This window comes from Brachybacterium sp. AOP43-C2-M15, from assembly GCF_052446295.1.
In the GTDB taxonomy this organism is placed as follows: domain Bacteria; phylum Actinomycetota; class Actinomycetes; order Actinomycetales; family Dermabacteraceae; genus Brachybacterium.
This window is the reverse complement of the sequence record NZ_JBQSWB010000005.1, coordinates 111,257-274,524: the sequence shown is the minus strand read 5'-3', so window position 1 is coordinate 274,524 and position 163,268 is coordinate 111,257. Positions and strand designations below refer to the sequence as shown.

The following is a 163,268-nucleotide window of genomic DNA, read 5'->3' as shown; positions in this document are numbered from 1 at the left end:
GGTGGTGGGGGCGGCCCCCGCCGGGCACCCCCCCCCACCTCTCGCCCGTGCCCGCCGCCGGCTCAGGCCAGGTAGTCGACCTCGCGGGTCTCCTTGCCGATCAGGAGTGCGGCGGCCGTGATGATCGCGGCGAGCGTGAGGTAGCCGCCCACCAGCCACAGCGGGCCGTCCAGAAGCTGCCACAGCGCGATCATCGCGTAGGGCGCGGGAGCGGCCCCGATCACCGAGGCCATGTTGTAGCTGACCGCGCTGCCGGTGTAGCGCACATCGGCCCGGAACATCTCCGGCAGGAACGCGGCCATCGGGCCGAAGGTGAGTCCCATCAGGGTGAAGCCGACGATCAGGGCGGTCATCACGCCCACGGTGCCGGCCTGCATCAGCGGCTCGAGCAGCAGCCCGAACACGCCGATCCCCGCGGTGACCGCGAGCAGCAGCTTCCGGCGGCCCAGGCGGTCCGCGAGCGGTCCCGAGACCACGGTGAAGAGGCCGAAGAAGACCACGCCGATGATCAGCATGGTGAGGAAGTCGGTGCGCTGGTAGCCGAGCCCCGGGACGAATCCGTCGGCGTCGAAGGCGCTGCCGCCTGCCTCCGCGGCGGCGCGAGCGGTCTCCTCGTCGGCGGCGGTGGTGCCCACGACCATGAGGAACGCGGTCATCAGGTAGAACAGCACGTAGGTGGCGACCATCGCGACGGTGGCCAGCACCAGCGGCTTCCAGGCGGTGCGGAACACGCGCGCGATCGGGACCGCGGCGACCCGCTCCTCGTCGATGACCTTCTGGAAGGCCGGGGACTCCATGAGCTTCAACCGCACCCAGAGCCCCACGATGACCAGCACGGCCGAGAGCAGGAACGGCAGGCGCCAGCCCCAGGTCATGAACTGCTCCTCGCTCATCTGCACGCTGAGGAGCACGAACAGCAGGTTCGAGAGGATGAAGCCGATCGGAGCGCCGAGCTGCGGGAAGGTGCCGTACAGGGCGCGCTTGCCGGGCGGAGCGTTCTCGGTCGCCAGCAGCGCCGCCCCGGACCACTCCCCGCCCAGGCCGATGCCCTGGCAGAAGCGCAGCAGCACCAGGATCGCGGGGGCGAGCACCGTGAAGCCGGGCGTCGAGGCGGTGGGCAGCACGCCGATGAGGAAGGTCGCGATGCCCATCACCAGCAGGCTGGCCACGAGCGTGGTCTTGCGCCCCACCCGGTCGCCGTAGTGCCCGAAGACGAGCGACCCCAGCGGGCGCGCCACGAAGGCCACCCCGAAGACCGCGAAGGAGCTCAGCAGCTGGTTCGCCGGGGTCTGGGTGGGGAAGAACAGCGCCGGGAACACCAGGGAGGCGGCGGTGGCGTAGGCGTAGAAGTCGAAGAACTCGATCGTGGTGCCCACCATCGAGGCGGTGATGACCCGCCCGCGGGTGTTCGCCGGGGCAGCGGCGGGAGCCGTGGAGGGCGGCGTGGAGGAGGGTGGAGAGGTCAGATGCTGTGTGCTCACGACGCGCGACCCTAGACCTCGGATTCCGCCATTCGGACCCGATCGCCGGATCGTGAGACGGCCTCGCGTGCTGCCTCCCGACCTCCCGGGGAGGTCGCTCCCGAGGAGCGGGACATGAACTCTGCGGAGGCGCGGGCGTCGGAGGTCACGAGAGGGTCTCCCCTGCTGAAACGGGGGCGCGCCGCGGTCCCATCGATGGAAGAATCGACGGCGGCATGGGCGACCACCATGCCTGTGCTGACCTGAGGGGGACCCATGGAACTGTTCGTGCCCGTCATCGGGGTGATCGTGGTGGTGGCCGTCGTGCTGCTCATCGCGGCGATCATCCTGATGCGCAGCTATCGGATCGCCGCGCCCAACGAGGCGCTGATCATCACCGGCCGCAACGCGAAGGCGAGCCCCACCGGAGACATCGACCTCGAATCCGGCAGCGCGCGGGTCATCATCGGCGGCCGTGCGATCGTGCGGCCGATCTTCGACCGCGCCTTCGTGCTGAGCCTGAGCTCGCGACAGATCCCGGTCGAGGTCGAGGGCTACTCGATGAACGGCATCTTCCTGCGCCTGCGCGGGGTGGCACAGGTGAAGGTGGGCGGCAACATCGACGACGTCCGCAAGGCGTCCCAGCGCTTCCTCGATCAGCAGCAGCAGATCGACCACTACACCCAGGAGATCCTCTCGGGCACGCTCCGCGCCGTGGTGGGCACGCTGAGCGTCGAGCAGATCATCCGCGACCGCGCCTCCTTCGCCAGCCAGGTGCAGGCCGAGGCCGAGCACTCGATGAACAACCAGGGTCTGGTCATCGACACCTTCCAGATCTCCGCCATCGAGGACGACGGCTCCTACCTGCGTGACTGGGGCCGTCCCGAGGCCGCGCTGGTGGCCAAGCGCGCTGCGATCGCCGAGTCGGACGCCAACCGCGAGTCGACCCAGGCCAAGAACGTCAACCTCCAGCAGGAGGCCGAGTCGAAGCAGGCCTTCGACCTGCGCAACGCCGAGATCAAGGAGGAGACCGACGCACGCCAGGCCGCGGCCGACGCCTCCGGTCCGCTCGCTCGTGCCGCGCAGCAGCAGAAGATCATCGAGCAGGAAGAGCTCATCGCGGTCCGCAACAACGACCTGCGCGAGAAGCAGCTGATCGCCGAGGTCCACAAGCCCGCGGAGTCGAAGCGCTACGCCGAGCAGCAGGATGCGGACTCCAAGAAGTACGCCCGCATCGCCGAGTCGGAGGCCCAGCTGCAGGACGAGCGCAACCGCGCCGAGTCCCGCAAGGTCACCGCGGACGCCGAGGCGCACTCGATCGAGGCCCGGGGTCGTGCCGAGGCGGAGATCGAGCTGCAGCGCCGCTCGAAGGACGCCGAGGCCGTGCGCCTGGAAGGTCAGGCCGAGGCCGACTCGCTGCGTGCCAAGGGCGAGGCCGAGGCTGCGGCGATCCGTGCCAAGGGCGACGCCGAGGCGGAGACCACCCGTGCTCGCGCCGAGGCCTACAAGCAGTTCAACGACGCCGCCGTGCTGGCCCAGGTGCTCGAGGTGCTGCCGGAGGTGGCGGGCGAGCTCGCCGCCCCGTACTCGAACATCTCCAACCTCTCGGTGTTCTCCACCGACGGGGAGGCGAAGATCGGGCAGAACATCTCGGTGGGTCTGGCCCAGGTGCTCGACATGGTCAAGTCCACCACCGGTGTGGACTTCCAGGACACGCTCCAGCGCGCCGCCGAGGGCGGTCGCGCGGTGCGCGAGCAGTCGGAACAGACGGAGCAGGCAGAGCGGACGGAGCAGACGGAGCAGGCCGCTGCCGCGCGGCAGTCGGCGCCGTCGGTCGCCGCCGACGGAGCCGCCTCCGACGGAGCTGTCTCCGTCGACACCGCCGACGAGGCCTGAGCGCTCACGCCCCGGGCCATCGGCCCGCCCCACGGATCGCCCCGCTCCCTGCCCATGGCAGGGTCGGGGCGATCTGCTGTCCCGGCACTCCCCTCCCGTAGAGTGGGCGGTGGGCGCGACCACGTCGGCTCCGCCCGCGCTCGTCGAGAGAACGGAGCTTCCCGTGAAGATCGGAATCCTGACCTCCGGCGGCGACTGCCCCGGGCTGAACGCCGTGATCCGCGGCGCCGTGATCAAGGGCGACACGGTGTTCGAGGACGAGTTCCTCGGATACCGCGACGGCTGGCGCGGCGTGATCGACGACGACTGGGTCCCCCTCCCCCGTCGGCGCGTGCGCGGCATCGGCCGCGTCGGCGGCACGATCCTGGGCACCTCCCGGTCCAACCCCTTCGCCGACGGGGAGGACGGCGCCGCGATCGTGCGCCGCCACCTCGAGGAGCACGAGATCGATGCGATCATCGCGATCGGCGGCGACGGCACGCTGTTCACCGCGAACCGTCTCGTCGACTCCGGGATCCCCGTCGTCGGGGTGCCGAAGACGGTGGACAACGATCTCGACGCGACGGACTACACCTTCGGCTTCGACACCGCGGTGGAGATCGCCACGCACGCCCTGGACCGGCTGCGGATCACCGGCGACAGCCATCATCGCTGCATGGTCGCGGAGGTCATGGGCCGCTCCGTGGGGTGGATCGCGCTGCACTCGGGGATGGCCGCCGGTGCGCACGTCATCTGCATCCCCGAGTTCCCCCTGAGCATCGAGGAGATCTGTCAGCAGGTGCGATCCGCCTTCGATCGCGGGCGCGCTCCGCTGGTGGTCGTCGCCGAGGGCTTCGTGCCGCGCGACGCCCCCGAGGACTTCATGGACTACGACCTCGACGAGTTCGGCCGCCCCCGGTTCGGCGGGATCGCGCAGGCCCTCGCCCCGCTGATCGAGCAGCGGCTCGGCGTCGAGTCCCGCGCCACGGTGCTGGGCCACATCCAGCGCGGCGGCGAGCCGACGGGCTACGACCGGGTGCTCGCCACGCGTCTGGGCACCGCGGCGGTGGACCTCGTGCACTCCGGGGGCATCGGGCGCATGGTGGCGCTGCGCGGCACGGAGATCGTGGACGTCCCTCTCGCCGACGCGATCGACAGCGTCAAGCGCGTGCCCCGCTCCCGCTGGGAGGAGGCCACCGTGCTGTTCGGCTGATCCCGGCCCTCGCCGGAGAGCGAGGAGGACAGCGCGAGGGCAGGGCACCCTGCCGGGACGCCTCAGAGCCCCTGCGGCGAGCGCGCATCGCCGATCTCGCCGAGCAGCGCCTTCGCGTACGAGGCGTGCACGGATTCCGCATCGCTGGGGTGATACATGCCCGCCCGCACGTCCCGGGAGAGACGCTCGAGCTCGCTGCGGCGGAAGTACTGCGCGCCGCCGCCGGCGCGCAGGACCTGGTCGACGGCGGCGATAGCGGTCTCCGTCGCGCGGTGCTTGATCCCGGAGAAGTGGAGGAACCAGCGCGGTCCGTGGTCGACGGTCCCGGGACCGCTCCGTCCCGTCCCCAGCGCATCGAGGTCGGCGAGGACCTTCTCGATCTGCAGCACGGAGCCGTCGAGCTCGATCGCGGCGGCGGCGAGGCGGCGGCGGACGTCCGGGTCGTCGGCATGGACGATCCCCTTGGTGACGCTGCGCCGGGTGCCGGCGATCCGGACGCCGACCTGGACCGCGCGCTCGGCGACGCCGGTGTAGACCGCGGCGATCAGCAGCTCGAAGACGCCGAAGACGCCCATCACGAAGGGATCGGGGTTGGGGCCGACGGGGGTGACGGTCAGCACCCGGTCCGCGTCGATCACGGCGCCGTCCAGGCGCGTGGTGCGGGACTGGGAGGGGCGCATGCCGTGGGTGTCCCAGTCGTCGAGCGTGGCGACGGCCTCGGTGCGCTCGAGCACGCCGAACACCAGGCGCGGGTCGGTCTCCCGGGCCTCGGCGATGCGACCGTGCGCGACCAGGCGGTCCCACACCGGGGCGAGGGAGGTGAAGATCTTGGTGCCGGTGAGGCGGAAGCTGCCGTCCTCCTGCTCGTCGGCGCGGGTGGAGGAGTCGAAGAGCATCGCATCGTTGCCGGCCTCGGAGATCCCGAAGGCGAACAGGCGGTCCGCCGCGGCGTCCTCGAGGACCGTGCGCACCTGCGTGGAGCCGGCCCGGTGGGCGTGCAGCGCGGCACCGGTCACCACCAGGTGCATGTTCATCGACAGGGCGGTCGCCGGCGCGGCCTGTGCGAGGCGTCGCTGGACGCGGCTCGCCTCGAGCAGGGTCGCGCCGAGCCCGCCGAGCTCCGCGGGGACCAGCAGGCGGAGGTAGCCGCGCTCGCGCAGATCGGCGAGGTCCTCCTCGGGGAAGGTGTTCTCCCGGTCGTGGACCACCGCACGCTCGCGGAACGTGTCCAGCAGGGAATCGGGCAGCAGATCCTCGGCGATGATGCTCATGCGGCAACGCTAGTCCAGCGGGCGGCGCCGGCGGGAGTCGCGGACCGGACGGTGGGCCCCGGGCTCAGCGGGGGCTGCGCAGCGTCGCGAGCACGGGGCGGTGGTCCGAGGCGCCGCGAGGACCGACCCGCAGGGACTCGACCTCGAGCGGTCCGCGCACCCACAGCGCGTCGATCCTCCGGACCGGGAAGCGTGCCGGGTGGGTGGGCCGGGGTGCGGTGCCGCGGCCGGGCAGCACGGCGCCCAGCACGGGCAGCGCCCGGCCGAGTCGTCGCAGCGGCGAGTGCGCCGCCGCATCGGCGCGCTCCAGCTCCCGCGCCGCCTCCCGCCAGCCCGTGGCTGCGAGCACGGCGAGCTCCGGGGAGTCCGGGGAGGCGTTCATGTCGCCCATCAGCACGGCGGGACGAGCACGGTGGCCGTCGGAGGCGACCGGGCCGTCGAGCTCCTCGGCCCGGCGGACGATGCCCTGCACCTCGGCGGTGCGGTGCTCCCGGCGGAGGTTGTCCAGGTGCGTGACGAGGGCGGTGAGCTCTGCGCCGTCCGAGCGGCGCACGTGGGCGCTCAGCACGCCCCGCGGCTCGTGCAGCGGCTCGCAGCCGGGGTGCTCGGGCAGCGGGTGCATCGCGGGGTCGAGCAGCTCGTGCCGGGTCAGGAGGGCCACGCCGTACCGGCGTCGCGCCCCTCCGGCCACGTGCGGCGGACGGTCGATCGCGGCGCCGAAGGCGACCTGCATGCCGAGCAGCTCCCCGAGCCGGGAGGCCTGGTCCTCGTGCCCCGACCGGTCCCCGAAGCGGACGTCGACCTCCTGCAGGCCGATCACGTCGGCCCCCAGCGCCGAGATCTCGGCGGCGGTGCGCACGAGATCGACCCGGTCGTCGTCACCGTGCCCGTGGCGGATGTTGTAGGTCGCCACCCGCCACGAGATCATCGCGTCACTGCAGGCAGCTCGGGCCCAGCAGGGTCTTCAGCGAGGCGTACAGCGCGGCCGACGGCGTGACCGACAGGCGCTTGTCCAGCTGCATCAGCGTGGTCCGGCCCGGTTCCTGCAGGCGCAGGCGCACCTCACTGCCGCCGGGGTTGTCCTCGAGCACGCCGCGCAACTCCTGGACCACACGCTCGGTGGCGCGCATCGCGGGCAGCGCGATCACCACCGGTCCGTCGGCGCCGCCTCCGGTCTCAGGGATCGTCATCTCCATCACCCGCAGCTCGGGCATGCCCTTGGAGGTGTCCACCCGCCCCTTCATCGAGACGATGAGGTCCTCCGCCAGCTCGGTGGCGACGGTCTGGTAAGTGGAGGGGAACAGCAGGCAGTCGATCGACCCCTCGAGGTCCTCGACCGTGGCGATCGCCCACATGTCGCCCTTCTTGGTGGTCTTTCGCTGCAGGGTGGTGATCAGACCGGCGATGGTGACCATCGCGCCGTCCTCGACGGCGCCGTCGTCGGCGAGCGCGCTGATCGAGGTCGAGGAGTTCTGCGCGATGACGTGCTCGAGCCCGTACAGGGGATGGTCCGAGACGTACAGCCCCAGCATGTTGCGCTCGAAGGCGAGCTTCTCCTTGCGGTCCCATTCGGGCAGCTCGGGGATGGTGATGGTCGCGGCGGAGCCGGTGGCCATCGAGTCCTCGCCCTGGTCGCCGCCTCCGCCCCCGAACACGTCCGCGAAGAGGTCGTACTGGCCCTGGGCCTCCTTGCGCTTGACGTCGACGACGGAGTCGACGGCGTCCTCGTGGATCAGCACCAGGGAGCGACGGTTCGCGCCGAGCGAGTCGAAGGCGCCGCCCTTGATCAGCGACTCGATGGTGCGCTTGTTGCACACGCCCAGCGGCACCTTGTCCAGGAAGTCGGTGAAGGAGGTGAAGGCGCCCTTCTCCTCGCGGGTGCGGATGATCTCCTCGACCACGTGGGCGCCCACGTTGCGGATCGCGGACAGGCCGAAGCGGATGTCGTCGCCGACGGCGGAGAAGTAGAGATCCGATTCGTTGACGTCCGGCGGGAGCACCGTGATCCCGCGGTGGCGGCAGTCGCCGAGGTACAGGCCCAGCCGGTCGCGGTTCTCCTGGGTGGAGGTGAGCAGCGCGGCCATGTACTCGGTGGGGTGGTTCGCCTTGAGGTAGGCGGTCCAGTAGGAGACCACGCCGTAGGCGGCGGAGTGGGACTTGTTGAAGGCGTAGTCCGCGAAGGGCAGCAGCGTCTCCCACAGCGCGGCGACCGCGGCGTCGGAGTAGCCGTTGCTCTTCATGCCCGCCTCGAAGGAGACGTACTGCTTGTCCAGCTCCGCCTTCTTCTTCTTGCCCATGGCGCGGCGCAGGATGTCCGCCTCGCCGAGCGAGTACCCGGCGACCTTCTGGGCGGTCTGCATCACCTGCTCCTGATAGACCAGCACGCCGTAGGTCTCGCCGAGGATCTCCGCGAGCGGCTCCTCGAGCTCGGGGTGGATCGGGGTGATGGGCTGCAGGCCGTTCTTGCGCAGCGCGTAGTTGGTGTGCGAGCCCATGCCCATCGGGCCCGGGCGGTACAGCGCCGAGACGGCGGTGATGTCCCCGAACTGGTCGGGCTTCATCTGCCGCAGCAGGGTGCGCATGCCGGAGCCGTCCAGCTGGAACACGCCCAGCGTGTCGCCCTTCTGGAGCAGCTCGTAGGTGCGCTCGTCGTCGAAGGGCAGGGTCTCGAGGTCCGGGGGCGTCTTGCCGTTGCGCTCCATGTTCTGCACCGCGTCGGAGAGGACGGTGAGGTTGCGCAGGCCCAGGAAGTCCATCTTCAGCAGCCCGAGCGTCTCGCAGGTGGGGTACTCGAACTGGGTGATGATCTGCCCGTCGGAGGGGCGGCGCATCATCGGGATGATGTCGGTCAGCGGGTGGCTGGACATGATGACGGCGCAGGCGTGGACGCCCCAGCCGCGGGTGAGGCCCTCGACGCCGGTGGCGATCTCGACGACCTTGCGGACGTCCGGGTCCTCGTCGTGGACGCGGCGGAACTCCCCTGCCTCGGCATAGCGCTTGTGCTCGGGATCGAAGATGCCCTTGAGCGGGATGTCCTTGCCCATCACCGCGGGCGGCAGCGCCTTGGTGAGCTTGTCCCCCATGGCGAAGGGGTAGTCGAGCACGCGGGCGGCGTCCTTGAGGGAGTTCTTCGTCTTCATGACGCCGTAGGTGATGACCTGGGAGACCCGGTCGTCGCCGTACTTCTTCTCGACGTACTCGATGACCTCGCCGCGGCGGCGGTCGTCGAAGTCGACGTCGAAGTCCGGCATGGAGACGCGGTCCGGGTTCAGGAAGCGCTCGAACAGCAGACCGTGCTCGAGGGGGTCCAGGTCGGTGATCCGCATGGCGTAGGCGACCATCGACCCGGCGCCCGAGCCGCGCCCCGGGCCCACCCGGATGTCCTGCTCCTTGGCCCACTTGATGTAGTCCGAGACCACCAGGAAGTAGCCGGGGAAGCCCATCTGGAGGATGACGCCGACCTCGTAGTCGGCGCGCTTCTGCACGTCGTCTGGGATGCCGGCGGGGTAGCGGTACTCCAGGCCGCGCTGGACCTCCTTGACGAACCAGGACTCCTCGTCCTCTCCCTCGGGGGTGGGGAAGTTGGGCATGTAGTTCGCGCCCTCGTCGGTGGTGCGGAACTCGACCTCGCACATCTCGGCGATGCGCAGAGTGTTGTCGCACGCCTCCGGGAACTCGCGGAACAGCTCGCGCATCTGCTGCGCGGACTTCAGGAAGTAGCCCGAGCCGCCGAACTTGAAGCGGTCGGGGTCGTTGAGGCGGGAGCCGGAGTTGATGCAGAGCAGGACGTCCTGGATCTGCGCATCGGCCTCGGTGACGTAGTGGAGGTCGTTGGTGGCCACCAGCGGCGCGTTGATCGCCCGGCTCACCTCGAGCAGGTCCTTGCTGACGCGCTTCTCGATGTCCAGGCCGTGGTCCATCAGCTCGATGAAGTAGCTGTCGCGGCCGAACATGTCCTGGAACTCGCCGGCGGCCTTGACCGCCTCGTCGAACTGGCCCAGGCGCAGGCGGGTCTGGACCTCTCCGGAGGGGCAGCCGCTGGTGGCGATCAGGCCGGGCGAGTACGCGGAGAGGATCTCGCGGTCCATCCGCGGCCACTTGCCCATCTGGCCGTCCAGGGAGGCGGCGGAACCGAGCCGGAAGAGGTTGTGCATGCCCTCGGTCGACTTCGACAGCAGGGTCATGTGGGTGTAGGCGCCGCGGGCGGAGACGTCGTCACCGGCCGCCTGCTGCTCCTTGGTGCCCCACTGCACGCGGGTGCGGTCGTGGCGGCTCGTCCCGGGGGTGACGTAGGCCTCGACGCCGACGATGGGCTTGATCCCGGCGTCGGTGGCGGCCTTGTAGAACTCGTAGGCACCGAAGAGGTAGCCGTGATCGGTGATCGCCACCGCCTTCTGCCCCTGGTTCACCGTCTCGTCGACCAGCTTGTCGATCTTCGCGGCGCCGTCCAGCAGCGAGTAATCGGTGTGGACGTGGAGGTGGACGAAGTCATCGGAGTCCGCGGAAGCCATGCGTTCCAGAGTAGTCGCGGGGGCCGTCGGATGAGCGCCCCGGAGGGGTCGGAGAGGTCACCTCGGCGCGTCCGGCGTGTCGCCGTCGGGGCGGCCGACGGGCGGGCTGACCGGGCCCGGTCGAGCGCCGGCCCCGGCCCGTGGGGACCGGGGCCGGCGCGGCCGGGTGCGCGGCTCAGTGGGGGCCCGCAACCTCGCCGTGAGTGCGCAGGATCGATTGCTCTGCTCTCCCGGCCCCGAAGGCGTTCACGATGCCCGACCGTCCTCCCCGTTCACCGCGCCCAGCGGCCGGGCGCGCAGGTCAGCATCCGCCGACCGTGGGGCAGGGCCCTATCGTGTCGCCATGGACAGAACCGCCGCCCGCCCTTCACCGCCGGGCATCGCGTTCGCGATCGCGCCTCTCCTCTCGGGCGTCCTCGCGATCATCCTCTCGGTGTGCGGGCAGCTGATCGCAGCAAGGAGGTTGGCAGCCGATACGAACAGCGGGCACCCCTCTGCAGACCAGCCTTTCGTGCACATGCTCGCCATCACGCCGAGCCTGTGCTTCTCTGCCCTGGCTGTCCTGCTGTACCTGTTCGCCGCCCCCGGCTCTCGGCGACATCGGCGGCTCGCCGCTCTCGGAATGGTGCTGGGTGTCATCGCGGCCGTGCTCACGCTCATAGACCTCCCCGGAGGCCTCGCCGCTCGTTTCTGGATAGAGCCATTGCCGGACGAGCGCTGAGACCTCTTTCCGAGAGGGCCTCCTCTGCCGTGGACCCGTCGGAGCGTCCTGAGCTCCTCGCCGTGGCTCGACGGTCGTCGGTGCTGTCGTCGCACGGTGAGTTCAGGCTGCGAAGTCACCGATGGGGCAGCGGTTCAGGACCCGTCCGCCTCCGCGTCCTGCTCGCGACGCATGTCCGCGAGCAGCGAGTTCATGTAGTCGTGCACGTCCTCGTAGCTCAGGGAGCGCTCGTCGCGGCGCGGCGGGATGCCGCCCACGAAGGCGCCGCCGTGCCAGGCCATGGAGTCGTCCGGCAGGGTCTGGTCGTCGTCGCGCCACAGATCGATCGGGATCGCGTGAGCGGCGAGGTCGCGGGCGATCTCGTCGGCCTGGGTGGGCTCCCCGGAGCGCTGCAGCACGGAGACCAGCAGGGACTGCGCCGTCCAGGCGATTGCGTCGTCGCGAGGGTCCTCCCCCGGGTCGACGGATTCCTGGACCAGGGCGATGTAGCTCGCGGCGAGCTCGTCGGCCCCGTCCTCGTAGTGGTCCTTCGCCACGCGCAGGGCGACCCTCGGCACCAGGCCCCGCGCCTCCCACAGCACCGCCGCGCCCACCAGCGCCATCCCCACCCCGGTCGGGAAGTCCGGGTCCAGGGACAGGTCGGAGCTCGGGGTGCGGCCGGCGCGGCGGTCGTCGTCGGCGACGAGGAACTCCTCCACGGAGCGCTCGAGCGCGGCGCGCACCTGCGCGTCGTCGCGCAGCGCGAGCTCGGCCCCGGCCGGGTCCAGGCCCAGGCGCCGCGCCACGCGAGCGTAGGGGAAGTCGGGGCGGGACAGCGCGGCGTCCCGGGTGGGCGTCAGCGCGCCGGAGGTCTGCTCGTCGGTCATGGTCCCGACCGTATCGCCTGACAGGATGGCCCCGTGCCCGCCGACACCCCGATCCTGCTGAGCGATCTGAGCGTCGAGGACGCCGGGACGGTCGCCGACCGGGCGCGCGACGAGGTCTTCCTCGCACGGGCGGGGTGGTCGCCGGGGCTGCGGCACGAGGAGCATCTCGCGTTCTGGCGGCGGCTCGACCAGGCCCCGCCGCCCGAGCTGCTGCGCCTGGTCGCCGAGCGGCGCGGCGCGGTGGTGGGCACCGTGGACCTGCACGGTCTCGAGCCGGGGATCCGGGAGCTGGGCTACGTGGTCGGGCCGAGCGCGAACTGGGGGCAGGGACTCGACACCGCCGTCGCACGCGCCGGGCTCACCCACGCCTTCGACGTCCTCGAGCTGGAGGTCGTGTGGGCGGAGGCGCTGCCCGCGAACTCGGCCTCGGGGAGGATCCTGCGTCGACTCGGGATGCGACCCGACGGGCACGGCGAGGTCGAGGAGTTCCTGGGCGTCCCCGGGCGCTTCGAGCGGTACCGGATCACGCGCGAGCAGCACCGACGCGGCCTCAGGGCCGAGGAACCGCTCAGCCCTCGCGGAGCCGGTCCAGCGCCTGCTGGAGATCGGCCGGGTACTGCGAGGAGTAGGTGACCACGTCGCCGGTCGCGGGGTGCACGAAGCTCAGCTGCATCGCGTGCAGCCATTGCCGGATCAGCCCCACCCGCTCGGCGAGCGTCGGATCCGCGCCGTAGAGGGGATCGCCCACCAGCGGATGGTGGAGCGCGGCCATGTGCACCCGGATCTGGTGGGTGCGCCCGGTCTCGAGCCGGACCGACAGCAGGGTCGCGCCGTGCAGGGCCTCGAGGGTCTCGTAGTGGGTGACGGAGTGCTTGCCGTCGCGTCGCACCGCGAACTTGTAGTCGTGGTGCGGGGAGCGGCCGATGGGCGCCTCGATCGTGCCCTCGGGCTGATCAGGCGTCCCCTGGCAGACGGCGTGGTACACCTTGCCGACCTCGCGGGCGCGGAAGGCGTCCTTGAGGGTGGTGTAGGCGCGCTCGGTGCGGGCGACGACCATCAGTCCGCTGGTGCCCACGTCGAGCCGGCTGACGATGCCCTGCCGCTCGGGATCGCCCGTGGTGCGGATCGAGACGCCCGCGGCGGCCAGGTGCCCCAGCACGGTGGGGCCGGACCAGCCGGCGCTCGGATGCGCGGCCACCCCCACGGGCTTGTCGACCACGACGATGTCCTCGTCCTGGTGGACGAGGCTCATCCCGTCGGCGATCTGCGGCCGCACCTGGACGGCCGGCTTCTCGTCGGGCAGCTCGACGTGGACCATCGCCCCGGGCTCGAGCCGGGTGGAGCGGGCCGGAGCCCGGCCGTCCACCAGCACGAGACCGTCGGCGACGAGATCGGCGGCGCGGGTGCGGGACAGGCCCAGCATGCGGGAGACGCCGACGTCCACCCGTTCGCCCGCGAGCCCGTCGGGCACCATCAGCGTGCGGGAGGAGCTCATCGGGCCTCCTCGTCCGACGAGGGATCCGAAGACTCGCTCGGCTCCGCCGCAGGATCGGCGGCCACGCCGAACAGTCCCAGCGCCACGATCAGGATCGCGCCGCCCACCACCGCCATGTCCGCGACGTTGAAGACGGGCCAGTGGGGCAGCTCGAGGAAGTCGACCACGGCCCCATGGAAGGGCGACGGGTCGCGCAGCAGCCGGTCATGGATGTTGCCCAGCGCGCCGCCGGTGATCAGGCCGAGCGCGAGCGTGTACCAGGGCGAGCGCACCGCGCGGATCGCGAAGACGACGACGCCGATCACGATCGCGATCTGGAGACCGGTCACCACCGGGGTGATCTCCGACCCCATCCCCCAGGCCGCCCCGGAGTTGTAGAGCAGGGTGAGCTGCAGGATCTCGCCGAGGAAGGGCTGCGGCTCGAGCAGCGGCAGGTTCGCGACCGCCCAGTTCTTGGTCAGCTGGTCGGCGACCAGGAGCACAGCGGCGATCGCGGCCATGATGCCGAGGGCGCCGCCCCGGCTCAGACGGCGACGAGCGCCGGACCCCGTGGGCCCGGCGCTCGTCGGCTCGGAGACGGTGCTGCTCACAGACCGAAGTTCGCCTGCTTGTCCTGCGTCTCGCTGGTGTCGAGATCGCGGAGCTGGTTCTCCAGGTAGTTGCGCAGACGATTGCGGTAGTCCCGCTCGAAGTTGCGCAGACCCTCGATGGTCTTGTCGAGCTCGGCCTTCGTGGTCTCGAGCTCGGCGAGGGTGGTGCGGGACTTCTCCTCGGCCTCGCCGACGATGCGCTTGTGCTCGTCGTTGGCCTCGCTGATCAGACGATCGTGCTCGTCGTTGGCCTCGCTGATCAGACGATCGCGCTCGTCCTCACCGTTCTTGACGTACTCGTCGTGCAGACGGTTCGCCAGGGCGATGATGCCGGCGGCGGACTGGTCGGGGCTCTCGGCCGCGGGAGCGGCATCGGAGACGACCGGCTGCGGGGCGGTGGCGGCGGTCTCGTCGGCGGTGGAGACGGAGGAGTCCTCGGCAGTCGCCGTGGCGGCGGCCGCCTCGTCGTCCTCGCCCTCGTCCGTGACCGGCGCGGTGTCGATGATCGCGTCGGTCTCGCCGGTCGCGGAGGCCTCGGTCGCGGGCACGGCGGCGGCCGCCCCGGACTCGAGCTCGGCGATGCGGTTGTGCGCCTCCTCGAGCTCCTTCTTCAGGCGCTCGTTCTCGGCGATCAGTTCCTTCAGACGAGGTTCGACATCGTTGTCGAGGAAGTTGTCGACCTCGTCCATGTCGTAGCCCTCGGAGAACCGGACGGGGGTGAACCGCTGATTCTGCAGGTCTTCGGGCATCAGAGCCATGGGTCACCTTTTCTTCGTGAATAACGTCAGATGCGCGGTGGGCGCGGTGCCGCCAAGCCTAGCGGATGACGAGGACGATCCAGAACGAGAGCGCCGACGGCGCTCAGGACGAGGAGGACCTCACATCGCCAGTCCGGCCAGGACCCGCAGCAGGATCCAGCCCACGAGGAGCAGGATCATCAGGCTCAGGTCGAGCGAGATGGCGCCCAGGCGCACCGGAGGGATGAGGCGACGCAGCCCCTTCACCGGCGGGTCGGTCAGCGTGAAGACGACCTCGAACAGCACCAGGACCAGGCCGGAGGGCCGGTACTCCCGCGAGTACGACTGGATCCACTCGAGCACCAGGCGCGCGATGAGCAGGATCAGGTACACCAGCACCGCGAGGTACAGCACTCCTGCGACGAGCTGCACGGCCGCTCAGCTCTGGTTGTAGAAGCTGCCCTCGTCGGCCGAGGCGTCCCCGTCGACCTGGACGAACTCCGGAGAGAGCAGGAACACCTTGGAGGTGACGCGCTCGATGGTGCCGCGCAGGCCGAAGACCAGCCCGGCGGAGAAGTCGACCATGCGCTTGGCGTCGCCGTCCTGCATGTCCGAGAGGTTCATGATGACCGGGACGCCGTCGCGGAACGACTCGCCGATCGCCTTGGCATCGTTGTAGGAGCGCGGATGGATGGTGGTGATGCGGTGCATCGACTCCTCCACTGCCGGGGCCATGGCCACCACGTTCGAATGCTGACGGATCGGGGTCACCTGGGCCTCCCGTTCGGAAGCGGGCTCGACGCCCCGCTCGGTGCGGCGGGACGGAGCGGCGGCCTCGTCGTGGCGGAGCCGCTCGTCCTCGTAGTACTCGTCGTCGACCTCGTTGGCGAGGCCGAGTGCGACCATGGCGTTGCGCCAGGTTCCCATCGCAGATCTCCCAGTCTGTTGTTCACGCTGACCTGGGTCCCGGGGAAGCACGGGGAGTGCGCGGGGACCCGTCACACCGAAAGTACCGCAGGCATTTCCCGGACCACGGGAGGCGCCCGGCGTGTCGTGGGCGTGTCGTGGGCATGTCCTGCACCGACGTCGCGGACTGCGGCGATGTGGGTCGGTGCCGCCGCCCGCGCCGTCGCCGACGCCGTGCTCACGCCCGGCGCAGCACTCCGGCGAAGCGGCCGGTGCGGGCGTGGCGACGGTAGGAGTAGAAGCGCTCGTCCTCGAGGGTGCAGGGGTGGTCGGCGTCGATGTCGCCGGGCGGGATCCCGGCCTGCTCGAGCACGGCGACGGCGCCGGCGCGCAGGTCCAGCGACGGGGTTCCCCAGGAGGTCGTGGACCAGGTGCTCGGCAGCCGCCCGGAGGCGTCCTCGCGCATCGCAGCAGGGACCTCGTAGCAGCCTCCGCAGATCGAGGGGCCGATGGACGCGGTGAGGTCGGCGGGGTCCGCGCCGCTGCGCACCATCTCGGCGACCGTGCTCTCCAGCACCCCGCCGAGGAGACCCTGGCGGCCCGCGTGGGCAGCCGCCACGGTGCCGGTGACCGGATCGGACAGCAGCACCGGGAGGCAGTCGGCGACCATGATCACGAGGGCGACGTCCTCGCGGTCGGTGACCATCGCGTCGGCGGTCACCACCGGCACCGGCCCTCGGGGCGGGATCCGGTGGACGTCGGCGGAGTGGACCTGGTCGACGAAGGCGAGCCGCGCCCCCATCTCGGCGGCGAGCAGCGCACGGTTGCGCTCCACCGCGTGCTCCTGGTCGCCGACGTGCCGGGCCAGGTTCAGCCCGGCGTGGTCGCCGGTGCTCACTCCCCCGCGACGCCCCGTGAACAGGGCACGGGCCCCGCGAAGCCGCGGGGCCCGTGCCTGGAGGGGAGCTGTCACTTGAGGAAGGACGGCAGATCGAGATCGTCGTCGTCCGCCGGGGGCTCCTCGATGTGGGGCGGGCGGGCGGGCTCGCGCTCCGGGGCGCGAGGAGCCGGCTGCGGGGCGACCTGCTCCTGCTGCTCGTACTGCCCGTCCTCGGAGTCGGCCGCGTCGAGCACCTCGGTCTCGGGCTCGCTCGCGCTCGGTCGCGACGGGGAGAAGGACTGCTGCGGAAGGCCCCAGGCCCCGGCGCCCGCCGCGGCCGCGGGACCGCCGCTCGCGGGACGCTGCTCCTGGGAGGCCGGTCGGGGCGCGGCCGCCCGCGGGGGCTGCGCCTGCTCGGAGCGCTGGGCCGGGGCCTGGCGCTGCTGCGGGGCGGCCTCCTGGCGCTGGGTCGGTCCGCCGCCCTCGAAGCCGGCGGCGATGACGGTCACGCGCACCTCGTCGCCCAGGGCGTCGTCGATGACGGAGCCGAAGATGATGTTCGCATCGGGGTGCGCGGCCTCCTGCACCAGACGGGCCGCCTCGGAGACCTCGTACAGGCCGAGGTCGCTGCCGCCCTGGATGGAGAGCAGCACGCCGTAGGCGCCGTCGATCGAGGCCTCGAGCAGCGGGCTCGAGACGGCGAGCTCGGCGGCCTGCAGCGCACGGTCGTCTCCGCGCGCGGAGCCGATGCCCATCAGGGCGCTGCCGGCGCCCTGCATGACGGACTTGACGTCCGCGAAGTCGAGGTTGATCAGGCCGGGAGTGGTGATCAGGTCGGTGATGCCCTGGACGCCGGAGAGGAGGACCTGGTCCGCGCTCTTGAAGGCATCGAGCATCGAGACCTGCTTGTCCGCGATGGAGAGCAGACGGTCGTTGGGGATCACGATGAGGGTGTCGACCTCGGCCTGCAGACCGGCGATGCCGGACTCGGCCTGGGTGGAGCGACGCCGGCCCTCGAAGGTGAAGGGACGGGTGACTACGCCGATCGTCAGGGCACCGAGGCTGCGCGCGATCTTGGCGACCACGGGAGCGCCGCCGGTGCCGGTGCCGCCGCCCTCGCCGGCCGTCACGAAGACCATGTCGGCCCCGCGCAGGACCTCCTCGATCTCCTCGGCGTGGTCCTCGGCGGCCCTCTTGCCGACCTCGGGATCGGCGCCGGCGCCGAGCCCGCGGGTGATCTCCTTGCCGACGTCGAGCTTGACGTCCGCGTCGGACATCAGCAGCGCCTGGGCGTCGGTGTTGATCGCGATGAACTCGACGCCCTTGAGACCGGACTCGATCATGCGGTTGACGGCGTTGACACCTCCGCCGCCGACGCCGACGACCTTGATGACTGCGAGTGAGATCTGGGTTCCGGCCACGTTTGGGTCCTTGCTCTTGTCGTTCCTCCGTGGAGAGGGGCCTGCGTCGCACCTGGTCGTGGACTTCCGAAACCCTCGACCTCGACTTGAGGTTCGGACTTCGGGGCGCCTCTCCTTGCTCTCGACGCTAAGGACGCGGGGACCTGCACGCAAACGCGACACGCGCGTGTCGCGCCTCCGGACGGAGCAGATCACCGCGCCGGGGCATCCGGTCGCGCGACGGACCGTCCTCGGGCGGGCTCAGCGCGGGATGGGCGGGGCCCGGCGGGCTCAGCGCGTGACGGGCGCGACCGGGGAGGAGACGTCGATGACGGTGCCGGGCGAGTCCAGCAGCGCCTCGACCACCTCGGCCTTGAGCTCCGCATCGTGCGCGTCGCCCCAGACGACGGTCTTGCTGCCGCCGTCCTCGAGAGCGAGCACCACGGTGACGTCGCTCGCGCTGGAGGCGGTGACCTCCTGCACCGCGCCCCGCAGGGGCTCGGGCATCCCTGCGAGCACCCGGCTCATCGCGATCGCGGCCCCGTCGGGGTCCGCGGCAGCGGGGTCGACGGTGAGGGGGACCAGCTCCGCCCCCTCCCCCGCGGCGCCGGGCAGCTCCTCGCCCTCGGCGTCGACCACGGCGGTGCTGCCGTCGGTGCGGGTGAGCAGACCGACCGGTTCGGACTCCGTCACGGTGACCCGCACGCCGTCCGGCCAGTCGCGCTCGACCTCGACCGCCGCGATCCCGGGCACCTCGGCGACGCCTGCGGAGATCGCACCCTCGGGCAGCAGCAGGATGCTGCGACCCAGGTGCGGGTCGACGGCCGCGCGGACGTCCTCCTCCTGGACGTACCCGGTGCCCTCCACGGCGACCTGCTCGACCTGCAGGGCAGGCAGGAAGATCGCGGTGACCAGCGCCGCGACGAGCACCAGCACCGTGGCGGCGGCGCCGGCGAGGATCGCGCGCCGACGCCGGCGCCAGGGTCGGCCGACCACCATCTCGCGGAAGCGCCCGGCGGCCTGGACCACACGGCCGCCGCCGGTCCCCTCGGCGTCGTCGGTCGAGGGCGACGGGTCCGCGGTGGGACGGGGGCGGCCGACGGCGCGCGAGCTCCGGCGCGGATCCGGGGAGGGCGCGGAGGCGGATCCGGCGGACGCCGACGCCGAGGCGGACGGGGCCGAGCGCGCCGACGGGGCGGACGGTGCCGACCGGGCCGACGAGGCAGACCGGGCTGACGGGGCCGACCGTGCCGATGGGGCCGATCGCGCGGGGCTCGCCGAGGGGGCGAGGCCGCGGCGCGAGTCGCGGGCGGTGCCCCGCTGATCGCTCGTGCGCGGCTCGGCGCTCGCCTGACCGGCGTGCTCCTGACCGGGGTGCTCCTGAGCGATGTGCTGCGGAGACGCGGCATCGGCCGTCTCCGACGGGCTCAGGGGGCGCGCGGGCGCGGCGGGAGCGGACGGCCGTCCGCCCGTCCGCGGCCGGGGAGCGCTGGGACGGCGAGGCATCAGGCGCAGCCTCGGAGGGCTTCGAGGCGGGTCATCACACCGGGGGTGAGGTCGACGACGTCCCCCGCGCCGAGCATGAGCAGGAGGTCACCGGGACGGGCGACCTCGGCGACGGCCGCGGCCGAGGACGCCTCGTCCTCGAGGGGCGTGACCGTCCCGGCCGCGAGGTCCGTGATGGTGCGCGCGTCCACCGTGGGGTCGGGGTCCTCGCGGGCGGCGTAGACGGGCAGCACCCAGGCCCGGTCCGCGGCGGAGAGGGCGGCGGCGAAGTCGACCGCGAAATCGCGGGTGCGGGAGAACAGGTGCGGCTGGAAGAGAACCAGCACGCGTCCCGGATCCGGCTGCGCGGCGACGATGCCGCGGGCTGCGGCGATGGTCGCGGCGACCTCGCGGGGATGGTGGGCGTAGTCGTCCACCACGGTCACTCCCCCGGCGACGCCGGCGACGTCGAAGCGGCGCGAGGCCCCGGTGAAGACGGACAGCCCGGCGGCGAGGTCCCGAGGGGCCGCCGCGGGCACGGCGGCCGCGGTCGCGGCGAGCGCGCCCAGGGCATTGAGCACGTTGTGGTGGCCGGTCACGGACAGCTCGACGGTGAGCGGCCCCTGCGGGGTGTCCACCTCGATCTCGGCGCCGCGGGTGCCGCTGCGCTCCTCGCGCAGCGACCACTGGGCGTCCTCGTCGGTGCCGTAGCGGATCACGGCGGTGCCGCGATCGGCGGCCCGGTCGCCGAGGGCGCGGGCACCGGGGTCGTCGGCGCACACCACGAGGGTCCCGCCCTCGGGGATGTGTCCGGTGAGGGCGTCGAAGGCGGCGATGAGCGTGGACTCGTCGCCGTGGAAGTCGAGATGGTCGGGCTCGAGATTGGTGACCACGAGCGCGCGGGGGGCGAAGGCGAGGAAGGAGCCGTCGGACTCGTCGGCCTCGACCACCGCGAGCCCCGGCGCCGCTCCCGCGGAACCGGGAGTCCGCGAGGTCCCGGTCGCCGGCTCCGCGACCGGGGGCACCGCGGCCAGCCCGGCGTTGCGTCCCAGGTCGGGGACCGCGGCGCCGAGGGCCCAGGCCGGGTCGAGTCCCGCGCCGCGGAGCGCCGTGACCGCCATCCCGGTGGTGGTGGTCTTGCCGTGGGTGCCCGCGACGGCCACCAGCTCGCGGTCCGCGAGCAGCCCGGCCAGGGCCGCGGCGCGATGGATGACGGGGATCCCGCGCTCGCGAGCCGCGCGCACCTCGGGGTTGTCCGCGCGGACCGCCGTGGAGACGATCACCAGGTCGAGGTCCTCCGCGAGGAGGGCGGCGTCGAAGCCGATGCCGATGCGGGCCCCGGACTCGCGCAGCGGGGCGATGAACTGACCGTCCTGCGAGTCCGAACCGCTCACGGCGAGGCCGGCCTCGAGCGCGAGGCGGGCCACGGCGCTCATCCCCGCCCCGCCGATCCGCACCACGTGCACCGAGCGGACCACCGCGTCCCGGGGCCAGTCGGGCCTGGTGACGACCTCGCCGGCGCGCAGGATCGTGCGCACCGTCACCGGCGGGGCGGGAGCGTTCTGGGGGGCCGAAGTCATGAGGTCACCGTAGTCCGCCGGGACGGATCACCGGGTCAGGCTCGGCGTGCGACGCCGGTCACGACGTCCGCCATCACCTCGGCGGCGTCGCTGATGCCGAAGGCGCGCGAGGCGTCGGCCATCGCCCGCAGCCGCTCCTCGTCCTGGAGCAGCGGCAGCACCTCCTCGCGCAGCCGGCCGGCGTCGAGCTCCGCGTCGGGGACCATCAGCGCGCCGCCCGCGGCGACGACCTCCTGACCGTTCAGCGCCTGCTCGCCGTTGCCGATCGGCAGCGGCACCAGCACGGCGGGCAGTCCCACGGCGGTGAGCTCGCAGACGGTCCCGGCACCGGAACGGGTCAGGGCCAGATCGGCGGCCGCGTAGGCGTCCTCCATCGCGGTGACGTACTCCACCACCCGGTACCCCTCGCGCTCCCGGATCCCCTCGGCCTTGCCGCGCCCGGTGACATGGAGGATCTGGGCACCGGCGGCGACGATGCTCTCGGCGGCCTCCGCGACCGCGGCATTGAGCCGCTGGGCGCCCAGGGACCCGCCCGTGGCCAGGAGCACCGGGCGTGAAGGGTCCAGTCCGTGGCGGCGCACGGCCTCCTCCCGGCGGACGGCGCGGTCCAGGTGCGCCACCGCCTCGCGCATGGGCATCCCGATGCGGCGCGCACCGGGCAGGGTGGAGCCGTCGAAGGCGGTGAGCACGGCGGCGGCGCGGCGGGCGCCGAGACGGTTGGCCAGGCCCGGCCGGCGGTTCGCCTCATGGACCACCAGAGGGCGGCGCAGCGAGGCGGCGGCGAGGTACGCGGGAGGGCAGACGTAGCCGCCGAACCCGGCGACGACGTCGATCTCGCGCTCGCGCAGGACGGAGCGGACCTGGCGCAGGGTGGCGCCGAAGCGGCCCGGGAAGCGCAGCGCCGTGAGGTCCGGGCGGCGCGGGAAGGGCACCTTGTCGATGGTGAGCAGCTCGTACCCGGCGGCGGGCACGAGATCCGCCTCGAGACCCGCCTGCGTCCCGAGCACGAGGACCTCCGCCTCGGGGCTGCGGCGGGAGATCTGAGCGGCGGTGGCCAGCAGCGGCGAGACGTGCCCGGCGCTGCCGCCCCCGGCCAGGAGGATGCGCGGTGCGGTGGTGGACATCAGGACCTTCGGGAGGAGGGGGCGGAGCCGCGGCCGGAGCGCCGCGTGCGGGAGGAGGACGAGGCCGAGCGCTTCGGGGTCGAGCGCTTCGAGGTCGGGCCCTTCGAGGTCGGGCCCTTCGAGGTCGGGCTCTTCGCCTTCGCGGCACCTGACCGCGTCGCGCCGCGGCCGCTCGCCGCGGGGGCGGCCGTCTTCTCGCGCCGGGCGGGCAGCACGCTGATCGAGCGGCGCACCGAGGTCACGCGGGCTCCGATCGCCTCGGCGGCGCCGGGCTCGCGGCGGGCGAAGGAGATCAGCACCCCGAGCGCCGCCATCGAGGCGAGCAGGGCGGACCCGCCCGAGGAGATGAACGGCAGCGGGACGCCGATGACCGGCAGCAGCCCGGTGACCACCATCATGTTCACGAAGGCCTGGCCCAGCAGCCAGGCGCTGATCCCTGCGACGGTGATCTGCATGAAGTGGTCGTCGAGGCGGGTGATCATGCGGAACATGAGCAGAGCGAGAACGGTGAACAGCAGCAGCACGCCGAGCGTGCCGATCAGTCCCAGCTCCTCGCCGATGATCGCGAAGATGTAGTCGTCCTCCGCGGCGGGAAGGCGGCCCCACTTCTGACGGGACTGGCCCAGACCCACACCCCACCAGCCGCCCTCGGCGAGGCCCATCAGTCCCTGGTCCGACTGGTAGCAGGAGTCGCCCTCGCAGATCCCGTGGAGCCAGTTGGTGATGCGCGCCATGCGGTTGGCGCTGGTGACGGTGAGGACGGCGATCCCGACCAGTCCGACGGCGCCGGCGGCGAGGAACCAGCGCCGCGGGATGCCGGCCACCCACACCGCACCGGCGACGAGCATCGCCATGATGAGCATCGTGCCGAGGTCGCGGCCGAGCATGACGAGACCGAGCGCCAGCACCACGCCGGGGACCATCGGCACGAGGAGGTGGAAGGGACGGTGCAGCAGCGGGCGCTTCGTGGCCAGGAGCGCTCCCAACCAGACCGCGAGCGCGAGCTTCAGGAACTCGGAGGGCTGGAGGGTCTGGCCGCCGATGCGGATCCAGTTCTGGTTGCCGTCGACCGCCCACCCCAGTCCGGGCACGAAGACCAGGCACTGCAGCGCGAGTCCGAGCCCGAGCAGGGGCCAGGCGGCCCGCCGGTAGAACCCGGGGCGGAGCAGCGCGGCGGCCACCAGGGCCACCAGGCCCATCCCCGCGAAGGTGCCCTGCCGGATCAGGCCGGCGAACCCCGAGGCGCCGCGGGAGATGTTCCCCACCGAGCTCGAGGACAGCACCATGACCAGGCCCACGCCGATCATCAGGGTGCCGATGACGATGAGTCCGTAGAAGTCGAGCGCCGGGGACTTCAGCCAGCCGCCCACGCCCTCGCGGACCCGGCCGCCGATGTTGCCCAGCGGCTGGTCCTCATCGGGTCGCACGACGCCTGCGGACCGCCGGGCGTCCGCACGGGACCCCCGCCGGGTGTCCTCGATCGTCATGCGCGCTCTCCTGGCAGTCGGGTCACGGCCGCCGCGAACAGATCCCCCCGTTCCGCGTAGTCACGGAACTGGTCGATGGAGGCGGCCGCGGGAGCCAGCAGCACGACGTCCCCCGCCGAGGCGAGGGAGCGGGCGGCACGGACCGCGTCCTCCATCAGCCGGGTGCGTCCGGCGACGTCGTCAGTGTCGCCCGGATCGATGCGGCGGACGGGGACCTCGGGCGCGTGTCGCGTCAGCGCCTCGGTGAACGGGGCGGCATCGCGGCCCAGGAGCACCACGCCGACCAGCCGTTCGCGGGCCACGGAGATCAGCGGGTCGAGGTCCGCGCCCTTGGTGTCGCCGCCGGCGATCCAGACCACGCGCTCGGCGGCGCACAGGGACGCGGCCGCGGCGGCAGGGTTGGTGGCCTTGGTGTCGTCGACGAAGCCGATGCCGTCGACGGTCGCGAGATGCTGGGCACGATGGCTGCCCATCCGGTAGGCACGCAGTCCGTCGCGCACCGCCCGGGGCTCGACCCCGTGAGCGCGCGCGAGCGCGGCGGCGGCCAGGGCGTCGATCAGGACGTGGGGGCCGGCGCCCTGCGGGCCCAGGTGGGCGAGGTCCGAGAGGGTCGCGAGCTCTGCGGCCGCGGTGCGCCGCTCGTCGAGGAAGGCACGGTCCACGAGCAGGTCGTCGATCAGCCCGAGCTCGGAGAGACCGGGGGTCCCCAGGCCGATGCCGACGGCCCGGGCACCCTCGACCACGTCGGCCTCCTCGACCAGGGCGAGGGTCGCGGGATCGGCCACGTTGTAGACGCACGCGGTGCGCACGCCCTGGTAGATGCGCCCCTTGGCGCGGGCGTACGCCTCGGTGCCGCCATGCCAGTCCAGGTGGTCGGCGCTGACGTTCAGGACCGCCGCCGCCTCGCAGTCCAGGTGCTGGGTCCAGTGGAGCTGGAAGCTGGAGAGCTCGATCGCGAGCACGTCGAAGCCCTCGGGGTCCAGGGCCGCCTCGATCACCGGCAGGCCCACATTCCCGCAGGCGACGGCGCGCAGGCCCGCATGCTGCAGGATCGACTCGAGCATGGTGACCGTGGTGGTCTTCCCGTTGGTGCCGGTGATGCCGAGCCAGGCGGGGCCGTCGGCGGCCTGCATCCGGCGCGCGAGCTCGATCTCGCTCCACACCGGGATCCCGGCCGCGGCCGCGGCCGCCAGCAGCGGCTGGTCGGGGCGCCAGCCCGGGGAGGTGACCACGAGGTCGACCTCGCGGTCCGAGGGCAGGGAGCGGGTGTGCTCCGCGCCGAGGCGGACCTCGACCCCGAGCACCTCGAGGACCCGGGCGCGCTCGAGCAGCTCGGGGGTCTCGGAGCCGTCGACCACGAGGACCCGGGCGCCGCGCTGCATGGTCTGGTCCGCGACCGCGTAGCCCGAGATGCCGAAGCCGGCCACCAGGATCCGCAGCCCGCTCACGTCGAGACCGGGCCAGGAGCGCTCCTCGACACCCGGCCGCTGCTCGACACCCGAGTGCTGTTCGAGGCCGGAGTCCTGCTCGTCACCGGCGCGGCGATCGTCCCCCGCCCGGCGCCCGCCGCCGGCGCGGCGCGCGATCGGGTCCTGCGGGGCGGTCATGAGGTGAGCCTCGGCAGGGCGTCGAGGTAGAAGGCGCCGAGGCCGACGCCCGCGAGGATGCCGGCGACGATCCAGAAGCGGACCACGATCGTGACCTCGTTCCACCCCTTGAGCTCGAAGTGGTGCTGGAGCGGCGCCATCCGGAACACCCGCTTGCCGGTGAGCTTGAAGCTCGTGACCTGGATGATGACGGACAGCGAGATGATCACGAACAGGCCGCCGATGATCGCGCCGAGGATCTCGGTGCGGGAGACGATGGTCAGCCCCGCGATCGCGCCGCCGAGGGCGAGCGAGCCGGTGTCACCCATGAAGATCTTGGCCGGCGAGGTGTTCCACCACAGGAATCCGACGCAGGCGCCGATGATCGCCGCGCACAGCACGGCCGTGTCCAGGGGGTCTCGGGCGTCGTAGCAGTGCACCACTCCCCCGGCGCCGAGGTCGACATTGCACACCTGCCGCCACTGCCAGAAGCTGATGATGAGGTACGCGGCGGTGAAGATGATGGTCGCGCCGCTGGCCAGGCCGTCGAGGCCGTCGGTCAGGTTCACGCCGTTGGACCACGCGGCGACCAGGAAGTTCGCCCAGATCGCGAACAGCAGGAAGCCGACGACGGTGCCCAGGAAGGCCAGGTCCAGCCAGGGGATGTCGCGCACGAAGGAGATGTGCGTCGAGGCCGGGCTGTTGCCGTTCTCGTCGGGGAACAGCAGGGCCATGACCGCGAAGGCTGTCGCGACCACGAACTGGCCGACGAGCTTGTACCGGGGGCGCAGGCCGGTGCTGTCCTGCTGGGAGATCTTGAGGTAGTCGTCGAGGAATCCGACCACGCCGAGGCCGACGGTCAGGAACAGCACCAGCAGCACCGACACGCTGGGCGAGCTCCACAGCACCAGGTGGGTGAGGAAGTAGGCCACCAGCACCGCGAGGATGATCGCGACGCCGCCCATGGTCGGGGTGCCGCGCTTGGTGGCATGCGTGGTCGGGCCGTCGTCGCGGACGAACTGTCCGTAGCCGCGGCGCTCGAGGACCTTGATGAACAGGGGGGTGCCCAGGATCGAGAGCGCGAGCGCGAGCGCGCCCGAGATGATGATCGCGATCATTCCTGGTCCCCCGTCCCGCTCATCCCGTCGTGGCCGCCGCGCTGGTCGAGGTGCTCGACGAGAGGGCCGGCGATGCGCCGCAGGCCCGCGTCACGGGACGACTTCAGCAGCACCGCGTCTCCGGGCCGCACCGTACGTTGTAGCACAGCGATCGCCTCCTCCACGGTGTCGAGGTACTCGGACTCCCCGCCGAAGCTGCCCTCGAGGCTCGCCCCGTGGTGGATCGGGGCGGCCCCGTCGCCGACCACGTAGAGCTGTCCGATGTTCAGGCGCACCGCGAGTCGGCCCAGCTCGTCGTGCAGGCGGGTGCTGTCGGCCCCCAGCTCGAGCATCTCGCCGAGCACCGCGATGGTGCGGTGGGTGCGGCCGAGGTGCGCGAGAGTCTTCAGCGCCTGGCGCATGGAATCGGGGTTCGCGTTGTAGGCGTCGTCGATGATCAGCGCCCCGCCGGCCGGCAGCGCCTGCATCCGCTGGGCGGAGGCGAGGGTGGCGCCCTCGAGGGCGCCCGTCGCCGTGGCGGGGTCCGCACCGGCGCACACGGCGGCGGTCAGGGCCGCCAGCACGTTCGCGGCCTGGTGCTCGCCGAGCAGATCGGGGCGGACCGGGAAGCTGCCGGGGGCGACGGCGTCGCCGTGCAGGGTGGTCAGCCCCTCGGGGACCACCAGATCGAAGCTCACCCGTGCCCGGTCGTCCAGGGCGAGGTCGGCACCGCGGACGTCGCCGACGGTGAAGCCCCAGCTGACCACCGGCGCGGTGGAGCGGGACGCCATCGCGAGGACCAGACGGTCCTCGGCGTTCAGGATCGCCCGACCGTTCGGGCCGAGGGCCTCGACCAGCTCGCCCTTGGCCCGGGCGGTCGCCTCGATCCCGCCGAACTCGCCCAGGTGGGCGGAGCCCACGTTGAGCACGAGCGCGATGTCGGGCCGGGCGATCGCGGTGAGCTGGGCGATGTGCCCGATGCCGCGCGCCCCCATCTCCAGGACGAGGAAGCGGGTGCCGGCGTCGAGTCGCAGCACGGTCAGCGGCAGGCCCAGCTCGTTGTTCAGGCTCCCGGCCGGGGCGATGGTGGGGCCCTGGGCGGACAGGACCGTGCCCAGCAGATCCTTGGTGCCGGTCTTCCCGGCGCTGCCGGTGACCGCGAGGACCACCAGCTCAGGGTTCTCCTCGCGTGCCCGCTCGAGCTGGGCGGCCGCGAGCTGCGACAGCGCCTCGCGCACGTCGCCGACCCGCACCGCGGGGACGCCACGATCCTCGCTGACCAGAGCGAGGGCGGCGCCGGAGTGTCGAGCCGCGTCGAGGAAGTCGTGGCCGTCGACGTTCTCGCCGAGGAAGGCGGCGAACAGGTCGCCGCCGGAGACCTCGCGGGAGTCGATGCGTGCGGTGCCGGTGACGAGCTCGTCCCCGGTCGCGCCTCCCACGAGCGCACCGCCGGTGAGGGCGGCGATCTCGCGTGCCGTGGTGTGGAGCATGCTCAGCGTCCTTCGTGCCGGGTCTCGGCGTTGTCGGCGGTGTCGGCGCCTCCGCGCGCCGTGCGTGGATCCCGCAGCGCATCCCGGAGCCGGAGGCGGTCATCGAACGGCTGGACGATACCGCCGATCTGCTGTCCGGTCTCGGCCCCTTTGCCCGCCACGAGGATGGTGTCGGACACGTCCGCCAGGTGGACGGCGAGCGCGATCGCCTCCCCGCGCCCGTCCACCTCGTGGACCTGCGCGTTCGCGTCCGCGGGCACACCGTCGAGGACGGCGCGGCGGATGGCGGCCGGGTTCTCGGTGCGGGGGTTGTCGTCCGTGACGATCACCACGTCCGCGAGGCGCGCGGCGACCTCGCCCATGTGCGGGCGCTTGCCGCGGTCGCGGTCGCCTCCGGCCCCCATGACCACCAGGAGCCGACGGGTCCGCGGCACGGCGCGCAGTGTGGTGAGCGCCTGTTCGAGGGCATCGGGGGTGTGGGAGTAGTCGACCACGCCGAGGATCGGCTCCTCGGCGACGGGCTCCATCCGACCGGGGACGGTCCCCGCCTCGCCGAGAGTGCGGGTGAGCTCGGGGCCGCGACGGCCGATCGCGGCCAGCAGCAGCTCGGAGGCGAGGGTGTTGGCGACGTAGTGGCGACCCGGCAGGGCCGCATGCAGGGTGCGCTCCCCCTCGGGTCCGTCGACGACGAAGGCGGTGCCGTAGCCCTCCGGGCGGAGATCGCGCGCGCGATGGTCCGCCTCGACGTCCTCGCGGGTGGTGTACGTGGTCACCGGGATCTCCGCCTCCCGGGCCAGGCGCCGCCCCCACGGGTCGTCCACGCAGATCACCCCGACCCGCGCGTGCGCGGGTGTGAACAGGGTGCGCTTCGCCTCGTAATAGGCCTCCATGGTGCCGTGGAAGTCGAGGTGGTCCTGGCTGAGGTTGGTGAAGCAGGCGACGTCGTAGACGACCTCGTCCGCCCGGTGCAGCACCAGCGCGTGGCTGGAGACCTCCATCGAGACCACCTCGACGGCGTCCTCGGCCATGCGGGCCAGCAGCCCGTGCAGCTCCGGCGCCTCGGGGGTGGTGCGGACGGTGGCGATCGCGTGGTCCTCCCCCGTCGCGTCCCGGTAGCTGGTGCCCGAGGTGCCGATCGCGCCCGCGGGCACGCCGAGGGCGTGCAGCGTGCGGGTGATGGCGGTGGTGATCGAGGTCTTGCCGTTGGTCCCGGTCACGCCGATCGTGGCGAGCTTCGCGGCGGGGCGGCCCTGGACCAGGGCGGCGGCCGTCGCCGTGGCCGCGCGGGCATCGGGGACGACCAGGACGGGGAGCCCTGCGGCCTCGCACCGCTCCCGCCCCGCGGGATCGGTGAGCGCCATCGCGGCCCCGAGGCCCGCGGCCTGTGCGGCGAACTCGGCGCCGTGGGCATTCGCCCCGGGCAGCGCGCACCAGAGGTCCCCGGGCTCCACGGAGCGGGAGTCGAGGGTGACGCCGTGCAGCACCGCGTCGGTCCCGGGGTCCTCGGCCCCGAGGGCGCGGGCGAGGGCGACCGCGCCCGCGCCGAGGGGGCGACGCGGGCGGGCCGGTTCGGGGACGGGCTCGAGAAGCTCGCTCATGAGGACGCGCTCACCATTCGTTCTCGAGCTCGCGGGGCGCCGCGCCGGTGGGCGGGATCCCCTGGTTCTGCAGGGTGAAGGTGGTCAGCTCGGAGAAGGCGGGGGCGGCCGCCCGGGCTCCGGAGATGAAGGTGTTCAGGCCGAAGACGAACACGCCGATGACGATCTCCGGATCGTCCGCGGGTGCGAAGCCGATGAAGGAGGCGGTGTAGGTGCCGTCGGCGACCTGGGCGGTGCCGGTCTTGCCCGCGACCGCGTAGCCGGTGACGCTCGCGGCGGAGTTCCCGTCCTCGACCGAGTTGTCCATCAGCGCCAGCATCGTCTCGGCGGTGCCGCTGGAGATCACGCGGGTGCTCTCGGGCTCGCCGAGGGGGCGCACCGAGCCGTCGTCCTGACGCACGCCCTTGATCAGGGAGGGCTCGACCCGCACGCCGTCGTTGGCGAAGGTGCCGACGGCGGAGACCATCTGGAGGGCGTTGACGCTGTAGCCCTGCCCGAAGGACGTGGTGAACCGGGTGCGTCCGGTCCAGTCCTCGGCAGGGTGCACGATCCCGGCGGATTCGCCGGGCAGCTCCACGCCGGTCCTCTCCCCCAGCCCGAAGGCCTTGAGGTAGTCGTAGCGGACCTGGGGGGTGAGGGTCTCGGAGATCTGCACGGTGCCGACGTTGGAGCTGTTCTTCAGCACCCCGGCGAGGGTGAGCTGCTGGTCGGGATGGACGTGCGAGTCCTTGATGCGCTCCCCGTCGAACCACATCTCGTGGGGGACCTCGTACTCCGTCTCGGGGGTGACGGTGCCCTCCTCGAGGGCGGCGGCCACCGTGAACAGCTTGCCGGTCGAGCCGGGCTCGAACACGTTGGAGATGGAGCGGTTGCCGCGGTCCTGCTCCTCGGCGGCGCCGGGGTCGTTGGGGTCGTAGCTGGGGTACTCGGCGAGGGCGAGGACCTCCCCGCTCTTCGCGTTGAAGGCGACGGCGCTGCCGCCGGTGGCACCGTGCTGCTCGACGGCGCCGGCCACGATCTGCTGGGCCTTCCACTGCAGGTCGCGGTCGATCGTGAGCACGATGTCGCTGCCGTCGACCGCGGGGGTGGTCTCCTGCTTCCCGGTGGGGATGATCTGCCCCTGGGCGCCGCGCTCGTAGCTGGTCCTGCCGTCGGTGCCGCGCAGCTCCTCGTCGAAGGAGAGCTCGGTGCCGGCCAGGGCGTTGCCGTCGGAGCTGACGAAGCCGAGGATGTTCCCGCCGACGGAGCCGGCCGGGTAGATGCGATCGGCCACGCGGTCCGCGCCGATGCCGGGGATCCGCAGGGCGATCACGGCGTCGCGCACCTCGGGCTCGACGTTCTTGCGCAGGTAGGCGAAGCCGGCATCGCCGGTGAGCGCCTCCTCCGTCTTGGCGGCCGACCATCCCAGGACCGGGGCGAGCTCCGCCGCGGCGGCCTCGACCCCGGTGGACTCGGCGGTCGTCGAGCCCTGTCGGTACTCGTCGACCTGGGTCTGGTTGACCCAGAGGTCGTAGCGCTCGACGGAACTGGCCAGGACCGTGCCCTCACGGTCGGTGATCTCGCCGCGGAGGGCGGGGATCGTGCGGGAGACGGTGCGCTGGGCGATCGCCTCCTCGGCGCGGGCGCTCGCGTCCAGCCCCTGCACCCACACCAGACGCCCGGAGATCGTGAGCACGGCGATCAGGATCAGGCAGATGAGCAGGCGGTGCCGGGTGGAGGGATCCCCGAGGCGGGCCTGCGGGATGCGCGAGTGCAGCGTCCCGCCGTCGCCGGCGCGACCGGACCCCGTCGCGGAGCGGGGACGGCGGGTCCCACCCGCGGAGCGGGCGGTGGTCTTCCTGCCGTTCCTGCGCGGTGACGTCATCCTCAGGCCCCTTCGTTGCCCATGCCGTGGTACGCCGTGGGCTGGTCGTAGATCTGAGCCGGCGGCACGGCGACCTCTGCGGGCACCTCCGCGAGCTCCGGATTGGCCTCAGTCTGCGCCGTCGGTGACGTCTCGCCGATGATCTCGCCCGTGTCGAGGTCGATGTATGCCGGATCCGACACCGGGACCATGCCGATCTCGCGCGCCTGGCGCTCGAGCTCCTGCGGCGTGCCGAGTCGCTCATTGGTCTCGACCAGCGCCTGGCGCTCCTCGGTCAGCCGCTGGGACTGCCCCTGCAGGCGGGTGATCTCGTAGCTCGTGTCGGACATCTGGATGTTCAGGTAGAGCAGCGCGGCGAGGGTCGCGGCGACGATGAGGGTGCACAGCAGCGTGAACGGCATCGAGCTGCCGCCGGCCTTCGGCGCGGCGACGACGGTGAGCCGGGGGCGCGAGGAGGTGTGCTTCGATGCCCCGCGAACAGGACGGATCGCGGGCGCATGAACGGCTGACGTGCTGGCCATCTCAGTGTGCTCTCTCAGCGGGTCGGGTACGGGTCAGTGCGCGCAGCCGGACGGAGGCCGCGCGCGAGTTGGTGCCGCGCTCGGTGTCGTCGGCCTGGAGGGCGCCGCGCACGAGCGGGGTGAACGAGGGCTTGTGCTCCTCCAGCTCGACCGGGAGGCCGGGCGGGGCGGAGGAGCGGGTGCGCCGCGTGAAGGCCGTCTTGACCAGTCGGTCCTCACCGGAGTGGTAGGACTCCACGACGATGCGTCCGTCGACCAGGAGGCTGTCCAGCGCCGACTCGATCGCCGAGGCGAGGATCTCGAGCTCCTCGTTGACGGCGATGCGCAGCGCCTGGAAGGTGCGCTTGGCGGGGTGGCCGCCGCTCGCCTTGGACGCGGCGGGGATCGCCCGGTCCAGCAGCTCGACCAGCTCCCCGCTGCGGGTCAGCGGCGCCCCCTGTCGGTGCTCGACGATGCGGCGGGCGATCCGCTTGGCGAAGCGCTCGTCGCCGAGGTCGCGCAGGATCCGCGCGATCTCCGCCTCCGGCAGGTCGCGCAGCAGGTCCGCCGCGGTGGGCCCGTCCGAGGCCGTGTCCATCCGCATGTCCAGCGGGGCGTCGACCGAGTAGGAGAACCCGCGATCCGCGGTGTCGATCTGGAAGCTCGAGAGCCCCAGGTCCATCATCACCGCATGGGCGCCGGGCAGACCCAGGTCCTCGAGCACCTCGGGGATCCTGTCGTAGGTGGAGTGGACCAGGGTGGCCCGCTCCCCCACGCCGGCGCGGTCCAGTCGCTGCCGAGCGAGGGCGAGGGCCTCGGGGTCGCGATCGATGCCGACCAGTCGCGCCCGGGGAGCCGCCTCGAGGACGGCGGCCGCGTGACCGCCCATGCCGAGAGTGGCGTCGACGTAGATCGACCCCGGCTCCTGCAGGGCGGGGAGCAGCAGCTGGACGGAGGTGTCGAGGAGGACGGGGACGTGCCGGTCCTCGGCAGGTCTCTGGTCGTGGTCCTGGTCCATGTCACCCCTCCCCTGGGCTCGTGCTGTGGTGCTGTGTGTGCGGCGGTCCGGGCCCTGCGGCCCTGCCCGACTCCGCGGTTCCTCCGCGGTGCCGTCCTGCCAGATTCCCCGTCGTTCCCGACCCGCCACCGGGGAAGTTGCGTCGGGGCGGGAACGACGAGAGGTCTCACAGGACGGATGTCCTTCGAGTCGAGCTCAGAACAGGCCCGGGATCACCTCCTCGGAGGTCTCCGCGAAGCCCTCCTCCTTCTGCTCGAGGTAGGCCTCCCAGGCCGGGAGCGACCAGACCTCGAGGCGGTCGAGCGCGCCGATGACGGCGCATTCCCGATCCAGGCCCGCATAGGTGCGCAGGTGGTTCGAGATGGTGATGCGGCCCTGCTTGTCGGGGATCACGTCCTCGGCGCCGGACATCAGCACGCGGAGGTAGTCGCGGGTGCGCCGATCGGTGGTGGGCGCCCGGCGGGCCTCCTCGAGCTTCTCGCGGAACTCCATGAGCGGGTACACGGCGATGCAGTGCTCCTGTCCACGAGTCATGACCAGCCCCGAGGCGAGCTCGTCCCGGAACTTCGCCGGGAAGATCAGGCGGCCCTTCTCGTCGAGCTTGGGCGTGTAGGTGCCGAGGAACATCCACGCCCTCCTTCACCTGCCGCGACTCGCGATCCGGACTCCATCTCCTCCCAACACGCTCCACTTTACCCCACTACTCCCCACTTCGAGGCTCAGATTCCCCGAGAAGCTCCAGATTCGCTCGAAAAGCGCAGGTCAGAGTGGTGGAGGAAGGTGGGGGGAAATTCTGGTCACGCGCGCCGTGCACGCCCTCACGCCGCCGGCTCCGCGCCGCTCGTTCCCGGCGCTCCCCGGGTCACGGCAGCGGAAGCGCAGGCCAACGGGCCGCGACTCCCCCGGCGCGAGCGCGGGGAGGGCGGTGGAGGGCGGCCGAGCACGGGCGGGGAGCGGAAGGGAGGATCCCCGGGGAGCGTCGTGGAGGACCCTCGGCGAGCGTCGCGGAGGACCCTCAGCGAGCGTCGCGGGGAGAGTCGGGGAGCGTCGGGGAGAGTGCCGGGGAGCGATGCGCAGGACCCCGGGGAGGACGGCGGAGGAACCTTCCCGGCGCTCCGGACATGACGACGCCCCGGCTCCGAGGAGCCGGGGCGTGGAAGGTCGTCAGTGCGGTCGGGCCGCGGGGCGGCGGTCCAGGGTCAGAGGCGCGGGTCGTCCCCGGCGCGCTTCTCCCAGCGCTCCTCCATCTTGCGCATGAAGCTGCCGCTGCCGTCGTCACCGCGGGGCGCGCTCGGTCCCGAGCCTCCGCCACGGCCGCCGTCGTCGGTGGAGTCGGTGTCCTCGGAGGTCCCCCCGGGGGCGGTGATCGCGTAGACCGCACCGGCGAGCATGCCGATGAAGGCGATCACGCCGAGCCAGACGGCGGGAAGGCTCACGGCGAGGACCAGCACGCCGAGGCCCACGACCACGGCACCGAGCCCGATGAGGATGCGGCGCCCGTTGCGGCGCGGTGTCGTCTTGGGTGCGAATGCCCGTGCGAGGCGCGGATCGTCAGCGAAGAGCTGACGCTCCATCTCGTCGAGCATCTTCTGCTCGTGCTCAGACAGCGGCATGGTCCCGCTCCTTGTCCCCGTCCTCTCGCGCCGGTCGGCGCCACGTGCGCCGAGCGGGGATCCGTGAACCCCGTCGGCGGTTCATCCAGTTTAGAGCGTCATCACGGTTTATGGGAACCGTCCGGTCACCTCGTCGTCCCCGGTTCCTCCGCGGGGCCCCGGAACGCATCGCCGTCGAGGCGGCGGGAGCCGTCATCCGCAGGCGTGCGGGCCGTACGACCGGCCTCGTCGGCCGACGCCTCCAGGGTCGAACCGCGGCCGAGGCTGCGACTGCCGAACCGATCGACCGCACGGTCCATCGCGGCCTCCAGGTCGTGCCAGCCGGCCGGTCGGGCGCTCAGCTCGGACTGCACGGGAGACCCCGCCGAGGGCTCCAGATGGGTCGCCCGCACACCGGCCAGGCGGACCCGGCGCATCGTGCCGCGCTCGCGCTCCCAGAGCGAGACCACGTGCTCGCGCAGCCGCTCACCGCTCGCGGTGGGGTGGTCGAAGGTCGAGGAGCGGGTGATCGTGGTCCCGTCGGGAGCGCGGAGCTTGAGGACCACGGTGCGCGCGGTCAGCTCCCCGCGACGCAGCTGGCGCGCGACGTCATCGGCCATGATCGTGATCCGTCGGCGCACCTCCTCGGCGTCGGTGAGATCCTCGTCCCATGTGCGCTCGGTGCCCAGCGACCGGTCCCTGGTGCGATGCCCCAGCCCGGTGCGGTCGCTGCCGTCGGCCAGAGCCCGCACCTCCGGGGCTCGCGGACCGAGGGCGCGGGCGAGCGTCGCGGGCGGGATCTCCCGCAGCTGCCCCACCGTGCGCACGCCGAGCCGCTCGAGCGATGCCTGCGCCTTCGGGCCGATGCCGGAGATCACGGAGACCGGCAGCGGGGCGAGGAACGCGGCGGTCCCTGCGGCCGGGACGATGAGCATCCCGTCGGGCTTCGCCCGCGCGGAGGCGATCTTCGCCACGGCGCGGGAGACGGAGCCGCCCACCGAGCTGGGCAGGGCGAGCTCCTCGCGGATCCTCGTGCGCAGCAGATCGGCGATCTGCTCGGGCTCGCCGAACAGCCGCCGTGCTCCGCGGACGTCGAGGAAGGCCTCGTCGACGCTGATCTGCTCGACGTCGGCGACGACGGTCCCGAGCAGCTCCATCACCCGCGCGGAGATCCTGCGGTAGTGGTCGATCCGGGGCGGCACGATGACGAGGTCGGGGGCCAGGCGACGTGCGGTCGCCATCGGCATCGCGGAGCGGATGCCGCGGGTCCGGGCGGGATAGCTGGCCGCGGCGACCACACCGCGCGCACCGGCGCCCCCGACCACGACGGGCAGCCCCCGCAGGCTCGGGTCGTCGCGCACCTCCACGGAGGCGAAGAAGGCGTCCATGTCCAGGTGCAGGATCCCGGGGACCTCCTCGGGCGGGCCCGCCCCACCGCGCACGCTCATCGGCACCTCCCTCGTCAGGGCACTGTACCGGCCGGGCACCGGACCGGCCGGGCGCCCCACCGAGGCTCCGCCGCGGCGCTCGCGACGGGGCCGGGCCGGAACGGGGTCAGTCGACCTCGCCGAGCTCGGCGAGGTGCGCGGGGAGGTCGGCGAGCAGGCGCTCGGCGATCGCATCGAGATGCGCGGAGGTGTCCGCCAGGTGCTGCTGCAGCAGCTCCGGGTCCGGCCGGGCGGAGCCGTCCCGGTCCAGGCGCATCCTCTCGGACACCAGAGGGGTCAGGCGCTCGGCCCGCTCGGCGTCCTCCCCGCCCAGACGCTCGAGAGCCGTCCACACGTTCAGCGGCAGAGCGCGACGACGCTCGCGATTGGCGCGGGCCACCAGCACTCCGGCTCCGCGCAGCGCCGCACGGTGCACCAGCTCGAACGCCTCCCGGGGCTCGACCTCCGCGAGCCGGCGGCCCTGGCCCAGCAGCTCCCGGGCTCGTTCGAGGTCCGCCTGGTCCTGGTCCAGGCGGGCCAGGCGCAGTCGCAGGGAGCGGGCATCGGCGGAGAGCGCCGGGCCTCCGCGGTGAGGGGACATCGTGCGGGTCATCGGGCTCCTCCTCCGGGTGTGCGACGGGCGGTTCGGCTCCTGCGCCGTCCTGGTGCCCGCAACGCTAGAGGCGGGGTGTGACACGCGGAGGGCCCGTCGCCCGGATGTGGACACCGCGCCAGTGGGGAGGATCCGTGGGACGCGCAGCGGGGAGGGGCTGTGGGGAGGAGCGGCGCGTCGATCTCCCGTGGTCGATCTCCTAGAGTGGGGCGATGCCCCGCCGCGACCGCGCGCGCCGCACCGCCTTCGCGCACCTCGGCCCGCTCGACACCCTGATCCCGCTGTCCACCGGCACGGCCCGCCTGACCCTGGAGAACGACGGCTCCGTGCTGCTGGACGTCAACGGGGTGCCCTCCTCGCACCTCCATCCCGACCCCGAGCACCTGGTCTTCGAGTACATGCGATGGATGCTGCTGGTGATCGACCGGCAGCTGGAGGGTCTCGACCGCCCGGGCTCCGGGGGCGGCCCCTCCCCCGCGGCCCCTCAGATCGCTCATCTGGGAGGTGGCGGGTGCTCCCTGCCGCGCGCCGTCGCAGCGCGCCATCCGCGCTCGCGGCAGATCGTGGTGGAGATCGACGCACTGCTCGCCGAGCAGGTGCGCGACTGGTTCGACCTCCCCCGCTCGCCGCAGCTCCGTCTGCGCACCGACGACGCGCTCAGCGCGCTCGTCTCGTGGCGCGAGGATCGCTTCGACGTGCTGGTCCGGGACGTCTTCTCCGGCTCGCTGACACCGCCGGAGCTGATCACCGCGGAAGCCGCCGGCCATGCCGACCGCGTGCTGCGGGAGGGCGGCCTCTACCTGGCCAACTGCGCGGCGCCGCCGGGCACCGGACTGATGGCCGACGAGGTCGCGACCCTGGCCTCGGTGTTCGCGCACGTCGGCGTCATCGCGGAGCCCGCGCACCTGTCGGGGAAGCGGCGGGGCAACTGCGTCCTCGTGGCCTCCCAGCGGCCGTTCCCGGAGGGGATCGATCGTGACCTGCGCTCCGATGCGGTCTCCGTGCGCCTGGCCCGGTCGGCGCAGGTCGAGGCCCTCGCCCGCGCCGGCCGTGTGCTCGTCGGCACCTGACGCCCCGGCGCGGTGCCGGTCCGTGTGAGGGGCGCCTCCGGCCGTCCCGCCGACGGGGCGGTCGCCCCCCTCGCAGAACGACGGACCGGGCAGGAGCACGATGCTCCTGCCCGGTCCGTGAGTTCACGGGATCTGCGTGATCAGAGAGGGCGGACCTGCTCGGCCTGCGGCCCCTTGTCCCCCTGGCTGACCTCGAACTCCACACGCTGACCTTCGTCGAGCGCACGGTAGCCGTCCATGTCGATCTTGCTGTGATGCACGAAGACGTCTGCGCCGCCTCCGTCGATCTCGATGAATCCGTAGCCCTTTTCGGCGTTGAACCACTTGACCGAGCCCTGTGCCATACCTGTCACCTTCTGTGTCGTCCATCATCGGTCGCACGACGCGACCGCGGTGCCGCGTGAAGCCGTCCCCCGCCGGAGCGGGTGGCGCATTGGTGCGTGCCGTACTGCTGTGCCGAGGCACCGTCGTCGGACTGTCCTGCTGGACCTGCATCACCGCAACGCCGCCATTCTGTCACGATCGTGGCCCGGTTCACACGGAGTTGCTCGTGGGCCGGTCACGAAGAGATAACGAACTTGCTGGGCCGACTCCCGAACGGCCGCAGGAGCAGGCGCGATCGGGAGTCCGAGCGCGACCGGGCGCCCGGGACCCACGCCGCATCGCGGTCCGCGCCGAGAGCCGCACCGCCGGACGGCGGCGCCGGAGGGGATGAGGGCCTCACCGGCCGGGCGGTTCCTCGGGGGAGTCGCCGTCGTGATCGGCGAGGAAGCGCTCGAAGTGCTCCCCGATCTCGTCAGCCGTGGGGAGGTCCATCGTGGTCGCGAGCGAGGTCGCGTCCCCGCCCTCGCTCAGCGAGTCGTACTGCTCCTCGAGCGCGCCGACGATCTGCCGCACCTCTCCGTTCTGGGCGAGGGTCCCCTGAAGGGCGACCGTCGCCGCATCGGTGAGGTCCCCGAGGTGCACGAGGGGGAGGTCGAGATCGGCGGCCTCGCTGACCCGCCGCAGCAGTGCCAGCGCCCCGGCCGGGAAGTCCGTGCGCGTCAGGTAGTGCGGGATCTGCGCCGCATAGCCCATCGCCGGATGCGCGGCCCGACCCAGCCGGTGCTCCAGGAAGGCGCTGAAGGCGGCGGGGATGATCAGCTCGGTCCCGCCCTCGTCGTCCTCCGGCGCGGTCCCCGGTGCCGGGGTGGGGGCCGCGCCCGGACGGCCCAGGAGCGCGGGATCGTTCGCATGGGCGAACAGCCCGATGGGGCGGGTGTGGGGCACCGCCATCGGGACCGCCTGCATGCCGACCACCCGCTCGACGTCGAAGTACTCGACCAGGTCGGTCAACGCCTCGGCGAGCCGCCGCCACTGCAGGTCGGGCTCGGGCCCGTCGAGGAAGAGGAAGGGGCGGTCCTTCTCGTCGTACATCAGCGAGAGCGTCAGCTCCGGCATCTCCACCTCGACGTAGGAGGTGCCGTCGAAGGTCGCGTGCGGTCGGGCGCCGCGGTAGTCGATCAGCTCGTCGGTCTCGAAGGAGACCAGGCGCAGGTGCCTCAGCTCGTCACGCAGATAGGTGGAGGCGATGCGGCAGGCATTGCCCGCATCGACCATCCCTGGCAGCGCATGGACGAGCGTGAGCCCGGTGCGCGGAACCGCCTCGAGGACCTCGGTGGCCTCGAACCGGTAGAGATCACGGGGATCGCGCATCGCGGTCTCCTCCCTCGCGGCCGTCCGGATATCGATGACCTGATGGCACGCGCACCCAGGCCCGTCCACCATAATGGACCACTGTGCTTCGCCGCCCAGGGGTTCATCCGGAGGTCGGCGCAGTGTGTGGACGAACAGGCGGAGAGGCAGGGGCCGTGGAGGACGCTGAGGAACAGATCGCCCGGGAGATCGCGCGCGAGCAGGCGTACGCCGACCGGCTCTACCAGCGGCTGGACGAGCTGATCGCCCAGGTCGAGGGGAACCTCGACCAGATCCAGGCCTCGCAGCACGCGTCGACCCACCAGAACCGCTCCGAGCGGGACTCGTTCCTCGCGCTGTACGAGGACCGCCTGGCGCTGCTGCGCTCGGTCGCGCGCTCGGTGGTGTTCGGCCGACTGGACATGGACGACGCCGCCCGTCATTACATCGGCCGGATCGGGCTGTTCACGCCCGAGCGGGAGCAGCTGCTGGTGGATTGGCGCGCGCCCGCCGCCTCCGCCTTCTACCAGGCCACCAGCACCCAGCGTCACGGGGTGAGGCTGCGGCGGCACCTCGTCAACCGCGGCCGCACCGTGACCGGCCTCGAGGACGACGTGCTGGACCAGTCCGTGCTCGACGATGGGGCGCACGACGTCGTCCTCCAGGGCGAGGGAGCGCTGCTCGCCGCGGTCTCGGGACGGCGCACGGGCCGTATGGGTGACATCGTGGCGACGATCCAGGCCGAGCAGGACCGCATCATCCGTGCGGAGAACCGGGGCGTGCTCGTGGTCCAGGGCGGGCCGGGGACCGGGAAGACCGCGGTCGCGCTGCATCGGGCCGCCTACCTCCTCTACACCCATCGTCGCCGTCTCGAGCACACCGGCGTGCTGATCATGGCGCCGACGACCGGCTTCCTGCGCTACATCGAGCGGGTGCTGCCCAGCCTCGGCGAGTCCGGGGTCGTGATGCTCACCCCGGGAGAGCTGTTCCCGGGGGTGGAGACGTTCCGGCACGACGAGGACGAGGTGGCCCGGATCAAGGGCGACATCGCGATGGCGGAGCTGATCTCGCGCGCCGTGAAGCAGCGTCAGCGCATCCCCGAGGAGGATCTCCGCCTGCGCATCGACGGCACGCCGATCACCCTCACCCGGGAGGCGGTGCGCTCCGCGCGGCGAGAGGCGCGCGCCTCCCACAAGCCGCATAACGCGGCGCGGGCCGTCTTCGTGCGAGCTGCGATGGAGCGCCTGGTGGAGAGCTACGAGAAGGCCCTGCGCGCTCGCGGGCACACCGTGGTCCCCGAGGACCGCCCCGACCTGCTCGCCGACCTCCGTCACGATCCCGAGGTCAAGCGCCGCCTCAACCTCGCCTGGCTGCCCTACACGCCCCAGGGCTTCCTGCGGATCCTGCTCTCGCGTCCCGATCGTCTGCGCGCCGCCGCGCCGCGCTCGCTCGTGGAGCGGGTCGATCTGCTGGTGCGCCCCAAGGACGCGCCATGGACGGTCGAGGACGTCCCGCTGCTGGACGAGGTCGCCGAGCTGCTCGGTGAGGACTCCGCTCCGGCAGAGGCACGGGCGCGCGACGACGCCGAGCGGCGGCGGTCCGACGTCGAGTACGCCAGGAAGGTCATCGAGAACATCGACACCTCGGGAATCGTGCGCGCCGAGGACCTGGCCGACCAGGTCAGCCAGGTGCGGGACGGCAGGACGCTCGCCGAGCGCGCCTCCGCCGAACGCAGCTGGACCTACGGCCACGTGGTCGTCGACGAGGCGCAGGAGCACTCCCCCATGAGCTGGCGGGCGCTCATGCGTCGCGCCCCCACCAAGTCCTTCACCGTGGTGGGCGACGTCGCCCAGACCTCCTCGGCCGGAGGCACCGACTCCTGGTCGTCCGCCCTGGCCCCCTACATCCAGGACCGGCTGCAGGTCGAGCACCTCACGGTCAACTACCGGACCCCGAGCAGGATCATGGACCGTGCGGTGGCGATGGCCCAGGCGCACCGCCTTCCCGTGACCCCCGTCAGCTCCGTGCGCGAGGGGGATCGCGATCCCCGCATCGAGCACGCTCCGGAGCCGGAGCTCGCCCGACGCGCCGCCGAGGCCACGGCCGCGGTCCACGAGGAGCGGCTGGGACGACTCGCCGTCATCGCCGCCGAGGAGCGGATCGGCGACGTCGCGGCCGCCCTGCGCGTCCGGGAAGGGCTGCCCGCCGTCGGGATGGGCTCTGCGGGCGTGGACGACGAGATCGCGGTCATGACCGCCCAGGACGCCAAAGGACTCGAGTTCGACGCCGTGGTGATCGTGGAGCCGGCGGAGCTGATCGACGCCCACGGGGCGGGCGATCTCTACGTCGCCATGAGTCGCCCCACCCAGCACCTCGGGGTCGTCCACGCCCGGGAGCTGCCGCCCGGCGTCTCGGGGTGACGCGCCCGTCGGCACACATCGCGCCGCACGGAGCAGGGGCTCTCGCCGCACGACCCGGGACGAGGATCGGCGGCCGTGGCTTCCCCTCCACGACCGCCGATCAGGTGTGCACTGCGTGAGTGCACGGGGCACATCTTATGCACAGGATCCCGCCGGGCCGAACCGGATCCACGAATTCACCGGATCCGCACCGGCCCGGACCCGTCAGAGAGCCGGCTCCTCCGCAGGCGCGACACCCTCGCGGCCCTCGGCGCGCAGCCGCGCGATCGCGGCCTCGAAGTCCCCGAGGGAGTCGAAGTCCTGGTAGACGCTCGCGAAGCGGAGATAGGCGACGACGTCCAGATCCTGCAGCGGCTGCAGGATCGCCAACCCCACCTGATGGGCGTCGATCTCTGCCAGCCCGCTCGAGCGGATGCTCTCCTCCACGCGTTGGGCGAGCAGGGCCAGCTGGTCGTCGCTGACAGGGCGGCCCTGACAGGCCTTGCGCACACCGGAGATCACCTTCGCCCGGCTGAACGGCTCGCTCACGCCGGAGCGCTTGAGCACCGACAGCGATGCGGTCTCCGAGGTCGAGAAGCGCCGGGAGCAGTTGGGGCACTGGCGGCGGCGGCGGATCGTCGCGCCGTCATCGGACGTGCGCGAGTCCACGACGCGCGAATCGGAATGGCGACAGAACGGGCAGTGCATCCGCCCAGGGTACCGGCAAGCCCTCCGCTCAGCGGCTGCTGCTCTCCTGCCCCGGCAGCTCGATCTCCTGCCCGGTGGTGACGCGACCGGTGGGGAGCTGGTTGATGCTGCGGACCTCGGCGACGAACTCCTGCTCGCTCATGCCCTCGGGGGCGAACTCCTCCGCGTAGCCCCACAGGGTGTCCCCGGCCTCGACGGTGACCGTCGTCGGCCGGGACTCGTCGGAGCCGGCGAGCGCCGAGGACAGATCGACCGTGAGCAGCACGGCGGCGGCGACCAGCAGTCCGAGGAGGAACGCGAGAGTGGTGACCAGCAAGCGGCCGCGCCGCGTCGGCTCGAGTCGAACGCGCGCTCGAGAGGATGCCTCGACCTGCGGCTCGCGCTCGCGGGGGAAGGCAAGGACCGTGGCGGTGGCGGTACGCATATCCGAACTCCTGTTCGATCGAAACTCTGTGCGACTCTAGCCCCGCTCGACGCGACACGCAAGAGAAACCTCGAACACATGTTTGGCTTCCGACGTCCGTCGCCCTACGCTGGGGCACAGGACAACGGAACCGCGAGGGTCCGACAGACGACGCCAGGAGGCCCCACGATGACGCCGAGCACCCCCAAGCCGATCCGGGCCCGCGGCGACGCCCCGGCCGATGAGCGCACCGAGGGGCTCACGCGACGGCAGCGCCTCATCCTGGAGACCATCAACGACGCCGTCTCCGCGCACGGCTACCCGCCCACGATGCGCGAGATCGGCGACGCGGTGGGGCTGACCTCGTCCTCCTCGGTGGCGCACCAGCTCCAGTCCCTCGAGCGCAAGGGGTTCCTGCGCCGCGACCCCAAGCGGCCACGGGCGATGGAGGTCGTGATGCCGGGGGCCGACGACGCCCCCGCTCCCGAGCTCGCCCCGGAGCCGGAGATCAGCCCGAACTCGGTGACGGTCCCGCTGGTGGGCCGCATCGCCGCAGGTGTCCCGATCACGGCCGAGGAGCAGGTCGAGGACGTCTTCACCCTCCCCCAGCGGCTGGTCGGCGACGGCGAGCTGTTCCTCCTGCAGGTGGTCGGGGACTCGATGATCGACGCCGCGATCTGCGACGGCGACTGGGTGGTGGTGCGCTCGCAGAGCACCGCGGAGAAGGGCGAGATCGTCGCGGCGATGATCGACGGCGAGGCGACGGTGAAGACCTTCGTCCAGCGTGACGACCACGTCTGGCTGATGCCGCACAACCCGGCCTTCGCGCCGATCCTCGGCGACCACGCCGAGATCCTCGGCAAGGTGGTCGCGGTGCTGCGCGCCGTCTGAGCGACGCGGGGCCGGTCCCCTCGTCGGCGGGGCCCGCGAGCCCCGCCGACGGGTCCCGGCCGCTGCCGCGCCAGGGACCGCCGGCGCCCCCTGGCGGCGGACTCAGGTGTCGGCGAGACGGCGCAGGGCGCCGAGGGCCACCTCGGGATCCGCAGTGGGCCACAGCGGCGGCATCGACTCCCGCAGGAAGCCCCCGTAGCGTGCTGTCGCCAGGCGCGGGTCCAGCACCGCGACCATGCCGCGGTCCTCGTGCGATCGGATCAGGCGCCCGGCCCCCTGGGCGAGCAGCAGTGCCGCATGCTGCGCGGAGACGGCCATGAAGCCGTTGCCCCCGCGCCGACCGATCCGCTCCTGCCGGGCGGCGGTGAGCGGGTCGTCCGGGCGCGGGAACGGGATCCGGTCGATCGTCACCAGGCGCAGCGAACGCCCGGAGACGTCCACCCCCTGCCAGAGGGTGAGGGTGCCGAACAGGCTGGCGTCCTCGTCCTCGCGGAAGGTGCGCACCAGGTTCGCCATCGAGTCCTCGCCCTGCACGGCGATCGTGAGATCGAGCCGGGCGCGGACGTGCTCCGCGGCGAGCTCGGCACCGCGGCGCGAGGAGAACAGGCACAGCGCCCCGCCGCGGGAGGCCTCCACCAGCTCCGTCAGGTGGTCCAGCATGGCCGGGGAGGGACCGTCGCGGCCCGGCTGCGGCAGATGGCGCGCGGTGTACAGGATCCCCTGGCGGCGGTACTCGAAGGGGCTGCCCACATCGAGCCCCGCCCAGGCGCTCGACGTCTCCAGGGGCGGCAGATCCTCGGCAGCGAGCCGATCGTGGCGGGAGAGGCCCACCTCGCCGGCCGCGGGCTCGAAGCGACCGCCCAGGGCAAGGGTCGCCGAGGTGAGTACAGCGGTGCGGTCCTCGAGGATCGCACCGCGCATGGCACCTGCCACGCTCAGCGGCGCGACCTGGATGCTCGAGCGTCCCGTCGCCTGCGAGTGCGAGATCGAGACCACGTCGTCCTCCCCGGGGGCGGAGAGCCGCTCGCACACGTCGATGATCTCCTGCAGGTTCGCGCGCACGGTCTTGCGCGCGCCGGCGGAGGAGTCGTCGCCGGCGTCCTTGGCATCGGAATGCGCCGTGCGCGCCTCGGTGCGGAGCTGCACGACCGCATCGGCGAGGCGCTCGGGCAGGTCTCCGATGACGCGGCCCTCCGAGGACAGCTCGAGAGCCTCCCGCAGCTCCTCGGACGCATCCTCCAGCGCCGTCCCGGCCACGCCGAGGCCGCGCAGGTCCCGCACGGTGCCGCGCAGCATGCCGGGACTCAGCACATCGGTGACGGCGCTGGTCACGCGTGCGGAGAGGTCATGCGCCTCGTCGAAGACGACCACGTCGTGATCGGGGATGATGCCGTGCCCGTCGAAGGCGTCGATCGCGAGCAGGGCATGGTTGGTGACCACGACATCGACCTCGCGGGCGAGCTCCCGGCTGCGCTCGGCGAAGCAGTCCTCGACCATCGGGCAGCTGCTGCCGATGCACTGCGTGCCGGTCACGGACACCTGGCGCCATGCGCGGTCCGAGACCGCGTCCTGGAGGGAGTCGCGATCGCCGCTGTCGGTCTCCTCGGACCATTCGCGCAGACGCCGCACCTGGTCCCCGAGGCGTTCGCTCCCGCCCCGCGACGGATCGGCGGACGCCTCGGCGAACAGGGCCCCGGGGTCGATGTCCACCGGGTAGCCGCCCGCGATCTTGTGCTTGCACAGATAGTTCGCGCGTCCCTTGAGCAGCGCGAAGGTCGGGATGCGCGGCAGGTGCGGAGCCAGGGCCTCCACCAGGCGGGGGAGGTCCTTGCGCACGATCTGGGTCTGCAGCGCGATGGTCGCGGTGGAGACCACGACGGGGCGCCCGCTGACCAGGGCGTGGCGCAGCGCAGGCACCAGATAGGCCAGCGACTTACCGGTGCCGGTGCCTGCCTGGACGAGCAGGTGCCGGTCGCCGGACATCGCCAGATCCACCGCCTCGGCCATCGACTGCTGGCCCGGCCGAGGGGCTCCGCCGATCGCCGACACCGCGGCGTCCATCAGCGTGGACAGCGGGATGTCACCGGCCGCGGGGGCGGCGGGATGCTCGGTCGCGGCGGTCATCGGGTCAGCGTATCCGCGGCCGGGGTGCGGGCCGCACAGGCTCCGCACGACAGGCCGATCTCCTGCCGCTCATCCTTCGCAGCACGTCGACCCGGCCCCGCCCGACAGGCCGAGCTCCTGCCGCCGGCCCGTCGTGGGACGTCGCTCAGGAGGCGCCGCGCAGCTCCGCGGCGAGCGCCTCGTCGACGCGCGCGTGGAGCCGAGTGCCCTCCATGAGGTGCTCCTCGGAGACCACCTCGCCGCTGGTGTGGACCCGGGAGATCAGGTCCCCGCGGGAGTAGGGCACGACCAGGTCGACCTCGACGGCGGGCCGCGGCAGGTGCTCCGCGATCAGCTCGCGCAGCTCCTCGATCCCCATCCCGGTGCGGGCGGAGACCACCGCGCTCTCACCGACCTGGCTGCGCAGGCGGGCGATGGTCTCGGGCTCGGCGATGTCCGCCTTGTTCAGCACCACGATCTCGGGCACGTCGAAGCCCTCGAGGTCCCCCAGCACCGTGCGCACGGCAGTGATCTGCCCCTCCGGATCGGGGTGCGAGGCATCGACCACGTGGAGCAGCAGATCCGAATCGCCCACCTCCTCGAGGGTCGAGCGGAAGGCCTCGACCAGCTGGGTGGGCAGGTGGCGCACGAAGCCGACCGTGTCCGCGTAGGTGAACTCGCGGCCGTCCGGCGTGGTCGACCGCCGCACCGTCGGGTCGAGGGTCGCGAACAGAGCGTTCTCGACCAGCACCCCGGCGCCGGTGAGCCGGTTGAGCAACGAGGACTTGCCCGCGTTGGTGTATCCGGCGATCGCGACCGCGGGCACCTGGTTGCGACGGCGGTCCGCGCGCTGCGCCTGGCGTCCCGGAGCCATCGCCCTGATCTCACGGCGCAGCTTCGCCATGCGGTCACGGATCCGCCGACGATCCAGCTCGATCTTGGTCTCGCCGGGGCCCCTCGAGCCCATGCCCGCACCGCCCGCGGCGACACGGCCGCCGGCCTGGCGGGACATCGACTCGCCCCAGCCGCGCAGTCGCGGCAGCAGGTACTCCAGCTGTGCGAGCTCGACCTGCGCCTTGCCCTCGCGGGACTTGGCGTGCTGGGCGAAGATGTCCAGGATCAGCGCGGTCCGGTCCACGACCTTGACCTTCACGATGTCCTCGAGGGCACGTCGCTGGCCGGGGGCCAGCTCGCCGTCCGCGATCACCGTGTCCGCGCCGTTCGCGGCGATGATCTCGGCGAGCTCTGCGGCCTTGCCCTTGCCCAGGAAGGTGGCCGGGTCGGGGTGGGCTCGCCGCTGCAGCACGCCGTCGAGCACCTCGGAGCCGGCGGTCTCGGCGAGCGCGGCGAGCTCGTGCAGGCTGGTCTCGGCCTCCTCGGCGTTCCCGGAGGTGTAGAGACCGGCCAGCACCACGCGTTCGAGGCGCAGCTGCCGGTATTCGACCTCGGTGACGTCCTCGAGCTCGGTGGAGAGCCCGGCCACGCGCCGCAGGGCCTGGCGATCGGCGAGATCGTACTGCTCGCCGTCGGATTCGGAGCCGTAGGCCACGGTCGAGACGGAGGCGTCGCCACGGGCGAGGATGCGCTCGGTCAGGGCATCCCGGCGCGACGGCGAGGCGGGAGAGGTGCCGGGCACGTCCGCACTGCTCGAGCGCTCCGCGGCCCCGGTCCCTCCCGTGCCGGTCCCGTCGACGTCGTGGTCGGGCTCGGCGTCAGGATGGAAAGCGATGGGCACGATCGGGGCACTCCTTCAGTAGGGGACTGTCGACCTCCAGAGTCCCACGTCCGTCCCCGACGGTCGAGCGGTTTTGCGCTCGGCGGAGCCGAGGAAGCACGGCGCGCGGACGTTCGGGAGCCCGCACCGCCCGGCGCTCCGTATCCTGCTGGGGTGGACGAGCACTACTTCACCCCCTCCCCCGCGACCGACGACCGGCGCTTCCCGCTGCGGGTCCGCCTCGCAGGCCGTGACCTCGACCTGGTCTCGAGCGCGTCGGTCTTCAGCGGTCACGGCCTGGACAGGGCCACTGCGGTGCTGCTGGACAGGCTCGACGAGATCACCGAGCCGCCGGCCGGGGCGATCATCCTCGACCTCGGGTGCGGCTGGGGTCCGATCGCGCTGACCGCTGCCCTCCTGCATCCGGACTCCGAGGTGTGGGCGGTGGACGTCAGCGAGCGCGCTCGCGCGCTGACGGCGGAGAACGCCCGCCGCGCGGGAGCGGACAACGTGCGGGTCATCGCCCCCGAGGACGTGCCCGAGGATCTGCGGCCGGATGCGATCTGGTCGAACCCGCCGATCCGCATCGGCAAGCCGGCCCTGCATGCGCTGCTGGCGGAGTGGACGGCGCGCCTGCACCCGCAGGGCACCGCGGCGCTCGTGGTCGGGAAGAACCTGGGCGCCGATCCGCTGGCGCGCTGGCTCGGCGAGCAGCTTCCCGACCGAGAGGTCGGCAAGGTCGCCAGCGCGAAGGGCTTCCGCGTGCTCGAGGTGGGGCCCGTCCGCTGAGCGGGTGCCCGAGGGCGGTGGCCCCGACCCCGGGCGGCCCGAGGGCGGCCCCGGCGCAGCACCTGCCCGCAGAGCGCAGGAGACCGCTCAGATCAGCGTGGTCCCGTCGGCCACCAGCCGTGCGGGGCCGGCGAGCGTCACCTCGCCCTGGGCGGTCCAGCCCACCCGAAGACGGCCGCCGGGCACGTCCACGGTCCACGGCTGCCCGGACTCGTCCCCGGCCCGGTGAGCGGCGGCGACGGCCACGGCCGCCACCCCGGTCCCGCAGGAGCGGGTCTCCCCCACCCCGCGCTCGTGGACCCGCATCGCGACATGGCGGGGTCCGCGCTCGCTGACCAGCTCGATGTTCGTGCCGTCCACGGGGTCGGGGTCCAGGGCGGGCCGACGGGTCAGGTCCAGCTCCTCGAGCCGCACACCGCCCGGAAGGAAGGCGACGGCATGGGGGTTGCCCATGTCGACGTCGGTCGCCTCCAGGCGGTGCCCCGCGATCTCCACGGTGCGGGCCCCGGGAGCGGTGCGGGAGCGGCCCATCCCCACGCGCACCGTCCATGCCGCTCCCGGCGTGTCCGGGCGCTCGAGGATCTCGACCGTCCGGGTCCCCGCCCGGGTGAGGAGTGCGAAGCCGTCCCCGTCGACGTGCCCGGCCCGCTGCAGGTGGGCGGCCAGCACGCGCACGCCGTTGCCGCACATCTCGGCGACCGATCCGTCCGCGTTGCGGTAGTCCATGAACCATTCGGGGGCATCCGCCGGGACGTCGATGCCGGCGCTGCGGGAGCGGACCGCACGGATCACCCCGTCGCCCCCGATGCCGGCGCGGCGGTCGCAGAGCGCGACGACGGTGGCGGCGTCGAGCTCGAGCGCGCCGTCGGGGTCGTCCAGCACGACGAAGTCGTTCTCGGTGCCGTGGCCCTTGGTGAAGTCGATGCGCTCGGTCATGTCCCCGAGCCTACGTCCGAGGACGCCCCGGCGCCGTGACCTGCGCCTCGCTCAGCAGGTCCAGCGCCCGCTCGACGAGGGGAGCGCCACCGGCGTCAGCGCCTGCAGCGTGCGCGTCCGCGTCCGCGTCGGCGTCGGCGTCGGCGTCGAGCCAGCGCACCCTCGGGTCGCGCCGGAACCAGGTGTCCTGCTTGCGCACCAGGCGTCTCGTGCCCGCGATCGTCGCCTCGATCGCCTCCTGACAGGTCATGGCGCCGTCGAGGACGGCGAGGCCCTGCTCGTAGCCGATCGCCCGGCGAGCGGTCGTCCCCCGGTCCAGCCCTCGTTCCCGCAGGCCCCGGATCTCCTCGAGCAGTCCCTGCTCGACCATGAGATGCACCCTCCGGGCGATCCGCTCGTGGAGGACCGGGCGGTCCCGGCGCAGCCCCAGCTGCACGGTCGCGGGGTCGACGAACTCCGGGCGCGGGAGGAAGGCCGCGAAGGGGCGCCCGGTGAGCTCCCCGACCTCGAGCGCCCGGACGATGCGGCGCACGTCGTGCACCCCGATGGTGGCCGCCGCGCCGGGGTCCCGGCGGGCGAGCTCGCGGTGCAGCGCCTGGGCACCCTCCCGCTCCGCCCGCTCCTCGAACCGGGCACGGACCGCGGCGTCGGTAGGAGGGAACTCGATGCGATCCAGGGCGGCGCGGACGTAGAGCCCGGAGCCGCCGACCAGGATCGGGACCCGTCCATGGGCGCGGATCGCCGCGACGGCCTCGCGGGCGGCGCGCTGGAACGCGGAGACGCTCGCCTCCTCGGTGACCTCGAGCACGTCCAGCAGGTGGTGCGGGACGCCCCGGCGCTCCTGATCGGTGACCTTCGCGGTGCCGATGTCCATGCCCCGGTACAGCTGCAGCGCATCGGCGTTGACGACCTCTCCGTCCAGGCGCTCCGCCAGCGAGATCGCGAGATCCGACTTGCCCGTGGCAGTGGCGCCGACCACCGCGATCAGCGGGCTGCTCGGCCCTGCGGCGGGAGGCTCGGGCGGGGCGGGTCGGGCATCCATGGCAGGCACCCTATCGACGCTGATCGGCGAGGGTCAGCGGGATCACTGTCCGCGCGCGGCGCTTTCCCGGGTGGAAGGAGTAGGGTGATCCGCGATCCGAGGCCTCGGATCGCCCTGTTCCCTACGTCGAGCACCGAGGTTGGAAGTGACTGCACCGAACGAGTCCCCTGTTCAGGCGGGCAAGGACTCGGCCGATGAGCCGGCCCCCCTGTCCCTGGCACGGGTCGAGGACTGCCTGACCCGGCACGGCTACGCCTTCGTCGAGGACGAGGAGCACGCGGAGATCGTGCGCGCCCGCTTCGACGACTACCGCTTCCAGTTCATGATCTCCGGGGACGAGCACGGCGTGCTGCAGACCCGGGGACGATGGAGCCACTCCGTGGACGTCTCCCGCAAGGTCGAGATGATCAAGCTCTGCAACGAGTGGAACATGAACCGGATCTGGCCGAAGGTGTACGTGCGCCGCGAGTCCGAGGGCCTGCTCGGCGTGTACGGCGAGCTCGCCGCGGATTTCCGCGCCGGAGCGCTGGACTCGCAGATCGACAGTGCGATCTCCTGCGGTCTGAGCACCGTGATCGCCTTCTTCCACAGCCTGGAGGAGCGCCTCGGCGCGGAGCTCGACGAGCTCGACAGCTGATCCCGCCCCGGGCCGCGCCCGGTGGATGCGCCGAGGCCCGAGGCCCCGCGGGGCATCGGCCGTCCTCGTGCTCGCACCGCTGCGCGGCGTCGCCTCTCTCAATCGCGGCGGAGGCTCGGCATCCCGAGGGTGACCGGGCCCGCGGGCCCTGCGCCGCCGCCCGTGCCGCAGGACGAACCGGGATCCAGCCCGTGCACCCCGGCCTCCCAGGCGTCGCCCGTGCGGGTGCGGCGCACTGCGAACTGCTCGGGCGCGAGCGCGCTCGCCCTGCCCGCGAGGGCGCTGTCGGCGATCAGGTAGTGAGGGGCGGCGTGGGTGACGGTCGCGGTGACCAGGTCCCCGGGCCGCGGGCGCTGCGCCCCGGCGAGGCCCTCGGGCAGAGCGAAGTGCACCAGGCGGTGATCGCGGGCCCGTCCCGAGAGACGATGGGTCTGCGCGTCACGATCCCCCTCCCCCTCGGCGACGAGGATCTCGACGGCGCGGCCCTCGAGCTTCCGGTTCTCCTCATGCGTGATGCGGTCCTGCAGGGCGACCAGCCGCTCGAAGCGCTCCTGGACGACCTCCTTGGGGATCTGGTCCTCCATGGTCGCCGCCGGAGTGCCCGGGCGGATCGAGTACTGGAAGGTGAAGGCGCTCGAGAAGCGGGAGGCCTCGACCACCTCGAGGGTGCGCAGGAAGTCCTCCTCGGTCTCGCCGGGGAAGCCGACGATGATGTCGGTGGTGATCGCGGCCTGCGGGATGCGCTCGCGGACGCGTTCGAGGATGCCCAGGAACTTCTTCGACCGGTAGGAGCGCTTCATCCGGCGCAGCACGTCGTCGCTGCCGGACTGCAGCGGCATGTGCAGCTGCGGCATGACGTTGGGGGTCTCGGCCATCGCCTCGATGACGTCGTCGGTGAACATCGCGGGGTGCGGGGAGGTGAAGCGCACGCGCTCGAGCCCGTCGACGTCGCCGCAGGCGCGCAGCAGCTTCGCGAAGGCCCCGCGGTCGCCGAACTCGACGCCGTAGGAGTTGACGTTCTGCCCGAGCAGGGTGACCTCGATGGCGCCGGAGTCGACCACGTCGCGCACCTCGGCGAGGATCTCGCCGGGCCTGCGATCCTTCTCCTTGCCGCGCAGCGAGGGCACGATGCAGAAGGTGCAGGTGTTGTTGCAGCCCACGGAGATCGAGACCCAGGCGGCGTAGGCGGACTCCCGCCGGGTGGGCAGCGTGGAGGGGAAGACCTCGAGGGATTCGAGGATCTCCACCTGCGCCTCGGCATTGTGGCGGGAGCGGTCCAGCAGGACCGGCAGGGAGCCGAGGTTGTGGGTGCCGAAGACGACGTCCACCCAGGGGGCGCGCTCGACGATGGTCTCGCGGTCCTTCTGCGCGAGACAGCCGCCGACGGCGATCTGCATGCCGGGATTCGCGTCCTTTCCGGGACGCAGGGCGCCCAGGGTGCCGTACAGCTTGTTGTCCGCGTTCTCCCGGACGGCACAGGTGTTGAACACGATGACGTCGACCTCGCCGCGTCGGGCGTCGGCGGCCGCGGGCGCGGCGACGTAGCCGGAATCCTCGAGCATGCCGGTCAGGCGCTCGGAGTCGTGGACGTTCATCTGGCACCCGAAGGTGCGCACCTGGTAGGTGCCGCGAGGCTGGACCGCGTCGCGGGCAGCGGCGTCGGCGGCGGGACGCGGGGCGGCGGTCGGGGCGGGAGAGCTGATCGACATAGTGCCCCCAGGGTACGTCGACCCTCCCCTCGCGCGCGCCCGCCCGCCGCCCCGCGAACCCGGCCCCACCTGGGATTCCTCAGGTGGACAGGAAGGTCACAAAGTCGTGTCGGTGCACCGGCGGGACGTCGGATCGAGGACCCGGTGCTCTAGCGTGCCCCTATGACTCAGACCACACCGGCTGCCGGTGGTGCCGGACCCGCCGCCGGGCAGCCTCTCGTCCAGCTCACAGGCGTGCAGAAGCACTTCGGTGACCTGCACGTCCTCAAGGACATCGAGCTCGAGGTCACCGCCGGCGAGGTGGTGGTGGTCCTGGGCCCCTCGGGCTCGGGCAAGTCCACGCTGTGCCGCACCATCAACCGCCTCGAGACGATCGACGAGGGCGAGATCAGGATCGACGGTCAGCTGCTGCCCACCTCGGGATCCGGTCTGGCGAAGCTGCGCTCCGAAGTGGGGATGGTGTTCCAGTCCTTCAACCTCTTCGCCCACAAGACCGTGCTGCAGAACGTCACCGTCGCCCCGATCAAGGTCAAGGGCGTCCCGCGCAGGACGGCGGAGGCCGAGGGCATGGAGCTGCTCGAACGGGTGGGCGTGGCGGACCAGGCCGACAAGCTCCCCGCACAGCTCTCCGGCGGCCAGCAGCAGCGCGTCGCGATCGCCCGCTCGCTGGCGATGTCGCCCAAGGTGATGCTCTTCGACGAGCCCACCTCCGCTCTCGACCCGGAGATGATCAGCGAGGTCATCGACGTCATGACCGGGCTGGCGAAGTCCGGGATGACGATGATCGTGGTCACCCACGAGATGGGCTTCGCCCGCCGCACCGCCGACCGGGTGGTGTTCATGGACTCGGGCCGGATCGTCGAGGTGCGCCCGCCCGACGAGTTCTTCTCCTCCCCGCGGTCCGAGCGGGCCAAGGACTTCCTGGGCAAGATCCTCCACGACTGAGACCGCACCCGTCGCGCCCGACCACTCGCACCGTTCGCTCCGCACCGTTCCATCCCCACAGTTCGATCCGCACCGCTGGATCCGCGCCGTTCCACCCGCACCACCCCCACCGAGATCGACCAGCTCGTTCGAAGGAGACCCTCATGAGCAAGCCCCTGAACCGACGCCTCTTCCTCTCCGGCAGCGTGGGAACCGCCGCCGCCCTCACCCTCGCCGCCTGCGGAGGTGACGCGGACGAGCCCGAGGTCGCCGACGTCGACACCGAGGACTTCCCCGAGGGGTCGACCATGGCCAGGCTCGCCGAGGCCGGTTCGATCACCATCGGCACCAAGTTCGACCAGCCCCTGTTCGGCCAGGCCGGCCCCGATGGGGACCCCGTCGGCTTCGACGTCGAGATCGGCAAGATCATCGCCGCCGCACTCGGCATCGAGGCCGACGGCATCGAGTGGACCGAGACCGTCTCCGCCAACCGCGAACCGTTCATCGAGAACGGCCAGGTGGACATCGTGGTCGCGACCTACACCATCAACGACACCCGCAAGGAGGTCATCGACTTCGCGGGCCCCTACTACGAGGCCGGTCAGGCACTGATGGTTCTGGTCGACAACGAGGACATCACCGGCGAGGACTCGCTCGAGGGCAAGAAGGTCGCCTCGGTCGAGGGATCCACCCCGGCGCAGTACATCCTCGACAACCATCCCGACGCCGAGCTGGTCCCCTTCGACACCTATTCCAACTGCGTGACCGCGCTGATCAACGGGCAGGTGGACGTGGTCACCACGGACAACGTCATCCTGGCGGGCTTCGTGGCCTCCGACGAGGAGAACCTCAAGCTCGTCAACAACGGCGAGACCTTCACCGACGAGCCCTACGGCGTGGGCCTGACCAAGGATGACGACGACTTCCGCGACTTCCTCAACGACGTGATCGAGGAGGCGTACGAGTCCGGAGCCTGGGCCGAGGCGTGGGAGAACACCGCCGGCACCGTGCTGCCCACCCCGGACCCGCCGGCCGTCGACCGCTACTGATCCCTTCCCCACCCCGCCCAGTCGGGCCGGTCATGACGACCGGCCCGACACCTGCCAGGAGCCGCCATGGAGACCTTCCTCATCGAGCGCGAGATGCTCTGGGGCGCGTTCACCACGACCCTCACCCTTGCGGCGCTGTCCGGGCTGATCTCCCTCGTCATCGGCACGCTGGTCGCCGGGATGCGGGTCTCCCCGTACAGACCTCTGCGGCTGCTGGCCACCGCGTACACCGAGTTCCTGCGCAACACCCCGCTGACGATAGTCTTCTTCTTCTACGTCTTCGTCACCCCCTCGATCGGCTTCACCTTCAGCTACAAGGTCGCCGCCGTGATCGCGCTGTCCTGCTACACCTCGGCCTTCGTCGCCGAAGCGGTGCGCTCAGGCATCAACTCGGTCGCGGTGGGTCAGGCGGAGGCTGCGCGATCGCTGGGGATGTCCTTCGGGCAGAACCTGTCCATCGTGGTCCTCCCCCAGGCGTTCCGCACGGCGATCCCACCGCTGATCAGTGTGTTCATCGCACTCGTCAAGAACACGTCAGTGGCGGGCGCCTTCAGCGTCTTCGAGCTGTTCGCCATGTCCAAACGCCTGACCAACGTGTATTCGGCGGACGTCATCGCCATCCTGCTGGGCGTGGCCCTGTGCTACCTGATCATCTGCATCCCGCTCGGCCAGCTGGCCGGGCACCTCGAGCGGAAGGTGGCGTTCGCACGATGAGCAGCAGCAGCGGACCCGTCCTCTACGACGTCGCCGGCCCCGAGGAGAGGGCGCGCGAACGGCGCATCTCGCTCGTGCTGACCGTCGTGCTCGTCCTGCTGGGTGGAGCGCTGATCACCCTGCTGGCCCGCAACGGCGCCTTCAACGACCGCTGGCTGGTGCTGGTGGACGTGCCGACGAACTTCGCCGGCTTCGAGACGATCCACGTGTGGCAGGCGATCTTCCGCGGGCTCATGAACACCCTGGTCGCCGCAGTGATCGCGCTGCCGCTGGCCGCGCTGCTCGCGGTGCTGCTGGTGTCCCTGCGTGCCTCGCCGATCGTGCCGGTGCGCTGGCTGGTCACCGGGGTCACCGAGGTCCTGCGCGGGCTGCCGGTGGTGCTGATGATGTTCTTCGGCATCCTGGTGCTGCCCGGGGCGACCCAGCTCACCGCCGTGGTCTTCGGCCTGGTGCTGTACAACGCCGCGGTCTTCGCCGAGATCCTGCGCGCCGGCATCGCCGCGCTGCCCAAGGGGCAGACGGAGGCCGCCTCCTCGCTCGGCATGAGGTCGTTCCTCACCTATCGTGACGTCCAGCTGCCGCAGGCGGTGAGGATGATGATGCCCTCGCTGATCGCGCAGGGCGTCGTGCTGGTCAAGGACTCCTCGCTCGGCTACATCGTCGGCTACGCCGAGCTGCTGCGCAGCGTGAGCCGGGTCGCGGACGCGCTGACCAATGCGCAGTACCTCCTGCCGCTGCTGACCGTCGGCGCGGCGGTGTACATCGCGCTGAACATCAGCCTCTCGCGGCTGGCGGTGTGGGTGCAGCACCGCAGCAGCTTCGCGCGGAAGGCTCCCGCTCGCATCACCGGAGCGCCGCCGATCCCCTGATCGCTCTGACGGGTCGCGTGAGGTCAGCTGCCGCGCACCTCGGCGGCGGAGCGCAGCTCGCTGGAGATCACCTGTACGGCCAGGTCCCCGGGATACCCCTTGCGGGTCAGCAGGGCGTCCAGGCGCCGAGAGAGTCGGCGCCGGTGGCTGCCGTCCCGCTCGCCGCGCAGCCGCTCCCGGTCCCGGTCCCCGATCCGTGAGCGAACAAGGTCCCGGCAGCGCTGCTCCTCGTCGCTCTCTCCGGCGTCGAGCGCTGCCTCGATGAGCTGGTCTGCGACCTGCTTCTTCTCGAGCTCACGACGCAGGGCCTCGTCGCCGAGGGCACGCAGCGCACGGCGCTGCTGGACCCAGTCGCGGGCGAAGGCGGCGTCGTCCAGGAGACCGGCGCGGTCGACACGGGCCATCGCCTCGTGGGCGACGGCGGCGGGCACCTCGCGCTGGGCGAGCCTCTCGCGCAGCTCCCCGCAGGAGCGACGGCGAGAGGCCAGCAGCCGCATGAGGTAGCGGCATTCGTGGACCACCGCCTTCTCCCGCTCAGCACGCTCCGGCGACGGTGCGCTGCGGGGACGCTCCAGGATCGCGCGGGTGCGGCCCTCGAGGCCCTCGCGGAGCCCGACTGCGGCGTCGCTGTCGCGCGGGGTCTTCCCGGGAACGGCGGCGGCGCCGACGGTCTCAGGACCGTCGGCGCCCGCGAGGTGGGACGGCGTCATCACTCAGGGAGGAGTCAGATCGTCGCCGGGACGTCCTCGTCGAGGAACTCGCCCTCGCCGAGGGGCGCCTCGGTCTCCGGCGCGGCCTGCTCCGCGGCGTACTTGCCCACCCCGAGGGTGCGCAGGATCTTCTCCTCGATCTCCGCGGCCAGGTCCGGGTTGTCCTTGAGGAACTGGCGGGAGTTCTCCTTGCCCTGCCCCAGCTGGTCGCCTTCGTAGGTGAACCACGCCCCGGACTTGCGGACCGCGCCGTGCTCGACGCCGAGGTCCAGCAGACCGCCCTCGCGGGAGATGCCCTCGCCGTAGAGGATGTCGAACTCGGCCTGCTTGAAGGGCGGAGCCATCTTGTTCTTGACGACCTTGACACGGGTGCGGTTGCCCACGGAGTCGGTGCCGGACTTGAGGGTCTCGATGCGACGGATGTCCATGCGCACCGAGGCGTAGAACTTCAGCGCCTTGCCGCCGGTGGTGGTCTCGGGGCTGCCGAAGAACACACCGATCTTCTCGCGCAGCTGGTTGATGAAGATCGCGGTGGTGCCGGAGGAGGAGAGCGCCCCGGTGAGCTTGCGCAGCGCCTGCGACATGAGCCGGGCCTGGAGGCCGACGTGGGAATCGCCCATCTCGCCCTCGATCTCGGCCTTGGGCACCAGCGCAGCCACCGAGTCGATCACGACGACGTCCAGCGCGCCCGAGCGGATCAGCATGTCCGTGATCTCGAGGGCCTGCTCGCCGGTGTCCGGCTGGGAGACCAGCAGGGCGTCGGTGTCCACGCCGAGCTTCTTGGCGTACTCCGGGTCCATCGCGTGCTCGGCGTCGATGAAGGCGGCGATGCCGCCGTTGCGCTGGGCATTGGCCACGGCATGCAGCGCCAGGGTGGTCTTGCCCGAGGACTCCGGGCCGTAGATCTCGACGATGCGGCCGCGGGGCAGGCCGCCGATGCCGAGCGCGGCGTCCAGCGCGACCGAGCCGGTGGGGATGACCTCGACCGGCGGGCGGGTGTCGTCCCCCAGCCGCATGATCGATCCCTTGCCGAACTGGCGGTCGATCTGTGCGAGGGCGTTGTCGAGCGAGGAGCCGCGATCCTTCGAGGCTGACTTCGGTGCAGGCATGTGCTTGTTCCTTCCTGAGGGCCGGGCGTGCCGACGTGGTGACCGTTGCGGCCACACTAGGCGCCGACCCCGACATTCGCCGCCGCCCCGCCCTCCGTGTGGATGGAGGGGAACTGGGGAGGAGAGATCGTGCGTGGAGGTGGTGCCGGGGAGTCCGTCAGCGACCACGATACCGAACAGGCGTTCGAACGCGGCGCAGATCGCGGCGTGTCGCGGCGTGTCGTGTCGCGAGGCTCGCGCCGGGTCGCAGGGGGCGTGCCCTGTCGCGGGGGTCGTGACGCGGCAGGCCGTGGCGCAGGGGCCGTGGCACGACCGGGCGGGGCGGGGAGGCGACGAGGCGGTCAGCGCCGGCGCTGCTCGGGCGGGATCTCCCAGCGCGCCGAGTCCGGGACGTCCATCGCCTCGCACAGCGCGTTCCACACCGAGCGCACGGCGACCCCGCGCTCGAGGGCCTCGGCGGCGGTCAGGCCGCCGACCTCCTCGAGCACGAGGTCGTGGGTGTACGTCCGCGCGAGGGAGGGGCCGAACACGTGGTCGGCCAGCTCCGCGAACTCGCTGCGGCGCAACTCAGCGGGCGCCGACCAGCGGCTCGGCGCTGTCGGCGAGTCCCTCGGGAACGGTGTCCGGGATCATCACCTGCTCGGCGATCGCGATCCGGTCGGACACCTCGCGCAGCACGAAGGACAGCGGGAGGCCCAGTGCATCGGTCACCGAGACCAGCAGCTCGCTGGAGGCCTCCTTCTGGCCGCGCTCGATCTCGCTGAGGTAGCCCAGGGACACGCGGGCGTCCGAGGACACCTGGCGCAGCGTGCGGCCCTGGGAGCGGCGCGCGTCGCGCAGCACGTCCCCCAGCTCCTGACGGAACAGGATCATGGACCTGCCTCCCTTCCTGTGACTGCCGGTGAATTCGTGGTGCACCTCTGGGATGCGGTACGTCGATGTCATCACGAACAGATCAACGCGGTGCACCACGGAAGTGTTCCCCAGAGTGTAGTGCGCCACCCCCGAGGGTTCGCTGGACGGTGTGCATGTCGGGACGATGGGGAGGAGGGATCCTCACGAGCGCGCTGAGCTGGGCCGAGCCCTAGACGCCGAGCTCGGCGGCCAGTGCCGCCACCGCTGCCTCGACCGTCAGGGAGCGGATCACCGCTCTTCCGCCGCTGAGACGGAGTTCACGGGTGCTCGTCGGACCGCTCCGCCGGGCGAGGCCCAGGAAGACCGTGCCCTCGGCGATCCCGCGCTCGTCCGGTCCGGGGCCCGCCACACCGGTGGTCGAGACGGCGAGGTCGGCCTCGTACAGGGCGAGAGCCCCCTCGGCCATGGCGGCCGCGACCTGCGAGGTCACGGCGCCGGTGTCGGCGAGCAGCGCGGCGTCGACACCGAGCACCCGGGTCTTCGCGGCGCAGGAGTAGCAGGCCGCGCCCCCGGCGACCACGGCGCTCGCGCCGGGGACGTCCACCAGCCGCGCCACCAGTGCTCCGGCCGTCAGGGACTCGGCCGTCGCGAGCACGATCCCGCGCTCGCGGGCACGGGCGATCACGCGGGCGGGCTCGGCCGCGACCCCGTCGGCAGGAGCCGAGGCGGCGTCAGGAGCGGTCGGGGCAGGGCTCATGCGCCGGCGCCGCCGCCTGCCAGCGCCTCACGCCGGAGCCGCAGCCCGTCCTTGAGGTTGACCAGACCGGACCACACGGTCAGCACCACCGCGAGCAGCACCAGCGCCAGGCCGATCCAGCGGGCCGGGGACCACCACAGCTCGAAGGGGATCAGGCAGAAGGTGATCGCGATGGTCTGGACCATGGTCTTGGCCTTGCCCGCCATGTTCGCCGGCAGCGCCCCGTACTTCAGGATCGTGAAGCGCATGATCGTGATGCCGAACTCGCGCACGAGGATCAGGATCGTCATCCACCACGGCACGTACTCCCACACGGAGAGCATGATCAGTGCGGCCCCGGTCATCGCCTTGTCCGCGATGGGATCGACGATCTTCCCGAAATCCGTGATCAGGTTCCGGCTCCGGGCGAGGTGCCCGTCCAGGAAGTCCGTGAACATCGCGAGCACGAACACGCCGGCCACCAGCAGTCGACCAGGTGTCGTGTCCGGGTACAGGACCGCGAGCACCACCAGCAGCGGCACCATCGCGCAGCGCACCATGGTGAGGACGTTGGCGATGTTCCAGAGCGGGACCTCGTCGGTGCGCGGTGCGGTCATCGGAGCTCCTGGGGGCGAGATGGCTGGTCGGGATGGCGCGGATCAGGCGGATCGGGGCGGACGGCGGGGCCGGCGCCGAGCCGGCCGATGCCGGACCGGCGCGCCGCCGCGCGGTGGAGGGGCGGGACGCTCAACGTCCGGTGAGGCTCCAGGCGTCCTCCCCGTCCTCGTCATCGGCATCGTCGTAGTAGTCGACCGCCCCTGCGGAGCCGTCGTCGGCCAGCGGGTCGCTGCCGTAGCGGTCCGGGCCGTCGTCGGTGTCCGCCGGCTCCGCCGTCTCGGGCTCGAGGTCCACGGCCTGGTCGGCGCCGTAGGGCTCCTCGCCCTCGGCGGAGGGCGCGTCCTCGCCGCGGATGCGGGCGATCGCGGTCGCCAGCTCGTCGGGATGGACCAGCACGTCGCGGGCCTTGGACCCCTCGGAGGGGCCCACGATCTCGCGGGACTCCAGCAGGTCCATCAGCCGGCCGGCCTTGGCGAAGCCCACGCGCAGCTTGCGCTGCAGCATCGAGGTGGATCCGAACTGAGTGGTGACCACCAGCTCCGCCGCCTGCAGCAGCACGTCGAGGTCATCGCCGATGTCCTCGTCGATCTGCTTCTTCTCGGCGACGACCTGGACGTCCTCGCGGTAGTTCGGCTTCATCTGCGACTTCACGTGGTCGACGACCTTGTGGATCTCCGACTCGTTGACCCAGGCGCCCTGCACACGCATCGGCTTCGCCTTGCCCATCGGATGGAACAGGGCGTCGCCCTGGCCGATGAGCTTCTCCGCGCCCACGGAGTCGAGGATGACCCGCGAATCCTGCAGCGAGGAGGTGGAGAAGGCCAGACGGCTGGGCACGTTGGCCTTGATGATGCCGGTGACCACGTCGACGGACGGGCGCTGCGTGGCCAGGATCAGGTGGATGCCGGCAGCGCGCGCCAGCTGGGTGATGCGCTGGATCGAGGACTCCACGTCCCGCGGGGCGACCATCATGAGATCCGCCAGCTCGTCGACCACGACCAGCAGGTACGGGTACGGGGCGAGGCGGCGCTCGCTGCCCGCGGGCACCTTCACCTCCCCGGCCCGGACGGCCTTGTTGAAGTCGTCGACGTGCTTGAACCCGAAGGCGGCGAGGTCGTCGTAGCGGGCGTCCATCTCCTTGACGACCCACTCGAGGGCCTCGGCGGCCTTCTTGGGGTTGGTGATGATCGGGGTGATCAGGTGGGGGATCCCCTCGTAGAGGGTGAGCTCCACGCGCTTGGGATCGACCAGCACCATGCGCACCTCCTCCGGGGTGGCGCGCATCAGGATCGAGGTGATCATCGAGTTCACGAAGACCGACTTGCCGGCGCCGGTGGCGCCCGCCACCAGCAGGTGCGGCATCTTGGCGAGGTTGGCCACGACGTAGCCGCCCTCGACGTCCTTGCCCACGCCCATCACCAGGGGGTGCTCATTGCGTCGGGCCACGGAGCTGCGCAGCACGTCGCCGAGGACCACGGTCTCGCGGTCGGTGTTCGGGATCTCGATCCCGATGGCCTTCTTGCCGGGGATCGGCGAGAGGATGCGCACGTCGGAGCTGGCCACGGCATAGGAGATGTTCTTGTCCAGCGCCGTGACCTTCTCGACCTTGGTGCCGGGCGCCAGCTCGACCTCGTACCGGGTGACCGTCGGGCCGCGCGAGAAGCCGACCACCTCGGCGTTGACGTTGAACTGCTCGAAGACCTCGCCGAGCGCCTCGACCACACGGTCGTTGGCCTCGGAGCGGGTCTTGTGCGGCGGCCCCTCCAGCAGGAAGGACGACTCCGGCAGCGTGTAGACGACGTCACCGGCGAGCTCGAGCTGCTCCCCGGCCCGGGGCAGGTCGCCCATCGGGGGCGGGACCAGCTCGGCCTTCTCCTCGGCCTTCGTCGCGGCCTTCTCCTCGGACCTCCGGGCCGGGACCGGTGCCGCGGCGGCCGCGGCCGCCTTGCTCCGATCGGAGCGGGGCGCGGCCTCGCCCGTCGCCGCGGTGGGCATCGGCGTGGTGGGCCGCGGATCCCCTGCCGCTCCCCCGCCGGGGAAGGTCTTGGCGCGGTGGTTCTCGTCCTCGACCCCGTCCAGCGCGGCGTCCGCATCGGCCGTCCCGCCGCGCCGGGTGCCGGAGCGGCGGCGCTTCCGCGTCGCGGGAGCGTCGGCGCGCTCCTCCGCGACGCCCTGCTCGAAGGCTTCGTCGCCGACGTAGCCGAAGCTCTCGTGGTCACGCGCGGCGGCCTCGTCCGCGGCCTTCTCCCTGCGGCTGCGGCGGCGGCTCCGAGCAGGCTGGAGCTCGGTGGCCTGATCGTGCACGGCCGGGTCGACGCGACGAGGACGCAGGCCGAAGGCCACGCGCTCCTCGTCCTCCTCCTCGCTGCGGCCGACCATGACCTCGTACACCCCTCGCAGGCGCGAGGGGATCGACTCGACCGGGGTGGCGGTGAGCACCAGCACGCCGAGGGCGATCAGGGCGGAGTGGATGACGACCACCGCCACCGGGGGCAGCAGTGCCTCCAGCGGCGCCGCGGCCAGATAGCCGAGCACACCGCCGCCGCGGGCCAGCGCGTCGATGCCGTCGGCCGGGGCGGGCAGCCGCGCGGAGACCGAGGCGATCGCCGAGATCGCGGTGAGCAGGAGGGCGATGCCGATCACGATCCGGGTGTTGGCCCGCACCTGGTCGGGGCGGCGGAACATGCGCATCGCCCAGCCGGCCGCCAGCAGCGGGATCACCATGGAGGAGATGCCGAAGGTGCCGGCCACCACGGTGTGCACCGCGCCGAGCACGGGACCGGCGGACTGCCACCACTCCACGACCGCGACCAGCGCCGCGATCATGAGCAGGAACAGCGCGTAGCCGTCGCGACGCTGCTCGGGCGCCACCTCCCAGCGCTGCACGCCGATCGAGCGGACCATGCCGCCGACCATGCGGGCGATCGAGAGATAGCCGGAGCGCACTGCGCGCACCGGCAGAGGGAGCGTCGAGGGGTCGTTCGCCCCGGAGCCGGTGGTGCGCGACGAGCCGGCAGCAGCGGTCCGGGAGGATCCTTTCGACGCACGTGCGGGGGAAGACGTACGTGTCGCCATGGCCCCGATGGTACATTCCGGGCCGCTCCGAGCCCGGGAGGCGGCGCTCACGGCCCCGTCACACCGGGACGCTCCGGGGGCCGGAGCGGGCGAAGGACCCTCGAACGGCCGGGGCCCCTGGAACGGTCGGGGCCCCGGGACAGGCCGGGGAGGGGATCAGGACTCGATGACGATGGGGATGATCATCGGGCGACGACGCAGCCGCCGGGAGACGTAGCGACCCACCACGCGGCGCATGACCTGCTGCAGCTGATAGGTGTCGCGTCGGTCGGGCCGGTCGGCGACAGCCTGCTCGAGCGCCGTGACGATCTCGGGGCGGATCTGTTCGAACACCTGGTCGTCCTCCGCCACGCCGCGGGCGTGGATCTCGGGACCGGCGATCAGCGCACCGGTCTCGGAGCTCACCACGGCGAACAGGGAGATGAATCCCTCGTCGCCGAGGATGCGGCGGTCCTTGAGGTCCGCCTCGGAGATCTCCCCGACGCTGGCGCCGTCCACGTAGACGTAGCCGTTGGGCACCGCGCCGACGGTGGTGGCCACCCCGTCCCTGAGGTCGATCACGTGGCCGTCCTCCGCCAGCACGATCCGCTCCCGCGGAACGCCCGTGGACTCCGCGATCCGACCGTTGGCGATCAGGTGGCGCACCTCGCCGTGGATCGGCAGGACGTTCCTCGGGCGCACGATGTTGTAGCAGTACAGCAGCTCGCCCGCGCTGGCATGGCCCGAGGTGTGCACGGTGGCGCTGCCCTTGTGGATCACCTCCGCGCCGAGCGCCATCAGGCCGTTGACCACGCGGAACACCGCGTTCTCGTTGCCGGGGATGAGGGAGGAGGCCAGGATGACCACGTCGCCCGGGCCCACGCTGACCCGGTGGTCGCGCTGGGCGATCCGCCCCAGCGCCGCCATCGGCTCGCCCTGACTGCCGGTGCACATCAGCACCACCTGCTCCTCGGGGAGTCCGTCGATCCGCTTGACGTCGACGAGGGTGTCCTCCGGGACGTCCAGGTAGCCCATCTCCGCGGCGATGCCCATGTTGCGCACCATCGAACGGCCCACGAAGGCGACCTTGCGCCCGTGCGCGGCGGCGGAGTCGAGCACCTGCTGGACGCGGTGCACGTGGCTGGAGAAGGACGCGACCACGATCTTCTGCCTCGCCCGCGCGAAGATCGCGTCCAGGGTGGGGCCGATCTCCTTCTCGGCGACGGTGAAGCCGGGCACCTCGGCATTGGTGGAGTCCGTCATGAACAGGTCCACCCCCGCCTCGCCCAGCCGGGCGAAGGCGCGCAGGTCGGTGATCCGGCCGTCCAGGGGCAGCTGGTCCATCTTGAAGTCGCCGGTGTGCAGGACCGTGCCGGCCGGTGTGGTCACGTGCACCGCGAGGGCATCCGGAATGGAGTGGTTGACCGCCACGAACTCGCAGTCGAAGGGGCCGAGGCTCTCTGTCTGCCCTTCCTCGACCACTTGGGTGATCGGCCGGATGCGGTGCTCCCTGAGCTTCGCCTCGAGGAAGGCGAGAGTGAGGCGGCTGCCCACCAGTGGGATGTCGGGCTTCTGCCGCAGCAGGTAGGGCACCGCGCCGATGTGGTCCTCGTGGCCGTGGGTGAGCACGATCGCCGCGACGTCGTCGAGCCGGTCGGCGATGACGGCGAAGTCCGGCAGGATCAGGTCGACCCCGGGCTGGGTCTCCTCGGGGAACAGCACCCCGCAGTCGATGATCAGCAGCCGCCCCTCGAACTCGAGGACCGTCATGTTGCGGCCGACGTCACCGAGACCGCCCAGCGGGATCACGCGCAACGTGCCCGGGCCGAGCTGCGGGGGCGGATCGGGCCGCTCGCTGAGGACGGGGGACATCGGGACCTCCGGGCCGGGTCAGAGGAGGCCGGCGGCATCCAGCGCGGCGGAGAGCATCCGCAGCTGGTCGGCGTCGGCGGGGACGTGGGGTCCGCGCATCACGGCATGGGGCAGGACGCCCTGGAGGTGGAGCGCGGCCTTCGCCGCCACCGCCCCCGGCATCCGGGACATGATCGCCTCGACCACCGGCGCCAGCTGCCGGTGCGCCTCGAGCGCGGCGGGGAGATCCGAGCGGTCGGTCGCCTCGACCATCAGCTTCTCGAGGTCGCCGGCGACCTGCCCCACCACGGAGACCAGGCCGGAGGCGCCGATCGAGAGCCAGGGCAGGTTCAGTCCGTCCTCGCCCGAGTAGTAGACGAGATCGGTCTGCGCCATGATCAGGCTCGCCTGCTGGAGGTCGGCCTTGGCGTCCTTGACGGCACGGATCCGCGGGTTCTCCCCGAGCCGCAGCAGCGTCTCTGTGCTCAGCGGCGTCCCGGTGCGCCCGGGGATGTCGTAGAGCATCACCGGGAGCTCGGTCGCGTCGGCGACCGCCGTGGTGTGCGCGACGACCCCGGCCTGACTGGGCTTGGAGTAGTACGGGGTCACGACCAGCAGGCCGTCGACCCCGAGCTCGGCGTGCTCGCGCGCGAGGTCGATGGAGTGGGCGGTGTCGTAGGTGCCGACCCCGGCGACCACGGTCGCCTCCGAGCCGACGGCGTCGAGCACGGCGCGGGTGAGAGCGAGCTTCTCGACGTCGGTGAGGGTCGGGGCCTCCCCGGTGGTGCCGGAGACGACGATCATGTCGTTCCCGTGCTCCACCACATGAGCGGCCAGCCTCTGGGCGGCGTCGAGATCCACCCCGTGCCCGTCCTCGGTGAGCGGGGTGACCATCGCGGTCCCCACCGCGCCGAACGGCCGCGCGGGGCGCTGGTCGGTGCTGGTCATGATCTCCTCCCGGAAAAGTCCTGCTGCCTGGAGCCTAGTCCAGGCCGGCGCCGGCTCAGCGCTGTGACGCGATGCCGAGATCGACGAGGATCGCGAGCGGGGTGCGCTGGCGCCCCTGGCCCAGCGGATTGTCCGCGAAGGTCGCCTCGAGGTTCTCGTGCGGGGTCGCGACGTCGGACCCCAGCACGTTGCGGCCGATGTCGTTGGCGTCCATCACCACGGTGCCCACGAAGCTGTCGCGGAGCCAGGTCGGGATGTCCGCGCCGCGGATCGCGGCGGAGATCCGCGCGGAGACGGCGTCCGGATCCTTCGGGGGCAGCTTCGCGGAGACGTTCGAGGGGAAGGCGGAATAGGGCGTGGGCCCGTCGATCGCCCGCACGTTCGCGCCGACGACCTCGTAGAACAGTCCCTTGCGACCGATGGCCTTGCCGGCGGCGCCCGCGGCGGAGGCGGCGAGCACGCGAGGCAGGCCGACCTCGCGGATCGCGAGCTCCATGGTGGTGGGATCGCCCAGGCCGATGCCCGCGGGGGTGCGGCTGACGAAGCGGCTGAGCACCTTCGCGGAGCGGCGGGGGCGGATCTCCCAGGTGTACCAGGAGCGTCCCTGGGTGATCGCGACGATCTTCTCGCTGATCACGAAGTACCAGGGCGCGCCGTCCGGGACCAGGTCGCCCGGCAGGCCCGCGGCGAAGCTCTCGACGCGCTCGCGGACCAGCGACTCGACGTCGTCCTCCCGGCTGACCAGGGCGGTCTGCAGCGGCAGGCGGCGCCAGGTGCGGGAGTCGACGGCGGAGACCAGGTCGAGCTCCTTCTCGGGGTTGGCGACGTAGTCGCTCTTGGCCGCCTCGGCGGGCTCCACGGCCGGGACGGCGCGCGGTGCGTCCGGCGCCGGGGCGGGGGACGTCGCGGCCTCGTCCGCCGAGCCGCCGAGCGCACGGACCGCGCCCTCGGCGTCGTCGAAGAAGGTGCGCATCCACAGCTCGACGTTCAGCAGGCGCCAGAACATGAGCGTCCCGTGGTTCTCGGGGTGCGCGATGTAGTCGTCGAACAGCGCGAGCACGCTCGGGGCGTCGAAGAAGGGGCGCGAGGCGAAGGACTCCGAGGCGAACACCTCCCGCAGCTGCGGGGCGATCGAGCGGAACCACTCCCCCTCCGGGGTGGTGAACCCGATCTTGTTGCGCCGCTGGGAGATCATGTCGGGCAGGATCCCGTCCATGGACTCGCGCAGGATCCGCTTGTTCCAGCCGTCGTGGATGATCGCGGACTCGTCGAGGGAGAACAGGAACTTCAGCAGCTCCTTGTCGACGAACGGGACACGGCCCTCGATGCTGAAGCGCATCGTGTTCTTGTCCTCGTAGCGCAGCAGCGAGGGCAGCGAGGCGCGGAAGGTGTCCTCGAGCAGGCGCTCCTTGAGATCGTCCTGGACCGAGCTGACCTTCTCACCGCTGTGATCGGCCACGAAGCCCGAGTTCAGCAGCGCCTCGATCGGCACCGAGGTGCGGCCGGAGAACTTGGTGCGGGCGAGCTTGCGGAGGATGTCGCGGGAGCCGGCGATCTCGCTCGCGAGCTCCTTGAACCGCTTCTGGCGGCGCAGCTGACGCAGGTAGACGTAGAAGTAGGGGTTGTAGCCCGCCATCATCTCGTCGGCGCCCTGGCCGTCCAGCAGCACCGTGACGTGGTCGCTGGCCTCGCGCATCACCGCGTACTGCGCGTAGGGGCCGGTGGAGATGATCGGCTCCTCCTGGGTGCGCACGAAGTCGTGCAGGTCCTCCAGGAAGGCGTCGGGGCGGGGACGGATCTTGTGAGAGGTGATCTGGCCGCGGTAGTCGTCCAGCAGCGCGTCGACGTAGCGCTCCTCGTCGTTGGAGGAGTTGGGGAACACGGCCGAGAAGGTGTTCTGCCGGGAGCCGACAGCGCTGTAGCCCTCGTCGCCGGGCTGCTCGCGCAGCTGGCGGGCGATGACCGCGGCCACCGCGGAGGAGTCGAGGCCGCCGGACAGCGAGGTGCCGACGGGGACCTCGGACTGCAGGCGCAGTCGCACCGACTCCTGGAAGCGCTCACGGTACTCGTCCACGACCGACTGGTCGTAGGCGCGGCTGGGACGGGCCGCGATCTCTCGCAGCTCCTCCTGGAGGCGGGTGAAGGAGGTGACCTCGGTGCCGTCGGGACGGATCTCGAGCACCTCTCCCGACATCAGCCGGCTGACCCCGGCGAAGAAGGTCTGCGAGTCGTCGTCCTGGATGCGGAACTTCAGGTAGCGGTAGACGGCGCGGTGGTCCGGCGCGGCCTCGAACACGCGAGCGGCCAGCAGCGAGCGGACCTCGGAGCCGAACACGACCCGCGGGGCGCCCTCGCCCGCGGCGGGGTCGATCCAGTAGTAGAGCGGCTTGATGCCGAAGTGGTCCCGGGCGATGGTGACGGTGCCGGTCTCGGCGTCGTGGATCGCGAAGGCGAACATGCCGTTGAAGCGGTCGTAGGCCGCAGTGCCCCATTCCGCGTGCGCCTCGAGCAGCACCTCGGTGTCCGAGTCCGTGCGGAAGCTGTGCCCGAGCTCCTCGAGCTCCGCCCGCAGCTCGAGGTAGTTGTAGGTCTCGCCGTTGTAGACGATCGTGTAGCGGCCGTCCGCCGTGGTCATGGGCTGTGCGCCGTGCTCACGGTCGATGATGGCCAGCCGGCGGTGGGCGAGTCCGGTCTCGCCGTCGGCGAAGAGACCCTCGCCGTCGGGACCGCGGTGGGCCAGTGCGCTGCTCATCCGGCGGGCGATGCCCTCGGTGTCAGCGCCGAATCCGTAGGTGCCGGCGATTCCGCACATGGGACGGGTCCTTTCGAGGGGGTCGACTGCGTTCCGCAGCCCGGAGGCTCGTCCCGGGGCGGTGGGGCGTGGGACACGCCTCCGACGGCTCCGGGTGCGCGGGCGGACCGGGTTCGGCCGCCTGAGCCTATCAACGGGGCGAGGCGCCCCGAGGCAGGCGCGACGTGAGATTCAGCGGCCCCGGCGGGAGAGCACGAGATCCTCGCCGTCGACGCCGATCTCGAGGTCGTCCAGCGACGTGACCAGCGCTCCCGCGAGCGGCGCGAGGTCCCCGGCGGCGGTGGTGCTGGTCACGGCGACGGTGCCGGCACCGGCGCTCGTGCCCGAGCGCAGACCCCCGAGGGAGTCCTCGACGACGATGCAGTCCGTGATCGGTCGACCCAGCCGCTCGGCGCCGAGCAGGTAGGCCTCCGGGTCCGGCTTGCCGCGACGGACCTGGTCGGCCGTGACCATGCCGGCGGGAACGGCGAGACCGGTGCGCGACCAACGGGCCTCGAACAGCTCCCGGGTGCAGGAGGTGACGATCGTCCAGGTGGGACGTCCCAGCTGTGCGGCGGCCTCGTCGAGCTCGCGCAGGAACCGTTCAGTGCCCGGCAGCACCACGATCCCCTCGAGGTCGGAGATCTCGAGCTCCTCGATGCGCCGATGGGCCGCGTCGAGCCGGGAGTCGTCGAGCTCGGGCAGGAGCTCGGCGAGCACCTGACGGGCGGGCCTGCCGTGCTGCTCCGGGCCGAACTCGAGGTCCGTGCCGAGCTCGCCCAGCAGCTGGTTCCAGGATCTCTCGACCGCCGGTCCCGAGTCGATGAGGGTGCCGTCCATGTCGAGCAGCAGCGCGTCGGCGCGCGCCGGCAGGGGCAGCTCCGGGGCCAGGGCGGGAGCGGGGTCCGAAGCAGCGGTCATGGTTCCAGAATCTCATATCCCCCGCGGACCGGTGCACCGCATCCGTGCAGGTGATCGTAGAGTGTCGAGCATCATGAGCACCGCGTCACCGACGGCCCCCGGCCCGCGCCCCACGGCCGAGCGACGGGTGCGCACGATCCGGCGGACCGGGCTCTCCATCGGCGTCGCCACCGGTCTGTACGGAATCTCCTTCGGCGCTCTGGCGACCGCCTCGGGGCTCGACGTGTGGCAGGCGATGGTGCTCTCCGCGGTGATGTTCACCGGCGGCAGCCAGTTCGCCTTCATCGGTGTGGTCGGAGGCGGCGGCTCGGCGCTCGGCGCGGCGCTCGCCTCGGTCCTGCTGGGGATCCGCAACACCCTGTACGGCCTGATCCTCGCCCCCTCCCTGCCGCGCGGCGGACTGCGCGGGTTCGCCCGGGCGCAGCTGACGATCGACGAGTCCGCGGCGCTGGCGGCCTCCGGCACCACGACCGAGGAGAAGCGCGCCGGGTTCTGGGCCGCCGGCGTCTGGGTGTACGTCTTCTGGAACCTGTTCTCCCTGGTGGGCGCGCTGGCCGGCCAGTTCGTCGCCGATCCTGCGGCGTGGGGCCTGGATGCCGCTGCGGCCGCCGCCTTCCTCGCCCTGCTGTGGCCGCGTCTGCGCAGCGGGGAGGCGGTCGCGATCGCGGTGGCCGCCGCCCTCGTGGCCCTGGTCACGGCCCCGTCGCTCCCGCCGGGCCTGCCGGTGCTGGCCGCTGCCGCGGTGGCGGTGGTCGCAGGTCTGCTGCCCTCCCGGCACCGGCCCGTCCACGGCTCGGGCCCTCGGACGGGGGACGCGCGCGGCGCCGAGGAGGAGGGACCCCGATGAGCCTGCTGTGGATCGCGGTGATCGCCGCGTCGGTGCTGTCCTTCGGCCAGAAGTGGCTGGGCTATCAGGCCCCTCCGGACGTGCTCGAGCGGCCGCGGGTCTCCCGGATCACGACCCTTCTGCCCATCGCGCTGCTGGGGGCGCTGGTGGCCGCGCAGACCGCGACCAGCGGTGCCCAGATCGTGCTGGACGCCCGGCTCGCCGGCCTCGCCGCGGCGATGGTGCTCCTCGCGCTGCGCGCTCCGTTCCTCGTGGTCGTGATCGCGGCCGCCGCGGTCGCGGCAGGGCTGCGGGCGCTGGGCTGGGCCTGAGTCGCCGCTCACGGTGACGGGACGCGCGGGGACCGGGGCTCTCGTAGAACCGGGGCTCTCGTGGAGGTGAGCGGCCCTCGCCCCGCGACGCTCAGCCCCGCGCGGCGTCGATCGCCCTCCTGGTGGCCATGCGCGCCCCCTTGCGGTCGCGCAGCGCGTCGTAGGCGAGCGCGAGCCGGAACCAGGCGCGCCATTCGCTCCCGGCACCGTCCTCGAGCGCGGTGCGGGCGGCCTCGAACTCCTCGCGGGGATCCCCGTCGATCGCCCCGGGCGGCGGCTCGTACCGTCCTGCCAACCGCCCGGCGGAGAGACCGAACAGCACCTCGCGCCAGGTCACCCACACGGTGAGCACGAGCAGGATCGCGATGCCGAGGGCCATGCCGTACCCCAGCGCGGACCCGGCACGGACGAAGCCCCAGGCGATCCAGCCCAGGCCCCAGGCGTACGCCGCGGTGACCAGGACCAGGACGGTGACGAGGATTCTGTCCTTCATGTGCGCGGGACCCGTCTCAGCCGAGATCCATGTAGCCGTCCAGGCCCACGGTGAGGCCCGGGTGCGCGGCGACCTCGCGCACGCCCAGCAGCACGCCGGGCATGAAGCTGATGCGGTCGAAGGAATCGTGGCGGAGCACGAACTGCTCCCCCACCCCGCCGAACTGGACCACCTCGTGGGCGACCAGGCCGCGCTGGCGCACGGCGTGGACGTGGATGCCGTCGACCACGGCGCCGCGGGCGCCGTCGGGGTCCTTCTCGGTCGCGTCCGGCACCTCGCCGAGCCCCGCGGCGGCGCGGCCGCGGGCGATCGCCGACGCCGTGTGGCGGGCGGTGCCGGAGGGGGCGTCGAGCTTGTTCTCGTGGTGCATCTCGATGATCTCGGCGCTGTCGTAATAACGCGCCGCGACCTCGGCGAAGCGCATCGCGAGCACCGCGCCGATCGCGAAGTTCGGCGCGATCAGCACGCCCACGCCCGGTGCCCCGTCCAGCCGTGCGCGCAGCCTCTCGAGCCCGTCCTCGGTCCAGCCGGTGGTGCCGACCACCGCATGGATGCCGTGCTCGACGAGCCATCCGACGTTCTGGGCGGTCGCGGAGGGGACGGTGAGATCGATCGCGACCTCGGCACCGGCCTCGGCGACCGCGTCCAGGGAGTCACCGCGGCCGATGCCCGCGACCAGTTCGAGATCGGGGGCCTCGTCGACGGCGCGGCAGGCGGCGGCGCCCATGCGTCCGGAGGCCCCGAGCACGGCGACGCGGGTGGGGCGGGACGGGGTCTGGTCCATGGGGATCTCCTCGGAGGTCGACGGCGGGGGTGGTGCGGGAAGGGGTCGAGCAGGTGGTCAGCGCTCGCGCGCTCAGCCCTCGGGACCGACCTCGACCCGGCTGCTGAAGGAGTCTGCCAGGCGAGCGGCGAGGTGGCGCACGTCGCGGACGTCGACCGCGCCGATCCGCTCGAGGGTCTCGTCGACGCTGGTGTAGCGGCCGTGGACGAGCTCGATGGTGCCCAGGCGGCCCATCCGCGAGCTGGTGTCCTCGAGCCCCAGGGCGAAGGAGCCGGTGATCTGTCCCTTGGCACGGGAGAGCTCGAGCTCGTCGATGCCCTCGGCGCCCATCCGCGCCAGCTCCTCGGCGAGCAGCTCGACCACCTGGGTGGTGCGCCCGGGCCGGCAGGCGGCGTACATCCCGAACAGGCCCGCATCGCGGTACCCGGCGCTGAAGGAGTACACCGAGTAGGCCAGGCCCCGCTGTTCGCGGATGTTCTGGAACAGTCGCGAGGACATCCCGCCGCCGAGCACGGACATCAGCACCGAGAGGGCGTGGCGGTCCTCGCTGAGTGCGGTGAGTCCGCGGCCGCCGAGGTAGATGTGGTTCTGCTCGGTGGGCCGCAGGAGACGGTGCGGGGCGAGCGCGGCGACGTCGCCGGGGGCGCCGGCAGCCGTCGCGCCCGCCGTCTCGCGCGATCGGTGCGAGGGCAGCGCTCCCTGCCTCAGGGACCACCCGCCGCGCGCCAGACCGGCCTGCAGCAGGCCCGACAGCTCCTCGTGGTCGATGTCGCCGACGGCGGTGACCACCAGGTTGTCCGGGCGGTAGTGCTCGCCGTAGTGCGCCCGCACGTCCGCGATGTCCAGCGCGTCCACGCTTGCGGCGGTCCCGCCGACGGGCCGGCCGAGCGCCGTGTCGGGCCCCAGCACGTCCGCGAGGAAGGTCTCGTAGCCGATGTCGTTCGGGTCGTCCTCGGCCATCGCGAGCTCCTCGAGGATGACCTCGCGCTCGGTGGCCAGGGCGTCCTGCTCGAGCACGCTCGCGGTGATCATGTCGGTGAGGACGTCCACCGCCATCGGCACGTCGGCCGAGCGGACCCGACCGTAGTAGAGCGTGTGCTCCTTGGCGGTGACGGCGTTGGAGTCGCCGCCCACCTCGTCGAAGGCGGCGGCGATGTCCATCGCGCTGCGCCGGCGGGTGCCCTTGAACAGCAGGTGCTCGAGCGCGTGGGTCGAGCCCGCATGGGCCGGTGCCTCGTCGCGGGAGCCCACCGGGAGCCACAGTCCGATGCTGGCGCTGCGCACGCTGCGGTCGGTCTGGGTGAGCAGGCGGACTCCTCCGGGAAGGATGCTGCGCCGCACGCCGGTGGCGGCGTCCAGCATCACGTCGGAGGCGGGATCGTCGTAGACAAGGTCGAGAGGCATCGATCGATTGTTCCACGCTCCGGCCCGTGCGCGGTCGTGCGCTGCGCCACCTCCGCCCTCCGGGCACGGACGCGACGGGGAGGCACCCTCGCGGATGCCTCCCCGTCACGTCGCGCCGGCCGGAGCCGACGGGTGGATCACACCGCGGCGTCGGCCTCGGAGGAGGCGGACTCCTCGGAGCCCTCCTCGTCCTCGATCACGCCGAGGGAGATCTTGCCGCGGGCGTCGATCTCCCGGATCTCGACCTCGATCTTCTGACCGACCTTGGCGACGTCCTCGACGTTCTCGACCCGCTTGCCGCCGTTGAGCTTGCGCAGCTGGGTGACGTGGAGCAGACCGTCCTTGCCCGGGGTCAGCGAGACGAAGGCGCCGAAGTCGACCACGCGCACGACGGTGCCGAGGTAGCGCTCGCCGACCTCGGGGACCATCGGGTTGGCGATCGCGTTGACCGCGGAGCGCGCGGCCTCCGCCGAGGGGCCGTCGGTGGCGCCGATGTACACGGTGCCGTCGTCCTCGATGGTGATGTCCGCACCGGTGTCGTCCTGGATCTGGTTGATCATCTGGCCCTTCGGGCCGATGACCGCGCCGATCTTGTCGACCGGGACGGTGACCGCGAGGACGCGCGGGGCGTAGGGGCTCATCTCGTCGGGGGCGTCGATCGCCTCGCCGAGCACGCCCAGGATCGCGAGGCGGGCCTCGTGGGCCTGGGACAGCGCACCGGTGAGCACGGAGGCGGGGAGGCCGTCGAGCTTGGTGTCGAGCTGGATCGCGGTGACGAACTCGGAGGTTCCGGCGACCTTGAAGTCCATGTCGCCGAAGGCGTCCTCGGCACCGAGGATGTCGGTGAGGGCCGCATAGCGGGTCTCACCGTCGACGGTGTCGGAGATCAGTCCCATGGCGATGCCCGCCACCGGGGCGCGCAGCGGCACACCGGCGTTCAGCAGCGACAGGGTCGAGGCGCAGACCGAGCCCATCGAGGTGGAGCCGTTGGAGCCGAGGGCCTCGGAGACCTGCCGGATCGCGTAGGGGAACTCCTCGCGGCCGGGCAGGACGGGCGTGATCGCGCGCTCGGCGAGCATGCCGTGGCCGATCTCGCGCCGCTTTGGGGAGCCGACGCGACCGGTCTCGCCGGTGGAGTACGGCGGGAAGTTGTAGTGATGGACGTAGCGCTTGCGCTCGACCGGCCCGAGGGAGTCGATCTGCTGCTCCATCTTGAGCATGTTCAGCGTGGAGACGCCCAGGATCTGGGTCTCGCCGCGCTGGAACAGGGCGGAGCCGTGGACCCGCGGGAGCACCTCGACCTCGGCGGAGAGCGCACGGATGTCGCGCAGTCCACGGCCGTCGATGCGGACGCCCTCGGTGAGGACCTTCTTGCGCACGACCTGCTTGGTCAGAGAGCGGAACGCCCCGGAGACCTCCTTCTCGCGGCCCTCGAGCTGCGCACCCTCGGCGGAGAGCTCCTCGGTGACCTCGGCGAGCAGCTGCTCGGTGCGCTCCTCGCGCTCGGTCTTGGCGGCGATGGACATGACCTCGGCGAGACGGTCGGCCGCGGCGGACTCGACGATGCCGTAGGCGTCCTCCTGGTAGTCCAGGAACAGCGGGAACTCGCGCACCGGCTTGGCGGCCTTGTCGGCCAGCTCCTGCTGGGCGACGCAGAGGCTGCGGATGAACACCTTCGCGGCCTCGAGGCCCTCGGCGACCACGGACTCGGTCGGGGCGATCGCGCCCTGCTCCTTGATGAGGGTCCAGGCGTTGTCGGTGGCCTCGGCCTCGACCATCATGATCGCGACGTCCTGGTTCCCCGCCTCGTCCTCCACGATGCGGCCGGCGACGACCATCGAGAAGACGGCCTCGTCGAGCTGGGAGAAGGTCGGGAACGCGACCCACTGGCCGCCGCCCTGGGCGTCGGGCATGAGGGCGATGCGCACACCGCCGACGGGGCCGGAGAAGGGCAGTCCGGAGATCTGGGTGGAGGCGGAGGCGCCGTTGATGCCGACGACGTCGTAGGCGTCGTCCGGCCCGCAGGCCATGACGGTCAGGACGACCTGGACCTCGTTGCGCAGGCCCTTGACGAAGGCCGGGCGCAACGGGCGGTCGGTGAGACGGCACGCGAGGACGGCGTCGGTGCCGGGACGGCCCTCACGACGGAAGAACGAGCCGGGGATGCGACCCGCGGCGTACATCCGCTCCTCGACGTCGATGGTGAGCGGGAAGAAGTCGAAGTGGTCCTTCGGCTTGTTCGACACGGCGGTCGCCGAGAACACCATGGTGTCGTCGTCGAGGTAGACGGCGACGGCGCCGGCGGCCTGCTGGGCGAGACGCCCGGTCTCGAAGCGGACCTCGCGACGGCCGTAGGAGCCGTTGTCGATGACTGCGGTGGTGGCGGTGATGTCAGGGCCTTCCATGGCCATGTGTATCTCCTTGAGTGAAGGGGTGCCCTGCCGGCGCGGCCTTCGTCAGTCATCCGCGGCGGGCGGAGGACTCCGGAGCTCCGGGTCTCTGTCTCCGTCTCCGCAGATCACTGCCGAGGACCGAACCTGGTCGGGGCGGGGGACGAGGGCGCCCGTCGCGATGATCGCGACGGGCACATGAAACCGCCGCCCGCCCTCAGGGGCGAGCGGCGGCGAGGATCACCGGCGGAGGCCGAGACGCTTGATCAGCGAACGGTACCGCTCGATGTCGACGCTCTGCAGGTACTGCAGGAGGCGCTTGCGCTGACCGACCAGCAGCATCAGACCACGACGCGTGTGGTGGTCGTGCTTGTGGGTCTTGAGGTGCTCGGTCAGGTAGGTGATGCGGTGGGTCAGGAGCGCGACCTGGACCTCGGGCGAACCGGTATCGCCCTCGCCGGTCGCGTACTCCGAGATGATCGCCTGCTTGGTGGCGGTGTCGAAGGCCATGTGGTTCTCCTTGGGTCGTTGCGCGGCGCTCCGGGACCTGATGTCCGGGCTCTGGGACGAGCGGGCCCCGAGCGCACGAGCCCGAGGGCAGGTGCTGCGAGATGGGGTGGGATCGCTCTCCGCGGCCGATGTGACGGCCCCGGAAGGATATCAGTCGGCGCTCTCGCGACGGGAGGTCTCCGCGGCGAGAGTGCGACGGGTCACCTCGACGTCCCTGGCCATCTGCTCGACCAGCGCCTCGACGGAGTCGAACTTCAGCGTGGGGCGCTGGTACTCGACGAACTCGAGACGCACGGTGTCCCCGTAGAGATCCAGGTCGTGGGCGCCGTGGACGTAGGCCTCGACGGTGCGCTCGGGCGCGCCGTCGGGCTCGAAGGTGGGGTTGGTGCCGATCGAGATGGTGGCGGGCGCCCCGGCCAGGGGGGTGACGCCGAGGTGCGCGGGTGCCTGTTCGGTGACGGTGAGGAAGCCGGCGTAGACGCCGTCGGCGGGGATCAGCCCGGCCGGGTGCGGGCCCAGGTTCGCCGTCGGGAAGCCGAGCTCGCGACCGCGCCGGAAGCCGTGGTGCACGACGTCGGTGACCGTGTGGAGCCGACCCAGCGCCTCGTTCGCGACCCGCACCTCGCCCTCGAGCAGGTCGCGGCGGATGCCGGAGGAGGAGATGCGGCCGCTCCCGGTGCCCTCGGGGCCGAGCTCGTCGACCGTGACCACCTCGAATCCCAGCGACTCGCCGAGAGAGCGCATGGTGCGGATGTCGCCGGAGTTGGCGCGGCCGAACAGTGCGTCCTCCCCCAGCACGATGCACTCGGCCCCCAGACCCTCGACCAGGAAGATCCGCACGAAGTCCTCGGGCGAGTGCTGGGCGAAGTCGAGGGTGAACTCGAGATCGAGCACCCCGTGCATCCCGGCCAGCAGGAGCAGCCGGTCGCGGTCCTCGTGGCCGGTCAGCAGCGGTGTCCGGGCGGGGTCGCCCATCACGTGGCGCGGATGCGGCCAGAAGGTGAGGGCGACGGGGGCGAGCGAGCGGGCGTCCGCGTGGCGGCGGAGCTGGTCCAGCACGAAGCGGTGTCCGCGGTGGACCCCGTCGTAGTTGCCGATCGAGACCGCGGTCGCACCGAGATCGGCGGGCACCTCCTGCACGGAGTGCCAGATGGGGACGCGGGTCACGACGCGGTCAGGTCCTTCCGGGGCGGGGTGCGCTCGCACCGTGGGGCAGGGTGCTCGCACCGAGAGGCTGGGTGCGCACCGAGGGGCAGGGTGCGCGCCGAGGGCGGGCGCCGGAGTGCGGCGCGGCGTCGGGAACGCCGGTGCACACTGTAGCGCTCGGCGAGGAGGTCGCGAGGACGTCGCCGGTTCACGTCGACACACCGTGGCACTGTCACGAAGATCCCGCCGGATCCCCTGCTGACCGCCCGTCGGCGCGTGCGCTGTGACGAAGGTCGGACTCCGGTCCTCTGTCCCGTCGCGCCGACGCTCCGTTAGTCTGAGGGGCAAGGCGGCGCCGGGGAGGGACCCCTGTGCCCTTCCGTGCGATGCAGCGGGAGCAGTCACGACGGCCGCCGAGAACGGATCGGAATCCATGACGAACGTGACCGACACGGCCGCGCTGGGCGGCCCGTCCCGACCCACCGACCGCCGCGGCCGTCGGCGGGTCGCCCTCCTCCTGGTGGCGATCATCGCCGTCATCGCCGTCGTGCTCACCGGCGGGGCGCTGGCCTACGCCAAGCAGTTCGACGGCCGCGCGCTCCCGGGCACCACGGTGCTCGGGCAGGACGTCGCCGGGAAGACCCCTGAGGAGATCTCCGCCCTCGTCGCCGAGCGCGCCGAGTCCGTGACCGTCGAGGTCACCGCCGGCGACCAGCAGGTCGAGGCGACCCTCGCCGAGCTCGGCGCGGACGTCGACGCCGACGCCACCGCCCACGCAGCGGTGGACCGCGACGACTCCTTCCCCAGCGTGATCGCCTCGACCTGGTCGGGCGAGCACGCGGTGGCCCCCGTGGTCTCCGTCGACGAGGCGAGGACCGCGGAGTTCGCCGAGGGGCTGATCCCCGAGGACCGCACCTCCCCCGTGGATGCGAAGGTCACCTTCGACGAGGACGAGCAGGTCTGGAACGCCGTCCCCGGCACCAACGGCCAGGGCGTGGATCCGCAGACCCTGGTGGACGCCGTGACGAAGAGCGCCCCCGCCCTCGAGGACTTCAGCGTCGAGCAGCCGGTCGAGGAGATCGCCCCCTCGATCACCACCGAGGACGCCGAGGAGGTCGTCGGCACCATCGCCGATCTGCTCGAGCAGCCGATGTCCATCTCCGGCGCCGACGGTGAGACCCATGAGGTCTCCGCCGAGCGCCGCAACAGCTGGATCTCCGTGGTCCCCGACGAGTCCGAGCGGACGCTGACCATCGCGGTGGACGAGGACTCGGTGCGCGAGTGGGTCGCGGCCCGTGCCGACAGCGACGCCGTCGACCCCGAGGACGGCATCGAGCAGATCGACGAGGACGGCGAGGTGGTCAAGGTCCTCACCGAGAAGAAGGACGGCCTGGAGATCACCAACACCGACGCGGTCGCCGACGAGCTGATCACCGCGCTCAAGGGCACCACGCCCCTCGAGGCCGCCTTCGAGACCCGGAAGCTCGAGTCCGAGGTCGAGCAGGTCGACGCGCCGAAGTCCGAGGACGACGAGGAGTCCGACGAGGACTCCACGAACGAGGACGCGAAGGACGAGGACGAGAAGTCCGACGACGACGCGAAGTCCGAGGACGAGGAGGACGAGGCACCCGCCGCGCCCACCGGTGAGAAGTGGATCGACGTGGACCTCTCCAACAAGACCGTGACGGCCTACGTGGGCGACACCCCGGTGTGGGGCCCCCGCTCGATGGTCGACGGCAAGGAGGGCAACGAGACCGTCACCGGCACCTTCGAGATCTACCTGCGCTACGACCGGCAGGACATGACCAACGCGGGCTACTACGACGAGGACGACCCGCGGTACTACTACACGCCGGACGTCCCCTGGGTGCAGTACTTCCACAACGGGTACGGCTTCCACGGAGCTCCGTGGCGCTCGTCCTTCGGGTACTCGGGCTCCCACGGCTGCATCAACATGCCGGTCTCGGATGCCAAGTGGCTCTACGACTGGGCCAGCATCGGCACCAAGACGGTGGTCCACCACTGACCTCGATCGATCCAGCGACGAAGGGCCCTTCCCGAGTTCTCGGGAAGGGCCCTTCGTCGACTCGTCGACCTCGCCGTTCGACGTCCGCGCCTGGGGTCAGCAGCGGGCGTCGGCGGGGACCACCAGGCGGGGGCGCCAGCGGGAGCCCTCGCGGCCGAGGACCGCGATCAGCCGACCCTCCGCGTCGAGGGCGGCCACGGGACGCTCCTCCCCCGGCGCCGGAGCCTCGCCGGACGGGCCGGTGCCGTCCCCGGCTCCCCCCGCCGGCGGCACGGTCGGCGTCTCCGGGGCCGCGATGCTCTGCCCCGTGCCGAGAGCTGCCACCTGCTCCGTGTCGACGGTGAGGACGGGCAGGACCCGGGCGGCGATCTCCCCCAGGCCGTGCAGGGGCAGCGCGACGTCGTCCCCCTCGCCGCGGGCGGGCACGTGCACCGCCCCGTCGAGGGTGAAGGGCCCCACGGCCGTGCGGCGCAGGGCCGTGAGGTGACCGCCGACGCCGAGCGCGGCGCCGAGGTCCCGAGCCAGGGCCCGGACGTAGGTGCCCGACGAGCAGTCGATCTCCGCGTCGAGGTCCAGGAAGGGCCCGTCCTGCTGCTGCCCGGTGATCTCGAAGCGGGAGACCCGCACGGGACGGGCGGGGAGGTCGACGTCCTCGCCGGCGCGGACCCGGGCGTACGCGCGCCGGCCGTCGATCTTGATCGCGCTCACCGACGAGGGCACCTGGAGGATGTCGCCCCGCAGCGCCCGGAGGTGCTGCTCGACGAGCTCCTGCGGGAGGTCGGCGGCCTCGGCCGCCTCGCCCAGCGGCTCACCCTCGCGGTCGTCGGTGGTGGTGGCCAGACCCAGCCGGATCCGGGCACGGTAGGTCTTGTCCAGCCCGACCAGATGGGTGAGCAGGCGCGTGCCCTGGCCGACGCCCAGCACGAGCAGTCCCGTGGCCATCGGGTCCAGCGTTCCCGCATGGCCGACCTTCTTCGTGCCCAGCAGCCATCGCAGCCGGGCCACGACGTCGTGGCTGGTGCGCTCGGGAGCCTTGTCGACCAGCAGGATGCCGTGCGGGGCGGAGGGGCTCACGCCCGCTCGCGGCCGGTGGCGTCGTCGGAACCGTCCTCGTCGTCCCCGTCCTCGGGGAGGTCCTGGGCGTCCGGCTCCTCGTCCTCCTCGCGCGGCTTGCGGTAGGGGTCCGCCTCGCCGGCGTAGGCCGCGCCGGCCTTGGCCTGCTCGAGCTCGGCATCGCGGCCGCGCGCCTCGCTGAGCAGATCCTCGATGATGCGCGCGTTCTCGGGCACCGCGTCGGCGATGAACTCGAGGGTCGGGGTCAGGCGCACGCCGGTCTGGCGACCGACCTCGCGACGCAGCATGCCGGTGGCGCTGACCAGCGCCGCGGCAGTCCCCTCGCGCTCCTCGTCGGAGCCGAAGACGGTGTAGAAGCAGGTGGCGTGCTGGAGGTCGCCGCTGACGCGCACGTCGGTGATCGTCACGAAGCCGAGCCGGGGGTCCTTGACCCGGGTGTCGAGCATGGTCGCGACGATGACCTTGATGCGGTCGGCGAGCTTGAGGGCGCGGGGATTGTCGGTCATGGGGTGTCGTTCTCCTGGTCGGCGGCGAGAGCTGCGAGCTCCTCGGCGCGGGGATGGTCGGTGGGGACCGCGAGCAGGACGTCGCGGTCGATGGACTGGTCGACCCGGTGGCGGAAGGCTCCGTCGGGGCTGAGGAGCCGCAGCCCCGCCTCCGCGAGCACGGCGGCGGCCTGATCGTGGGCGAGGGTGCGGCGGTTGACGGCGAGGGCGAGGCCGGCGCCGTCGCGCAGCAGGGAGCGCCACCCGGGGGCGGCGGCGCGCAGCACCTCGAGGGGTGAGCGCTGCCAGGCGCCACCGGCGCGGGAGCCGTGCTGGACACCGTAGGGCAGATCCGCGACGAGGGCATCGACGGAGCGGGACGGGAGTAGCTCCCCGATCCGGGTGGTGTCACAGCCGAGCAGGGTCAGGTGCTGGCCGCGGCCCTCGCGGAGGGCCTTCTTCTCGGCGGCGAACTCGACCTCGAGCCGGGTGCCCAGCTGCTCCCCGCGCACGGTGAGCCTCGTGCTGTCCAGCGTGTGCCGATACCGGTGATCGCGCAGCCAGGTGCTCAGGAACGTCCGGTAGGCGTCGACGTCCTTGCGATCGATCTCCGCCCCGAGCGGGCTGAGACCGAGGCGCAGGGCCCGGTTGAGCGTGGTCCCGCGGCCGCACAGCGGATCGAGCAGCGCCAGGGCCCCGTCGAAGAGGCCGGCGCGCCGGGTGGACAGCGCCGCGGCGAGATTCACCAGCATCGCGGTGAACTGCTCGTTGGTCTTGCCGGGGTAGCGCAGGATCGTCTCCAGATCCGCGCTGTGATGCAGCGTGCCGGGGAGATCGCGAGGCCGCAGCAGCGGAGCGGTGCCGGCAGGACCCTCCTCGGCCACGTCCAGCACCCCGAGGGCCGAGGACAGCGAGCCGAGCAGACGCCCGAGGTCCGCCTCGTCGGCCGTGGCGGTGCCTCCGTGGTCCTGGCGCACCTCGAGGGCGGCCATCCCGCCGATGCTCCGCTCCCGCAGCGCGGGCACGGACCCCAGGTGGGCGCCGAGCACCCAGCGGGCCTCGGCGACCGCGAGACCGCCCGCGGCCTGTGCGTAGACACGATTGGCCGAGGGCGCGCGCAGGACGAGCGACACCTCGGCCATCGTGGACTCCTCCCCCGCGGGATGCGGTCGGGCGACCCGCAGGGCGCCCGACCGCCCCAGGATCAGCTGCGGGGCTTCTCCTGCATCTCGTAGGTCGTGATGACGTCCTCGAGCTGCAGGTCGTTGTACGAGCCCAGGTTGATGCCGCACTCGTAGCCCTCGCGGACCTCGGTGACATCGTCCTTGTACCGCCGCAGGCCGGCGATCTCGATGTTCTCGGACACGACCACACCACCGCGGGTGATGCGGGCCTTCGCGCCGCGCTTGATGAGACCGCTGCGCACGATCGAACCGGCGATGTTGCCGAACTTGGAGGAGCGGAAGATCTCGCGGATCTCCGCCGAGCCGAGCTCGACCTCCTCGTACTCCGGCTTGAGCATGCCCTTGAGGGCCTGCTCGATCTCGTCGATGGCGTTGTAGATGACCGAGTAGTACTTGATCTCCACGCCCTCGCGATCGGCGTACTCGGCGTTCAGGCCCTCGGCCCGCACGTTGTAGCCGACGATGACCGCGTTCGAGGCCACCGCGAGGTTGATGTTGTTCATCGTGATCGCGCCGACGCCGCGGTCGATGATGCGCAGGTCCACGCCCTCGCCGACCTCGATGCCCAGCAGCGACTCCTCCAGGGCCTCGACGGCACCGGCCGCGTCGCCCTTGAGGATGAGGTTGAGGGTCTCGACCTTGCCCTCGGCCATGTGCTTGTTGATGTCCTCGAGGCTGATCCGCTTGCGCGCCTTGGACAGCGACGCGGCACGCTTGGCGGCCTCGCGCTTCTCGGCGATCTGGCGGGCGGTGCGCTCGTCCTGGGCGACCAGGAAGGAGTCACCGGCGCCGGGCACCGAGGTCAGACCGAGCACCTGGACCGGACGGGACGGACCCGCCTCGGTGACGTTGTCGCCGTTCTCGTCGAGCATCGCACGGACGCGGCCGTGGCCGATCCCGCAGACGATCGCGTCGCCGACGTGCAGGGTGCCCTGCTGGACCAGCACCGTGGCGACCGGACCGCGACCGCGGTCCAGGTTCGCCTCGATGGACACGCCGCGGGCGTCCTTGTCGGCGTTCGCGGTGAGCTCCAGGGCGGCGTCCGCGGTGAGCAGGACGGCCTCGAGCAGCGAGTCGATGTTCTGGTTCTCGCGAGCGGAGACGTCGACGAACATCGTCTCGCCGCCGTACTCCTCGGCGATCAGGTTGTACTCGGTCAGCTGCTGACGGATCTTCTCCGGGTTGGAGTCCGGCTTGTCGATCTTGTTGACCGCGACCACGATCGGCACGTTCGCCGCCTGGGCGTGGTTGAGCGCCTCGATGGTCTGGGGCATCACGCCGTCGTCCGCCGCGACCACGAGGATCGCGATGTCGGTGACGTCGGCACCACGGGCACGCATGGCGGTGAACGCCTCGTGACCGGGGGTGTCGATGAAGGTGAGCGCGCGCTCCTGGCCCTCGTGCTCGACACCGACCTGGTAGGCGCCGATGTGCTGGGTGATGCCGCCGGCCTCGCCCGCGCCGACGGTCGCCTTGCGGATCGTGTCCAGCAGACGGGTCTTGCCGTGGTCGACGTGGCCCATGACCGTGACGACGGGGGGACGCGGGACACGGTCCTCGGCGTCCTCCTCGGCGAGCTCGGCGTCGAGATCGATGTCGAACTGCCCGAGCAGCTCGCGCTCCTCGTCCTCCGGGGAGACGATCTCGATCTTGTAGCCCAGCTCGGTGCCGAGCAGGTCGAAGGTCTCCTCGTCGAGCGACTGGGTGGCCGTGGCCATCTCGCCCATCGCGAACAGCACCGTGATCAGCGACGCGGGGTTGACGTCGATGCGGTCGGCGAAGTCGGTCAGCGAGGCGCCGCGACGCAGACGGATCGGGGTGTTCCCGTCGCCGCGCGGGATCGAGACGCCGCCCGGGGCGGGCGCCGACATCTGCTCGAACTCCTGGCGCTTCGCACGCTTCGACTTGCGGGAGCGGGCCGGCTTGCCGCCGCGCCCGAAGGCGCCCTGGGTGCTGCCGCGACCGCCGCGGCCGCGAGGACCGCCGCCGCCCATGGGGCCGCCGCCACCGGGACCGCCGGGACGACCGCCGGGACCGGGACGACCGCCGCGGCCGCGGCCGCCGCCCCCGCCCTGGTTGGCGTCGGCGAGGCCGCCGCTGGAGTGCTGGCGCATGATGCCCGGGGTGGGCATGCCGGGACGACCGGCCGGACGCGGCGAGCCCGACGGACGAGGTGCTCCGCCGTCACGAGGGGTGCGGCCGCCGGCCTGGTCGGTGCCGCCCGCACGCGGGGGACGCTGTCCCGGACGGGGCATGCCCTGCGAGCTGGCGAAGGGGTTGTTGCCGGGACGGGGGCCGCCCGGACGCGGACCGCCGTCGCCCTGCGGACGGCCGCCGCCCTGGCCCGGCTTGCGGGAGCCGGGGCGGGGCATGCCCTGCGAGCTGGCGAAGGGGTTGTTGCCGGGACGAGCTCCGCCGGGACGCGGCGAGGGACGCTCACCGCCGGGCTTCGGGGCCGGACCGGGCTTGGAGCCCGCAGGCTTCGCCGCGGCCGACGAGTCCTCGCCCGGGGCCTCGGCGCCCGACGGCGCGGTGCTGGACGTCTCGGCGGCGGGTGCTTCCGCAGCGGGCTTCTCGGCGGGGGTCTCCGGGGCGGGTGCCGCCGTCTCGGCGGCGGGTGCCGGGGTCGGCTCCACGGCCTTCTGCGCGGCGGGCTTCGCACCGGGCTTGGGGGCGCCGCCGGGCTTGGGGGCGCCGGAGGGGGTGGAGGACGAACCGGAGCCGCTCTTCTTCGCGGGAGCGTCGTCGCCGCTCTTGGCGGGGAGCTCCTCACGCAGTCGGCGGGCCACCGGGGCCTCGATGGTCGAGGAGGCGGAACGAACGAATTCGCCCATGTCCTGCAGCTTCTGCAGAACGACCTTGCTCGGGTGTCCGAGCTCCTTGGCGAGCTCGTGGACGCGGACCTTAGCCACATTTCTCCTGTCTCGGTCCGGCCGACAAGAGGGCTCGGACCATTAATTCCTGAGGGTGCTCATGGGTGAGTACTCATCGGATGTCCATGGTTCTTCTACCTGTTCCACGTGCGGGTGAAATCGGGGTTCTCGAGGTCCTGGGCCAGCAGCCCGGTGTCGACGGCTCCCCGGAAGGACCGGGAGAAGCCGCCTCGCCGCAGGGCGAGCTCGAGACATGACGTGTCCGGATGGAGCCACGACCCACGACCCGGGGCCGATCCCGAGGGATCGACGCGGACTCGTGGGGCGGCACCGCCGGGAGCGGGCTCCCGGACCAGACGCACCAGCTGGTCGCGCGGGGCCACCTCGCGGCAGCCGACGCACGTCCGCTCGGGACGGCGGGGCGACGGGCGGGTCAGCACGCCTCCACCTCCGTTCCGAGCATCTCCGCTCGAGCAGAGGCGAGATCGACGGACGATCCTGCCTTCGCTCGGCGAACAGCCTCGCCAGTGTAGCGGACCTGCGGGGCCGCGACCTCAGCGGGGAGGCGTGGGACACACCTCAGGGCCCGTCCCTCAGGGCCCGTCGGCCGGCTCCGGGTCGCTGTCCGGGCGGATGTCGATCTTCCAGCCGGTCAGCTTCGCCGCGAGACGGGCGTTCTGACCGTCCTTGCCGATCGCGAGCGACAGCTGCGTCCCGGGCACCACGGCACGCACCGCGCGCCCGACCTCGTCGATCACCGTCACGCTCGCGACCCGCGCCGGGGAGAGCGCGTTGGCGACGAAGGTCGCCGGGTCCTCGTCGAAATCGACGATGTCGATCTTCTCCCCGCCCAGCTCGTTCATGACCGCGCGCACGCGGGCCCCCATCGGGCCGATGCACGCGCCCTTGGCGTTGACCCCGGGGACGGTGGCCCGCACGGCCATCTTGGTGCGATGGCCGGCCTCGCGCGCCAGTCCCGCCACCTCGACGGTGCCGTCGGCGACCTCCGGCACCTCGAGCGAGAACAGCCGCCGCACGAGGTTGGGGTGCGAGCGGGAGAGGGTGATCTGCGGCCCCTTGGGGCCGCGGCGGGCCTCGGTGACATAGGCCCGCAGCCGTCGGCCGTGGGAGTAGTCCTCCCCCGGCACCCGCTCGTGCGGCGGCAGCACGGCCTCGACCTCGCCGAGGTCCACGAGCACCATCCGCGGATCGCGGCCCTGCTGGATGATGCCCGAGACGATGTCATCGGCGCGATCGGCGTACTCGCCGAGCACCGCCTCGTCCTCCAGGTCGCGGATGCGCTGGAAGATCACCTGGCGAGCGGTGGAGGCGGCGACGCGGCCGAAGTTCTCCGGCGTGTCGTCCCACTCCTCGAGGACGTTCCCGTCGGCGTCCCGCTCGCGGGCGATGACGGCGACCTCCCCGGTGCTCTCGTCGATGATCACCTCGGAGTCGCGGACCGGATGGTCCGTGTGGAGGTAGGCGGCGTGGAGCGCCGAACGGATCGCGTCCAGCAGCACGGGCAGGCGGATGTCGCGCTCCCGCTCGAGGGCCCGGAGGGCACCCATGTCGATGTCCATCTCAGATCTCCTTCGTTGCGGCGGTGTGGTCCGAGGAGGGGCTCTCGGCGTCGGCGAGCAGCTGCGCGAGGTCGTCGGGCGGGTCGAACTCGACCTCGACGCGGGCGCTGGTGACGTCGGCCAGCGGGATCTCGAGCCGTTCGGAGGTGCCGGCGGGACGCTTCAGCGGACGGCCGCGGTCGTCGCGTCCGGGCTCCTGGCGCAGCCGCAGCGTCTCCCCGTCCGTGGCCAGCAGGCGCGCCCGGTAGTCGGTGCCGTCGGCGGTGGTCAGGGCCAGCAGCCGACCGCGGGAGCGGCGGAAGTGGCGCGGTGCGGTGAGGGCGCGGTCCACCCCCGGGGTGGTGATCTCCAGGAGGACGGGGGCGCTTCCCAGCAGGGCGTCGTCGGCGTCCACGAGCTCGGAGAGCTCGCGCGAGGCCTCCGCGACGGTGTCGAGGTCGGCGCTGCCGAGCTGGTCCTCGGGGAGGTCCACGACGATCCGCACCTGCGGGGTCTTCCCTCCGCGGCGGACCTCGACCTCCTCGAGCACGAGTCCGTGGGCGTCCAGCACCCGTGTGGCCGTCTCCCGCAGGATGGTCTGGTCGTCGAGTCCGCTCACGGGCGCTCGCCTCCTCCTGCTATGGGTGTCTGTGATGCCCCGGGACCCTCTCCCGCGGCGCTGGCACCAGGATAGTGGGCGCGCGCCCCCTGCGCCGCCATCCCGGCCCCCGATGCGAGAATCCTCCTGTGCCCCGACCTGTCCGCTCCCGTCGCTCCGCTCCGGAGGTCCCTCGAGGTGGCCTCCTGCCTCGCGCGCCCGGGCGCCGCGACCTCCCGCACAGTCCCACGCCGCACCGGGCCCTGCCGCGCCGGGCCGTGCCGCGCCGGGCCGTGCTGCGGGGGTGGGCCGGAGCGCTCGCGCTGCTGCCGCTGGCGGCCTGCGGGCCGGTCGCTCTGGGCGGTCCGGAGGAATACACGCCGCCCCCGCCGGGAATCGACGATCTGTACCGCATCGATCTGCTCACGCTGCTGGACCGGGCCCACGCCGGCACCTCGCTGCTGGTGGAGGGCGAGGGGTCGGGCGGGGACCCGGCGCTGGCCGCGGCCCTGACCGTCCTGAGCTCGGCCCTTCCCGTCCAGCGCACCGCCCTGCTCACCGGTGCCCAGTACGAGAAGGAGCTCGAGGACGAGGAGGACCCGGCGCCGTCGACGACCCCCGCCGCCGCGCCGGAAGCGCCCGAGGACCTCGCCGGGCTCGTCGACGTCCTGGTGGAGCTGCGGGACCTCGCCGCCGCCGCGGCCCGCCAGGTCTCCGGCTCCCTGGCCCGTCCCGTGGTCGCGATCGCGGCGCACTCGGCCTGGATCGCCCTGCGGCTCCGCGACGCGGCGGGGGAGGGGGAGGTCTCCCCCTCCCCCGCCGCCGCGGAGCTCGACCCCGCCCGGGAGGTGCCGGACACGGATCCGCCGTCGGTCGGCGCCGAGGAGGACTACCATGCCGCGATCGAGCGGGCTCAGCTCGAGGAGTGGTACGCGGGATATCTCCACGAGGTGCTGGCCGCCCGGGTCGAGGGGGAGCAGCGGCAGGAGCATCTGGAGCAGACGGACCTGCACCGGGGGCGCGCCGAGGAGCTGGGGCTGATCGCCGAGGAGGACGGCGCCCCGCTGGTCCATCGTCAGTCCGTGTACCCGGTCCCGGGCGGGGCGCTCGACGAGAGGGCCGCGGGCCAGCTGCCGACGCAGCTCGCCCAGGGACTGCTGGTGGACCACATCGCGCTGGTGGGCGCGGCCCCCTTCGCACGGCGTCCGCCGTCGATCGCCGCCGCGCTCGCGGAGGCGGGACGACTCGCCGTGCTGGTGGACAGGATGGAGCCGCTGCCGAGCCTCGACGCGGAGGACCCGCCCGTCGAGGGCTGAGGCCCTGCCCATCGAGGGCTGGGGTCAGTCCCCGCGCACCTCCGCGACCACCGCGTCGACGATCTCCTGCGGGGACACCTCGCGGATCTCGCCTCCGGCACGGTCGCGCAGCTCGACCACGCCGTCGGCGAGGCTCCTTCCGACCACGACCGAGGTGGGCACGCCCAGCAGCTCGGAATCCTTGAACTTCACGCCCGGGGACACCTTGGGCCGGTCGTCGTAGAGCACTGCGAGCCCGCGGGCCTCGAGCTCGGCGGCGATGCGCTCGGCCTCCTCGAAGATCTCCGCCCCCTTGCCGGTGGCGACGACGTGCACATCGGCCGGTGCGAGCTGGCGGGGCCAGACCAGGCCCTTCTCGTCGTGGCAGAGCTCGGCGACGGCCGCCACCGCGCGGGTCACGCCGATGCCGTAGGAGCCCATGGTCACCACCACCGACTTGCCGTTCTCGTCGAGCACCCGCAGACCGAGCGCCTCGGCGTACTTGCGGCCCAGCTGGAAGATGTGTCCCATCTCCATGCCGCGGGTCAGGCGCAGCGGACCGGACCCGTCGGGCGCCGGATCGCCGTCGCGCACCTCCGCCGCCTCGATGGTGCCGTCGGCGGTGAAGTCGCGGCCGAAGACGAGGTCGTAGACGTGCTTGTCCTTCTCCCCGGCTCCGGCGACCCAGGCCGTGCCGGGGACCACGCGCGGATCGACCAGGTAGCGGATCCCGGCCTCGGCCTCGAGCCCCAGCCCCTCCGGTCCGATGTACCCCTTCTTCAGCACGGGATGCTTCGCGAAGTCCTCGTCGGTGAACGGGGTCGCGAGCGCCGGGGCCACCGCGGCCTCGAGCCGCTTCGCGTCGACCTCCCGGTCACCGGGCAGGGCGATGACCAGGGGCTCGGTGGAGCCGTCGGGATGGGTGAGCAGGTAGACGAGGTGCTTGAGCATCTCGTAGCGCGTCCACTCGCCGCTCTCGGCGATCGGCCCCTTCCCGGGGAAGGCCCGGTTGGAGAAGTCGGTGAGCTTGGCGATGGTGGACGCCCCGGGGGTGTCCTCCACGTGCATGGCGGGCAGCTGCGCGAGGGACGCCTCGTCGAGCGCGGGCGGGGCGAGGGTGGTGACCGCCTCGACGTTCGCGGCGTAGCCGCCGTCGGAGACCACGAAGGTGTCCTCCCCCACCGGGGTGGGGTGGAGGAACTCCTCGGAGCGGGAGCCGCCCATGGCGCCGGCGTCGGCCTGGCAGATCACCGTCGGCAGCCCGAGACGCTCGAAGGTGCGCTGGTAGGCGCCGCGCTGCTTCTCGTAGGAGACGTCCAGGCCGGCGTCGTCGGCGTCGAAGGAGTAGGCGTCCTTCATGATGAACTCGCGGGTGCGCAGCAGCCCTGCCCGAGGACGCGCCTCGTCGCGGAACTTGGTCTGGATCTGGTACAGCATCGTGGGCAGGTCCTTGTACGAGGAGTACAGGTCCTTCACCGTGAGGGTGAACATCTCCTCGTGCGTGGGCGCCAGCAGGTAGTCGTCCTCGCGGCGGTCCTGCAGGCGGAACAGGGTGGGCCCGTACTCCTCCCAGCGGCCGGTGGACTCATAGGGCTCGCGCGGCTGCAGCGCGGAGAACAGCACCTCCTGGCCGCCGATCGCGTCCTGCTCCTCCCGCACGATCTGCTCGACCTTGCGCAGCACCCGCAGACCCAGCGGCAGCCAGGTGTAGACCCCGGCGGCGCTGCGGCGGATGTACCCGGCGCGCACCAGCAGCCGGTGGCTGGCGACCTCGGCGTCGGCCGGGTCCTCACGCAGCGTGCGGACGAACGACGAGGACAGACGGATCATGGGGCAGGCCTTTCACACGGGGCGGTTCGGGGCGGGGGCCACCGGGGGCACGCGCGCGCCCATCGTACTGGTCGCGGCGGTCCTGCCGACGCCGCAGGCGTCCGCGCGGACCGGCACCCCGCCTCGGTACGCTGGAGTGATGCAGCGGCGAGGAGAGCCGGCCCCGGAGACGCCGGGCCCGGAGCACGGATCTGCGGGGGCCGAGGGGCCGACCCGCGGGCCCTCCCGGCGCCAGCTGCTGCGCGGGGCCGGAGGTCTCGCGGCGCTCGGGCTGCTGGGCACCGGCACCGTGACCGCCGCCCGAGGACTGCGCCCCGATGTCGACCCCCGCACCGTGATCCCCCTGTGGTCCGGCACGGTCGCCTACGACGACGCCGAGCAGCGGGTGCTGGTCGGCGGACGGGCGGCGGACATCCCGCTCTCCCCCGGCTCCCGCCTCGCGGAGGGCCTCGGAGCCCGCTCGCCCGCCCGGTCCCGTGCGGAGGAGTTCCGCGCGGGGACCACGGCGTGGCGAGCAGGGCTCCACGACCGGTTCGGCGACGGGTCCGCGCTGCTCGGACTCGCCGACTCCGCCCTGCAGGACCTCTGGGTGCTCGGGGACGACCTGCCCGCCCCGGTCGCCGGCTGGAGCGGATCGTGGCGCTTCGTGTGGCCGCGGGACGCCGCGTTCTGCGCGGCGGCGCTGGCCCGGATCGGCCATGTGGAGCGCGCGGTCTCGGCGCTCGAGCACCTGCAGTCTCTGCAGGCCGCCGACGGCTGGTTCGAGGCGAGGTACGTGCCCGGCACGGCACGTGCCCCCGACCGACGACGACGCCAGTTCGACGGCACCGGGCTGCTGCTGTGGGCGTGCGACGAAGTCGTCGACGCGGCCGATCCGGCCCGGCGCGGAGAGCTCCTGGACCGTCTGGCCCCTCTGATCACCCGCTCTCTGAGCGCCCTGCACTCGGGCACCCGGGGCGGCGCCGGGCTGCCTCCGGTCTCGCCCGACTACTGGGAGGTGCACGAGCGCACGGCCACCCTCGGGCTCATGGCGGCGACGCTCACCGGGCTGCGCGCGGGAGCCCGGCTCACCGACTCCTCCCAGGCGCAGGAGGCCGCGAGCACCTTCACCGTCCTGCTCGAGGGAACCTTCGGGCGCAGCGGCTACCAGCGCTATCGCGGCGGGGGCGGGGCCGACTCCGCGCTCGCCCTGCTGGACGCCACCGGCTGCTCCGGCCCGGTGGCGCCCGAGCAGCTGCTGGCGCTGCGCCGCGAGCTCGCCCGTCCCGGCGGCGGCATCGCCCCCGGGGCGTCGTGGCGCGACGACGGGGTGAGCTGGACCCCCTCGACGAGCCTGCTGGGGCTCGCCCTCGCGCGCATCGGCGAGCAGGGTGCCGCCCGCGAGGTCCTCGTCTGGCTCGCCGGGCACCGCACCGAGGCAGGGTCGCTGCCGGAGAAGGTCCTGTTCGACGGACGCCCGGCCGAGGTGGCCCCGCTGGCCTGGACTGCCGCGAACGTGCTGCTGACGCTGGACTCGCTCGCGCGAGCCTGAGGGTCGAGGGCGCCGCCCGTCCTGTCGGCCCGTCCGGTCCGCCCGTCCTGTCGGCCCGTCCTGTCGGCCGATGCACGCTGACGGTCCTGCCTGCCGAGCCCTCGGCACTCACCCGAGGGCGTCGAGGATCCGATCCACGGCCTGCGCCGGTGCGGTCTCCGTCAGGTCCAGCCGCAGGGCGTCGGGCGGGGCCGGGAGCTCCGGACGCTCGAGCAGCCCGCGCAGCACGGCCGGGTCCACGAGCTTCGACCGCTCCGCACGGCCCGGGGCGTCGACCCGTGCGAGGAGGGCCTGCGGGGAGGCGGAGAGCCACACCGGGACGAACCTCGCCCCGCGACGGTCCGCGAGGACGCGCAGACGCTCCACGTGCGCAGCGTTCTCCGGTGCGTCGGTCACCCAGATGGTGAACACATGGCTCAGCATCGCCGGCGCCGCGAGGGTGGCCTCGAGGACCACATCCATCACCCGGGCGCGCAGCGCGTCCGTCTGCTCGAGGGTCACGCCCACGTCCCGGTCCATGCCCATCGGGACGAACACCGCGTTGTTGACCAGGTGGTTGTCCACGACGATCGCCCCGGTGCGGCGCTCGAGCTCACGGGCGAGGGTCAGCTTGCCCACCGCGGGCACCCCCTGCAGGAGGTAGAGGCGCGTCTCGCCGCCGTGCGTGCTCTCCCCCGCCGCGGGTCCGGTCAGCGCGCTCATCCGGGCACCGTACCCCGAACCTCGGTCGAGAGCGCCGAAATCCCGTCGACCGCCGCGGCGCTCCTGCGTACGGTGTCGACCATGAGCACACGAGAGACCTGGTTCGAGGACAACCGCGCCAACTGGGACGACCGCGCGGCGCTGCACGAGGCCTCCGGGTACGGGATCGAGGAGCTCGTGACCGACCCGGCCCATCTCAGCCCCGAGGTCGCGCAGGACCGCGACCGGATCGGCGACCTGACCGGGCTCGACGTCATCCACCTGCAGTGCCATCTCGGGATCGACACCGTGAGCCTGTCCCGGCTCGGGACGCGCCGAGTGGTCGGGGTGGACCTCTCGCCCGAGTCCCTGCGGCGCGCTCGGCCCATCGCCGACCGCGCCGGAGCCGACATCGAGTACGTCGAGGCGAACGTCTACGACGCCCGCGCGGCGGTGGGGGGCTCCTTCGACTTCGTCTACACCTCGCTCGGAGTGCTGTGCTGGCTTCCCGACGTCGCCGAATGGGCGGGCGTGATCGCCTCGCTGCTGCGCCCCGGAGGGCGGTTCCTGATCCGCGACGACCATCCGATGCTCATGACCATCGGAGAGGACGTCAGCGACGGGCTGCGGATCGAGCAGCCCTACTTCGAGCGGCACGAACCGCTGACCTGGGACGAGGTGGGCAGCTACGTCGAGACCCCGCAGGACGCCCCCGAGTTCACCCACGGGGTCAATCACCAGTGGAGCCACTCGATCGGCGAGATCCTCACCGCGGTGCTGGGGGCCGGGCTGGTGCTGGACTCGTTCGAGGAGACGCCGTACTCCGCGTGGACGCCGTGGCCCGATCTGATGGTCCGCGAGGGCGAGCGGCACCGGCTGCGGGAGGATCCGGACCGCCTCGCGATGCAGTTCGTGCTCACTGCGCACCGTCCCGGCTGAGCGGTCCGACGGCTCGCTGCTCGCTGCTCGTCAGAAGAGGATCGTGGCGAGCTCGCCGACCTGGCGGAAGCCGGAGGCGGCGTAGGCACGGCGGGCGGGATCGTTGAAGTCGTTGACGTAGAGCGAGACCTGGGGGGCGTGGTCGCGGCGCACCTGCCGCACCAGCTCCGCCATCGCCGCGCGCCCCAGGCCCTGCCCTCGGTGGTCCGGGCGCACCCAGACGCCGTGGATCTGGGCGACCGCACCGAACAGCGCACCGACGTCGGCCTTGAACAGCACGACCCCGTCCTCGACGACGACGTAGGTGCGGCGCTGACGGATCAGCTCGGCGATGCGCCCGCGATAGGAGCGACCTCCGTCACCGGCCAGGGGATCCACCCCCACCTCCTCGCGGAACATGGCGACGGCGGCGGGGAACACGGCGCCCTCCTCTCCCGGAAGCGCGGCGCGCAGGCGGGACGGAGCAGTGCGAGGCATCGCGGCCGGGGCGTCGGCCAGCAGCAGCGGCTGGCTCCAGCGGAACTCGCGCACGGCCGCGCCCCACGGCGTCACGAGGGGGGACCAGAGGATCTCGACCGCACGGCGGTCGCCGACCACGGAGCTCGAGCGTCGTGAGCGGGCGGCCAGGTGACGACCGAAGTCCTCCAGCGCGCGGTCGCTCGCGGACAACGGGGAGACGTTCACCCCGTGCCAGAGCAGCCCGTCCGGCTGCAGGTCGTCACCGATGACGGAGAACTCCTGGGGCAGCGCTGCGGTGCGGGACACCTCCTGCAGGCGGGCGCCCGCGAGCGCGTTGGTGACCGGATCGGTGAGCGCGAGCGAGAGCGCGGGCTCCAGACCCCCGGAGCGGAGCGCTCGGATGCGCCCGCCGCGCCGGAACATGCGCGGTCAGCTCACGGAGACGGACGGGGCGCTGCCGTCGGGCACGTCCTCGCCCATCTCGGCCGCGATCCGATTGGCCTCCGCGAGCAGCGTCTCGACGATCTCGGCCTCGGGCACGGTCTTGATGACCTGGCCCTTGACGAAGATCTGGCCCTTGCCGTTGCCGGAGGCGACACCGAGGTCCGCCTCCCGCGCCTCACCGGGGCCGTTGACGACGCAGCCCATCACCGCGACGCGCAGCGGGACCTCGAGGTGCTTGAGACCCTCGGTGACCTTGTCGGCGAGGGTGTAGACGTCCACCTGCGCACGGCCGCACGAGGGGCAGGAGACGATGTCGAGCTTGCGCGGCTTGAGGTTCAGCGACTGCAGGATCTGGTTGCCGACCTTGACCTCCTCGACCGGCGGCGCCGAGAGGGAGACGCGGATCGTGTCGCCGATGCCCTCGCCCAGCAGGATCCCGAAGGCGACGGAGGACTTGATGGTCCCCTGGAAGGCGGGCCCGGCCTCGGTGACGCCGAGGTGCAGCGGCCAGTCGCCCTCTTCGGAGAGCTGGCGGTAGGCCTCGACCATGATGATGGGGTCGTTGTGCTTCACCGAGATGCCGAAGTCGTGGAAGCCGTGCTCCTCGAACAGGGACGCCTCCCATTTCGCGGAGGCCACCAGGGCCTCGGGGGTGACGCGGTCACCGGTCATCATGCGCTGGTCGATGCTGCCGGCGTTCACGCCGATGCGCAGGGCGGTGCCGTGGTCCTTCGCGGCCTGCGCGATGTCCTTGACCTGGTCGTCGAAGCGACGGATGTTGCCGGGGTTCACGCGGACGCCGGCGCAGCCTGCCTCGATCGCCGCATAGACGTACTTGGGCTGGAAGTGGATGTCGGCGATCACCGGGATCGGGGACTTCGCCGCGATCGCGACCAGCGCGTCGGCATCCTCCTGGCGCGGGCAGGCCACGCGCACGATGTCGCAGCCCGCGGCGGTCAGCTCCGCGATCTGCTGCAGGGTCGCGTTGATGTCATGGGTCGGCGTGGTGGTCATCGACTGCACCGTGATCGGTGCGTCGCCGCCGACGTAGAGGTCGCCGAGCCGGACCTTGCGGGTCCTCCGCCGGGGGGCGAGCACCGGCGGCGGCTGCTTGACGGACGGGATCCCGAGGCTCACAGAAGTCACCCCTCCATTATGGACCGCGAACCCGGTCCTGCGAGGCGAGGTGCGACACCTCCACCGCTCCTGCACGCGAACGGTGGCGCAGGGCACAGCGCGACCGGTGCTCAGGACCCCCGCGGAGCAGCACCTCGGAGCACCAGCGCCTCAGGGAACAGCGACTCAGGGGAACAGCGTGATGGGTTTGACGATGTCGGCGTACACCAGCAGGAGCGTCATCAGGAGGAACACGATGGCCACCGCGTTGGTCACGGGCAGCATGCGCGACATGTCCACCGGGCCAGGATCGGGGCGCCCCCGCAGCTTCGCGAGGACGCGGCGGATCCCTTCGAGCAGCGCCCCGGCCACGTGCCCTCCGTCCAGCGGCAGCAGCGGCACCAGGTTGAACACGAACAGCGCCATGTTCAGCGAGGCGAGCATCGAGATCATCGTGCCCGCCTTCTCCCGCAGCTCGAAGCCGGGCTCGTCCGCGGAGGCCACCTCACCGGCCAGACGGGAGACGCCCACCACGCCGAGCGGACCGTTGGGGTCGCGCTCGGCGCTGCTGAACGCCGCCTGCCCCACCTCCCACAGCCGCACCGGGAGGGTGAGCACGATCCTGCCCGTCTGGGTGAAGGCGGACCAGGCCATCTCCGGCACCACCGCCGGGGACTGCGGCACCAGGTCCGGGGTGCCGGCGACGCCCAGGAAGCCGACCTGCTCGGTGACGAGGTCCCCGTCCGCGTCGTGCACGGCGGCGCCGTCCTCGTCGAGCACCGGGCGCGCGTCGACGATCATGGTCGCCTCGAGGTGGAGCGTCTCGCCCTCGCGCTCGACGACGACCTCGACGGTGCGGTCCTCGGCCGCGCGCACCGCGGTGGTGACGTCGGCCCAGCGGTCGATCCGATGTCCGTCGATCTCGCGCAGCTCGTCGCCCGGGCGGATCCCGGCCGCGAGCGCGGGCGCGGGATCACGGCCCTCGCAGCCGACGTCGGCCGGGGCGTCCGCGGGGACCACGCACTCCGAGACGGACTGCACGGTGGGGGTGACCGCCGGCAGGCCGATGCCGCTGACCAGCACCACCATCAGCGCCACCGAGATGAGCAGGTTCATGGCGGGCCCGCCGAGCATCACCACGAGCTTCTTGGGCACCGAGAGCGCCACGAAGGTGCGGTGCGCGTCCTCCGGCCCGTACTGGGCCGACTCGTACGCCTTCGCCTCCTCCGACAGCTCGGTCATCTGCTGGAGCAGACCGGTGGAGTCCTCGCGGATCGTGCCCTCGGGCTCCCCCTTGTGCGGGGGGTACATCCCGATCATGCGGATGTAGCCGCCCAGCGGGATCGCCTTGATCCCGTACTCGGTCTCGCCGCGGGTCCGAGACAGCACGGTGGGCCCGAAGCCGACCATGTACTGGGTGACCCGCACGCCGAACAGCTTGGCGGGCACCAGGTGCCCGATCTCGTGCAGCGCGATCGACAGCGCCAGACCGGCGGCGATCACGAGGACGCCCAGCAGGAACAGCAGCATCGCTCAGCGCCTCCGCTCGGCGATGCGCGCGCGGGCGGCGGAGCGGGCCCAGGCCTCGACCTCGAGCAGCGCCGCGACCCCTCCGCTGCGCTCGGCGCGCGGCCGCTCGGGGTCCTCGAGGACCGCACGGATCAGCGCGGTGATGCCCAGGAAGTCGATCCGTCCCTCGAAGAACGCGTCGACGGCCTCCTCGTTGACCGCGTTGTAGACGGCCATCGCTCCCCCGCCCTCACGGTGCGCCGCGCGGGCCAGCGAGATCGCGGGGAACGTCGTCTCGTCCACCGGCTCGAAGGTCCAGGCCTGCGCACGGGAGAAGTCCAGGGGCGCGGCGAGGCCCGGCAGCTTCTCGGGGTGGGCGAGCGCCCAGCCGATGGCGTGGCGCATGTCCGGCGGGCTGGCCTGCGCGATCGTGGACCCGTCGACGAGCGTCACCATCGAGTGCACGATCGACTGCGGATGGACCACCACCTGCACCCTGTCCTCGGGCAGGTCGAACTGGAAGCAGGCCTCGACCACCTCGAGCGCCTTGTTCACCAGGGTCGCGGAGTTCGTGGTGATCACGCGCCCCATCGACCAGGTGGGATGGGCGAGCGCCTGCGCAGGGGTGACCTCGGCGAGGTCGGCGCGGCTGCGGCCGCGGAACGGGCCGCCCGAGGCGGTGACCACGAGATGGTCGACTTGGTCGTGGCGCACGCCCGCGAGGGCCTGCGCGATCGCGGTGTGCTCGGAGTCCACCGGGAGGATCTGGCCGGGCTCCGCCGCCTCCGTGACGAGGTGGCCGCCGACGACCAGCGATTCCTTGTTCGCCAGTGCCAGGCGGGCGCCCGAGGCGAGCGCGGCGAGGGTGGGCAGCAGGCCGACGGAGCCGGTGACGGCGTTGAGCACCACGTCCCCCTCGGCGAGCGAGCCTGCGAGGTCGACCACCGCGTCCTGTCCGCCCTCGATCCGCGGGACGGCGGCCCCGGCCCCGCGGCAGGCGCGATCCACCGCCTGCGCGACGGCCTCGGCGCGGGACTCCTCCGAGACCACGAGGCGCTCGGGACGATGCGACAGCACCTGGTCCGCCACGAGCTCGGGGCGGGCCCCGCCGACGGCGAGGCCGTGGGGCCGTGCGATCCCCGGGTGACGGGACAGGACCTCGAGCGCCTGCGTGCCGATCGAGCCGGTCGATCCCAGCAGGACGAGCCGGCGCTCGCTGGCACCGGTCACGGCACGGAGGCCATCACGTCCGCGACATGATCGAGATAGACGTCGACCACGGCCTCGCGGTAGCCGTCCGGTCCGCGGCGGCGCCCGAAGGCCGCACGGCGCACGTCGTCCACGCTCATCGGGTGTCCGTCGGTGAAGTAGGCGACGAGCTGGTCGCACAGGGCGTCGACGTCCGCCTTGGCATAGGCGGGCTCTCCCTGCGCAGCCGGTGCGAAGCGGTCCCCGGCGGGGCGCTCGAGGCGCTCCTTGAGGACGTCGGCCCGCTCCGTGAGCTTCGCGACCCAGGTCTCCTCGCCGTGCTCGGCGATGGAATCGTCGCGGGCCTGCAGCGCGAAGGCGTCCGAGAGCCGGTCCAGGGCCTCGTCGACCACGCGCATGTCGTAGCCGCCGCGCTCGGTGCCGAAGCTCGCCGCCGTGATGTCGCTGCCGGAGAAGGAGGGGTCGCGCCCCTCGTAGGCGCTGCGGGCGCGCGAGAGGAACTCGTCGACCTCGTGCATGTCGTACCCGACGCTGAAGCGCGAGACACGCTCGAACGATGTGCTCACCAGTAGGTCCTTCCTCGGTGCTGTGGGGTCCCACTCTAGCGGCGTGGGAGGGATGGGGTGGGGAGGCGTGCGGGATGCCGTCGGGCCGGTCGCCCGTCGGCTCCGCTCAGGGGCGGCCCAGCAGTCGGGAGAGGATTCCTCCGCACTGCTCGGCGGGATGGGCCGGGGCGGGCGGGGGCGGACCCTGTGCGCCGGTGGACGTCCTTCACAGGAGCTCCTCGGATCAGTCGGTGCCGGCGGCGACGGCCTCGACGCGGGCGACCCGCGCCTCGCGATCGGCCCGGTGGACGTCGGTCTCGATGACCTCGGCGGCCAGCTGACCGCAGGCGCCGTCGATGTCGGAGCCGCGGGTGTCGCGGATGGTCGCGGAGATCCCGTTGTCGCGCAGGGTCTCCACGAACCGCTTCTCGACCAGCGGGTCCGAGGCGGTCCATTTCGAGCCCTTCACCGGGTTCAGGGGGATCGGGTTCACGTGCACCCAGTGGGCCCCGCCCTTGGCGGTCAGGCGATCGGCCAGCAGCTGCGCGCGATGCTCCTGGTCGTTGATGTCCCGGATCAGCGCGTACTCGATGCTCACCCGTCGACCGGTCGTCTCGAAGTACTCCCAGGCGGCGTCGAGGATCTCGTCGACGTCGAAGCGGGTGTTGATGGGCACCAGCTCGTTGCGCAGCGCGTCGTCCGGGGCGTGCAGCGACACGGCGAGGGTGAGCGGGATCCGCTCCGCGGTGAGTCGTCGCACCGCGGGGGCGAGGCCGACGGTGGAGACGGTGATGTGGCGGGCGCCCATGCCGAAGCCCTCCGGGGCCGGCGCGTTCAGCCGCCGGCACACGGTCGCCACGGGCCGGTAGTTCGCCAGCGGCTCCCCCATCCCCATGAACACGACGTTGGAGACCCGGCCGGGCCCGCCGGGCAGCTCCCCGCGGGCGAGCATCCGGTTGGCGATCCGCACCTGCTCGAGGATCTCGGCGGCGGAGAGGTTGCGGGTCAGCCCCATCTGGCCGGTGGCGCAGAAGGGGCAGTTCATCCCGCAGCCCGCCTCGGAGGAGATGCACAGGGTGACGCGGTCGCTGTAGCGCATCAGCACCGACTCGACCATCGGGCCGTCGAAGAGCTGCCACAGGAACTTCTGGGTGGCGCCGTGGTCCGCGGACTGCCGGGAGACGACCGTCAGCAGCTGCGGGAAGAAGCGGTCCACGAGCTCCTGGCGGCGGTCCTTGGGCAGATCCGTGAGGTCGTCGGGATCCGTGGTGAAGTGCTCGAAGTAGTGCACCGACAGCTGCTTCGCGCGGTAGCCGGGCAGTCCCATCTCCTCGACCGCGGCGACCCGCTCCTCCATCGTGAGGTCCCCCAGGTGCGCGGGCGGCTTGCCCCGGCGGGTGGGGCGCAGCTGGAGCTCGCCGGGCGCGAGCGCGACCTCCTGGCCGGGGATCGCCTCCCGGGAGAGGTCAGGGTTCGTCGACAGGGCGACGGGAGTCGCAGAGCGGCGGGCGGGGTCCTCGGGGTCGTTCATGGCAGCAGTACCTCCAGCATGACGTAGGTGGTGGGGGCGGCGAGCAGGATCGAGTCGATCCGGTCCATCACACCCCCGTGGCCGGGCAGCATGTGCCCCATGTCCTTGATCCCGAGGTCCCGCTTCAACAGGGACTGGGAGAGGTCCCCGCAGGTGGAGACGAGGACGAGCACGGCGCCGAGGACGACACCCGCCCACCAGGGCAGGCCCAGTGCGAGGCTGCCCACCGCGGTGACCGCCGCGATGCCCAGCAGCAGGGAGCCGGCGAAACCCTCCCAGCTCTTCTTCGGGCTGATCCGCGGGGCCATCGGGTGCTTTCCCAGCAGCACGCCGGCGACGTAGCCGCCGACGTCGTTGCCGACGGGGCCGAGCACGGCCAGCAGCACCAGCATCGGGCCCTGATCGCGGTCCATCAGGAGAAGCAGGAAGCAGCCCAGGAACGGCACCCAGGCCAGGGTGAACACCCCACCGGCGACGTCGCGCAGGGCGCTCAGCCCCATGGACTCGCTGACCCGCCACAGGATCAGCACGCAGACCGCGGCGGCGGTGGCGATCAGCAGTCCCTCGGCTCCGAAGACGACCGTGGAGACGACCATGCCGATCACGGACACCAGCAGCGGGACCGGCGGGAGCTGCAGACCGGCGTGGGAGAGCGCGCGGATCACCTCGAGCACCGCGAGCACCATCGCGACGGCGGCGATCACCGGGAACGCCTGCGGCACCACGAACACCGCCAGGATCAGGACCGAGCCGAGCCCCACGCCGACGGCGATGGCCGCGGGGAGGTTCCGCCCCGCGCCGCGGCGCTTGGCGTGCTCGACCTCGGCGCCCTCCCCCTCGGGCGCGCCGAGCGCCGCCTCGCCCGAGGGCGAGGCGGTCGTCGCGGCGGGGGGCGCCGGGTCAGTGCTCACGAGGTCGGTCCACCGGTGCGCGTCTGCGGAGGCCGGGCTCAGACGGTCTCGAGCTCGGTCTCCTTGAGGGCGAGCGCCTCGTCGATCTGCTCGATCTGCTTCTTGGTCAGGGCCTCGAGCTCCTTCTCCGCGCGGGTGCCCTCGTCCTCGCCGATCTCCTTGTCCTTGACCAGCTTCTCGATGGCCTTCTTGGCGTTGCCGCGGGAGCCGCGCACGGACACGCGCCCCTCCTCGGCCTTGGTGCGGGCGAGCTTGACGTACTCCTTGCGCCGCTCCTCGGTGAGGGCCGGCAGGACGACGCGCAGGTTGTCGCCGTTGTTGGTCGGGTTCACGCCCAGGTCGGAATCGCGCAGAGCAGTCTCCACGGCGGCCATGGACGTCTTGTCGTACGGGGTCACGATGACCGTCCGCGCCTCGGGGAACTGCAGCGAGGCGAGCTGGTTCAGCGGGGTCGGGGCACCGTAGTACTCGACGGTGATGCCCTGGAACATCGCGGCGTTCGCGCGACCGGTGCGGATCGTGGTGAATTCGTCCTTGGTGACATCCACGGACTTCGCCATCTTGGCCTCGGCGTCCTTCAGGATGCTCGGGGTGTCGTCGCTCACGGGGTGCTCCTCGGTTCTCGGTGGTGGTTCTGGTCCATTGTCCCGCACCGTCAAGGTCTCCCCGGGCGAGGGGACGGCGCGGGGTCCCGGCGTGTCGTCGCCGCGGCGCCCGGGCCTCTCCCCGCTCAGCGAGGGCGCGCGGGCCGGGAACGCCGGGACTCGATCACTTGGTGACGACGGTGCCGATGCGGTCGCCGCGCATGGCGCGCGTGATGTTCCCCGGGGCGTCGAGGCCGAAGACCATCATCTGCTGGGCGTTGTCCATGCAGAGGCTGAAGGCCGTGGAGTCGACGACCTTGAGCCCGCGCTGGAGGGCGTCGCCGTAGGTGACGTGCTCGAGCTTCTTCGCGTCGGCGTCGGTGCGCGGGTCCGCGTCGTAGACGCCGTCGACGCCGTTCTTCGCCATCAGCACCTCCTGGCAGCCGATCTCGAGCGCGCGCTGGACGGCGACGGTGTCGGTGGAGAAGTACGGCATCCCGGCGCCGGCGCCGAAGATGACCACCCGGCCCTTCTCGAGATGGCGCACGGCGCGCAGCGGGATGTACGGCTCGGCGACCTGGCCCATCTCGATCGCGGTCTGCACCCGGGTGGAGACGCCGCGCTGCTCGAGGAAGTCCTGCAGGGCGAGGCAGTTCATGACCGTGCCGAGCATGCCCATGTAGTCGGCGCGCCGACGGTCCATGCCCCGCTGGGACAGCTCCGCGCCGCGGAAGAAGTTCCCGCCGCCCACCACGATGGCGCACTCGACGCCCTGGGCCACCCCCTCGGCGATCTCACCGGCGATCCGGGAGACGACGTCGGGGTCGACGCCCACGGCGCCTCCGCCGAAGGCTTCCCCGGAGAGCTTCAGGAGGACTCGACGTCCGTCCTCTCGCTGGGGGAGAACAGGAATCGGTGACGTGAACGTCTGGGTCATGTCGGTCCTTCCGCGCTGGGTCCTCGGCGATGATACCGGCACGGCCCCGCACCGATGGTGCGGGGCCGCGGGGCGGTGGCCACACTCACGTGCGGCCGGCGGGGCGCGACCCGCGAGGGTCCGCGCCCCGGGACGTCAGCTGCCGACGCGGAAGCGGAGGAAGCCGGTGACGGTGCCGCCGGCCTCCTCGACGACCTGGCCGACGGACTTCTTGGTGTCCTTGGCGAAGGCCTGGTCCAGCAGGCAGTGCTCCTTGAAGAAGCCGTTGAGGCGACCCTCGATGATCTTCGGGAGCGCCTTCTCGGGCTTGCCCTCGTTCTTCGCGGTCTCCTCGGCGATGCGACGCTCCTCGACGACCTTCTCCTCGGGGACCTCGTCCCGGGAGAGGTAGGCCGGGGTGAACGCGGCGATGTGCATCGCGATGTCGCGCGCGACCTCGGCGCCGGCGGCGTCGGTCGCGACGAGCACGCCGACCTGCGGGGGCAGGTCCTTGTTGGTGCGGTGCATGTACTCGGTGACGACCTCGCCGGAGACGCGGCCGATGCGACGGACCAGGATCTTCTCGCCCATGGTCGCGCCGGCGTTGGTGAGCGCCTCGCCGAAGGGGGTCTCGGCCAGATCCGCCGGCTCGGACGCGCCGGACTCGACGGCCGCGGCCACGGCCTCGTCGCCCAGCGCCACGAACTTGTCGTTCTTGGCCACGAAGTCGGTCTCGGAGTTGAGCTCGACCAGGGTGCCGGTGCGGCCGTCCTCGCTGTCGCGGATGTCGACGGCGATGAGGCCCTCGGAGGCGGTGCGGCCCTCGCGCTTGGCGATGCCCTTCAGACCCTTGACGCGGATGAGCTCCACGGCCTTGGCCTTGTCGCCGTCGGCCTCGTCGAGCGCCTTCTTGACGTCGAGCATGCCGGCGCCGGTGATCTCGCGGATCTCCTTGATGTCTGCTGCCGTGTAGTTAGCCATGTTCCTCTTCCTGGTGGGACGTGCTGCGGGAGGGGCGGGAGGCATGCGTCGCCTCCCCGTGGAGGGGCCCGGGAACGGTGGTGCCGCTCCCGGGCCCACGGATCACTCGGCGGCCGGAGCCTCGGAGGTCTTCTCCTCGGTGGTCTCCGCGGCGGGAGTCTCCTCCGCGGCGGCCGGGGTCTCCTCGGCGGCGGGGGTCTCCTCCGCGGCCGGGGCCTCCTCGGCGGTCGTGGTCTCCTCGGCGGCGACGGACTCCTCGGCCGGGGCGTCCTGCTGCTGGACCTCCGACTGCTTGAGCAGCTCCTGCTCCCACTCGGCCAGCGGCTCGGCGTCGACGGCGGAGACGTTCTTCTCGCCGCCGGCGCTCTTGGCGTGGCGCTCCTGCAGACCGGCCGCCACGGCATCGGCGATCACGCGGGTCAGCAGGGTGACGGAGCGGATCGCGTCATCGTTGCCCGGGATCGGGTAGGTGATCTCGTCGGGGTCGCAGTTGGTGTCCAGGATCGCGACGACGGGGATGTTCAGCTTGTGCGCCTCGTCGACGGCCAGGTGCTCCTTGTTGGTGTCCACGATCCACACGGCCGAGGGGGCCTTGCCCATGTCGCGGATGCCGCCGAGGGTCCTCTCGAGCTTGTCCTTCTCGCGGCGCATCATCAGCAGCTCCTTCTTGGTGCGGCCGGAGGAGGCCACATCGTCGAAGTCGATCTGCTCGAGCTCCTTGAGGCGGTTCACGCGCGCGGAGACGGTCTGCAGGTTGGTGAGCATGCCGCCCAGCCAGCGCTGGTTCACGTAGGGCATGTTCACCCGGGTGGCCTGCTCCTGCACGGACTCCTGCGCCTGCTTCTTGGTGCCGACGAAGAGGATGGTGCCGCCGTGGGCGACGGTCTGCTTGACGAAGTCGTAGGCCTTGTCGATGTACGACAGGGTCTGCATGAGGTCGACGATGTAGATGCCGTTGCGCTCGGTGAAGATGAAGCGACGGACCTTCGGGTTCCACCGACGGGTCTGGTGACCGAAGTGGACGCCGCTCTCCAGGAGCTGGCGCATGGTGACGACTGCCATGATGGTGCCTCTGTTCTCCGGCCCTGGGCTCGCGCGGCGCGCCCCGTGGGCGTCCGCGGTCATCGCGCAGGACCTGCATTCTCGGTTCTTCCCCGCCACCGGTCGGTGCGGGCCTGGTGCCCGGGTGTCGACCTCCTCCGAACGACCCTGCACGCAGTGCGGGGCGACCGGGGACCGGTGGCCGACGAGCCCTGGTGGGCACGCGAAGTCATCCGGACGGACCGGATGCTGGAGAGAGTCTATCCGACGACGCCGCGTCCCCGAGCGCGTCGTGCGTCACGCCGCGGCGGCGCCGGACGGGGCGAGACGCGGGCCCGGACGGTTCCTCCCCAGCGTCCCGTCGTCCACACCCACCGGCCGCGGCGTGCAGGGGATGCGCTGCGGTCGGGAGGATTCGCCCCATGCGCGACTCCCCTGCTCCGACTGCTCTGGCTGCTCCGGCCGCTCCGGCCGCTCCGGCCGCTCCGGCCGCTCCGGCCGCATGGTCCGCGCCGCTCCCGCGCGGGCTGCGCCGTCGCACGGCGCTCCTGCGCGTGGCGCTCGCACTGACGGCGCTGTGCCTGGCGGCGACGGCGCCCGCCGCGGCGCACGCCGAGGGTCCACGGTGGCGATGGCCCCTCCCTCCTCCGCATCAGGTGATCGCTCCTTTCGAGGCCCCTGCGCACCGCTACGGCCCGGGTCATCGCGGGATCGACATCGCCGCGACGGGCGGGACGGCGGTCCGCGCGGTGGAGGCCGGCACCGTGCGCTTCAGCGGGATGGTGGCGGGGCGCGGCGTGGTCTCCGTGGTCCATGCGGACGGGCTGCTGTCGACCTACGAGCCGGTGAGCGGTTCGGTCAGCGCGGGGTCCGCCGTGCGGGCCGGCGAGGTGCTGGGGATCCTCGAGGAGGCTCCAGGGGCATCGCACTGCGCCGGCGCGTCCTGTCTGCACCTGGGTGCGCGGCGTGGCGCGGACTACCTCGACCCGATGCCGCTGCTGGGGGCGCACGGTCCGAGCGTCCTGCTGCCGTGGGGCGGCGGGACGGGCGGCAGCGCGCCGTCGACGACCGGTCCCCTGCTGAACGCTCCTCTGCTCAGCGGCCCTCTGTCGGCCGGCCCGCCGCCGACCGGCTCGGAGCGGGCGAGGGCCGTGCCCCTCCGCTCAGGCACGGGGATGCGCCTGGTCGACGGTGCGCCGCAGCCGCTCCGCACTGACGTGCGTGTAGATCTGCGTGGTCGCGAGCGAGGAGTGCCCGAGGAAGTCCTGCACGCTGCGGAGATCTGCTCCGCCCTCGACGAGGTGGGTGGCGGCGCTGTGGCGGAGGGTGTGGGGTGAGATGTGCCGGGTGATCCCCGCCGCCGCTGCGCTGCGGTCCACCAGGGTGCGCACCGCACGGTCCCCGAGTCGGCCGCCCCGCACGCCGAGGAACAGGGCATCGCCGGCCCCGGAGGAGGTCGACGCGGCCGCGCGCAGCACCGGTCTGCCCTCCTCCTCCCAGCGCCGCACGGCGTCGAGAGCCGGGACGCCGACCGGGACGATCCGTTCCTTGTCCCCTTTTCCTCGGACGCGGACGGTGCCCCGCGCGTGATCGACGCCCGAGCGGTTCAGCGCCACCAGCTCGGAGACCCGCAGACCGGAGGAGTAGAGCAGCTCGAGGACGGCGACGTCGCGCAGGAGAACGGCCCGGTCACGAGGGGCGAGGGGTCCTGGGTGACCCGCCGCGTACTCGCTCTGCCCGGTGTCGACCCTTGCGGCGCCCGCGGTGGGGTCGTCGGACGGCGCCTCCGGCTCGGCGCCCCGTCCGCCCGCGGCCGCCTCGAGCCCGTCCAGCAGCGCTCCGGCCTGATCACCGGTCAGCACGGTGGGCAGGTGACGGCCGCGGCGCGGTGCCCGGAGCCGCCCGCCCACGTCGTGCGGGATCCTGCCGATGCCGGCGAGCCAGGTGGTGAAGGTGCGGGCCGCAGCCGCGGAGCGCGCCAGGGTGCTGGCGCTCGCCCCGGACTCGGCACGCGCCGCGAGCCAGGAGCGCAGCGCCGCCACGTCCAGTTCCTCGAGCGCGATGCGCTCGGTCTCGCGCAGATGCTGCGACAGGTCCGCGGCCTCGCGTCGGTACGCACGCACGGTGTGCTCCGAGCGACCCCGCTCGAGGCGGAGGTGCTCGGCGAAGTCGGCGAGGACCTTCTCGTCCTCGTGCTCCCGCTGGATGCCCATGGCCCCAGTCTCCCCCACCCGATGGTCCGGGGCGGTGCGTCACGGGGCGGTCCGGGCGCGTCGTGCGCGGGATCCCGAGCGCTCCACGATCCCCAGCAGCTCGAGCCGGGCGAGCGCCGAGTCGACCTCCTCGCCGGTGAAGCCGACCTCGTCCGCGATCCGGCCCACGGTGAGCGAAGAGCGCGGAGGCACCGCGTCGAGCACCCGACGGTCGGCGGGGCTGAGCAGGTCGAGCTCGTCCTGGACGGCGAAGCCGCCCTCCCCCGCGGCGGGTCCGCCGGGCAGCAGGTCCAGCAGGTCCCCCGGCTCGGTGACCAGCACCGCTCCGCGCTCCCTGATCAGGCGGTGACAGCCCGCGCTCGCCGCGGAGGTGACCGGCCCGGGCACGGCACCGACGGGACGGGAGAGCTGGTCGGCGAGACGGGCCGTGGACAGCGCCCCGGAGCGCCAGGAGGCCTCGACGACCACGGTGGCCTGGGACAGCGCGGCGATCAGACGATTGCGGGCCAGGAAGCGCCAGCGGGTCGGCGCGGTGCCCGGCGGCGCCTCGCTGACCAGCAGATGCTGTGCTCGCACGCGCTCCAGCAGCTCGGTGTTGCCGCGCGGGTAGAGGCGGTCGAGCCCGCCCGCGAGCACCGCGAGGGTCGCACCGTCCGTGGCCGCGAGCGCTCCGCGGTGGGCCGCCGCGTCGATGCCGTACGCCCCACCGGAGACGACGGTGCCGCCGCCGGCGGCGAAGGCGGCAGCGAGCGAGCCGGCGATGTCCTCGCCGTAGGGGGTGGAGGCCCGCGAACCGACGAGAGCGGCGCTGCGCGGCTCGACGAGCTCGTCGAGCCGGCCCTCCCCCTGCAGCCAGAGGCAGTGCGGGCCGGTCGCCTGAAGGTCCTCGAGGAGCGGTGGCCACTCGGGATCCTGCGGCGTGATGATGCGGATCCCTCGCCGGTCGGCGTCCTCGAGGACGGCTTCGACGTCGAACCGCGCCAGGCGCCCCGCCCAGCGGGTCACGGCCCGCTGCGCCCGCTGGGCCTGGGAGCCGGCGCCGGGGTCCGCGGCCTGGGCGGGCAGCTGTCCGTCGAGGGCACGGAGCAGCGCGCGGGCGTCGGCGGCCCGCGCGAGATCCAGGGCGGCCTGCGGACCGAGGACCGTGCGCGCGAGGAGGGCGACAGGATCCGAGGGCTCGGCGATCAGCGACCAGGTGATGCGTGCGAGTCGCTCTGCCTCCCGTGCGGCCGCGCGGGAGGTCTCCCCCGCCGTCGCGCGGGCGCTGCCGCCCGTGAGCAGGGGGTCGGCCGGGTCCTCGGCCGCTCCCTCGGCCGGACCGGTGGTGGGGGTCATCGCGGTTCTCCTTCGCGCAGGGTGAGGGCCTGACCGACATGCTCGGCCGTCGGTCGATCGGTGCCGGTGAGATCGGCGAGCGTCCAGGCGAGGCGCAGGACGCGGTCGTGTCCGCGCAGGGTGAGGCGACCCTGGGCGACGGCGTGGTCGAGCAGGCGGCGCTCGGAGGGGGCTGGGGCGAACTCCCGGCGCAGCAGCGGCCCGGGCAGGTGGGCGTTGGTGCTCCACTCGCGGTCCTCGTAGCGTCTGCGCTGCCGCTCCCTCGCGGCGAGGACCCGGGCGGCGATCTCCGCGCTGGGCTCGGCGTCGGCAGTGCCGCTGCGGTGGATGTCCACGGGGCCGACTCCCACGCGCATGTCGATCCTGTCCAGCACCGGTCCGGAGAGACGGGCCAGGTACCGCCTGCGCTGCAGGGGCGTGCAGCGACAGCGGTCGCCCTTCCCGTAGCCCTGCCCGCACGGGCAGGGGTTGGCGGCGAGGACCAGCTGGAATCGGGCCGGGTAGCGGGCCACGCCGCGTGCCCGGTGCAGGGTGACGTCCCCGGTCTCGAGGGGCTCGCGCAGGGCTTCGAGCACCCGGGACGGGAACTCGGGGGCCTCGTCGAGGAAGAGCACCCCTGCATGGGCCCGGGAGATCGCCCCGGGAAGAGCCAGCCCCGCCCCGCCGCCGACCACGGCCGCCGTGGAGGCGGTGTGGTGAGGGTTCTCGAAGGGCGGGCTGCGCCGCAGCCCGGTACGGGCGTCGAAGCGCTGGGAGAGGGACAGGATCGCCGAGACGGTCAGGGAGTCCTCGAGGCCCAGCGGCGGAAGGATCCCCGGGATGCGCGAGGCGATCATGGTCTTCCCCGCCCCCGGTGGACCGATCAGCAGCAGATGGTGGGCCCCGGCGGCCGCGACCTCGGCGGCGCGGCGGGCCTGCGCCTGGCCCACCACGTCGGCGAAGTCCGGCCGGTGCCCCTGTCCCTCCTCGGGCTCCGGGGTCCCCGGGGCCAGGATCGCGGGCGCCCGAGCCGGGGCCGGCGGCACCAGCGCGCCGAAGCGGAGCAGCAGCTCGGAGAGGTCCCCGATCCCGTCGACCTCCATCCCCTCCACGAGCCGCGCCTCGGCGAGGTTCTCCGCGGGGACCACGGCGCGGGTGAGGCCGCGGGCGCGGGCCGCGAGCAGGGCGGGGAGCACGCCGGGGATCGGGCGCGCTCGCCCGTCGAGTCCCAGCTCTCCCAGCAGGACCAGGTCCTCCGGGACGTGCGAGAGCAGATCGCCCTGCGCGTCGAGGACCGCCATGGCGATGGCCAGGTCGAACCCGGAGCCGTGCTTGGGGCGCCAGGCGGGGGTGAGGTTGACGGTGATCCGGCGCTGCGCGAGACGGGCGCCGCTGCGGGCCGCCGCGGCGCGGACCCTCTCCCGGGCCTGGAGCGTCGAGGAGTCGGGCAGCCCCACCAGGGAGAAGGCCGGAAGGCCCTGGGAGACGTCCGCCTCCACCTCGACCAGAGTCCCCTCCAGGCCGGACAGGCTGATCGACAGGGTGCGCGCGTGCCCCATCAGGACACCCCCTCGAGGTGCTCGAGGGAGAAGGTCCCGTCGGGCAGGGCATGGATGCCGACCACGTCGATGCGCACGTCGCGGTGCGGGGTCGAGCGCTCCATCAGGTACTCCCCCGCCAGGCGCCGCAGCCGACGGAGCTTCGCCGGGGTCACGGCCGCCTGCGGCACCCCGGTGACGAAGGATCGCCGCGTCTTGACCTCGACGAAGACGAGCGTCGTGTGGGCGAGAGCGACGATGTCCAGCTCCCCGTGGCGCAGCCGCAGGTTGCGCTCCACGACCTGCCAGCCGCAGGACTCCAGGTGTGCCGCGGCGAGGTCCTCACCGGCCCGGCCGAGCTCGCGGGTCGACATGTCGCGCACGCGACGGGGCGCGGGGACCGCGACGGGTCCCGCCCTCGGCGGTTCGGCGGCGGCTCCGGGGATGCGCGGTGACGGGGGCTCCGGGGCGGCGGCGAGGCTGTTCATGCCCGCCAGCCTGTCCAGGGATCAGGGCACGGGGAACAGGAGCGCCGATCCTGTGGACGGCGGGCCTCTGTGGAGGAACGGTCAGGGCAGGGAGATGTCCTGCTTGTTGAGCTCCTCGATGTTGACGTCCTTGAAGGTCACCACGCGCACCGAGCGCACGAAGCGGTTCGAGCGGTAGATGTCCCAGACCCACACGTCCGCGAGCCGCAGCTCGTAGAACACCTCCCCGCCGCCGGAACGGACCTGCAGATCCACCTGGTTGGCCAGGTAGAAGCGGCGCTCGGTCTCCACCACGTAGGTGAACAGGCTGACCACGTCGCGGTACTCGCGGAACAGCTGGAGTTCGAGGTCGGACTCGTAGTTCTCGAGGTCCTGGGCGCTCACCGACGCTCCTTCCCATCCTGCAGGGGCCATTGGTCGTCCCACAGTACGCCAGCTTCCACGGTGCTCGGCCCCGGTGGGGCCGCGGGCTGGGCGGGCACGGACGCGGCCGGTGCCGGCGCGGCGGGCACGGACGCTCCGGAGCCGAGGCGCCAGCTGCGCCGGTGATGCTCATGGGCGCCCAGGCGGTCGATCGCCTCGCGGTGCGCGGCCGAGCCGTAGCCCTTGTTCGAGGCCCAGCGGTACTCGGGGGCGTCGGCGTCGAGATCGACCATGTGGGCGTCCCGGGCGACCTTCGCCAGGATGCTGGCGGCGGCGACGCTCGCGCAGTCGCGATCCGCGGCGACGCGCAGCTCCACCAGAGGAGCGGGACGCTCCGCCGTCGCGAGCGCCGGGGTGAGGACGTCGACGTCGCCGTCCAGGAGGATCGCGTCGATCTCGAGCGCCAGCGCGTCGAGGGCGCGCAGCGCGGCGCGGGTCAGCGCCGCCATGATGCCGACCTCGTCGATCTCCGCGGCGCTCGCCCAGCCGACGGCACCGCCCCGGCCGGCCTCGAGGATCGGGGCGACCAGGCCCTCCCGGCGGCGTGCGGTGAGCTTCTTGGAGTCCCGCACCCCCTCGGGCAGCGGTGCGGGACGACCGTCCACGACCTCGATCGCGCAGGCGCCGACGGCGACCGGGCCCGCGAGCGCTCCGCGTCCCACCTCGTCGACGCCCACGACGATGCGCGTGCCGGGACCTCGGCGGGCGGCCAGCGCGGTCTCGGTCACGAGCGTGGGAGCGGGAGCGGTCACGACGGGTCGGGGACGTGCTCGAAGCTCGGCCGGCCGTCGTTCAGGCGGTCCCAGCTGCTGGCGGGCCAGAAGATGGCCTCGGCCCGGCCGGTGATGTCGTCCTCGTCGACGAAGCCGTTCTCCCCCTGGCTCTCGTGCCAGGCGGAGTCGGCCGAGGCGTAGCGGTTGTCCCCCATCACCCACACCTTGCCGTCCGGCACCGTCACGTCGAAGGCGACCTGGCAGGCCGGGGTCTCGGAGTTGATGTACGGCTCGTCGAGCTCGACACCGTTCACCGAGAGCGCCGCCCCCTTCTCCTCGCAGACCACGTGGTCGCCCGGCAGGCCGATCAGCCGCTTGACCAGATGGTCCTGGGAGGGATCGGGGGCGAGCCCCACCATGCTGAGCACCATCATCAGCCGCACCTGGGCGGTGGGGTTCTCGGTGGCGTCTCCCGGGATCCAGTCGGCGGGGTCCTCGAAGACGATCACGTCGCCGCGCTGCACGTCGAACACGCCCGGGCTGAGCTTGGAGACGATGATCTTGTCGTCCGTCAGGAGCGTGGGGTTCATCGAGCCGGAGGGGATGTAGAAGGGCTGGATCAGGAAGGTCTTGACCAGCACCGCGATCACCAGCGCGACCGCCATGGTCACCAGGGTGTCGAGCCACAGCGGCATCCGCTGTCGTCGGCGACCGCGCTCCGCGACGCGCCGACCGCTCTGCGACGAGGGGTCCTCACCGGCTGCGGGGTCCTCGGTGTCGGACACAGCAGGGCGGGAGTCGTCGGGGGCGTTCATCGCCGTGATCCTATCCGCTGATGCTGGGATCAGAGCGGACCGCTGCGCGTGAGAGGCCACACGATCCTCGTCGCCTCCCCCACCACACGGTCCACCGGGATCATTCCTCCGCCCGGCGCGCCGAGCAGGTGGCGCGAATCGGTGGAGTCCTCGCGGTTGTCCCCGAGCACGAAGATCCGCCCCTCGGGAACCTGCAGATCGAACTCGATGCCGCTGGGCTCGGTGCCGGCCGGCAGATAGGGCTCCTCGAGCGGGGTCCCGTCGACGAGGATCGCTCCGTCCTCGGCGCAGCACGTCACCCGGTCGCCGCCCACGGCGACGACGCGCTTGACCCAGTAGCGGTCCCCGTCGGCGTCCGACGGGGCGAAGTACCCGGTGCCGTCGAGGACGACCACGTCCCCCCTCTGCGCGGTGCCACGGGTGGACCGATCGGCCAGCAGCACGTCACCGACCTCCAGGGCCGGCTCCATCGAGGCCGAGGGGACCCGGAAGGGTTGGACCACGACGTGCCGCACCAGCAGCGCCGCGGCCAGGAGGAGCACGACGCAGACGGCGGCGACCACCACCGAGTGGGGCCGCCGCCGTCCGTCCGCGCTGTCGCGGGACATCCCCGGAGAAGGGATCGTCCGGATCAGGAGTGCTCGCGCTTCTCCTTGATGCGGGCCTTCTTGCCCGTGAGGTTGCGCAGGTAGTACAGCTTCGCGCGGCGCACGTCGCCGCGGGTGACGACCTCGATCTTGTCGATGGTCGGGGCGTGCACGGGGAACACGCGCTCCACGCCGACGCCGAAGGAGATCTTGCGGACGCGGAAGGTCTCGCCCACGCCGTGGCCCTGGCGGGCGATGACGTAGCCCTGGAAGACCTGGATGCGGGAGCGGTTGCCCTCGGTGACCTTCACGTGCACCTTGACGTTGTCACCGGCGCGGAAAGGGGGGACGTCCTCGCGCAGGGACGCCTTGTCGAGCTCGTCGAGCTTCTGCATGTTCTTTCTCCAGCCCTCCGCCTCAGGTCGGACGGCGTCGTTCGTGGGACTCCCCGTCACGGGGGTCCGTCAGGAACCGTCGATCCGGCGTGGGGCGTGCCCCGTGCCGGTGTGCTGGGCCTCTGGCGGCGACTCCCGTCGCCACGGACCTGCCCGACCGCGTGGAGCGCCCTCCCCTGAGGCAGAGAGGCGCGCGGTGCGCACGAGGAGCCATTCTGCCAGCGCACCCCCGCAGCGGCAAGCCCGTCGGCCGACGACCGTGCTGGTCATCACCGTCCTGCACTGTCACCTCCGTCACGGCCGGGGCCGGGCCCCGGGAGCGAGCCCGGGGCCGGGCCGGATCGGGCCGGGCCGGGCGGCGTCAGGCCGGGTCGCCGTCGGCGCCGGCCAGAAGGTCGGGCCTGCGCCGCCGGGTCCGCTCGAGGGACTGCTCCCGGCGCCAGCTCGCGATGCGCCCGTGGTCCCCCGAGAGCAGGACCGGCGGTGCCTCGCGGACCACGCCGGCCGGGTCGGTCCAGCGGGCGGGCCGGGTGTACAGCGGGTACTCGAGCAGGCCGTCGGAGTGGGACTCCTCGACCAGGGACTCGGCGTTGCCGACCACGCCGGGCACCAGACGCACCACGGCCTCGGTGATCGCGAGCACCGCGACCTCGCCCCCGTTGAGCACGTAGTCGCCCAGGGAGACGAGAGCGACCTCGCTGCCGATGTCGGCCAGGTGCTCGTAGACCCGCTCGTCGATCCCCTCATAGCGGCCGCAGGCCAGCACCAGCCACTCGCACTGGGACCATTCCTGAGCGGTCGCCTGCGCGAACGGGGTGCCGGCGGGGTTGGGGAAGACGATCAGCGGTTCGGTGTCCTCCCCGAGCTCCTCCTGACCGGCCTCGCGCACCGCGGCGAAGGCCTCCGCCCACGGCTCGGGCTTCATCACCATGCCGGCGCCGCCGCCGAGCGGCGAGTCGTCCACCGTCCGGTGACGATCGTGGGTCCAGGTGCGCAGGTCGTGGACATGGAGATCGAGCAGCCCCTCACGCCGGGCCCTGCCGATCAGGGAGAGCTCGAGCGGGGCGAGGTACTCGGGGAAGATGGTGAGGACGTCGATGCGCATCGGGTGGCCTCAGCGCTCCGTCGGCGACGTCGCGGAGGCGGATCCGGTCGCGCGGGCGGAGGTCCTCGGCGGGGCGGAGGTCTCGGGCTCGGGGCCCTGCTCGTCCGCGGGCAGCGCGTCGAACAGCCCTCCGGGAGGATCCGCGATCACCACCCCCGCCTCGAGATCGACCTCGGGCACGAGCTGTTCGACGAGCGGCAGCTGCACCCGACGGCGGTCCGCGGTGCGCACCAGCAGGAGGTCCTGCGCGGGATAGTGGTCGACGCCGACGACCGTGCCGAGCTCGCGTCCGTCCACGTGCCGGACCGCCAGTCCCTTCAGCTGCGAGGGGTACCAGGCGTCGGGGTCCTCGTCGGCCTCGACCTCGGCGTCGACCGCGATCACGAGATCGATGCCGCGCAGCGACTCGGCGTCGGTGCGGTCCGCGACCTCCTCGAAGTCCACGTACCAGCGGTCCTGCTGGCGCCGGGTGCGTTCGACGGTGAGGGTGCGGGACCGCCCGTCGGACTCCACCGCGAAGACGGTCCCGGGCTGCAGGCGCTCCTCGGGCAGGTCGGTGCGCAGGATCAGCGCGACCTCTCCGCGCAGGCCGTGGGCGCGACCGATGGTCGCGACGATGACGTCGAGCGTGCTCATGAGCGTCCTCCGTGGTCGGGATCGGTGCCGTGCTGGGCTTCGGTGCTGGGCTGGGCTTCGGTGCTGGGCTGGGCTTCGGTGCTGTGCTGGAGCGCGGCGCTCGCGCCGACGACGGCGCCGTCCTCCTGGTCGCCGGGCTCGGGCGCGGAGTATCCGGCCGCGTCGCAGGCGGCGCCGAGCTCGGTCAACGGCGACTGCAGCCCCTCGGACCAGGGCTCACCGGCCAGGGCGTCCTGGAAGGGCGTGCGCACCAGCTCGAGCGCCGAGCGCACCGCGTCGTCGTCCACCGCGGCGATCTCGGCGGCGAGCAGGTCGTCGGTGGCCTGCACGTCCTCCCTGCGGTCGGCGGGGACCTGCTGCGCGGTGCGGCCGACGAGCTTGAACATGTTCGAGGTCAGCACGTTGGCGTTGGCGAAATGGGTGAGGGTTCCGGGGGTGTCGAAGACGTCGGCGCAGACGAGCGCGGCGGGCTTGGTGCCGTCCTCGCCGGGGCCGGTGGCCCACAGCGCCGCCGCGGAGACGTCCCGGCACCCTCCGGCCACTGCCTCCCAGGCGGCGCGGAAGCCGTCCAGGTCGGCGGCGTCGCCCCGCTCGGGCTCGGTGCGGAACCAGTCCGACAGGGTGCTCGCGTCCTCGCGCAGCCCTGCCGGGGCGCCCTCGAAGACGCCGTCGATGTCGTCACCGGTCATGGTGTAGAAGTGCGGGTCGGACGGGCCGGCGTGGGGCGCCGTCCCGGCCCGGTCCAGCACCACGCGGGAGAGCGGGTCGGCGTAGTCGGGGTCGCCCCAGAAGGCGGTGCAGGAGGCGGAGAGCGCAGGATCCTCCGTCGCGGTGCGTGCGGCGCTCCCGCCGTCCGAGACCGCGGGGGGCGAGATCGGATCGGGCTCGCCCCCGAGCACGGAGCAGCCGCTCAGCAGCACCGTCGCCCCTGCTGCGACGGCGGCGAGGCGCAGCGGACCGCGTCCGCCCCGGCGGGGGGCGAAAAGCCAGGAGCGGTGCTGCCCGGGCCTCTCGGCCCGATCGGCAGCACCGCTCCAGTGAGTGGCTCGAGGCACCTCAGCGCCGGTCGACGTCGACGATGTCGACGCGCACGTCGTCATCCGACAGGGCCGCGGTGACCGTGCGCAGGGCACGGGCGGTGCGGCCGGAGCGCCCGATGACGCGACCGAGGTCGGCGGCGCCGACCCGGACCTCGAGCAGCGGACCCCGTCGCGTGGCCTTCTCGCTGACGTGCACGGCATCGGGATCATCCACGATGCCGCGGACGAGGTGGTCGAGTGCTTCGGCGCGGGCGCTCATCTCAGGCCTCGTCGGTCTTCGCGGCCTCGGCGTCCTCGGTGGACTCCCCCTCGGCGGGGGCCTCCTCGGAACCGGGCTCGACGACGTCGGCCGGCGCGGTGGACTCCTCGGACTCGCTCTTGGCCTTCTTCGCGCCGTCGCGGGACGCGGCGGCCGCCTTGTCGGCGTCGGCGATGAGCTCCTCGGCGGTCTTCTTCGACTCGGCGGACTTCAGCGAGCCGGCGGCGTCGCCCTCACCCTTGAACGTCGCCCAGTCACCGGTGACCTTGAGCAGGGCGGTGACCTGCTCGGTCGGCTGCGCGCCGACGCCGAGCCAGTACTGCGCACGCTCGGACCGGACCTCGATGAGGGAGGGGTTCTCGGTCGGGTGGTACTTGCCGATCTCCTCGATCACGGCGCCGTCGCGCTTCTTGCGCGAATCGGCGACGACGATGCGGTAGTACGGTGCACGGATCTTGCCCATGCGCTTCAGGCGGATCTTGACAGCCACGTGGGTGGACTCTCCTTCAGGGATGTTCGGGTGAGTCCCGCCGCAGCCTGTGGGGTCATGCGGGCGCTGACGGTTCTCTCGGTGTCGTGCACGGACAGGTAGAGGGCCGGTCCGGGCACATACAGGGCCTGATTATGCCAGGGATCCGCACCGGGGTTCCACCCACCCCGGTGTGCACCGGGGCACATGGGCGTGCGCGGCGCCTCAGCCGGAGAAGGCACCGATCAGCTCGCTGGCGCCGAGCACCACGAACAGCACGGTCACCGCGCCGAGCGCGAGGTTCGCCGCCGGTCCGTTGCGCCAGCGCCGCGGCATGTGACGGGAGTTCATCAGCACCAGCAGCGTGACGGCGAGGAAGGGCATGAAGAAGGAGCCGAGCACGCCATAGGCGATGATCACCTGCACCGGCTTGCCGAGCAGCAGCAGGAGCATCGGCGGCACGGTGAGCCACAGCACGTAGAAGCGGTAGTACTTCCCGCCGATGCGGCGGTCGGGGTGGCCCTCGTCCTTGCCGCGCACGTGCCCCCAGAAGTCCGCGAACATCACCGAGACGCCGTTCCACACCCCGAGCACGGAGGAGAACGAGGAGGCCCAGAAGCCGATCAGGAAGATCCAGCTGAACGCCGTGCCGTAGCGGTCGGCGAGCACGGTCGAGAGGTCCAGCAGCCCGCGGTCCCCCTCGTCGATCGCGACGCCGGAGGAGTACAGCAGCTCGGCGCCGACCACGAGCATGGCGACCACGAAGATGCCGGAGATGACGTAGGCCATGGCGTTGTCGATGCGCATGACCTTCATCCATCGAGGCGTGGACCAGCCCTTCTCGGTCAACCAGTAGCCGTAGGCGGCGAGGGTGATGGTGCCGCCGACGCCGCCGGCGATCGACAGCGTGTACACGAGCCCGCCGTCGGGGATGCGGGGCACCAGGCCGCCGACGACCTCGCCCAGGTTCGGGAGCGTGACCACGGCGGCGCCGACCACGGTGACGAACATGATCCCGACCAGCACGGCGACGATCTTCTCGAGCGCGTGGTAGCGCCCCAGCCAGACCAGGCCGGCGCCGATCAGACCCGTCGCGATCGCGTAGACGATGAAGGGCATCTCGGCGATCCAGCCGATGTCGCCGAGCACGGGCAGCTGCGGCACGAGAGCCGCGATCGGGAGGGCGGAAGCGCTCATGGCGGTCGCTCCGTACACGAAGCCCCAGATCATGATGTACGGGCCGAAGTACCAGGAGGTCCAGCGGCCCACACGTCGCCATCCCTCGAAGATCGAGTGGCCGGTGGCCAGGGTCCAGCGGCCGGCGCCCTCGACCAGAACGATCTTGATGATCACGCCGGCGACCGCGGCCCACAGCAGCGCGTAGCCGTACCTCGATCCGGCGACCAGGGTCGCCACGAGGTCACCGGCGCCGATCCCGGTCGCGGCGACGACCAGACCGGGGCCGATGAGCTTCCAGCGCGGTGGGGCGGTGTCCTGCACGTCGTCACGGGAGCTGTCCCCGGGTGCTGCCTCATCGGTGCGTCCGGCGGCGTGGGATGCGTGCGTTCGGTGCGCTTCGTCCTCGGAGTGCATGCCCCGACGGTAGCGCCTCGGCTCCGCTCGGGACCGGCGTCCGGCGGTGCGTCGGCGTGGCCCTCAGGCGTCGCGCGTCGCGCGTCAGGCCTCGGGCGTCAGACCTCGGGCCTCAGGCCTCAGGCCTCAGGCCTCAGGCGACGAGGGCGCCGCCGAGCACCACATGGCGCGGAGTGCGCAGCAGCCGGTGGTCGGTGCGCGGGTCCCCGGGCACCACGACCAGGTCCGCAGGGGCGCCGTCCTCGAGGCCGGGGACGCCGAGGAAGGCGCGCGGTGCCCACGCCGCGGCGTCGAGGATCGCCGTCCCGCTCAGCCCGGCGCGGGAGAGCTCGTCGAGCTCGTCGTGGATGATCCCGTGCCCGAGCACTCCCCCGGCGTCGGTCCCGACCAGCAGCCGCACGCCGGCGTCGTGGGCGTCGCGGGTGCGCTGGAAGCGCGCGGCCCGCAGCCGGCGCATGTGCGCCGCGTACGCCGGGAACTTCGCCTCCCCCTGGCTCGCATAGCTCTCGAACTCGTCGACGTTGACCAGGGTCGTGACCACGGGGACCCCGGCGCCGGCGACGCGGGCGATGGTCTCGTCGTCCAGACCGGTCGCGTGCTCGAGGCAGTCGAAGCCGGCGTCGAGGGCGAGCGGCAGCGTCTCCTCGTCGAAGGTGTGGGTGGTGATCCTGGCTCCGGCGGCGTGGGCCGCGCGGGCCGCTGCGGCGAAGTCCTCGCCGTCCCAGCAGGGCGAGAGGTCGCCGAGCTCCCGGTCGATCCAGTCCCCGACCAGCTTCACCCAGCCGTCGCCACGGCCGGCCTCGCGGGTCACGGCGGCAGGGAGCTCCGCCGGCTCCAGCTCGTCGGCGTAGCCGATCAGGTAGCGGCGGGTGCGGGCGAGGTGCCGCCCGCAGCGGATCAATCGCGGCAGATCCGCGTGCCGCTGCAGCGGTGAGGTGTCGATGATCGAGCCGGCGTCACGGATCAGCAGCACGCCGGTATCGCGGTCGGTGAGCGCCTGCTGCCGGGCCGTCGCCAGCGTGGTGCCCCCGCCCCCGTCGCCGATGCCGAGGTGGCAGTGCAGGTCCGCGAGCCCGGGGACGACCATGCCGTCGATCTCGCGGATCTCCGTGCCCACGCCCAGCTCGGGTCGCCGGTGGTGGATCCGCCCGTCCGCGACCCAGGCCTCGGCGATCTCCTGCTCCGGACCGAGCAGGATCGGCCCGCGCAGATGGAGGACCGGGGCGGGCTCGAGCGGGGCGGGAGCGGCATCGTCAGTGCTCATGGGGTCGAGCGTACTGGCCGGAGAGCGCCTGCTCGAGCCGGGGGACGCCCGTCACCGCTGCCCGCGCCACGTCGTTCCGGCCGGACCCACGGGCCCGATGCGGAGGGCAGGTCACCAGGGGGCGGAGCAGGGAGGAGGGTCCGCGCAGTGACGGCGGATCGGGGCAGGGAGGAGGGATCGGCAGGAGCACAGCGCCCCGCCGACCCCTGGCACGTCACTTCCCGCCGAGGAGCTTCTGCATCTCCGGCGGCAGCTGGCTGGGGTCGAAGTCGGACAGGTCCGGCTGTGCGCCCTGCTGGGCTCCGGCGCCGAAGGCGGAGCCGCCCTGGCCTCCGGTGCCGCCGCCCTCGGCCGCACGTCGGGCGGCTTCGGCCTGCTCGCGTGCGGCCTTGGCCGGATTCTTCGACTTGGACTTCTTGATCTGCTTCGGCGGGGCCTGCTTGCCGCGGGACTTCTTGCCCATCCCCATGCCCGGGCCGCCCGGCATCCCCGGCATGCCGCCTCCGGCCATGCCGCGCCCCATCGACTTCATCATCTGCTGCGCCTGCTTGAACCGCTCGAGCAGCTGGTTGATCTGCTGGACCGTGGTGCCGGAGCCCTTGGCGATGCGGTTGCGGCGCGAGCCGTTGAGGATCTTGGGGTTGCTGCGCTCCTCGGGCGTCATCGAGCGGATGATCGCCTCGACCCGACCGATCTCGGCCTCGTCGAAGTTGTCGAGCGCCTCGCGGTACTGCCCCATGTTCGGGAGCATCCCGAGCATCTTCTTGATGCTGCCCATGTTCTTGAGCTGCTGCATCTGGGTGAGGAAGTCATCGAGGGTGAAGTCCTCGCCGGAGGCCAGCTTCGCCGCGGCCTTCTCGGCCTCCTCCTGGTCGAAGGCCTTCTCCGCCTGCTCGATCAGGGTGAGCACATCACCCATGTCGAGGATGCGGTTCGCCATGCGGTCGGGGTGGAAGCGCTCGAAGTCGTCGACGCTCTCGCCGGTGGAGGCGAACAGGATCGGGCGCTGGGTGACGCCGGTGATCGACAGGGCGGCGCCGCCGCGGGCATCGCCGTCGAGCTTGGAGAGCACCACGCCGGTGAAGCCCACCCCGTCGCGGAAGGCCTCGGCCACGCGGGCGGCGTCCTGGCCGATCATGGCGTCGACCACGAACAGGGTCTCGTGGGGGGTGACGGCGTCGCGGATGTTCCGCGCCTGCTCCATCATCTCCTCGTCGATGCCGAGACGGCCGGCGGTGTCGACGATGACCACGTCATGCTGCTGGAACTGTGCGGTGGAGACGCCGTTCATCGCGACCAGCACCGGGTCGCCCACGCCGTTGCCGGGCTCGGGCGCGAACACGGGCACCCCGGCGCGCTCGCCGACGATCTGCAGCTGATTGACCGCGTTGGGGCGCTGGAGGTCGGAGGCGACCAGCAGCGGCGTGTGCCCCTCGTCCTTCATCCACTTCGCGAGCTTGCCGGCGAGGGTGGTCTTGCCGGCACCCTGGAGACCGGCGAGCATGATGACGGTGGGCGGGTTCTTCGCCCAGTGGAGCTCACCCGTGGCGCCGCCGAGCACCTCGACCAGCTCGTCGTTGACGATCTTGACGACCTGCTGGGCCGGGTTGAGCGCCTTGGAGACCTCTTCGCCGAGGGCTCGCTCGCGGACCCGGCCGGTGAAGTCGCGGACGACCGACACGGCGACGTCGGCGTCGAGCAGGGCACGGCGGATCTCGCGGATCGTCTTGTCGACGTCCGCCTCGGTGAGACGGCCATGGCCGCGAAGGCCCTTCAGCGACGCTGTGATGCGATCGGAGAGGTTGTTGAACACGAAGCGCTTCCCCTTGGTCGTACGGACCGCCCCAGTGTAGTGCGCCCGCCGCGGTCACCCCAGGGCGGGCGCTCCACCCCACAGGAGAGAACCCCCACCCCGGCCCTCAGGTGGCCGCGGCGTCCATCAGGCCCGCCACGATCCTGCCCACGGCGGGCGGGTCCAGCGCGCGGCCGTGCTGGTCGGTGAGGTAGAGGACGTCCACGGCGCGTCGCCCGAGGGTCATCACGTGGGCACTGCGCACCTGCAGCCCGTGCAGGGTGATCGTCTCGGCCAGATCGGCCAGCAGGCTGGGCCGGTTGCGTGCGTTGACCTGCACCACGGTCGCTTCGCTGGAGGCTCCGGGAAGCAGGGTCACCACCGGGGCGTCCTCGGTGGTGCGCGGCGGCGGGGCCGGCGGCAGCTCGAGCACGCGGGCGTCGGCCCGGTCCCGATGGGCGAGCTCGCGGTCCAGCGCCGAGCGCAGCACGGAGGGGTGCGGGAGATCCGCGGGGAGGCCCGCCACCCACCACGTGTTCACGGCGGTGCCGTCCAGGGTGCTGACCACCGCGCTGTGCACGTCCAGCCGCAGACGCACGAGGACCCGCGCCATGGCGGCGAAGACCCCGGCGCCGTCCGGGGCTCCCAGGCACAGCTGGGAGATCGGCTCGTCCTCGAACGGAGCCGGGTAGAGGACCTGGGCGCTTCCGCTGCGTCGGACGGCCTCGCGCACCGCCTCCTGGGCCGAGCGCTGCGGCGCGAGCCGCAGGCGCGGGGCGGAGGCCGTGCCGCGCAGGGCGTCCCGGGCGCGTTCGCTGAGATGGTCGACGAGGTCGGCGCGCCAGGTGGACCAGGCCGCGGGTCCGGCGGCGAGGGCGTCGGCCTCCGTGAGCGCACGCAGCAGCTCGAAGGTCTCGAGGTCGTCGTCGACCGCGCGCAGCAGGTCGCGCAGGGTGGTGGGGTCGGCGAGATCACGGCCGGTGGCCAGGCCGATGAGGGTGAGGTGCTCCCGCACCAGCGTCCCGATCACGCGCACGTCGGGCTCTTCGAAGCCCAGGTGCCGCGCCGCGGCCTCGGCGAGCGGAGCCCCCTCCGCGGCGTGGTCGCGGGCATCGGCGCGCTTGCCGAGATCGTGGAGGAGGGCGGTGATCAGCAGCAGGTCGGGGCGGCTGACCCGGGGCAGCATGCGCTGCGCCTCGAGGACCGTCTCGATCTGGTGCCTGTCCACCGTGAAGCGGTGCACCGCGGAGCGCTGGGGCCGGTTGCGCACCTCGGCCCAGCCCGGCATCCAGCGCTCGACGATCCCCTTCACGTCCAGGGCCTCGTAGACCTCCGCGAGGTGCTCCCCTGCGAGGGCGTCGACGAGCACATCGCGCTGCGCAGGGGACAGCGGTCCGGCCGGGGCCTGCGCCATCCTGGCCAGGGTCGCATCGGTCAGCGGCAGCCCGGTCGTCGCAGCATGGCGCACCGCCGCCAGGTCCCGCAGCGGGTCGCGCACGCGGGGGTCGACGGAGACCTCGCCGGCCTGGACCAGCACCCCGTGGCCGTGGCGCTGCATCGCGGGCCGACGCGCGGCGCCGGTCCCGTGGGTCCCCTGGCCGCCGGGGGCGATCGCGGCCTGGGCGGCCCGCACCGTCCGATGCAGCTCCCAGGTCACGGCGCGGGCCGCCTCGGCGAGCACCATGTGGTGCTCGTCGGCGGTGGAGTGACCGGTCAGCGCGGCGACGGCCTCCTGGTCGGCGCGGCGCAGCCTCGTGCCGGAGCCCCCGGTGACGGCCTGCAGGGCATCGCGGGCGTCCCGCAGGGTGCGCGCGGCGGCATCGACCACGGCATGGTCGTGATCGGCCAGCCAGCTCTCGGCGATCGCGCGGATCACGGTGATGTCCCGCAGTCCGCCGCGGTCCGACTTCAGGTTCGGTTCGGTGGAGTGCGCCAAGGACCCGTAGCGACGGGTGCGGTCCTCCGCCAGGTCCACCAGCTCCCCCGCCCGGCGCCGTGCCTCACGCCGCCACTGGGCGCGCACCCGCCCCGCGGCGTCCTCGACCAGGCTCTCGTCGCCCGCGACCGTGCGCAGGTCGAGCAGGGAGATCGCGGCGCGCAGGTCCGTCCCCGCGACCTGCTCGCACTCCTCGGGACTGCGCACCGAGTGGTCGAGCGAGGTGCCGGAGTCCCAGATCGGGTACCACAGCGCGGTGGCGAGCTGCGCGGAGCCCGCCTCGTCCACCTGCGCGGGGTCCAGCAGCAGCACCAGGTCGAGATCGCTCGCGGGGCCGAGGGACCGCCGGCCGAGGGAGCCGATGGCGGCCAGTGCCGCACCGGTCGCGGGAGCGCCGGCCCTCTCCCACAGCTCGCGCAGCCAGACGTCGACGAGGTCGGCCTGGGCACGGCGGCGGGAGGGACCGGCGGTGGGGTCCGCGAAGCCCTCGTGGAGCACCTGGGTGATCCGACGGGAGGAGAGCTCCTCAGAGGGCATCCGCCCCCCGTTCCCCCGTGCGCACGCGCACCACGGAGCCGACGTCGGTGGTCCAGATCTTGCCGTCGCCGATCCGTCCGGTGCGGGAGGCGGCGAGGATCAGATCGATGATCGACTCCTGGTCGTCCTCGAGGGCGAGCACCTCGAGCTTCAGCTTCGGGATGGTGTCGATCGTGTACTCCGCACCGCGGTAGACCTCGGTGTGGCCTCCCTGTCGACCGTAGCCGGCCACCTCGGTGACGGTGATCCCGGTGATCCCGTACTCACGCAGGGAGTCCGTGACCGCCTGCAGGGCGTGGGGCTGGATGATCGCGGTGATGAGCTTCATCGGGTCTCTCCTGTGGCGACGGGACGGGCGGTCTCCTCGGCACCGGAGGAGGCGGGCTCCGGGGCGTCGGGGGCCGAGGAGTGCGACTCCGGGACGGCGGGGGCCGGATTGCGCGGCTCCGTGCCGGAGTGGTCCAGCGGGAAGGAGCCGGGACCGGTCGGAGCCGTGCGCTCCCGTCGGGAGGCGAGAGCACCGCCCAGATCGTATCCGGACTCGGCGTGATGGGCGATGTCGATGCCGGCACGCTCGTCGGCCTCGGGGATCCTCCAGCCCATCGTGTACTTGAGCGCCAGGGCGATGACGGCCGTGAGCACGGCGGAGATCAGCATCGCGGCGACGGCGATCAGGATCTGGACCAGCAGCAGGCTCACGCCGCCGCCCAGCAGCAGCCCGCCGTCGGCGGCGAGGAAGCCGATTCCGATGGTGCCGACCAGGCCGCCCACCAGGTGCACACCGACCACGTCGAGGGAGTCGTCGATGCCGAAGCGGTACTTGAGGCCGACGGCGAGGGCACAGGCGAGGCCGGCCAGCAGGCCCAGGACGATCGAGGTGATCGGAGTGAGCGCGTCGGCGGCGGGGGTGATCGCCACCAGGCCCGCGACGATGCCGGAGGCCATGCCGAGGGACGTGACGTGGCGGTCGCGGATCCTCTCCACGAGCGCCCAGCCGAGCATCGCACCGGCGGTGGCGACGGTCGTGTTCACCCAGGCCAGACCGGCCGTGCCGTCGGCCGTGCCGGCGGAGCCGCCGTTGAAGCCGAACCAGCCGAACCACAGCAGCGCCGCGCCGAGCATCACCAGCGGCAGGTTGTGCGGCTTCATCGGCTCCTTGCCGAAGCCCTTGCGGGCACCGACGACCAGGGCGAGCACGAGACCCGCGACACCGGCGTTGATGTGCACCACGGTGCCGCCCGCGAAGTCGACGGGATCGGCGATGGCGGCGAAGGGTCCGTCATCGCTGAGCAGGCCGCCGCCCCAGACCATGTGCGCGATCGGGGCGTAGACCGCGAGGACCCACAGGGCGGCGAAGACCAGCCAGGTGCCGAGCTTGACGCGGTCGGCGATGGCACCGGAGATCAGGGCGGTGGAGATGATCGCGAAGGTCATCTGGAAGCCGGCGGCGACCAGGAAGGGGACGCCGCTCTCGGCGAGGATCGACTGCTCGTCGGTGCCGGACAGCCCGAAGAACTCCAGCGGGCTGCCGAACAGACCGCCGACGTCGGTGCCGAAGGCGATGGAGTAGCCGGCGACGGTCCAGGCGATCGCGACGACTGCGATGGCGCTGAAGGACATCAGCATCATGTTCAGCACGGTGCGGGCGCGCACCATGCCTCCGTAGAAGAGGGACAGGCCCGGGGTCATCAGCAGCACGAGCGCCGCGCTGGTGAGGATCCACGCTGTCGCCCCCGTGTCGAGGGTGAAGTCCATGTCGGCTCCAGTCAGAGGAGGGGCCGGCCCGTGACCGCCGGGAGGCGCTCAGGGTCCGTACGGCCTGGCAGGCCGTGATCCACATCGTGGGCGGGACGCCCCGTCCCGCCTAGGCCGGGAGGGGCCCGTGATCAATCCGTGACCGGGGTGACCGTTCCGCGGGACGCGGGCCGGGCGCTCGGGAGGCGCTCCTAGCGTCGAGGCCCTCGGCCACGACGCACCGGCGCACGACGCACCGGCGCCTGACGCACCGGGGACGGTCGCACCGCTCCCCCGCTCGCCGGCTCCGCCGTCCCGCCGTCCCGCCGTCCCGGACCGTGCGCACCGCCCGCACCATCCGGATCCCCGCCTCCGTCCCGGAAGGACACCCATGACCACCCCACCGCCCGGGGCGCATGCCGCCGCCGTCATCGAGCGCGGCATCGGCCGCCGTCGACTGATGCAGGTCAGCGCCGCCCTCGGGGCGAGCGCCGGACTGCTCAGCGCCTGCAGCTCGCCCTCCGCCCCTGCCGCTCCATCGCCCTCGCCGACCGCGGGGACGGGGCGGGTCCTGCAGCCCGGTGCCGGCAGCATCGACGGCGACCACTACCTGGGATCGGAGCCCGACTCGGTGCTGTGGGGCTATGTGCCCACCATCCACTCGACGCCGTCGCTGCAGATGGCCTCCGGCGAGACCGTGACCATCGACGCCGTCTCCCACGAGGGGATCCTCGAGGACCAGGGCAGGGATCCGCTGGCCTACTTCGCGGAGCACGGCGTGGCGGGCGAGGAGGTGCTCGAGGACGCGGTCGCGATCGCCGGGGAGTACGACCGCACCCCGCGGGACTTCGCGCTCGACGGACCGCACGTCGTCACCGGACCCGTCTTCGTGGAGGGCGCGATGCCCGGGGACGTGCTGAAGATCGAGACCCTCGAGGCGACCCCGCGGGTTCCCTACGGCGTGGTCTCCAGCCGACACGGCAAGGGCTCCCTGGCGGCGACCGCGGACGGCGGGGCGCCTCCAGGGATCACCGCGGAGCAGATCATGCCCCCGGCCTCCACCCGGGCGACCGACGATCCGGATCCGAGGCAGTGGGGCAACGTCTCGACCTTCACCCGCATCGAGGACGGCCAGGGGGTGATGGACTTCGGCGCGGGCTCCGTCCGGTTCCCGCTGCGTCCCTTCATGGGGATGATGGGGGTGGCGTTCTCCGAGGCGTCGGACCCGACCGATCCCTCCGCGAACTCGATCCCGCCCACCCTCGGCGGCGGGAACATCGACATCCGCCTGCTCGGCGAGGGATCCGCCTTCTACCTGCCCGTCCACACCGAGGGCGCTCTGTTCTACGTGGGAGACCCGCATCATGCGATGGGGGACGGCGAGGTCGCGCTGACCGCGATGGAGGGCTCTCTGCGCGGCACCTTCCGGCTCACGGTGTGCAAGGAGGGTGAGGGGGACGCCCCCGCGGTGGCGCACCGCTACCCCTTCGCCGAGACCGCGGACGCCTGGATCCCGATCGGGCTGTCGGATCCCGATGGGAGCGTCGACGAGCAGGTCAGCGATCTGGACGTCGCGATGCGGGTCGCCGTGGTCAACGCGCTCGACTTCCTCGAGCAGGACCTCGGCATGGACCGCCCGACGGCCTATGCGTACCTCTCGGCCGCCGCGGACTTCACGATCTCCCAGGTGGTGGACCGCACCGTCGGCGTCCACGGCGTGATCCCCAAGGCCCATTTCGGCTGACCTCGTCCCCGGATGACGGGGGCGGCGCACCTGGATCCGGTGCGCCGCCTCCTCGCGGCGGTGGAGGCTCAGGCGTCGAGCAGGGCGTCCACGAAGCCGTAGGGGTCGAAGGGCGTCAGGTCGTCCACGCCCTCGCCGAGCCCGACCATCTTGACCGGGACGCCGAGCTCGCGCTGGACGTTGACGACGATGCCGCCCTTGGCGGTGCCGTCGAGCTTCGTGAGCACGATGCCGGTGATCTGCACGGCCTCGGAGAAGACACGGGCCTGCTGCATGCCGTTCTGCCCGGTGGTGGCGTCGATGACCAGGAGGACCTCGGCGACCTCGTCGCCGTGCAGACCCTTCTCGGCGACCCGGCGCACCTTGCCGAGCTCGTCCATCAGGCCCTTCTTGTTCTGGAGGCGACCGGCCGTGTCGATGATGACCACGTCGGTCTCCTCCTCGATGCCCTCCTTGACCGCGTCGAAGGCGACGGCGGCAGGGTCGGCGCCGTCGCGATCCGAGCGGACGGTGTGCACGCCGACGCGGGAGCCCCAGGTGGCGAGCTGGTCCGCGGCGGCGGCGCGGAAGGTGTCCGCCGCTCCCAGCACCACGCTGCGCTCGGCGGCGACCAGGACGCGGGCGAGCTTGCCGACGGTGGTGGTCTTGCCGGTGCCGTTGACGCCGACCATGAGGATCACGGACGGCACCTCGGTGCCGTCCGGCGCCTCGCGGCGGCTGGCGGCGAGGCGGCGGTCCAGCTCGGGGTCCACCAGGGCCACGAGCTCCTCGCGCAGCGCGTCGCGCACCTTCTCGGCATCGTCCGTGCCCAGCACCTGGATGCGACGGCGGAGGTTCTCGAGCATCTCGTCGGTGGCGTCGGGGCCGAGGTCCGCCAGCAGCAGCGTCTCCTCGATCTCGTCCCAGGTGTCCTCGTCCACGCCGGCGCCCCGGGTGAGCAGGGTGAGGATCCCGCGGCCCAGGGCGCCGGAGCGGGCGAGGCGCTCGCGCAGGCGCACCATGCGGTCGGCGGGCGCCTCGGGGGTCTCGATCGCCGGTCCGGCGGGGGCGGTGACAGGTGCCTCGTCGGCGGGAGCGGCCTGCTCGACCGCTGCGGGCTCGGCGGGCGCGACGTCGGCGGGCGCAGGATCGGCGAGCGCCGAGTCGGCGGGCGCGGTGCCGGCGGAGGCGGTGTCGGCGGGCGCGGTGTCGGAAGAGGCGGTGTCGGCGGGCGCGGTGTCGACCGACGCGTCATCGGCCGTGTCGGGCCGCTCGTCCACGACCCCGGTCTCCGCGGCGGTCTCCTGGTCGAAGGGCACATCGGCCGAGGGGGCCTGAGCGGCCTGGGCCTCTGCCGGCCGGGTCGCACCTGGAGCAGCCTGCGGTCTCCGCGGGGCGTCCTCCGTCGGGGCGGAGGAGTCGCCCTCCGCAGCGGGCCTCGTCGGGGCGGAGAGGGTGTCGGCCCAGGTCGGTGCCGCCGGGCGGTCCTTGACCGCGGTCGCGGAGCGCGTGGTCCCGGCCCGGTCCCCGGTGGCGCTCTCGCCACCGCTCTCGCCGGTGGGATCCTCCGGGGGCTTGGTGCGGCCGCGGCTGCGGAGGTACGCCCAGGCGCCGGCGCCGATCACGAGGACGCCACCACCGCCGCCGGCGATCAGTGCGAGTAGGGCATCAGGATCCACGGGTCACCTCCGAGGTCGGGGAAGCCGACGATGCGGCGAGGACAGCTGCCAGTCTAGGCGGACGTTCCGAGCCGCTCCCCCACGGTGCCCGGCCCGAGCTCAGCGCCCGGTGCGCGAGGAGTGCCTGCGATCGACCGGCTCGTGCCCCTCCTCGTCCCGCCGACGGGAGAGGTTGGGCAGCGCGACCATGACCAGGATCCCCACCGCGAGCAGCACGGCGAAGAGCAGGAAGGCGATGACGACGACGAGACCCGGACCCATGTCCACATTGTGCACGCCCGCGGGGCGGTGGCGCCGCACCTCGCCGTGAGTCGCGCCTCATCTCCGCCGCGCCGACGCGGTCAGCCGAGCTCGGGGAACCAGATCCCGATCTCGCGGGCCGCGGACTCCTCGGAGTCGGAGCCGTGCACGAGGTTCTGGATCACGGGGAGGTCCTGCTCGCAGGCGAGGTCGCCGCGGATCGTGCCCGGGGCGGCCTCGGTGGGATTCGTGGCACCGGCGAGGGAGCGGAAGCCGGGGATCACGTTCACGCCCTCGGCGACGATCGCGACCAGGGGTGCGGCGCCCATGTACTCGACCAGGCCCGGGTAGAAGGGCTTGCCCTCGTGCTCCGCGTAGTGCGCGGCGAGCTCCTCGGCGGTGGCGGTGCGCTGGGCGAGCGCGACGATGTCGTAGCCCTTGGTCTCGATGCGGCGGATGATCTCCCCGCGCAGGCCGCGCTGGACGGCGTCGGGCTTGAGCAGGACGAGTGTGCGCTGTGCGGTCATGGCACCAGGGTACCCACCCTCCAGGGGGTCCCGGTCACCGGAGGCGGGTGCGGTCCCGGGCCGCTCAGTGCGCCGTTCCCTCGCCCCGCTGCGCGTCCTCCTGGGCGCGGGCGGTGTGCACCTCGCGGTCGACCGTGTCCTTCTCCGCATCCAGCTGGTGTCCCTTGACGGCCCCGTAGGCGTACAGCGCTGCGAAGAGGACCCCCACCACCCACATGGCGGTGACCTGGAGTCCCAGCAGGATCACGGGCAGCTGGAGCGCCAGGCCCAGCCAGTACGGCCAGGCGCCGCGGGTGAGCATCCCGGAGCAGGCCAGCAGGGCCAGTGCCGTGAGCAGACCCCACGCCCAGGTCAGAGCGCGGTCGTCAGGCACCAGCTGATGAGCCACCAGCACCGCGAAGAACACGACGAAGGCCTCGCACACGAGCATGGTCGCGGAGATCATCCGCTGCGCGCCGTGCGGACGGGTCGAGGGGGTGAGGTCGAGGTCCACGCTCAGTCCTCCTCCGGCACGCCGAGCAGATCGCGCACCTCGGCGGCGACGGTCACCGACCCGGCCACGACCACGCCGCCGAACTGGTCGCCGTCGAGCTCGGCGAGGTCGACCGCGGCCTGGATCGCATCGGGCAGGCTCGCCTGCTCGATCACGCGGTCCTCGTCGTCGAAGATCTCGCGCGCGAGATCCGCGAGCCGGTCGGTGGGGATCGCGCGCGGCGAGCTCGACTGGGTGATCACCACGCTGTCCAGCAAGGGCTCGAGCACGTCGAGGATCTCGGAGGCGTCCTTCTCCTCCAGGATCCCCACCAGGCCGACGGTGCGGGTGAAGCGGAAGTTCTCGCGGACCGTCTCGACCAGGGTGAGGGCCCCGGCCGGGTTGTGGGCGGCGTCCAGGAGGACCGTCGGCGCCTGCCGCACCACCTCGGCACGTCCGGGCGAGGTCACGCCCGCCAGCGCCGCGCCCAGCATCTCGCCGTCCAGGACGGTGCTCCCGCCGCCGAGCAGCGCCTCGGCGGCGGCGACGGCGAGCAGGGCGTTGCGGGCCTGGTGCTCGCCCAGCAGGGAGAGGAAGAGGTCCTCGTAGCGCCCGGCGATTCCCTGGAGGGACATCATCTGGCCGCCGACGCCGGGCGTCCGGGAGAGCACCCCGATCTGGCGGTCCTCGATCGCGGCCTCGGCGCCGAGCTCGTCGATGCGCTCGCGCAGCACGTCCGCGGCGTCCTCATAGGGCTGGGAGGCGAGGATCGCGGTGGCGTCCGCGGTGAGGATGCCGGCCTTCTCCCCCGCGATCTCGGCGATGGTCTCCCCGAGGTAGTCCTGGTGGTCCAGGGAGATCGGGGTGATCACGGCGACGTCCGGAGCCACGGCGCCGGTGGCGTCCCAGGTGCCGCCGAGACCTGTCTCGACGACGGCGACGTCGACGGGGGCGGAGGCGAAGGCCTGGAAGGCCATGGCCGTGAGGTACTCGAAGTAGGTCAGCGGCGGCCCGCCGGCGGCCTCCGACTCGGCGTCGACGATCGCGGCGAACGGTTCGACGTCGCGATAGGCCTGGAGGAAGCCGTCCTCGTCGATCGAGGCGCCGTCGATCGCGATCCGCTCGACGGGCGATCGCAGGTGCGGGCTGGTGGTGCGTCCGGTGCGCAGCCCGGCCTCGCGCAGGATCCGCTCGAGGATGCGGGCCGTGGTGGTCTTGCCGTTGGTGCCCGCGATGCGGATCGAGCGGTAGGAGTTCTGCGGGTCCCCCATCAGCTCCATCACCCGGGTGATGCGGGACAGATCCGGCTCGATCCGGTTCTCCGGGGCGCGCTCGAGCAGCGCCGCGTAGACCTCTCGCAGCTCGGGCGACATGGCCGGACGGGACGGACGGGGCACAGCGGCTCCTGGGTGGGACGGGCGGGTGGGGCGCGGATCAGTGTACGAGGAGCGGCTGGGACCGTTCCTCCCCACCACTGCCCCGTCCACAGAGAGCGGCCGGGACCCCGACGGCGCCGTCGGCCTCCCTACGCTCGGAGCATCCGACGGGCCGGTCCCCTCCCCGGAGACCTCCCGGGAGTCCCGGGCCGACGGCGCCGGATGGGGAGTACTGCCCATCGTCGGACGCCCTGGTGACGCATAGCCTCGGACCATGGGTGCGCCGGGGCACCGACCACGACGACGAACGGGGATCTGGACCATGCCACCTCTGACCGCCCATGTGGAGCAGGCCGCGCGCTGGGCCCACGACGACGCGGACCCGCCTGATCGGTGGAACCCGGTGTACCGCGCCCTGCTCCCCGCGCCCCCGGGCGGGGCCGAGCAGGTGCCCGACGAGGTCGACCTCGATCTCGTGGTGAGTCAGCTCTCCGCCCCCGCGCTCCTGGTGGTCGCGGTGACCCACGAGGGGTCGACCCGCCGGCTGCGCGCGGCGCTGTCTCCCCACGGGGCGACGCTCGAGTCCTCCCGGGACGAGGGGGCGTCCACCTGGTGGTCCGTGCCCGTCGAGCAGGTGCCCTCAGCGATCGGGGAGCTGCTCGCCGAGGCCGGCATCGCCCCGGCGTCACCGCACCTGACGGTCGCCGGCGACGCCGCCGGGCTGACCCTGACCCCGTCGCAGATCGCGCAGGTCCAGGCGTCGCTGGCCGCCGGCAGCCCGCCCGAGGAGGCCTTCGGCGCCGTCGAGGGATCGGACCCGCGTCTGCGCGACGCCCTCACCGCCTCCGGCCCCCGCATCGCACTGTCCCTGACCCTGCACGACGCCTCGGGCGTCGTGACCGAGGACCCGGTGAACTGGTCCCGGCTGTGGGTCCGCGGCGAGCTCGGCCTCTACCGGACGGGCTCCACCGGCTCCGCGCTGCCGGTCGTCCAGCCCGTCACCGACGGCGACGTGCTCGGATCGGTGCTGCCGGTCCTCGAGCAGGGTGTGCGGTTCGCCGCCGCCCGCGACGCCCGGGGCGGTGCGCGATGACCGCCTTCCTGGGCATGGACACCGCCCGGATGCGCGAGCACGCCGAGCGCCTCCGCGGCGCCTCCGGCGAGGTCGAGGAGATCAGGGCCCGGCTCGACGCCGCGGTCCGGGGCGTGCCGTGGGTCGGTCCGGACGCGGACACCTTCTGCGGGCGCTGGAACGAGCTGTCCTCGAACCGACTCGCCGCCGTCTGCGACGAGCTCCTCGCGCTCGGCGATCGCGGGCTCGGGGAGGCGGAGCAGCAGGACGTCGCCTCGGACGCCGACGGGGCCGACGGCGGCAGGGGCCGGAACCCGAGCACCATCCCCCGCTCGGACTCCTCGGAGTCCAGCAGCGGGTACCGCCATGCGGACAACCCGTGGCTCCCCGACTGGCTCGAGGACCCGCTCGAGGGCGCGGTCTCCGGCCTCGCAGGACTGATCTCCGACGGCATCGGACGGGGGTTCGACACCGGCATCGATCTGCTCGAGGGCGGGCTCGGGCTGTTCGGGGTGAACACCGAGGGGATCGGGCAGTTCCAGCGGGACGCCGACCACTTCGGCGGGATCCTCGAGGACTGGGCCACCGGCGAGCGCGTCCCGACGATCGCCGAGCTCGGCGCCGCCGGCCTGCTGGCCGCAGGATCGGCCGGAGTCGGCGCGTACGAGGCGATCACCGGCACGGACACCCCGCTGCTCGATGACCGCCCCGGCGGGATCGTCGAGTCGGTGAGCACCGACACGACGCCCACGCAGGGCCCGCAGACCCTGCAGGACCTCGTCCTGGAGAACGACGCGCTGCGCCTGGACAACCCGGGCGGCCCGCTCGAGAACGGACAGATCGGCATCCAGGAGGTCCACCGCACGGGCGGCGGGGACCCGGCGTACATCGTCCAGGTCCCGCCCACCGAGGGCGCGGCGCTCTCCGACGTGCCCGGCGCCTACGGCGAGCAGGGCAACTCCCGGGACTGGGGCTCGAACCTGCGACTGGTCGCCGGGCAGCACCCGGCGGCGATGGACGATGTGCGAGCCGCGATGGAGTCCGCCGGCGTGCCTCCGGGGGCCGACGTGATGATCGTCGGCCACTCGCAGGGCGGGATCGTGGCGAACCACCTCTCGGCGGATCCGTCCTTCAACAGCGCCACCGGCGAAGCGGGCACCTACAACGTGACCCACACGTTCTCGGTCGGCTCGCCGGTGCAGACCGTCGTCCCGGCGCAGGGGTCGACCCAGTCGGTGAACGTGAACCACGAGGGAGGGATCGGGCCCGGAGGGATCAGCGGGGATCTCATCCCCGCTCTCGACCTGGGCGGTGCACAGGTCGACGGCGGAACCCTCGGCGCTCCCAACAGGCACGAGGTCTCCCTGCCGGGATACCCCGTCCCCTCCCTCGACCCGATCAGCATCCTCGAGTCCAACCATGATTCGGTGGGGCTGAGCGGAGAGGCCGAGGGCGGGTACTCCGGCAGCGTCGGCCGCGCCGTGGCGACCGATCCCACGCTGTCCGCCCTGGAGCGGGATCTCACGGGCGAGTATCTCGGGGACGGCACCTATGTCGCCGAGTCCCATGTGGTGACGGTGGGCCGCGGCGAGCCGTGAGCGGGCGGCGACCGATCCGGGCCCTGCCGCCACGGGCCCTGCCCCCGCAGCCGCTCCCCCGCCCGTGCTCAGCTCAGGCCGTACCTGCCGTAGAGGGACTCCGCCGTGACCCGGTCGCGGCGCGGGTCCTCCCCCGCCACGTCCGGGTCGAGATCCAGCGGGGTCAGCTCCTCCCCGCTGTCGAGCATCCCGGAGATGCCTCCCACCCGGAGGCTCCGGGCCTCCGCCTCGGCGAGCTCCGCATGGACGACGGTGACGATGCGGCGCATCACCTCGTCAAAGATCTCCAGCCCTCCCTCGCGGTCCTCCGCCGCGAGGGAGACGGTGCCGCTGAGGAGTCGCTCGAAGGTCGCGCCGTCGGCCATCCGGAGCTCCGCCGAGGAGACGCCGTCGACCTCCGCGGCGGCCTCCTCGGTCGCTGCGACGAGCTTCTTCCGTCCGCTGCCGCATCCGCTGAGCAGCGCAGTCGCGGCGGCAGCCGCCCCTCCCAGTAGTCCGCGTCTGCTCACCATGCTCATCTCCTCGTCCGACGGCTCACGACAGAGCATGCCATGTCCGCCGCCGGAACCGGTCGCGATCAGGCGCGGACCACGGAGACCGTGACGGTGCCTCCGGTGACCTTCTCGCTCGCGCTGTGGGCACCCTCGAGCGGGGCCGCCGGGACCGTGAGATCGCGGGCCAGCACCTCGCCGGCCACCAGCTCACGGTGCGCGGCGACCGCCGCGACGACGGACTCGTCGCCGTCCACGGTCAGCCGGATCCGGTCGGAGACGTCGAACCCCGCCTCGCGGCGGGCGGACTGGATCGCGCGCACCACGTCCCGGGCGGTCCCCTCGGCGGCGAGCTCGTCCGTGACACGGATGTCGAGGGCGAGGAAGTCACCGCCGCGCAGCACGCCGACGCTGCGGCCCTCCAGGGCCGCGGTCTCCCCGGCGACGAGGTCCAGCGAGTACTCGCCCTCCTCGAGCGCGATCCCGCCGGAGACGACCTGCCCGGCCTCGTCGACGGACCAGTCGCCCGTCTTGGACCCCTTGATGACCACCTGCACCTGCTTGCCGAGGCGCGGCCCGGCGGCGCGGGCGTTGACGCTCAGGCGCTGCTCGACGCCCATTCCCTGCGCCTCCTCGCTGGTGACGTCCAGCAGGCGCACGGACTTCACGTTCAGCTCGTCGGCGATGATCGCCGAGAACGCCTCGAGCGCGTCCGGGTCGTGGTGGACCACGGTGAGCTCGGCGAGCGGCAGTCGGGCGCGCAGCTGCTCCTTCTTGCGCAGGGCGTTGCCGGCGCTCGCGATCGCCCGCACGTCGTCCATCCGCGCGACCAGCTCCGCGTCCTGGGGGAACAGCTCGGCGTCCGGCCAGTCGGTCAGGTGCACGGAGCGGCCGCCGGTGAGCTGCTTCCAGATCTCCTCGGTGACCATGGGCAGCAGCGGGGCCGTCACCTGGCAGAGGGTCTCCAGACAGGTCGAGAGCACGTCGATCGCCTGTTCGTCGCCCTCCCAGAAGCGATCCCGGGAGCGGCGCACGTACCAGTTGGTGAGCATGTCCAGGTAGTCCTGGATCTGCTCGGCGGCGTCCGCGATCGCGAGGGCGGTCATCGACTCCTTCACCTCGCGGACCAGGTCACCGGTGCGGGCCAGCAGGTAGCGGTCCATGACGTCGGTCGAGTCGTGGCGGGTGCGCCCGCGGTACCCCGTCGGCCGTCCGTCCGCGTCCTTCTCCCCCGCGGCGTTCGCGTACAGCCCCAGGAAGTACCAGACGTTCCACAGCGGCAGCACCACGTGGCGGGTGGCGTCGCGGATCTTGGGCTCGTCGACCACGAGGTTTCCCCCGCGCAGGATCGGGGAGCTCATGAGGAACCAGCGCATCGCGTCGGCCCCGTAGGAGTCGTACATCTCGCGCACGTCGGGGTAGTTGCGCAGCGACTTGGACATCTTCTGCCCGTCCTCGCCGAGCACGATGCCGTGGCAGATCACCGAGGTGAACGCGGGCCTGTCGAACAGCGCGGTGGAGAGCACGTGCATGACGTAGAACCAGCCGCGGGTCTGCCCGATGTACTCGACGATGAAGTCCGCGGGGTTGTGGGACTCGAACCAGTCGGTGTTCTCGAAGGGGTAGTGCACCTGCGCGTACGGCATCGAGCCGGAGTCGAACCAGACGTCGAAGACCTCCTCGACGCGGCGCATGGTCGAGCGCCCGGTGGGATCGTCCGGGTTCGGACGGGTGAGCTCGTCGATGTAGGGGCGGTGGAGGTTGACCTCGCCGTGCTCATCGCGCGGCAGGGTCCCGAAGGCCTCCTCGAGCTCCGCGAGGGAGCCGTACACCTCGGTGCGGGGATGGGTGGGGTCATCGCTCTTCCACACCGGGATCGGGGAGCCCCAGTAGCGGTTGCGGGAGATCGCCCAGTCGCGGGCGCCCTCGAGCCACCTGCCGAACTGGCCGTGCTTGACGTTGCCGGGCACCCAGTCGATCTGCTCGTTCAGCTCCAGCATCCGCTCGCGCTGATCGGCGACCTTCACGTACCAGGAGGAGACCGCCTTGTAGATCAGCGGGTTCCGGCAGCGCCAGCAGTGCGGGTAGGAGTGCACGTAGCTGGCCTCGCGCAGCAGCCGCCCGGCGCGCTGGAGATTGCGGATGATCGGGCGGTTCGCCTCGAACACCTGCACGCCGGCGATCTCGTCGAGCTCCGTGCCGGCGAAGTAGTCCAGGAACTGGGCGCCCTCGTCGACGGAGACGATCACGGGGATGCCGTACTCGGCGTTGACCTGCTGGTCCGCCTCACCATAGGCGGTGGCCTGGTGGACCACGCCGGTGCCGTCGTCGGTGGAGACGTAGTCGGCCACGGTGACGATCCAGGCGTTCTGCGTGCCCCACTTCTCCCGGTCCTCGGAGTAGACCGTCCACAGCGGGGTGTACTCGACGTGCTCGAGCTCGGCGCCGGCGAAGCGGCGCTCCTCGAGAGCGGCGAGTGCGGCCTCGGCGCTCTCGTAGCCGAGCTCCTTGGCGTAGGAGCCCAGCAGCGCGGTGGCCATGAGATAGCGGCCCTCGCCCGAGGCGGTGCCGTCGGCCGATCCCAGCGGACCGGCGGGGACCACCGCGTACTCGAGCTCGGGGCCGACGGCGAGGGAGAAGTTCGTGGGCAGGGTCCACGGGGTGGTGGTCCAGGCCAGGGCGCTGACGCCCTCCAGGCCCAGCGCGGCGGCCTTCTCACCGCTGAACGGGAAGGTGACGGTGACTGTCTGGTCCTGGCGGTCCTGGTAGACGTCGTCGTCCATCCGCAGCTCGTGCGCGGACAGCGGCGTCTGGTCCTTCCAGCAGTAGGGCAGCACGTAGTAGCCCTCATAGGCGCGGCCCTTGTCGTGCAGGGTCTTGAAGGCCCACAGCACGGACTCCATGAAGGTGACGTCGAGGGTCTTGTAGTCGTTCTCGAAGTCGACCCAGCGGGCCTGGCGGGTGACGTAGTCCTCCCACTCCTTGGTGTACTTCAGCACCGAGGCCTGCGCGGCGTTGTTGAACTCCTTGAGCCCCATCGCCTCGATCTCGGACTTCTCGGTCATGCCCAGCTCCCGCATCGCCTCGAGCTCGGCGGGCAGGCCGTGGGTGTCCCAGCCGAAGCGGCGGTCCACCTTGTCGCCGATCATCGTGCGGAAGCGCGGCACGACGTCCTTGACGAAGCCGGTGAGCAGGTGCCCGTAGTGCGGCAGACCGTTGGCGAAGGGCGGGCCGTCGTAGAAGACGAACTCCTCGGCGCCCTCGCGCCGCGCGATCGAGGCGCGGAAGGTGTCGTCGACGCGCCAGAACTCCTGGACGGCGTTCTCGAGCGCGGGCAGGTTCGGCGAGGGGACGAGCGGGTCTCCGCTGACCGGGTAGACCATGGGGACGGACCTCCGAGAGGGAACAGGGCGATGGCGGCATCGACGACATTGCTGTCCGAGGACGCTTCCCGGCGCGGAGCCGATGGCGCGGTACCACCTCGGTTGACACCTCGTGCGCCGACGGATGCGGCGCAGGGGTCTCCCCTCGTTCCTCAGCTGTGACGGGCTGGTCCCGGCGGGTTCTACTGGGCCTGCGCCCGCGAGCGGGCGGTGGGCGGTTCTTCCCGCGGCTCTCCGGTGATGGCCGGGTCGATGCCGATGGCGGTCAGTGTACGCACTCGCTCCCGACGGGTCACGCGGCGGCGAGCGGAAGAGACACGGTGAACACGGTGCGCCCCGGGCGCGAGTCGACGCCGATGTCTCCGTCATGGGCCTCGACGACGGCGCGCACGATCGAGAGCCCGAGCCCGGTGGTCCCCTCGCGCCCCGAGCGGGCGCGGTCGGCGCGAGCGAAGCGCGAGAAGACGTCGGGCACCAGCTCGGGGTCGATGCCGGGACCGTCGTCGATCACCGAGAGACGCGCCCGAGTCCCCTCCCGGCGCAGCCGGACGTGCACGGCCGTCCCCTCCGGGGTGTGCTTGCGCGCGTTGGAGAGGAGGTTCACGACCACCTGCGTCAGCTGGCGCGGATCGCCCTGGACGAGCACCGGGGCGTCCGGGACGTCCACGTCGTGCCGGTGCCTCGGAGCGGCCGCGCGGGCGTCCATCACGGAGTCCATCACCACCTCGCCGAGATCCACCTCCTCCCGCGCCTGCGGCGCCCCGTCGTCGAGCCGGGTCAGCAGCAGCAGGTCCTCGACCAGGGAGGTCATCCGGCGCGACTGCGCCTCGAGCCGCTCGACGGACTGCGTGCCGTGCTCGCCGAGCTCCTCCGTCAGGCGCAGCATCTCGGTGTAGCCGCGGATCGCGGTGAGCGGGGTGCGCAGCTCGTGGGAGGCGTCGGCGATGAAGCGGCGCATCCGCTCCTCGCTCAGCTGCCGCGTCGCGATCGCGGTCTCGACGTTGTCGAGCAGGTGGTTGAGCGCCCGCCCCACCTCCCCCACCTCGGTGCCGGGGACGGTGTGCTCGGGCCGCACCCTGTCGTCCAGGCGCACGCTGCCGCGGTCCAGCGCGGTGCGCGCCACCTCGGAGGCGAGGGCGGCCACGTCGTCGAGCGGGCGCAGGGTGCGACGGACGATGAACGAGCCGGCCAGCGCCGTCACTGCGAGCGCCGCGGCGCCGGCGCCGAGCAGGGTGAGGTCCAGCCGCAGGAGGGTCGAGCGCAGGGCGGACACGGGCAGACCGGTGACCACCTCGTCCCCGTCCTGATCCCCGCCCTGGTCCCCGTCCGGGGCTCCCTCGCCGAGCGGGAGGGCCACCACCCGGTAGGCGCCGATGGAGAGATCGGCCGTGATGCGGTCCCCGGCCTCGGCCCGCTCGATCGCCTGCGCGAGCAGGTCGACGTCCTCGTGCGACAGCTCCCGCGTCGTCCCGTCCTGATCGCGCCAGACGGCGGAGACGAGGTCCCCGTCCTCCCGCCGAGCGGTGAGCTCGAACTCGCCGCTGTCACCGGCGTTCTGCGCCGGGCCGCCCGGCGGGGGTGACGGGACGGAGGGGCCGTCCTCCTCGAGCTGCTCACGTCCGACGGCGCGGTCCGCGGCGCGCAGCAGCTGGGCGTCCAGCTCGGCGTCGAGCTGGGTGCGCAGGGAGGCGTGGGTGACCAGGCCGAGGACGAGGCAGACGATCCCGACGGTGACGACCAGGAGCACCACCAGGCGCCGACGGAGCGGAGCGCGGCGACCGGACGGGAGCCGCGGCGAGGACGAGGACGGGGTGGTCGCGGACGAGGGCGGGGTCGGGGGCGGCGGAGGAGTCCGGGTCGGGGTCATCGGTTCAGCGGGCGGGCTTGAGCATGTAGCCGGCGCCGCGGACCGTGTGGATCATCGGGTCCCTGCCCGCGTCGATCCGTTTGCGGAGATAGGAGATGTACAGCTCGACGACGTTGACCTGACCGCCGAAGTCGTAGTTCCACACGGCGTCGAGGATCCGGGTCTTGGAGAGCACCTTCCGGGGGTTCTCCATGAGGTACTGCAGCAGCTGGTACTGCGTGGCGGTCAGCGGCACAGGCTCCCCGCCCCGCGTGACCTCATGGGTGTCGAGGTTCATCACCAGATCGCCCACCACCAGCTCGTGGCTGCTCTGCGAGACGATCCCCGAGCGCCGCACCAGCCGGTGGAGGCGCAGCAGCACCTCCTCGATGGTGAAGGGCTTGGTCACGTAGTCGTCGGCACCGGCCGCGAGGCCGTCGATGCGATCGGTGGGAGCGTCCATCGCGGTCAGCAGCAGCGCGGGGATCTCGCTCTGCAGGCCTCGGATCCGACGGAGCACCTCGACGCCGTCGAGGCCCGGCAGCATGCGATCCAGCACCAGCACGTCGAATCGCTGCCCTCGGGCGCTGCGCACCGCCTCGAGCCCGTCGTCACAGCAGGTCACCTCCCATCCGATCATCTGCAGCGGGAAGCGCAGCAGATCGGCGATCGTCGGTTCGTCCTCGACGACCAGGACTCGCACGGGACTGCCGTCGGGATGCTCGAGCCGCGGCAGGGCGGCGAGCGCGGAGAGCGCGGAGAGCGCGGAGTCTTTCATGTGGTCCCCTGAGGTGCGTCGGCCGGCGAGGGCGCCGGGCAGCAGGCTCCCGCACCCGGCGTCGATCCCGAGAGTAGCCCCGACCGCTCGACTCCGGACGGATGCCGGGCCCGGTCACAGAGAACCCGTGCCGGGTGCACAGCCCCTGCACAGCTCGACGGGGTCGGATGGGTGCCACGGCGGTCGACGGCCGCCGTTCCCACCGGGAGGTGCCGACATGGACGACGACCCCGACCTGTGCTCCGCGTCGGGCGACGAGCCGTCGCGCGACCGCGCCGGCGGCCGCGCGCCCGCCGACCGCCCCGCTCCCGGGTCCCGCGCCGGCCGCACGAGCGCCGCCGTGCTCGGCGCCGCGGCGATGCTGGTGCTGAGCTTCGGCCCCTCGGCTCTCGCCCTCAGCCCCTCGAGCACGGCGCCAGCGCCCCAGACCTCACGGGTGGTGACCTCGGCGTCGGCGCTCGGCCCCGCGGCGGCCGCGACCGCCCGGTCCGAGGACTCCCCGGAGGCGGACGCGCAGGACGAGGTCGACGCAGCGGGCTGAGCCGTGCACGAGAGGTGCGAGTGTGGGATCAGCCGCGAGGAGGCACGACTCACCCCGTCGGCCCCGCGGTGTCGTGGAAGACTGGGACCTCCACGAATCCGCCCCGTCCCGGGACGGTCGACGCAGAAGGAGCGAGGATGTCGCTGTTCGGAGAGCCCTTCACCGCGAAATGCCTGAAGTCGGGGATCACGGTCGAGGTCGAAGAGGGTCAATCCCTGCTCCAGGCGCTGCTCGACGCCGGTGTGCCGATGGACTACTCGTGCGAGGGCGGCGTGTGCGGCACCTGCGTGGTGCCTCTGGTCTCCGGCGACGTCGAGCACATGGACGAGTTCCTCATGGACGACGAGAAAGAGGATCAGATGATCACGTGCGTCTCCCGCGGAGAGGGCGAGATCGAGATCGACGTCTGAGCCGGAGCTCCCCGGCCTCCCGTCCCCCGGCCTCGCGTCACAGGCGCGGGCCGGCGACGACCCAGGCGACCCCCACCAGGCCCATCAGCGCCCCGGCCGCGGCGATCGCGAGCGGCAGGGCCATGCTCGGACCCACCACCAGCAGGGCGAGCATCCCCAGCGCGGCGGCGACCAGGAGGAGGGCGAACAGCAGCGGTCTGCCCGCTCCGGGCTTCGACCCGCGCCACCGGGGATCGGGGCCGTCGGGATGCGTCATCGCCATGCTGAGGTCCTCTCCGCCCACGGGTCCGATGGGCGCTGCGCCGCGGGAGCGGCCCCGTCGGTGAGGGGCCGGTCCCTTCGATGACCCGATCCTCCCCCGTCGTGCCGCTCCGCGGCATCCCGCGCAGGGAGGAGATCCCCCTCCCCCTTTGGTCGTACACGGGGTCGTGCGCGCCCGCTCCGCGCGGTCGCCCGTGATCGCGCCTCAGGGGTGCGCCGGAGGCGGCCCGGGCGCCTCGCCCCGGGGATCGTGCGCCTCGAGGGCGAGGACGTCGGCGCGTGCGGCGTCCGTGCCGTCGTCGTCACGACGGGCGTCCTGCCGGGCGAGCTGCGCGAAGACGCCGTCGCGCCCGACCAGCTCCTCGTAGGTCCCGCGCTCGACGATGCGTCCGCGCTGCATGACGACGATCTGGTCCGCGTGGCGGACGGTCGACAGGCGATGGGCGATCGAGACGGTCGTGCGGCCCCGAGCGGCGGCGTCGAGCGCTCCGGACATCGCCCTCTCGGTGGCGACGTCGAGGGCGGAGGTCGCCTCGTCCAGCAGCAGCACCGGGGGGTCGCGCAGGATCGTGCGGGCCAGGGCCAGGCGCTGCTTCTCGCCGCCGGAGAAGCGGTAGCCGCGCTCCCCCACCACGGTCTCGTACCCCTCGGGCAGCGAGAGGATGTGCTCGTGGATCTGGGCGATGCGACAGGCGCTCTCGAGCTCCGCGGCGCTCGCCCCGGGGCGCGCGAAGCGCAGGTTGTCCGCGATGGTGGCGTGCAGCAGATAGGTCTCCTGGGTGACCACGCCGATGCTCGCGGCGAGGGACTCCATGGTGATGTCGCGCAGATCGTGCCCGTCCAGGGTGATGCGCCCCGTGGTGGGCTCGTAGAGGCGGGCCATGAGATAGCCGGTGCTGGTCTTGCCCGAGCCCGTCGCTCCCACCAGGGCGGTGTGCCTGCCCGCGGGGACCACCAGATCGATCCCCCGCAGAGCGGGCTCCTCGGCCCCGGGATAGGCGAAGGAGACCTCCTCGAAGCGGATCTCGCCGCGCACGTCGTCGGGCCCGAGCGCGACGGCGTCAGGGGCGTCCTGGATGAGGATCGGCGCGTCGAGGTACTCGAAGACGCGGGCGAACAGGGCGAGCGAGCTGTTGACCTGGTTGGCCACCCGCAGAAGTCCGTTGATCTGGGGGAACAGCCCCGACTGCAGGGCGATGAAGGCGACCAGGGTGCCGATGGTGACTCCCTGCCCGTCGGGGTCGCCGAACAGCAGGTGCCCGCCGAGCAGGTAGGTCAGTGCCGGGAAGAGGGCCATCAGGGTGGTGAAGACGGCCATCTGCCAGCGTCCGGCCATCTCGGAGCGGACCTCGAGGTCCGCCAGGTCGCGGGAGTCCCCTGCGAAGGCCGCGCTCAGGGCCTGGGTGCGGCCCATGGTGATCCCCAGCAGGATCCCGGAGACGGACAGCGACTCCTGGATCCCGGCGGAGAGGTCCGCGGCCTTCTCCTGCCGGGTGCGCACGATCGCGCGGCGCCGACGCCCCACCCGACGGTTCATCCACACCGCGAAGGGCAGCGCCACCAGCGAGAAGAGCGTCAGCCGCCAGTCCATCGCGACCATCGCCACCAGGGCCATCAGCACCCCGGCCCCGGCGGAGACGATCTGCGTCATGACGGAGGTGACCACGGCCTGCATCGAGCCGATGTCGGAGAAGATGCGGGACTGGATCTCGCCGGTGCGAGTGCGGGTGAAGAACCCCAGCCCCATCCGCTGCAGGTGCGAGAAGACCGAGACGCGCAGGTCGTGCATGACGGACTGGCCCACACGGGTGGAGAGCATCGACTGGGTGACGCCGAGCGCGCTGGAGACCACGGTGACGGCGATCAGCCCGCCGACGGACCACGCCAGCACGTCGGAGCGCTGCTCGGGCAGGGCCACGTCCACGATCTCGCGGACCAGGAAGGGCGAGACAACCCCGGTCGCCGCGCCGAGCAGGATCAGCAGCAGCACCCCGGCGAGGGTGCCGCGGTAGGGGCGGAAGAGGGAGAGCACGCGCCGCAGGTCCGGGCGCTGGCCGGGGGCGAGCGTGAGGTCGTCGCCGAGACGGCCGCCACCGCCGCCCATCCCGCCGCCTCCCATGCCGCCGCGGCCGGACATGCCCCCGACGGTCATCACACCCCCTGGTGGCGTGCCACCCGGTGTGCGGCGGCCTGGGCGAGGGGGCGGAGGGTGACCAGGTCCAGGTTCACGTGGTGCGGCGCGTTCAGCGCGTAGGAGATGACGTCGGCGCAGTCCTCCGCCGTCAGCGGCGCCTCGACCCCGTCGTAGACGGCGTCGGCGGCCTCCGCGTCACCGAGGCGCACCAGGGAGAACTCCTCGGTGCGGACCATCCCGGGAGCGATCTCGATGACCCGGATCCTCTCGCCGTTCAGCTCGAGGCGCAGGGCCTGGGCGAGCATGTGCTCGCCCGCTTTGGCGGCGTTGTAGCCGGAGCCGCCGGGGTAGGCCTCGTGCCCGGCGACGGAGGTGAGGAACAGCAGGTCGCCGCGACCGCTCGCGCGCACGGCCGGCAGCAGGGCGCGGGTGACGCGCACCGCTCCGAGCACGTTGGTCTCGTACATGCCCTGCCACTTGTCCAGATCGGCCTCGGCCGCGGGCTCCACGCCGAGGGCGCCGCCGGCCACGTGGACCACGGAGTTCAGGGCCCCGCCGAACAGGTCCCCGACCCGCTCGACGAGACCCGCCACGGAGTCGTCGGAGGTGACATCCACGCCGAGCACCTCGCAGCCGGTCTCCGCGGCGAGCTGCTCGAGCCGGTCCTCCCTCCGGGCGACGGCCAGCACCCGCCACCCGTCGGCGACCAGGCGCTGCGCGGTGGCGCGCCCGATGCCGGAGGAGGCACCGGTGACGACGGCGGTGAGGCGGGACGGGTCGGACGCGGTGTTCGCGGTGTTCGCGGTGTTCGCGGTGTTCGCGGTGTTCGCGGTGCTGGCGGCATTCGCAGTGGTCATGACCACAGCGTACGCGGACGGAGCCGGTGGGACCGGCGCGACGGGCTCCCGGTCACGGGCACCTCCTCCGGGCGGTCACCAGCCGATCTCGAGGCATCCGTGATGGTCGCTCGGCTCGGTCTGGACGGTCGCGTGCTCGATGCCGTGGCGGTCGCGCAGCAGGGCCTGCGCGGCGTCGAGGACGGGGTGCGGGTCTGCCCCCTCCTCCACCACCAGGTGCACCGTGGCGACCTCCATCCCGGAGGTCAGGGTCCACAGGTGCAGGTCGTGCACATCGGCGACGCCGTCGACGGCCCGCAGGGCCTCCTCCACCGCGCGGGGGTCGATGCCGGCGGGCGCCGCCTGGCCCAGCACGGTCAGCACCTCCCGGGCCAGCAGCACGGCGCGCACCGCGATGAACGCGCCCACGGCGAGCGCCACCACGGTGTCCACGACCATGGCCCCGGTGAGCCGGATCAGCACCGCCGCGAGGATCACCCCGACGGAGCCCAGGGTGTCGGCGAGGACCTCGAGGTAGGCGCCCTTGACGTTCAGGCTCTCCCGGGCCCCTCCGCGCAGCATCAGCAGCACCACGAGGTTCACCACCAGGCCCAGGGCGCCGACGACGAGCATCGGACCTGTGTCCACGTGCACCTCGGTGCCGAGGCGGCGCACGCCGCTGATCCCCACGCCGGCCGCGACGCCCAGCATGATCAGCACGGCCAGCAGCGCGGCGAAGACCTCGAGGCGGTAGTTGCCGAAGGTGCGCCGACCGTCCCTCGCGGGCCGTGCGGCGAGGACCGTCGCCGCCAGCGCGGCCGTGAGGGTGACGACGTCGGCGGCCATGTGACCGGCGTCCGAGAGCAGGGCGAGGGATCCGGAGAGCAGTCCGGCCACGAGCTCGACGACGAAGAACGTGCCGATCAGCACCACCGCGACCAGCAGCCGCCAGCGATGCGCGGCGCCCGCGTGACCCGCGGCGGGGCCGTGGGAGTGGGTCATCGGGACACCTCGTCCTCGACGGCGTGGGAGGTGGTGGCGAGCCGGGGGGAGGCGGGCGCCGGTCCGGCCGACGGGGGCGCGCCCGGTGAGGGCCGTTCGGGATGCTGCATGTCACTGTGCCCGGTGTGGCGCAGTGCGACGTCCAGCAGCGTGCGCACGTGCGGATCGTCGAGCCGGTAGAAGGCCCGCCGTCCCTCGCGCCGCACCGCGACGATGCGGTGGGCGCGCAGCAGCTGCAGGGCGTGCGAGACCGCGGACTCGGACTGCCCGGAGACCTCCGACAGCTCCCGCACCCCCACCTCTCCCCCGCGCAGGGCGAGCAGCAGTCGCAGCCGGCCGGGATCGCCGAGCAGGGAGAAGACGTCCGCGAGATCGAGGATCTCGCCGTCGCGGGGACGGGACGGCAGGTCGCGTCCCGGGGACTCGTCGCGAGGGGCTCCGCTCCCGTCATCTGAACGATTGCTCATATGTTCATGATGGCATGGTCGCGTCCCTGCGTCGAGGCACGGCGGGCGGCCGCGGAGGGTCCCGGGACGCCGACGGCACCGTGCCGGCGGGAGGGTTCAGACGCCCTGCACGTGCGGATGCCCCTGCGTCTCGAGCTCGCCCTCGACCCGGCCGCGCGACAGCTTCGTCATCACGGCCGCGATCGCGCCGTCGCCCGTCACGTTGGTGGCGGTGCCGAAGGAGTCGATCGCGATGTAGGCGGCGATCATGAGGCCCACGGCGGCCTCGCCGAAGCCCAGCACCGAGGAGAGCACCCCGGCAGCCGCCATGATCGCCCCGCCCGGCACGCCCGGCGCCGCGATCATCACCACGCCCAGCATGAGCACGAAGCCGATCAGGGCGCCGACGTCCAGGGGCATGCCGGTGACGACCATGATCGCGACCGCGAAGGTGGTGATCTTCAGGGTCGAGCCCGCCAGATGGATGGTGGCGCACAGCGGCACCACGAAGTCCGCGATCGCGTCCGGGATCCCGTTGCGCTTGGCGCACTCGGTGGTCACGGGGATGGTGGCGGCCGAGGAGCTGGTGCCCAGCGCCGTCATGTACGCGGGCATCATCGTCCACAGCATCCGCAGCGGGCTGCGGCCCATCGCCCAGCCGGCCACCGCGTACTGCGCCAGCAGCACCACCACGGTCATGCCGAGCACCAGCAGGATGACGGCGAGGAAGGCCCCGACCACGGTCCAGATCTGGCCGTTCATCGTCAGCCCCAGGAACATGCCGAAGATGTACAGCGGCAGCAGCGGGATGATGATCGCCTCGATGACGCGCACCACGATCGTGCGCAGCTGCACGAAGGACTCCTGCAGCGCGCCCCGGCTCACCAGGGTCAGTCCGATGCCCAGGCAGAACGACAGCACCAGCGCCGTCATCACGTCGAACACCGGTGGGATCTCGATCTCGAAGTAGGCCGAGATCGCGGAGCCCTCGGGGTTCTCGAGCGCGTCGATGCTCGCGCCGCTCAGCATCCGAGGAAGCAGCAGGAGCGAGACGGCGAGCGCGAACACCCCGCACACGATCGTCGAGAGATAGGCGATGCCCGCCGTCGCGGCGAGCATCTTCCCCGCGCCCCGGCCCAGCTCGCCGATCGCCGGGGTCACCAGTCCCACGATGATCAGCGGGATGAGGAAGCCGAGGAAGCCGGAGAAGAGTCCGTTGAACGTGGTGAAGACGCGGGCGAGGGCCTCGGGCATCACCAGGCCCAGCCCGATGCCGAGGACGATCGCGACCAGGATGCGCGGGAGCAGCCCGAACCGGGAGCGGCGCGTGCGGGCCGCGGGCGCCGCGGAGGCCGCGTCCGACGGGCCGGACGGGCCCGACGTACCCGACGCGCCGGACGGGCCCGACGGGGACGTCGACGCCGGAGCGCCCGACGGCACGGCGGAGGAGGGGGCTGAGGAGTTCATGGGGACCGCTTCGGGGACGAGGACGGGGGCCGGGTCAGCGTAGACGCGCGCCTCCCCGCTGGCGAGGATCCTCCCCGCGAGCCAGGCCCCGCAGCTCGCTCTTGTGACAGAGGTCGCAGGGAGCTAGGATCGCGCGGATGCCCACCTACTGGTCGATCGCCGCCGCGGCCTTCCGCCAGTACTCGACCTACCGTCTCGCGACCGCCGCGGGGGTGTTCACGAACTCGATCTTCGGCCTCATCCGCGCCTCGATCCTGTTCGCGGCGATCGGCAGCGCGGGCGGGGAGCTGAACGGGTACACCGTCGCCCAGGCCGCGACCTACGTCTGGCTCGGGCAGGCGCTCCTCGCCCCCATCGAGGCCTTCGGCACCCGCGAGGTCTCCCAGCGCGTCCATCAGGGGGAGGTCGCCGTGGACCTGCTGCGCCCCACCTCCTTCCTCGGCCTCTACTACGCGCAGAAGCTGGGCCGTGCCGGCTTCCTGCTGCTGGGCCGCGGGATCCCGCCGCTGCTGATCGGGGCGATGCTCACCGGGATCGCGCTGCCCGAGGACCCGCTCTCCGTCCCGCTCGGACTCCTCTCCCTGCTGCTGGCGATCACGGTCGCCTTCCTCGCCGACATGATGGTGAACCTCGCCGCCTTCTGGCTGCTGGAGACCCGGGGCCTGACGGTGGTCTACACCGCGGTGATGAACCTGCTCTCCGGCTTCCTGATCCCGATCGTCTGGTTCCCGGACTGGCTGCTGGGGATCGCCCGGGCCACGCCGTTCCCCTCGATGATCCAGACCCCGATCGACACCCTCTCCGGCCGGGTGCCGCCGCTCGAGGCGCTCCCGCTGATCGGCGTCCAGGTGGGCTGGGTGGCGGTCCTCGCCCTCGCGGCCTGGGCGATGCTGAGCGCCGGGGTGCGGAGCCTGGAGGTGCAGGGTGGCTGAGCAGATCCCGCGCAGCGCGCAGCAGGACCGCCCCGTCTCGACGGCCCGGATGGTCCGGACCCTCTACGGATCCCGCATCCGCTCCCAGGCGACGTTCCGCACCAGCTTCCTCGCCGACGTGCTCGGTCAGGTGCTGGTGGTGGGCACCGAGTTCCTCGAGCTGTGGGTGATCCTCTCCCAGGTGGGCCTGCTGGGCGGGATGACGCTGACGCAGGTCGCCGTGGTCTACGGGCTCGGGGCACTCGCCTTCGGGATCGGGGACATGCTGTTCGGGGAGATCGACGGGCTCTCCGCCCAGATCCGATCCGGCCGGCTCGAGGTGCTGCTGATCCGGCCCGTGCCCCTGCTGCTGCAGATCTCGAGCCTGGACCTGTCGCTGCGCCGGATCGGACGGATCGTCGTGGGACTGGCGATGTACGTGACCGCGCTGGGGATCGCGGGGTTCTCGCCGACGCCCACGACCCTGCTGCTCGCCGTCCTCGCCCCGCTCTCGGGAGCCCTGATCTTCGGCGCCCTGTTCACGATGGCCGGGGCGATGCAGTTCTGGCTGGTGGACGGGCGCGAGTTCGCCAGCGCCTTCACCTACGGCGGCAACTACGTCGCCACCACCCCCGGTGCCGTGTTCGCCCTCCCGATGCGCGCCTTCTTCACCTTCGTCATCCCGGCGACTCTGATCGCCTACGCCCCCACCCTCGCGCTGCTGGACCTGCCCGGACCGGCCCTGGTCCCGTCCTGGGCCGGCTGGCTGGGCCTGCCCGTCGCGGTCCTGGCCTGGATCGCGGCCGGATCGCTCTGGCGCGCGGGGGTCCGCAGATACACAGGAGCCGGTGGATGAGCACACCCAGCAGCACGGACACCGCACCCGCGACCCCCGCACCCGCCGTCGAGCTGACGGAGCTGCGCCGCGACTACGTGGTGCGCTCCCGCACGCCCGGCTCGCGGCTCCGCCGTCGTCAGGTGGTGCGAGCGGTCGACGAGGTGAGCCTGCGCATCGGGCGCGGGGAGGCGGTGGGCTTCGTGGGCGCCAACGGTGCCGGGAAGTCCACCACCATCAAGATGATGACCGGGATCCTGAAGCCCACCGCCGGCGCCGTGCGGGTGCTGGGCCGGGACCCGGTGCCCGAGCGACGGCACCTGGCCCGGGAGATCGGGGTGGTGTTCGGCCAGCGCACCCAGCTGTGGTGGGACCTGCCGCTGCGCGACAGCTACCGGATCCTGGGGGCGATGCACCGCCTCACCGAGCGGGAGCGCACCGCCCGTCTCGAGCGCCTGGTCGAGGGGCTGGACCTGGGCGGGTTCCTGGACCGCCCGGTCCGCCAGCTCTCGCTGGGCCAGCGAATGCGCGGGGAGGTCGCCGCCGCGCTGCTGCACTCCCCCGCCCTGGTGGTGCTCGACGAGCCGACCATCGGTCTGGACATGGTCTCCAAGGAGGGGCTGCGCCGCTTCCTGCGGGAGGACCGCGCCGAGCGGGGCACCACGCTGTTCCTCACCACCCACGACATGGGCGACGTGGAGCGCCTGTGCGAGCGGATCGTGGTGGTCAACTCCGGCACGGTCGCCTACGACGGCGCGCTGGCCTCCTTCCGGGAGCGTCTCGGCGCCCCGCGGGAGCTCATCGTGGATCTCGCCGCGCCCGTTCCTGCGCTGGACCTGCCGGCGGCGGCGAGGACGGCGGACGTGGAGGCCGAGGGGATCCGCCACCGCATCTCCTTCTCGGGCGCGGAGCTCACGGTGCCCGCCCTGCTGACCGCCATCGGACGGCAGGCGGAGGTGCGGGACCTCGCGCTGGCCGAGCCCGCGATCGAGGACCTGGTACGACAGATCTACGCACGCGGCGGCCGGATCTGAGCCCCTGCGCGTTCACGGACACGCCCGTTCGCACCATCTGCCCCGCCGACGGGCGGCCGCGGAGGATACTGGACGATCACCAGTTCCGGACCGGTGCCCGCACCGTGCCCGAGGAGGAGGACCATGGCCCGCTCGTACGCCACCGTCGGACAGATGCTCACCTACGCCGTGGACCGCGCCGCCCTCTCCCCCGACCTCGAGGCGTCGGCGGAGCGTCATGTCCGGGTCGAGGTGATCCTGCGCCACATGCTCGAGTTCGTGCTGATGTCCCCGCGCAGCCGGACGGCGTTCCTGCGCACGATCGCTCGCACCGACCACACCACCGGCAGCATCGCCGCATCGGTGCGGCTGCGGAGGACCTCCCCGGATCTCGTGGCGGAGCTGCTCCCCGGCGCGGAGGGGACCGACGGCGGCTCTGACGACGGCGGCTCTGACGACGGCGCCCGTCTCGGGGTCGCCCTGCGCGTCGGCGGCCCCTTCAGCACCACCCGGCTGCGGGAGATGCGGGCCGCGCTCGGATCCTCGCCGCGGCATCTGCTGGTCGCCATCGCCCGTCACACCGACCGCGCCGATCTCGAGGGCGAGGTGCCCGAGGGCGTGGTCGCCACCAGCTGGGCGCGGGTGGGGCGCCGGATGCCGAAGGCGGACCCCGGCCATGCGCACCTGTGGGAGACCCTCGGCGAAGTGGGCGAGAACGCCGGACGTCCCGTCGTGCAGTTCCCGATGGACGCCAAGAAGCTGCTGACCAAGACCTCCACCGCCCGCGAGTTCCGCGCTCACCTGGACGTGCTGCACCTGGCGAGCCGGACCCTGCTGGGCACCAGCCCTCACTTCTCCACCCGCCGCGGCCAGACCGACGCCCACCTGCAGGCGGGCGTCGGACGCCACCGCACGGGACTCGAGTTCGGCGAGGCCGACGACGGCACCCCCGTGCACTTCGCCCGCACCGGGCAGGAGCACGTGTCCCTGGGGATCGGCCGCCTCGAGGACGACCAGGAGCGGGCCTCGGCCGAGGAGCGCCTGACCATGCTGGCGCGCCGCACGGCCTGGCGCACCGACGAGGGCTCCCCGCCGGCGGCCGGGGACCTGATCGGCGCGGCCGCCTCGCCCGAGCTGGAGGGGGCGCGACTGCTGCTCTGGTCGATCTTCAACCCGATGCTGCTGCGCGACCGCGGCTTCGACCCGGCGCCCTCCCGGCGGCAGCCCGCGCTCACCGCCACCACGATGGGGCTGCGCCTGCTGCAGCGCGGGGACGACTCCGGGACCGAGTACCGCCTGTGGGTGGGCGGGGATCGCGACTGGCGGACCCTGATCCCCCGCGTCACCCGGGAGGAGACCGCGGAGCGCCCGTCCGAGACCTACGCGATCGCTCCGCGCAAGAGCCGCTCCACCGCGGACTTCGTGTGGGAGGTGCACCGCGCCCTGCGCTCCCTGACCATCTGATCGCCTGACGCGCCCTCCCTGCGGGACAATGGCCGGCATGGAGATGATGCCCGGCATGGATGAGCGCAGCGACAGCACGGTGATGCACGGCGAGTACAAGGTGCGCGGCGGCAAGCTGGTGGCGGTCGACGTCACCGCGGCCGAGGGGACGATCACCACCGCCCACGTGTTCGGCGACTTCTTCCTCGAGCCGGACGACGCCCTCGAGGACCTCGGCGCAGCGCTGGTGGGCATGTCCACCGAGGCGACCGCCGCGGAGCTGGGCGCCGCGATCACCGCCCGCCTCGAGGCGCGCGCGGATCCGGTGCAGATGATCGGCTTCGGCACCGAGTCCGTCGCGATCGCGGTGCGGCGAGCGCTCGGCCACGCCTCGAGCTGGGAGGACCTCACCTTCGACGTGATCGGCCCGGTGGTGCTGCCGCCCGTGATGCACGTGGCCCTCGACGAGGTGCTGCCCCAGGAGATGATCGCAGGACGCCGCGGGCCCCACTTCCGGATCTGGGACTGGGACTCCCCGCTGGTGGTGATCGGCTCCTACCAGTCGCTGCGCAACGAGATCGACGCCGAGGGCGCGGCGCGCCACGGCATCGGCGTGGTGCGACGCATCACCGGCGGCGGTGCGATGTTCATGGAGCAGGGCAACTGCATCACCTACTCGCTCGTGGTGCCCACCTCGCTGGTGGAGGGGCTGAGCTTCGAGCAGGCCTACGCCTATCTCGACGACTGGGTGATGGGCGCGCTCGCCGAGATCGGGGTGCGGGCCCACTACGTGCCCCTGAACGACATCGCCTCGGAGCAGGGGAAGATCGGCGGCGCCGCCCAGCGCCGCTTCGCCGGCGGGGTGCTGCTGCACCACGTGACCATGAGCTACGACATCGACGCCGACAAGATGGCAGAGGTGCTGCGGATCGGCCGCGAGAAGCTCTCCGACAAGGGGACCCGCAGCGCGAACAAGCGGGTGGACCCGATGCGCTCGCAGACCGGTCTCGCCCGTGAGCAGATCATCGACGGGTTCCTGGACTTCTTCCGCGCCCGCTACGACACCACGGAGTCGACCTACACCGAGGACGAGCTCGCCACGGCGCAGGAGCTGGTGCGGACCAAGTTCGGCACCGAGGAATGGACCATGCGGGTGCCGTGAGGCGAGCGGACGGCACCGAGGGGGCGCCCCGCGGCACCGGGCTCCGGGTCTCAGACGCCGCTGAGACCGAGCTCCGCGTGACGCCCGCGATAGATGCCGGTGCGCAGCTCGATCGCGTACGCCTCGGCCTCCGGCATCCCCAGCGCGCAGGCCGCGGCGATCTCCGCCTCCACGTCATAGTCCACCCGGACGAACTGGATCCCGAAGGACGAGCGCGCCCTCCCGCCGGCGTCCCCCTCGAGGATCGCGTACGAGGGGACCGGCTCGTCGAGCTGGTTGCCGACGCTGCCGGTGTTCACCAGCGTCCCCGCAGGGCCGGAGCGCAGATAGGGATCGTGGATGTCTCCGTAGACGAGCACGTCGGCCCGCTCCGTGCCCCCGCTGAAGGCGGTGGGGTCGAACATCATCGAGTACTCGGCCTCGCTGTGCTCCCGATGCACGCGGGTGAACTCGTCCACCGGGGAGGCATGGACCAGGCGCACGCGCCGACCGGCCAGACGCAGGTCGACGCCGCCCGGCAGCGAGGAGAGCCAACGACGGTCCTCGACGCCGAGCTCCTCGCGCCACCAGCGCTGGCCCTCGGTGACGATCTCGCCGTCCCCGGCGACGAACACCTCCCAGTTCCCCCGCACGGTCGCCTCGCAGCGCTCGCGGGTCAGGGCCGTGCAGGCGCTCCCGCGCGGCCCCTTGCCGACCACGTCGCCGAGGTTCAGCACCCGGGAGATGCCGCGCTCGGCGATGTCGGCGAGCACCGCCTCGTAGGCGGTGAGGTTGCCGTGCACGTCGGAGACCAGGGCGATGCGCTCGAAGGACATGGCTCCACGGTACGTGCGCTCGCCGTCACGGTCGGCGCGCGGGCCGCCCCCGCACGCGAGGGCGCTCACACTGCCGCCTCCTGCGTTGCACCGCTGCGCAGACCTGGAACAATGTCCCCATGACCGATACCGCACCGCGCCCTGACGCCCAGACCTCGATCCCCGACCGCCCCTCGCTCGAGGGTCTCGAGGAGAAGTGGGACGGCGTATGGAGCGAGCAGGAGCTCTACGCCTTCGATCCGGACACCACTCGTGACCAGGTCTTCAGCGTCGACACCCCGCCGCCGACGGCCTCGGGCTCCCTGCATGTCGGCCACGTGTTCGGCTACTCCCAGGCGGACATGATCGTGCGCTACCAGCGCATGCGCGGCAAGAACGTGTTCTACCCGCTGGGCTGGGACGACAACGGCCTGCCCACCGAGCGCCGCGCCCAGAACTACTACGGGGTGCGCTGCGATCCGACGCTGCCCTACGACCCGGACTTCACGCCCCCGCAGGAGGGCGGCTCCAACAAGTCCTCGAAGGCCGCGAACCAGATCCCGATCTCGCGGAAGAACTTCATCGAGCTGTGCGAGCAGCTGACCACCCTCGACGAGAAGTCCTTCGAGGAGGTGTTCCGCACCCTCGGGCTCTCGGTGGACTGGAACCACAGCTACCAGACGATCGACGCGGCCTCCCGCGCGACCAGCCAGCGCGCCTTCCTCGAGAACCTCGCCGCCGGGCAGGCCTACCAGTCCGAGGCCCCCACCATGTGGGACGTCACCTACCGCACCGCCGTCGCCCAGGCCGAGCAGGAGGACCGCGACCGCGAGGGCGCCTACCACCGGATCGGCTTCACCCGCACCGGCGCGGCCGAGGGCGACGGGACCACCGGCTCCACCGTGTACATCGAGACCACGCGTCCCGAGCTGCTGCCGGCCTGCGTGGCCCTCGTCGCCCACCCGGAGGACGAGCGCTACCAGGACCTGTTCGGCACCACCGTCACCTCTCCCCTGTTCGGGGTGGAGGTGCCGGTGCTGGCGCACCCGCTGGCCCAGCCCGACAAGGGCGCCGGCATCGCGATGATCTGCACCTTCGGCGACTCCAACGACGTCACCTGGTGGCGCGAGCTCGAGCTGCCCACCCGCTCGGTGGTGGGGCGCGACGGCCGCTTCCTGCCCGAGGCGCCCTGGATCACCACCGAGGAGGGGCGCGCCGCGTACGCCGAGCTGGTGGGGCTGACCGTGTTCAGCGCCCAGAAGCGCGTGGTCGAGATGGTCACCGAGTCCGGTGACCTCGTCGGCGAGCCGCAGAGGATCTCCCACCCGGTGAAGTTCTACGAGAACGGCGACAAGCCGCTCGAGTTCGTCACCTCGCGGCAGTGGTACCTCACCAACGGCGGCCGCGACACCACCGAGGGCGGTCTGCGCGACGCCCTGATCGAGCGCGGGCGCGAGCTGACCTGGCATCCCGCCTACATGGAGTCGCGCTACCGCAACTGGGTGGAGGGCCTGGCCGGGGACTGGCTGATCTCCCGCCAGCGCTTCTACGGCGTGCCCTTCCCGGTCTGGTACGCGGTGGGCGCCGACGGTGAGACCGACTACGACACCGTGCTGACCCCGCCGGTCGAGTCGCTGCCGATCGATCCGACGATCGACGTGCCCCCCGGGTACGAGGAGTCCCAGCGCGGCGTGCCGGGCGGCTTCGTCGCCGACCCCGACATCCTCGACACCTGGGCGACCTCCTCGCTGTCCCCGCAGCTCGCGGGCGGCTGGAACGCCGCCGACGGTGGTGAGGGCCGTTCGTCGGGCGGGAGCCTGTTCGAGAAGGTCTACCCGATGGACCTGCGCCCCCAGGGCCACGACATCATCCGCACCTGGCTGTTCTCCACGATCGTGCGCTCGCACCTGCAGCAGGACGCGCTGCCGTGGAAGCACGCCTCGATCAACGGCTGGATCCTGGACCCGGACCGCAAGAAGATGTCGAAGTCCAAGGGCAACGTGGTCACCCCGATCGGCCTGCTGCAGCAGCACGGCTCCGACGGGGTGCGCTACTGGGCCGGCCGCGCCCGCCAGGGGGTGGACACCGCCTTCGACGAGGGGCAGATGAAGATCGGCCGTCGCCTGGCGATCAAGATCCTCAACGCCTCGAAGTTCGCCCTCGGCTTCGGTGAGGCCCCGGCGGACCCCTCGGGCCGCCTCGCGGCGGATCCGGCCGTGGTCTCCGACCCCTTGGACCGCGCCCTGCTCGCCCGACTGGCCGACGTGGTCGACCAGGCCACCGCCGCCTTCGACGAGATGGACTACGCCCGCGGCCTCGAGGTCGCCGAGCCCTTCTTCTGGGCGTTCTGCGACGACTACATCGAGCTGGTCAAGGAGCGGGCCCACGGCAACTCCCCCGCCGGGGAGGCCGGCGCCGCCTCGGCGCGCGCCGCTCTCGCGATCGCGCTCGAAGTGCTGCTGCGGCTGTTCGCCCCGGTGGTCGTGTTCGCGACCGAGGAGGTCTGGTCGTGGTGGCGCGACGGCAGCGTCCACACCCAGTCCTGGCCCGAGGCCGCGCCGCTGCGCGAGGCCGCCGCCGGGCAGGACGCCGCGCTGGTGGACTCGGTGGCGCAGGCCGCGATCACCCTGCGCCGCATCAAGTCCGATGCGAAGGTCTCGCAGAAGACCCCGATCCTGGCCGTGACCGTGGAGGCGCCGCAGTCCGTTCTCCCCCACCTCGAGGCCGCGGCCGCGGACCTCACCGCGCTGGGGCGGATCGAGGAGCTCGAGCTGGCGGTCGGCGAGGGCGAGCAGATCCTCACCCGCGACATCGAGCTCGGCGAGCCGCCGGTGAAGCAGCCGCGGAACAAGGGCTGATCGCCGCTCCGCGGCCGAGAGGGGACTGCATGCGCTCCATCACCGTTCGGGCGGGCTCGAGCTCACATCTGATGTGGGCCGGTGCCGCACTGGTCCTCATCGGCGCCCTCACCGCGCTGTTCGCCGTGGCCCTGCTGGTCCGGGGTGAGCTGCTGGGTGCCGCACTGGTGGTGCTGCTCGGACTGGCGGTGATCGCGGCCGGGGTGGTGCTGTTCGTGCTCGCGCGCCGTGCCGCGGCACATCTCGACGCCCGCGGCATCGCCTGGTCCACGATGCTCGGCGCCCGCAGCTTCGTCCCCTGGGAGCAGGTGCACCAGGTGGTGGTCCCCGAGATGAACGAGCCCGGCGACGCCGTGCTGCTGCGGCTCCGGGACGGCACCGTGGTGCCGATCGCCGCACTGCGCAAGACGCAGACCGCCGACGAGGGCACGGGTGCTCATCCCTGGTATCTGCGAGCCGGGGCCGCCGTGGTCCGGGCGCATCAGGAGTGGCTGGCCCAGCACCCGCCGCCGAGCCGCTGAGCCACCCGCGGCGAGGCTCGCTCCGAGACCGACGACGGGGCCGACGACGGGGCCGACAGCCTCGCTGACGGCCGGGCCGGAACGGTCGGACCTCGGAGTCGGCACCGGGCCGACGGCGGAGCCGGTCAGTCGAAGGGGTTCAGGGAGCTGACCGCGCTCCCCACCGCGCTGGTGCCGCTGTTCCACGCGCCCTGCACGTCGTCGATCGCGTCGTCGACGTTGTAGTCGCCGGGGGTGATCGACTCGACGATCGCATTGGGGCTGACCGAGATCGCTCCGCCCCCTCCCAGTCCGAGCTCGGCGGCGAACTTGCCGCCGGCGTTGAAGGAGATCTCGTCGGTGGAGATGGTGTAGCCGCCGCTGGCGCTGGCCCCGGCCCCTGCGGTGGCGCTGGCGCTCCCGGAGACCGAGAACCAGCCGTTGGGGCCGTTCACCTCGTACTCCTGCTTGTACTCCGCGCCGGCGAAGGCGCCCCCGCTGAACCCGCTGCTGAACCCGTTGACCTCGCCATCGGCGTTGCGCGTGACGTGCTGGTGGGCAGTGGCGTGAGCATCTGCGCCCACCCAGCCGCTCTGCGTCATCCCGGCCGAGGCGCCCGACTCATGGGTGATGGCCGTGGTGTTCTCCACGTAGGCACCGCTGCCTGCCCGGGCGCCGACGCTGTAGCCGTCAGGGCCGACGGTGCCGCCCGCCTCGGCATAGGCCTCGATCCCGACGGCGGCCGAGGAATCGATCCCGAAGCCCCCGGGCAGGTTCAGATGGTTGTCCATCCCGGCCTCGAGGCTGCCCCGGCCACCGATCCTCCCGGTCACGTTGCCGTACGGGTCCGTGCTGCTGCTCATGCCGGCGCTGTAGTTCGCCCCCGCGTAGACGTCGACGTGGCCGGCCTCGTTCTCGATCTCGCGACCGGGTGCGAGCTCCTCGTTGTAGTTGAACCAGTCGCCGAGGGGCTGGTCCTGGTCGTACTGCTGGCGCCGGCGTCCGTACCCGTCACCGCCGTAGAACTCCTGCGGTCCGGTGGCCCCACCGCCCGAGAACCAGTCGCCGACGGCGTCGCCGAGGCGATCGACCACGTCGGGTCCCAGAGGGAGCCCGGGGATCGGGAGGGGCAGCGGCATGATCGGTCCCGGGAAGGGGAAGGGCCCCGGGAGGAGGTCGCGGAGGATGTCCAGCAGTCCGCCGCCGTCCCCGGCCGAGGCACGGTCCTGCTCGTCGGCATGGTCCTCGAGCTCCCGGGCCAGGCGGCGCAGGGTCTCGCCCGCCTCCCGTGCCCGGCCCTCGGCCTCCGCGTGCCAGCTCGCCCGGAAGGACTCCGCATCCGGCCCCACCCACTCGACGCCGTCGACCGTCGAGGAGAGCAGGGAGATCAGCTCGGCCAGTCTCTGCGCACCCCCGGTGCAGGCCGTGGACTGCCCGCGCATCTGCTCCGTGTCGCCGCCGTAGAAGCCGCTCATCCACTCTCCCCTGACCTCGTCACCGTGCGGTGCGTCCGTGTCGTCCTCGAATCCTGCCGTGCTCCGCTGCCGCCGTCGCGCGTGGCCTGTGGCCTGCAGCAGGTGGGACAGCGGTCCTCAGACTAGGCGCGCACCGGGCATCCGCCCATGGGGAGGACTCCCCATCACCGCGGCATCGTTCAGCGCACGACCTCCCGGTGCCCGGCGTCCACCCGGCGGGTCCAGCCGCGGGCGTCGAGGTGCTCGAGCAGGGGGATGGCCACGCGGCGGGTGGTGTCCAGGGCCTGCCGGGCCTGACTGGTGGTGAAGGGCTGGGGCAGCGCGGCGAGCTCGCGCATGGCCAGAGCGGGCGCTGCGGGCAGCAGGATCACCTCCTCGGGCAGGCGCAGCAGCCTGCCCTGCGCGGCGGCGGCGGCGAGCTCCCGCGGGCCCAGGCGCAGCGCGGCGAGGTCCTCGGCCTCGGGGGCCCGGAAGGGGGCCTCCCGCAGCCGTGCCTCGAGTGCCGTCACCCCCTGCTCGGCCGCTCCGAGCCCGCGCGGGGTCGTCACGTCGCGCACCCGTCCGGCGACCAGGTCGAGGCCGGCGTCCTCCGCCACCGCCTCGAGGAGGCCGGGGTCCGGCAGGTCGAGGGCGTCGGCGGCGGCCTTGCCCGAGAGGCCGGCGGAGAGCGGATGCGCGGTGCGGTCCTCGCGCACCAGCTCCGCGAGCCGGTCCCTCCAGCGGCTCATCGCCGCGGTGTCCACGAGCAGGTCACCGTGGCGGCGCACCTGGTCCGGCAGCAGGTGCGGGATCACGTGCCCGTGCCGGGCCAGCACCTCCTCGCGGACCGCCCCGCGCCGACGGACCTCGGCCGCGAGGTCCCCGTCCTCGGGGAGCCCCTCGAGGACCGCGCGGCGTCGGGCCCCGTCGCCGCGCCGGTCCAGCACGGGCGGGTCCACGTCGAGCACCAGCGCGCCGCTGCGCACCGCGTGACTGCCGCTGCCGCGCAGCACCATCCGGTCCCCGACCCTCAGCGGCAGCGGCCGGGAGAGGGTGAGGCGGGCATGGTCCGGGCCGAAGGGCCGCGCCCGGGCGGGCACCGAGGCGGTGCCGACATGGACCACCAGCTCGGTGGGAGACTCGGCGAGGTCCTCCCCGCTGCGATGCCGCACGTCCACCACGGTGGTGAGGGTCCAGGCCCCCGGGGTGAGCAGCGCGTCGCCGCGGGAGATCTCCTCGGCGGCCGCTCCGCGGAGGTTCACGGCGGCACGGCTGACGGGGCCGAGCCGGTCCACCGGACCGCCGCGGCTCTGCAGCCCGCGCACCGCCACCTCCCCGGTCCGCTCCGCGCCGCACAGCGCGAGACGGTCCTCCCGGCGCAGCGTCCCGGCGGCGAGCGTCCCGGTGACCACGGTCCCCGCCCCGGAGATGCTGAAGGAGCGGTCGATCCACAGCCGCACCCGCTGCGCGGGGTCCGGTTCCCGGGCGGCGTCGACCGTGGTGTCGAGCTGGGCACGCAGCACGTCCATCCCCTGGCCGGTGAGAGCGGAGACGGCGACCACGGGGGCGTCCGCGAGCCCGGTCCCGGCCAGCTCCGTGCGCGCCTGGGCGGTCACGGCCTCGACCCGGTCGGGCGGCGCCAGGTCGGCGCGGGTGAGAACCACCAGTCCCTGGTCGATGCCGAGTGCCGCGACCGCGTCGCGGTGGTCCGAGGACTGCTCCCGCCACCCCTCGTCGGCGGCGACCACGAAGCAGACGATCGGCGCGGGGCCGAGCCCGGCGAGCATGTTGCCGAGGAACCGCTCATGGCCGGGGACGTCCACGAAGGACACCTCGCGGCCCGAGGGCAGGGTGGTCCAGGCGAAGCCGAGGTCGATGGTGAGACCTCGCCGGCGCTCCTCCGCCCACCGGTCCGGCTCGATCCCGGTCAGGGCGCGGATCAGGGTGGACTTGCCGTGATCGACGTGACCGGCGGTGGCGACGACCTGCATCAGTGCACCGGATCGCGGGGCGCGGCGGTCGCCGGGGGCGGGCGCCGTGCGGGATCCTCTCCGGGGTCGGGGGTTCCTCCCGCCCGCTCGAGGGCTCCTTCCGTCCGGTCGGCGCCGCGGGGGCGGAGCCGTTCCCGGGCCGCGGCGACGGCCTCCGTGAGGTCGTCCTCGCGCTCCTCGGGCACGCAGCGCAGGTCCAGGAGGCACGCGCCGTCGCGGACGGTGCCGACCACGGCCGGGTCCCCGGTCCGCAGCGAGGCGGCGAGCTCCTCCTCGACGGCGATCGCCCAGCCGGGCAGCGGCACCTCGGCCCCTCCCCCGCCGCCGACGCGGCCCTCGTGCGCGACGGTGCGTCCGTCGATCCGGGCCGCGAGCGCTTCGGTGCGCGCACGCAGCGCGTCCGGCTCGGTGCGCAGCGCGGCGAGCACCGGCGGGACGGGCCCGGCGAGCGTCGCCTCGATCCCGGCGAGCGCGAGCTTGTCGGCACGGACCGCACGGGCCAGCGGATGCCGGGCCAGGCGGGCGATCACCTCGCGCCGGCCCAGCAGGATCCCGGCCTGCGGCCCGCCGAGGAGCTTGTCACCGCTGGTGATGACGACGTCGGCGCCCGCGGAGAGCGCCGAGGCGGCGTCCGGTTCCGCCGGCAGGGCGGACTCCGGACCCAGCAGGCCGGAGCCGAGATCGGCGATCAGCGGCAGGCCGTGCTCGTGGGCGATCCCGGCGAGCTCCTCGATCCCGACCTCGCTGGTGAAGCCCTCGATGCGGTAGTTGCTGGTGTGGACCTTGAGGAGCGCGCCGATGCTCCCCGCGGAGCACGCCGCGCGGTAGTCGCTGCCGTGGGTGCGATTGGTGGTGCCGACCTCCCGCACCCGTGCCCCCGCGGAGACGACCAGCTCCGCGAGCCGGAACCCGGCACCGATCTCGACCAGCTCCCCCCGGCTCCACACCACCTCCCGGCCCGCGGCGAGCGCCGTGGTGGCCAGCAGCAGAGCGGCGGCGCCGTTGTTGACCACCAGCGCGTCCTCCGCCGCGGGGCACGCCTCCAGCAGTGCGGCCCGGGCCCCGGCGCCGCGGCGGGAGCGGGCGCCGGTGGCGAGGTCGAACTCGACGTCGGTGTACCCAGCGGCGTCCTGCACCGCCTGCTGCGCCGCGGGCGAGAGCGGGGCCCGGCCGAGATTCGTGTGGACGATGACGCCGGTCGCGTTGAGCACGGGGCGCAGCGAGGACGCGGTCCTCTCCCCGAGCGCCCCGAGCACGGCGTCCAGCACCTGCTCGGGGGAGATCGCTCCGGAGCGCGCACGGTCCTGCGCGGCGCGCACCACCTCCCGCACCACCCGGTCTCCCAGGGATGCGGCGGCCGCGGCGATCTCGGGCCGGGCCAGCAGCGCATCGGTGCGAGGGATCCGACGACGGGGGTCCCCGGCGGGCGGTGCGGGATCGGTCTCGGACACGGTGACCTCCTCGGCACGCGGGCGGGGACCCGGCGGGCGACCGGGAACGGTTGGCGGAGGCGGACGGGAATCGAACCCGCCAGACCGAGATGCTCGGTCTCACCAGTTTTGAAGACTGGGGCGCCCACCAGGACACGTACGCCTCCGCCGAGCACGGTATCACTGCAGGACCAGCGACGACGCTCACCCTCGCCCGCCGGACCGGGCCAGGACCGGGCTAGGCTCGGGACCATGAGCACCCCCGAGATCCGACCCCTGGCCCAGCCCTCGATCCGCCTGACCACCATGGCGCACGGCGGCGGCTGCGCCTCGAAGATCCCGCCGGGCGAGCTCGAGGAGGTCGTCTCGGCGCTCTCCGGCCAGCAGTACGAGCAGGTGATCGTGGGCCTGGACGACGGCGACGACGCGGCCGCGGTGCGGATCGGCGGGGCCGACGGCGAGACCGCCGTGCTCTCGACCGCGGACTTCTTCACCCCGGTCGTGGACGATGCCTTCGACTGGGGCCGGATCGCGGCGGCGAACGCGCTGTCCGACATCTACGCCATGGGCGGGGAGCCGGTGGTCGCGATCAACCTGGTGGGCTGGCCCCGGGAGGTGCTGCCCTACGAGCTGCTGCAGCAGGTGCTCGCCGGGGGCCTCGCGATCGCGAGGGAGGCCGGGGTGCCGGTGATCGGCGGTCACTCGGTCGACGACCCGGAGCCGAAGTACGGCATGGCCGTCACCGGCACCGCGCCGGCGGACCGCCTGCTGCGCAACGACGCCGCCGTGGCAGGGCAGCCGATCACGCTCACCAAGCCGCTCGGGGTGGGGCTGCTGAACAACCGGATGAAGTCCACCGGCGAGGTCTCCGCCGCGGCGATCGAGGTGATGACGGCCCTGAACCGCGACGCGTCCCGGGCGGCGCTCG

The 163,268-nt window shown here is 72.5% G+C and carries 144 protein-coding genes, 1 tRNA gene and 1 pseudogene (1 of these 146 cut by a window edge); 33 read left to right on the top strand and 113 right to left on the bottom strand.

Annotated elements, in window-relative coordinates; all coding sequences use genetic code 11:
- Positions 1-62: 62 nt before the first annotated feature.
- Positions 63-1,481, bottom strand: coding sequence for an MFS transporter (locus tag ACT3SP_RS07785; protein ID WP_444586694.1), 1,419 nt, complete (start codon positions 1,479-1,481; stop codon positions 63-65).
- Between the two features lie 255 nt (positions 1,482-1,736).
- Here ACT3SP_RS07785 and ACT3SP_RS07780 point away from each other — a divergent pair, with 255 nt between their 5' ends.
- Together ACT3SP_RS07780 and ACT3SP_RS07775 are read left to right on the top strand one after the other, a co-directional pair.
- The gene (locus tag ACT3SP_RS07780) at positions 1,737-3,356 is read left to right on the top strand and encodes a flotillin family protein (protein ID WP_444586693.1); all 1,620 of its coding nucleotides are present in this window, start codon (positions 1,737-1,739) and stop codon (positions 3,354-3,356) included.
- A gap of 163 nt (positions 3,357-3,519) precedes the next feature.
- On the top strand, positions 3,520-4,548 hold the full coding sequence (locus ACT3SP_RS07775) for an ATP-dependent 6-phosphofructokinase (protein WP_444586692.1): 1,029 nt from the start codon (positions 3,520-3,522) through the stop codon (positions 4,546-4,548).
- A gap of 62 nt (positions 4,549-4,610) precedes the next feature.
- Here ACT3SP_RS07775 and ACT3SP_RS07770 read toward each other — a convergent pair whose 3' ends face one another.
- The 3 genes from ACT3SP_RS07770 to dnaE form a co-directional block, all read right to left on the bottom strand.
- A complete protein-coding gene (locus ACT3SP_RS07770; RefSeq protein WP_444586691.1) occupies positions 4,611-5,819 on the bottom strand; it encodes an acyl-CoA dehydrogenase family protein in 1,209 nt (402 codons plus the stop codon).
- 64 nt (positions 5,820-5,883) lie between these two features.
- The gene (locus ACT3SP_RS07765; protein ID WP_444586690.1) at positions 5,884-6,747 is read right to left on the bottom strand and encodes an endonuclease/exonuclease/phosphatase family protein; all 864 of its coding nucleotides are present in this window, start codon (positions 6,745-6,747) and stop codon (positions 5,884-5,886) included.
- 4 nt (positions 6,748-6,751) lie between these two features.
- Positions 6,752-10,330: a DNA polymerase III subunit alpha gene (gene dnaE / locus ACT3SP_RS07760; RefSeq protein ID WP_444586689.1), complete on the bottom strand. Its 3,579-nt coding sequence runs from the start codon at positions 10,328-10,330 to the stop codon at positions 6,752-6,754.
- Between the two features lie 343 nt (positions 10,331-10,673).
- Here dnaE and ACT3SP_RS07755 point away from each other — a divergent pair, with 343 nt between their 5' ends.
- Positions 10,674-11,051, top strand: coding sequence for a hypothetical protein (locus ACT3SP_RS07755; RefSeq protein WP_444586688.1), 378 nt, complete (start codon positions 10,674-10,676; stop codon positions 11,049-11,051).
- Between the two features lie 134 nt (positions 11,052-11,185).
- On the opposite strand, the gene ACT3SP_RS07750 is transcribed toward ACT3SP_RS07755, so the two are convergent.
- Entirely contained in the window at positions 11,186-11,917 is a 732-nt protein-coding gene (locus tag ACT3SP_RS07750; RefSeq protein WP_444586687.1) for a hypothetical protein, read from the bottom strand.
- Between the two features lie 33 nt (positions 11,918-11,950).
- Here ACT3SP_RS07750 and ACT3SP_RS07745 point away from each other — a divergent pair, with 33 nt between their 5' ends.
- Positions 11,951-12,550 (top strand): GNAT family N-acetyltransferase, encoded by a 600-nt coding sequence (locus ACT3SP_RS07745; protein ID WP_444586686.1) that lies wholly within the window; start codon positions 11,951-11,953, stop codon positions 12,548-12,550.
- Here ACT3SP_RS07745 and ACT3SP_RS07740 read toward each other — a convergent pair.
- The 22 genes from ACT3SP_RS07740 to ACT3SP_RS07635 all read right to left on the bottom strand — a co-directional run bounded on the left by ACT3SP_RS07740 (position 12,486) and on the right by ACT3SP_RS07635 (position 36,386).
- Complete coding sequence (locus tag ACT3SP_RS07740) at positions 12,486-13,412, bottom strand: RluA family pseudouridine synthase (RefSeq protein WP_444586685.1); 927 nt, start codon at positions 13,410-13,412, stop codon at positions 12,486-12,488. The two genes, ACT3SP_RS07745 and ACT3SP_RS07740, sit on opposite strands and share 65 nt — an antisense overlap.
- The gene (gene lspA / locus ACT3SP_RS07735; protein ID WP_444586684.1) at positions 13,409-14,002 is read right to left on the bottom strand and encodes a signal peptidase II; all 594 of its coding nucleotides are present in this window, start codon (positions 14,000-14,002) and stop codon (positions 13,409-13,411) included. Before lspA ends, ACT3SP_RS07740 begins: the two co-directional genes overlap by 4 nt.
- Positions 13,999-14,760 carry a DivIVA domain-containing protein gene (locus ACT3SP_RS07730; RefSeq protein WP_444586683.1) on the bottom strand — a complete coding sequence of 254 codons (762 nt, stop codon included), beginning with the start codon at positions 14,758-14,760 and terminating at the stop codon, positions 13,999-14,001. The genes lspA and ACT3SP_RS07730 overlap by 4 nt, the downstream gene beginning before the upstream one ends.
- A 120-nt stretch (positions 14,761-14,880) precedes the next feature.
- Entirely contained in the window at positions 14,881-15,171 is a 291-nt protein-coding gene (locus tag ACT3SP_RS07725) for a YggT family protein (protein ID WP_444586682.1), read from the bottom strand.
- A gap of 6 nt (positions 15,172-15,177) precedes the next feature.
- A complete protein-coding gene (locus ACT3SP_RS07720) occupies positions 15,178-15,666 on the bottom strand; it encodes a cell division protein SepF (protein WP_444586681.1) in 489 nt (162 codons plus the stop codon).
- A gap of 217 nt (positions 15,667-15,883) precedes the next feature.
- Complete coding sequence (pgeF, locus tag ACT3SP_RS07715; RefSeq protein ID WP_444586680.1) at positions 15,884-16,618, bottom strand: peptidoglycan editing factor PgeF; 735 nt, start codon at positions 16,616-16,618, stop codon at positions 15,884-15,886.
- A complete protein-coding gene (ftsZ, locus tag ACT3SP_RS07710) occupies positions 16,615-17,946 on the bottom strand; it encodes a cell division protein FtsZ (RefSeq protein ID WP_444586679.1) in 1,332 nt (443 codons plus the stop codon). The genes pgeF and ftsZ overlap by 4 nt, the downstream gene beginning before the upstream one ends.
- A 270-nt stretch (positions 17,947-18,216) precedes the next feature.
- The gene (locus tag ACT3SP_RS07705; RefSeq protein ID WP_444586678.1) at positions 18,217-18,954 is read right to left on the bottom strand and encodes a cell division protein FtsQ/DivIB; all 738 of its coding nucleotides are present in this window, start codon (positions 18,952-18,954) and stop codon (positions 18,217-18,219) included.
- A gap of 476 nt (positions 18,955-19,430) precedes the next feature.
- Positions 19,431-20,990 (bottom strand): UDP-N-acetylmuramate--L-alanine ligase, encoded by a 1,560-nt coding sequence (locus ACT3SP_RS07700; protein ID WP_444586677.1) that lies wholly within the window; start codon positions 20,988-20,990, stop codon positions 19,431-19,433.
- 35 nt (positions 20,991-21,025) lie between these two features.
- A complete protein-coding gene (murG, locus tag ACT3SP_RS07695) occupies positions 21,026-22,114 on the bottom strand; it encodes an undecaprenyldiphospho-muramoylpentapeptide beta-N-acetylglucosaminyltransferase (protein WP_444586676.1) in 1,089 nt (362 codons plus the stop codon).
- Positions 22,114-23,601 carry a putative lipid II flippase FtsW gene (ftsW, locus tag ACT3SP_RS07690; RefSeq protein ID WP_444586675.1) on the bottom strand — a complete coding sequence of 496 codons (1,488 nt, stop codon included), beginning with the start codon at positions 23,599-23,601 and terminating at the stop codon, positions 22,114-22,116. Before ftsW ends, murG begins: the two co-directional genes overlap by 1 nt.
- The gene (gene murD, locus ACT3SP_RS07685; RefSeq protein ID WP_444586674.1) at positions 23,598-25,208 is read right to left on the bottom strand and encodes a UDP-N-acetylmuramoyl-L-alanine--D-glutamate ligase; all 1,611 of its coding nucleotides are present in this window, start codon (positions 25,206-25,208) and stop codon (positions 23,598-23,600) included. Before murD ends, ftsW begins: the two co-directional genes overlap by 4 nt.
- Positions 25,205-26,305, bottom strand: a complete 1,101-nt coding sequence (gene mraY, locus ACT3SP_RS07680; protein ID WP_444586673.1) for a phospho-N-acetylmuramoyl-pentapeptide-transferase — start codon at positions 26,303-26,305, stop codon at positions 25,205-25,207. The genes murD and mraY overlap by 4 nt, the downstream gene beginning before the upstream one ends.
- Positions 26,302-27,774, bottom strand: coding sequence for a UDP-N-acetylmuramoyl-tripeptide--D-alanyl-D-alanine ligase (locus tag ACT3SP_RS07675; protein ID WP_444586672.1), 1,473 nt, complete (start codon positions 27,772-27,774; stop codon positions 26,302-26,304). The genes mraY and ACT3SP_RS07675 overlap by 4 nt, the downstream gene beginning before the upstream one ends.
- A 2-nt stretch (positions 27,775-27,776) precedes the next feature.
- On the bottom strand, positions 27,777-29,372 hold the full coding sequence (locus tag ACT3SP_RS07670; protein WP_444586671.1) for a UDP-N-acetylmuramoyl-L-alanyl-D-glutamate--2,6-diaminopimelate ligase: 1,596 nt from the start codon (positions 29,370-29,372) through the stop codon (positions 27,777-27,779).
- 10 nt (positions 29,373-29,382) lie between these two features.
- On the bottom strand, positions 29,383-31,236 hold the full coding sequence (locus ACT3SP_RS07665) for a peptidoglycan D,D-transpeptidase FtsI family protein (RefSeq protein WP_444586670.1): 1,854 nt from the start codon (positions 31,234-31,236) through the stop codon (positions 29,383-29,385).
- Between the two features lie 2 nt (positions 31,237-31,238).
- Complete coding sequence (locus ACT3SP_RS07660; protein WP_444586669.1) at positions 31,239-31,757, bottom strand: hypothetical protein; 519 nt, start codon at positions 31,755-31,757, stop codon at positions 31,239-31,241.
- A 1-nt stretch (position 31,758) separates the two neighbouring features.
- Positions 31,759-32,754 (bottom strand): 16S rRNA (cytosine(1402)-N(4))-methyltransferase RsmH, encoded by a 996-nt coding sequence (gene rsmH / locus ACT3SP_RS07655; protein WP_444586668.1) that lies wholly within the window; start codon positions 32,752-32,754, stop codon positions 31,759-31,761.
- A gap of 195 nt (positions 32,755-32,949) precedes the next feature.
- Positions 32,950-33,381: a division/cell wall cluster transcriptional repressor MraZ gene (gene mraZ, locus ACT3SP_RS07650; protein WP_444586667.1), complete on the bottom strand. Its 432-nt coding sequence runs from the start codon at positions 33,379-33,381 to the stop codon at positions 32,950-32,952.
- Positions 33,382-33,953: 572 nt separating this feature from the next.
- Complete coding sequence (locus tag ACT3SP_RS07645) at positions 33,954-34,367, bottom strand: DUF3040 domain-containing protein (protein ID WP_444586666.1); 414 nt, start codon at positions 34,365-34,367, stop codon at positions 33,954-33,956.
- A gap of 125 nt (positions 34,368-34,492) precedes the next feature.
- Positions 34,493-35,794 (bottom strand): DNA polymerase IV, encoded by a 1,302-nt coding sequence (gene dinB, locus ACT3SP_RS07640; RefSeq protein ID WP_444586665.1) that lies wholly within the window; start codon positions 35,792-35,794, stop codon positions 34,493-34,495.
- 106 nt (positions 35,795-35,900) lie between these two features.
- Positions 35,901-36,386, bottom strand: coding sequence for an SAV_6107 family HEPN domain-containing protein (locus tag ACT3SP_RS07635; protein WP_444586664.1), 486 nt, complete (start codon positions 36,384-36,386; stop codon positions 35,901-35,903).
- A 212-nt stretch (positions 36,387-36,598) separates the two neighbouring features.
- Between ACT3SP_RS07635 and ACT3SP_RS07630 the strand changes: the two genes are divergently transcribed.
- Positions 36,599-37,456, top strand: coding sequence for a spermidine synthase (locus ACT3SP_RS07630; protein ID WP_444586663.1), 858 nt, complete (start codon positions 36,599-36,601; stop codon positions 37,454-37,456).
- 140 nt (positions 37,457-37,596) lie between these two features.
- Here ACT3SP_RS07630 and ACT3SP_RS07625 read toward each other — a convergent pair whose 3' ends face one another.
- Together ACT3SP_RS07625 and ACT3SP_RS07620 are read right to left on the bottom strand one after the other, a co-directional pair.
- Positions 37,597-37,800: a cold-shock protein gene (locus ACT3SP_RS07625; RefSeq protein ID WP_010551414.1), complete on the bottom strand. Its 204-nt coding sequence runs from the start codon at positions 37,798-37,800 to the stop codon at positions 37,597-37,599.
- A 376-nt stretch (positions 37,801-38,176) separates the two neighbouring features.
- Entirely contained in the window at positions 38,177-39,151 is a 975-nt protein-coding gene (locus ACT3SP_RS07620; protein WP_444586662.1) for a proteasome assembly chaperone family protein, read from the bottom strand.
- 155 nt (positions 39,152-39,306) lie between these two features.
- On the opposite strand from ACT3SP_RS07620, the gene ACT3SP_RS07615 reads away from it, so the two are divergent.
- Complete coding sequence (locus tag ACT3SP_RS07615; protein WP_444586661.1) at positions 39,307-41,550, top strand: HelD family protein; 2,244 nt, start codon at positions 39,307-39,309, stop codon at positions 41,548-41,550.
- Between the two features lie 204 nt (positions 41,551-41,754).
- Here the strand turns inward: ACT3SP_RS07615 and nrdR are convergent, their stop codons facing one another.
- The gene (gene nrdR, locus ACT3SP_RS07610) at positions 41,755-42,237 is read right to left on the bottom strand and encodes a transcriptional regulator NrdR (protein ID WP_444586660.1); all 483 of its coding nucleotides are present in this window, start codon (positions 42,235-42,237) and stop codon (positions 41,755-41,757) included.
- A 28-nt stretch (positions 42,238-42,265) separates the two neighbouring features.
- Positions 42,266-42,661 carry a peptidoglycan-binding protein LysM gene (locus ACT3SP_RS07605; RefSeq protein ID WP_444586659.1) on the bottom strand — a complete coding sequence of 132 codons (396 nt, stop codon included), beginning with the start codon at positions 42,659-42,661 and terminating at the stop codon, positions 42,266-42,268.
- A 168-nt stretch (positions 42,662-42,829) separates the two neighbouring features.
- Here ACT3SP_RS07605 and lexA point away from each other — a divergent pair, with 168 nt between their 5' ends.
- Positions 42,830-43,531, top strand: coding sequence for a transcriptional repressor LexA (lexA, locus tag ACT3SP_RS07600; protein ID WP_444586658.1), 702 nt, complete (start codon positions 42,830-42,832; stop codon positions 43,529-43,531).
- Positions 43,532-43,633: 102 nt separating this feature from the next.
- Here the strand turns inward: lexA and ACT3SP_RS07595 are convergent, their stop codons facing one another.
- On the bottom strand, positions 43,634-45,655 hold the full coding sequence (locus ACT3SP_RS07595; RefSeq protein ID WP_444586657.1) for an ATP-dependent DNA helicase: 2,022 nt from the start codon (positions 45,653-45,655) through the stop codon (positions 43,634-43,636).
- 145 nt (positions 45,656-45,800) lie between these two features.
- Positions 45,801-47,369, bottom strand: coding sequence for a GTPase HflX (gene hflX / locus ACT3SP_RS07590; protein ID WP_444586656.1), 1,569 nt, complete (start codon positions 47,367-47,369; stop codon positions 45,801-45,803).
- 153 nt (positions 47,370-47,522) lie between these two features.
- On the opposite strand from hflX, the gene ACT3SP_RS07585 reads away from it, so the two are divergent.
- A complete protein-coding gene (locus ACT3SP_RS07585; RefSeq protein WP_444586655.1) occupies positions 47,523-48,137 on the top strand; it encodes a class I SAM-dependent methyltransferase in 615 nt (204 codons plus the stop codon).
- Between the two features lie 87 nt (positions 48,138-48,224).
- On the opposite strand, the gene dapF is transcribed toward ACT3SP_RS07585, so the two are convergent.
- Both dapF and miaA read right to left on the bottom strand, forming a co-directional pair.
- Positions 48,225-49,073, bottom strand: a complete 849-nt coding sequence (gene dapF, locus ACT3SP_RS07580) for a diaminopimelate epimerase (RefSeq protein ID WP_444586654.1) — start codon at positions 49,071-49,073, stop codon at positions 48,225-48,227.
- 10 nt (positions 49,074-49,083) lie between these two features.
- Entirely contained in the window at positions 49,084-50,115 is a 1,032-nt protein-coding gene (gene miaA, locus ACT3SP_RS07575; RefSeq protein ID WP_444586653.1) for a tRNA (adenosine(37)-N6)-dimethylallyltransferase MiaA, read from the bottom strand.
- A gap of 145 nt (positions 50,116-50,260) precedes the next feature.
- Here miaA and ACT3SP_RS07570 point away from each other — a divergent pair, with 145 nt between their 5' ends.
- Positions 50,261-50,752 (top strand): YbjN domain-containing protein, encoded by a 492-nt coding sequence (locus ACT3SP_RS07570; protein WP_444586652.1) that lies wholly within the window; start codon positions 50,261-50,263, stop codon positions 50,750-50,752.
- A gap of 98 nt (positions 50,753-50,850) precedes the next feature.
- On the opposite strand, the gene miaB is transcribed toward ACT3SP_RS07570, so the two are convergent.
- Positions 50,851-52,461, bottom strand: coding sequence for a tRNA (N6-isopentenyl adenosine(37)-C2)-methylthiotransferase MiaB (miaB, locus tag ACT3SP_RS07565; RefSeq protein WP_444586651.1), 1,611 nt, complete (start codon positions 52,459-52,461; stop codon positions 50,851-50,853).
- A gap of 162 nt (positions 52,462-52,623) precedes the next feature.
- Here miaB and ACT3SP_RS07560 point away from each other — a divergent pair, with 162 nt between their 5' ends.
- The 4 genes from ACT3SP_RS07560 (at position 52,624) to ACT3SP_RS07545 (ending at position 56,017) form a co-directional block, all read left to right on the top strand.
- Complete coding sequence (locus tag ACT3SP_RS07560; RefSeq protein WP_444586650.1) at positions 52,624-53,406, top strand: amino acid ABC transporter ATP-binding protein; 783 nt, start codon at positions 52,624-52,626, stop codon at positions 53,404-53,406.
- Between the two features lie 143 nt (positions 53,407-53,549).
- Positions 53,550-54,434 (top strand): glutamate ABC transporter substrate-binding protein, encoded by an 885-nt coding sequence (locus ACT3SP_RS07555; protein ID WP_444586649.1) that lies wholly within the window; start codon positions 53,550-53,552, stop codon positions 54,432-54,434.
- Between the two features lie 66 nt (positions 54,435-54,500).
- On the top strand, positions 54,501-55,148 hold the full coding sequence (locus tag ACT3SP_RS07550) for an amino acid ABC transporter permease (RefSeq protein WP_444586648.1): 648 nt from the start codon (positions 54,501-54,503) through the stop codon (positions 55,146-55,148).
- A complete protein-coding gene (locus ACT3SP_RS07545) occupies positions 55,145-56,017 on the top strand; it encodes an amino acid ABC transporter permease (protein WP_444586647.1) in 873 nt (290 codons plus the stop codon). The genes ACT3SP_RS07550 and ACT3SP_RS07545 overlap by 4 nt, the downstream gene beginning before the upstream one ends.
- A 23-nt stretch (positions 56,018-56,040) precedes the next feature.
- On the opposite strand, the gene ACT3SP_RS07540 is transcribed toward ACT3SP_RS07545, so the two are convergent.
- The 11 genes from ACT3SP_RS07540 to ACT3SP_RS07490 form a co-directional block, all read right to left on the bottom strand.
- Positions 56,041-56,727 carry a regulatory protein RecX gene (locus ACT3SP_RS07540; protein ID WP_444586646.1) on the bottom strand — a complete coding sequence of 229 codons (687 nt, stop codon included), beginning with the start codon at positions 56,725-56,727 and terminating at the stop codon, positions 56,041-56,043.
- Between the two features lie 14 nt (positions 56,728-56,741).
- On the bottom strand, positions 56,742-57,836 hold the full coding sequence (recA, locus tag ACT3SP_RS07535) for a recombinase RecA (RefSeq protein WP_444586645.1): 1,095 nt from the start codon (positions 57,834-57,836) through the stop codon (positions 56,742-56,744).
- Between the two features lie 341 nt (positions 57,837-58,177).
- The gene (locus ACT3SP_RS07530) at positions 58,178-58,402 is read right to left on the bottom strand and encodes a DUF3046 domain-containing protein (protein ID WP_444586644.1); all 225 of its coding nucleotides are present in this window, start codon (positions 58,400-58,402) and stop codon (positions 58,178-58,180) included.
- A gap of 1 nt (position 58,403) precedes the next feature.
- Positions 58,404-58,709 (bottom strand): helix-turn-helix domain-containing protein, encoded by a 306-nt coding sequence (locus ACT3SP_RS07525; RefSeq protein WP_444586643.1) that lies wholly within the window; start codon positions 58,707-58,709, stop codon positions 58,404-58,406.
- Positions 58,710-58,920: 211 nt separating this feature from the next.
- Entirely contained in the window at positions 58,921-59,448 is a 528-nt protein-coding gene (locus ACT3SP_RS07520) for a nicotinamide-nucleotide amidohydrolase family protein (protein ID WP_444586642.1), read from the bottom strand.
- Entirely contained in the window at positions 59,445-60,044 is a 600-nt protein-coding gene (gene pgsA, locus ACT3SP_RS07515) for a CDP-diacylglycerol--glycerol-3-phosphate 3-phosphatidyltransferase (RefSeq protein WP_444586641.1), read from the bottom strand. Before pgsA ends, ACT3SP_RS07520 begins: the two co-directional genes overlap by 4 nt.
- 130 nt (positions 60,045-60,174) lie before the next feature.
- Positions 60,175-63,120 (bottom strand): DNA translocase FtsK 4TM domain-containing protein, encoded by a 2,946-nt coding sequence (locus tag ACT3SP_RS07510; RefSeq protein ID WP_444586640.1) that lies wholly within the window; start codon positions 63,118-63,120, stop codon positions 60,175-60,177.
- A 156-nt stretch (positions 63,121-63,276) separates the two neighbouring features.
- Positions 63,277-64,971 (bottom strand): ribonuclease J, encoded by a 1,695-nt coding sequence (locus ACT3SP_RS07505; protein WP_444586639.1) that lies wholly within the window; start codon positions 64,969-64,971, stop codon positions 63,277-63,279.
- Positions 64,972-64,989: 18 nt separating this feature from the next.
- Positions 64,990-65,898, bottom strand: a complete 909-nt coding sequence (gene dapA, locus ACT3SP_RS07500; protein ID WP_444586638.1) for a 4-hydroxy-tetrahydrodipicolinate synthase — start codon at positions 65,896-65,898, stop codon at positions 64,990-64,992.
- 55 nt (positions 65,899-65,953) lie between these two features.
- On the bottom strand, positions 65,954-68,710 hold the full coding sequence (gene asnB / locus ACT3SP_RS07495) for an asparagine synthase (glutamine-hydrolyzing) (RefSeq protein WP_444586637.1): 2,757 nt from the start codon (positions 68,708-68,710) through the stop codon (positions 65,954-65,956).
- A gap of 171 nt (positions 68,711-68,881) precedes the next feature.
- Complete coding sequence (locus ACT3SP_RS07490; RefSeq protein WP_444586636.1) at positions 68,882-69,610, bottom strand: HAD-IA family hydrolase; 729 nt, start codon at positions 69,608-69,610, stop codon at positions 68,882-68,884.
- Positions 69,611-69,683: 73 nt separating this feature from the next.
- Between ACT3SP_RS07490 and ACT3SP_RS07485 the strand changes: the two genes are divergently transcribed.
- Together ACT3SP_RS07485 and ACT3SP_RS07480 are read left to right on the top strand one after the other, a co-directional pair.
- Complete coding sequence (locus tag ACT3SP_RS07485) at positions 69,684-70,457, top strand: AzlC family ABC transporter permease (protein WP_444586635.1); 774 nt, start codon at positions 69,684-69,686, stop codon at positions 70,455-70,457.
- Complete coding sequence (locus ACT3SP_RS07480) at positions 70,454-70,768, top strand: AzlD domain-containing protein (RefSeq protein ID WP_444586634.1); 315 nt, start codon at positions 70,454-70,456, stop codon at positions 70,766-70,768. The genes ACT3SP_RS07485 and ACT3SP_RS07480 overlap by 4 nt, the downstream gene beginning before the upstream one ends.
- 91 nt (positions 70,769-70,859) lie before the next feature.
- On the opposite strand, the gene ACT3SP_RS07475 is transcribed toward ACT3SP_RS07480, so the two are convergent.
- From ACT3SP_RS07475 to ACT3SP_RS07450, 6 genes are all read right to left on the bottom strand, one after another.
- Positions 70,860-71,261, bottom strand: coding sequence for a hypothetical protein (locus tag ACT3SP_RS07475; RefSeq protein ID WP_444586633.1), 402 nt, complete (start codon positions 71,259-71,261; stop codon positions 70,860-70,862).
- Positions 71,262-71,277: 16 nt separating this feature from the next.
- Positions 71,278-72,045 carry a 4-hydroxy-tetrahydrodipicolinate reductase gene (gene dapB, locus ACT3SP_RS07470; protein ID WP_444586632.1) on the bottom strand — a complete coding sequence of 256 codons (768 nt, stop codon included), beginning with the start codon at positions 72,043-72,045 and terminating at the stop codon, positions 71,278-71,280.
- A gap of 72 nt (positions 72,046-72,117) precedes the next feature.
- Positions 72,118-73,449 carry a M16 family metallopeptidase gene (locus ACT3SP_RS07465; protein ID WP_444586631.1) on the bottom strand — a complete coding sequence of 444 codons (1,332 nt, stop codon included), beginning with the start codon at positions 73,447-73,449 and terminating at the stop codon, positions 72,118-72,120.
- 137 nt (positions 73,450-73,586) lie between these two features.
- Positions 73,587-75,854, bottom strand: coding sequence for a polyribonucleotide nucleotidyltransferase (locus ACT3SP_RS07460; RefSeq protein ID WP_444586699.1), 2,268 nt, complete (start codon positions 75,852-75,854; stop codon positions 73,587-73,589).
- A 225-nt stretch (positions 75,855-76,079) separates the two neighbouring features.
- Positions 76,080-76,349, bottom strand: a complete 270-nt coding sequence (gene rpsO / locus ACT3SP_RS07455; RefSeq protein WP_444586630.1) for a 30S ribosomal protein S15 — start codon at positions 76,347-76,349, stop codon at positions 76,080-76,082.
- 150 nt (positions 76,350-76,499) lie between these two features.
- A complete protein-coding gene (locus ACT3SP_RS07450) occupies positions 76,500-77,516 on the bottom strand; it encodes a bifunctional riboflavin kinase/FAD synthetase (RefSeq protein ID WP_444586629.1) in 1,017 nt (338 codons plus the stop codon).
- 412 nt (positions 77,517-77,928) lie between these two features.
- Here ACT3SP_RS07450 and ACT3SP_RS07445 point away from each other — a divergent pair, with 412 nt between their 5' ends.
- Positions 77,929-79,521 (top strand): L,D-transpeptidase family protein, encoded by a 1,593-nt coding sequence (locus tag ACT3SP_RS07445; RefSeq protein WP_444586628.1) that lies wholly within the window; start codon positions 77,929-77,931, stop codon positions 79,519-79,521.
- Positions 79,522-79,617: 96 nt separating this feature from the next.
- Here ACT3SP_RS07445 and truB read toward each other — a convergent pair whose 3' ends face one another.
- The 7 genes from truB to rimP form a co-directional block, all read right to left on the bottom strand.
- A complete protein-coding gene (gene truB, locus ACT3SP_RS07440) occupies positions 79,618-80,595 on the bottom strand; it encodes a tRNA pseudouridine(55) synthase TruB (protein WP_444586627.1) in 978 nt (325 codons plus the stop codon).
- Positions 80,592-81,101, bottom strand: coding sequence for a 30S ribosome-binding factor RbfA (gene rbfA / locus ACT3SP_RS07435; RefSeq protein WP_444586626.1), 510 nt, complete (start codon positions 81,099-81,101; stop codon positions 80,592-80,594). Before rbfA ends, truB begins: the two co-directional genes overlap by 4 nt.
- Entirely contained in the window at positions 81,098-82,222 is a 1,125-nt protein-coding gene (locus ACT3SP_RS07430) for a TRM11 family SAM-dependent methyltransferase (protein ID WP_444586625.1), read from the bottom strand. The genes rbfA and ACT3SP_RS07430 overlap by 4 nt, the downstream gene beginning before the upstream one ends.
- Positions 82,223-82,284: 62 nt before the next feature.
- The gene (gene infB / locus ACT3SP_RS07425) at positions 82,285-85,176 is read right to left on the bottom strand and encodes a translation initiation factor IF-2 (RefSeq protein WP_444586624.1); all 2,892 of its coding nucleotides are present in this window, start codon (positions 85,174-85,176) and stop codon (positions 82,285-82,287) included.
- Between the two features lie 95 nt (positions 85,177-85,271).
- Positions 85,272-85,577 (bottom strand): YlxR family protein, encoded by a 306-nt coding sequence (locus ACT3SP_RS07420; protein WP_444586623.1) that lies wholly within the window; start codon positions 85,575-85,577, stop codon positions 85,272-85,274.
- 153 nt (positions 85,578-85,730) lie between these two features.
- On the bottom strand, positions 85,731-86,717 hold the full coding sequence (gene nusA / locus ACT3SP_RS07415) for a transcription termination factor NusA (RefSeq protein ID WP_444586622.1): 987 nt from the start codon (positions 86,715-86,717) through the stop codon (positions 85,731-85,733).
- A 1-nt stretch (position 86,718) separates the two neighbouring features.
- Entirely contained in the window at positions 86,719-87,315 is a 597-nt protein-coding gene (gene rimP, locus ACT3SP_RS07410) for a ribosome maturation factor RimP (protein WP_444586621.1), read from the bottom strand.
- A gap of 128 nt (positions 87,316-87,443) precedes the next feature.
- Between rimP and ACT3SP_RS07405 the strand changes: the two genes are divergently transcribed.
- Complete coding sequence (locus tag ACT3SP_RS07405) at positions 87,444-88,610, top strand: DUF4439 domain-containing protein (RefSeq protein WP_444586620.1); 1,167 nt, start codon at positions 87,444-87,446, stop codon at positions 88,608-88,610.
- Between the two features lie 24 nt (positions 88,611-88,634).
- Here ACT3SP_RS07405 and ACT3SP_RS07400 read toward each other — a convergent pair whose 3' ends face one another.
- Entirely contained in the window at positions 88,635-90,419 is a 1,785-nt protein-coding gene (locus ACT3SP_RS07400) for a proline--tRNA ligase (RefSeq protein ID WP_444586619.1), read from the bottom strand.
- A 139-nt stretch (positions 90,420-90,558) separates the two neighbouring features.
- On the opposite strand from ACT3SP_RS07400, the gene ACT3SP_RS07395 reads away from it, so the two are divergent.
- A complete protein-coding gene (locus ACT3SP_RS07395) occupies positions 90,559-91,950 on the top strand; it encodes a hypothetical protein (RefSeq protein ID WP_444586618.1) in 1,392 nt (463 codons plus the stop codon).
- Positions 91,951-92,058: 108 nt separating this feature from the next.
- Here ACT3SP_RS07395 and ACT3SP_RS07390 read toward each other — a convergent pair whose 3' ends face one another.
- Entirely contained in the window at positions 92,059-92,652 is a 594-nt protein-coding gene (locus ACT3SP_RS07390; protein WP_444586617.1) for an AAA family ATPase, read from the bottom strand.
- A gap of 81 nt (positions 92,653-92,733) precedes the next feature.
- Between ACT3SP_RS07390 and ACT3SP_RS07385 the strand changes: the two genes are divergently transcribed.
- Positions 92,734-93,570: a class I SAM-dependent methyltransferase gene (locus ACT3SP_RS07385; RefSeq protein WP_444586616.1), complete on the top strand. Its 837-nt coding sequence runs from the start codon at positions 92,734-92,736 to the stop codon at positions 93,568-93,570.
- A 30-nt stretch (positions 93,571-93,600) separates the two neighbouring features.
- On the opposite strand, the gene ACT3SP_RS07380 is transcribed toward ACT3SP_RS07385, so the two are convergent.
- The 11 genes from ACT3SP_RS07380 to rpsB all read right to left on the bottom strand — a co-directional run bounded on the left by ACT3SP_RS07380 (position 93,601) and on the right by rpsB (position 104,837).
- Positions 93,601-94,452 carry a GNAT family N-acetyltransferase gene (locus tag ACT3SP_RS07380; protein WP_444586615.1) on the bottom strand — a complete coding sequence of 284 codons (852 nt, stop codon included), beginning with the start codon at positions 94,450-94,452 and terminating at the stop codon, positions 93,601-93,603.
- Between the two features lie 6 nt (positions 94,453-94,458).
- The gene (gene ispG / locus ACT3SP_RS07375; protein WP_444586614.1) at positions 94,459-95,619 is read right to left on the bottom strand and encodes a flavodoxin-dependent (E)-4-hydroxy-3-methylbut-2-enyl-diphosphate synthase; all 1,161 of its coding nucleotides are present in this window, start codon (positions 95,617-95,619) and stop codon (positions 94,459-94,461) included.
- A gap of 156 nt (positions 95,620-95,775) precedes the next feature.
- On the bottom strand, positions 95,776-97,119 hold the full coding sequence (locus tag ACT3SP_RS07370) for a M50 family metallopeptidase (RefSeq protein WP_444586613.1): 1,344 nt from the start codon (positions 97,117-97,119) through the stop codon (positions 95,776-95,778).
- A gap of 3 nt (positions 97,120-97,122) precedes the next feature.
- Complete coding sequence (gene dxr / locus ACT3SP_RS07365) at positions 97,123-98,328, bottom strand: 1-deoxy-D-xylulose-5-phosphate reductoisomerase (RefSeq protein ID WP_444586612.1); 1,206 nt, start codon at positions 98,326-98,328, stop codon at positions 97,123-97,125.
- Entirely contained in the window at positions 98,325-98,873 is a 549-nt protein-coding gene (locus tag ACT3SP_RS07360) for a DivIVA domain-containing protein (RefSeq protein ID WP_444586611.1), read from the bottom strand. The genes dxr and ACT3SP_RS07360 overlap by 4 nt, the downstream gene beginning before the upstream one ends.
- Before the next feature lie 223 nt (positions 98,874-99,096).
- Positions 99,097-100,383, bottom strand: coding sequence for a 23S rRNA (adenine(2503)-C(2))-methyltransferase RlmN (rlmN, locus tag ACT3SP_RS07355; RefSeq protein WP_444586610.1), 1,287 nt, complete (start codon positions 100,381-100,383; stop codon positions 99,097-99,099).
- On the bottom strand, positions 100,380-101,294 hold the full coding sequence (locus ACT3SP_RS07350) for a phosphatidate cytidylyltransferase (RefSeq protein WP_444586609.1): 915 nt from the start codon (positions 101,292-101,294) through the stop codon (positions 100,380-100,382). The genes rlmN and ACT3SP_RS07350 overlap by 4 nt, the downstream gene beginning before the upstream one ends.
- Positions 101,295-101,332: 38 nt before the next feature.
- A complete protein-coding gene (frr, locus tag ACT3SP_RS07345; protein ID WP_444586608.1) occupies positions 101,333-101,899 on the bottom strand; it encodes a ribosome recycling factor in 567 nt (188 codons plus the stop codon).
- Between the two features lie 163 nt (positions 101,900-102,062).
- Entirely contained in the window at positions 102,063-102,815 is a 753-nt protein-coding gene (pyrH, locus tag ACT3SP_RS07340; protein ID WP_444586607.1) for a UMP kinase, read from the bottom strand.
- 135 nt (positions 102,816-102,950) lie between these two features.
- Positions 102,951-103,775, bottom strand: coding sequence for a translation elongation factor Ts (tsf, locus tag ACT3SP_RS07335; RefSeq protein WP_444586606.1), 825 nt, complete (start codon positions 103,773-103,775; stop codon positions 102,951-102,953).
- A 102-nt stretch (positions 103,776-103,877) separates the two neighbouring features.
- The gene (gene rpsB, locus ACT3SP_RS07330; RefSeq protein ID WP_444586605.1) at positions 103,878-104,837 is read right to left on the bottom strand and encodes a 30S ribosomal protein S2; all 960 of its coding nucleotides are present in this window, start codon (positions 104,835-104,837) and stop codon (positions 103,878-103,880) included.
- Positions 104,838-105,238: 401 nt separating this feature from the next.
- On the opposite strand from rpsB, the pseudogene ACT3SP_RS07325 reads away from it, so the two are divergent.
- Positions 105,239-105,745 (top strand): annotated as a pseudogene (locus ACT3SP_RS07325) (peptidoglycan DD-metalloendopeptidase family protein); the annotation flags it as partial.
- A gap of 234 nt (positions 105,746-105,979) precedes the next feature.
- Here the strand turns inward: ACT3SP_RS07325 and ACT3SP_RS07320 are convergent.
- The 20 genes from ACT3SP_RS07320 to ACT3SP_RS07225 all read right to left on the bottom strand — a co-directional run bounded on the left by ACT3SP_RS07320 (position 105,980) and on the right by ACT3SP_RS07225 (position 125,688).
- On the bottom strand, positions 105,980-107,029 hold the full coding sequence (locus tag ACT3SP_RS07320; RefSeq protein WP_444586604.1) for a tyrosine recombinase XerC: 1,050 nt from the start codon (positions 107,027-107,029) through the stop codon (positions 105,980-105,982).
- 39 nt (positions 107,030-107,068) lie between these two features.
- A complete protein-coding gene (gene dprA / locus ACT3SP_RS07315; protein ID WP_444586603.1) occupies positions 107,069-108,364 on the bottom strand; it encodes a DNA-processing protein DprA in 1,296 nt (431 codons plus the stop codon).
- Positions 108,361-109,902, bottom strand: coding sequence for a YifB family Mg chelatase-like AAA ATPase (locus tag ACT3SP_RS07310; protein WP_444586602.1), 1,542 nt, complete (start codon positions 109,900-109,902; stop codon positions 108,361-108,363). Before ACT3SP_RS07310 ends, dprA begins: the two co-directional genes overlap by 4 nt.
- Complete coding sequence (locus tag ACT3SP_RS07305) at positions 109,902-110,369, bottom strand: YraN family protein (RefSeq protein WP_444586601.1); 468 nt, start codon at positions 110,367-110,369, stop codon at positions 109,902-109,904. The genes ACT3SP_RS07310 and ACT3SP_RS07305 overlap by 1 nt, the downstream gene beginning before the upstream one ends.
- An 81-nt stretch (positions 110,370-110,450) precedes the next feature.
- On the bottom strand, positions 110,451-110,753 hold the full coding sequence (locus ACT3SP_RS07300) for a DUF2469 domain-containing protein (protein WP_087484437.1): 303 nt from the start codon (positions 110,751-110,753) through the stop codon (positions 110,451-110,453).
- Positions 110,750-111,544, bottom strand: a complete 795-nt coding sequence (locus tag ACT3SP_RS07295; protein WP_444586600.1) for a ribonuclease HII — start codon at positions 111,542-111,544, stop codon at positions 110,750-110,752. The genes ACT3SP_RS07300 and ACT3SP_RS07295 overlap by 4 nt, the downstream gene beginning before the upstream one ends.
- A complete protein-coding gene (gene lepB / locus ACT3SP_RS07290) occupies positions 111,541-112,320 on the bottom strand; it encodes a signal peptidase I (protein ID WP_444586599.1) in 780 nt (259 codons plus the stop codon). Before lepB (ACT3SP_RS07290) ends, ACT3SP_RS07295 begins: the two co-directional genes overlap by 4 nt.
- 29 nt (positions 112,321-112,349) lie before the next feature.
- Positions 112,350-112,928, bottom strand: coding sequence for a signal peptidase I (gene lepB / locus ACT3SP_RS07285; protein WP_444586598.1), 579 nt, complete (start codon positions 112,926-112,928; stop codon positions 112,350-112,352).
- A 23-nt stretch (positions 112,929-112,951) separates the two neighbouring features.
- Positions 112,952-113,302 carry a 50S ribosomal protein L19 gene (gene rplS, locus ACT3SP_RS07280; RefSeq protein ID WP_444586597.1) on the bottom strand — a complete coding sequence of 117 codons (351 nt, stop codon included), beginning with the start codon at positions 113,300-113,302 and terminating at the stop codon, positions 112,952-112,954.
- A gap of 361 nt (positions 113,303-113,663) precedes the next feature.
- Positions 113,664-114,407 (bottom strand): tRNA (guanosine(37)-N1)-methyltransferase TrmD, encoded by a 744-nt coding sequence (gene trmD / locus ACT3SP_RS07275; protein ID WP_444586596.1) that lies wholly within the window; start codon positions 114,405-114,407, stop codon positions 113,664-113,666.
- A 9-nt stretch (positions 114,408-114,416) separates the two neighbouring features.
- Positions 114,417-115,043 carry a ribosome maturation factor RimM gene (rimM, locus tag ACT3SP_RS07270; protein ID WP_444586595.1) on the bottom strand — a complete coding sequence of 209 codons (627 nt, stop codon included), beginning with the start codon at positions 115,041-115,043 and terminating at the stop codon, positions 114,417-114,419.
- A complete protein-coding gene (locus tag ACT3SP_RS07265) occupies positions 115,040-115,963 on the bottom strand; it encodes a hypothetical protein (RefSeq protein ID WP_444586594.1) in 924 nt (307 codons plus the stop codon). The genes rimM and ACT3SP_RS07265 overlap by 4 nt, the downstream gene beginning before the upstream one ends.
- A gap of 136 nt (positions 115,964-116,099) precedes the next feature.
- Positions 116,100-116,342, bottom strand: a complete 243-nt coding sequence (locus tag ACT3SP_RS07260) for an RNA-binding protein (protein ID WP_444586593.1) — start codon at positions 116,340-116,342, stop codon at positions 116,100-116,102.
- A 1-nt stretch (position 116,343) separates the two neighbouring features.
- The gene (rpsP, locus tag ACT3SP_RS07255; RefSeq protein WP_444586592.1) at positions 116,344-116,832 is read right to left on the bottom strand and encodes a 30S ribosomal protein S16; all 489 of its coding nucleotides are present in this window, start codon (positions 116,830-116,832) and stop codon (positions 116,344-116,346) included.
- Positions 116,833-117,036: 204 nt separating this feature from the next.
- A complete protein-coding gene (locus ACT3SP_RS07250; RefSeq protein ID WP_444586591.1) occupies positions 117,037-118,404 on the bottom strand; it encodes an Nramp family divalent metal transporter in 1,368 nt (455 codons plus the stop codon).
- Positions 118,405-118,537: 133 nt separating this feature from the next.
- A complete protein-coding gene (locus ACT3SP_RS07245) occupies positions 118,538-119,668 on the bottom strand; it encodes an amidohydrolase family protein (RefSeq protein ID WP_444586590.1) in 1,131 nt (376 codons plus the stop codon).
- A 214-nt stretch (positions 119,669-119,882) separates the two neighbouring features.
- On the bottom strand, positions 119,883-121,481 hold the full coding sequence (ffh, locus tag ACT3SP_RS07240; RefSeq protein WP_444586589.1) for a signal recognition particle protein: 1,599 nt from the start codon (positions 121,479-121,481) through the stop codon (positions 119,883-119,885).
- Between the two features lie 106 nt (positions 121,482-121,587).
- On the bottom strand, positions 121,588-123,933 hold the full coding sequence (locus ACT3SP_RS07235) for an HD domain-containing protein (protein WP_444586588.1): 2,346 nt from the start codon (positions 123,931-123,933) through the stop codon (positions 121,588-121,590).
- Positions 123,923-124,261 carry a P-II family nitrogen regulator gene (locus ACT3SP_RS07230; RefSeq protein ID WP_444586587.1) on the bottom strand — a complete coding sequence of 113 codons (339 nt, stop codon included), beginning with the start codon at positions 124,259-124,261 and terminating at the stop codon, positions 123,923-123,925. The genes ACT3SP_RS07235 and ACT3SP_RS07230 overlap by 11 nt, the downstream gene beginning before the upstream one ends.
- On the bottom strand, positions 124,258-125,688 hold the full coding sequence (locus tag ACT3SP_RS07225; RefSeq protein ID WP_444586586.1) for an ammonium transporter: 1,431 nt from the start codon (positions 125,686-125,688) through the stop codon (positions 124,258-124,260). The genes ACT3SP_RS07230 and ACT3SP_RS07225 overlap by 4 nt, the downstream gene beginning before the upstream one ends.
- A 370-nt stretch (positions 125,689-126,058) precedes the next feature.
- Here ACT3SP_RS07225 and ACT3SP_RS07220 point away from each other — a divergent pair, with 370 nt between their 5' ends.
- Positions 126,059-127,411 carry an acetamidase/formamidase family protein gene (locus ACT3SP_RS07220; RefSeq protein WP_444586585.1) on the top strand — a complete coding sequence of 451 codons (1,353 nt, stop codon included), beginning with the start codon at positions 126,059-126,061 and terminating at the stop codon, positions 127,409-127,411.
- Between the two features lie 68 nt (positions 127,412-127,479).
- On the opposite strand, the gene ftsY is transcribed toward ACT3SP_RS07220, so the two are convergent.
- The 5 genes from ftsY to ACT3SP_RS07195 all read right to left on the bottom strand — a co-directional run bounded on the left by ftsY (position 127,480) and on the right by ACT3SP_RS07195 (position 131,681).
- Positions 127,480-129,069 (bottom strand): signal recognition particle-docking protein FtsY, encoded by a 1,590-nt coding sequence (gene ftsY, locus ACT3SP_RS07215; RefSeq protein ID WP_444586584.1) that lies wholly within the window; start codon positions 129,067-129,069, stop codon positions 127,480-127,482.
- A 99-nt stretch (positions 129,070-129,168) separates the two neighbouring features.
- Entirely contained in the window at positions 129,169-129,330 is a 162-nt protein-coding gene (locus tag ACT3SP_RS07210) for a hypothetical protein (RefSeq protein ID WP_444586583.1), read from the bottom strand.
- 80 nt (positions 129,331-129,410) lie between these two features.
- On the bottom strand, positions 129,411-129,836 hold the full coding sequence (ndk, locus tag ACT3SP_RS07205) for a nucleoside-diphosphate kinase (protein ID WP_444586582.1): 426 nt from the start codon (positions 129,834-129,836) through the stop codon (positions 129,411-129,413).
- Positions 129,837-129,900: 64 nt separating this feature from the next.
- Positions 129,901-130,329, bottom strand: coding sequence for a DUF4233 domain-containing protein (locus tag ACT3SP_RS07200; RefSeq protein ID WP_444586581.1), 429 nt, complete (start codon positions 130,327-130,329; stop codon positions 129,901-129,903).
- Between the two features lie 2 nt (positions 130,330-130,331).
- The gene (locus tag ACT3SP_RS07195; RefSeq protein WP_444586580.1) at positions 130,332-131,681 is read right to left on the bottom strand and encodes a bifunctional folylpolyglutamate synthase/dihydrofolate synthase; all 1,350 of its coding nucleotides are present in this window, start codon (positions 131,679-131,681) and stop codon (positions 130,332-130,334) included.
- A 325-nt stretch (positions 131,682-132,006) separates the two neighbouring features.
- On the opposite strand from ACT3SP_RS07195, the gene ACT3SP_RS07190 reads away from it, so the two are divergent.
- Together ACT3SP_RS07190 and ACT3SP_RS07185 are read left to right on the top strand one after the other, a co-directional pair.
- The gene (locus ACT3SP_RS07190; RefSeq protein WP_444586579.1) at positions 132,007-132,777 is read left to right on the top strand and encodes a hypothetical protein; all 771 of its coding nucleotides are present in this window, start codon (positions 132,007-132,009) and stop codon (positions 132,775-132,777) included.
- Complete coding sequence (locus ACT3SP_RS07185) at positions 132,774-134,354, top strand: WXG100 family type VII secretion target (protein WP_444586578.1); 1,581 nt, start codon at positions 132,774-132,776, stop codon at positions 134,352-134,354. The genes ACT3SP_RS07190 and ACT3SP_RS07185 overlap by 4 nt, the downstream gene beginning before the upstream one ends.
- A 68-nt stretch (positions 134,355-134,422) precedes the next feature.
- Here the strand turns inward: ACT3SP_RS07185 and ACT3SP_RS07180 are convergent, their stop codons facing one another.
- From ACT3SP_RS07180 to ACT3SP_RS07165, 4 genes are all read right to left on the bottom strand, one after another.
- Entirely contained in the window at positions 134,423-134,866 is a 444-nt protein-coding gene (locus tag ACT3SP_RS07180) for a hypothetical protein (protein WP_444586577.1), read from the bottom strand.
- 65 nt (positions 134,867-134,931) lie between these two features.
- Positions 134,932-138,228: an isoleucine--tRNA ligase gene (ileS, locus tag ACT3SP_RS07175; RefSeq protein WP_444586576.1), complete on the bottom strand. Its 3,297-nt coding sequence runs from the start codon at positions 138,226-138,228 to the stop codon at positions 134,932-134,934.
- A 292-nt stretch (positions 138,229-138,520) separates the two neighbouring features.
- Entirely contained in the window at positions 138,521-140,095 is a 1,575-nt protein-coding gene (locus ACT3SP_RS07170) for a sensor histidine kinase (protein ID WP_444586575.1), read from the bottom strand.
- Positions 140,096-140,099: 4 nt separating this feature from the next.
- A complete protein-coding gene (locus ACT3SP_RS07165) occupies positions 140,100-140,852 on the bottom strand; it encodes a response regulator transcription factor (protein ID WP_444586574.1) in 753 nt (250 codons plus the stop codon).
- Positions 140,853-141,069: 217 nt separating this feature from the next.
- Here ACT3SP_RS07165 and ACT3SP_RS07160 point away from each other — a divergent pair, with 217 nt between their 5' ends.
- Together ACT3SP_RS07160 and ACT3SP_RS07155 are read left to right on the top strand one after the other, a co-directional pair.
- The gene (locus tag ACT3SP_RS07160; protein ID WP_444586573.1) at positions 141,070-141,393 is read left to right on the top strand and encodes a hypothetical protein; all 324 of its coding nucleotides are present in this window, start codon (positions 141,070-141,072) and stop codon (positions 141,391-141,393) included.
- 137 nt (positions 141,394-141,530) lie between these two features.
- Complete coding sequence (locus ACT3SP_RS07155) at positions 141,531-141,803, top strand: 2Fe-2S iron-sulfur cluster-binding protein (RefSeq protein ID WP_444586572.1); 273 nt, start codon at positions 141,531-141,533, stop codon at positions 141,801-141,803.
- Between the two features lie 37 nt (positions 141,804-141,840).
- Here ACT3SP_RS07155 and ACT3SP_RS07150 read toward each other — a convergent pair whose 3' ends face one another.
- From ACT3SP_RS07150 to ACT3SP_RS07125, 6 genes are all read right to left on the bottom strand, one after another.
- Entirely contained in the window at positions 141,841-142,065 is a 225-nt protein-coding gene (locus tag ACT3SP_RS07150) for a hypothetical protein (protein WP_444586571.1), read from the bottom strand.
- Between the two features lie 204 nt (positions 142,066-142,269).
- Positions 142,270-144,216: an ABC transporter ATP-binding protein gene (locus ACT3SP_RS07145; protein ID WP_444586570.1), complete on the bottom strand. Its 1,947-nt coding sequence runs from the start codon at positions 144,214-144,216 to the stop codon at positions 142,270-142,272.
- On the bottom strand, positions 144,216-145,055 hold the full coding sequence (locus tag ACT3SP_RS07140) for an SDR family oxidoreductase (RefSeq protein WP_444586569.1): 840 nt from the start codon (positions 145,053-145,055) through the stop codon (positions 144,216-144,218). The genes ACT3SP_RS07145 and ACT3SP_RS07140 overlap by 1 nt, the downstream gene beginning before the upstream one ends.
- Positions 145,056-145,130: 75 nt before the next feature.
- On the bottom strand, positions 145,131-146,036 hold the full coding sequence (locus ACT3SP_RS07135; RefSeq protein ID WP_444586568.1) for a cation diffusion facilitator family transporter: 906 nt from the start codon (positions 146,034-146,036) through the stop codon (positions 145,131-145,133).
- Positions 146,033-146,503, bottom strand: coding sequence for an ArsR/SmtB family transcription factor (locus ACT3SP_RS07130; protein ID WP_444586567.1), 471 nt, complete (start codon positions 146,501-146,503; stop codon positions 146,033-146,035). The genes ACT3SP_RS07135 and ACT3SP_RS07130 overlap by 4 nt, the downstream gene beginning before the upstream one ends.
- A gap of 96 nt (positions 146,504-146,599) precedes the next feature.
- Complete coding sequence (locus ACT3SP_RS07125; RefSeq protein ID WP_444586566.1) at positions 146,600-147,949, bottom strand: dicarboxylate/amino acid:cation symporter; 1,350 nt, start codon at positions 147,947-147,949, stop codon at positions 146,600-146,602.
- A 137-nt stretch (positions 147,950-148,086) separates the two neighbouring features.
- On the opposite strand from ACT3SP_RS07125, the gene ACT3SP_RS07120 reads away from it, so the two are divergent.
- The 5 genes from ACT3SP_RS07120 (at position 148,087) to ACT3SP_RS07100 (ending at position 153,313) form a co-directional block, all read left to right on the top strand.
- Positions 148,087-148,881 (top strand): ABC transporter permease, encoded by a 795-nt coding sequence (locus tag ACT3SP_RS07120; protein ID WP_444586565.1) that lies wholly within the window; start codon positions 148,087-148,089, stop codon positions 148,879-148,881.
- Positions 148,874-149,716 carry an ABC transporter permease gene (locus ACT3SP_RS07115; RefSeq protein ID WP_444586564.1) on the top strand — a complete coding sequence of 281 codons (843 nt, stop codon included), beginning with the start codon at positions 148,874-148,876 and terminating at the stop codon, positions 149,714-149,716. Before ACT3SP_RS07120 ends, ACT3SP_RS07115 begins: the two co-directional genes overlap by 8 nt.
- Positions 149,713-150,729: an ABC transporter ATP-binding protein gene (locus tag ACT3SP_RS07110; protein ID WP_444586563.1), complete on the top strand. Its 1,017-nt coding sequence runs from the start codon at positions 149,713-149,715 to the stop codon at positions 150,727-150,729. The genes ACT3SP_RS07115 and ACT3SP_RS07110 overlap by 4 nt, the downstream gene beginning before the upstream one ends.
- 123 nt (positions 150,730-150,852) lie before the next feature.
- On the top strand, positions 150,853-152,172 hold the full coding sequence (locus tag ACT3SP_RS07105) for a hypothetical protein (RefSeq protein ID WP_444586562.1): 1,320 nt from the start codon (positions 150,853-150,855) through the stop codon (positions 152,170-152,172).
- 82 nt (positions 152,173-152,254) lie between these two features.
- Entirely contained in the window at positions 152,255-153,313 is a 1,059-nt protein-coding gene (locus ACT3SP_RS07100; protein ID WP_444586698.1) for a lipoate--protein ligase family protein, read from the top strand.
- Between the two features lie 50 nt (positions 153,314-153,363).
- Here the strand turns inward: ACT3SP_RS07100 and ACT3SP_RS07095 are convergent, their stop codons facing one another.
- The gene (locus tag ACT3SP_RS07095) at positions 153,364-154,128 is read right to left on the bottom strand and encodes a metallophosphoesterase family protein (RefSeq protein ID WP_444586561.1); all 765 of its coding nucleotides are present in this window, start codon (positions 154,126-154,128) and stop codon (positions 153,364-153,366) included.
- A 119-nt stretch (positions 154,129-154,247) separates the two neighbouring features.
- Between ACT3SP_RS07095 and valS the strand changes: the two genes are divergently transcribed.
- Both valS and ACT3SP_RS07085 read left to right on the top strand, forming a co-directional pair.
- The gene (valS, locus tag ACT3SP_RS07090; RefSeq protein ID WP_444586560.1) at positions 154,248-156,965 is read left to right on the top strand and encodes a valine--tRNA ligase; all 2,718 of its coding nucleotides are present in this window, start codon (positions 154,248-154,250) and stop codon (positions 156,963-156,965) included.
- 29 nt (positions 156,966-156,994) lie between these two features.
- Positions 156,995-157,486 carry a hypothetical protein gene (locus tag ACT3SP_RS07085; protein ID WP_444586559.1) on the top strand — a complete coding sequence of 164 codons (492 nt, stop codon included), beginning with the start codon at positions 156,995-156,997 and terminating at the stop codon, positions 157,484-157,486.
- A 125-nt stretch (positions 157,487-157,611) separates the two neighbouring features.
- Here ACT3SP_RS07085 and ACT3SP_RS07080 read toward each other — a convergent pair whose 3' ends face one another.
- From ACT3SP_RS07080 to ACT3SP_RS07065, 4 genes are all read right to left on the bottom strand, one after another.
- On the bottom strand, positions 157,612-158,940 hold the full coding sequence (locus ACT3SP_RS07080) for a WXG100 family type VII secretion target (protein WP_444586558.1): 1,329 nt from the start codon (positions 158,938-158,940) through the stop codon (positions 157,612-157,614).
- Positions 158,941-159,119: 179 nt separating this feature from the next.
- The gene (gene selB / locus ACT3SP_RS07075) at positions 159,120-160,910 is read right to left on the bottom strand and encodes a selenocysteine-specific translation elongation factor (RefSeq protein WP_444586557.1); all 1,791 of its coding nucleotides are present in this window, start codon (positions 160,908-160,910) and stop codon (positions 159,120-159,122) included.
- A complete protein-coding gene (selA, locus tag ACT3SP_RS07070; protein WP_444586556.1) occupies positions 160,910-162,361 on the bottom strand; it encodes an L-seryl-tRNA(Sec) selenium transferase in 1,452 nt (483 codons plus the stop codon). Before selA ends, selB begins: the two co-directional genes overlap by 1 nt.
- 51 nt (positions 162,362-162,412) lie before the next feature.
- Positions 162,413-162,507: transfer RNA gene (locus ACT3SP_RS07065), tRNA-Sec, on the bottom strand.
- Positions 162,508-162,592: 85 nt separating this feature from the next.
- On the opposite strand from ACT3SP_RS07065, the gene selD reads away from it, so the two are divergent.
- On the top strand, positions 162,593-163,268 hold the 5' portion of the coding sequence (gene selD, locus ACT3SP_RS07060; RefSeq protein WP_444586555.1) for a selenide, water dikinase SelD. It continues 344 nt past the right edge of the window; 676 of the gene's 1,020 nt are visible here — the first part of the coding sequence; its start codon is at positions 162,593-162,595; the stop codon falls past the right edge of the window.

What these genes read in the sequence shown, in the direction of transcription:
- ACT3SP_RS07320 (WP_444586604.1), bottom strand. Translation starts at nt 107,029, where the DNA reads ATGGGCATCCAGCGGGAGCACGAGGACGAGAAGGTCCTCGCCGACTTC.
- ACT3SP_RS07225 (WP_444586586.1), bottom strand. Translation starts at nt 125,688, where the DNA reads ATGGACTTCACCCTCGACACGGGGGCGACAGCGTGGATCCTCACCAGC.
- ACT3SP_RS07480 (WP_444586634.1), top strand. Translation starts at nt 70,454, where the DNA reads ATGAGCCTGCTGTGGATCGCGGTGATCGCCGCGTCGGTGCTGTCCTTC.
- ACT3SP_RS07100 (WP_444586698.1), top strand. Translation starts at nt 152,255, where the DNA reads ATGCACGGCGAGTACAAGGTGCGCGGCGGCAAGCTGGTGGCGGTCGAC.
- mraY (WP_444586673.1), bottom strand. Translation starts at nt 26,305, where the DNA reads ATGATCGCGATCATCATCTCGGGCGCGCTCGCGCTCGCGCTCTCGATC.
- ACT3SP_RS07780 (WP_444586693.1), top strand. Translation starts at nt 1,737, where the DNA reads ATGGAACTGTTCGTGCCCGTCATCGGGGTGATCGTGGTGGTGGCCGTC.
- nusA (WP_444586622.1), bottom strand. Translation starts at nt 86,717, where the DNA reads ATGGACATCGACATGGGTGCCCTCCGGGCCCTCGAGCGGGAGCGCGAC.
- ACT3SP_RS07675 (WP_444586672.1), bottom strand. Translation starts at nt 27,774, where the DNA reads ATGCTCCACACCACGGCACGCGAGATCGCCGCCCTCACCGGCGGTGCG.
- ACT3SP_RS07370 (WP_444586613.1), bottom strand. Translation starts at nt 97,119, where the DNA reads ATGCTGCTGTTCCTGCTGGGCGTCCTCGTGATCGCCGCCGGTCTGGCG.
- lepB (WP_444586598.1), bottom strand. Translation starts at nt 112,928, where the DNA reads ATGTCCCGCGACAGCGCGGACGGACGGCGGCGGCCCCACTCGGTGGTG.
- ACT3SP_RS07230 (WP_444586587.1), bottom strand. Translation starts at nt 124,261, where the DNA reads ATGAAGCTCATCACCGCGATCATCCAGCCCCACGCCCTGCAGGCGGTC.
- rplS (WP_444586597.1), bottom strand. Translation starts at nt 113,302, where the DNA reads ATGCAGAAGCTCGACGAGCTCGACAAGGCGTCCCTGCGCGAGGACGTC.
- ACT3SP_RS07125 (WP_444586566.1), bottom strand. Translation starts at nt 147,949, where the DNA reads ATGAACTCCTCAGCCCCCTCCTCCGCCGTGCCGTCGGGCGCTCCGGCG.
- tsf (WP_444586606.1), bottom strand. Translation starts at nt 103,775, where the DNA reads ATGGCTAACTACACGGCAGCAGACATCAAGGAGATCCGCGAGATCACC.
- pyrH (WP_444586607.1), bottom strand. Translation starts at nt 102,815, where the DNA reads ATGACCCAGACGTTCACGTCACCGATTCCTGTTCTCCCCCAGCGAGAG.
- ACT3SP_RS07080 (WP_444586558.1), bottom strand. Translation starts at nt 158,940, where the DNA reads ATGAGCGGCTTCTACGGCGGCGACACGGAGCAGATGCGCGGGCAGTCC.
- ACT3SP_RS07510 (WP_444586640.1), bottom strand. Translation starts at nt 63,120, where the DNA reads ATGGCGACACGTACGTCTTCCCCCGCACGTGCGTCGAAAGGATCCTCC.
- ACT3SP_RS07465 (WP_444586631.1), bottom strand. Translation starts at nt 73,449, where the DNA reads ATGCCTCTCGACCTTGTCTACGACGATCCCGCCTCCGACGTGATGCTG.
- dapB (WP_444586632.1), bottom strand. Translation starts at nt 72,045, where the DNA reads ATGGACCAGACCCCGTCCCGCCCCACCCGCGTCGCCGTGCTCGGGGCC.
- rpsO (WP_444586630.1), bottom strand. Translation starts at nt 76,349, where the DNA reads ATGGCCTTCGACACCGCCACCAAGCAGGCGATCATCTCGGAGTACGCG.
- ACT3SP_RS07645 (WP_444586666.1), bottom strand. Translation starts at nt 34,367, where the DNA reads ATGCCGCTGTCTGAGCACGAGCAGAAGATGCTCGACGAGATGGAGCGT.
- ACT3SP_RS07555 (WP_444586649.1), top strand. Translation starts at nt 53,550, where the DNA reads ATGAGCAAGCCCCTGAACCGACGCCTCTTCCTCTCCGGCAGCGTGGGA.
- ACT3SP_RS07595 (WP_444586657.1), bottom strand. Translation starts at nt 45,655, where the DNA reads ATGACCGCCGCGACCGAGCATCCCGCCGCCCCCGCGGCCGGTGACATC.
- ACT3SP_RS07105 (WP_444586562.1), top strand. Translation starts at nt 150,853, where the DNA reads ATGGCCCGCTCGTACGCCACCGTCGGACAGATGCTCACCTACGCCGTG.
- trmD (WP_444586596.1), bottom strand. Translation starts at nt 114,407, where the DNA reads ATGCGCATCGACGTCCTCACCATCTTCCCCGAGTACCTCGCCCCGCTC.
- ACT3SP_RS07620 (WP_444586662.1), bottom strand. Translation starts at nt 39,151, where the DNA reads ATGCGCGATCCCCGTGATCTCTACCGGTTCGAGGCCACCGAGGTCCTC.
- ACT3SP_RS07475 (WP_444586633.1), bottom strand. Translation starts at nt 71,261, where the DNA reads ATGAAGGACAGAATCCTCGTCACCGTCCTGGTCCTGGTCACCGCGGCG.
- ACT3SP_RS07720 (WP_444586681.1), bottom strand. Translation starts at nt 15,666, where the DNA reads ATGGGAACCTGGCGCAACGCCATGGTCGCACTCGGCCTCGCCAACGAG.
- ACT3SP_RS07505 (WP_444586639.1), bottom strand. Translation starts at nt 64,971, where the DNA reads ATGTCCCCCGTCCTCAGCGAGCGGCCCGATCCGCCCCCGCAGCTCGGC.
- ACT3SP_RS07560 (WP_444586650.1), top strand. Translation starts at nt 52,624, where the DNA reads ATGACTCAGACCACACCGGCTGCCGGTGGTGCCGGACCCGCCGCCGGG.
- ACT3SP_RS07660 (WP_444586669.1), bottom strand. Translation starts at nt 31,757, where the DNA reads ATGGCCAGCACGTCAGCCGTTCATGCGCCCGCGATCCGTCCTGTTCGC.
- recA (WP_444586645.1), bottom strand. Translation starts at nt 57,836, where the DNA reads ATGCCTGCACCGAAGTCAGCCTCGAAGGATCGCGGCTCCTCGCTCGAC.
- ACT3SP_RS07740 (WP_444586685.1), bottom strand. Translation starts at nt 13,412, where the DNA reads ATGAGCTCCTCCCGCACGCTGATGGTGCCCGACGGGCTCGCGGGCGAA.
- ACT3SP_RS07165 (WP_444586574.1), bottom strand. Translation starts at nt 140,852, where the DNA reads ATGAAAGACTCCGCGCTCTCCGCGCTCTCCGCGCTCGCCGCCCTGCCG.
- ACT3SP_RS07635 (WP_444586664.1), bottom strand. Translation starts at nt 36,386, where the DNA reads ATGACCCGCACGATGTCCCCTCACCGCGGAGGCCCGGCGCTCTCCGCC.
- rimM (WP_444586595.1), bottom strand. Translation starts at nt 115,043, where the DNA reads ATGAGCACGCTCGACGTCATCGTCGCGACCATCGGTCGCGCCCACGGC.
- ACT3SP_RS07260 (WP_444586593.1), bottom strand. Translation starts at nt 116,342, where the DNA reads ATGAGCGCCCGCGCCGAAGCACTCGACCACCTCGTCCGCGGCATCGTG.
- mraZ (WP_444586667.1), bottom strand. Translation starts at nt 33,381, where the DNA reads ATGTTCCTCGGCACCTACACGCCCAAGCTCGACGAGAAGGGCCGCCTG.
- ACT3SP_RS07540 (WP_444586646.1), bottom strand. Translation starts at nt 56,727, where the DNA reads ATGACGCCGTCCCACCTCGCGGGCGCCGACGGTCCTGAGACCGTCGGC.
- ACT3SP_RS07485 (WP_444586635.1), top strand. Translation starts at nt 69,684, where the DNA reads ATGAGCACCGCGTCACCGACGGCCCCCGGCCCGCGCCCCACGGCCGAG.
- ACT3SP_RS07245 (WP_444586590.1), bottom strand. Translation starts at nt 119,668, where the DNA reads ATGAGCACTGACGATGCCGCTCCCGCCCCGCTCGAGCCCGCCCCGGTC.
- valS (WP_444586560.1), top strand. Translation starts at nt 154,248, where the DNA reads ATGACCGATACCGCACCGCGCCCTGACGCCCAGACCTCGATCCCCGAC.
- ACT3SP_RS07490 (WP_444586636.1), bottom strand. Translation starts at nt 69,610, where the DNA reads ATGACCGCTGCTTCGGACCCCGCTCCCGCCCTGGCCCCGGAGCTGCCC.
- lexA (WP_444586658.1), top strand. Translation starts at nt 42,830, where the DNA reads ATGACGCCGAGCACCCCCAAGCCGATCCGGGCCCGCGGCGACGCCCCG.
- ACT3SP_RS07155 (WP_444586572.1), top strand. Translation starts at nt 141,531, where the DNA reads ATGTCGCTGTTCGGAGAGCCCTTCACCGCGAAATGCCTGAAGTCGGGG.
- ileS (WP_444586576.1), bottom strand. Translation starts at nt 138,228, where the DNA reads ATGGTCTACCCGGTCAGCGGAGACCCGCTCGTCCCCTCGCCGAACCTG.
- ACT3SP_RS07310 (WP_444586602.1), bottom strand. Translation starts at nt 109,902, where the DNA reads ATGGGGCACGCGCGCACCCTGTCGATCAGCCTGTCCGGCCTGGAGGGG.
- ACT3SP_RS07180 (WP_444586577.1), bottom strand. Translation starts at nt 134,866, where the DNA reads ATGGTGAGCAGACGCGGACTACTGGGAGGGGCGGCTGCCGCCGCGACT.
- ndk (WP_444586582.1), bottom strand. Translation starts at nt 129,836, where the DNA reads ATGACCGCACAGCGCACACTCGTCCTGCTCAAGCCCGACGCCGTCCAG.
- ACT3SP_RS07190 (WP_444586579.1), top strand. Translation starts at nt 132,007, where the DNA reads ATGCCACCTCTGACCGCCCATGTGGAGCAGGCCGCGCGCTGGGCCCAC.
- miaA (WP_444586653.1), bottom strand. Translation starts at nt 50,115, where the DNA reads ATGGATGCCCGACCCGCCCCGCCCGAGCCTCCCGCCGCAGGGCCGAGC.
- ACT3SP_RS07110 (WP_444586563.1), top strand. Translation starts at nt 149,713, where the DNA reads ATGAGCACACCCAGCAGCACGGACACCGCACCCGCGACCCCCGCACCC.
- ACT3SP_RS07630 (WP_444586663.1), top strand. Translation starts at nt 36,599, where the DNA reads ATGCCCCGCCGCGACCGCGCGCGCCGCACCGCCTTCGCGCACCTCGGC.
- ACT3SP_RS07145 (WP_444586570.1), bottom strand. Translation starts at nt 144,216, where the DNA reads ATGACCGTCGGGGGCATGTCCGGCCGCGGCGGCATGGGAGGCGGCGGG.
- murD (WP_444586674.1), bottom strand. Translation starts at nt 25,208, where the DNA reads ATGACCGCCCCGCAGGACCCGATCGCGCGCCGCGCCGGCGGCGGGCGC.
- selB (WP_444586557.1), bottom strand. Translation starts at nt 160,910, where the DNA reads ATGCAGGTCGTCGCCACCGCCGGTCACGTCGATCACGGCAAGTCCACC.
- ACT3SP_RS07390 (WP_444586617.1), bottom strand. Translation starts at nt 92,652, where the DNA reads ATGAGCGCGCTGACCGGACCCGCGGCGGGGGAGAGCACGCACGGCGGC.
- ftsW (WP_444586675.1), bottom strand. Translation starts at nt 23,601, where the DNA reads ATGACGATCGAGGACACCCGGCGGGGGTCCCGTGCGGACGCCCGGCGG.
- murG (WP_444586676.1), bottom strand. Translation starts at nt 22,114, where the DNA reads ATGTCCACCACCGCACCGCGCATCCTCCTGGCCGGGGGCGGCAGCGCC.
- rlmN (WP_444586610.1), bottom strand. Translation starts at nt 100,383, where the DNA reads ATGAACGACCCCGAGGACCCCGCCCGCCGCTCTGCGACTCCCGTCGCC.
- dprA (WP_444586603.1), bottom strand. Translation starts at nt 108,364, where the DNA reads ATGACCCCCACCACCGGTCCGGCCGAGGGAGCGGCCGAGGACCCGGCC.
- ACT3SP_RS07430 (WP_444586625.1), bottom strand. Translation starts at nt 82,222, where the DNA reads ATGGCCGAGGTGTCGCTCGTCCTGCGCGCGCCCTCGGCCAATCGTGTC.
- pgsA (WP_444586641.1), bottom strand. Translation starts at nt 60,044, where the DNA reads ATGACCGCACCGCGCACCGACGAGGTCCCGCTCTGGAACATCGCCAAC.
- ACT3SP_RS07765 (WP_444586690.1), bottom strand. Translation starts at nt 6,747, where the DNA reads ATGATCTCGTGGCGGGTGGCGACCTACAACATCCGCCACGGGCACGGT.
- ACT3SP_RS07460 (WP_444586699.1), bottom strand. Translation starts at nt 75,854, where the DNA reads ATGGAAGGCCCTGACATCACCGCCACCACCGCAGTCATCGACAACGGC.
- ACT3SP_RS07085 (WP_444586559.1), top strand. Translation starts at nt 156,995, where the DNA reads ATGCGCTCCATCACCGTTCGGGCGGGCTCGAGCTCACATCTGATGTGG.
- ACT3SP_RS07150 (WP_444586571.1), bottom strand. Translation starts at nt 142,065, where the DNA reads ATGGCGATGACGCATCCCGACGGCCCCGATCCCCGGTGGCGCGGGTCG.
- ACT3SP_RS07130 (WP_444586567.1), bottom strand. Translation starts at nt 146,503, where the DNA reads ATGAGCAATCGTTCAGATGACGGGAGCGGAGCCCCTCGCGACGAGTCC.
- rsmH (WP_444586668.1), bottom strand. Translation starts at nt 32,754, where the DNA reads ATGGACCAGGACCACGACCAGAGACCTGCCGAGGACCGGCACGTCCCC.
- ACT3SP_RS07605 (WP_444586659.1), bottom strand. Translation starts at nt 42,661, where the DNA reads ATGCGTACCGCCACCGCCACGGTCCTTGCCTTCCCCCGCGAGCGCGAG.
- ACT3SP_RS07625 (WP_010551414.1), bottom strand. Translation starts at nt 37,800, where the DNA reads ATGGCACAGGGCTCGGTCAAGTGGTTCAACGCCGAAAAGGGCTACGGA.
- ACT3SP_RS07220 (WP_444586585.1), top strand. Translation starts at nt 126,059, where the DNA reads ATGACCACCCCACCGCCCGGGGCGCATGCCGCCGCCGTCATCGAGCGC.
- rbfA (WP_444586626.1), bottom strand. Translation starts at nt 81,101, where the DNA reads ATGACCGACAATCCCCGCGCCCTCAAGCTCGCCGACCGCATCAAGGTC.
- dinB (WP_444586665.1), bottom strand. Translation starts at nt 35,794, where the DNA reads ATGAGCGTGCGCGGTGGGGCGGGCCCGCCCGAGGAGGTCCCCGGGATC.
- ACT3SP_RS07095 (WP_444586561.1), bottom strand. Translation starts at nt 154,128, where the DNA reads ATGTCCTTCGAGCGCATCGCCCTGGTCTCCGACGTGCACGGCAACCTC.
- ACT3SP_RS07250 (WP_444586591.1), bottom strand. Translation starts at nt 118,404, where the DNA reads ATGCACTCCGAGGACGAAGCGCACCGAACGCACGCATCCCACGCCGCC.
- ACT3SP_RS07160 (WP_444586573.1), top strand. Translation starts at nt 141,070, where the DNA reads ATGGACGACGACCCCGACCTGTGCTCCGCGTCGGGCGACGAGCCGTCG.
- dapA (WP_444586638.1), bottom strand. Translation starts at nt 65,898, where the DNA reads ATGACCAGCACCGACCAGCGCCCCGCGCGGCCGTTCGGCGCGGTGGGG.
- ACT3SP_RS07235 (WP_444586588.1), bottom strand. Translation starts at nt 123,933, where the DNA reads ATGCCCTCTGAGGAGCTCTCCTCCCGTCGGATCACCCAGGTGCTCCAC.
- asnB (WP_444586637.1), bottom strand. Translation starts at nt 68,710, where the DNA reads ATGTGCGGAATCGCCGGCACCTACGGATTCGGCGCTGACACCGAGGGC.
- ACT3SP_RS07305 (WP_444586601.1), bottom strand. Translation starts at nt 110,369, where the DNA reads ATGAACAGCCTCGCCGCCGCCCCGGAGCCCCCGTCACCGCGCATCCCC.
- ACT3SP_RS07750 (WP_444586687.1), bottom strand. Translation starts at nt 11,917, where the DNA reads ATGACCGACGAGCAGACCTCCGGCGCGCTGACGCCCACCCGGGACGCC.
- ACT3SP_RS07135 (WP_444586568.1), bottom strand. Translation starts at nt 146,036, where the DNA reads ATGACCCACTCCCACGGCCCCGCCGCGGGTCACGCGGGCGCCGCGCAT.
- nrdR (WP_444586660.1), bottom strand. Translation starts at nt 42,237, where the DNA reads ATGCACTGCCCGTTCTGTCGCCATTCCGATTCGCGCGTCGTGGACTCG.
- ACT3SP_RS07550 (WP_444586648.1), top strand. Translation starts at nt 54,501, where the DNA reads ATGGAGACCTTCCTCATCGAGCGCGAGATGCTCTGGGGCGCGTTCACC.
- ACT3SP_RS07770 (WP_444586691.1), bottom strand. Translation starts at nt 5,819, where the DNA reads ATGAGCATCATCGCCGAGGATCTGCTGCCCGATTCCCTGCTGGACACG.
- ACT3SP_RS07755 (WP_444586688.1), top strand. Translation starts at nt 10,674, where the DNA reads ATGGACAGAACCGCCGCCCGCCCTTCACCGCCGGGCATCGCGTTCGCG.
- ACT3SP_RS07525 (WP_444586643.1), bottom strand. Translation starts at nt 58,709, where the DNA reads ATGATCCTGTTCCGTCAGGAGCTGGGGGACGTGCTGCGCGACGCGCGC.
- ACT3SP_RS07170 (WP_444586575.1), bottom strand. Translation starts at nt 140,095, where the DNA reads ATGACCCCGACCCGGACTCCTCCGCCGCCCCCGACCCCGCCCTCGTCC.
- ACT3SP_RS07670 (WP_444586671.1), bottom strand. Translation starts at nt 29,372, where the DNA reads ATGAGCGAGCTTCTCGAGCCCGTCCCCGAACCGGCCCGCCCGCGTCGC.
- ACT3SP_RS07400 (WP_444586619.1), bottom strand. Translation starts at nt 90,419, where the DNA reads ATGATCCGTCTGTCCTCGTCGTTCGTCCGCACGCTGCGTGAGGACCCG.
- ACT3SP_RS07210 (WP_444586583.1), bottom strand. Translation starts at nt 129,330, where the DNA reads ATGGGTCCGGGTCTCGTCGTCGTCATCGCCTTCCTGCTCTTCGCCGTG.
- ACT3SP_RS07120 (WP_444586565.1), top strand. Translation starts at nt 148,087, where the DNA reads ATGCCCACCTACTGGTCGATCGCCGCCGCGGCCTTCCGCCAGTACTCG.
- miaB (WP_444586651.1), bottom strand. Translation starts at nt 52,461, where the DNA reads ATGTCGATCAGCTCTCCCGCCCCGACCGCCGCCCCGCGTCCCGCCGCC.
- ACT3SP_RS07140 (WP_444586569.1), bottom strand. Translation starts at nt 145,055, where the DNA reads ATGACCACTGCGAATGCCGCCAGCACCGCGAACACCGCGAACACCGCG.
- ACT3SP_RS07195 (WP_444586580.1), bottom strand. Translation starts at nt 131,681, where the DNA reads ATGTCGCCCGAGCTGCGAGAGGTCTACGCGGCGCTGCTCGAGCGCGCC.
- ACT3SP_RS07385 (WP_444586616.1), top strand. Translation starts at nt 92,734, where the DNA reads ATGAGCACACGAGAGACCTGGTTCGAGGACAACCGCGCCAACTGGGAC.
- rpsB (WP_444586605.1), bottom strand. Translation starts at nt 104,837, where the DNA reads ATGGCAGTCGTCACCATGCGCCAGCTCCTGGAGAGCGGCGTCCACTTC.
- ACT3SP_RS07395 (WP_444586618.1), top strand. Translation starts at nt 90,559, where the DNA reads ATGCAGCGGCGAGGAGAGCCGGCCCCGGAGACGCCGGGCCCGGAGCAC.
- ACT3SP_RS07380 (WP_444586615.1), bottom strand. Translation starts at nt 94,452, where the DNA reads ATGTTCCGGCGCGGCGGGCGCATCCGAGCGCTCCGCTCCGGGGGTCTG.
- ACT3SP_RS07185 (WP_444586578.1), top strand. Translation starts at nt 132,774, where the DNA reads ATGACCGCCTTCCTGGGCATGGACACCGCCCGGATGCGCGAGCACGCC.
- ACT3SP_RS07730 (WP_444586683.1), bottom strand. Translation starts at nt 14,760, where the DNA reads ATGGCTCTGATGCCCGAAGACCTGCAGAATCAGCGGTTCACCCCCGTC.
- ACT3SP_RS07545 (WP_444586647.1), top strand. Translation starts at nt 55,145, where the DNA reads ATGAGCAGCAGCAGCGGACCCGTCCTCTACGACGTCGCCGGCCCCGAG.
- ACT3SP_RS07700 (WP_444586677.1), bottom strand. Translation starts at nt 20,990, where the DNA reads ATGACTTCGGCCCCCCAGAACGCTCCCGCCCCGCCGGTGACGGTGCGC.
- dapF (WP_444586654.1), bottom strand. Translation starts at nt 49,073, where the DNA reads ATGACCGAGCGCATCGACTTCACCAAGGGCCACGGCACCGAGAACGAC.
- lepB (WP_444586599.1), bottom strand. Translation starts at nt 112,320, where the DNA reads ATGAACGCCCCCGACGACTCCCGCCCTGCTGTGTCCGACACCGAGGAC.
- ACT3SP_RS07520 (WP_444586642.1), bottom strand. Translation starts at nt 59,448, where the DNA reads ATGAGCCCTGCCCCGACCGCTCCTGACGCCGCCTCGGCTCCTGCCGAC.
- ACT3SP_RS07665 (WP_444586670.1), bottom strand. Translation starts at nt 31,236, where the DNA reads ATGACGTCACCGCGCAGGAACGGCAGGAAGACCACCGCCCGCTCCGCG.
- ACT3SP_RS07445 (WP_444586628.1), top strand. Translation starts at nt 77,929, where the DNA reads ATGACGAACGTGACCGACACGGCCGCGCTGGGCGGCCCGTCCCGACCC.
- dnaE (WP_444586689.1), bottom strand. Translation starts at nt 10,330, where the DNA reads ATGGCTTCCGCGGACTCCGATGACTTCGTCCACCTCCACGTCCACACC.